Genomic DNA, 223,635 nt, shown 5'->3' with positions numbered 1-223,635 from the left:
CCGTCGGTGACCGCGCTGCCGCGCACGCGCCCCGGCGCACCCTCCCCGCTCTGCTCCGGCGCATCGCCGCCCTCCCGCCCCGGCGCACCACCGGCGCCCCGGCCCGGCGCACCCCCGTCCTCCCGCCCCGCCTCGTCCCCGCTCCACGGCCCCGGCACCACCGGCGCGTCCTTGTACTGCGCGTACGTACGCCAGTTCCGGGAGCCGCCCGCCCGGTCGAGCTGGACGACGAGGTTCTGCAGGTCCTCGCGCCGGGGCGGAAAGGGCAGGTCGGGGCCGAGCGACCCCATCTGGGCGCGCAGGTCGTGCACCGCCGTGTTCTGCGTGCGGGCCAGTATCGCCGTACGGGCCTGCCGGAACGTGAGCGCCGCGGTGATCAGCGCGCTGAGCGCGGAGACGACGAGGAAGCCGACGACGAGACGGGTACGCAGTCCGCGCAGCCGGGTGTAGGCGGCGGTCAGCCGCTCCCGGCCCCGCGTCGGCGCGGTCCCTCCCGGGGACGGCCGGGTGCTCACAGGGGGCCGAACCGGTAGCCGAACCCCCGTACCGTCTGTACGTACGTGGGCGCGCGCGAATCGTCCTCGATCTTGGCACGCAGCCGCATCACGCACGCGTCCACCAGCCGTACGTCCCCGTAGAAGCTGTGCTCCCAGACCTGTTCGAGGAGTTGCTGGCGGCTGAAGACCTGGCCGGGCGAATCGGACAGGAAGAGCAGCAGCTTCAGTTCGGAGGGGGCCAGTACGACGTCCCGGCCGTTCTTGGAGACCAGCAGCGCCGAGCGGTCGATGGTCAGTGCCCCGTACGTCTGCATGGCGGAAGCGGCGGCGGACGGGCCGGGCGGGCCGGTCTCCCGGGCACCGGCCCCGGCGCCGTCCCCCTCCCCCGGCCCCGCCACGCGCCGCAGCACCGCCCGCATCCGCGCCTGGAGCACTTCGCCGCTGGCGGGCTTGACCACGTAGTCGTCCGCGCCGGCCTCCAGCCCCACGACCATGTCGATGTCGTCGCCGCGCGCGGACAGGATGATGATCGGGATCTGCTGCGTCTCGCGGATGCGGCGGCACACCTCCAGGCCGCTCATGCCGGGCAGCATCAGGTCGAGCAGCACCAGCTCCGGCCGGAAGCGTTCCAGTGCGAGGAGCCCGGTCTCGCCGCTGGCGGCCGCCTCGACCTCGTGCCCGCGGCGGCGCAGCGCGAGGTCGACGCCTTTGCGTACGGCGGGGTCGTCCTCGATCAGCAGCACACGGGTCATGGGGCGGTGTTCTCCGAAGCGTATGGCCGGGCGGACGCTCGTCGAAAGCGTACGGCGGGGGCGGGAGCTGACCATGGTGCGCGCCGTTCGTGACGCCGTGTCGCGCATTGTGTGAGGAATCGATGACGGCTCCGGTCACCCGCCCGGCCGCCGCCCCGGCCCGTACGCGGCTACGCCCCACCTGCCCTCGCCCCGTATTCGCCGAGGCCCCGCCCGCCCCCGGCCCTCCGCTCCTACCCCCGCCCCAGCACCTCCGCCCTGAGCCGCTTCTTGTCCGGCTTGCCGACCGGGGTGAGCGGGATGGTGTCCACCTGGTGCACGACCCGCGGCGCGTACATCGCGCCCTTGTGCTCCACGACGAAATCGCTGATCCGCCCGGGATCGACCGTGCGCCCCGGTGCCGGAACGATCGCGCAGTGCACCTCCTCGACCTGGTCCGCGGAGCGCACGCCGAAGACCGCGCACCGCGCGATGTCCGGGTGGGAGTGCAGCAGATCCTCCAGCTCGCCCGGGTAGACGTGTCCGCCCACCACGATGATCATGTCCTTGACCCGGTCCACCAGATAGAGGTAGCCGTCCTCGTCCAGGTAGCCGACGTCCCCCGTGCGCACCCACCCGTCGCGCAGCACCTGCGCGGTCAGCTCGGGCTGTTTCCAGTAGCCGGTCATCATGCCCTCGGAGCGGACGTACACCTCGCCGCTGGTGTCCGGCGGAAGGCGATGGCCGTGCTCGTCCCGGATCTCGATGCTCACGCCGGGTACGGGGCGGCCGGCGGTGATCTGCCCGCCCCGCCCGGTGATGCGGTGTTCCGCCGGCGCCACCTCGGTGAGCAGCATGGCCTCGGACTGGCCGTACCAGCCGTAGAGCACCGGTCCGAGGAGGTCCAGGGCCTGCCGCAGCCGCGAGGGGGACGCCGGAGAACCGCCGTAGGTGATGCGGGTGAGGCTGCTGAGGTCGGTGGTGGCGAGGGCGGGGTGGTCGAGCAGTTCGTAGAGGAGGGGCGGCAGCAGCCACATGTGGGTGATGCGCTCGCGTTCGACGGCGGCGAGGACCGCGCCGGGCTCGAACCCGTCCTGGAGGACGACGCTGCCGCCCGCGGCCAGCGTCATGTCGGCCATCGTCCCGGCGAGGTGGACGAGCGAGGTGCAGGCGAGCAGGCGGGGCGGGTCGCCGGCCGCTTCGAAGGGGTGGGCGAATCCTGCCGCGTACGGGCCGTGTGCCATCCGGATGCCCTTGGGGACGCCGGTCGTGCCGCCCGTGTAGCGGATGCACCAGTCGTCGTCGGGGCGGGCCGCGCTCTCGACCGTACGGCCTGCCGGACGGGCGGCGGCCAGGGCGGTCAGGTCCTCGGCATCGAGGCCGGTGGCACCGGGCCCGCCCGCGCCGCCGGACCCACCGGGCCCCAGCAACAGCACGTCCGGTGCGGTGCCGTCCAGGTGGGAGAGCAGTTCCGCGGCGGTCCCGGCCGATTCCGGGCCGACGAGGAGCAGGACGGTCTCCGCGCTCTCCACGACGCGCGCCTGGGTTTCCGGGGCCTGCCCCTCGTACAGCAGGACGATCCGGGCGCCCAGCAGGTTGACCGCGTACCGGGCGGACAGTGCTTCCGGCCGGTTCCCGGCCAGCATCGCGACCGTGCGATCGCGCCCGATGCCGCGGCCGGCCAGCTCCGCCGCCATCCGGTGCACGCTGTCGTGGAACTCGGCGGCGGTGATGTCCCGCCCGTCGGCCGTGGTGAGCACCGGACGGCCGGGGCGGTCCGTCAGGTTCTGGAGGATGCTTTCGACGTAACTCGTGAACGCTGTCATGAGCTGCGCCTCCTTGTCGTACAGCGCACCGGCGCGCGGCACGGGGTACGTGCGGCGCGGAGTGCGTGCGGATGGGGAGCGCGAAGGGCGCGATCACGACGTTAGGCGGGATTCGTGATGCCTTCCAAGACCAATTTCGGCATGTGGCCATAGCAGTTGAGGTATGAGGCGGGGCGGAGAGCGGGAAGGAACCGCGGCCGACGCGGCCAGGGTCCCCTGCCGCGGGTTCAGAGATTTTTTATGCCTTCGATCAGGCGGGGGAAACTCTCCGGCCCGTGGCCCGCGCCGATCTGTCGGCGTATCAGCTCCCGAAGCGGAAGCAGGACGTCTGCGCCGATGCCCGCTTTCCGGCCAGTGTGTACAAGGTGTTCGACGGCCGCCGCGTTGAATTCCAGATTACCCACTGGAGTGCGGTACTTACCCGGATGTCAGTGAGCGCCGGGCCGGAGGCCGCCGGTGGGCACCGGCATTCCCGGCCGAAGGCCGTCGGTGAGGACCGGCATTCCCGCCCCGAGGGCCTAAGAAATTCCGCCGTCGCCACGCGTTGTCATACCTTCGGCCATTTCTTTCTCCCCCATTACGGTGACGCCGGGGGCGGCCCCGCCGATTAGCGTGGACGGCTCATTTCGCAGATGCGGCACGGCCGTATCACCGGGGAACGGAGCTTTCCGTGGGTTCCAACGTGCTGTTCGGAGGCGTGTACGGAACGGTGCTCGCCAGCGCGCTGCTGGCCGCTCTGCAGAGCGAGGGGACGCCGTTCACGCCCGTCTACGACGCTTTGTGGGTGCTGGTGACGGCCGTGACGGCCGCGCTCGCGCACGGCTACGCGCACCACATGTCCACCCACCGCGGGCACACCGCCGGCCACCGCTGGTACGCACTCGGGCACCGGCTGATCGACGAGTGGCCGCTCGTCGTCGCCTCGCTGCCCACGGTCGCGCTGCTGCTGGCCGCCGGGGGCTGGAACTGGCCCGAGGGTCCCACCACGGCGGCCGGGCTGACGCTCAACGCCACGCTGCTGTTCTGCTGGGGCATGGCCGCCGCGCTGCGGATGGGTTACCGCAGGCGCGGGGCCGTGCTCATCGGCGTGGCCGACGCCGCGCTCGGCCTGCTGATCGCGGTGGCGAACGCCCTGATCAAGTGAGAGCCCGGCCCGCTTGCCCGACTCCTCGGGAACCTCCGCCTGCTCCGCCTCCCGGACTCACCCGACTCCCCCGCCCCCGCCGTCCCCCATGAACGAGGCCTCCGCCGCCGCCAGCACCTCCGTGACCCGCAGTCCGAACCGCGCGTCGCACGCGTGCCCGTTCCCGCTGCGTACGGAGGCGAGCAGCGCGTCCACGGCGCGTTCGTAGGCGACTTCCGGACCGTCCTGGCGGCGCGGCAGCGAGGTGGCGCCCGAAGTGCCGTACAGCGTGACGGACACGCCGGACGCCGCCCGCGGCGCGGTCAGGCTGACCGTCGCGGAACTCGCCGCGCCGCCCATGTGCCGCAGTGTGAGCAGCACGGTGTCGCCGGGGCCGCGGGCGGCCGTGACGTGCTCGGCGTCGCCGAGGACGGGCAGCAGCAGGGACAGTGCGTGCGGGCCGACGTCCCACAGGGCGCCCTTCTCGCGGCGCCAGGGCGAGGCCGAATACGGGCTGTCGCTGTCCGCCGCGAAGACCGAGCCGAGCCAGTCGGCGTGCGCGGTGAACCAGCCGCCGGCCGCGGCGGCCCGGTCGATCCACTCGCCCTCGGCGATGCCGAAGCGCGCGGTGAAGAACACGATCGAGGCGACGCCCGCGCGCTCCGCCGCGTCGGCCACCGCCCGCGCCTCCGCGACCGTGGTGGCGACCGGCTTGTCCAGCAGCAGGTGCCGGCCGGCCTCGGCGGCCCGTACGGCGAGGTCTGCCTGGACGGACGGCGGGAGCGCGATGGCGAGGGCGTCGGTGTCGGTGAAGAGGTCCTCCGGGGTGGCGTACGGGCGGGTGCCGTGGCTCGCGGCCAGCGCGGCGGCCGCCTCCGGGCGACGCCCCCACACACCGGTGAAGGTGACGCCTGGGTGAGCGGCGAGGGCGGGGGCGTGGACGCGCTGCGCCCAAGGGCCGGTGCCGAGGAGTCCGATGCGCAAGGTCGTCGTCATGACCGCCAGTGTGCCCACGCGCCCACCCGCGCGCACCGTGGCGACCGACCGTCACCGCTGGCCAAGGCCCACCTCGCGCCCGCCCGCGCGCGCATCTGCCGCGCGCCGAACCGGTGCGCAAGGTCCGGTGGTGCCCGTTCTCGGTGCGGAAGTTCCGCGCGGCGCGGGTGCCCTGCTTTCGCGGGCGGTCTCGTGCTGTTGCCGGGGCACTTCGGGACAGATGACGTAGAGGAGGGCCATCCACAAGAATTCGCCGCATCTTTCGTTGTCCACTCCCGGGGCCCGCAGTACAAGGAGAGGACTCCTTTCAGGAGGAACCCCACCGTGCACCGCGAGAACCGAGAGGCCCGGTGACCAGCAATGCCGATCGAGTTCCACACCGCTGTCTCGAACGAGCCCGAGGAACAGCAGGTCATCTTCACCGCCGAGGAGCTGGCCGTCCAACCGCCGTCCGAGGGGCCGCAGGGCGACGCGGCCAGGGCGACCGCGGACGGCCTGGAGAACGTCCGTGGTTACAGCCGCCCCGAGGGCACGCCGGAGCAGCTCTGGCAGCCGCCGACCGCCGCGCTGCCGGACATCGGCGAGGCGTCCTTCGGCCCGCCCCCGGTCGCCGCCGAGACCGTGCACGGCCCGGACGACCGCGTACAGATCACCGACACGTCCGTCTACCCGTGGCGGGTGCACTGCTCGCTGCTGATCACCGCGGCGGACAACTCCCGCTGGATCGGCACCGGCTGGTTCATCGGCCCGCACACCCTGGCCACCGCGGGGCACGTCGTCTACATCAAGAACAGCGGCGTCGCCGGGCGCGACGGCTGGGTCAAGAGCATCAACGTGATGCCGGGCCGCAACGGCAACACCCTCCCGTACGGCGTCGTCACCAGCACCAGCTTCCGTACGGTCAACGGCTGGGCCAACAACGGCGACGAGAACTACGACTACGGCGCGATCATCCTGCCCACCAACCTGGGCAACACCACCGGCTGGTTCGGCTTCGGCGTGTGGTCCGACGCCGACCTGCTCAAGACCGTCGGCAACATCTCCGGCTACCCGGGCGACAAGCCGGCCGGCACCCAGTGGTACGACGCGCGCGGCGTCGCCTCCGTCGGGCCGCGCAAGGTGTACTACGACATCGACACGGCGGGCGGCCAGAGCGGCAGCTCCGTCTACCACTTCTACAACGGCGGCCGGTACGGCATCGCGATCCACGCGTACGGCGGCGCGGTCACCAACTCCGGCACCCGGATCACCACGCCGGTGTACAACAACTACGTGGCGTGGAAGGCGTGACCGGGTGGTTCCACGCCGGGCGCGGGACGCCATGACCCGCGCCCGGTCCCGTACGGCACGAGGAAACGAAAGGTCCCGGTATGGCGGTGATCTCCGGAGTCGTGGTGGACGCTGACGGCCGGGCCGTCCCGGACGCCCGGGTGTACCTCACCGCGGGTCCCGGGTCCTTCCCGGACGTGGCCGCGCTCACGGACGCCGACGGGCGCTTCGCCCTCTCCGCCGGCGCCGACGGCCGTTACACCGTCGAGTGCCGGTCGGAGTGGGGCGGCGGTGTGGCGCAGGCCGCCGGGGCCTCGGTCACGGTGCGCGGCGGCTCGGCGGAGCCGGTGGAGATCCGGCTCGGCTGACCGGGCGCCGGGCCCGGCGCCGGCCATGGGCACCGGCGTCGGCACCGGTCCCGTGGACACGGGGGACGGCCGGGGATGATGGAGGGCATGAAAGCGCCCTCCGCCTGTGCCCCCTGGCTCACCCCGCTGTACGTCGGCGCCGTCCAGCTCGGCGCGTACGCCACCGCGCGGATGCCCGCGCACCGGCGCGCCGAGTTGCTGCGCGCGCACTCCACCAACGTCGACAACCTGCGTGCCGGCCGCTGGCGGACGCTGGCGACCAGCGCCGTTTTCGTCGAGAGCCCGCTGCCCGTCCCGTACGGGCTGGCGCTGCTCGCGGCGCTCGGCACGGCCGAGGCGGCGTGGGGCACCCGGCGGGCGGCGGGCATGTTCGCGGCCGGGCACATCGGCGCGAGCCTGCTCGTGTACGGCGGGCTGCGGGCGGCCCGCGCACTCTCCCACGAGTACGTCACGCCCGACACCGAGCGCGCCGTGGACGTCGGCGCGAGCTACGGCTTCTACGCCACGGTGGGCGCGCTCGCCGTCTCCGTACCGCACCGCGGGGTGCGGGCCGCGGCCACGGCGGGGCTGCTGGCACTGGGCGCGCGCCCGGTGCTGCGCCGGGAGCGGGACTTCACGGACGTGGGGCATCTGACGGCGCTGCTGCTGGGCATGGGCGCGGGCGCCGCGTTCCGGAGGCGTCACCGGGCGGGCCGTCGTATTCGCGTCGGTCCGCAGGCCGCGTGAGGGACAGATCAACGCCCGTCTGGTTGAATGGGGGCATGGCCAGCCTCACCGAAACCGCGACGGGTCGCAGCGACCTCGAGCCTTTCTGGCCCTCCCGGCAGGCGCACCACTTCGACCGTCTGTGTTGCCGCGCGCACTGAGCGCGGGCCCGCACACGCCTCTTCGACGCCTTCCGCGTCCCCAGCCCTGCCCGCGCGCACGACGTCCGCCGACGCCCCTCTGCGCGAAAGAGCTGCCCCATCATGACGAACCTCCGTACCCTTCCCGCCGCTTCCGCTTCCGCTTCCGCGACCGCCGCCTCTCCCGTCTCCCCCGCCCGTCCCGCTCCGGGGCGCCAGCGCCTGCGCGCCGTGGCGCCCGACGAGCTGCCACCCGTCGCCGACCTGCTCGACGCGGGCGCGACCTGGCTCCCGGCGCCGCAGCACAGCCTGCCCGCGCTCCCGGGACAGCCGGCCATGGTCGGCTACCTGGTGCTCGTCCCGGCGGAGCAGGTACCGGCCGCCGCGGCCCGCACGACCGCCACGGCGCCGCCCGGGGAACCGGACGCCGCCGTGGCAGGGACCGGCGGCCTCGGTGACGCGACCGTACGGATCGACCCCGAGCAGCGGACCGTGCACGTCCGCGGCCGGGCGCTGGACCTGACGTACCTCGAATTCGAGCTGCTCGCCCACCTCGTGGCCCACCCGCACCGGGTGCACACCCGCGACCAGCTGGTGACCACGGTGTGGGGCTACGGGCACGTCGGCGACGGCCGGACGGTCGACGTCCATGTCGCCCGGCTGCGCCGCAAGTTGGGCGCGGACCTGCGGTCGTCGATCGTCACCGTGCGGCGCGTCGGCTACAAGTACGTGCCGAGCGCCTGACCCGGTACGGACGCGGGCGTCACCCGACCCGCACCCCGGCACGCACCCGGCGCGTACCGGTCCGGCTTCCGGCCGGTGCCGGTGACGGCGGTACGGGCGAGGTCCGCCAGCGCCCGCCGGTCGTGCGTGCCGGGCCGCGGGAGCAGCGGCGGATGCACGGTGACCCGGACCGCCAGGCCGTGCGCGCCGACCACCCGCCGTACGGAGGACAGGAAGGGCTCGTCGCCGAGGAAACCCGCGACCGTGCTGGGCAGCCCCAGTTGCTCGTAGGTGATGGTCACCGGCCGTACCGGGGCGCCCGCGTCCAGCGCCGCCTGGAAGGTGGCGCGGCGGAACGCGCCGTACGCCGCCGAGCACCAGGTGGTGGCCTGCGGGAACGCGGCCACGGACCGGCCCGAGCGCAGCAGGTCCGCCAAGGCGGTGACGGTGGCGGGCAGTTGCCGGGGGCTGGCGCGGTCGATGAAGCGGGTGCCGGCGCGGCGGGCCAGGCCGCCGACCAGCGGCCAGTCGCCGACCTCGCGCTTGGCGAGCAGCGTCACCGGCTCAACGGCGAGGAGGGCGGGGATGTCCAGCCAGGAGATGTGGTTGGCGACGACGAGGGTGCCGGGGCGGCGGGCGGACGGGATGGACGGGGCGGGCGACCGGACGTCCCCGTCGTACGGGGCGACCGGCGGCACCTCCCCGCCGTACGGGGCGACCGGCGGCACCTCCGCGCCCCACGCGACCGACAGCCCCGCCGTGTCGGCCGTCGCCTCGATGGCGAGCCGTACGCCGATCGAGGCGAGCACCGCCCGCGCGTGCGCCCGCAGGCGTGCCGGTTCGGCCATCCGCTCGCCGTCCCGCAGCGCCCGTCCCGCGGCGTGCGCGAAGGCGGCGAGGCGGCGGGCGGTCTCCCCGAACGGGACCCGTGGCGCGGCGTGGACGGCACAGCGCGGGGTGCACTCGGACCGCACCTCCCAGGTACTCACGACGGGCTCCCGGCCACCGGGCCGCACGGGCCCGCCGCGCCCTGTCCAACCACCGTGCCCCGGCCGTCCGCCGCGCCCCGCCCCGCCGGCCGCTCCCCCAGAAAGAACCGGCGGTACCGGTCATCGAGGCGTTCCATGTCGAGCAGCACGAAGAAGTCGGCCACGTCGAACTCCGGGTCGTGCGCGGGCGGACCGCACACCCACGCGCCGATCCGCAGGTAGCCGCGCAGCAGTGGCGGCAGCAGCGACGGGTTCGGGCGGGCGTCCGGCCCCGGGCCCGCGGGCCGCCACGGGCGGTGCGGGGCGACGCGCAGGGCGGGCGGTGCGGCGTGCCGGGTGCGGCCCAGCTGCCACGCGGCGGCTGCGGCCACGCCGCCGTCCCCCAGCGGTACGGAGGCGCAGCCCGCCAGGTAGCGGTGCCCGGAGAGCAGGGTGTAGCGGGCCAGCGCGGCCCACATCAGGTTGATGACGGCTCCGCTGCGGTGCTCGGCATGCACGCAGGACCGCCCCGCCTCGATGAGCGAGGGCCGCAGCGCGGCCAGTGCCGACAGGTCGAATTCGCCGTCGGAGTAGAGGCGCTCGCCGCGGCCGGGCGGCAGCAGCCGGTAGGTGCCGACCACGTCGCCGGTCGCGGTCTCGGTGACGATCAGGTGGTCCGCGAGATCGTCGACGGGGTCGATGTCGTGGCCCGCCAGGGGCGAGTGCAGGGTGGCGCCCAGCTCCGCGCCGAAGACCTGGTGACGCAGGCGCTGCGCGGCACGTATCCGGTCCGGCGCGTCGGCGATCGAGGTCTCGTACGCGGCGGCGGTGGCGGGCGGGTGGGCGGCGGGCACGGTCGCGGGAACGCTCATGGGGCTCTCCGTCCGGAGGTCGAGACGTGGTGAGGCCGGCAGGAAACGCGTACGGAAAGAACGGCGGCCACCGGGCGCCCTCGCCCCGGGGGTGGTGCCGGATACACCCCCGTTCCGGGGGCGCAACCCAGTGACCTGGTCTTCTCCGCCAGGCAGACTGTTCCCGCGCCCGACGTCCGGGCGCGTGAAGCACAGGGAGCGTACGGATGAGGGTCCGCCGAACACTGGTCGCCGGGGCACGTGGGCTCGGGCTCGCCGCCCTGTCCCTCGCGGGCTCGGTGGCGCTCTTCTCGCTCACGCTCGTCTCGCTGGCCCTGCTGCCGATCGGCGTGGGCTGGCTGACCACCCCGCTCGTCGTGACCCTGACCCGCCGCTACGCGGACCTGCGGCGGGTGTGGGCGCTCGACTGGGCAGGTATCCGCGTACCGGCCGGCTACCGCCCGCCGCCCGCCCGCCGGTCCGATCCCGGCCTGCCCGGTCTCGTACAGCACTGCCAGCACCTGCTGCGCGATCCGGCCACCTGGCGGGAACTGCTGTGGCTCTTCGTCGACATGACTGCGGGGTTCTTCGCGGCGCTGCTGCCCGCCGTGCTGATCGCGTTCGGCGTCGAGGGGTTCGTCATCCCGCTGCTGGTCTGGAACGGCGTGCAGCTCGACGGCCAGATGTACGGCTTCCTGTTCGCCTCGGACCCGGTACAGGTGGCCTTCATGCCGGTGCTGGGCGCGGCGGTGCTCGCCGCGTCCGTCTTCGGACCGAAGCTGCTGGCGCTGCACTTCCGGCTCGCCGCGGTGTTCCTCACCCCGCCCAAGGCCGAGCTGGCTGCCCGGGTGGCGCGGCTGACCGAGACCCGGCACGACGCGGTGGACGCCTCGGCCGCCGAGCTGCGCCGTATCGAACGCGACCTGCACGACGGCGCCCAGGCCCGGCTGGTCGCGATGGGCATGGACCTGGGCACGATAGAGGCGCTGATCGAACGTGACCCGGCGAAGGCCAAGGAGCTGGTCGCCCGCGCCCGTACGTCCTCGGCGCAGGCCCTGACCGAACTGCGCGACCTGGTGCGCGGCATCCATCCCCCGGTGCTCGCCGAACGCGGGCTGGACGACGCCGTACGGGCGCTGGCCCTGCGGATGCCGCTGCCGGTGGAGGTGACCGGACGGCTGCCGGGCCGGCTGGAGGCGCCGGTGGAGTCGGCCGCGTACTTCTCCGTGAGCGAGCTGCTCACCAACACCGCGAAGCACGCGGGTGCGGCGCGGGCCTGGGTGGACCTGGAGTACACCGACGGGCGGCTGCGGATCAGCGTGGGCGACGACGGCCGCGGCGGGGTGGTCCTGCCGCCCGCGGGCGGCGCGGAGGTGCCCGGCCAGGGCGGTACGCACTCCGGTCTGCGCGGCCTCGAACGCCGGCTCGGTACATTCGACGGCATCGTGGCCGTCAGCAGCCCCGCGGGCGGCCCCACCCTGGTCACGCTGGAGATCCCGTGCGCGTTGTGCTCGCCGAAGACCTCTTCCTCCTGAGGGACGGGCTGATACGGATGCTGGAGGCGTTCGACTTCGAGATCGCCGCCGCCGTCGACAACGGGCCCGATCTGGCACGGGCGCTGGCGGACGAGCAGCCGGACGTCGCGGTCGTCGACGTCCGGCTGCCGCCCTCCCTCACGGACGAGGGCCTGCAGTGCGCGCTGGCCGCCCGCCGCGCGCGGCCCGGCCTGCCGGTCCTGGTCCTCTCCCAGCACGTGGAGCAGCTGTACGCGCGCGAACTGCTCGCCGACGGCACCGGCGGCGTCGGCTACCTGCTCAAGGACCGGGTCTTCGACGCCGAGCAGTTCATCGACGCGGTCCGGCGGGTGGCGGCCGGCGGTACGGCCATGGACCCGCAGGTGATCGCCCAACTGCTGTCCCGGCGGGCGCGGGACCGGCCGCTGGCCCGGCTGACGCCGCGCGAGACCGAGGTGCTGGAGCTGATGGCCGAGGGCCGGTCGAACACCGCCATCGCGGGCAAGCTGGTCATCACCGAGCGGGCCGTCGCCAAGCACACCTCCAACATCTTCGGGAAGCTCGAACTGCCGCCGTCCGACGACGACAACCGCCGGGTGCTGGCGGTGCTGGCGTACCTGGACCGCGGCTGACGCCACCGTCCCGTCCGGCCCGCCCGCCGGCCTCCCGGCACCGCTGGAAGCTCGTCCGGCCACCGCGTACGCTGACGATCCGTACGCAGACCCGTACGGACCGCGAGCGAGGAGTTCACCGTATGAGTGCCGCAGCTGAGAAGGAGTGGCTCTACGCCCTCGACATCTCCGACGCCACCTGGCAGCGCGCCCCGGGCGAGTCCGAGGAGGCGGTGGAGATCGCCTTCCTGGAGAAGGGCGCGGTGGCCATGCGGAATTCGAAGGAGCCGGACGTGGTGCTGCGGTACACCGAAGCGGAGTGGCGGGCGTTCGTGCTGGGCGCGCGGGACGGCGAGTTCGACCTCGACCGCCACCAGCGCCCGGAGTAACCGCGCACCCGGGTACGGCGGCACCCGCCGCCGTACCCCTGAGGCGGGCCCTCCCGCTCCGGGGCGGGGGACGAGGTGACCATCCCAGGATTCACTCGTTTCACCGAACGTGGAGCAGCAGCAGGCAACAGCCCCCCGTCCGGAAAGCCCCGGCACCGGTGCCGGCACGGCCGTCTTCGTCGGTGTCGGCCAGGCCGAGGCCGCCCTCGTCGAGCACTATCCGCGGTTGACGCGCCTCGCCTACCTGGTGCTGCCGCCGTCCCTGGGGCGCAACCGGCGCGTGCTGACGGCGCATTCGATCGTCCAGCGCGCGCTGCCGCGCCAGGGCGCCCGCGCACAGCTCCCCGTCCTGCCGTCCCAGCGCCGCTCCGGCCGCCCGGCCGCCGATCCCGGTTACGCGTTCGTCCGGCAGCGGGTGCTGCGCGCCGCCCTGGCCGCCGAACGGCCCCGGCTGCGCCTGCCGTTGGTGCGCCGGGAAGTGCCCGTACCGCCGCTGCCCCCGCTGCTGCCGCAGGTCTGGGGGCTGCGGCTGTTCCCGCGGGCCGGCGGCGCGGACGAACTCGCCCTCGACCAGGCGCTGTCGGCCCTGTCCGGTCCGGCCCGCGCGGCGTACGTGCTGCGCTCTCTGGAGGGGCTGGGTGACGTGGACGTGCGGGCGGTCCTGGAGGCGGCCGGGGCCGAGGACGCGCCGGGCGCGCTCGCCGCGGCGGCCGGCACGCCGCAGCCCGTCGGCAACCGGGGCCGCCCGCTGCTGGAATCCGCCGAATTCGACCCCTGCTCGCTCCAGGCCCGGCCCACCGACCTCATGCGGCGCCGCCAGCACACCCGCGCGGTGCTGGCGGCCGGGGCGGCGGCGCTGGTCTGCGGCGCGCTGCTGGGTCTGCCGGGCGACGACTGGGGCCCCGATGGCGCCGCGGCTCCCCCGTACGCCCAGAACGGGGCGGCGCAGGCCGCCCTCGACCCCGCCAAGGTGACGCGGGCCGCCGCCGGGACCTGGCGGAACGCGACACGGCGGGGTTTCGCGGCATGGCCCGCCCGCGGCGACCGCACGCACGACAGGGCGCTGCTGCGGCGCGCCCTGGCCGTGTGGGCCAGGCCCGGCCCGGACGTGCAGGTCTCCGCCACCCCGGGCACTGCCAAGGGCCCCGCGGCCGGTCCGCCACAGCTGTTGTACGCGGGTGTGGTGGACCGGTCCGCGGTGGTGCTGCTGTACGACGGGCTGCGCGTGGCGCGCTATGCGGAACCGGCGGACGGCGCGGGCGAGCAGGGCAGCGGCTCCGGCGCGGCACTGGACTTCGCCCGTACGGACGGCGCGGACGACACCTCCGCCCCGGCGCTCGTGCTCAGCCGCTCGGACAGCAACGTCCGCTACCTGACCGCTCCATGGGTCGAGCGCGCGGACCTCACGGACCTCCTGGAGCCCACCGCCGCCGCCCGGCCGCTGCGTCTCGACGAGGACGGCACGACCGGCCCCGTACCGTCCCCCGCGCAGGCCACCACCTGCACGGCCTGGCAGGCCCTGCGCATGGACGGCCGCCTGTTCACCGACCTCGGCGAACTGCTCCCGGCCCGCCTGACGTACGGCGCGCCGGACCGGCCCGGCGACCCGTCCGGGCCGCAGGCACGCACGGCCTGGGCCCGTACGGCATGCCATCTGGGCGGGCTGCGCGGCCAGGGCGTACAGACGGTCAACTCCTGGGAGTTCGCGCGCCAGCAGCTGCCCGCGGGCGGCGGCACCGCCGCCTGGGTGTGCACGCGCGCCGAGACCTGGCGTGGCGCCGGCAGCCGCGCCTTCGCCCAGGTCCAGACCCCGCCCAGGAGCGGACCGCGCTACGCCCCGGGCGCCGTCGTGGCCCGCTCCGAAGGCGGCCCGGGCTGCGGCCCCCGCGAGCCGTGGGCCCTGGCCGGCGTCCTGTGGAAGGCACCGGGCGGGCAGTGGTGGCTGGTGGCGGCAGGCAGCGACCAGCTCACGAAGATCACCGCGAGCGGCGGGGTGACGGGCCGGGCGGCCGGTGCGCAGCTGGCCGTACCGGCCGCGGCGGGCGGCCGGGCCGAGTTGTCGGCCCGGCTCCCGAGCGGGGTGCAGGTGTCGGCGCTGCGCTAGCGCGCTCCGGACGGAGCTCCGCGGCATCGCGACGTCCTGGTGCCGAAATCCGTGCCGCGGGGCTGTTGCCCGTCCCGTACCCGCCAGTACATTGACGCCATGTCTAATACGGCCTCGTTGCGGCCCCGGCCGGTCGCGTCCGAGCACACCCCGCTGAAGGCCCGCGACGTCGCCTTCGACTGGGCGGACACCCCGTTGCACTGGATTCCCGGCGATCCGGACAGCACCCACACGATCAATGTGCTGCACCTGCTGCTGCCCGCCGGTGAGCGGTGGTTCGTGCACGTCTACAAGCAGGTCCTGCCGCAGATCCGCGATCCGCGGCTGCGGGAGGACGTCCTCGGGTTCATCGGGCAGGAGGCGATGCACTCGCAGGCGCACGACGACGTGCTGCCGCACCTCAAGCGGCTCGGGCTGGACCCGACGCCGTACACCGCGCAGGTCGACTGGCTCTTCGAGAAGCTGCTCGGGGACCGTCCCCCGGTGGTGCCACCACTGCCGCCGGGGCGGGCGCGCCAGTGGTGGCTGATGGAGCGGGTCGCGATCATCGCCGCGATCGAGCACTACACGGCCTTCCTCGGGGACTGGGTGCTCAACGCGCGGGCGCTGGACGCCCGGGGCGCCGATCCGACGATGCTGGACCTGCTGCGCTGGCACGGTGCCGAGGAGGTCGAGCACCGCTCGGTGGCCTTCGATCTGTTCCTGCACGTGGACGGCGGATACCGGCGGCGGGTACGGACCTGGGCCACCGCGTTCAGCGCGCTCGTCTTCCTCTGGCAGCGCGGCGTCCGCTTCTTCATGGCGAACGACCCGACGCTCCCGGACGGCCGGGCCAGCTTCCGGGAGTTCGCGCGGGCCGGCCGCCAGGGCGTGCTGCCCACCGCGGGCGCGATGGCCCGTTCCGTCCCGCAGTACCTGAGCCGCGCCTACCACCCCTCGCGGTACGGCAGCACCGCGCAGGCCGCCGCCTACCTCGCGGAATCCCCCGCCGCGACCGCCGCCGAGGCCCGTACGGAAGCCGCCGCGAGCCCCCGCACCGCGACGCCCGGCACCCCCGCGACCCGCCCGACAGGAGCCGCCTGACATGCCGCCCCTCCCCCGGATACGTACGGTCCTGATCGCCGCCGGTGCCGCGCTGGCCGTCCAGCGGGCGCTGCGGCGGCGCATCGACCGGTCGCCGCTGTGGCCGATGCCCGCCCTGGAGACACCCGTCTCCGGCCGGGGCCGGGACCGTTCCGGCCCGCGGCGGCTCCTGGTCGCGGAGCGCGCCGAGGAGGCCGAAGGCGTCGTACGGCTGCGCCTGGAGGGCGACGGCCTGCCGGCCTGGGAACCGGGCGCACACATCGACCTGGTGCTGCCGTCGGGCGCCGTACGCCCGTACTCGCTCTGCGGCGATCCCGCCGACACCGGCTCGTACACGATCGCGACCCGCCTGATCGAGGACGGCCGGGGCGGCTCGCGGGAGGTGCACGAGCAGCTGCACGAGGGCACCACCGTCGAGGTACGCGGCCCGCGCAACCGCTTCCGGCTGGAGGAGTGCCACGCCTGCCTGTTCATCGCGGGCGGCATCGGCATCACGCCGATCCTGCCGATGCTGCGGCAGGCCGAATCCGAGGGCGTGCCGTGGCGGCTGGTGTACGGCGGGCGGTCGCGTGCGTCGATGCCGTTCCTGGAGGAGATCGAGAAGCTGGCGGGCGCCGCGTCGGACCGGGTGACGGTGGTCCCCGAGGACGAGGCCGGCCTGCCCGACCTGGCCACCGCACTCACCGACGCCCCGCCACACGCCGCGGTGTACTGCTGCGGCCCCGACCCCCTGATGGACGCCGTCGCCACGCTGCTGCCGCACGGGGCGCCCGGCCTCACCCTGCACACCGAACGGTTCACACCCGCGACGGCAGAACCGACCGGGGAGAACACGGAGTTCGAGGTGGAGCTACGGCGCACCGGCCGTACGATCACCGTCCCCGCCGACCGCAGCGTCCTGCGCGCCCTCCGCGACCAGGCACTGCCCGACCTGCCGTACTCCTGCGAACAGGGCTTCTGCGGCACCTGCCAACAGCGCGTCCTCGCAGGCGAAGTGGACCACCGCGACACCCTCCTCACCGACACCGAACGCGCCGACTCCCTGCTGATCTGCGTGTCGCGGGGGCGTGGCGGGCGGTTGGTGCTGGATCTCTGACGGCCACCCCGGCCGGCCGGGCGAGCGGTGACCGGAGACCGCTGTCCGCACTCCGGTCGCTCGATTCCGCGGCGCCACCCCGCTCGTTAGGGTGTTCGTATGACCAACGGGGTGCGGCGCAGGATGGGTGTCGAGGAACGGCGTGAGCAGCTGATCGCGGTGGCGCTCGGGCTGTTCAGTCACCGGGCTCCGGAAGAGGTCTCGATCGATGAGATCGCGGAGGCCGCCGGCATCTCCCGGCCGCTGGTCTATCACTACTTTCCGGGCAAGCAGAGTCTGTACGAGGCGGCGCTGCGCCGGGCGGCCGACGAGCTGGCCGCCCGGTTCGTCGAGCCGCACGAGGGGCCGCTCGGCGCCCGCCTGCTGCGGGTCATGGAGCGCTTCTTCGACTTCGTCGAGGAGCACGGCCCCGGTTTCTCCGCGCTGATGCGCGGCGGGCCGTCGATCGGGGCCATGGACGCGGTGGGCTCGGGGCGGGCACGCGCGATGATCGACGGGGTGCGCCAGGCCGCGTACGAGCAGATCCTCGCCCACCTCGGGGTGACGGGCCCGGCGCCGCGCATGGAGCTGGTGGTCCGCTCCTGGATTTCGCTCGCCGAGACCACCGCGCTGATCTGGCTCGACAGCCGTGCCATCCCGCGCGGCGAGCTGGAACGGCAGCTGGTGCACGACTTCGCGGCGCTGGCGGCGGTGAGTGCCGCGTACGACGCGGAGATGGCGGACATGCTGGGCCGCGTCCTCGCCGGCGAACCGTCCGACGGCCCGTTCGGCGACCTGCTGACGCGGCTGGTGGCACTGGCGCCGCAGTCGGCGTAGGGCGGGGGCCGCGGGGCCGGGAAGTCCGTGCGGGGGCGTTGAGTCCGCGAGGCCCCGCCCCCTGCGGGTGCGGGGAGTTCGCAAGGGGCCGGGACATTCGCAAGGGGGCGGGCGCGCCAGGTTTCGCCGGGCCGGGTGGTGGCCGATGGCCGGTGACCGGCTGTGCGGTGCGCCCTGTGAGTCCGTTCGCGCCCCGGCACGGCCCCGGTTCCGCGGGTCGCCACGGCTCTCCGGCGCCACACTCGGAACAGTGCCCCCTCCCGTGCGAGGAGCCCCCGGCGGCACGTCCCGGACGGCCTGGGAGGCCCGGGGCGGCCGCATCGCATCAGAGCGAATCAGTCGGCGGCATTGCCCCTGCGGTTCCCACGGTCCGCAGGACTACCTTGACTGGCGCCCCGGGGACCGCCCCCGGGGCCGAAGCGAGGGGGCAGACATGGCGAATGCGGACTTCCGTCCCAGGACGATGCTCCGCCGCAACCAGGCGTGGACCTCCGGCAACGGCGAAACGCTGCTGCGCCTCCAGGAGGACGGCAACTTCGTCGTCTACCGCCACGGCAAGGCGGCCTGGCAGGCGGACAACGTCTACCCGAACGGTGAGACGGCCGCCTTCGAGATGGACGGCGACCTCGTCGTCTACGACTCCTCCGGCCGGCAGATCTGGCACTCCGACACCGGCGGGAACCACGGCGCCAAGCTCTCCGTGCAGGACGACGGCAATGTCGTCGTCTACAACGCCAGCGACAAGCCGATCTGGGCGACCAACACGGCGGGCTGAGCCACGGGGCGGGGCCGGTCTGCGCCGGAAGCGCTTTCCGGCCCTGCCCCATCGGTCGCTCGCCGATCTGTCGGACGCCGGTTGCCCCACCGGTCGTTCGCCGGCCCCTCGGGTGCCCGCCGCCCCACCGGGCGCTCCCCGCTTCACCGCATCACTGCCTCCCTCCGCCCCCGTGGGCCATCGAGCCACCCATCGCGGCCCGGACGGCAGCCCTCGCCCCGGCTGCGGCAGAATCCGCGCATGGACATGATCAGCTTCCGGATCGCCGAGGACACCGGCGACGACGTGGCCGCTCTCGTCGCCCTCTATGACGGCGCCGCCCGCTGGATGCGGGACCGCGGCATCGACCAGTGGCAGCCGGGGGAACGGGACGCGGACCACTTCCGGCTGCGTATCAAGCAGGACGAGGTGTGGTTCGCCGAGGTGCGCGGGGAGATCGTCGGCGCCTGGGAGCTGTGGTGGGAGGATCTGCCCGCCTGGGGGCCGCAGCCGCCCGTGGCGGGCTATCTGCACCGTCTGATGGTCGACCGCGACCGGGCCCCGGCGGGCACCGGCCGCGCGATGCTGGCCCGCGCGGAGCGGCGGATCGCCGCGGCGGGCCGTCCGCTGAGCCGTTTGGACTGCAAGTCGGGCAACCCGCGCCTGCGCCCGTACTACGAGAGCGCGGGCTACCGGGTCGTCGGCGAACAGCGGGCCAAAGAGGGCTCGGACGGCAGCAGGTACACCGTCACACTGCTGGAGAAGCGGCTGCTCGGGCCGGGTGCGCAGAGCCCGGCGCAAGGAGCGGAGTAGGGGCGCACACCCGGCGCTGAGCACCGGCGCGCGCCGGGCCGCCGCACCACCACGATGGGTTGTACGGCCCTTTGTCCGGCACCTTCAGGGCTTTCGGACAATTCATCGAGGCGACAGAGTGGATGTCACCGGGGCCTGCGGGTCAAGGGGATCACGGGGGCCCATGGAGTCCGCCCCGGCGGACATATGGGGGAACCATGGGAAAGATCCACGGGGGAAACCAGGCCCCGGAACCGCCTACGGCGGATGGGCCGTTCATGGGCAGGGCGGCCCATGAACGGCCCCCTAAGACGGCACCGTACGGAGACGACGATCAGGCGGGCGTACCCGCATCCACGGCGCAGCGGCGCGACCGGAGCCCGGTGGGAAAGACGCTGGCCGCATCCGGAAAGGCGCGGGCCGCGTCCGGAAGGCCCCACGAAGCGCCGAGCCCGATCCAGTGTCTGTGGCGTTCCTACGAACTGCCGTTCCGGGACGCCCTCCACGTCGCCGACGGCTGGTCCTACGACGCGGTGATCGACCCCGCCGCGCCGAGCGGGTGGCGGGTACGCGATCCCTTCGACCTCGCGAGCGTCCTGGCGGCCGAGCCGGACCGGACGTCCGAGGTGGACGGGCTGCGCGCGCTGCCCCTGGCGGACGGCGGGGTCCTCTGGGGCGGTGAGGGGTCGCACGGGTCGGAGGGGTTCTGCGCCCGGCTGACCGGCGAACTGTCCCTGGCCTGGGCGCTCTGCTTCCGCGATTCGAATCCGTTCACCGAGATCCACCTCGAACACGGCACGGGCGATCAGGCAACCGGCCGCGCAGCCGGTCGTACCGTCGGTCGCACCGCCGGCCGCGCCGTCTTCCGTTCCACGTCCGGCGTGTCGATCAGCGTGGACATCGCCGACCCCACGTGCGGCGCCGCGTGACCGCAGCGACCCGACGACCGGTCCCGAGCACCCGGCGCCACTCGGCACCACCCGGCTGCCGTGCCCCGGGCCCCGCCTACCGACCCACGAACACCCCCACCGTCCGCCCCGGCACCGCGAACGTTCCCGTCCGCTTCTCGTACGACGCCGTCCGCACCACCGGGTCCGCGCCCCGCGCCTGGACGCGGTGCAGGTCGTACCGGTGGCCCGCCAGCGACGGGACGCGCTGGAGCTGCCGTTGCGCGGTCGCGTTGAAGACCACGACCAGCTTGCCGAGCCGCATCGTCACGACACCCGGCGTCTCGGCCGTCCCCGGCAGGGGGAAGGAGAGCGCGGCTTGTACGGCCTCGGTGCTGTTCAGGCCGAATTCCGGTTCGGTGGCATGGATGCGGAGCAGGTCGCGGTAGGCGGCGGAGGCGGCGGTGATCTGCGCGCAGCCGGGGCGCAGGGCCGGGTCGGCCAGCAGCGGCCGGGCGTACGGCCATTTGTCCTTGTTGTCGGCGGCGGGCGGCAGGCCGCGCCCGAAGCCGTTGCCGTCCCGGCAGTCCCAGTGCAGCGCGTTGAACCAGTCGCCGCTCTCGAAGGAGTTGCGGTCCAGGGACTTCGAGCGGAGGAGGTCGCTGCCCGCCTGGGAGAGGGCCGGCCCCTGTGAGAGCGCCGGGATCGCCATCGCCACGACCTGCATACGGGCCCGGTCGGCGGCGGACGTGTCCTGCGGGAGCTTGTAGGCGAGGGCGTCGTACAGCGTCTCGTTGTCGTGCGCGTCGGCGTACGCGAGGGCGTCGCCCGGCGCCGCGGCGTATCCGGCGGGCGCGCCGTTGTAGTCGACCTCCGAGCCCTTGACCGTACGGCCGGAGGTGTCGGTGAACGTGAAGCCGGCGAGGTTGCCGGTCAGCCCGACCTTGATGAGGTCCTGGTAGTGCAGCAGGCGGGCGCGCTGTTCGGCCGGGGTGCCGTTGGCGGGCGAGGGGTTGGGGGCCGTGTAGAGGCCGGAGGCGAAGCCCTGGACGCGCGGGTCCGGGTCGAAGGGCCCGCCGCCGCGTACCGCGTCGCGCGAGCGGTCGTTGAAGGTGGCGATGCCGGTGCCCGCCATGTTCCGCTGGGTGGCCTGGACGAAGCGCGCGTCGTCCGCGGCCTCGCCGAAGTTCCAGCCTTCCCCGTACAGCACGATCGCTTTGCCGTCCACGCCGTCCTCGGCGACGGTCAGCGCGTCCAGGGCCTTGCGTACGGCCAGGATGTTGGCCTTCGGGTGGTGTCCCATCAGGTCGAACCGGAACCCGTCGATCTTGTACTGCCGGGCCCAGGTGACGACCGAGTCGACGACGAGCCGGCCCATCATCAGGTGCTCGGGCGCGGTGTTCGCGCAGCACGTGGAGGTGGCCACGGTCCCGTCGTCCAGCAGCCGGTGGTAGTACCCGGGCACGATCCGGTCCAGGACGGACAGCCGGTCCTGGCCGCTCGCGGCGGTGTGGTTGTAGACGACGTCCATGACGGTGCGCAGCCCGGCCCCGTTCAGCCCCTGCACCATGCGGCGGAATTCCGTCGTCCGCGCCCGCGGCGCATCCGGGTCGGAGGCGTACGAGCCTTCCGGCACCGTGTAGTGGAACGGGTCGTATCCCCAGTTGTACGCGTCGCGTGCGGCGCTGGCGCCCACGCACTCCTGCTGCCGCTCGGAGTCGGCAGGCAGTGCCGCCAGGTCGCAGTCGGGGCGGGCCTGGTCGGAGCGCCGTTCCGGGATGGTGGCGATGTCGAAGGCGGGCAGCAGGTGGACGTACGAGGTCCCCGCGTCCGCGAGCGCCTTCAGGTGCCGCATCCCGGCCGAGCGGCGGTCGGTGAAGGCCAGGTACTGCCCGGGATGGCGCGACGTGGGGTCGGCCACCGAGAAGTCCCGGATGTGCAGCTCCTGGATACGGGCCCGGTTCAGCGGAACGGCGGCAGGCTTCTTGAGCTTGCCCCAGCCCTTCGGCGCGAGCCGCGGGTCGGCGAGGTCGAGGACGACGCTGCGCTCGGAGTCGGCGGTCAGGGCGGTCGCGTACGGGTCGGTGACCTTGTTCGTGACGAAGCGGCCGACGCTCGGCGCCCAGACGGTCACGACGTACCGGTACGGCTTCCCCGCCCAGCCGCGCGCGCCGCGCACCTGCCATACGCCGCTCGCGTCGTCCCGGCGCATCGGCACGGTCCGTCCGTCCAGTTCCAGCGCGACGGTCCGGGCCGTCGGTGCCCAGACGGCGAGCGTCGGGCGGCCGTGCCGGAAGACCGGCCCGAGCGGTGCCTTGGCCGCCGCCGGGCCGTACAGGTCGTCCAGCACGCCGGGGATCTGCACGCCGGTGCTGACCCGCTGCCCGTCCGCGTCCCGCTGCACGGCGACCAGCCGCTCCCGCAGTGCGGCGGGGGCGAGCTTCTGGTCGCGCGGGTCGACGGCGAACGCCGGGAAGTCCTTCAGGTGCGGGTACGCGGCACGCTCGGCGGGGGTGAGGGTGCCGGGCGTGAGCCGTATCCGCCCCTGCGCGTGGCCGTGCCCGCGCTCCTGGCCCTGTCCCTGCCCCTCCGCCCCGAACTCCAGCTGGGCGGCCGCGTGCCGGGCGCCCTTCCACACCACCGTGTCGCGGTCGATCCACTGCGCCGCCGCCCGGCCGGGAGCCGGTGGCGGTGCGGCGTTCGCGGAGGGCGGGGCGGGCAGGACCGCCGCGCACAGGGCCATGGCCACGGCTGCGACGGTACGGCGGAGGGTGCGCCTCACGTAAGGACTCCTTCAGGACGTTCGGAGGTGAGCGGGGCCGGGCCGGCGGTCCGGACCGCGGTGACGGCGATGGCCGCGGACCGCGGCCCCTCCCGGCTGCGGTCCCGACGGTCCGGGCGGTCCGGGCGGACCGGGCGGACCGGGCGGACCCGCCGGTCCGGACCGGTGGCCCGGGATCAGCCGCAGCTGCGCGCGCCGACGTGCAGGGCCAGTGCCGTGTTCGGGGCGAGCGTGGCGGTGAAGCGGCCGTCACCGTCCACGGTCACCGGCTTCCGGCTCTGTACGTCGCAGTACGTGCCGACGGGCAGCGAGGTCTGGAACGTACGGGTGAGCGCGCTGCCCTGGTGGTTGATCACGGCGTACCCCTTGTCACCGCGCCCGAAGGCGATGGCGTCGTCGCCGTTGTCCCACCAGTGGGTGACGGCCGTGCCGCGGGTCGCGTTGCGGAAGCCGACCATGGCGCGGATCTCGGGCCAGTTGTGCTGGCACTTCCAGCCGTCCTGCCAGCACGCGCGCACCTGGCCGCCGTTGGGCGGCCCCGCGTCGTGGTCGGCGAACTCGTAACCGGAATGCACGTCCGGGGCGCCGTACGGCCAGGCCAGCATGAAGACGTTGGCCAGCGTGTAGTCCGCGCCGTCCTTGTAGCTGAGCGTCGTGCCGTTGCGCTCGGTGTCCCAGTTGTCGACGAAGACACCTGCCGCGCCCGACGGCAGATAGGCCCAGCCCTCGCCGAAGTTCTTCAGGTAGGCCAGCTTCTCGTTCTGGAACACCCGCTTCAGGTCCCGCCCGTACCGGAATTCCTGTACGTCCCCGTTGCCCAGGTACTCCGTCGGCGAGACGGCCTCGCCCTCCCCGTAGATCGCCTCCTGCTTCCAGTAGACCGACGGGTTCTTCAACTGCCGCTTGATCGCGGCCAGGTCCTCGGCGGGCATGTGCTTGGCCGCGTCGATCCGGAAGCCGTCCACGCCGAGCGACAGCAGGTCGTTGAGGTACGCGGCGATCCGCGACCGGACGTGGGGCTCGCCGGTGTCCAGGTCGGCCAGCCCGACCAGTTCGCAGTGCTGGACGTTCCACCGGTCGCGGTAGTCCGTTATCCGCCCGGTGCAGTCGTCCATGTCCTGGCGCTGGTAGAGCTTCGGGTAGTCGTACTTCGTATACGGGGACCCGCCCGTCCCCGTACCCGAACCGGCCGACATGTGGTTGATCACCGCGTCCGCGACGACCTTCACACCGGCCGCGTGACAGGTGTCCACCATGCGCTTGAAGGCCGCCCGGTCGCCGAGCCGCCCGGCGATCTTGTAGCTGACCGGCTGGTACGAGGTCCACCACTGGCCGCCCTGGATGTGCTCGGTGGCCGGTGACACCTCCACGTAGCCGTAACCGGTGGGGCCGAGGGTGTCCTTGCACTCCCTGGCCACCGACTCGTAGCGCCACTCGAAGAGTTCGGCGGTCACGTCCTTCGCGCCGGGCGGCTCCGCGTTCGCCGGCTGCGGCGGCGGGGCGAGGACGGCCGCCGCCGTGCCGGAGAGGAGGGCGAGGGCGGCGGCCACGGGTCTGCGGGCGCGCCGCCGGGGACGGATCGGATGGGTCACGGCTCCTCCTGAGGGGGTGGGAGGTGTTCGGCCGCTGTTCTATCCGCCGTGGTTGATTGTTGCAAGAGATTACGCAAAAGATTGCAACGGCGTTGCGGCGTCCTCCGGGCCGGGCACGTGTCCGCCGGGCACGAGGTCCAGCTCGGCGCGCACGGTCTTGCCGACCGGTACGCGGTCGAGGACCGCCCACCGGGTGGCGAGCGCGGCCACGACGAGCAGGCCGCGCCCGGCCTCCGCGTCGGGCGGCGCGGACACGAGGCCGTCGGGGGACGGCGGGCGCCGCTCGGTCCGCGTGTCGGTCACGTCGATCCGCAGCGTCCCCGTACGCGCGAGGCCGCCGACGACCGCGAGCCGCAACTCGAAGTCCCGGCCGGGGACGCGGCCGTGGGTCACGGCGTTGGCCGCCAGCTCCCCCACGACGGCACCCACATCGTCGGAGAACGCGGTCCCGTACGGAAACCCCCACGCGTCGAGCCGATGCACGGCAAGATGCCGCGCAAGCCGCGCCCCGAGCCGCGTACTACTGAAGCACTGGGTGAACACACGTACGGTGACGGGTGGGTGGGGTGGGCGGGTGATGAGTTGGGGTGTCATGGGCCTACGGTCCCGGGCGCGCCACCGGGCTGACCAGGCTTTCCGTCCGTACGGAAAGTCAGCGTACGGGTACGCGGAGTGGACAGTACGAGTAACGGCCCGTAACCATGGCCTGGTCGTGCGCGAGATCACCCCGGAGGTGCCGATCCATGGCAGGTGGCAGGGGCAGCAACGAGCCGGAATACATGGACAGCCTCAAGAGCTTCGGGGCCGTCCTCAAAGTGTTCCGAGAACGGGCCGGGCTGACGCAGGAAGAGCTGTCCCCACTGGTGCGGTTCTCCGCGCAGACCATCGCCTCGATCGAACAGGGGCGCAGGCTCGCACCACCGGAACTCATCGACCGAGCAGAGGTGGTGCTGGACGCGTTCGGTGTATTGCGGGCCGCGGCGGGGCCCTTGACGCGTCGGCGTGGGCTGGCGACGTGGTTCCGGCAGTGGGCAGCTTTGGAGCGGCAGGCGCTGCACCTCTGTACGTACGAGTGCCGACTGATCCCCGGGCTGCTGCAAACCGAGGCATACGCGCGGGCCGTCTTCAGGAACAGGGTGCCGCCCCTGGCTGACGACCAAATCGAAACCAGGCTCGCCGCCCGGATGGAGAGGCAACGCCTGCTCCAGGAGAGGCCGAACACCGCGTTCAGCTTCATCGTCGAGGAAGCTCTCTTCCGGCGCCCTGTGGGAGGGATCGACGTCATCCGGGATCTGATCGACCACATCCTCGAAGTCGCCAAGCTGCGGAACGTCGAGTTGCAGGTGATGCCGTTGGGGCAGGAGGAGCACGCGGGCCTGGACGGGCCCATTCGGCTGCTGGAGACTCCTGACAACACGTGGTACGGCTACTCCGAAGGCCAACGAAGCGGCCAGTTGTTCGCTGGTCGGCACGACATCAGCGTGCTCCAGATGCGGTATGCGAAACTGCGTTCGCAGGCCCCCAGCCCCCAAGACTCCGTGAGCCTGCTGAAGCGGATCCGAGGAGCACTGTGAAGACCACTGAGGTGTCCTGGTTCAAGAGCAGCTACAGCGGCGGCGACGGCGACGATTGCGTCGAAGCCGCCTTCTCCTGGCACAAGTCCAGCTACAGCAGCAGCTCAGGTGACAACTGCGTCGAAGTCTCTGCCGCCCGCGTCACCGTCCGCATACGAGACTCGAAGAACGCACAAGGCCCCCACCTCACCGTCCCGGCCGACTCCTGGGCCGCGTTCCTCCCGTACGCAACCGGCCTCGTAGCCTGACGCTAGGTCACTCGTGGGCGGCCTTGGCCATGGACCGCGTCCAGGACGCGTACTCCGGCTCCGGGCCGTCGAGCAGTTCGGCCGCTCGACGGTCCACGTGCCGCACGATCGCGGACTGCGCCATCGCCTGGTCGGGGTCCGTGAGGACTTCGGCCACCCGGGCGGGTTCATCGCCGTCGGCGCCGTCCGCGGCCTGTTCCAGCGCCCGCAGGTGCAGGGCGAAACGGGCGTGTTCCGGTGGTTCCGGTGGTTCCGGCGGCTCGGCCCCGGTCCGTCTCAGGACGGTCGGTCCTGTTCGTGCGCCGTCGCGAAGACGCCCCGTACCCTCTGCCCCGTCGGGACCGTCCATGTCGCGCTGACGTGGCCCAGGGGCGCCCCGGTGGGCTCGTCGCCCGCCGTCAGCACGCGGTGTATGCGCAGGAGCAGCGGGCGGGACGAGTGGATGTGGATGTCGGTCGCGTCGGGGCCGTCTGTCACCGACTGGGGGCCCGTTGCCGCTTCGTGGCCCGTTTCGGTGAAGTGCGGGTGGACCGTGGGGTCGAGGGTGTCGGTCTCGCTCTGGGCCTGCGGGGTGGCCTTGCCGATGAGGAGGGCGAAGAGCTGGGCGGCCAGGACCGGGTCGTGGGTGCCGTCGTAGACCCAGCGCTTGCCCAGGACGCCGTGTTCCAGCGTGCCGACCAGCGCGTGGTCGGCGCCTTCCAGAGGCGCGCCCCGATACGTGAACGGGGCGTGGTACGCGACGGGTTCGGCGCCGGCGGTGTCGGTGGCCACCATGAACTCCATGCCGACGTCGCCCGCCGGGTCGTCGAGCCGGAAGCCGCCCGCCCTGGTCAGCTCGGGGGCCCGGCCGTCGCCCGCGTACCAGGGGCGGCCGGGGAGCCACGTGGCGAGGAGTTCCAGCTTCGTGGGGCTCAGCGTGGTGTGGTGGATGATGGCCATGGTCGTCCGGCACCTTTCCCGTGGGTGGCTGCGGTGGCTGCGGTGGTTGCGGCCACCGCGGTGGTCATCCTGCCATCTGCCTTGGTCGGCACGGCAGTCCGTCACCCGGCTCCCGGGAGGACCGGCCCCGCCGGGACGCGCGCACAAGGTCTCCACGCGCACACCTCCGTACGCGCGCACGCGGCCCGTGCGCGCTCACTCGGCCGGTGAGTCCTCGACCGGTCACCCCTCGGCCGGCCGTCGGCCCGCGGCCGGTGACCGGGGCAGGTCTCCGGTGGCGACGACGTGCTGGGCGACGTCGTGCAGCAGAAAGTGGTGGCTGCGGGCGTGGTGGCGCATGGTGCCGAACGCGTCGCCGAGCGAGATGTTGTGGTGGGCGGCGAGGAATCCTTTGGCCTGCTCGATGAGGATGCGGCTGTGCAGGGCGGTGTGCAGCTGCTCGTTGACGGTGTCGGTGTGCTTCAGGGTGCGGGCGTGCAGCAGCCCGATGGTGGCCGCGTCGGCGAACGCCTGGGCCGTGATCAGGTCGTCGGCGGGCAGGGGGCTGTCCGCGGTGCGCAGGAGCAACAGGGCGCCGAGGGTCTGCCGGCGCAATCGCAGGGGTACGGCACAGGCGTAGGAGTAACCGGCCCGGCGAGCCTGCGCGGTGAAACCGTGCCAGGCCGCGGGCGCACGGGCGAGTTCGCCGGGGGTGACCGCGGCGGCGGTGCGGTAGGCGTCCAGGGCGGGCCCTTCGCGCAGGGCCAGTTCCAGCAGCTTGGTCAGGGCGGGGCTGGGGTCGCAAGGGGCGGGGCTGTGCAAGTGCGGCCCCGGATAGGCCAGCAGGACCGCGGCGTCGTCGACGGCGAAGATGTCACGGCAGCGGCAGGTCAGCTGCTCCAGGAAGTCGATGACGTCGAAGTCCGCGACAAAGGTGTCGGCGAGTTCCACGAAAGTCCGGGCGATCTTCTCTTCCCTGCTCATGTCCATACTCCTCGGTGCACGGGCGCGGCACGTGGGCCCGTGGGCGGCGCGGCCGCTGGGGGACGGTCGGTCACGGTGGCAGCTCCCGCAGAATGTCGCGGGCCGCCTCGGAGATGGGCCGGCCGGACGCGAACGCCCGGGCGCGCAGCCGGACCAGCGCCTCCTCCAGCGGGACGCCGAGCCGGCAGCTCAGCACACCGGTGGCCTGGTGCACCTCGGCCCAGTGCAGGTCGATGGCGCCCGCGGTGCCCGGCCCGTTGGTGGAGTTCTGGGCCTCCGGCTGCCAGGCCAGCAGTCGGTCGGCCAGTGCGTCGGCCACCCGGAGCCCGTCCGCCACCTGCCGCCCGGTCAGCGGTCCGGGCGTCGTGCGGTATCCGCTCAGCGCCCCGAACCGGACCGCTCCGGCCCGGACCGGCCACACGAATACCGCCCGCACACCCAGGGAGCGGACTTCGGCGGCGAACTGCGGCCACCGGTTGTCCGCGGACGCGTCCAGGTCCGCCACCTCGATGGCCCCGTGACTCAGGTCTGCCGTCAGTCCGGGTCCCTCCCCCAGGGTGAACTGGGCGTCTTCCAGGCGCGCGCTGATGTCGTCGCTGAACCAGACCAGCTCCGTGCCCCACCGCAAGGAGACCGCTATCCCCTCCAGTCCCAGCGCGTGGGCGCAGCGCACCGCCCACACGCGGTGTTCGCCCGCGTCGACGGCACGATCCAGGCCGACGAGCAACTCCTGTACGGACACCCGCTGCTCCATGGGATGAGCCTTCCGCCGTACGGAGCGGGCCGGCCCTTCGAGACCGTCACGTTCCGCATCTGGAGATTACTCCCCGCCGTGCCCCCGGGACCCGTCTTCGCCGAAACCGGAACGCCCCGGACCGGCCGGACCGGCCGGGGCCGTCGATCCCCGTACCACCAGCTCCGGCTGGAAGACGAACTCCGTGTGGCGGTCCGGCGGCCGGTCACCGTCCGCGCGGGCGCGGATCTCCTCGATGAGCGCGTCCACGGCGGCCGTGGCCATCGCCCGCACCGGCTGGCGCACGGTCGTCAGCGGCGGGTCGGTGAAGGCGATCAGCTGGGAGTCGTCGAAGCCGACGACCGACACCTGTGCCGGTACCTCCAGGCCGCGCTGGCGCGCCGCCCGTACGACGCCGAGCGCCATCAGGTCGCTGCCGCAGACGACTGCCGTACAGCCCGCGTCCAGCAGGGAAGCGGCTGCCGCGTGTCCCCCTTCGACGCCGAACAGGGTGTGGCGTACGAGGCGTTCGGCCTGCCCCCTCCGCAGGCCGAACGCCTCGGTGAGCGCCGCGGCGAAGCCTTCGGCCTTGCGGCGCGACGGGACGTAGCGGACCGGGCCGACGGCCAGGCCGATGTGCCGGTGGCCGAGTTCGGCGAGGTGGCGTACGGCCATGCGGGCCGCCGCCCGGTCGTCCGGGGAGACGAAGGGGGCGGCGATGTCCTCGTGGTAGCCGTTGATCAGGACGTACGGGACGCCGCGGTCGGTGAGGCGGGTGTAGCGGGCGGGGTCGGTGGTGCTGTCGGAGTGCAGGCCGGAGAGGAAGATGATGCCGGTGACGCCGCGTGCCTCCAGCTGTTCGACCAGTTCGTCCTCCGTGGCGCCGCCGGGGAGCTGGGTGCACAGGACCGGCGTGTAGCCGTGCCCGGCGAGGGCCTGCTCGATGAGCTGGGCGAAGGCCGGGAAGATCGGGTTGGTCAGTTCGGGGACGATCAGCCCGACCAGTCCGGCGCTGGTGCGGCGCAGCCGTACCGGGCGCTCGCCGCCGAGCAGGTCGAGGGCCGCCAGGACCCGCTGCCGGGTGCCCCGGGCCACGCCCGCCTTCCCGTTGAGCACCCGGCTGACCGTCGCCTCGCTGACCTGGGCCTGCGCGGCGATGTGCGCCAGCCGGGGACCGTCGGCCCCGGCCGGCGGCACGTCGGGGCGGTCGGTCACGCCTGCCACCACACGGCGGTGTCCGCCGGGATGGTCAGCTCGTCGTCGATGGTACGCAGTTCGGCCGAGGACAGCAGGACGCGCCAGCCGGGCCGGGCGGGCGCGCGGACCGGCTCCGGTGTCGTGTTGACGACGCAGACGAAGCCGCCGGGGCGGCGGAAGGCCAGCACGCCGTCGGGTGCGCCCAGCCAGGTGACGGCGTCGCCCGCACCAAGCCCGGGGTGGGCGCGGCGCAGCTTGAGGGCCGTACGGTACAGCTCCAGCATGGAGGCCGGGTCGCCGGTTTGGGCGGCAACACTGAGCCGGGCCCACTCCGCGGGCTGCGGCAGCCAGCTGCCGCCCGTGCCGAAGCCGTACGGGGCGGTGTCGCCGGACCAAGGGATCGGCACCCGGCAGCCGTCGCGCAGGCCGTCCTGGCCGTCGCCGCGGAAGAACGCCGGGTCCTGGCGCACCTCGTCGGGCAGGTCGGTGACCTCCGGCAGGCCCAGTTCCTCGCCCTGGTAGACGTAGGCCGAGCCGGGGAGGGCGAGCATGAGCAGGGCCGCGGCGCGGGCCCGGCGCTCGCCGCCGCCGAGCCGGGTGCGGTGCCGTACGACGTCGTGGTTGGACAGGACCCAGGTGGTGGGGGCGCCGACCGGTCGCATCGCCGCCAGGGAGGCGTCGATGACGGCGCGCAGTTCGGCGGCGTCCCAGCCGGTGTCGAGGTAGTGGAAGTTGAACGCCTGGTGCAGCTCGTCGGGGCGCAGGTAGAGGGCGGTGCGGTCGGCGCTGGGCGTCCAGGCTTCGGCGACGCCGATGCGCTCGCCCGCGTACTCGTCGAGGACGCGGCGCCAGGAGCGGTAGATCTCGTGGACGCCGTCCTGGTCGAAGAACGGCAGCACCTGGTTGCCGAGCAGTTTGAGCTGGTCGGTACGGCCCATGTCGGGCAGGCCGGGGGCCTTGACCAGGCCGTGGGCGACGTCGATGCGGAAGCCGTCCACGCCCAGGTCGAGCCAGAAGCGCAGGATGGAGCGGAACTCGTCCTGGACGGCGGGGCTGTCCCAGTTGAAGTCGGGCTGTTCGGGGGCGAACAGGTGCAGGTACCACTCGCCGTCCGGGACGCGGGTCCAGGCGGGGCCGCCGAAGACGGACTCCCAGTCGTTCGGCGGGAGTTCGCCGTTCTCGCCGCGGCCCTTGCGGAAGTGGAAGCGCTCGCGGAGCGTCGAGCCGGGGCCCTCCTCCAGCGCCTGCCGGAACCAGGCGTGCTGGTCGGAGCAGTGGTTGGGGACGATGTCCACGATGACGCGCAGGCCCAGGCCGTGCGCGTCGCGGATGACGGCCTCGGCGTCGGCGAGGGTGCCGAAGGCCGGGTCGATGACGCGGTAGTCGGCCACGTCGTAGCCGGCGTCGGCCTGCGGGGAGGCGTAGAAGGGGCTGAGCCAGACGGCGTCGACGCCCAGGTCCCTCAGGTACGGCAGACGGGCGCGGATGCCGGGCAGGTCGCCCATCCCGTCGCCGTTGCCGTCGGCGAAGCTGCGCGGGTAGACCTGGTAGATCACCGCGTCGCGCCACCACTGGGTGGCGGCGAACGCGGCCGGGTCCGCGGCGTCGGCGGTCGCTCCGGTGGCGTGGTGCTCGGTCATGTCATCCCTTGGTGGTGCCGGAGGTCAGCCCGGCGACGAGGTGGCGTTGGGCGAAGGCGAAGACCAGGGCCGCGGGCACCGCGATGATCACGGCGGCGGCGGTCATCGAGCCCCAGTCGTTCAGGTACTGGTTGACGAAGGTCTGGAGGCCGCCGGCGAGGGTCAGGTTCTCCTCGCCGGTCATGAAGGCGGAGGCGTACGCGACCTCGGCCCAGGCCGTGACGAAGGTGTAGAAGCCGGTGACGGCCAGGCCGGGGCGGGCCAGCGGCAGGACCAGGCGCCAGAAGGTGCCGAACGGGTTGAGGCCGTCCACCCGCCCGGCTTCGTCGATCTCCACCGGGATGGTGTCGAAGAAGCCCTTCATCATCCAGGCGCAGAACGGGACGGCGATGGTCAGGTAGGTGATGACCAGGCCGGCCGGCTGGTTGAGCAGGCCCAGGCCCGCCAGCAGGTTGTACAGCGGCACGATCAGTACGGCGACCGGGAACATCTGCGTGACCAGCAGCAGCCACATCAGCGGGCGCATGCCGGGGAACCGGAAGCGGCTGACGGCGTAGCCGGTGGTGGCGGCGATGAAGACGCCGAGGACGGTGGTGACGCCGACGACGAGCACCGAGTTGCCGAACCAGGTCAGGAACTCGGTGTCGGCGACCACGTGCCGGTAGTTGGCGAAGGTGAAGTTGCTGACCAGCTCGGTGGTGAAGGCGTCGTTCTTCGGCTTGAAGGAGGTGATCAGCAGCCACAGCGGCGGGAAGACCGCGATGACGGCGGCGGCCAGGAGGGCCAGGTGCAGGCCCACGGAGGCCAGCGGGCTTCGCTTGGAGCGCATGGTCACCACACCTCTCCCTGCTTGCGCAGCGAGCGGCGGTAGACCACCGCGATCAGGGACAGCAGGAGCAGGATCAGCACGCCCCAGGCGGCCGAGCCGGAGAAGTCGCGCGGACTGTCGACGAAGGAGAGCCGGTAGGCGTAGGTCACCAGGATCTCCGTGGCGTCGCCGGGGCCGCCCCGGGTGAGCAGGTAGATCACCGGGAACATGTTGAACGTCCAGATGGTGGAGAGCAGGATCACGGTGCTGCTGACCCCGCGCAGGCCGGGCACGGTGATGTTGCGGAACCGCTGCCAGGCGCCCGCGCCGTCCATCTCGGCGGCCTCGTACAGCTCGCCGGGGATGGACTGGAGGCCGCCGAGCAGGGCGACGAGCATGAAGGGCACGCCGAGCCAGACGTTGACGGCGATGACCGACAGCTTGGCCCAGGTGGGGTCGTTCAGCCACGGCACGGCGTCGATGCCGCCGCCCGCCAGCAGTTTGTTCAGCAGGCCGTTCTTCTCGTTGTAGAGGAGCCGCCAGGTGAAGACGGAGACGAAGGCGGGGATGGCCCAGGGCAGGATCAGCGCCAGCCGGTAGAAGGTGCGGCCGCGCAGCTTCCGGTTGAGCAGGTTGGCCAGGGTCAGGCCGATGGCGAAGGTGAGGCCGACGCAGGCCACCGTCCACAGCACGGTCCAGCCGAGCCGGCTCCAGAAGACGCCGTCGCCGAGGATCTCGGTGTAGTTCTCCAGGCCGGTGAACTTGTAGGTGGCCGGGATGTGGTTCATGCCGATGTGGCGCTCGACATTGGCCTCGTTGGCGTCGGTCAGCGACAGGTACAGGCCGCGGACCAGCGGGTAGCCGATGATGACGCCGATGACGAGCACCACCGGGGCGACCATGGTCCAGGCGTACCAGTGGGTGGCCAGGGCTCTGCGTACCCGGCCCGGCGGCGCGGGAGCGGCAGCCCCCTTCCGCCGGCCCCGGGACATCCGTACCGCGTCCGTCACTTGTAGTCCTTGAGGATCTTGCGATAGCTGTCACCGACGGCCTTGGCGGCCTGCTCGGGGGTGCTCGCGCCGGTGAGGACCTTGTTCATCTGCACCTTGATGGGCTCGAAGAGGGCGTTGCCCTCGGCGATCCAGGGGCGCTGGACGGCCTTGTCGACGGCGGGCTTGAAGAAGCCGACCATCTCGTTGTGCGCCACGGACGGCACCGCGTACACCGACTTGCGGGTGGGCAGCAGGCTCAGCTTCTCGGTGGTCTGCTGCTGGACCTTGGCCGAGCTCATGTACTTCACGAAGGCGTAGGACGCCTGGAGGTTCTTCGAACCGGCGTAGACGGAGAGGTTCCAGCCGCCCTGCGGGGAGCCCTGGGAGGCGCTGCCGCCGGGCACCGGCGCGACGCCGAGGTTCTTCCCGTCCTTGAACTCCTTGCCCGCGCGGACGCCTTCGATGTCCCAGGGGCCGCTGACCGCCATCGCGACGGTGCCGTCCTTGAGGGCCTTGAGCTGGTTCTCCTGGCCGTCGGTGGCATCGGTGACGGCGGCCTTGGAGTCGACCAGGTCCTTGATGGTCTTGAACGCCCTGACGCCGGCGTCGTCGTCGATCGTGACGATCTTGTCGCGGGCGTCGACCATGTCGCCGCCCTCGCCGTACAGATACGGCAGGAACCAGTACGGGTCGTCGCCGCGCAGGTAGAGCGCGGTGGCGCCGGTCTTGTCCTTGATCGTCTTGGCGGCGGCGGACAGCTCGGCGAAGGTCTTGGGGACCTCGACACCGGCCTCCTTCAGGAGCCGCTTGTTGTAGAAGAGGCCGAGGGTGTCGGTGACCTGCGGCACGGCGTAGGTCTTGTCCTTGAACTTCGTGCTTCCCAGGGCCTGCGGGAGGTAGTCGCCGGGGTCGTCCAGGGCCGGGGTGTCGTCCAGCGGCGCCAGGTAGCCGAGGTTGGCGAAGTCGGCGACCCAGGCGACCTCGGTCCGCATCACGTCGGGGGCGCCGGCCCCGCCGCCCGCGGCGTTCTTGAACTTGGCGTTGGCGTCGCCGAACGGGACGCTGACGTACTTGACGTCGACCTTGGGGTGTTCCTTCTCGAAGTCCTCGGCCAGCTTCTTGTACGTCGCCTTCTCGGCGTCGTTGGAGGTGTCCCAGAAGGTCACGGTGCCCGACAGCTCGCCTCCGCTCCGATCGCCTCCGCCGCCGTCACCACCGCACGCTGTCGCCGCCAGTGCCAGTCCCGCGACCAACGCGGTGGCCGCCATGCCACGCCGCATGTGAACTCCTTAGGGAAACGCCCGAAATGGCGCCGGAACGCCTCGTTCGGCCGTTCGGAACGCCTGTGATGGCGGACAGGAACGTAACAGCGCGGAAATGAATTCGAAAGACCTTGCGGCAAATTTCTGCAAGGCTGCTGACAGGGGTTGCCGGGGGCGGCGCCCGCGCACAGCGCGCCCCGCGCACCCCCGCAGGCCCCCCACCAGGGGATTGAGCCGCCCGTCGGCCCGTCACCCCGCCGTGCCCCGCGCGTTGAGCCCATAGACGACCGTCCGCCGATCGAGGCCAGGACCCTGCAAGACGATGCATGGCCGCCCCGCCCCGAAACGCCCCACTCTCGACAGGGAAGCCGGATGACCCAGGAGCTGACTTCGACCGACCCCGCCCGCGCGGCCCACGCCACCGGCAGCCGTACGGGCTGGTGGCGCGACGCCGTCATCTACCAGGTGTACGTACGCTCCTTCGCCGACTGCGACGGGGACGGGATCGGCGACCTGCGCGGCGCCCGGGAACGCCTGCCCTACCTCCGGGACCTGGGCGTGGACGCCGTCTGGCTCACCCCGTTCTACGCCTCGCCGCAGGCCGACGGCGGGTACGACGTCGCCGACCACCGCTCCGTGGACCCGCTGTTCGGCAGCCTCGCGGACGCCGACGACCTGGTACGGGCCGCGCACACGCTGGGCCTGCGGGTGATCGTCGACATCGTGCCCAACCACACCTCCGACCAGCACCCCTGGTTCCAGGACCCGGAGCTGGCCCGGGAGCGCTACATCTTCCGGCCCGGCAAGGGCGCGTCCGGCGAGCTGCCGCCCAACGACTGGGAGTCGGTCTTCGGCGGGCCCGCCTGGACCCGTACCGAACGCGGCGACTGGTACCTGCACCTGTTCGCCCCGGAGCAGCCCGACCTGAACTGGGAGAACCCGGAGGTGCACGCCGAGTTCGAGGCCATCCTGCGGTTCTGGCTCGACCTCGGGGTGGACGGCTTCCGCATCGACGTGGCACACGGCATGATCAAGGCGCCCGGGCTGCCGGACATCGGGCACAAGGAGCAGGCGAAGCTCATCGGCAGCCAGGTGCTGCCCTTCTTCGACCAGGACGGCGTCCACGAGATCCACCGCTCCTGGCGCCGCCTGCTGGACTCCTACCCCGGCGAGCGGATCGGCGTCGCCGAGGCGTGGGCCCCCTCCCCCGAGCGCCTGGCGATGTACGTACGCCCCGACGAGCTGCACCAGGCGTTCAACTTCCAGTTCCTGACCGCCGACTGGTCCGCCGACGCGCTGCGCGCGATCATCGACGCCTCGCTCGCCGCGACCGCCTCGGTCGGCGCCACCACCTCCTGGGTACTGTCCAACCACGACGTGGTGCGGCACACCACCCGGCTCGGCGGCCTGCGGCGCGCCCGCGCCGCCACCCTCATGATGCTCGCGCTGCCCGGCTCGGCCTACCTCTACCAGGGCGAGGAGCTGGGCCTGCCGGAGGTCACCGACCTGCCCGACGAGGTGCGCCAGGACCCGGCGTTCTTCCGCGGCGACGGCCAGGACGGGCACCGCGACGGCTGCCGGGTGCCGCTGCCCTGGTGCGGCGAGACGGCCGCGTACGGCTTCGGGCCCGGCGGCAGCTGGCTGCCGCAGCCGCGCGCCTGGAAGGAGCTGTCCGTCCGTGCCCAGACCGGCGACCCCGCCTCCACCCTGGAGCTGTACCGCGCGGCGCTGGCCCTGCGCCGGGCCCACACCAGCCTCGGCGACGGCAGTCTGACCTGGGCCGACGCCCCCGACGGGCTGCTGGCCTTCACCCGTACCGGCCGCTCCGGCCACACCGACCTGCTGTGCACCCTCAACACCCTGGACCGCGCGGTGGAACTCCCGCGCCCCGGCCGGGTGCTGCTGTCCTCCACGACGGTCGCGGCCGAAGGGGACACCGCGCTGCTGCCGGGCGACTCCTGCACCTGGTGGGGGCTCTGACGGGCGGTCGGGGCGGGCGGGCCGGGGCGCTGCCCGCCCGCGGTCGGTGCGGGCAGCGTGGGCAATCCGACAGGCGACCGGTACAGTCCCCTCCATGACCGCCCGGCTGGCCGACATCGCAGCGCAGGCGGGTGTCAGCGAGGCCACCGTCAGCCGGGTGCTCAACGGGAAACCCGGCGTCTCCGCGACCACCCGCCAGTCCGTGCTGGCCGCGCTCGACGTGCTCGGGTACGAGCGTCCGGTACGGCTGCGGCAGCGCAGCGCCGGCCTGGTCGGCCTGATAACGCCGGAGCTGGAGAACCCGATCTTTCCGGCGTTCGCGCAGGTCATCGGCCAGGCGCTGACCCGCCAGGGCTACACCCCGGTGCTGGCCACCCAGACGCCGGGCGGCTCCACCGAGGACGAACTGACCGAGATGCTGGTGGACCGGGGCGTCGCCGGGATCATCTTCGTCTCCGGGCTGCACGCGGACACCTCCGCCGACATGCAGCGCTACGCGCGGCTGCGCGGCCAGGGCGTGCCCTTCGTCCTGATCAACGGCTTCTCCGACAAGGTGCAGGCGCCGTTCGTCTCACCGGACGACCGGGCCGCGATCCGCCTCGCCGTCACCCATCTGGCGGCACTGGGCCACGAACGGATCGGGCTGGCCCTCGGGCCGAAGCGCTTCGTGCCCGTCCAGCGCAAGATCGAGGGCTTCCTGCACAGCATGCGCGAGCAGCTCGGCCTGGGCCGGGAAGCGGCCCAGGAGCTGGTCCAGCACTCCCTGTACACGCTGGAGGGCGGGCAGGCCGCGGCCGGCGCGCTGCTCGCCCGCGGCTGTACGGCGGTGGTGTGCGCCAGCGACATGATGGCGCTGGGCGCGATCCGGGCCGCCCGGCAGCGGGGCCTGGACGTGCCCCGCGAGGTCTCCGTCGTCGGCTACGACGACTCCCCGCTGATCGCCTTCACGGACCCGCCGCTGACCACGATCCGGCAGCCGGTCACGGCGATGGGGCAGGCCGCGGTGCGCGCCCTGCTGGAGGAGGTCGGCGGCACCCCGGCGCCGCACAGCGAATTCGTCTTCCACCCCGAGCTGGTCGTTCGCGGTTCAACCGCTTCGGTGCCCAGGGCCGCCCGGATTCCCGGTCCGGCCGTCCCGTCTGATACGAATGGAAGCCGGGCGTAAGGGTTCCCCCTCCCCCTGAGGTGCTACGCGGGGCCCTCCGGGACCCGACCAGAGGGTGATCGGCCCCGGACCCCTTTCTGGCAGACTGTCTGCCTATGGGTGAAGCGCATGTGAAGACTCTTGACGGCCGTACGGCCGTGCCGCCACCCACCGAGGAGCGCGCGCCGAGCGCCTCCGCCGGTGGCCGGCTGGCCCGACTGCGCTCCCCCCGTACCCCGCGGCTCTGGTTCGAGATCCTGCTGATCGCGGTCAGCTACTGGGTGTACTCCCTCATCCGCAACGCCGTGCCCGAGCAGAAGGCGCAGGCACTGAAGAACGCGGACTGGATCTGGCGGGCCGAGCACACCCTCGGCATAGCGGTGGAGAAAACCGTCAACCACGCCGTCGACTCGGTGACCTGGCTCATCGTGTCGATGAACTACTACTACGCCACGCTGCACTTCATACTGACCATCGGCGTGCTGGTCTGGCTCTACCGCTGGCACCCCGGCCGGTACGCGGCCGCCCGCCTCGCGCTCTTCGCGACCACGGGCGTGGCCCTGCTCGGCTACTACCTCTACCCGCTGGCCCCGCCCCGCCTGATGAACGGCGGCGGCTTCATCGACACCGTCATCGTCCACCACACCTGGGGCTCGATGGCCTCCGGCAACCTGGCCTCGATGTCCAACCAGTACGCGGCGATGCCGTCGATGCACATCGGCTGGTCGCTGTGGTGCGGCGTGATGATCGCGCTGATCGCCCGGCCGGTGTGGGCCAAGGTGCTGGGCCTGCTCTACCCGGCCACCACCCTCGTGGTGATCGTCTCCACCGCCAACCACTTCTGGCTGGACGCGGTGGGCGGCATCCTGTGCCTGGCCTTCGGGATCGGCCTGGCCTTCGCCTGGTACGCGGCGCTGCCGCACCGGCTGCCGCGCCGGGTCGCCGCGGTCTGAGGCGGCGGGCCCCCGGCGGCCCGGACCGTCCCGCGGCAGGGCTCAGGAGGCCCCGTAGAAGATCGTCTCCACCACCGCCCGGGCCCGGCGCGTCGTCCGCCGGTAGTCGTCCAGCATCTCCCCGACGTGCCCCTCCTCGTAGCCGAGGTAGCGGCCGACCGCCGCCAGCTCGCGCGCGTCGGACGGGAAGGTGTCGCCGGGACGGCCCCGGACCAGCATCACCGCGTTGCGCACCCGGGACGCCAGCACCCACGCCTCGTCGAGGATCTGCGCGTCCTCCGTGGCGAGCAGCCCGGCGTCGCGGGCCGCGGCCAGCGCCGCACGCGTACGGGTCGTGCGCAGGCCCGGCTCGGCCCAGGCGTGCTGCATCTGGAGCAGCTGCACGGTCCACTCCACGTCGCTCAGGCCGCCGCGGCCGAGCTTGGTGTGGGTGGTGGGGTCGGCGCCGCGCGGCAGCCGTTCGGTCTCCATACGGGCCTTGAGCCGGCGGATCTCCCGTACGGCGTCCTCGCCCAGGCCCTCCACCGGATAGCGCAGCGGGTCGATCAGCTCGGTGAACCGCTCCCCCAGCCCGGCGTCGCCCGCGACCGGCTCGGCGCGCAGCAGGGCCTGGGACTCCCATACGAGCGACCAGCGGCGGTAGTACGAGGCGTACGAGGCCAGGGTGCGCACCAGCGGGCCGGTGCGGCCCTCCGGGCGCAGATCGGCGTCGATCGGCAGCGGCGGGTCGGCGGACGGCAGCTGGAGGAGGCGGCGCAGCTCGTCGGCGACGGCGTGCGCGGCCTTGGCGGCCTCCTGCTCGTCGACGCCCTCGCGCGGCTCGTGCACGAACAGCACGTCGGCGTCGGAGCCGTAGCCCAGCTCGTGGCCGCCGAAGCGGCCCATGCCGATCACGGTGAAGCGGGTGGGCAGGGTGTCGCCCCACCGCTCGCGCACGGCGGCGCGCAGGGCGCCCGCGATGGTGGCGGCGGTCAGGTCGGAGACGGCGCCGCCGATCACGTCGGCGGCGTGCCCGCGGTCCTGCTCGGCGGGGTGGCCGTCGGTGCCGTACGCGCCGATCAGGTCCGCCGCGGCGGTGCGGAACAGCTCGCGGCGCCGTACCCCGCGGGCCGCGGCGGCGGCCTGCTCGGCGCCCTCCGCGCGGCCGACCGCGGCCAGCACCTCCTGCTCCAGCGCGGCCCGGCCGCGCGGCTGCAGGCCGTCCTTCGCGCCGAGCAGCGCGACCGCCTCGGGCGCGCGCAGCAGCAGGTCGGGGGCGAACCGGCCGGCCGACAGGACACGGGCCAGGTTCTCGGCCGCGGCGCCCTCATCGCGCAGCAGCCGCAGGTACCAGGGGGTCTTGCCGAGCGCGTCGGAGACCTTGCGGAAGTTCAGCAGCCCGGCGTCCGGGTCGGCGGAGTCGGCGAACCAGGCCAGCAGGACGGGCAGCAGGGTGCGCTGGATGGCGGCCTTGCGGGTGACGCCGGAGGCCAGCGCTTCGAGGTGGCGCAGCGCGGCGACCGGGTCGGCGTAGCCGAGCGCTTCGAGGCGCTGCCCGGCGGCCTTGGCGGAGAGCCGGGTGCCGCCGGCCTCCAGGTGCGCCACGGCGTCCAGCAGCGGCCGGTAGAACAGCTTCTCGTGGAGCCGCCGCACCTCACGGGCGTGCCATTTCCACTCCTTGCGCAGCGTCTCCACCGGCTCGGTGCGCAGGCCCATCGAGCGGGCCAGGCGCCGCAGGTCGCGCTCGTCCTCGGGCATCAGGTGCGTACGGCGCAGCTTGTAGAGCTGGATGCGGTGTTCCAGGGTGCGCAGGAAGCAGTACGCGGCGTCCAGCGCCTTGGCGTCCTCGCGGCCCACGTAGCCGCCGGAGGCCAGCGCCGAGAGGGCGTCGAGGGTGGTCGGGCTGTGCAGTGTGGCGTCGGTGCGGCCGTGCACCAACTGGAGGAGCTGGACGGCGAATTCGACGTCGCGCAGCCCGCCGGGGCCGAGCTTCAGTTCGCGGTCGACCTGGGCGGCGGGGATGTTCTCCACGACGCGGCGGCGCATCTGCCGTACATCGGTCACGAAGTTCTCGCGCTCGGAGACCTGCCAGACCAGCGGGGTGACCGCGGCCACGTACTCCTTGCCCAGCTCCTCGTCGCCGGCCATCGGCCGGGCCTTCAGCAGGGCCTGGAACTCCCAGGTCTTGGCCCAGCGTTCGTAGTAGGCGAGGTGGCTGTTGAGGGTGCGCACGAGCGGCCCGTTGCGGCCCTCGGGGCGCAGGTTGGCGTCCACCGGCCAGATCGTGCCCTCGGCGGTGACGTCCGAGCAGACCCGCATCAGCCGGCCCGCCAGCCGGGTCGCGGCCTGGAGTGCCTTGGGCTCCGCTACGCCGTCCCGCGCCTCCGCGACGAAGATGACGTCCACGTCCGAGACGTAGTTCAGCTCCCGGCCGCCGCACTTGCCCATGGCGATCACGGCGAGGCGGCAGGCGGCGGCGTCGGTGGGCTGCTCCTCGGTGGCGATCTCCAGCGCGGCACGGACCGTCGCGGTCGCCAGGTCGGCCAGTTCGGCGGCGGTCTCGGCCAGGTCGGTGGTCCCGCACACGTCCCGGGCCGCGATGCCCAGCAGGCACCGGCGGTAGGCGGCGCGCAGCGCGTCCGGGCGCGGCCGGTCCCGGCCCGGCTCGCCCCAGACGCCCTCGGCGAGCGCCGCCTCGAACTCGGGCGTCGCCGGATGCAGGTCGGCCGCCTCGTAGGTGACCAGCGAATGCCAGTCGTGCGGATGCCGTACGAGGTGGTCGCCGAGCGCCTCGGACGCGCCGAGCACGCCCAGCAGCCGGTCGCGCAGCGGCTTGGCGGTGATCAGGGTGCTCAGCAGCTTGTGCCGCTCGTCCTCGCCCTGTGCCTCGGCCAGCCGGACCAGCGCGGTCAGCGCGAGGTCGGGGTCGGCGGTGGCGCCCAGCGCCTCCAGGAGCACCGAGTCGTCCCGTACGGCGGCCAGTTCGGGCGCCTGGAGCAGCCGTCCGGCCGCCGACGGGTCGCTGAAACCGTGCCGCAGCAGCCGGGTGAAGGCGCTGCTGCGCCGCCCCTGGTGCTGCGGAGCGGGGTGCGCGGTCACAGGACCGGCAGCATCTTGCGCAGCTCGAACGCGGTCACCTCGGAGCGGTATTCCTCCCACTCCTGCTTCTTGTTGCGCAGAAAGAAGTCGAAGACGTGCTCGCCGAGGGTCTCCGCGACCAGTTCGCTGCGCTCCATCAGGTCGATGGCCTCGCCGAGGTTCTGCGGCAGCGGCTCGATGCCCAGGGCGCGGCGCTCGGAATCGGACAGCGCCCACACGTCGTCGTCGGCGCCGGCCGGGAGTTCGTAGCCCTCCTCGATGCCCTTGAGGCCGGCGGCGAGCAGCACCGCGTACGTCAGGTACGGGTTGGCGCCGGAGTCGATGGAGCGGACCTCGACCCGGGTGGAGCCCATCTTGCCCGGCTTGTACATGGGCACGCGGATGAGCGCGGAGCGGTTGTTGTGGCCCCAGCAGATGTACGAGGGGGCCTCGCCGCCGGCGCCCGCGGTGCGGTTGGCGCCGCCCCAGATGCGCTTGTAGGAGTTGACCCACTGGTTGGTGACGGCGGAGATCTCGCCCGCGTGCCGCAGCAGGCCGGCGATGAAGGAGCGGCCCACCTTGGAGAGCTGGTACTCGGCGCCCGACTCGTGGAAGGCGTTGCGGTCGCCCTCGAACAGCGAGAGGTGGGTGTGCATGCCGGAACCCGGGTATTCGGAGAACGGCTTGGGCATGAACGTGGCCTGCACGCCCTGTTCCAGCGCGACCTGCTTCATGACGAGCCGGAACGTCATGATGTTGTCGGCCGTGGAGAGCGCGTCCGCGTAGCGCAGGTCGATCTCCTGCTGGCCCGGGGCGCCTTCGTGGTGGCTGAACTCCACCGAGATGCCCATCGATTCGAGCATGGTGATCGCCTGGCGGCGGAAGTCCATGCCGACGTTCTGCGGGGTGTGGTCGAAGTACCCGGAGGAGTCCGCGGGGCTGGGCCGGGTGCCGTCCACCGGCTTGTCCCTGAGCAGGAAGAACTCGATCTCGGGGTGGGTGTAGAAGGTGAAGCCGAGGTCGGAGGTCTTGGCCAGGATGCGCTTGAGGACGTACCGCGGGTCGGCGTAGGACGGGGAGCCGTCCGGCATGAGGATGTCGCAGAACATCCGGGCGGTGCCGGGGGCCTCGGCGCGCCACGGCAGGATCTGGAAGGTGCCCGGGTCCGGCTTGGCGATCATGTCGGACTCGTAGACCCGCGCGAAGCCCTCGATGGCGGAGCCGTCGAAGCCGATGCCCTCGTCGAACGCCTGCTCAAGCTCGGCGGGCGCCACCGCCACGGACTTCAGGAACCCCAGTACGTCGGTGAACCACAGTCGTACGAAGCGGATGTCGCGCTCCTCCAGCGTGCGGAGCACAAACTCCTGCTGCTTGTCCATGGCTCACCAATCCTCGCAGGTCAATCGGCCTGTCCACCCCAGTCGGTCAACGAGGTGTGGCACACCAGTATCACGTGAGGGGGTTACCGTCACATTACGCACCCTCGGCCGAGATCAGAACTGCCGGGCCGCGCGGCGGCACCGGCACGTTTGCCCGGGAGCGGCGGGCGGTACCCCGGGAAGGGGCGGCCCGGATCGTCCCGCTTTGTTCCGCGGGTTCCGGGGCCGCACCGCCCCGCCGCACCCGCGCCCCGCCCCGAGTGCCCGCCGACGGCCGAGGAGAACCCGTGAGCACACACTTCGACGTCACGGCCGTGACGTTCTACTTCGACCCCGCCTGCCCCTGGACCTGGCGTACCGCGCAGTGGCTGGCGGACGCCACCGGGCGCCGGGGCGTCCCGCTGTCCTACCGCGCCTTCGACCTGACCGACGGCGCCCCGCCGGACGAGCTGCCCGCCGAGCGCCGCCCGGCCGCCGCCGGGAGCCGCTGCCTGCTGCGGCTGGCCGAGGCCGCGCACGCCGACGGCCGGGACACGCTGACCGGCAGGGTCTACGCCGCGTACGGCGCCGCGGTGCACGACGACGGCGCGGACCCGTCGCCGGAGCTGGCCGAGCGGTGCCTGGCGGAGGCGGGCGCCGCGGCGTACGCCTATGTGCTGCACGACGCGGCGCTGGACCGGCCGGTGGCCCGGGCCCGCGCCCAGGCCCAGGAGTACTCCGGCGAGGACGCGGGCTCGCCCGTCACGGTCCTCACCACGCCCGGCGGCGAGCGCGGCTTCTTCGGGCCCGTGGTGGCGCCCGCGCCCACCGGCCCGGGCGCCGACCGCCTGTGGGACGCGCTCGCCGGAGCCGCGTCCGTACCGCAGTTCTTCGAGCTGCGGGCACGGCGCACCGCGAAGCCGTGAGCGGCCCGGCTCAGCGCCCGCGCGGCGGCCCTTCGAGGTCCGGGTCGGCGGTGAGCGTCAGGACGGCGGTGGCCACCGCGTCCGGCGCGTCGGCCATGACCAGGTGCCCGGCCGGGGCGGCGACGGCGAAGGTGCCGCCCAGCTCGGCGGCGAGCGCCCGCTGCCGCTCCAGCCAGCGCAGCTCGCGCGGCGTCTCGCTGCCGTCGTACGCCGCCAGGACCGTCACCGGCAGGCCCCGCAGCGGGTGGCCGGGGCGCAGCGCGGCGACCTCGGCGGCCTGGTAGGCGTAGGTCGCGTTCTCCAGGGCGCAGGCGCGCAGCACCCGGCTGGTGCGGTAGGCACCGGCCTCGTGCGGGCCGCGCGGGTGGGTGCGCACCGTCGAGGCACGGACGGTCAGGCGGCGCGCGGCGGGACCGAAAGCGCGCGGCAGCCCGGCGGCCGACAGGACGGACGCGAGGCCGCCGGCCCAGGCCGTACGGACCGTACGCGGCAGCCGCGGGCGGGCGTCCTCCTCCACGCTGCCGTCCACGAGGACGAGACCGGCCGCCCGGTCCGGGTGGAGCCGGGCGAACGCCTCGGCGTGGAAGGCGGCCAGGCTGTGTCCGACGACGGTGCACGGCCCGGGCAGCCCGAGCGCGTCCAGGACGTGCGCGATCCGGCCGGCCTCGCCCGCCGCGGTGGGCGGGCCGGGGGCGGGCGCGCTCAGCCCCAGGCCGGGCCGGTCGAAGCGGACGACCGTACGGTGCGGGGCCAGCCGGGCCACGACCGGGTCCCAGTCGAACCAGCCCAGCCCCAGCCCGCCGCTGAGCACGCACACCGGGCCGCTGCCCTCGCGCAGGACGTGCAGCACCGTGCCGTCCACCCGCAGCATGCGGCCGGGGGCGGTGCCCCTCCGCTTGCCGTCCCCGCTCATGGCGTTCCCCCTTCCCTCCCCGTAGTGGTGCCCGCTCGCCCGACGCACCACGCGAGCAGACCGACGTACAGGGCGACCAGCAGGACCTGGAGGCGCTGGCCGACGCCGAGCGCCCAGGTGCCGTGGCCCTCGGTGAAGGCGGCGATGGAGGTGAGCGTCCAGGCGGTGGCGGCCAGTTCGGCGGCGGCCAGCCACGGCGCGATCCGGCCGAGCGGCGGCCACCAGCCGTAGCGGCGGGCGGCGACGGTCAGCAGCACCAGGGCGGCCAGCGCGCCCACCATGGCCAGCGAGCTGCTGATCGCGTGGGCGGTGTGGGTGGCGGGCACCAAACCCGCGGTCTCCCGGGCCGCGCACTCCGGGTCGCTGGTCGGCGCGCAGCTCAGCGGCAGCCGGGAGTCGACGGCGGTGGCCGCGCCGAAGAGGGCGAGCGCCGCCCAGCCGGCCGTCGCCCAGGGCCGCCGCTCCCGTGTGAGCAGCGCGGCCACCGCGCCGGCCAGCACCAGCACGCCGGCGGTCAGGTCCGTGGCGCGGAACAGGCCGCCGAGCGGCTGGTCGGCGGCGGCCAGTTCGCTGACGTACGTCCGTACCGGATCGAGGCCGGTGGACAGCACCACCTCCAGCACCCAGGCGGTGTACGCCACCGCGCCGAGCAGGAGGAGGGCGGGGGCGGCGCGGCGGCTCTTGCTCGTCTGCACGGACATCAAGGTCAAGGATAAGCAAAGTCGAGGGCCCGGGCGGCGCGGGGGCGGATACCCCGCGGGGGTAGGGTGCTGGGCAGTGGTTCCGGGAGGCCGTGCAGAGATGCCGTACGAGACGTGTGGACGTGGACAGGGGAAGGCCGCCGCGTGGTGCGGCCGTCTGCTGCTGTTCGCCGCGCTCATCGTCGGCATCGTCGGGATGCACACGCTGGGGCATCCGGTGGGCGGGCACGGGTCGGGGCCGATGGCCGCGGCGCACCAAGGGCAAGCCGTCCACGAGGCGCAGCGGGCCCCTCAAGACCACACCCATCAGGCCCAGCACACCCATCAGGCCCAGCACACCCATCAGGCGCCGCACACCCATCAGGCGCCGCACACCCATCAGGCGCCGCAGCAGGCCCGGCTCTCCTCCTCCACCGCCGACGACCACCACGCCATGGACCCCGGCGCGGTCTGTCTGGCCGTGCTCTCCCTGTGGGTGCTCGTCCTGGTCCGTACGGGGCGGCTGCTGGGGCGGCGCGCCGCCGACCTGCTCGCCGCCGTACGGGCCCGGCTGCTGCGCGGCCTGCGGCCCCTGCCGCCGCCCGTCCCCCGGCACAAACACCTCGCCCGGCTCTCGGTCCTGCGCGTGTAGGAGCGCGGCCGGCCGCCGACGCCTGCGCGCGTCCGGCCCGGTCACCGCGCGCTCACCGCAAACCGACTCCACCACGAGGTGTTTCTCCAGCATGCGTACCCACACCCGCCGCGCCGTGCTCGGCGCGGGCATCGCGGCCGCCGGCGGCGGCCTGCTCGCCGCCTGTGCGTCCGGCTCCGGCGCCAAGGACGGCGCGGGCCACTCCGGCCACGGCGCCGCTGACGACCCGGCTCAGGCGCCGGGCGATTACGTCTCCCCCGACGGCCCGGAGGTGGCGGCCGCCGAGGCCGAGCGCGGCTCCGGCCCCGTACGGAAGGTCGCGCTGACGGCCACCGCCGCCCAGCTCGACCTGGGCGGCCGTACGGTCTCCACCTGGGCCTACGGGGACGACCTGCCCGGCAAGGAGGTACGGGTCACCGCGGGCGACACCCTGGAACTGACGCTCGCCAACCACCTGCCCGCGGCCACGTCCCTGCACTGGCACGGCCTGGCCCTGCGCAACGACATGGACGGCGTACCGGACCTGACCCAGCGCCCGGTCAGGCCGGGCGGCTCGTTCACGTACCGCTTCGCCGTCGGTCATCCCGGCACATACTGGTTCCACCCGCACTCCGGCGTGCAGCAGGACCGCGGCCTGTACGCGCCCCTGATCGTCGAGGACCCGAAGGAGCCGCTGGCGTACGACGGGGAGTGGGTCGTCGTCCTGGACGACTGGGTCGACGGGGTGGACGGCAGCACACCGGACGCGGTGCTGGCCGAACTGTCCAAGGGCATGGGCGGAATGGACCACGGCTCCGGCTCCGGCGGCATGGACCACGGCGGGATGAATCACGGAGCGCACTCCATGGGCGGCGAGCAGCCGTCCCCCGGCGGCCCCTCCCGCATGCTGATGGGCGCCACCAGCAAGCTGCTCGGCGGCGACGCGGGCGACGTGGACTACCCGTACCACCTCGTCAACGGCCGCACCCCGCAGGACCCGCAGACCTTCCGCGCGCGGCCCGGCGACCGGGTCCGCATCCGCTTCGTCAACGCGGGCGGCGACACCGCCTACCGCGTCGCGCTCGGCGGCCACACCATGACGGTGACGCACACCGACGGCTACCCCGTCGCGCACGCCACGACGGACGCCCTGCTGCTGGGCATGGGCGAACGCTACGACGTGGTGGTCACGGTCAAGGACGGCGTCTTCCCGCTGACCGCGCTCGCCGAGGGCAAGAAGCGCACCGGGCTGGCGCTGCTGCGCACCGGCGGCGGCGCCGCGCCCGACGCGTCCGTACGGCCGGAGGAGCTGGACGGGCGGCTGCTGACGGCCGACCGGCTCAAGGCCGACGGGTCCGTCCGGCTGGCGTCGCGCGCGCCGGACCGCACCCTCCGGTTCGACCTCACCGGCTCCATGGCGAAGTACGACTGGGCCGTCAACGGCAAGAAGTACGCGCCGTCGCAGCGCTATCCGGTGCGGGCCGGGGAACGCGTACGGCTGTCGTTCCGCAACAACACCGAGATGTGGCACCCGATGCACCTGCACGGGCACACCTTCGCGCTGCCGGACGGCGGCCCGCGCAAGGACACCGCGATCGTGCTGCCGGGCCGCCGCCTGGACGTCGATCTCGACGCCGACAACCCCGGCCTGTGGATGCTGCACTGCCACAACGTGTACCACGCGGAGTCCGGGATGATGACGGTCCTCGGCTACCAGAAGTAGGCGGACCGGGCCGGACGCCCGACCGGCGTCCGGCCCCGGGAGCCGCTCCCGCCGCCGGGAGGGCGCCGTGCGCGCCGTACACCGCGCCCTCCCGGCTCCGGAGCGGCCCGGCGCCTAAGCTCGGCCGCGTGCCTCGACTCCGTCTCGCCCTGAACCAGATCGACTCCTGTGTCGGGAACCTCGCCGGCAACACCGAGGCGGTCGTGCGCTGGACCCGGCACGCCGCCGGGCGCGGCGCCCACCTGATCGCCTTCCCCGAGATGGTGCTGACCGGCTATCCCGTCGAGGACCTGGCGCTGCGGTCGTCGTTCGTGGAGGCGAGCCGCGCCGCGCTGCGCGCGCTCGCGGTCCGGCTCGCCGACGAGGGTTTCGGCGACCTCCCGGTCGTCGTCGGCTACCTGGACCGCTGCGAGCAGGCCCAGCCGCGCTACGGGCAGCCCGCGGGCGCCCCGCAGAACGCCGCCGCCGTGCTGTACCGCGGCGCGGTCGCGCTCTCCTTCGCCAAGCACCACCTGCCCAACTACGGCGTCTTCGACGAGTTCCGGTACTTCGTGCCGGGCGGGACGCTGCCCGTCGTGCGCGTGCGCGGCGTGGACGTGGCGCTGGCGATCTGCGAGGACCTGTGGCAGGACGGCGGCCGGGTGCCGGCCGCCCGGTCGGCCGGGGCGGGGCTGCTGCTCTCCGTCAACGCCTCGCCGTACGAGCGGGACAAGGACGACACCCGGCTGGAGCTGGTCCGCCGGCGCGCCCGGGAGGCCGGCTGCACGACGGCGTACCTGGCGATGTCCGGCGCCCAGGACGACCTGGTCTTCGACGGCGACTCGATCGTGGTGGACCGGGACGGCGGGGTGCTCGCGCGGGCGCCGCAGTTCGAGGAGTGCTGTGTGGTGCTGGACCTGGACCTGCCGGCCGCCGCGCCCCGGCCGCCGTCCGGCGTGGTGGACGACGGGCTGCGCGTCGAGCACGTCGTCCTGACGCCGGATCCGCTGCCCGACGAGGGGCCGTGGGAGACCGGCGGGCAGGCCGCGCGCCTGGCGGACACCGAGGAGGTCTACGGCGCGCTGGTCGCCGGGCTGCGCGGGTACGTCGCCAAGAACGGGTTCCGCAGCGTGCTGCTCGGGCTGTCCGGCGGGATCGATTCCGCGCTGGTGGCGGCCATCGCGTGCGACGCGCTGGGCGCCGGGAACGTGTTCGGCGTCTCGATGCCGTCCCGCTACTCCTCCGAGCACTCCAAGGAGGACGCGGCCGAACTGGCCCGCCGTACCGGGCTGCGGCTGCGCACGGTGCCGATCGCGCCGATGTTCGACGCGTACATGGCGTCGCTGGAGCTGGCCGGGGTCGCCGAGGAGAACCTCCAGGCCCGGCTGCGCGGTACGACGCTGATGGCGATCTCCAACCAGGAGGGCCACCTGGTGCTCGCGCCGGGCAACAAGTCCGAGCTGGCGTGCGGCTACTCGACGCTGTACGGCGACGCGGTGGGCGGCTTCGGCCCGATCAAGGACGTGTACAAGAGCGATGTCTTCCGGCTCGCCCGCTGGCGCAACCGGTCGGCGGCCGAACACCGGCGGACACCGCCGATCCCGGAGCGCTCGATCACCAAGCCGCCCAGCGCCGAGCTGCGCCCGGGCCAGGTGGACACCGACTCGCTGCCCGACTACCCGACCCTGGACGCGATCCTGGAGCTGTACGTCGACCGCGACCAGGGGCGCGAGCAGATCGCCGGGCGCGGGTACGACGACGAGCTGGTGGTGCGGGTGCTGCGGATGGTGGACGCGGCCGAGTACAAGCGGCGGCAGTACCCGCCGGGCACGAAGATCTCCGCCAAGGGCTTCGGCAAGGACCGGCGGCTGCCGGTCACGAACCAGTGGCGGGAGTCGGTCTGACCGCGCGACCGGCCGGGGTCCGGGGACCGGGTACGCGTAGCGCGGGGTCGCATACGGCGGAGGGGCCGCGCGGTACGGCGGAGGGGCCGCGCGGTACGACGCGGCCCCTTCGCGCGGTGCGGGTTCAGCCCACCCGGTCCGGCAGTTCCGCCGGCACCTCGTCCTCGCTGCTCGCGACGATGCGCGAGGAGTCGCGGGCGCCGCGGTCCAGCAGCCCCGCGGCGGCCGCGATGCCCAGGCCGACGACGGCCAGGACCGCGCCGACCAGCGCCGGGGAGGTCCAGCCCCAGCCCGCAGCGATGGCCACGCCGCCGATCCAGGCGCCGCCCGCATTGGCCAGGTTGAACGCCGAGTGGTTGGAGGCGGAGGCCAGGGTGGGCGCGTGCCGCGCCTTCTGCATGACCAGCATCTGCAGCGGTGTGGTGGTCATGAAGCCGACCGCGCCCAGGATGACGACGCAGACCAGGGCCGCCCACTGCACGTGCACCGCGAAATTGAAGACGACGAGGGTCACGGCGAGGGCCGCGAGCGCCCCGTACAGCGTGGGCCGCAGCGCGCGGTCGGTCAGCGGACCGGCGGCCAGCGCGCCCAGCGTCATCCCGGCGCCGAACAGCGCCAGCACCAGCGGGACCGTGCCCTCGGCGAAACCGGAGACCTCGGTCATCATCGAGGCCAGGTAGCTGTAGACGGCGAACACACCGGCGAACCCGAAGACCGCGGTGACCAGACCGAGCACGACCTGCCGGTTGCCCATGGCACGCAGCTCGTGGGCCACGCCGCCGTGCTCCTCGCGCGGCATGTGCGGGACGAGCCGGGCCAGCGAGGCCATCGCGACCAGCCCGATGGCGGCCACGACCAGGAAGGTCGCGCGCCAGCCGAGGTGCTGGCCGAGCAACGTCGCGGCGGGCACGCCGACGATGTTGGCGACGGTCAGCCCGAGGAACATGGTGGCCACCGCCCGGGCCTGCCGGCCTTCCTTGACCAGCCGGGCGGCGACCACCGCGCCGACGCCGAAGAACGCGCCGTGCGGCAGTCCGGCGAGCAGCCGGCCCGCGATCAGCAGGCCGAAGTTGGGCGCCAGCGCCGAGGCCAGGTTGCCGACCGTGAAGACGGCCATCAGCAGCAGGAGCATCCGCTTGCGCGGGATGCGCGCGCCGAGCGCGGTCAGCAGCGGGGCGCCGATGACGACACCCAGCGCGTAGGCGGAGACGAGATAGCCGGCCGTGGGCACGGACGTACCCAGATCGCCCGCGACATTGGGCAGCAGGCCCATCATCACGAACTCGGTGGTGCCGATGCCGAAGGCGGAGACGGCCAGCGCGAGCAGCGCCAGGGGCATGAGAGACCTTTCGAAAACGGTGCGTACGGACCCCCTGGGCGTGGTGATGCGCGAGGCAGGTGCAGGGGATCCGTACGACGGTGCAAGGCAGGATGTCCGTAAGTTCTTCTACGGAACAAAGTCTCTCAGGCCATTCATTCCGGCGGAAGAACGGAATGTTGCGCCCAGGCGGCGAGCACGCCGGAACGGCCCCGCACAGCGGGGTGGAAGCGCTCTCACCCCGGCCGCGGGGGCCGTTCCGGCTTTGTCAGATCTTGACCGAGGCGGCCAGCGGAAGGTGATCGCTGCCGGTCCGGGGCAGCGACCAGGAGGACACCGGGTCGATCCCCTTCATCATGATCTGGTCGATCCGCGCCATCGGGAAGCCGGCCGGCCAGCTGAACCCGAAGCCGTCGCCCGCCGCGCCCTGGGCCGAGCGCATCTGCGAGGTGACCGGGGCGAGTGAACGGTCGTTCATCGTGCCGTTGAGATCACCCAGCAGGATGACCTGCTTGACGGTCTCCCGGGAGATCGCCTCACCGAGCGCGGCCGCGCTGTCGTCGCGCTGGTTGGCGGTGAAGCCCGCGTTCAGCTTGACCCGTACCGAGGGCAGGTGCGCGACGTAGAAGGCGACCTGCCGGCCGTCCGGCACCCGGACGGTGGCGCGCAGTGCGCGGGTCCAGCCCATCTTGATGTTCACCGGCGCCGCGTCGGAGAGCGGGTACTTGCTCCACAGCCCGACCGTGCCCTGCACCGTGCGGTACGGGTACGCCTTGGCCAGCCCTTCCTTGTACGTGGGCAGCGCGTCGCCGGTCAGCTCCTCCAGGGCCACCACGTCCGCGCCGGCCTTGACGATGTCCCTGGCCGTGCCCGCCGGGTCGGGGTTGTCGGCGTCGACGTTGTGGGTGGCGACGGTCAGGTTGCCGCCGGTGCCCTTCTTGTCCGTGACCTGCCCGCCGAAGAGGCTCACCCAGACCACGGCGGGCAGCACCAGCGCGACGATCGCGGTCGTGGAGCGGCGCAGCACGGCGGCGACCAGCAGCACCGGGACGCCGATCATGCCGAGCCACGGCAGGAACGTCTCCAGCAGGCTGCCCAGGTTGCCCACGGTGTTGGGAACGTGCGCGTGCAGGATCATCAGCAGCCCGAGCAGGACCGCCAGCACCGCGAGCACGATGCCCCGCCGCCACATGCCTTCCGGGCGCCACCAGTCGCGCAGGCGCCGTGCTCGGGAGGCGGCCCGCTCAGGGCCGTGACCCTGCCCCGACTCCGTCATGTATGCCTGCGCCATGCCGCTGTCCTCACTGCCTTGCCTCGTGCGCCCCGCCTGTGATCCCCGACCCTAGGCGATGGCCCGTAATGCGCTTTCTTAGAAGTGAGGACGGCGCGCTGACGGGCCTGGGTTCCTGGACCCGGGGCCGTGGCGGCGGCTGTGACAGAACGGGCATAGTCCCGTCATGGTGCGGTCAGGTGATGTCGGCTTTTGCGGTTTCTTGTCTTGGTTTTGCGGTTTGCTCGCCTCCGGCCGGGTGAGTGGCCCCGCGTACCGTCAGCGGGCCGGCCGTACGCCGTCCAGCACCGTGTCCACGATCTCCTCGGCCAGCCCCTCCGGCAGCTCCGTCCACTCGTGCAGCAGGGCCCGGGACAGCATCGGGCTGACGAACAGTTCGGCGAGCAGATCGACGTCGCGGTCCGTACGGATCTCCCCCTGCGCCATGCCCCGGCGCAGCACCGACAGCAGCACCTCGCGGCGGGCCCGGACGACCGTCTCGTGGTACTCCCGCCAGAGCTCCGGCTGCGCCTTGACGTGCGCGACGACGGTGCGCAGCAGCGCGGAATTGCGCTTGGCCAGGCCGCGGATGCGCAGGAACTCGATGATCCCCACGAGATCGTCGCGGACGGACTCGCCGGCCGGCGGCGGGATGTCGGTGTCCAGGGAGCGCATCACGTCGAGCATCAGCTCGCTCTTGCCCGGCCACCGCCGGTAGACGGTGGCCTTGCCGACGCCCGCCTCGCGGGCGATGCGCTCCATCGACAGCTCGCCGATGGGGACGCCGTCCTCGATCATGCGCAGGACGGCCTCGATGATCGCGGTGTCGGCGGCGGCGTTGCGGGGGCGGCCACGGCGGGGGTCGGGCGCGTGGGTGTCCGGGCCGGGGGCCGGACCGGGGGCGTGGCCCGCGGCCGCCCCCGCGTCCGGGCCCGCGCCCGCGTCTTCCCGGTGTTCCCGATGGTGCCGGTGTTCCCGGGCAGCCGCCGCGCCCGTGCCCGCCGTCCGGTTCATGACCGTGCTCCCGCCTTTTCCTGTTCCGCCCGGTCCGTACCGCGCGTACCGGCCCCCATCCTGCCCGGCAGGAAGGCCGCGACCACCACCGCGCCGACCACCGCCACGCCGGCCGAGGCGACCGCGGTGACGTGCATGGCGTGCAGGAACGCGTCGTTCGCGGCGTCGGCGAGCCGCTGTCCGGCCGCTCCCAGGTGCCGGGCGACACCGAGCGTCGCCTCGATGGACTCGCCCGCCGCGTGCCGCGCGGCGGCCGGCAGGCCCGGTACGGAGTTCAGCGTGCCGTCGATGCCGTCGCGGTAGACGGTGGACAGCAGCGAGCCCAGTACGGCGACCCCGAGCGTGCCGCCGACCTGCCGGAACGTGTTGTTGAGGGCCGATCCGGAGCCGGCCTTCTCGCGCGGCAGCGCCTGCATGATCGAGACGGTGACCGGCGGCATGATGTGCGCCGTACCGGTGCCCTGGACGAAGAAGAGCACCTCCATCACCCAGATGGGGGTGTCGGCGTCCAGCAGCAGGAAGCCGGCCATGCTGGCGGCGACCAGCAGCATCCCGACCGCGCAGACGGCGCGCGCGCCGAAGCGGTCGACGGCGTGCCGGGCCCTCGGCGAGAAGATCATCTGGGAGACGGCCAGCGGCAGGATCAGCAGGCCCGCCTGGAGCGGGGTGAAGCCGCGCACGCTCTGGATGTAGAAGACGATGAAGAACGTGACGCCCATCAGCGCGAAGAAGACCAGCGCGATGGCGCCCACGGCGGCGGAGAAGGCGGGCCTGCGGAAGAGGTTGACGTCGATCGACGGGTGATCGACCCGCTTCTCGTAGAGCACGAAGCCGACCAGGACGGCCAGTCCGCCCAGGACCGTGCCGAGCACCTGCGGATCGGTGAAGTCGGCGAGCTGGCCGCCCTTGATGATCCCGTAGACCAGCAGCACCAGGCCGACGACGGAGAGCAGCACACCGACCGGATCCAGCTTCCCGGGCCGCGGGTCCCTGGAGTCGGGCACCAGGAGGGCCATCGCGATCAGTGCGAAGAGCACGATCGGAACGTTCACGAGGAAGACCGAACCCCACCAGAAGTGGTCCAGCAGCAGACCGCCCGCGATCGGGCCGATCGCGATGGCCAGGCCGACGCCGCCCGCCCAGATGCCGATCGCCTTGGGCTGCTCGTCCCGCTCGAAGACGTTCATCAGGACGGCGAGGGTGGCGGGCATCACGAAGGCGCCGCCCAGGCCCATCACCGCCCGGAAGGCGATCAGCTGCCCCGGCGACCCGGAGACGGCCGCCAGCACCGAACCGGCGCCGAACACCAGCAGGCCGAAGATCAGCACCTTCTTGCGGCCCAGGCGGTCGCCGAGCAGCCCGGAGGTGAACAGCAGGCCCGCGAAGACCAGTGTGTAGGAGTTGATCGCCCACTCCAGCTGGCTCTGGGTGGCGCCGAGGCCGACGGGGGCCGGGGTGGCGATCGTCTTCATCGCCACGTTGAGGATCGAGTTGTCCAGCACCACGATCAGCAGGCTGAGCATCAGGACGGACAGGATCGCCCAGCGGCGGCGGTGGATGTGCTCGGGAACGTGCCGGGACGCGGCGGATATACCGGAAGGTTCGGAGCTGGTCATGACAGCAGCGTACGCCATTTCCGATACGGCTCCGTTCCGTATCGTTCCGCATCGGAAGGCGCCCGGGCCCCGGCCGCCTCACTGGGGGCCCCTCCCCTCCTCCCGGCGCCCCTTCCACTCCCCGGGGTGGGCGTGCCAGCATGGAAGGGAGTCCGGAGACGCCGTCAGGGCGCTTCGAGATGATGAACAGGAGCCGTCACCATGACGCAGCTTTCGCCTGCCCGGAAACCGGCCGCGGAGGGGACCACCGCGCCCGGCGGGTCCGCCGCCAAGCCCGCATCCGACAGCAGCAAGGCGCTGTACGGAGGAAAGAGTTCGCGGCGCGTGACCGTACGCGACATCGCCGCCGCCAAGGAGCGCGGCGAGAAGTGGCCGATGCTCACCGCCTACGACGCGATGACCGCCTCCGTCTTCGACGAGGCCGGCATCCCGGTGCTGCTGGTCGGCGATTCGATGGGCAACTGCCACCTCGGCTACGAGTCCACCGTGCCGGTCACGATGGACGAGATCACGATCCTGTCCGCGGCGGTCGTCCGCGGCACCAAACGCGCCCTGATCGTCGCCGACCTGCCCTTCGGCGCCTTCCAGGAGAGCCCCGTGCAGGCGCTGCGCAACGCCACCCGCCTGGTCAAGGAGGCCGGGGTCGGCGCGGTCAAGCTGGAGGGCGGGGAGCGTTCCGCCCACCAGATCGAGCTGCTGGTCTCCGCCGGCATCCCGGTCATGGCCCACGTCGGCCTGACGCCGCAGTCCGTCAACGCGTACGGGGGCTACCCGGTGCAGGGCCGCGGCGAGGAAGCGGCGCAGCAGCTGCTGCGCGACGCGAAGGCCGTGCAGGACGCGGGCGCCTTCTCCGTCGTCCTGGAGGCCGTACCGGCCGAACTGGCCGCCGAGGTCACGCGCTCGCTGCACATCCCCACGGTCGGCATCGGCGCGGGCGCCGGCTGTGACGCGCAGGTCCTGGTCTGGACCGACATGGCGGGGCTGACCAGCGGCCACGTCCCCCGCTTCGTGAAGAAGTACGCCGACCTGCGCAACGTCCTGGGCTCCGCGGCCAGGGACTTCGCCGAGGAGGTCGTCGGCGGCGCGTTCCCGGCCCGGGAGCACAGCTTCCGCTGAGCCGGACAACGGCCCCACCGCCGCGGCCACCGTGTCGCGGCGGCGGGGCCCCGCCACGTCTCCCGGGCCCGCCGCCCACGGGCCGACCTCGGCTGTCGGCCGGCTGTCGGTCGTTTGTCAGTGGGGGCTGCCATCGTGGGGGCATGACGCGAAAGACGACATCCAACGGCGCGGGGAACGCCGTCGAAGTGCGGGGGCTGGTCAAGCACTTCGGCGAGGTGAAGGCCGTGGACGGGGTGGATCTCGATGTGAAGGAAGGCACCGTCCTCGGCGTGCTGGGGCCGAACGGTGCCGGCAAGACGACGCTGGTGCGCTGCCTGTCCACGCTGCTGGTGCCGGACGCCGGCACGGCGACCGTGGCCGGTTTCGACGTGGTGCGCCAGCCGCGCGCGCTGCGCCGCACGATCGGGCTCACCGGACAGTACGCCTCGGTCGACGAGAAGCTCTCCGGCCGGGAGAACCTGTACATGATCGGCCGGCTGCTGGACCTCTCCCGCAAGGACGCCCGTGCGCGTGCGGACGAGCTCCTGGAGCGGTTCTCGCTCACCGAGGCCGCCGGCCGGGCCGCCGCCAAGTACTCCGGCGGTATGCGCCGCCGCCTGGACCTGGCCGCCTCCATGATCGGCAGGCCCGCGGTGCTGTATCTGGACGAGCCGACCACCGGCCTCGACCCCCGCACCCGCAACGAGGTGTGGGACGAGGTCCGCAGCATGGTGCGGGAGGGCGCGACGGTCCTGCTCACCACCCAGTACATGGAAGAGGCCGAGCAGCTGGCCCACGGGCTGACGGTCATCGACCGCGGCCGGGTCATCGCCGAGGGCAAGGTGGACGAGCTGAAGACCAAGGTCGGCGGCCGTACGCTCCAGATCCGCCCGGCGCACGCCGCCGAGCTGGACCGGATGGCCGGCGCCATCGCGCAGGCCGGCCTGGACGGCATCGCGGGGGCCACCGCCGACCCCGAGGACGGCGTGGTCAACGTGCCGATCGTCAGCGACGAGCAGCTGTCCGCCGTGGTCGGCATGCTCGGCGAGCGGGGCTTCGTGATCTCCGGCATCAACACCCATCTGCCCAGCCTGGACGAGGTGTTCCTGGCCATCACCGGCCAGAAGACCTCGGAGGCCGGCGGTGACGGCCCGGCGGACGGACCGCAGGGCCCCCAGGACGCGCAGGGTGCGCGCGACAAGCAGTACGAGGAGGTTCCGGCATGAGTGCCGCGACGGTGGCGGCGCCGGGCAGGCCGCAGCGGCCGGGTGCCGACGAGGGCCGCATCGGCCTGCGGGCCCATCTGCGCCACACGAGCGCCCTGGTGCGCCGCAACGCGATGCAGATCAAGAACGACCCGGAGTCGATGTTCGACGCCCTGTTGATGCCGATCGTCTTCACGCTGCTGTTCGTGTACGTCTTCGGCGGCGCGATGGGCGGCAGCCTCGGCGGCGACCGCTCCGCGTACGTGAACTACATCATCCCCGGCCTGCTGGCCATGGGCGGTCTGAACATCGCCATGTCGGTCGGCTCCGGCGTCAACGACGACTTCAACAAGGGGGTGATGGACCGCTTCCGCACGATGCCGATCGCCCGCTCCTCGGTGCTGACGGCGAAGATGCTCGTGGAGTCCGGGCGGATGCTGGTCTCCACCGTCATCCTGCTGGCGCTGGCGTTCCTGATCGGCTTCGACCTGCGGACCGGTCCGCTGGAGCTGCTGGCGGCCGTCGCCCTGGCGCTGCTCTTCGGTTCCTCGCTGACCTGGATATTCATGCTGCTGGGCCTGACCATGAAGACCCCGCAGGCGGTGCAGGGCGTCGGCTTCATGGTGCTGATGCCGCTGCAGTTCGGCTCCTCGATATTCGCGCCGCCCACCACGATGCCGGGCTGGATGGAGGCGTTCACCAAGATCAACCCGCTGTCGAACCTCGCGGACGCGGCACGCGCCCTGATGAACGGCCAGGGTGCGGTCGCCCAGCCCACGCTGATCACGCTGGCCTGGACCGCCGGTATCACCCTGGTGTTCGCACCGCTGGCGGTGTCCAAGTTCCGCCGGAAGACCTGACGCGTCACCTTCGCCCGGCTCGCGTCAGATGAGGGCGGCGGCCTCTTCGAGAGAGAGGCCGCCGCCTTCGGCGTAGGCCCGTGTGTAGGCGGTGTCGCCGAGCACCGCGCGGGCCTCGGACTCGGCGGTCGCCCGGTTCTGCCGGATGATCCGCGGCGGCCGTTGGGAGCTGCCGCGCAGCGCGTCGTACGCGCCGACCAGCCGCGCCGCGTCCGGCCCGCCCGCCGCGCCCCGTACGCCCAGCAACGCCCGTGCCCCGGTGAGGAGCTGGGTGACCGGCAGGTCCGGCGCCACCATCTGCGCGACCCGGTCCCGCAGCATCGGCATCGCCGCCCGCAGCCGGGGCAGCACGTCGTCGAAGTGCCCCTCCTCGATGTCCAGGGCCGCCAGTGCCGCCAGCACGACGCCCTGGAACATCGCCGGGCCGCGCGACCCGAACAGCTCCCGCACCTCCTCCAGATGGGTACGCGCTTCGCGCAGCCGCCCGACGTACGTGAGGTGCATGGCGAGCGTGAGGCGGGCGAACGGCACCGCGTCACGGCCGCTGCTGCCCTGCTTCGCCAGCCGCAGCACCTCGCGCAGCAGGTGCTCGCCGTCCTCGTCCGCACCGTCCTCGATCAGTACGTTGCCGAGCCGGGTCTGCAGCAGCAGGATCTGGCCGGCCGCCCCGAGGTCCTCCGCGTACCGCATGGCCGCCCGGTAGTCCTCGGCTGCGAGGGCGTACTCGCCCCGCCCCTCGCGGGACTCGCCGCGCCCCGACAGGGCTTCCGCGGCACCCCACGCGTCCCCGATCCGGACGAAGATCTCCAAGGACTCGTCGGCGTCCCGGCTGGCCTGGGCCAGGCCGCCCGGCCGGTCGTTGAAGATCTTGGCGCGCAGCTGGAGGACGAACGCCAGCTCCCAGTCGTAGCCGTACTCCCGGCAGGCGCGTACCGCCTCCTCGGCGAAGTGCGTCAGATCGTCGAACCGCCCCGCCAGCAGCACCGCGTAGTACCACAGCACGCCCGGCACCTTGCAGGTCTGCGGCAGGCCGGCGCGGTAGGCGGCGAGGATGCCCATCAGTTCGTCCCGCCGCTCCGGCGTGCGCAGCACGTCGATGTCGCTGTCCACACTGGCCAGCGACACCAGCCGGACCTCGCGGCGCGCCTCCTGCAACTGCTCCGGGTCCATCGGCGGCGGCGCGTCGATGGGCCGCGCGTGCAGGACGGGCGCGGGCTCGACGGGCGCCGCGAAGGGGTCGGGGCCGAGGGCCGCCACCGCGGCCGACCAGGCCCGGGCGTCGGCGCGGTGGTCGCGCAGCGACCAGAACCACTGGAGCGACAGCACCAGGCACAGCGCCTCGTGCTCGTCGCGGACGGCGACGGCCCGGCGCAGCGCGGTGCGCAGGTTGTCGTGCTCCAGCTCCAGCCGGTCCAGCCAGGCGCACTGGGCCGGGCCGCGCAGCAACGGGTCGGCGGTACGGGCGAGTTCGCGGTACGCGACCAGGTGCCGCCGCTCGGCCGCGGCCCGCTCCCCCGCCTCGTCCAGCCGCTCACCGGCGTACTCCGAGACGGTCTCCAGCAGCCGGTAGCGCATCCGCCCGTCCCCGCCCGGCGCGGCGACGACCAGCGACTTGTCGATCAGCGAGCCGAGCAGGGCGGCCACGTCGCGCGGGGCGACGTACGGGCTCGCGCCATCGACCCCCGGCGCACACGCCGCCTCCGGCGCGTGCGCCTTCGCCGTCCCGTCCGCCGTCCCCGGCGCGTGCGCCTTCACGGCCCCGTCCGCCACCCCCGGCGCGTCCCCGCAGACCTCCTCCGCGAGGGGCAGGTCGCAGCCGCCGGCGAAGACGGACAGGCGGCGCAGTACGGCGCGTTCGGCGTCGTCGAGCAGGTCCCAGGACCAGTCCACCACCGCGCGCAGCGTCTGCTGCCGGGGCAGTACGGTGCGGCTTCCGCTGGTCAGCAGCCGGAACCGGTCGTCCAGCCGGTCGGCGATCTGCCGCGGGCTGAGCAGCCGCAGCCGGGCCGCGGCCAGTTCGATGGCGAGCGGCAGCCCGTCGAGCCGCCGGCAGATCTCCGCGCACGCGACCGGGTCGTCCTCGACGCGGAACCCGGGCCGGGCGGCGGCACCGCGGTCGGCCAGCAGCCGCAGCGCGACCGGGTCGGGCAGCGGCTCCACCGGCCGCAGCGCCTCCCCCGGCACGGCCAGCGGCTCCCGGCTGGTGGCCAGCACGGTCACGCCGGGACACTCGGCCAGCAGCCGGTCCGCCAGGTCGGCGGCGGCACCGATCACATGCTCGCAGTTGTCGAGGACGAGCAGCATCCGGCGGCTCGCGCAGTGCTCGGCGAGGCGTGCCATCGGGTCGTACGTGGTCGGGTCGGCGGCGGCGCGAAGCTCCTCGGCGGTGGTGCGGACGACCGTCTCGCGCGCCCCGAGGGCCGTGAGCACCGCCTCCGGCACGGTCTGCGGATCGTCCACCGGCGCCAGCTCCGCGAACCACACACCGTCCGCCCACAGCTCCGGCGCCGAGGCGGCCGCCGCCTCGGCGCTCTCCTGCGAGAGCCGTGTCTTGCCCGCGCCGCCCGGCCCGAGCAGCGTCACCAGGCGGTGGGCGGCCAGGTCGGCACGGATCACCGCCAGGTCGTCCTCCCGTCCGACGAAGGAGGTGGGCCGGGACCGCAGGTTGCCCGGCCGGACGACGGGCCGGGCACTGCGAGCGCCGTCGGCGGCGTACGGGGCGGGGGCCGTACCGGAGCCGCGGTCTCCACCCGAGCCCCGGCTCCCGCCCAAGCCGCGGTCCCCGTCCGAGCCCCGGTCCCCGTCCGAGCCCCGGCCCTCGTCCGAGCCGCGGCTTCCATTCGAGCCGCGGCCTCCGCCCCAGCCGCGCCCTGCATCCGACCCATAGCTCTCACCCGCCCCCGGGCCCTCATCCGCCGCCTCCGGCCACGTCACCGCCTCCAGCGGCGTCGGCCCCGGCGCCGTCACCTCCGGACCCGCCACGTCCTCCTCCCGCAGCAACTCCGCGTGCAGACCGCGCAGTTCGGGCCCGGGTGCCGCCCCGAGGCGGTCGGCGATCAGGGCCCGTACCGAGGCGTACGCGTCGAGGGCCTCGGCCGTACGCCCCGCCGCCCGCAGCGCGCGCAGACGCAGCGCCTGGAGCGGCTCGTCGAGGGGGTGGTCCGCGCACAGGGCCGCGAGGGCGGGCAGGGCCTGGCCGGGCCGCCCGAGGGCGACCTCGGCGGCGAGCCGCGCACGCCGGGCGTCCAGATGACCGCGTTCGGCGCGGGCGGCCTCGCCCGTCGCCTCCGGGAGGTCGGCCAGCGCCGGACCGCGCCAGAGCGCCAGGGCGTCGTCGAGCAGCGCGGCGGCCTTGACCGGGTCGCCGTCGGCCAGCGTCTGCGCCCCCTCGTCGGCCAGCTGCTCGAAGCGGTGCAGATCCACGTCGGCGGGGTCGGCGCAGAGCCGGTACCCGCCGGGCACGGAGGCGATGGCGTCCCGGCCGACGGAGCGGCGCAGCCGCGCGATCAGCGCCTGCAACGCGCCGGTCGCGTCGGCGGGCGGCTCCGGGCCCCAGATGTCGGCGATCAGCAGCTCCGCGGTGAGCGCCCGGCCGGGGCGCAGCGCGAGCGCCGTGAGCAGTGCGCGCAGGCGCGGCCCGCCGAGGGCGACGGGCGTCCCGTCGCTCCGGTGGGCCTGGGCCGTACCGAGGATTCCGTAGCGCACCGCACCATTGTCCTGCACGGGTGACCGGTTCACGGCTCGCACCTCCCGCGTGCCACGGCCACCTCGACGATGACGCCGCACTCGTCCCGGTGGTACGAGCGGTCCCCCGGGCCCGCCCCTGGGGCCGCCTCCGGCTCCGCCGTGACCCGCCGCGCGAACCACTTCGGGCAGCGCTCCACCGGACGCAGCCACCGCTCACCGGGCACCCGTTCCCCCGCGCGGTACCCGGCCATCACCACCTGGATGGACCGGACGCGCCCCGCGACCACCGGTGCCCCGGACCCCTTCTCCGGCGCCGGACCGTGCCGGGTGGCCACCCGCAGCCGGCCGCGTTCGTCCAGGCAGTCGGCCCACACGGCCGCGTCCCCCGGTGCGACGTCCTCGTGGACCAGCGTCCACGCGATCTCGTCCCCCACCGAGAACGGCGTGCCGCAGCACTCCATCTCCCAATCCGGGTAGAACACCCGCACCGACCGCCCGGACCCTCCCGCCTGCTCCGTCTTCCGTCCCGCCCGCCCCGGCCCCGCATCCGTCATGGGGCCAGCCTGCCCGGAACTCCCCGCCCGCCGCCTATCGTTTTCCGTGCACGGTCGGCCCGTCCTTTGGATTACGGTCGTGACCGCCTGCCACCGCGACACCAGGAGCACCACGCGATGACCACAGCAGCACAGCGCGCCGACCGCCGCATCAGCCCGGTCTTCCTCGCGCTCGTCGCCGTCATGGCGGTGTCGGGGTGGGCCGTGTGGACGGGGCGGCTCGCGGCGAGCCCCGGCTTCGCCGTGTTCCTGTTCGTGGTCTCCGGGTGGATCGTCTCGCTGTGCCTGCACGAGTACGCGCACGCCCGTACGGCCCTGCACAGCGGCGACATCTCCATCGGCGCCAAGGGCTACCTCACGCTGAACCCCCTGAAGTACACCCACGCGTTGCTCAGCATCGTGCTGCCGGTGGTCTTCGTGATCCTGGGCGGGATCGGCCTGCCGGGCGGCGCGGTGTTCATCGAGCGCGGCCGTATCCGAGGCCGCTGGCGGCACAGCCTGATCTCGGCCGCCGGGCCGCTGACGAACATCCTCTTCGCGGCCGCCGTCTCGGCCCCCTTCTGGCTCGGCGCCATGGACGGCGTCCCCCAGCACTTCCGCTACGCCCTCGCCTTCCTGGCCCTCCTCCAGGTCACGGCCGCCATCTTGAACTTCGTCCCGGTCCCCGGCCTGGACGGCTACGGCGTCATCGAACCCTGGCTGTCCTACAAGATCCGCCGCCAGGTCGAGCCCTTCGCCCCGTTCGGCCTGATCGCCGTCTTCGGCCTGCTGTGGGTCCCGGAGATCAACCACGTCTTCTTCGACGCGGTGGACGCGATCCTCCGCGGCCTGGGCATCACGAACTGGGACACCTACTGGGGCCAGGAGCTGTTCCGCTTCTGGCAGGGCGAGCCGGCACTCCGCTGAGCCGGCCCGCTACTGCCCGCGCCCTACGTCACGACGCCCACGACGTCACGCGGATCATCCAGCCACACACGCTCCTCTCCCCCGTCCACGGTCAGCCCGAAGCGGTCGAAGCCCGGCCTTCCCCGCCCCTCCCACCAGCGGTGCGCGGCGACCACCTCGTCCCACAGGCGCCGAGGGCCGCTCTGCCGGACCTCGAACTCCGCACGTCCCGGTACGTAATCGACCGTCGCCCATGAGGTGACCGCCATGTCCCGGAGCCACAGCGTGTAGGAACCGTCGCCGTACGATTCCGCCCACGGAAACGCGTTCGGCATCTGCACTCCGATGGCGAACATGACGTGCCAGTCCCCGACGGCCTCGGGGGAAAGAAAGGTGGTACTGCGCATTCCGTCCGCCGGCCAATCACGTCCCCCGAGATATTCGCGTACGTGCCGACGCTCGGTACGCTGTCCCCGGAGCCGCATGAAAGCCGAGGAACCCATGAACCGGCCGGTCGCCGTACCGTCCCCGGACACCTCCAGGCGGACCACCGCTTCGCCGCCGTAAACCGGTCCCCATGGGGCGACGATGATCCCGCCCGGTCTTGTCTGTTTCACCCATGGGCGGGGCACGCTCCCGATGGAACATGTGGCGATCACGCGGTCGTACGGCGCGCTCTCGGCATAGCCTTCGGCTCCGTCGCCGACGACGACGAACGGCTCGAACCCGGCCGCCCTCAGGCGTTGCCGCGCGTCCCGGGCGCTGGCCGCGTCCACCTCCACGCTGATGACGTTCCCTGCCCCGAGCCGGTGCGACAGCAGCGCCGCGTTCCATCCCGTCCCGGTACCGATTTCCAGCACCCGGTGGCCCTTTTCGACGCTCAGCGCGTCCAGCATCGAGAAAACCATCGTCGGCATCGAATTTGAGCTGGACGGAATCCTGCCCTTTCCGGGGCCGGTGTATTTCCCGTCGTCCCACTGCGTCGTGATCGGCGCGTCCCGGTGAACAGCCGCCCACCACGTTGCGGGGTCCTCGGCACGGACCACCCGCTCGTCCTGCCGGTTCCTTCCGGCCCGGCCGGGCCAGATCACCTCGGGCACGAAAAGATGACGCGGCACCGCCTTATAGGCCGGCAGCCAGTCACTCGTGAGCGAGCCCTTTCCCATGAGCACGGCGGCAAGCCCTTCCGGTCCCGCCGCCGTTTCGCCGTGCGCGGTCACCGGCCCTCCGCCGGGCCCTGGCCGTCATTCGTGTTGCCGCCCTCGTCCGACCCGCCACCACCGTGCTTGTTGCCGCCGTCGCTGTCATCCTGCGGGTTGCCGTTCCTCATCAACCACCAAGCCATGACGCTCACTCCTCGCCTGTGCCGTGTACCGGACCGGGACCCACCACCGCCGTACCGCTGCCGCCCGCCCGCCCGGGCCGGTGCCGCGGATGCCGGCGGATCTCGTTGCTCGCGTCCACCGCCTCGAAGACGAACCCCGCATCACGCGCCGCCTCCCGACGCGAGGCTTCCGCCAGGCAACGATCGCAACCGCCCACGGGTACGGGGTTGATGTCCCCGGCGAAGGGGTCCATCAGGTGGACGGGCGGATCGAGGGTTCCTCGGTGTTCGTTCATGACGCCACGATGGCGTCCCCGCGCCACGCGACCCAGAGCTGCCACGTAGCAGTTCGGCGCGGAGATCCGCGCAACCACCACGTCGCGTGGTGGTCAGCCGTTGATCTCCAGGTGGGAGGCCAGCGTGCGCATGTCATCGGTGAGCGTGCGCGTCCGGGTCGCCAGCACCTTTCCCAGGACGCGGCGTGCCATCGGCTGGTGCCGCATCCACTCCGGCTGTGACCGGTACAGACCCATGAGTTCGCCCGTGGCCTCGTGGTGCGCGCCGGTCAGGCTGTGCGCACGTGCGACGTCGAGCCGGTACCGGCCCCAGACGTTGCTGCTGGGAGTGCCGTACGTTCCCAGGCTGTCCTTGTGGAGCGGGCCGGTGTCCGCCCGCCTCAGCACTCCCTTGACGTCGCCCTTCAGCGACAGGTCCTCGATGACCTTGATCTCCGCGGTGGCCGGGCCGAACGCTCCCCAGTGGGTCCGGAAGTCGATGTGCTCGCGGCCGATCGCGTGTGCCGCGGTGGCGGCCATGCGACGGGCGTCCTTCGCCTCTGCCTTCCGGTTGTTGCGGACAGCGGCAGCGGCGACGCGGAGCAGCAGTTCTCCCCAGACGGCGAGAGCCTCCGGCGTCGCCTTCGAGATCCGGGGCTCCATCGCGTCGGCGGTGTCCGACGCCAGGTCCGCGCATTCGGCGAAGCGGTCCTGCCGCAGCAGGAGCCAGCACATCCCGATGACGCCGACGGAGGCGGTCGGCATCGCTCCGATCTCACGGGCGTCCCGGATACCTGAAGCCAGAGCTTGGTACGCCAAGTCGTACTGCCGGACCTGCGTCAGATACTTGCCCGTCAGGAACAGGGAACGCGCCCTGGCCGACAGCGCCTGATACCGCTGATCGTCTCCGTCGGCCACCCGCACGCCGCCCTCGGCGGCCGACAGGATGCCGGGCAGCCGCCGCGCGACCGAGTCGTAGCGGTCGGCCTGGTAGAGCGCATGCGCTTCATCGATGGCGTGCAGCAGCCCACTTCGGAGGTCGCCCTCCGCAGGCGGCCCGGCCTCATCGGCGAGCCCGACGGGCGGCATCAGATGGCGGCGGAGATCCAGCAGCTGCTGGCGGCTGGGGCCGTCGCCCCGGATCGGTTCGGGGCTGGCGGCCGGCGCGAACAGTGCCGCCGTGTCGACGTCGAGGGCCTCCGCGAGCCGCACCAGCGTCTCGACGCGCGCCACGCCGCCCTGTTCCAGCTTGCGTACGGTGCCGAGGGACACTCCGGCCGCCTCGGCCAGTCGTTCCTGGCTCCACCCCCGGCAACGGCGGTGGTTGCGGATGTTGGTCGAGATTTCCGGAGACATGGCAATCACCTACCTCTGGCACCCAGAGTAGGGGTCGCCGCCGCGGCTCCGTGGCGCAGAAGCCGGGATCAGCCGGCCACCGCCCCCTCCCGCCGGGCGCGGTCCAGCTTGGCCTTGCGGAGGTAGAACCATGCCATGTTGCTGGAGATGCCCGCCATCAGGATCCACACGATGCCGAGCCAGCTCCCCTCGATGAACGAGACAACGGCCGCGGCGACGGCGAGGGCGCAGACGACGAGGGCGAAGACGGCGAGGCGGGGCATGGGGTCGGCTCCTGTGCGAGGGGGTACGGCTTCTCCTCCAGTGTCCCCTATGCCCTCGCGCCGGGGGCCGAGGCCCCGGGCGGCCGGGTCGGACGGCCGGGTCCCGGGGCCGGGCGGCCCGGCGGCGGAGGGCCGGTGGGGGCGGCGGGGCCGCCCCCCGAGGCGGTGATCAGTCGGTCCGCTCGCCGGTGACGTAGCCGCGGGCCGCGCGCCGGGCCGAGTGGCGCGCCTTGCGGTTGCCGGTCCGGACGAACCCCTGCCACTCCTTGACGCAGCCCCGTTTGTGGCAGCCCGCGCAGCAGGTGTGGCCGAACAGGATCATGCCCGGGTCCTCCCACCGGCAGCGGGTGGCGGCGGGCTGCCGCGCCGGGTGCGGCGGCAGGTCGCACGGGCCGTAGCGGTGATCATGGACGGACCGGGGGCCGTGTTCCGCGTGGCGTACCCACAGTGGTTTCGTCTTGTCCGTACGGGACATCGCGTTCCTTCCGGAACCCGCCGCCCGGGCTCCCGGACCTTCCGGGCGGACGGCCAGGGCAACCACTGCATGGCGTCACGTTCCTTCCGGGGTGGCACCGGACCGGCCGGGCTTCGGGCTACCCGGGCTACCCGGGCTACCCGGGCTACCCGGGCTACCCGGGCTACCGGGACTGTACGTCCGTGACCCGCAGCCCCGCATGCGCCTTGTAGCGCCGGTTGGTGGAGATCAGGTTGGCGACCAGCGACTCCACCTGGTGGGCGTTGCGCAGGCGGCCGGCGTAGATGCCGCGCATGCCGGGGATGCGGGCGGCCAGGGCCTGGACCCGGTCCGTGTCGGCGCGGGACTCGCCCAGCACCATCACGTCGGTGTCGATCTCCTCGACCTCCGGGTCCTGGAGGAGGACGGCGGAGAGGTGGTGGAAGGCGGCGGTGACGCGGGAGCCGGGCAGCAGGGCAGCGGCCTGTTCGGCGGCGCTGCCCTCCTCCGGCTTGAGCGCGTAGGCGCCCTTCTTGTCGAAGCCGAGCGGGTTGACGCAGTCGATGACCAGCTTGTCCGCCAGCTCGTCGCGCAGCGACCGGAGGGTCTTGGCGTGGCCGTCCCACGGGACCGCGACGATCACCACGTCGCTGCGCCGCGCGCACTCCGCGTTGTCCGCGCCCTCGACACCGTGGCCCAGTTCGTCGGCGGCGGCCTGCGCCCGTTCCGCCGCCCGGGAGCCGATGATCACCTTCTGGCCGGCCCGGGCGAGCCGGTAGGCCAGGCCGCGCCCCTGGTCGCCGGTGCCGCCGAGGACGCCGACGACGAGGCCGGAGACGTCGGGGAGGTCCCAGGGGTCCCGCTTCAGGGCCTTCTTGGCCTCGGTCGCGACATTCACGGGCTGCGTACCGCCGTTCGCGGTCGGCGCATCGTCAGGAGTAGTCATGACAGCGATACTGTCACGCCTTCACGCTGCCCTCGGTGAGCCCCGTACGCCAGTACCGCTGGAGGACCGTCATCAGCACCGTCAGCGGCAGTACGGACAGGAACGCGCCGCCCACCGTGTACTGGTACAGCTCCGGCTGCCGGTCCGCGTACCCGGTCCAGGAGGTCAGGCCGAGCTGGATCGGATACAGGTCGGAGTCGGCGAGCATGACCAGCGGCAGGAAGTAGTTGTTCCAGATGTGGACGAACTGGAAGAGGAAGACGGTGACCAGGGCGGGGGTCATCAGCCGCAGCCCCAGCCCGGCGAAGATGCGGGCCTCGCCCGCGCCGTCGATACGGGCCGCCTCCAGCAGCGAGTCGGGTACGGCGGCCGCCGCGTAGATCCGGCAGAGGTAGACCCCGAAGGGGCTGACCACGCTGGGGACGAGGACCGCCCAGTAGGTGTTGGCCAGGCCCATCGAGCTGAAGAGGAAGTAGAGCGGGAGGGCGAGGGCGGTGCCGGGGATCAGCACGCCTGCCAGCACGAGGTTGAAGACGGCTTCCCGGCCCGGGAACGGGAACTTGGCGAGCGCGTAGCCGGCCGCGGCGGACAGCAGGGTGGCGGCGAGTGCGCCGGCGCCCGCGTAGAGCAGGGAGTTGGCGAACCAGCGGACGTAGACGCCGTGGTCGTAGGTGAGCACGGCGCCCAGGTGGTCGAAGGGGCGCGGGTGCGCGAACCAGAAGCCGAAGGTGCCGAAGAGGTCGGCGCTGTTCTTCGTGGCGGAGACGATGAGCCAGTAGACGGGGGTGAGGAAGTAGACCGCGGCGAGGGTGAGGAGCGAGGCGGTGATGATGCGGTAGCGGAGGGGGACTTGCGTGGCGGCCCCGCGCGGGCGTCCGGCGGCGTTGGCCGCCCGTACGGGGACCTCACGGACGGCGGTACGGATGCTGCGAGTGGTACGGGTGCCACGGCTCACCGGTCGCTCCCCTCGCCCCGCTGCCCCATCAGCCGCAGGAAGCCGAACGACAGCACGCAGGCGACCAGCGCCAGCAGCACCGCCTCGGCCGCCGCCCCATGCTGGTTGTTGCTCACGAACGCCTCGCTGTAGGCGTGCAGGTTGGGCGTGAAGCCGGAGTCGATCGTGGCGGCGAGCGGGCGCAGCACCATCGGCTCGGCGAACAGCTGGAGCGTCCCGATGATGCTGAAGACGGTGGTCAGCACGAGTGCGGGCCGGATCAGCGGGATCTTGATGTGCCGGGCGAGGTGCCAGGCGTTCGCGCCGTCGATCCGCGCCGCCTCGTACAGCTCGTCCGGGACGGCCTTGAGCTGGGAGATCAGTACGAGCATGTTGTAGCCGGTGAACTGCCAGGTGACGATGTTGGCGATGGACCACAGGACGGTGTCGCGGGCGAGGAAGTCCACGTGGCCGCCGAGCGATCCGGCGATCTCCACGAGCGGGCTGATGCCCGGGACGTACAGGAAGCCCCACAGGATCGAGGCGATGACGCCGGGGACGCCGTACGGCAGGAAGTACGCGCTGCGGAAGAACGTGACGCCGCGCGCGCTCGCGCTCTCCAGGAGGAGGGCGAGAACGGTCGCCAGGGCGATCATCAGCGGTATCTGAACGGCACCGAAGAGCAGCACCCGTCCGAAACCGGTCAGGAAACGGTCGTCGGCGAGCGCGTGCGCATAGTTCGCGAAACCGGCGAAGACCTCGCGCTCCTGGCCGCCGAGGCCGAGCGGGCCGGTGCGCTCGGTGCGGTGCAGGCTCTGGTGGACGGCGTAGCCGATCGGGGCGACGAAGCAGAGGAGGAAGAGGGCGAGGAACGGCAGCACGAAACCGGCCGCGGCGCGGGCGTTGCGGGCCTCGGTGCGGGTGAGGCGGCGGGTGCGCGGCGCGCGCCCGGCGGCGGCCCGCGCCCGGTTCGCCCCGCTCACCCCCCGCTCTCCACCTTCAGGCCCTTGCCCCGCAGGTCCGCGACAGTCTGCCCCTGGACGGTCCTGAGCACCGACCGGAACGAGCTGCCGTCGTCGAGCGCTTCGGTGAAGGCGTCGCCGAGCCGCTGGTAGAGGGTGTCCACGCCCGGTCCCCACTGCCAGCTCGTGTCGACGTGCGCGCCCGCGTCCGCGAAGACCTTGCTGTACGCCTGGCCGCCGAAGAAGTCCTTGGCGACGTCGAGGTCGGCGGTGGCGTAGCCCTTCTTCACACTCGGGAAGCCGTACCCGCCCTTGATCAGCAGGGCGACGGACCGCGGGTCGGAGTTGAGCCACAGCGCGAAGTCCAGCGCGTCCCTGGGGTAGGCGGCCTTCGCGAAGACGGCCGTGGTGGAACCGCCCCAGTTCGCGTGCGCGTCGGCGCCCTTCCGCCACTGGGGCAGCGGTACGACGCGCCACTTCCCCCGCGTGCCGGGCGCGTTGCCCGCCAGCAGCGCGTCCCCCCAGCTGGCGCCGATCCAGGCGGGTACGGCGCCGGTCTGGATGTCCTTGTACCAGGCGTTCTGCCGGTCCGGGACGGTCTTGACGAGCTTGCGCCGGACCAGCGACTCCCAGTAGTCGGCGACCTTGCGGGTGGGCTCGTCGTCGATGTGCACGGTCCAGGTGTCGCCCCGGGCGGCGTACCACCTGGCGCCCGCCTGCCAGGCCAGTCCGGCGAAGCGGTTGCCGTTCGTGGGGGCGAACGTCTCGATCCAGGCGCCCTGCCGGCGGACGGCCTCGGCGGCCTCCGCGTACTCGTCCCAGGTCCGCGGGAGCTGGATGCTCCACCGGTCGAAGAGGTCCTGGCGCACGAACAGGCCCATCGGGCCGGACGCCTGGGGGACGGCGTAGACGCCCCGGCCGAACACCGACTGCTGCCACTGCCAGCCCACGAACCGGTCCTTGTAGCGGGCGGCGCCGAGTGCCGAGAGGTCGAGGAGGGCGTTGTCGAGCAGAAAGCCCGGGATCACGGGGAACTCGATCTGGGCGAGGTCCGGCGGGTTCCCGGCTTTCACGGCGGCGTGCATCTTGGCGTACTGGCGGCCGTCCACGGCGGACACCTTCTCCACCTCGACCCGTACCTCCGGGTGCTCGCGGTTCCACAGGTCCACCGGCTTGTCGATGCCCGGCACCCACGACCAGAAGGACAGCCGGATCCGCTGGCCCTTCTTGCGCTCCTTCGGCGCCGCGCCGCCGTCCGTGTCACCGCCGTCGCCGCAGCCGGCCAGCGTGAATCCGGCGGCAGCCGCGGCGGCACCGCCGAGCAGGGCCCGGCGGCGGACCCGGCTCCGGCCGTCGTCGTACGTACCGCTACCGGTGCTCATACCAGTTCCTCCACGGGGATGCGGCGGAAGGTGATCGTCGAATAGGCGCTGTAGTCGCCGGTCTCGTAGAGCAGCCCGACGGTCGCGGCGTCGATGCGTACGAGGTCGGAGTAGGCGGCCGGGAGCCCGTCGACGGTGTGCGCCGGGTACCACGTCAGGCCGCGGTCCCGGCTGGCCCGTACGGTCATCAGCGCGCGGTCGGCGGGGTCGGCGGGGCCGGAGAAGAGCAGCACGTCGGGCTCGCCCAGGTGCAGCACGCTGCCCTCGACGACGGGCCCGGTCAGCCCCGCCTGCGGGCGGAAGGGCTTGATCAGGTGCTCGCCGCCGTGCTGCGGCGCCGAGTACGCGTCGGCCCGGTTGCCGGGCGCCGGTGAATCGTTGCGGGTGTTGAAGTAGAGCGTGCCGTCCGGAAGTTCGGCCGCGGTCGTCTCGTTGGCGTTGATGTAGCCGTTGGGTTTGCTGTCCGTGTAGCCGATGCGCCAGTTCACGCCGTCGTCGTCGCTGAGCAGGACGTGGCCGCCGTTGTAGCGGCCCTCGGTGCCGTTGTCGCCGGAGTGGGTGGGGGCGATGGAGTGGTTGGCGGGGACGACCAGCCGGCCGGCGTGCGGGCCGTGCCGGAGTTGCAGGGCGTGGCCCGGGGTGGTGGCGTACCAGCGCCAGTTGGGGCGCTTGGTCTGCGCCGTGATCTCGCGCGGCGCGCTCCACGTGGTGCCGTCGTCGTCGCTGTGCTGCACCCATACGCGCCGCCCGTCGGCGGCGGTGACCAGGCCGCGGCGGATGCGGTCCTCGGTGGCGGTGGCGGCGTTGCGTACGTGGACGAGGACGGTCCGGCCGCCGTCCAGCACGACCGGGGCGGGGTTGCCCGCCGTACCGGTGCCGTTGCGGGCGACGGCCTGGAGCGGTCCCCAGGTGCGGCCGCCGTCGGCGGAGCGCTTCAGCACGATGTCGATGTCGCCGTGGTCGGCGGCGCCGTGCACCCGGCCCTCGGCGAAGGCGAGCAGGGTGCCGGGGGCGGTGCCGTCCGGCGGGCGGGTGACGGCCACGGCCGGGATGCGGAAGCTCGCGTAGCCCTCGGAGCCGGCACGGAACGGAAGGGAAGTCTCGTGCGCCATGGGTCCTCCCCGGCGGCCGGACGTAGAACGTCCTCTGTCTGCGGCGACCATAGGGAGCCCCCAACTGGCCGTCAAGGCACGGCACATCACGGCACGCGCCGCCACGCTCCAAGGGCGCGGGAGGGGCCCCGCGCCCGCCCGGCCCGCGCTCACCCGCCGAAATTCCGTTGCCCGTCCCCCGCCCCCGCCGCACGATGGTGCGTCGTGACCGGAAGAGACCGCCCCCCACGACGCCGCCGCGCCGCCGCCCTGCTCCCCGACCTGGCGCCGTGGCGCTCCTCCGCCGACTTCCGCCGGATGTGGTGCGCGGGCGCGGTGACCGTGTTCGGGTCGTTCCTGACGCTCGTCGCCGTTCCGTTCCAGCTCAAGGAGCTGACCGGTTCGGCGCTCGCGGTGGGCGCGGTGGGCGCGGTGGAACTCGTGCCGCTGATCGTCTTCGGCCTGTACGGCGGCGCGCTCGCGGACGCCATGGACCGCCGCAAGCTCATCCTGTGGACCGAGGTGGCGCTCGGCCTGCTGTCGGTGCTCCTGCTGCTCAACAGCCTGCTGCCGGACCCGCTGATCTGGCCGCTGTACGTGATCGTGGCGGCGACCAGTGCCCTGACCGGGCTCCAGCGCCCGGCCGTCGACTCGATCGTGCCGCGCATCGTCCCGCACGACCTGCTGCCCGCGGCGTCCGCGCTGAACGCCCTGCGCTGGCAGATCGGCGCCATCGCCGGGCCCGCGCTGGCCGGTGTGCTGCTCGCGTACGCGGGGCTGCGGTGGGCGTATGCGATCGACGCCGTCACGTACGCGATATCCGTCGCCCTCGCGGTCGGCCTGGCCCCCTCGCCCGCCTCGCACGACGCCGAGAAGCCGTCGCTGCGCGGCATCTGGGAGGGCGCGCGCTACGCCTGGAATCGCAAGGAACTGCTCGGTACGTACGCCGTCGACCTGACCGCCATGCTCTTCGCCTTCCCGATGGCGATCTTCCCGTTCCTGGCGGACGACCTGGGCGCGCCATGGGCCCTCGGCCTGATGTATGCGGCGCTGCCCGCCGGGTCCTGTGTGGTCAGCCTGACCAGCGGCTGGACGTCACGGGTGCACCGGCACGGGCGGGCGGTGCTGTACGCGGCGGCGGCCTGGGGCCTGGCGATGACCGCCGCGGGCCGGGCGTCCAACGTGTGGCTGGTGCTGCTGAGCCTGGCCGCGGCGGGGGCGTGCGACATGATCAGCGGCATCTTCCGGTCGGCCATGTGGAACCAGACCATCCCCGACGAGCTGCGGGGCCGGCTGGCGGGCATCGAGCTGCTGTCGTACTCGGCCGGGCCGCAGCTGGGCCAGGTCCGCTCGGGCGGCATGGCGGCCGTCACGTCCGTACGGACCTCGGTGTGGGCGGGCGGCGTGCTGTGCGTGGCCGGGGTGGCCGCGCTGGCCACGGCGCTGCCGAAGCTGCTGGCGTACGACGCGCGGACCAACGAGCACGCCGTGCGGATGCGCGAGGTCCGTGCCGCGGGGGCGGAGCCGACCCCGGCGGCGTAGCCCCGGCCCGCCCCCTCGCTCAGCCCTGCGCGGGCCCCTCCGGCCCCTTCTCGTGCCAGCGTGGGTCGGTCTCCCACTCCAGATTGCGCTCGCGGGCGGTCTCCATCGCGTGGGCCGCCTCCTCACGCGTCGCGTACGGACCGAAGCGGTCGGCGGCGCGGCACTCGGGGCCCTCTTCGACCGTTCCGTGCTTGAGGCAGTAGTACCACTCGCCGGGCTTGCCGGCCGTCCGCCTCTTGAACAGCGCCATCGCGGCCTCCTGTATGCGACTCCTGTGCCGCCATCCTGCCCGATGGGCCGCGGATACACTCGCTGGCATGTCTGGCCAGTCGCTTCTTGTCCCGGGGAAGATCTCCCCCACCCGCCCCGTCCCCGCCGCCATCCCGCGCCCCGAGTACGTGGGCAAGCCCGCCCCCACCCCGTACACGGGCCCGGAGGTGCAGGACGCGGAAACGATCGAGCGGATGCGCGTCGCGGGGCGGATCGCCGCCCAGGCGATGGCGGAGGCCGCCAAGCTGATCGCGCCGGGCGTGACCACCGACGAGCTGGACCGGGTCGCCCACGAGTTCATGTGCGACCACGGCGCCTACCCGTCCACCCTCGGCTACCGCGGCTTCCCGAAGTCCCTGTGCTCCTCGGTCAACGAGGTCATCTGCCACGGCATCCCGGACTCGACCGTCCTGCGGGACGGCGACATCGTGAACCTGGACGTGACCGCCTACATCAACGGCGTACACGGCGACAACAACGCCACGTACCTGTGCGGCGACGTGGACGAGGAGTCCAAGCTCCTGGTGGACCGGACCCGCGAGGCCCTCAACCGGGCGATCAAGGCGGTCAAGCCGGGCCGCCAGATCAACATCATCGGCCGGGTCATCGAGTCGTACGCCAAGCGCTTCGGCTACGGGGTCGTGCGCGACTTCACCGGCCACGGCATCAACACGTCCTTCCACTCCGGGCTGATCGTCCCGCACTACGACAGCCCGCACCACACCACCGACATCAAGCCCGGCATGACCTTCACCATCGAGCCGATGCTGACGCTGGGCACCCACGAGTACGACATGTGGGAGGACGGCTGGACGGTGGTGACGAAGGACCGCAAGCGGACCGCGCAGTTCGAGCACACGCTCGTCGTCACGGACACCGGCGCGGAGATCCTGACGCTGCCGTAGTCCGCGCCTTCCCGCACCGTCCCCGCAGGCCGGGGCCCGCACGTCGCCGGGCCCCGGCCTGCGGGCTCTCCCGGCGGTCCCTGCTTTCCCCGCGGTCGCCGCCTTCCTCCGCGGCCCTCGACTTCCTCCACTCCCCCCCGCTTTCCCCGCTTCCGCTGCGCCGGGAGGATCATCGGCAGTAGGGTTTTACCGACAGAGTGTCGGGAACAGGTTGACTTAGGTAAGCCTAACCAACCACAATCTGATCCCGTCCGCACCCCATCGGTCCCCGGAGGTCCGTCTTGGCCGCGCCCAGTTCGACCCCGTCCGCGCAGTCCGCCGCACCGGTGCCGTTCTCCACGCTGATCCGCACCGCGTCGCACGAGCAGCACACGGAGGCCGAGAACTCCTCCTTCATGGGCGACCTCCTCGGCGGCAAACTCGGCGTCACGGCCTACCGGCGCTACACCGAGCAGCTGTGGTTCGTCTACCGCGCGCTGGAGGACGCCTCCGAGGCGCTCGCCGGCGACCCGGTCGCCGGGCCGTTCATCCGGCCCGAGCTGGCCCGTACGGCCGAACTGGAGCGCGACCTGGCCCACCTCGGCGGCCCTTCCTGGCGTACGGGGCTGACGCCCCTGCCGGCCACCGCCGCGTACGCCGACCGCGTCACCGAGTGCGCCCGCCGCTGGCCCGCCGGGTACGTCGCGCACCACTACACCCGCTACCTCGGCGACCTCTCCGGCGGCCAGATCATCCGCGGCACGGCCGAGAAGACCTGGGGCTTCGCACGCAAGGGCGACGGCGTACGGTTCTACGTCTTCGAGGGCATAGGCAACCCCGCCGCCTTCAAGCGCGAGTACCGGCAGCTGCTGGACGCGCTGCCGGTGGACGACCTGGAGAAGCAGCGGGTGGTCGACGAGTGCAAGCGGGCCTTCGCGCTCAACACGGCGGTGTTCCGGGAGCTGGCGGACGAGTTCCCGCTCAGCGCGTGAGCAGTGAGCACGTGAGCGCCTGAGCCGTTTCCGCCGTCAGGGGCGCGGCGGCACGGGCCGCACACTGCCGCCCAGGGCGATCGTCCCGTCCGGATACGGGCGGGTGCGGATGCGGGAGCCGGTGCCCTGGCGGATGTCCAGGGCCCGGCCCAGTTCATGGGTGAGGGTGAGCGCCGCGGCGCCGGTGGCCTCGTCCTCCACGATGCCGTCGCCGCGGCGCGGGAAGTAGCGGGCGCGCACCGTGCCCGCGTCCCGGTCCTGCCACGCCCACACGTAGAGCGGGCCTTCGCCGGGCGGCGGCCCGTCCAGCGCGTCCACGTCCGCGGGCGTGGGGTACTCCTCCGTACGGCGCCCCGCCGACCACTCCGGCCGCCCGCGTACCCACACCACGTCCGCCCCGTCGTACGTGACCGGCACCGCACCGGCCGACGGGCGCAGCACGTCCACCGGCCGGCCCAGGTGCCGCAGCAGCCACGCGGTGCCGACCAGGGGGTGCCCGGCGAAGGGCAGGCGGACGCTGGGCGTGTGGATGTCGAGCCGCCCGCTGTCCGCATCGTCGACGAACACCGTCTCGCTGAAGCCGAGTTCGGCGGCGAGCGCGCGGCGCGCGGCGTGGTCCGGCACGGCGGCTCCGTCACGTATGACGCCCAGCGGGTTGCCGCCCTGACCGTCCGGGCCGCAGAAGACGCGTACGACGTGCAGTTCGTGGCGTTGCGGCGCGTGCGGTGCATGGGGTGCGGTCATGCGGACATTCTCCCTCTGCCGCACGACCGGGAACGCCGGAGTACCCGCCGCGCGGAGGCATGGCGCGGCGGGTACGGCCGGTCCCAGGGCCCGGGGCGCGCCGGTGGGGTGTGGGGGGCGCGCCCCAGGGGGAAGCGGGGCCCGGGGAAGGTGGGGGGTGGCGTACGGAGGGGTGCTCCCGCTGGTTTACCGGGTGGCGCGGCGGCGTACGGCGTAGGTGGCCGCGCCGCCCGCGACGATCAGCCCGGCGGCCACGCCCGTCAGCGTGCCGACCGGTGCCGAGCTGCCGGTGGCCGCGAGCGATCCGGTGCCGCCGACGGTGCTCGCGCTGCCGCTGCTGAACGAGGCCGTACCGCTGCCGGACGACGTGCTCGCACCCGATCCGGCGGCGGCCGGGAGCTGGGCCTTCGGGTCGACGGAGACGGTGGCGGTCACCGGGTCGAGGGCCTGGCCCGGCTGGTACATGCTCTCGAACGCCCGGGAACCGGCGGCGGTCAGCGTCGCGGGGACGTTCTTGAGGGTGACGACGCCGTTCTTGGCCACGAGGGCACCGGCCGGGACCTTGAGGTCGGCGAGGGCCATGCCGGGGGTGTTGGTGACCTTGCCGGTGGCGCGGGACTTCGCGGAGACGTCCGCGACCAGCGTGCCCTTGGTGCCGGCGGCCTTGACCTTGAGGTTGCTGAACTTGAGGTCGAGCGCGCCCCCGTGGCCCGTGAAGCGCACCGAGCCGTTGAACCCGGCGGTGAGGGCGGACGTGGCGCCGTCGAACGTGCCGTGCCCCTTGGGGAAGCGGTAACCGGCGGCGGAGGTGGCGGCGCCGCCCGCGAGTTCGGCCTTGCCGTGCGCGATGGGACCGGTCACGTAGTCGCGGAAGGACTTCTTCACACCCCAGTCGAGGGTGCCGTCGACGATCTTGCCGGAGGCGGCGGCCGGGGCCTGGGCAGCGGATTCGGCGGACTCGGCGGAGGAACCGGCGGTCCGCTTCTTGCCGGTGGTGCCGGAGCCGGTCCCGGCCGCCGAACCGGCACCCGGGCCCGGGTGCGCACCGGACTCGCCGGCCCCGCCCGCCTTGCCGCCCTGCTCGCCCTTGCCGCCCTGCTCGCCCTTGCCGGGCGCGGGCGTGCCGGGCACGGGCTTCCCGGGCTTCGGTTCCCCGGGTGTGCTCGCCGGTGTCACCGACAGCGTGGCCGGGTCGAGTTCCTGGCCCTCCTTGTACATGCCGTTGAACGCTTCGGCGCCCTTGGCGGTCAGTTTGACCGGGATCTTCGCGAACGTCATCGCGCCGCCCGCGCCGCCGCCCGGGCGCACTCCCGACAGGTCGAGCGAGGCCAGCGCCACGTCGTCCTGGGTCCTGCCCGCCGCCGTGACGTCCGCGGTGATGGTCCCCGCCTTGCCCTGGGTGGCCACCTTGAGGTCCGCCAGCTTGATGTCGAAGCCGTGTGCCTTCGAGGTGAAGCGGACGCTGCCCTTGAAGGTGGTGGCGACGGCGTGGGTGCTCATGTCGTACGTGCCGGTGCCGTCCGTGAAGGTGAACGGACCGTTGCCCGGGGCCTGCCGGGCGCCGTCGGCGGTGGTGATGTCGCCGAGCGCCATGCCCGTGACGTACTTGCGGAAGGATTCCTTGACACCCCAGTCGAGGGTGCCGTTCTTCAGCTCCGGCTTCGGCGCCGGGCCTGCGGGGGCGGCCGTGGCGGTGGCGGGCAGGCACAGGGCCGCGGTGGCGGCGGCGGTGGCGACGGCTGCCGCGAGGGCGAGCGGGCGGCGTAGGACGGCCATGGTCGGTGACTCTCCTTGGGTGGGGGCGGGGTGGGGACGGTGGTGCGGTGGGGTCGGGTGGGTCAGTCCTGCGGGGGCGCCGTGGGTGCCGTACGACGGCGGGCGCGCAGGACGAGGAACGCGGCGACGGCGACGAGCAGTACGCCGGCCACGACGAGGAGGGTGACGGTGCGGGCGGAGACGGCGGAGGAGTCGGCGGCCGGTGCGGCGGCCGGGGCCTGGTGCGCCCGCTTCCCGTCCCCGGCGGCGGCCTTCGGGTCGGTGCCGAGGTCGGGGAGGGCGGGGAGCGTGGCCTTGTCGTCCACGGCCACGGCGAGCGAGACGGGGTCCATGCCGGTGCCCGCCCGGTACAGGCCGCCGAACGCCTTCGCGCCGTCGGCCGTCAGCTTCGCCGGTGCCTCGGTGAGGGTGATCAGGCCCTTCTCCGGGGTGAGCCGCCCGGCCTCGAAGGTGGCCAGCGGGGTGTGCTCCGTACGCGTACCGCCGGTGGTGACATCGGCGGCCAGGGTGCCCCGGCCGTCCTTCACCTCGACCGAGACGGCGGTGAGGGTCAGGTCCAGGTTCTCGCCGGTGAAGCGGAGGGTGCCGGCGAAGACCGCTTCCAGGGTGCCCTTTTCGGCGTCGTAGGTGCCCTTGCCGCGCGGGAAGCGGAACAGCGCGCCGCCGTCCTGGGCACCGTCGCTCAGCGTCCACGAGCCCTTGGCGATGCCGCCGGTGACGTACTCGCGGAAGGTGCGGCGCACGCCCCAGTCGACGGCGGCGTCGGTGAAGGTGCCGCGCTCCGCGTCCTTGGCGCCGGGGACGCCGGAGGGGGTGGCCTCCGGGGAAGGCGCCGGGCTCTCGGCACCGGCCCGTACATCCGCCGACAGGCTCACCGGATCGAGCTGCGTGCCCTCCGTGTAGTACCCGGCGAAGGCCCGCGCACCCTGTGCGGTCAGCTTCGCGGGCACGTTGGTGAGCGCGATCGGCGAGCCGCCGCCGCGGGTGTCCAGGCCCCCGAGGTCGAGCGTGGCCAGCGGCACCCGGGCGGCCGTGGTGACGCGGCCGGTGCCCTTCTCCTTGCTGGTCATGTCGGCGAAGAGGGTGCCGCGTCCGTCGGCGACGGCGACCCGGGGGCGGCTGATGGTCAGGTCCAGTTCGTACGAGCCGTCCGGCTTGCGGTGGCCGGTGAAGTGGACGCCGCCGGAGAAGCCCGCCGTCAGGGCGCCGCTGTCCGGGTCGTAGCCGCCGGTGGCGGAGTGGAAGCGGAACCGGCTGTCGCCGACCGTGGCGGCGCCGCCGGTCAGGCTCCAACTGCCGTGCGCGATGGGCCCGGTGACATAGGACTGGAAGGAGGACTTGATACCCCAGTCCAGCCGCCCGCCCGCCACCGTCCGGGCCGCCGCCTGCGCGGTGTCCGCGGGCAGCGCGGGGAGCAGCGTGCCCAGCAGCGCCACCAGGAAGGCGGCGGCGAGCACGCGGGCACGGCCGCGTCCGCGGCCGCGGGCCGGTCTGAACGGCAGCATCGGGGACCCCTCCAGGGCTAGCGATTAAGGTAAGGCTAACCTAAGCTAAACGCGGCTGCCTACGGAACCCCGGGAGCAGCCCGGAGCCTCCCCGGCACCACCGGACACCGGCCAACCGGCGTACACAGAAAGGCGGGACAGTGACAGCAACCTTCCGGGAGCCGGTCCGCCGACGCCTGTTCCGGGGGCCGGGCCGCCGGCTTCTGTCCCGGGAGCCGGACCGTCGGCGCCCGTCCCCGGAGCCCGTCCGCCGACGTCTGTCCCGCCCCGCCGGCGCGCTGGCCGCCACCCTCGTCCTGGCCCTCGCGGTCACCGGCTGCGGCGGCGGTACGGACACCGCCGCTCCCACCGACCGGCCCGCCGCCAAGCCCGCCGCCGACCGCGTCGAGCCGCTGGCCGGCCCCGCGCCCCGGCCCGGACTGCCCGCGACCGTGCCGTCCGCCGACGGCCACGACGTGACGGTCCGCAAGGCCGACCGGATCGTGCCGCTCACCGGCTCCCTCTCGGAGATCGTCTTCTCCCTCGGACTCGGCGACCGGGTCGTCGCACGCGACATCACCGCCACCTTCGAACAGGCCGCCAAGCTGCCCGTGGTGACCCGCGCGCACGACGTGTCGGCGGAGAACGTGCTGTCGCTCAAGCCCGACGTGGTGCTGGCGGACACCTCCACCGGACCGGCCGAGGCCATCGGCCAGATACGGGCGGCCGGCATCCCGGTCGTCACGTACAAGCCGGCGACCCGGATGGCCGACGTCGGCACCCGTATCGACGCGGTGGCGGCGGCTCTCGGCGTACGGAAGGCGGGCGACGCGCTCAAGTCGCGCACCGCTCAGCGGATCAAGGCCGTCGAGAAGGACATCCCGCACACGGGCGACCGCCCCCGGGTGGCCTTCCTCTACCTGCGCGGCTCGGCCTCCGTCTACCTCATCGGCGGCGCCGGGTCCGGCGCGGACTCGCTGATCGAGGCGGCCGGCGGCATCGACGCGGGCAAGGAGTCCGGTCTGACGAAGGACTTCACGCCGATCACGAGCGAGGCACTGGCGAAGGCCGCGCCGGACGTGATCCTGGTGATGCGCAAGGGGCTGGAGTCCGTCGGCGGGATCGACGGCCTGGTGAAGATCCCCGGCGTGGCGCAGACACCGGCCGGGATGGACCGGCGGGTGGCCGCCGTCGACGACGGGGTGCTGCTCAACTTCGGGCCGCGGACGGACGCGGTGCTGCGCTCCCTGGTCCGGCAGATCCACGCCGAGGGGAAGTGAGATGACGGCACTTCCGCACACCGACGCGGATACGGGCTCGCACACGGGCCCGGGCGCGGGCACCAGCCCGGGCACGGACACGGGCCCGGGCGCGGACACCCGCCCCCGCCCGGGCGCGCGCCCGGACGCACCTGCCGGTACGGATGCGGGCGCCCCCGACGCCCCGGCCACCGCCCCGCCGGCCCACCGCTTCCCCCGCACCGCCCTCCTGACCGCCGGCCTCGCCCTCGCCCTGCTCGCGGGCTGTCTGCTCTCCGCCGGGCTCGGCGCCTACCGCATCCCGCTCGGCGACGTCCTCGGCTCGCTCCTGCACCATCTGCACCTCGGCGGCACCGAGTTGGACCGGGTGGGCGAGAGCGTGCTGTGGAACGTGCGGCTGCCGCGGGTCGTCCTGGCGCTGCTGGTCGGCTCCTCGCTCGGCTGCGCGGGCGCCCTCATGCAGGGCGTGTTCGGCAATCCGCTGGCCGAGCCGGGCGTCATCGGCATCTCGTCGGGCGCGGCGGTCGGTGCCGTCGGCGCCATCGCGCTCGGCCTCGGCTTCCTCGGTACGTGGACGGTGCCGGCCTGCGCGTTCGCCACCGGCCTGCTGACCGTCCTGATCGTCTACGCGCTCTCCCGCTCCGGCGGCCGGACCGAGGTCGTCACCCTGATCCTCACCGGCATCGCGGTGAACGCCTTCGCGGGCGCGCTGATCGGCCTGTTCCTCTTCTTCGCCGACAACGCGCAGGTCTCGCAGATCACCTTCTGGCAGCTCGGTTCGCTGTCCCAGGCCGTCTGGCCCAAGGTGCTGGCGGTCCTGCCCTGCGCCGTCGCCGGGCTGGCCGTCGCGCCCTGCTATGCCCGCAGACTCGACCTCCTGGCGCTCGGCGAACGCCCCGCCCGGCACCTCGGCGTGGACGTGGAACGGCTGCGCGTCGTCCTCATCCTGGTCGTCGCCCTGCTCACCGCCGCCGCCGTGGCGGTGGCCGGTGTCATCACCTTCGTCGGCCTGCTCGTCCCGCACCTGCTGCGGATGGCCGCCGGGCCCGGGCACCGCTTCCTGATCCCGGGCAGCGCCCTGGGTGGGGCCCTGGTCCTCGTCCTCGCCGACCTCGCCGCCCGCACGGCCGCCCAGCCCGCGGAGCTGCCGCTGGGTGTCCTGACCGCTCTGTTCGGCAGCCCGTTCTTCTTCTGGCTGCTGCGCAGGACCCGCCGCAAGCAAGGGGGCTGGGCATGAGCCGCGGCCGGATTCCGGTGCTCGGCAGGTGGTCCGCGGGACGCTCGCGCACCCTGCCCGGTCCCGTTCCCGACGGCACGGCGTACGCACGGGCCCGCGGCCTCGGCGTACGGATGGGCGGCCGGACGGTCCTGGACGGGGTGGACCTGGAGGTGACCGCGGGCCGGGTGCTGGCGCTCGTCGGGCCGAACGGCGCGGGCAAGTCCACGCTGCTCGCCGCGCTCGCCGCCGACCTGCCCGCCGCCACCGGGGAGGTGTGTGTCGACGGCCGCCCGGTCACCGACTGGACCGCGCCCGACCTCGCGCTGCGCCGGTCGGTCCTGCCGCAGTCCGCCGCGCTGTCCTTCCCCTTCACGGTGGCGGAGGTCGTACGGATGGGCCGGGCGCCCTGGTCGGGCACGCCGCGCGAGGACGAGGACGAGGCCGCCGTCGCGGAGGCGATGGCGGCGACCGAGGTGACCGGCTTCGCGGGACGGCCGTTCTCCGCGCTGTCCGGCGGCGAGCGGGCCCGGGTCGCGCTGGCGCGCGTCCTGGCGCAGCGCGCCCCGCTGCTGCTGCTCGACGAGCCGACCGCCGCACTGGACCTGCGCCACCAGGAGCTGGTGCTGCGGCTGTGCCGGGAGCGGGCGGCGGCGGGTGCCGCGGTCGCGGTGGTCCTGCACGACCTGGGCCTGGCGGCGGCGTACGCGGACCGGGCGGCCCTGCTGCACGACGGGCGGATCGCCGCGCAGGGCCCGCCCGCCGAGGTGTTCGGCGCCGGGCTGCTGAGCCGGGTCTACCGGCAGCCGGTCGAGGTGATCGGACACCCGCGCACCGGCGTTCCCCTGGTCATGCCGGTGCGTGCCCCCTGACCCGCGCCGGGTCCGGGCCCGGCCGCCGCGTCCCGGTATGACCGGCGGGGCGGGCAGCGCGCCAGGTCACGGTGCGGTCGCTGTTCCCGGTCCCCGCGCCCGCCCGGCTCCCCGCCCCCGGTAGGGTTGCGCCGAATCGTGCCACCCCGGCGGCCGTCCAGGCCGCCCCGGCCCCCGGTCGCCCCGAAGGAGCCCGAGCCCCATGACACGCAGGTCGCCGTTCCGGGTGCCCGTAGCGCTGACCGCCGCGAGCGCGGCGCTGCTGACGCTGAGCGGGTGCATGACCGTGCACGGCGAGCGGGAGATGCTGCCGGCGGTGTCGAAGGCGGAGGCCGCCAAGGCCGTCCAGCAGTTCGTCGACGGTTTCAACGCGTCCAACCGCAAGCTGGACCCGAAGCTGAACCCGGGCTACGAGACCGACACGCTGCTCGCCGTCGACCAGGCGCTCACCAAGGCCGGGCACGCGGTCAGCCCGCAGGGCAATCCCAAGTTCCCGCCGCTGACGCTGACCAGCCCGCACTTCACCGTGCCCCGGCAGGCGGGCTGGCCGAAGGTGTTCCTCGCGGACGCGGTCAGCAACCGCAACAACGCGCGGTGGTTCCTGGTGTTCACCCGGGACGCCGTGGGCGCCAAGTGGAAGGCGAGCTACCTCTCCACGCTGAGCGACCAGCAGGTGCCGCAGTTCAAGACGGACCGGGACGGCTACGCCGAGGTGGTGCCGGCCGACGCCAAGGACTCCGGACTGAAGATCGCCCCGGGCGGGCTGGGCAAGGCGTACGCGACGTACCTGAACACCGGCAAGGGCGGGCTCTTCGCCCCGGGGCCGCACACCGACCGGTGGCGGACGCTGCGCGAGCAGCAGGGCCGGCAGCCGGGCGCCCGCATCCAGTACGAGGACCAGCCGTCCGGTTTCGCGCCGGTCGCGCTGCGCACCAAGGACGGCGGGGCGCTGGTCTTCTTCTCGACCTACTACCACCAGCAGAAGACCGTCGCCGAGGGCTCGCGGATCAACATTCCCCCGGAGATAAAGGGGATCATGGACGGTCCGGCGAAGTCGTCCGACCGGATGACCTTCACGACCCTGTCGGAACAGGTGGTGAAGGTCCCGGCCGCGGGCGCCCCGGAGAAGGTGGCCTTCCTGCACCGGCTGGAGGCGAAGACGTCCGCCAAGTCGCTGTAGGCGGCGGGCGGCGGGGCGCGGTGCCGCGCACCGGCGTCAGCGGCCGATCGGCCAGGCCTCCGCCTCGTGGTCGTGGTCGTGCTGGTCCGCGTACTCCGCACAGGCGTCGGTGAGCGTCTCCAGGAGGGTCAGCGGGTCGGGCACCGGCCGCTCGGGGCCGCGCAGCCAGGACACCGCGGGCTGGTCACCGGGCAGCCGGGAGGGCGGCAGGAGCACGTAGCTGCCGCGGCAGTGCCAGCGCAGGCCCGGATGCTCGTCCATCGTCTCCGGATGGCAGTCCAGTTCGCAGGGCCACCACTCGTCCTCGTCGTCCGGGGTGCCGCGGGTGGCGGTGAAGAACAGCATCCGGCCCTCGCCGAACGCCGCGCCGCTCAGCGCGACCGGCCCGACCTCGATGCCGGCCGCCTCCAGCCGCTCCAGCGCGCTGCGGCCCGCCTCGGCGGGGACGTCCAGTACGTCGTGGGCGATGCCGGTGGCGGTGATGAAATTGGCCTGCGGATAGGCGCGCGCCCAGGCGGCGACCTTCTCCCGGTCGGTGCTGGCGACGGTCTGCCAGCCGAAGGAGACGGGGTGCCGGCCGGGCGTGGGACAGCCGATGCGCTCACAGGAACAGCCGTAGCCGGAGGGGTGGGCCGCCGGGGCGAGCGGGAAACCCGCGTCGGCGACCGCCAGCAGCAGGTCCTCGCGGCCTTGCGCCGCTGATCCCGTGTCCGTATCGCCGCCGTCCGAACCGCTCCTCGGCCGGCGAAGCCACTGGGAGAACCTGCTCTTGCGTTCCATCTATCCCCTCACTTCGAGCGGTGGTCTGGGATCAATGCTGCCACCATCCTCCTCCTCGGGTGACCGGAGTACGGATCCGGGGTGACCGATGAACGGGCGAATACCACCAATCCGGTCGGTATCCACCCTGATTCGTTCATCTTCCTTTACCTTCCGCGCCCCCGGTGGTATTCCCGCGCCTCACCCGGACGTGCCGCTCCGGGGCGCCCGGGGCCGCAGACCGGCGAGGACCAGGTCGACCAGCGTGTCCACGAACTCGTACGTCAGCTCCCCGGTCCGCATCAGCCAGCGCTGCGAGAACGGGCTCAGCACCAGTTCCGCCGCCACCCGCACGTCCACGTCCGGACCGATCTCCCCCCGCTCCCGGGCGGCCCGCATCCGGTCGACGTAGACCCTGATGCCGGGCTCCAGCAGCCGCTCGACGAACCGGGCCGACAGCTCCGCGTCGTTCGCCCCGGCCGCCGCGAGCGCACGGTAGGGGGCCTGCCACTTCTCGTCGTTGAACTCGTCGGCGGTGGCCCGCAGCACGAACTTGAGGTCGGCGGCGAGGTCGCCGGTGTCCGGCAGTCCGGCCTCGTAGCCCTCGACGTCCTGGGTGAAGGCGTCCAGCAGGACGGCGGCCTTCGAGGGCCACCAGCGGTAGATCGTCTGCTTGCCGACGCCGGCGCGGGCCGCGATGCCCTCGATCGTGAGCTTGTCGTAGCCGACCTCGCCGACGAGGGCGAGGGCCGCTTCGTAGATGGCGCGGCGCGAGCGTTCGCTGCGGCGGGTGGAGTCGGGCGCTGTCTTGTTGGCCATGGGCGGAGTCTAGCCAGCCATGAGCCGAGACGTATCGTCTTGACAAGACGATACGTCTCGTCGCAGACTCGACAGCGAGCGAGACGCAACGTCTCGCCAGTCGGCGGACGAAGGAGACGACCCCATGAGCAAGGGAAACGCGGGCGGCATGCTCGGCGTCGGCGGCACCCGCAGCAAGCTCTCCCGCGGCGCGCTGCGCGGCGGCCGGGGCGGCGGCGGTGTGGGCGGCGGCACGGACCCGATGGCGCAGCGGCGGGCCCTGCTGCGCAAACTCCAGGAACAACGCGGCGGACAAACCCGTCAGAAGTGAAAATCACCCGATCGGATCACTGCGCAACCGGCTCCTCCCGGTGGACGATTTGAGCGCGTACGTGCCTCGTGCGCATCCCGCGTCCCGTCCACCGTGAGGAGCCGTCCTTGCGTACACCCCGGCGCAGCGCCCGACCCCGGCGCTACTTGATGTGCCCGCCGGCCCACTTCCGGGTCAGCTACTCCATCAACCCCTGGATGGACCCGGACAAACCCGTCGATCTGCCGCTGGCCCTCGCCCAGTGGGAGGTGCTGCGCGACCGCTACCGCGCGCTCGGACACACCGTCGAGGAGCTGCGCCCCCGCCCGGACCTGCCGGACATGGTCTTCGCCGCCAACGGCGCCACCGTCGTGGACGGCCGGGTGCTGGGCGCGCGGTTCGCCTTCGAGGAGCGGCGCGGCGAGGCCGCCGTGCACGCCGCATGGTTCCGCGAGCACGGCTTCACCGAGGTCCGGGAGCCGGAGAACGTCAACGAGGCGGAGGGCGACTTCGCGGTCACCGCCTCCTGGCTGCTGGCCGGGCGCGGCTTCCGCAGCAGCCCGCTCTCGCACGCCGAGGCGCAGGAGTACTTCGGCCGCCCGGTGATCGGCCTCGACCTGGTCGACCCGCGCTACTACCACCTCGACACGGCGCTGTGCGTCCTGGACGACGCGACGGACTCGGAGGTCATGTACTACCCGGGCGCCTTCTCGGCGGGCAGCCGGGCCGTGCTGGCCCGGCTCTTCCCCGACGCCCTGATCGCCTCGCGGGCGGACGCGGAGGCGTTCGGGCTGAACGCGGTCAGCGACGGCCGGCACGTACTGCTGCCGCAGGCCGCGGTGGGGCTGTTCGAGCCGCTGCGGGAGCGCGGGTACGAGCCGGTCGGCATGGACCTGACCGAGCTGCTCAAGGGCGGCGGCAGCGTCAAGTGCTGCACACAGGAGCTGCGCCCGGCCCCCGCGTAGGAGGAGCGGCCGGCCCGCGGCGCGGCCCCGGAGCGGCGGTCAGCCGGCCGGCCGCTCCCAGGCGTCGCCCCACTCGGCGTCGCGGGCGGCCTTGTAGCGGTCGCCGTGCCGCTTGGTGACCGTGTCGCGCCGCAGCCCCTGCTCCGTACAGAGGTCCAGCAGGACCTGTCCCTTGCGGAGCTGGGGCTTGCGGACGATCCGGGACGGGGCAGAACCAGCCGCCGTACCACCCGCGGCCCCCGCGGCCTCGTCGGCCACCTCAGGCCGCACCGCCGCCACGTAGCTGAACTTCTCGTCCTCGTACGGCAGCGATCCCCCCTTGACCTGCCGGTGCAGCGAGGAGCGGGCCACCCGGGCGGACATGTGGCACCAGTCCTCGCCCGGCACGATCGGGCACGCGCCGCTGTGCGGGCACGGGGCGACGATCCGCAGCCCGGCGTCCGTCAGCTGCTCGCGGGCCTCGCGGATGCGCAGGTAGCCGTCCGGGGTGCCGGGCTCGATCAGCACAGCGGCCCGCGCGCCGGCCGCCGCCTCGACGACCGCCCGGCGGTCCTGCGGGCGCAGCTCCCCCAGCACGTACGAGACGGTGACCAGGTCCGTGTCCTCGGGCACGGCCATGCCCGCGCCGATGACCCGGCGCTGCCAGTCGGTCTCCGGCAGCACCCCGGCCGCCAGCTCGCGGCCCAGCTCCAGCGCCGGCTCGGCCCAGTCGTAGACGGTGGTGCGGTGGCCGGTCCAGGTGGCCGCCACCGCCCAGCTCGCGGCGCCGGTGCCGCCGCCGATGTCCACGTGGGTGGCGGGCGACCAGCGCGGCAGCCGCGCCGCGAAGGCGTCCAGGGCGTGCCGAACGGCCTCGAAGGTGGCGGGCATCCGGTAGGCGGCGTACGCGGCGACGTCCGCGCGGTCGCGGAGCACCGGGCTGTCGGTCGGGGTCCGGCCGCGGTAGTTGGCGATCAGCCGGTCGACGGCCCGCGCGGCCTGCGTGGGCGGCAGGCCGTCGAGCAGGCCGGCCAGTGCGGCGCGCAGTTCGTCGTGCATTCCGGCAATTTTACGGGGCGGGGGCGGCGGTTCTGCCGTGCCGTCCGGCCGGCCCCGCCCGTACCGCCCGTGCCAGCCGGGTCGCGGCCGCCGCCCGCGGCGCGCTGTCCGCCGGGCGCCGCCGCGGATGGACCGTGTTGGCCAGCAGCACCAGGAACGTGTCGGTCGCCCGGTCCAGCACCAGGCTCGTGCCGGTGAACCCGGTGTGCCCGGCCGCGCCGCGCCCCGCCAGTTCGCCCATGAAATACGGCTGGTCCACGCCGAAGCCGAGCCCCGGCGGGTCCAGCAGCAGCGCCACCGACTCCGCGCCCAGGATGCGGGCCTTCCCGTACGCGCCCCCGCTCAGCAGCGTCCGGCACAGCACCGCCAGGTCCTGCGCCGTGGAGAACAGGCCCGCGTGCCCGGCGACGCCGCCCAGCGCCCACGCGTTCTCGTCGTGCACCGCGCCGCGCACCAGGCCGCGGTCCGCCTTGGCCCACGGCCGCCGCTGGTCCTCGGTCGCGGCCACACCCGCCGGGGCCAGCGGCCCGTACGCCGTACTGGTCATCCCGAGCGGGCCGGTGATCCCCTCCGCCACGAGGGCGTCCAGCCGCTGCCCGGTGAGCCGCTCCAGGATCAGCTGGAGGGCGATGAGGTTGAGGTCGGAGTAGCGGTACGCGCCGCCGGGCGGCCCGGCGGGCGCCGCGGCCTCCTCCCACAGCAGCGCCAGCTGGGCCGCGCGTCCCCGCCGCTCGTAGAACGGCAGTTCCGGGCGCAGGCCCGAGGTGTGGGTGAGCAGGCTGCGGACGGTGATCCCGGCGGCGAAGCCCGGCAGCCACCGGTCCGCCCCGGCGTCCAGGTCCAGTCGGCCCCGCTCGGCCTGCTGCACCGCCACGATGGCGGTGTACAGCTTGGTCAGCGAGGCCAGGTCGAAGACCGTGCCGACACGCGCCGGCTCCCAGCGGTCCCGGGGCAGTTCCACGCCGCGGTCGCGCTCCGGGTCGTAGCCCGCGTAGCGCAGCGCCCAGCCCGCCGCCTCCTCCGCGGCGACCACCGGGCCGCGCCCGGCCAGCACCACGGCGCCCGCGCACCAGGGCGCGGGGCCCTCGGTCGCCTCCCGCACCCCGCGGACCAGGCGCCCCATCAAGGCGGGGTCCAGCCCCGCCGCGGCGGGGCTGCCGTATCGCAGTCTGGGTGCGTTCAGAGCCTGGTCCTCTCACCGGTCCCGGTGGCGGTCTCCTCCCTACGCTGCCACGGGCGGCACAGTCCCAGGAAGCTCAGCAGCGCCAGAACGCCACAGGAGAGCTGGACCACCGCCATCGGTACGGCGGTGTGCTCGCCCGCGATGCCGACCAGCGGCGAGGCGACGGAGCCCAGGAGGAAGGTGGAGGTGCCCAGCAGGGCCGAGGCGGAGCCCGCGGCGTGCCCGGAGCGCAGCAGCGCCTTGGTGTTCGCCGACGGCATGACCAGGCCCATCGCGGACATCAGGACGAACAGTCCGGCGGCCATCGGCCACAGCCCGACCTCGCCGAAGACGCCGCCCGCCATCAGCAGCAGAGCCGTCGCGGCGCCCGTGATCAGGGCCAGCCCGATGCCCAGCACCACGTCCAGGCTGACCCGGCCGACCAGCACCTTGCCGTTGATCTGGCCGACCAGGACCAGACCCACGGAGTTGACGCCGAACAGCAGGCTGAAGGTCTGCGGGGAGGCGCCGTAGATCTCCTGGATCACGAACGGGGAGGCGGAGATGTACGCGAACAGCGCGGCGAAGGCGAACGCGCCGACGACCAGGTAGCCGGAGAAGGCGCGGTCGGCGAGCAGGGAGCGCATGGTGCGCAGCGCCTCGCCCAGACCGCCGGAGTGCCGCTTCGCGGGCGGCAGCGTCTCGTGCAGCCGGCGCCAGACCAGCAGGGTGAGCAGCACACCGACCACGGTGAGCACGGCGAAGACGCCGCGCCAGTCGGTGATCCGCAGGATCTGTCCGCCGATCAGCGGCGCCACGACGGGCGCGACGCCGGAGATCAGCATCAGGGTGGAGAAGAAGCGGGCCATCGCCACGCCGTCGTACAGGTCGCGCACCACGGCCCGCGCGATGACGATGCCGGCCGCGCCCGCCAGGCCCTGGAGCAGGCGGAAGGCGATGAGCAGTTCGGCGTTGGTGGCCAGGGCGCACAGCGCGGTGGCGATGATGTAGACGACCATGCCCGCAAGCAGCGGCCGGCGGCGCCCCCACTTGTCGCTCATCGGCCCGACCACCATCTGGCCCAGGGCCATGCCCGCGAGGCAGGTGGTCAGGGTGAGCTGGACGGTGGCGGCCGGGCTGCGCAGCGCCTCGGTGACCTCCGGCAGGGCCGGGAGGTACATGTCCATGGAGAGCGGCGGCACCGCGGTCAGGCCGCCGAGGATCAGGGTGACGAGCAGGCTGGTACGGCGGGACGCGGCGGGCGGCGCCGCCACGTCCCGCTCGGCTATCGGAACGCTGTCCTGGGGCTCCGTCGTTCCGGTGCCGGGGTCCGTCATGAGTCTCTCCATGGATGATTGATGTCTTGACCATGGTGTCATGCACGGAACGGACTCCGGCGCGCTTTCGGCCAGGACCTTGGAAGGGGGACCACGGACCTAGGACGCGCATCGAAAGTGTCTGGTGGGGAAACCGGGGCCCGTGTTTCCATTCCGCAGTGAACACCGAGAGCTCCGGAACGCCTGCCGAGAGGCCGGGCCCCCGCGTCCGGCGGAGGACCGATGCCGACGTCGAGGAGTGCGTGCGGGTCCTCGCGGAAGTCCACCGGCGTGATGGCTATCCGGTGAACTGGCCTGCTCGGCCCGGCGCGTGGCTGTCCTGTGGCCCCCTGCTGGGCTCCTGGGTCGCCGAGCTCGAAGGACGCCCCGTCGGACATGTCGGTCTGTCGCGAAGCGGCGAGGGAGACCTGGCCCCGACGCTGTGGAGCGAGCGGAACGGGACGACGCGGGAGGCCACCGCCGTGGTCGGCAGGCTGTTCGTCGCCCCGTGGGCGCGGGGCCGCCGGATCGGCGCACTGCTGATCGGCCGGGCGGTGCGGGAAGCGCGGCACCACGGCCTGCATCCGGTACTCGACGTCGTCGCGTCCGACATCGCCGCGGCGGCCCTGTACGAGCGGCTGGGCTGGGAGCTGATGGCCACGGTCGAGCAGGCGTGGAGCCCGCGCCAGACCGTGGCCGTCCGCTGTTACGCGGCGCCCCGTACGGGCCTCAGGCCGGCTTGAGCCCCGGGCTGCCCGCCTCGGACACGAACGATCCCGCCGTGACCACCGGCGCCCCCGGCCGGGTGACCGCCGACACCGTGCGGAAGTCGGCGCGGGCCTTCTCCCGGTCCAGCGTGACGGTCACGTAGCCACGGCGGCCGTTGTAGAACTTCAGGTGCGGATTGGCCGCCATGTACGTGCCCCAGTTGGCCGGCTTGTCCGCGCCGTCCTCGCCGCTGGCGATCGAGGTGGTCACGAACTCCACGCCCACGGTGCGCGACTTCTCATCCCGGAAGTCCCGCTTGATGTCGAAAGCGTAGTGGACGTGCACATCGCCGGTCAGGACGACGAGGTTGTCCGCACCGGCCGCCTCCGCCCCCTTCAGCACCCGCTCGCGGGAGGCCGGGTAGCCGTCCCAGGAGTCCATGCTGAGCTTGTAGCCGGGGCCGGTGGCGTTGCGGCGCTCGGCGAAGGTGACCTGCTGCGGCAGCACGTTCCACAGCGCGGACGAGGACCGCCAGCCGTCGATCAGCCAGCGCTCCTGCTTCGCGCCGGTCAGGGTGCGCCTCGGGTCGGTGGACTCGGGGCCCGGGGTGCGCCAGCCGTCGCCGTACGCCTGGTCGGAGCGGTACTGGCGGGTGTCGAGGATGTCGAACTGGGCCAGCTGCCCGAAGTGCATACGCCGGTAGAGCTGGGCGTCCGGGCCGTGTGGCTGCTGCGGGCGGCGCAGCGGCTGGTTCTCCCAGTACGCGCGGTAGGCGGCGGCCCGGCGCAGCAGGAACTCGCCCTTGGGGGCGTTGTTCTCGCTCACGTCGTCGGCGTAATTGTTCTCCACCTCGTGGTCGTCCCAGGTGACGATGAACGGGTGCGCGGCGTGCGCGGCCTGGAGGTCGGGGTCGGACTTGTAGAGCGCGTACCGCAGCCGGTAGTCCTCCAGCGTCACCGTCTCGCGGTTGAAGCGCGCGGGCAGCTTGCGGTCGGTGTATTTGCGCGCGCCGCCGACGGCGTCCACCGGGTACTCGTACAGGTAGTCGCCGAGGTGGAAGACGACGTCGAGGTCTTCGGCGGCCAGGTGCCGGTGAGCGGTGTAGTAGCCGTCGTGGTACGCCTGGCAGGAGACGACGCCCAGCCGCAGTTCGGAGTTCTTCGCGCCGCGCGCGGGCGCGGTGCGGGTGCGGCCCACCGGGCTGATCCAGTTGCCCGCCCGGAAGCGGTAGTAGTAGACGCGGTCCGGCGCGAGGCCGGTGGCCTCGATGTGCACCGCGTGGTTGAACTCCGGATGCGCCTCGGCCCGTCCGCGCCCCGCCAGCCGCCGGAACCGCTCGTCGTACGCGACCTCCCAGCGCACCGTGACGCGCGCCTTGGGCATGCCGCTGCCCGGCTCGTACGGCTTGGGGGCGAGCCGGGTCCACAGCACGACGGAACCGGGCAACGGGTCGCCGGAGGCCACCCCGAGCGTGAAGGGGTTCTCGGTGATCTTGCGGGCGTCGGCCTCGGCGGCGGCGTACGCGACGCCGGTGCCCGGCAGGTTGACCGCGAAGGCGAGCGCCGCGGCGGCCCCGGTGCCGGTGAGGAAGCGGCGCCGGGCGAGCTGTGCGGCGGCGGCCCGCAGCTCCGGGCCGTGCGGCACCTCGTGGGGCCCCTGTGCGGGCCGCGCGTCCTGCTCGTAGTGACCTTGACGGGCCATCTGCCCCTCCCTGGGCCGGTGTTGTCACCAGCGATTGGAGGGGCGGAGGACGGCGTACCGCTGTCCCGCGTTCGACGCACACATGACAAGCCGGTGATCTCTGCGCCCGGTTCGGACGGCGCCGGACATTCCCCACGGAACCGCATGAGCCCTACCGTCCCCCGCCCGGCCGGCCGCTCCGTAGGATTCGGGGCATGGCTGAGCTGATGGGGCGGGACGGCACGTGGTCCTTCGACGGCGAGCAGGTGCGGATCGTGCCGGGGCGGGACCGCGGCGTGCACCGGCTGCGGCAGGACCTCGGCGAGATCTCCGTACCGCTCACGGCGCTGGCCGGCATCGCGTACGAACCGGCGCGCAAGGGCGGCCGGTTGCGCCTGCGGCTGCGGGACGGCGCCGATCCGCTGCTGTACGTCACCGGCGGCGGCCTGCCGGACGACGCGAACCCCTACCAGGTGGCCGTGGACCCGGACCGCACCGGCGTCGCCGAGTACTTCGCCGACGAGGTGCGCCGGTCCCTGCTGCTCGACCAGGTGGACACCGGGCCCGCCGACCGCTACCTGCTGCCGGGGCCCGCCGTGCCGCTGTCCGCCGCGGGGGTGGACGGGACGGCGACCTTCGACGGGCAGGTGGTGCACCTCGAATGGCGCTGGAACACCACCGAGAGCAAGAAGCAGGCGGGCACCCGCAGCTTCGCCCTCACCGAACTGGAGGCGGTCGAGTGGCGCCCCGCCGTCGGCCTGGAATCCGGCTATCTGCGCTTCCGGCCGAAGGGCCACACGCCGACGCTGAAGCCGGAGTACGACCCGAACGCCATCGAACTGTGGGGCTTCAAGAAGGAGAGCGGCCAGACGGCGCTGCTCGCGGCGGCGGTCGCGGCACGGCTGCCGCATCCGTCGGGCGGGGGCAGGGCGGGTGTGGGGACGGGCAGGGGCCCTGGCGTGGGCTCGGACGCGGCTCCGGCTGCGGCTGCGGCTCTGGAGAAGGGGGCCGGCGGTACGGGCGGCGGGGAGGACGCCGACGTCCTCCTGCGCCGGCTGCGGGAGCTGGGCGAACTCCACCAGAGCGGCATCCTGACCGCCGAGGAGTTCGCCGCGGCCAAGGCCGCGGTGCTCAAGAGCTTCCACGGGGCGGGGTGAGCGAGGCGTCAACGGCTCGCTCGGGGGCGGGGTGAGCGAGCGTCCGCCGCCCGGCCGGGGCGGAGGGAGCCGAGGCGTCCGCCGCCCGGCCTGGGCAAGGTGAACGCGGTCTCCGCTACCCGGCCGAGGCGAGGGGAACGCGGCCTCCGCTGCCCGGCCGGGCGCCGGCCGCCCTACCCTGCCGCCATGACGACACCCGACACCCGCGCCTCCTCCGGCACCACCCCCACCCCGATCGCCCTGGTCACCGGCGCCGGTTCCGGCATCGGCCGCGCCGTAGCCCTGGCCCTGGCCGGGGCCGGCTGGTCGGTGGTGCTCGCCGGGCGGCGCGCCGACGCCCTCCAGGAGACCGCCCGCCTGGCGGCACCCGCCGCGGACACCGCCGGGCCCGCCGGCACCGGCACGCCCGCCACCCTGTGCGTACCGGCCGACGTGACCCGTCCCGACCAGGTGGACGCCCTGTTCGCCGCCGTACGCGAGCGCTTCGGCCGGCTGGACCTGCTGTTCAACAACGCCGGTACGTTCGGCCCGCCGGTACCGCTCGACGAGCTGTCGTACGCCGACTGGTCCAAGGTCGTCGACGTCAACCTCACCGGCGCCTTCCTGTGCGCCCAGGCGGCTTTCCGCATGATGAAGGAACAGCACCCGCGCGGCGGCCGCATCATCAACAACGGCTCGGTCTCCGCGCACGTGCCGCGCCCGCACTCGATCGCCTACACCGCCACCAAGCACGCGATGACCGGCCTGACCAAGTCGCTGTCCCTGGACGGGCGCCCGTACGACATCGCCTGCGGACAGCTCGACATCGGCAACGCGGCGACCGAGATGACCGGCCGGATGCAGACCGGAATCCTCCAGGCCAACGGCACCACCGCGGTCGAGCCGGTGATGGACGCGGCGGACGTGGCCCGCACGGTCCTGCACATGGCGCAGCTGCCCCTGGGGGCGAACGTGCAGTTCGCGACGGTGATGGCGACGGCCATGCCGTACATCGGCCGCGGCTGACACCGGTCGGCCGCCCGCCGGCCCACCGCGCCGGACCGCCTCGCCGGCCACCGGCCGCCTTCCGGACTTCCCCGCGCCGTGCTCCTGACAGACGGCGCGTCCGGTGGGACTCTTCCTGACGCACGTCCATCCGCACCGCTCATCTGCCGGGCCGCGGAATCCGCGGCCACGTAGTCGACGGCCGCGCGGTTCGCCACGCGGCCCCGCAGAAGGAGTCACGCGTGAGACGAATCGTCAGCACCTCCCACGGCGCCCGCCGGCGCGGCGCGTCCCGTGTCGTCGCCGGTGCCCTGACCGCCGCCGGCGCCCTGCTCGTCTCGGCCCTCCAGACCGGCCCGGCCGGCGCGGCCGGTACGTCCGGCACGGGTACGGCGCCCGAGCGGACCGGAACCACCGCGTCAGCGCCCGCCGCCTCGGGGTCCTCGGCGTCCTCCGTGGCCGGCTTCTGGACGGCCGAGCGGATGCGCGAAGCCACCCCGCTCGACCTGCTGACCACCGGGGCCGAGGCGGCGCCGGGCTCCGGCACGGCGGCGGACACCGCCGCCCCGTCCGTACGGCGCGGCCCGGAGCGCACCGTACGTCCCACCCTCCCCACCACCACCGCGGCCGCCCCCGTCCCCAAGTCCTTCCCGCAGGCGGGCGCCCCGTGGACCGGTGGCGGCGCCGTCACGAACACCGCGGGCCGGGTGTTCTTCACCTACCAGGGCCGGACCGCCTCCTGCTCGGGCAACGCCGTCACCAGCGCGAACAAGAGCACGGTGATCACCGCCGGGCACTGTGTGAAGCTCAACGGCGCCTGGCACAGCGACTGGATCTTCGTGCCGGGCTACCACGACGGCCAGGCCCCGTACGGCAAGTGGGCCGCGTCCAAGACGCTCGCCACACCGCAGTGGACGGCGAGCGAGGACATCAACTACGACGTGGGCGCCGCGGTCGTCGCCCCGCTGAACGGGCAGCGGCTGACCGACGTCGTCGGCGGACAGGGCCTGGCCTTCAACACCGGCTACAACAAGCCGATGTACGCCTTCGGCTATCCGGCCGCCGCGCCGTACGACGGCAGCAAGCTCATCTACTGCAGCGGCAACACCATCAAGGACCCGCTGTTCTCCACGGACCACGGCATGTCCTGCAACATGACCGGCGGCTCCAGCGGCGGCCCGTGGTTCACCCGCTTCGACGAGGCCACGGGCACCGGCCTCCAGTCCTCCGTGAACAGCTTCGGCTACACCTTCCTGCCCAACAGGATGTTCGGGCCGTACTTCGGCGCCGACGCCGAGAACCTCTACAACCAGGCGCAGTCCAGCTGATCCGCCCGCATCCGGGCCGGAGCCGGGCCCGGCGGCACGCGTCGTCCGGAGGTGGGGCCGTCGCCCGCCCCTCCGGACGGCGGCTACCGCACGGGGGTTGATCCCCGGAGCTCTCGTTCCCGGGGACGGCCCCACCATTGACGCACGGATTATGCGGCGCACGATATACGCGGAGCATTGTTCTCACGCTTTTTCATGCGCTTCTCATGGAAAACTCATCGACGCCGCACGGGCGACCGCAATTACCCGAACACCGCCCGCCCGCAGGGATCTTGAATTTCCTGTCCGATTCCTTTCCTTGCGGAATGGAAGACACCCGTTCCGTGCTTTGTGGTGCTAGCGTCCAAGGAGCAGAAGTGCACTCCGTGCTCACTGATTCCCGGTCCGACCACCCGTCGCCGAGGGGACTTCCATGACAGTGGCTGACAACGGCACGAGCAGCGGCCCGGCACCGGCTCCCGAAGAAGTCGGCGCCATGTACGACCGGTTCGGCGACCTGCTCGCCATGCTGCTCGGCAGCAGCGCCCTGCACGTCGGCATGTTCGTACCGCACGGTGAACGGACCTCGGTCGGCTCCCTGCTCGACCTGTCCGACCTCGCCCAGGACCGGCAGACCGAGTACCTCGCCGACGTGCTGACCGGCTGCGGGCTCCCGCCGGACGCCCGCCTGCTCGACATCGGCTGCGGCACCGGCGGCCCGGCGATCCGGCTGGCGCAGCGCTCCGGCGGCCGGGTCACCGGCATCACCGTCAGCCGGGCACAGCTCGCCCGCTGCGCGGAACGGCTGCGCACCGCCGGCCTGGCCGGGCGGGTGGACTTCGCCTACGGCGACGTGATGCGGCTCGGCTTCCCGGACGACTCGTTCGACGCGGCCTGGTCGATCGACTGCTTCCCGCACCTGTCGGACCGGCCCGCCGGGCTGCGCCAGGTGCGGCGCGTCCTGCGCCCCGGCGGCCATCTGCTGCTGACCGAGTTCGCCCGGCGCGGCACGCCCGACGAGGCGGAGGTGGACGCGTTCACCCGGATGTGGGCCTCCCCGGCGCCCACCGCCTTCACGACGCTGCTCGGCGAGATCGAGGAATCCGGTTTCCGCGTCGAGCGGATACAGAACATGACGTCGAACATCGCGCTGTGCGGCGAGCTGATGTCCGTCCTCTACAAGGAGCAGCGGGATGCCATCGAGCAGCGTTTCGGAAAGGAGGCGACCGCCCATATCGATCCGCTGATGGAGCCGTTCCGTACGTTCTGCCAGAAGCACCTGGACTATTACCTGCTGCTGCTCGGCAATCCGGAGGACTGACCCGGTCCCGGCGCCGGTCCCCGCCTTTCGCCCGGCCCGGGCCCGCACCACGCCGTTCGCCTGCACCCCGCGAACCGGCCCGGGCCCGGCCGCCTCTTCCTCTCCCCTTCTCCCCTCCGCTGACTCTCCCCGCACCGATCCGAGAGCTGACTTCCCCCTATGTTCGCCAAACCGGCCTTCGGCCTGCCCCTTTTCTCGGCCTCCCCCGCCTCCGCCTCCCCGTCCGACGCCACACCGCTCCCGCTCCCCGCCCGGCACACTCCCTTACCCGCCGCCCCGGACCAACGGCCGCACCACCGCCGGGAGTTCTGGCGCTCACCCGAGGACCAGCCCCGCTGGGCACGGCCCGCGCTGCTCGGCATCGCCGCGCTGGCGGGGCTGCTGTACGCGTGGAACATCACGAGCAGCGGCCTGGCCCCCTACTACTCGGTCGCCGCCCGCAGCATGACCGAGAGCTGGAAAGCCTTCCTGTTCACGGCCTACGACCCCGCCGCCACCACCACCCTCGACAAGATCGGCGGCTTCCTCTGGCCCCAGGCCCTCTCCGCCCGCCTCTTCGGCTTCCACCCCTGGGCACTGACCCTCCCCCAATGCATCGAAGGCGTCATCTCCGTCCTCGTCATGTACCGCGTCGTACGACGCTGGCAGGGCGCGGCGGCCGGGCTGCTCGCGGCCGGGCTGCTCACGCTCACGCCCGTGACCGCCTCCATGTTCGGTCACGCGATCCCGGACGCCGCCCTGTTCATGTGCCTGCTGCTGGCCGTCGACCGCTACCAGAAGGCAGTCGGCGGCGCCCGGCTGCGCTCCCTGGTATGGGCCGGCGTCTGGGTCGGGCTGGCCTTCCAAGCCAAGATGATGCAGGCCTGGCTCGTCGTGCCCGCACTGGCCGTCGGCTACTTCGTCACCGCACCCGTCACACTGCGCACCCGGCTCGGCCATCTGCTGACCGCGGGGGCGGTGCTGTTCGCGGTGTCCTTCTCGTGGGTGCTGATGATGACGTTCACACCGAAGGACGTCCGCCCGTACGCGGACGGCTCGACGAACAACAGCGCGCTGTCGATGGTCTTCGAGTACAACGGCTTCAGCAGGCCCGCCGACCCCACCGCCCCTGCGGCCCCCGGCAGCAAAGCCGCCCCGCCCCACGGCCACCCCGCCGACCGCACGCACCCGGCCGCCGGGGGTACCGCGCCCTCCACCAAGGGCTCCGCCCCGCCCACCAAGAAGCAGCACCCCGGCGCCCGCAAAATGGTCAGCCTCGGCAGCGAGCCGAACACCTGGTACAAGCTGTTCACCTCCCGCTTCACCCCGCAGATCGGCTGGCTCTACCCACTCGCCCTGATCGGCCTCGTCCACGGCCTGGCGCAGCGCGGCCGGCGCCCCCGTACGGACCGGCTGCGCGGCGGCTGGCTGATGTGGGGCACCTGGCTGCTGACCACGGCCGTCGTACTGAGCGTGGTGGACATCCCGCACACGGCGTACGTGGCCGGGCTGGCCCCCGCGCTGGCCGCCCTGTCCGCCGCCGGAGCCATCACCCTGTGGCGGACGCACCGCGCCGCCGGCCGCCGCCCGGCACGTCTCCTGCTCCCGCTCACCCTCGTCGTGGAGGCGGCCTGGGCCTCCACCATCGCCGCCGGGCACACGGACTTCGCCCCCTGGCTCGTCCCGCTGATCGCCGTGGCGGCCGTCATCGGCGGCCTGGGCCTCCTGTCGTACGGCCGCGCCACCGGCCCCCGCCTGCGGCCCCTCGCCGTGACCTCACTGGCCGCAGCCTGCCTCGCCATGTTCGCCGCGCCGGCCGCCTGGTCGCTGTCCGTCCTGGACACGCGGTACGCGGGCTCGTCGTTCGAGGCACACGCGGGACCGGGAGGCCAGAGCGCCGGCGGGGGCGCGCCGGGCAGCGCGGTGTACGGCGGCGCGGGCGGCGCGTCGTACGACATGTCGCAGGCGCCGCTCACCGCCGCCCAGAAACGCCTGCTCGACTACGTCCGGCGGCACAACGGCAACGCCACGTACACGCTCTCCGCCGACGGCGGCTGGGCGCGTTCCCGGGCGATCACCCACACCGGCCTGCCGATCCTGCCGCTCGGCGGCTTCGCCGGGATGGCCACCTCGGTCACGCTCGCCGAATACCGGCACCTGGTCGCGTCGGGGCAGCTGCGCTTCGCGCTGCTCAACCCCACCGGGGCGGACGGCGGCACGGGCCGCCCCGCCTCCGAGACCGCGAAGATCAACGCCTGGGTCCGCTCGGCCTGCGCCAAGGTCGATCCGAAGGCGTACGCCGCCTCCGCCGCCCCCTCGCTCCCCGAACCCCTCTACGACTGCTCCCCCGCCCGACGCCCCACGCCCTGAACCCGCCCGACCTCCCCGTCTCCCCTCCCCGTCTCCCCTCCTCCCACTCCCTCCCGCCGTGCCCTCCCCACCCCCCACTCGTTCACCGTGATGTGTCTCACGAGACGTGTGGCTATCCGTGAGGCGGGTATCCGGCCCCGGGACCAGGGGGCAGGACACCGGTATGAAATGGTAGAAATGCGGAGGAAAAGCCCCCTGCGGAGAGGAGACGCCATGTCGTCGAAGCGACGCCGTAAGAAGAAGGCCCGCCGTAAGAACGGTGCCAACCACGGCAGCCGTCCCCAGTCCTGAGCGGCACCGCCCGCCGGGCGGCAGGGACGCGCGAACGCATAGGGAAGACCCCCGGGACGGACACCGCCCCGGGGGTCTTCACTCATATGACGCGGCGGACCCGTTACGCGGCCTCCACCACGCCCGAGGACGCCACCTCGATCTTCGCGGAGGTGGCGCCGGAGCGGGAGCCCAGCCCCTCGATCCGCTTCACCAGCTCGGTGCCCTCGACGACCTCGCCGAACACCACGTGCGCGCCGTCCAGCCACGGGGTGGCCACCGTCGTGATGAAGAACTGCGAGCCGTTGGTGTTGCGGCCGGCGTTCGCCATGGACAGCAGGAACGGGCGGTCGTGCTTCAGCTCGAAGTTCTCGTCCGGGAAGCGGTCGCCGTAGATGCTCTTGCCGCCGGTGCCGTTGCGGCGGGTGAAGTCGCCGCCCTGGAGCATGAACTCCGGGATGACCCGGTGGAACGGCGACCCGGCGTAACCGAAGCCGTGCTCGCCGGTGGCCAGCTCACGGAAGTTGCGGGCGGTCTTGGGCACGACGTCGTCGTACAGCTTGAAGACGATGCGGCCCGCGGCCTCGTCGTCGATGGTGATATCGAAAAATACGTTGGAACTCATGGAAGACATCCTTCCATTTCCCCGGCACCCACCTGGCCGCAGGTCGGCGGCACCGCGATCACCCCTCTGAACCGGGCGAAGAACCGCGCCGGCTCCGTCGCTCCGGAGCCGAGGCGGTTCTGAGGCGGTTTCCAGTGATCAGCGTCGGCGTCGGCGTGAACTTCAGCAGGCCGGGTCAGGGCGGGGTCACCGCGATGGCGCGCTGCGGCATCCCCACCCGGCCCACCGCCGGCCGGCGCGGAGCCGCCCGCAGTGAGCCGAGCACGGTGGTGCGCGAGGTGGCCCGGCACGCCACGGCCAACCTCAACGGCGCCAAGCAGAGCACGGCCGCGCAGGCCGCCGACACCGCGAGGCATCTCGCCTTCGTTGGTTGACCCGTGCGGCTCGGACGGCCGTCGGCACCCTTCCACGGGGAAGGGCGCCGACGGGTCCGCGGCCCGACGGTGTCAGTTGGCCGGGGTGGCCTTGAAGTAGCCGAACTCCCGGAAGTTGGGCAGGACGGTGTTGAACATCTGGAGCCATCCCTTGCCGCCGACCGAGTAGGTGGCGTAGTTCTCAGTGCCGTGCCCGCGGAGCGTATAGCTGCCGCCGCCCTGCGAGGAGCGCACGAAGTCGAAGCTGTCGATGCCGCTGGAGCACTCGCCGGGCTTGGAGAGGTAGACCCCGTCGCCGGAGACGCACCAGGTGTTGTAGCCGCCCCAGTTGGAACTGGTCGACTTGATGGTGTAGCTGCCATCATCCTTCTTGTTGAACACCACAGGCGTGCCCTTGCCGGGGCTGTTGGTCAGCAGGACGTAGTCCCAGTTCGCGTACGCCTCGAAGGTGACGCCCCGGTTCACCTTGGTGTCGACGAGGTAGTACGGCTTGCCGGACACGACGGGGTCGGCTGCCGGCGCCGCGGCGCTCGCGGCTGGGGCGGCGAGGGTCATCATCAGGGCGAGACAGCCGGCCCCTGCAACGGCCACGGTACGGGTGGGGCGGCTGAGCAACGCGCGCTTCACGATCTTCCTCCCATAGAGACGGGGTACGCCGATCTTCGGCGCGAAGATCAGGCTGCCGTCGTCACAGGGGCTCTGAACAGGGGGTTTTCAGCCCCGGTAATGCTTCGGACACGAAGAGTGCCGATCGAACGGGCGCCCGGATGGCCGGCCCGGGCAGCCCCGGCCCAGCAGGCAGCGATCTGATCTCGGACGCCGGAGCCTCACAGCGGGCCCCGATGACCGACAGTCCTGGAGCTGGAAAGCCTCAGCGGACTCGCCGCTTGGCTGCATGGGCGAGAGGCGAGGACTCCGACGACGCAGATCATTGAAAAACCGCCTCAGAACCGCCTCAGCTCCGTGTTGGAGGAGCTGTAGCGGTTCTTTGTGCAGCTCAAGGGGAAGTGGGGCGGACGAGTCGGCCTGTACGCCGGGTTCTGTCGCCGAAGGGCCTTGCGGCCCGTCGGGAGACGGCCATCCATCTAGGGCTGCCGTTGCCGGCAGCCTCGTGCGGTCTACCCGCGGACTCGGGCGGGCAGCCCTCGAACGTCCGCGCAGGGCCGTCAGCCGACGGCCCCTCTTGACCTTGCTCCGGGTGGGGTTTACCTAGCCCTCCGAGTCACCTCGGAGGCTGGTGGTCTCTTACACCACCGTTTCACCCTTACCGAGGACCGAGGTCCCCGGCGGTCTGCTTTCTGTGGCACTGTCCCGCGGGTCACCCCGGGTGGGCGTTACCCACCACCCTGCCCTGTGGAGCCCGGACGTTCCTCGGGGGGATGCGGTGCACCCCCACGCGGCCGTCCGGCCGGCTCGTCCGCCGTGCCGACCATGCTACCCGCCGCCCGGCCGAGGCTTGACCTTGCCGTAGCGGCGACGTGTCTACTGGGGGCGGCGAGGGAGAGGGGGCGTTACGTGGGGGACGGGCTTGGCATGGGCAGGGGGCGGCGGCTGCTGGCGTACGAGAGGCGGTGGGTGGCCAGTCTGGGGCTGTGGGTGACGCGGCGGCGGCACGGTGTCGGGCCCGGCCTGCGGCCTCTGGGGTACGCGCGGGCGCAGGCGCCGATGACGTACGGCATCGCGTTCGTGTTCGCGGTGGAGACGGTCGTTGTCGGGTTCCTGCTCGCGCGGTATCCGGTCGTGCACTGGATCATGCTGGTGCTCGACGTCTACATGGTGCTGATGGTGCTGGGCTTCCAGGCCGCCGCCGTCACCCGGCCGCACGTCCTCGGGCCCGACGGGCTGCGGGTGCGTGGCGGTGCCGCGCTGGACGTGTGGATACCGCTGGAGCGGATCGCGTCGGTCCGCTACGACCTGCGCTTCCCGAAGACGGAGGAGGCCGGACGGCGGTCCGCGGAACGGGACGGCGTGCTGGAGCTGGCGGTGGCGGCGCAGACCTGCGTCACCGTGGAACTGACCGAGCCGGTCACCGCCGTGAAGCTGCTGGGGCAACGGGTGGCGGTCCGTACGGTTCGGTTTCATGCGGATGACGGCCGGGGCGCGGTCGTCGCTGTCAGGGGCGCTGTCGAGGAAGCGTGCGTCCGCCGGGGCGGGGAGCAGGGGGAAGGGAGCGGGCGGGGTGTGGTCACGCCGGGGTGAAGCGGACGGGGGCGTGGCCGGGGTCGGCTTCGGTGAGGCGGACGCGTAGCCGGTGGCCCAGTGGCAGGGCCGGCAGCTGATCGCCGCCGTCGACCCGGCCGATCACCGCCGGGTCGTACAGGTGCACCGTGCCCCGGTCCGGCCGCTCCTCCTGGACGTCGACCACGTACCCGTCGAAGACCTCGCCGAGCCGGTCCTGCAACAGGGCCGCCTCGACGAGGTCGACGCACTCCCGCTCGACGCGGTGGGCCCGGCTGCTGCCCTCCGCCATCTCCCCGGGCAGCTCGGGCAGCGCCGCACGGACCCAGTCCGGCGGTTCCTCGCCGGCTGCCGCGGCCAGGCACAGTTCGGCGCCGTAGCGGTCGGCGAGCCGTCGCAGCGGGGCGGTGACGTGGGCGTACGGGGCGGCGACGGCGGCGTGCCGGGCGTGTTCCGGGGCGGGCGGGTCGCCGTCGAAGACGGTGTAGCCCGCGCCGCGCAGCAGGGACGTGCAGTCCTGGAGGAAGGCGGCGTGTGCGGTGCGGGTGGGGTCGAGGGTGCGGACGAGGGCGGCGTACGAGGTGTGCGCGGGCCAGTCGATGCCGAGGGCGCGGGAGGTGCGGCGCAGGCGGGCGACCGCGCCGTCCGGGGCGGTGGGCAGCGTACGGAGCACGCCGGTGCCGGAGGCGAGCATCAGGCCGGCCGCGGCCATGCCGGTGAGCAGGGAGAGCTGGGCGTTCCAGCCGTCGGCGGGGCGGGGCGCGCGGTAGGCGAGGGTGTATCCGTCCGGGCGCTCGATGATCTCCTGCTCGGGGACGTTGAGGGAGATGCCGCCGCGGGCGGCCTCCTGTTCCTCGCGGAGCCGGCCGATCTCGCGCAGGAGGCACAGCGGCTCCTCGGCGGTGCCGGTGTCGAGCGCGCGCTGTACGCCCTCGTAGTCCATTCTTGCGCGCGAGCGGACGAGGGCGCGGCGTACGTCCGTCGAGACCAGCGCGCCGTCCGCGTCGAGGTCGAGCCGCCACAGGACGGCGGGGCGGTCCTCGTCGGGCAGCAGGCTGGCGGCGTCCTCGCCGAGCACGGGCGGGTGCAGGGGGACCCGCCCGTCGGGGAAGTAGAGGGTCAGCACGCGGCGGTGCGCCTCGGCGTCCAGGGCGCCGCCCGGGGTGACGAAGGACGCCACGTCGGCGATGGCGTAGTGGACGCGGTACCCGCCGTTGGGGCGGCGGGAGAGGTACATGGCCTGGTCGAGGTCCATCGAGCCGGGCGGGTCGATGGTGAACAGGGGGATGCCGGTCGCGTCGGTGGCGGCCGTGTCGGCGGGCGGGTGGGGTGCGTGCCCGGCGCTGTCCGCCTCCGCCTGCGCCGAGAGCGGAAAGGTCTGCGGGATGTCCAGCCGTGTCCGCAGCTCACGCAGCGCCGTCCGCAGCGGGGCCTCTGCTGCTGCGGTCACGCGGAGGTGGCGGCGGGGCATGTTTTCGAGCGTAGGGCGGTCGGCGGGCGCCCGCCCCTCGGTGGGCGGATCACCCCTTCCGCGAGCCGTAAAGTGGCGGGGCCAGTGCACCGGAGGTTTAGGAGAAGCGCGTGCTCGTGTTGTTGCCGCCGTCCGAAGGGAAGGCCGCGTCCGGGGGCGGGGAACCGCTGGACGTGGGGGCGCTGTCACTGGCCGGGCTGGGGCCGGCGCGGGAGACGGTGCTCGACGAGCTGGTCGGGCTGTGCGCTGCGGACGAGACGAAGGCGCAGGAGGTCCTGGGGCTGAGCGACGGGCTCCGGGGCGAGATCGCGAAGAACGCCGGGCTGCGCGAGGCGGGGACCCGCCCGGCCGGGGAGATCTACACGGGTGTGCTGTACGACGCGCTGGGGCTCGGCACGCTGTCCCCGGAGGCGCGCCGGCTGGCCGAGTCGTCGCTGCTGGTGTTCTCGGGGCTGTGGGGCGCGGTGCGGATCGGTGACCGGATTCCGTCGTACCGCTGCTCGATGGGGGTGAAGCTGCCGGGGCTGGGCGCCCTGGGCGCGTTCTGGCGCGCGCCGATGGCCGAGGTGCTGCCGCAGGCCGCCGGGGACGGGCTGGTGCTGGACCTGCGGTCGGCGGCGTACGCGACGGCCTGGAAGCCCAAGGGGGAGATCGCGGAGCGTACGGCGACGGTGCGGGTGCTCCAGTCGAAGATCGTCGACGGGGTGGAGAAGCGGTCAGTGGTCAGCCACTTCAACAAGGCGACGAAGGGGCGGCTGGTGCGGGACCTGCTGACGGCGGGGCGCACGCCGGAGGGACCCGCGGAGCTGGTCGAGGCGCTGGGCGATCTCGGGTACGCGGTGGAGGCCGAGGCGCCCGCCAAGGCGGGCAGGGCGTGGGCGATCGACGTGGTGGTCACGGAGCTGTAGAACCCGGACCGCGTTGCATCGTCCGCAACGACCGTTGCGGACGATGGCGCCCCGGCGCACTATGGGCAGCGTGACTACCGCTGCCTCCTCCCCCGCCGCCCCGCCGTCCGTCCTGGGGCTCGCCCCCGTGATCCCGGTCGTGGTCCTCGACGACGCGGCCGACGCCGTGCCGCTCGCCCGCGCGCTCGTGGCGGGCGGACTCCCGGCCATCGAGGTGACGCTGCGTACGGCCGCCGCGCCCGAGGCGATCCGGGCCATCGCCGACGCGGTCCCGGAGGCGGTGGTCGGCGCGGGCACGGTGCTGACCCCCGAACACGTGGACACGGCGGTCGCGGCGGGCTCCCGCTTCCTGGTCAGCCCGGGGTGGTCGCCGCGGCTGCTCGCCGCGATGCGCCGCTCCGGCCTGCCGTTCCTGCCCGGCGTCTCGACGGCGTCGGAGGTGGTGACGCTGCTGGACGAGGGCGTGACCGAGATGAAGTTCTTTCCCGCGGAGGCCGCGGGCGGCACGGCGTATCTGAAGTCGCTGGCCGCGCCGCTCCCCCGCGCCCGGTTCTGCCCGACCGGCGGCATCGGCCTGGCCTCGGCGCCCGCCTACCTGGCGCTGCCGAACGTGGGCTGCGTGGGCGGTACGTGGATGCTCCCGGCGGACGCGCTCCGCGCGAAGGACTGGGCCCGGGTGGAGCAACTGGCACGCGAGGCCGCGTCGTTGCGCTGAGAGCCGGTGGCGACGACGCGGCCGGACGGGTGCTGCGTGCGGGCGCTGCGAACGGGTGCTACGGCGTGACGATCGGGAACACCGGGTCCGGCACCGTCAGGTAGCCGAAGACGGTGTCCGCGGCCGGCTGGTCGTCGACGCGGATGGCGCCCGCCTTGACCGCCGCGTCGAAGTTCCGCTGGAACAGCGGCCCTTCGAGGATGAGCGAGTCGAACGCCGGCCTGGTGAGGGTGATGGTGGCCTGCGGCTTGCCCGCGTACAGGTCCTTGCCCTCGACGTACACCAGGACACCGTTGCGCAGGGTGGTGGTGCACTCCTGCCGGGTGTCCGTGAACTGCCACTGGAGCACGATCGCGGCGCGCTGTTCCCGCGCCGCCGCCGGCCCGTCCACGCTGCGCGCCATGGCCGCGAAGACCTGCTCCAGGCTCATGCTGCGGACCAGGTCCGGCGCTCCCTTGCCGGCGGGCCGCTCCGGGCGGCCGGACCGCAGTTCCTCCGCGCCCGTCAGGAAGAAGTTGCGCCACGGCCCGTTCTCCGCGCCGTAGCCGAGCTGGGCGAAGGTCTTGATCTGGAGGGCCTTGGCGTCCTGGACCGCCTTCTCCGAGACGGTCGCGGGGTCGGCGAAGATGACGTGGTTGAGCAGTTCCACGACCCAGCGGTACGCGTCCGGGTCGGCGTCCCGGCGGTCGTACGCCTCCTGCGCCTGCCGTACGACGGCCTCGGCGCCGCCCATCGCCCCCACGTAGCGGGTGCCGGCCGCGGTCGGGGGCAGGTTCCACAGGTGGGCCGGATTTCCGTCGAACCAGCCCATGTACCGCTGGTAGACGGCCTTGAAGTTGTGGCTGAGCGAGCCGTAGTAGCCCTGGTTGTACCAGTGTTCGGCCAGACCGGCCGGCAGCTGCCGCAGTTCCTCGGCGATCTCGGTTCCGGTGTGGCCCCGGTTGATGAGCCGCAGCGTCTGGTCGTTGAGGTAGGCGTACATGTCCCGCTGATTGCTCAGGAATTCGAGGATGCTCTCCTTGCCCCAGCGCGGCCAGTGGTGCGAGGCGAATTCCACTTCGGTGTGCTCGCCGAAGGTCTGGATCGCGTCGGTGAGGTATTTCGCCCAGGCGTGTGCGTCGCGCACCTGGGCGCCGCGCAGGCTGAGGATGTTGTGCAGGTTGTGGGTGGCGTTCTCCGCCATGCACAGGGCCTGGAGTTCGGGGAGGTAGATGTTCATCTCCGCGGGCGCCTCGGTGCCGGGCGTCAGCTGGAAGAGCAGCCGTACGCCGTCGAGGACGCGGCGGTGCAGCCCCGCCCGCCACGGGATGACGTCGGCGGGCGACCAGTCGTCGCTGGTGACGGCCCGGGTGCCGCCGATGGAGTCGGTCGGCGGCAGCAGGGTGACCTCGCCGGTGGAGACGGTCAGCCCCAGCCCGCACCCGACCTGCGCGTACGGGCTCTTGTCCAGCTTCGCGGCGTACATGTACTCGGCGCGGCGCGCCATTGCCGGGCCCGCGTAGACGTTCTCGCTGACCGCGTGCTCCAGGAACCCCTCGGGTGCGATGACCGGCAGGTCCGCGGGCACCTCGTCGTTCCGTTCCGCGAACAGGCCGCGGGCGCCGCCGAAGTGGTCGACGTGGCTGTGGGTGTAGATCAGCGCACGGACCGGGCCGCTGTTGCCGGTGGTGTCGCGGTACAGCCTGAGCGCGGCCTGCGCGGTCTCGTAGCAGGCCAGCGGGTCGATGACGATGATCCCGCTGTCCCCCTCGATGATCGTCATGTTGGACAGGTCGTAGCCGCGCACCTGGTAGACGGCCCGGCCCGGGCCGGAAGCGACCAGGAAGAGCCCGGCCGTCGCGGTGAGCATCCCCTGGCGCCACAGGCTCGGGTCGACCGTGGGGGGCGCCTGCTCGCCGCCGTCGGTGAGGAAGTCGTACGCGGTGAAGCTCCACACCACCTCATCGCTGTCCGACCGGGAGTGGATCACCGGGACGTCCGGCCGCGCCAGCAGTTGCCGGTTCGCGTCCTCGAAGTCCCGCGAATCGCGCTCCGCGAGGCGCTCCGCGGCCTTCCGGTTGGCTTCCGCGACGGACGGGGAAATCTCGACGGGTTCGGTGTACTCGCTGGCCATACCAACCTCCGTACAGGCATGCGGAATGCACGCATGCGGCGGGAAAAGGACGCCGGCCGCGTCCCGGTCTGCCGGCGACGCTATGAAGACGGTGGGCTCGGATCAAGGAACCGATCAAGCCAGGCGCGGGATCCGGCCCTGAATCAGGGAAAAGCGCGGTATTCACGCCACGTGAAGTGGGCCGGGGAGGGCCGGAGGTTGAGGGGGAAGGGTCCGGAGGGGCAGGAAAATCCGGGTCGGCGGGGGCTGCTGCCGTACGGTGAGGGAAATCCCGGACGGTGACGGAAAACCAGGCCGATGACGGAAACCCACGGCCGGTGGCGAAAAGCACGGAACAGCCCGCCCGCGGCCCGCCGGGGCGTACGGGCGGGCAGTCCGGATTCGGCGCCGGACACGGCACCCGGGTGCAGTGGGCTCACACGGATACGGCGCCGCCCCGGCACCCCGCCTGTGGCGGGCCCGTCCGCCGCGCCCACCCCGTCCTCAGCGCAGGTGCGCCGTCTCGTTCAGCAGCCGTACCGACGCGTTCCCGTCGGCGTAGTACGCGACCGCGGACAGCGACGCCGCGGACAGCTCCATCCGGAACAGCGACTCCGGCGGGGCACCGAGGGCGAGCCGTACCAGGGTCTTGACCGGGGTGACGTGGGTGACCAGCAGCACCGTCCGGCCCGCGTACCGGGCCAGCAGCTTGTCGCGGGAGACCGCGACGCGGCGGGCGACCGCGGCGAAGGACTCGCCGCCGGTGGGGGCCGCCTTGGCGGAGCCGAGCCAGGCGGCCAGGTCCTCGGGGTGGCGCTCCTGCACCTCGGCGAAGGTCAGGCCCTCCCAGGCGCCGAAGTCGGTCTCGCGCAGGCCCTCGTCGACGCGGACGTCCAGGCCGAGGCGGGCCGCGACGGTCTCGGCGGTCTGCCGGCAGCGCTTGAGGGGCGAGCTGACGACGGCCTGGACCGTGCCGCGCGCGGCGAGCGCGGCGGCGACGGCTTCGGCCTGCCGGTGCCCGGCCTCGGACAGTTCGGGGTCGGAGCCGCCGCTGCCGGAGAACCGCTTCTGCGGGGTGAGTGCCGTCTCGCCGTGCCGCAGCAGGACGAGGGTGGTGGGTACGCCGAGGTCGGCGGGCGCCCAGCCGGCCGACGGCGTCTGCGCCCCGGTCACCGGGGCGGCCTCCGCCGCCTCCGCCGCCGCGTCGGCCGCCCGCGCCGCCGCGCTGCGCGCCGGGCCGCCCGCGTCGAGTTCGGTCCGCGAGTCCCGCGGCTCCCACTGCCGCCCCGCCTTGCCCGCGTCCATCGCCTCGTTGGCGAGCCGGTCGGCGTGCTTGTTCCGCTCGCGCGGGATCCACTCGTACGTCACCCGGCCGGGTGGGAAGACGGTCCGCGCCTCGGAGGCCAGCGGCCGCATGTCCGGGTGCTTGATCTTCCAGCGGCCGGACATCTGCTCGACGACGAGCTTGGAGTCCATCCGGACCCGGATCTCCGCCTCCGGGTCCAGCGCGTGCGCGGCACGCAGCCCGGCCAGCAGGCCCCGGTACTCGGCGACGTTGTTGGTGGCCGTGCCGATGTACTCGGCGGCCTCGGCGAGCGGCTGCCCGGACTCCGGGTCGATGACGACGGCGCCGTAGCCCGCGGGCCCCGGGTTGCCCCGGGACCCGCCGTCGGCCTCGACGATGAGCGTACGGGCCACGGCCTACAGGCCCGAGTCGGGCGTGCGCACCAGGATGCGGCTGCAGTTCTCGCAGCGCACGACCTTGTCCGCGGGCGCGCTGCGCACGTCGTTCAGCTCGGTGATGTCCAGCTCCAGGCGGCAGCCCTCGCAGCGGCGCTGGTAGAGGCGGGCGGCGCCGAGGCCGCCGTGCTTCTCGCGCAGCTTGTCGTAGAGCGCCAGCAGGTCGGCCGGGATGTCGGCGACGGTCAGCTCGCGCTCCTTGCGGACCGTGTCGGCCTCGGCGTCGATCTCGGCGTACCGGGCGTCCCGGCGGCCGACCGCGTCGTTGACCTTGGCCTGGACGGACTCCACGCGCCCGGTCAGCTCGGCGACCCGCTCCTGGGCGGACTCGCGGCGCTCCATGACCTCCAGGACGACGTCCTCCAGGTCGCCCTGGCGCTTGGCGAGGGAGGCGATCTCCTTCTGGAGGTTCTCCAGGTCCTTGGGCGAGTTGATGGCACCGGAGTCCAGGCGCTGCTGGTCGCGGGCGGCGCGCTGGCGCACCTGTTCCACGTCCTGCTCCGCCTTGGTCTGCTCGCGGGTGGTGTCGCTCTCCTCGGTCTGCGCGGCGACGAGCAGGTCGCGCTGCTGGGTGAGGTCGCCCTCCAGGGTCTGGATCTCGGCCAGCTCGGGCAGGTTGGCGCGCTTGTGCGCGAGCTGGCTGAGCCTCACGTCCAGGGCCTGGACTTCGAGGAGGCGGATCTGGTCGGCGGGCGCGGCGTTCAGCGGGGGGCTCCTGTGGTAGTGGTCGGGGTCGTGCGGGCGTCGGACGCCGCGTGGGCGGTCCAGGGGTCGGTGACCGTGCGCGAGACGTGGGTGCGCAGGTTCCAGCCGTGCCGGTCGGAAATCTCGTCGAGCTGGGCCGCGGCCTGCTCGCACCAGGGCCACTCGGTGGCCCAGTGGGCGGCGTCGAGCAGCGCCAGCGGGCTCTTCTGGGTCGCCTCGGAGGCGGGGTGGTGACGCAGGTCGGCGGTGAGGAACGCGTCCACGCCCGCCGCCCGTGCGTCGTCGAAGAGGCTGTCGCCGGAGCCGCCGGAGACGGCGACCGTGCGGATCGTGCAGTCCGGGTCGCCGGCGATCCGGACGCCCTGCGCGGTCGCGGGGAGCCGGGCGGCGGCGTACGGGCCGAACTCGGCCAGCGTCATCGGGTGCGGCAGCTCGCAGATCCGGCCCAGGCCGCGGCGGCCGTGGGCGTCGGTGTCGTCCGGCACCAGCGGGCGGAGGACGCGCAGGTCCAGCGCGCCCGCCAGGGCGTCGGAGACACCGGGGTCGGCGGTGTCGGCGTTGGTGTGCGCCACGTGCAGCGCGATGTCGTTCTTGATCAGCGTGTGCACCACGCGGCCCTTGAAGGTGCCGGCCGCGACCGTGGTCGTACCGCGCAGGTAGAGCGGGTGGTGCGTGACGAGCAGGTCGGCGCCGAGCCGGACCGCCTCGTCGGCGATCTCCTGCACGGGGTCGACGGCGAACAGGACCCGGCGCACCTCGGCGTCCGGGTCACCGCAGACCGTGCCGACGGCGTCCCACGATGCGGCCCGCTCGGGGGGCCAGAGGGCGTCGAGCGCGGCGAGGACTTCAGACAGTACGGGCACGGGGGAAGGTTACCTCCCGGCCGGGTCCCCGTGCCGGGCCGCTCGGACGGCCCGGCCCGTGCCGCCCGGCCGGGCGCTCACCGGACCGGCGGCCGGGTCACTTGACCAGGTAGCCGCGCAGGTCGTCCAGGACGCTGTCGGCCGCGGTGACGCCGAGCCCCAGGTACCAGGTCTCGTCCTTGACGTCCTTGGCGTGCCCGGCCTTGACCGCCTTGAGGTTCTTCCACAGCGGGTTGCCCTCGGCGGTGTCGCGTTTGGTGGACTTCGGGTCGCCGTAGACGCCGGTGAAGATCCAGTCGGCGTCGGCCTGGTTGATGTTCTCCGGGCTGACCTCGGTCGCGAGGTCGTTCACCTGCTGGTTCTTCGGCCGCGGCAGGCCGGCGTCCTGGAGGATGGTGCCGATGAACGACTGCTTGGCGTACAGCCGCGTGAACTGCGGCATGTAGCGCAGCATCGTGATCGTCGGCTTGTCCGGGCCGATGTCCGCGCCCAGCTTGCGGGCCTTCTCCTGGTACGCGGCCAGCTTGGCCTTCGCCTCGCCGGTCTTGTCCAGCGCGGCGGCGTTCAGCAGGAAGTTCTGCTTCCAGGTGAATCCGGGCCGGATCGAGAAGACGGTCGGCGCGATCTTCGCGAGGTTCTGGTACTGCTTCTCGGCGCGCAGCTTGCTGCCCAGGATGAGGTCCGGCTTGAGCTGGTTGATCGCCTCCAGGTTGAGGCTGTTGACGGTGCCGACGCTCTTGGGGTCGCCGGCCGCCTTCCTGAGGTAGTCGGGGATGCCGCCGTCGCCCTCGGCGGGCGCGTAGCCGACCGGCTTGACGCCGAGCGAGACGACGTTGTCCAGCTCGCCGACGTCGAGGACGACGACCCGCTTCGGCGCCGCCTTCAGCGTGGTGCGGCCCATGGCGTGCCGGACGGTGCGGGGGAACTGGCCGGGCGCCGCGTCCGTGCCCATCTTCGACGTCTCCTCGGCGGCTTTGCCGAAGTCCTTGCCGCCCTGCGCCACGGCCTTGGAGCCGGCGCCGTGATCGCTGCCGCCGCCGTCCTGCCCGGCGGACCCGCAGGCCGCGAGGGACAGGGCGCCGGTGACGGTGAGGGCCAGTGCGGTGACACCGCGGCGGCGAAGGGACATCACGCGCTCCAGGGCTCGGTTGATGAAGTTAGGTCCGCCTTACTTTAAGCAGTCCCGCTTCATGGAGCACAACCACCTCCCCCGTTTCAGGCGAACCGGACATCGGCCACACTTTTGCGTGAAGTGCCGCAACCTTCACCGATCGTCGAGAGCGCGAAAACTAGCTTCGAGCACATTGACTGGAGGTGAGCACTCGATGACGGCCTGTGTCACCGAGGACGCCGCGCAGCCGGACACCCGGCCGCACCCCGCGGCGCTGACGATCGCCGCCGACGGCTCGTACGCCGCCCGGCTGGCCCGGCACGAGAGCACCGGGGGCTGGTTCCCCGAGCGCTGGACGCTGGCGGGGCCCGAGCCGTACGCGGTCCCGCTGCCCGGCCGCCGGCCCGAGGAGGCCGGCGCCCGGCTGCTGCCGCTGACGGACGGCCGGGTACTGATCCGGCGCCGGGTCGCCGACCGCTTCACGCTCGGCCTGCTGTACCCGACCGGCCCCGGCACCGGCGAACTCCCGCTCGGCTCCGTCGAGGCGGCGGAGCTGCCCCTGCTGCCGGCCTCGCCCTGCGGCGCCCGCGCGTACGCGCTCGCGCCCGGCGCGGGCTCCACCGTGCTGTGGCTGGTGCACGACGGCCGGCAGTCTTCCGTCCCCGGTCAGGCGCGCACGGTCCCCACGTGCGTCGCCGAGATCGAGGGCCGCTGTACGGGCGGCGTCTGGCTGGACCGTACGGGACGGCTGCTGGCCCTGGACCAGGAGCTGGACGGCCGCACCAAGACGGTGGCGGTCGACCTGGAGCGCGGCGGCGAGGTGAGCCCGCTGCTCCAGATCACCGAGGAGAGCAATGACCGGCTGCTGCTGGCCGATCCGGACAGCGGCCTGCTGGTGCTGCGGTCGGACGCGGCGGGGCACGACCGGCTGGGATGGGGCGTGCTGAACAGCGCGCTGCCGGTGCGCTTCCCGGAGTGCCTGCGGCTGGCGGACGCGGCGCTCCAGCCGTTCGCCGTGCAGCCGGGCCAGGCGCTCGCACCGGAGAGCAGCGCGGTGGCGTTCCGCATCGACGCCGCCGGCGGCACGTGGCTGGGCGTCTGGCGGCCCGTGGAACGCAGGCTGCGGCAGCTGCCGCCTCCGCGCGGCTGGCTGGCGGGCACGGGGTTGTGGACGCCGGACGGTGAACTGCGGCTGCCGTTCGTGACGCCGGCGGTGCCGTGCGGGCTGGCCCGGCTGCCGGCCCCGGCCACCGGAGCGCAGTCCGGGGACGAGGCGCCCGGCGGGCCGCCGCCCGCCGACGCCGGGCGGCGCGGGGACACGGCCGAAGACGCCGCCGATCCCGGCCTTCCCTCCGGGGACCTGGTGCCGGCCGGCTTCCCGGTCAGACCAGGACGATGGGTGCGGGTCCCCGCGACTCCCCCGGCCTCGGCGGCGTCCCCGCATCTGCCGCCGCCCCTCGCCTCCACACGATTCACACAAGCGGAGTCCGTGACCCAGGAACCGTACGGCGCGTCCGCGCATCCCTCTCCGTGCAGGCCGGTGCCGTTGCAACAGGCGCCGCTGGCGGCCCGGGAGGCCCGGTAGAGCAAGATCCTTTGCTTCGTTAGGATCGCGGTCGGCCGGCCACCGGCGGCATGGCCGCGGCGCATTCCCGCTGACGCCGGGAGCGCCCGACGCGTACAGCCGTAAGCGATCTGACGGAGTGACTCCTCGCATGTCCGAAGCCCGAACCGACCCGACCCAGGCGCGCCCGCAGGACGCCGCCCAGGCCGCCGCGGCGGCAGGCTCCGGCAAACACCGTGGCCCGGCCGCCTCGGAGGACACCGGCGCGTCCCCGAACGGCCGGCACCGCCGGACCGGGCAGCCGCGGGACATGGATACCGCCAACGCCGCTTGAGCGCCAGCGCCACGTGGGCTCCCGCGGCGCGTGGGCTTCAGCGCCGCTCCGGCTTCGACGCCGCGTGCTCCTCAGCCCCGTGTGAGCGTCAGCGCCGTTTGAGGCCGAGCACCTCCGCCGCCGCGAACGTCTCGTCCGGCGGGCGTTCCGCGTAGTACGGCGTCAGCAGGCCGTCCAGCTCCGCGTACGTGAAGGCGTCCTCGGACGTGTCGAACTGCGCGGCCACCCTGGGCCGTTCGACCACCGCGACCATGCCGCCGTGCACGACGAGCAGCTGCCCGTTGATCCGTGCGGCGGCGGGCGAGGCCAGGTAGCCGACCAGCGGCGCGACGTGCTCGGGGGCCAGCGGGTCCGGCGCCCCGTCCGCCGGCACCGCGAACCCGGCGAACACGTCCTCGGTCATCCGGGTGCGGGCGCGTGGGCAGATGGCGTTGACGGTGACGCCGTACTTGGCCAGCGCGAGCGCCGACGAGGTGGTGAGGCCGACGATGCCGCCCTTGGCCGCCGCGTAGTTGGGCTGGCCCGCGGAGCCCGCGAGGAACGCCTCGGAGGAGGTGTTGACGATCCGCCCGTACACGGCGGAACCAGCGGATTTCGACCGCTCGCGCCAGTGGGCGGCGGCGAACCGGATGGTGTTGAAGTGCCCCTTCAGATGCACCCGGAGCACCGAGTCCCATTCGTCCTCGGACATGGAGAAGACCATCCGGTCGCGCAGGATGCCCGCGTTGTTGACCAGGATGTCCAGCTTCCCCCAGCGTTCGACGGCCTGCTGGACCAGGTCGCGGGCCGTCTCGTGGTCGGCGACGTCGCCGACGTGCGCGACGGCCTCGCCGCCCGCGGCGCGGATCTCGGCGGCGGCCTCCTCGGCCGGGGCCGCCGAGGCCGCGCCGGAACCGTCCCGGCCGGGCTGTCCGTAGTCGTTGACGACGACGGCCGCGCCGAGCCGGGCGAGTTCCCGCGCCTCCGCCCGGCCCAGGCCGCGGCCCGCCCCGGTGACGATCGCGGTCAGTCCGTCGAGCGGCCGTGCGGGCCGTTCCGTGGGAGCGCTCACGTTCTCGGCTTCCTCTCGTGGGTCGGGGCGTCCGTCGGGGCCGGGCCGTTGTGCACCGACGGCCGTCTCAGATCTCGATGCAGGTACGGAGCGCGGTGCCGGTCCGCATCTGCTCCAGCGCCTCGTTGATCTCGGAGAGCCGGACCCGGTGGGTGATCAGCCCGGCCAGGTCGATACGGCCCGCCCGCCACAGGGCGATGGTCTGCTCGTAGGAGCGCAGCACGTCCCCGCCCCCGTACAGCGACGGCAGAATGCGCTTCTCGTCGAAGAACAGCTCGAACATGTTGACCTGGAAGTGGTCGTCCATCGCCCCCGCGCCGACCACGCAGAGCGTGCCGCCGCGCCGCGTCGACTCGTAGGCGGTCCGTGCGGTGGCGGACTTGCCGACGACCTCGAAGACGTAGTCGAAGCCCTCACCGGCGGTGACCCGCTGTTTCGCGTCGGCCAGCTCCTCCGGGGCGACGGCTTCGGTGGCGCCGAAGCGCAGGGCCGCCTCGCGGCGCGCGGCCACCGGGTCCACCGCGACGATCTGCGCGGCGCCGCAGACCCGCGCGCCCTGGACCGCCGAGATGCCGACACCGCCGCAGCCGAGCACCGCGACCGACGCGCCCGGCTCCACCCGCGCGGTGTTGACCGCGGCCCCCAGCCCCGTCGTCACCCCGCAGCCGATCAGCGCCGCGATCTCGTACGGCACGTCGTCCGGGATCGGTACGGCGCAGTTCGCCGCGACCACCACCTCTTCGGCGAAGGTGCCGGTGCCGGCGAAGCCGAAGACGTCGGACGGGTCGGCGCCGGGGCGGCGGAAGTTGGGGGTGCCGGCGTTCATGAACCCGGCCAGGCACAGCCGGGTCTGCCCGCGTTTGCAGGCCGGACACGTGCCGCAGGCGGGCAGCCAGCACATCAGCACCCGGTCGCCCACCGCGAGCCCCTGGACGCCGTCGCCCACCTCCGTGATCTCGCCCGCGCCCTCGTGCCCGGGGACGAACGGCGCGGGCTGCGGCAGCACCCCGCTCATCGCGGAGAGGTCCGAGTGGCACAGCCCGGTCGCCCGGACGCGGATGCGCACCTTCCCCGGCCCGAACCCCACCGCCTCGATGCCGTCGAGGACTTCCAGCTTCTCCTGCCCTGTCTGGTGCTGAATCGCTGCGCGCATGGTGCGCTCCCTTCGCGGGGCGGCGGGGTCGGGTGGTCGTGCGGTCGGGTGGTTCCGTACGCCAGGGCCTTTTCACACGCCGGACGAACCGAGGCCGACGGCGGTGTCCGCCAGGACCGGCGCATCGTCGCGGTCGGCCGCCGTGACCGACACCAGGACCCGCTCGGGCTCCTGCCACATGCGGATACGCAGCGTCTCGCCGGGGAAGACCACCCCCGCGAACCGGGTCGTGTACGCCGCGACGCGCGCCACGTCACCGCCCAGCGCCTCGTCCACCACCGCCTTCAGCGTGATGCCATAGGTGCACAGCCCGTGCAGGATCGGCCGGTCGAAGCCGGCCAGCTTGGCGAACTCGGGGTCGGCGTGCAGCGGGTTCCAGTCGCCGGACAGGCGGTAGAGCAGCGCCTGGTCCTCCCGTACGGGCCGCTCGACGGTACGGTCCGGCGCGCGCTCGGGCAGCGTGAGGCGGCTGGACGGGCCGCGCTCCCCGCCGAACCCGCCCTCCCCCCGGACGAAGATCTGCGTGTCGCACGTCCACAGCGGCCCCTCGTCGTCGGCCGTCTCGGAGCGCAGCACGATGACCGCGGCCTTCCCCTTGTCGTACACGGCGGGCACGGTGGACGTCTGGACGGCCCGTCCCCGTACGGGAAGAGGCCGGTGCACCGTCACGGTCTGCCCGCCGTGCAGCACGGCGGCGAGGTCCACGTCGATGCCGGGCGCGGACAGGCCGCCGGCCAGCGCCATCCCGCCGCCCGCCACGGTCGCGAAGCTGGGCAGCACGTGCAGCTTGCTCTCCAGGGTGTAGCGCAGTTCGCCGGGGTCGGTGGCGGGCACGCCGGCGCCGATGCCGAGGTGGTAGAGCAGGACGTCCTTGGGCTCCCAGACGAGTTCGGTGGTCCGCGGCTCGGCGGCGATGGCCTGGGCGGCGTCGATGGGCATGGGGCTGCTGCTCCTTCACCACGGTGTGAAGACCCCGGCCCGGCCGTCCGCACCGTCGGCCGTGCCGGGGTCGCCTGCGGTCGGCGGTCCGGGCCCGTCATGGCTCGCGGCCGCGCCCGGGCGTCCCGTTCTAGAACGCGTTCTATCCGACGGCTTCCATGTATAGCCGATCCGGCGGGAGCCGGGAACCCCTGACGGGCCGTCAGGTCGGGGCGGCGCTCCGGCCCGCCCGCCTCCGTGACATTTGTCCCCGCCGGCCGCGTACATTCACCACTGCCGGGGCCGGCGGCGGTGCCGGTAGCGTCGTGAGCAGAGCGCGGACACGGCGCGGAACAGGGAAGAGAGCAGTACGGAACGTGCGCGGGAACCGGCAGGCCGAAGAGAACGACCACGACGGGCGGGACGGCGGGCGAGGCGGGCGCGGGCGCCCCGGCCGGCGCCGTACCCGCGAACCGGCCGCGCCGGGCTGGTCCGGCCTGCTCGGCCTGAAGGGCGGACCGCGCGACGACGACGCGGCCGCGGACGGCGGACAGGGGTCCGTCATCCCCGCCAAGGGCGGGGGCCCGCGCGCCGTCAGCTTCCTGCCGTGGCTGCTGATGGGCATGGGCGCCCTGTCCAACATCATCAGCGGCAAGTCCCAGAACACCTGGCTGGCCGGTCTCGGCCTGCTGGCGTTCAACTCCCTCTACATCTCCGTCGTCTTCTCGGCCTTCAACCCGCGCTACCGCGACTCACGGATCCCCGTGTACGGGTTCGCCGCCCTGGCCGCGGTCACCTACACCATCGCGATCTCCTTCGGCCACGCCTGGCTGCTGTTCTTCCCGCTCCTCTCGCTGGCCTCCGGCACGGTCCGCAAGCTCCGCGGAAAACCGCACTTCGTCGTCCTGCTCATCATCAGCGGCTCGGCCGGCGCCATCGCGGGCCACCGCTTCGCCGACCACTGGACGTCCGCCGCCCTCGGCTACGGCACCTTCATCTCCGGCATGGTCGCCGCCACCGTCCTGAGCCTCTTCGAGACCATCAAGCAGCTCGACGCGACCCGGCAGGAACTGGCCCGTACAGCAGTGGAGAAGGAACGCCTGCGCTTCTCCCGCGACCTGCACGACCTGCTCGGCCACACCCTCTCGGTGATCGTCGTCAAGGCCGAGGCGGTACGGCGGCTGGCGCCGCGCAACGTGGACGCGGCGCTCGGCCAGGCCGCCGACATCGAGGCGGTGGGCCGCCAGGCGCTGACCGAGATCCGCGAAGCGGTCACCGGCTACCGCGAGGGCAGCCTGAGCACCGAACTGGACCGCGCCCGCTCCGCCCTCCAGGCCGCCGGCATCGAGCCCGTCGTCCGCCACTCCGGCCCGCCGCTGCCCCCGCAGGCGAGCGCGCTGCTCGGCTGGGTGGTCCGCGAGGGCGTCACCAACACCGTCCGCCACAGCGGCGCCACCCGGTGCGAGATCGAGGTCCGCACCGACACCGCCGCCGACCGCACCCGCCTCACCATCACCGACGACGGCCGCGGTCCCGCCGCGCCGTCCGGGGGGCCCGCCACCTCCGGCGGCACCGGCCTCAAGGGCCTCACGGAGCGCCTGGCCACGGCCGGGGGCACGCTGGACTGGGGGGCGGACGGGCGGCGCGGATTCCGGCTGGTGGTGGAGCTGCCGGTGGGCGGGGAGGAGGCGGAGGCGCGTTAGGACTCGGGGAGCGGCCGGTTTTCCTGTGCCGCTCTGTCCCCGCCCGCGGAACACAACCCTCTGTGCGGCTCAGGGGTCCCTCCATGATGATCAGTGTTTTGTCCTGTGTCCCGACCGGAAGAGAACCCGATGAAGCTTCGCCGCACCCTGGCCATGGCCCTCGCCGCGACCGCCCTGCCGTCGGCCGCCCTGCTGGCCGCCCCCACCGCGCACGCGGCCGGGGCGACCGGAGAGCAGCTGCCCAGCTGCTACGACGTCTCCACCGCGTACGGCGACTACGAGCAGAAGACCCTCAGGCTCGACCAGACCGACGCCGACGGACCGGTCGTCCGGGGCGGCGGCTGGCGGTCGTTCCGGGCGACGGTCACCAACATCGGCACGGTGGACGTGAAGACGCTCGGCATGTCCGTCTACGCCTGGCGGCAGGTGGAGGACGAGGACCCGGTGATCGGCCGGTTCATCGCGTTCGAGTACAAGAACAAGAAGACCGGCGCATGGACCCCGGTGGACGGCAACGCGTCCGGCCGCTTCGTGACCGACGGTGTGCTGAAGGCCGGGAAGTCGGTGACCTACGACCTCCGGCTCCGCGCCACGGCGGACCTGCCGGCGCACATGACCTGGGGGGACGTCAGCGTGAACGCCTCCTTCGTGGACCACTACCGCTTCCCCACCGGCTCCGTGGTCCCCTGCTCGGCCGGCGAAACGGGCCAGAACCTCGTCCACATCGCGGACGCGACCGCCGCCCCTGCCGCGGCGGCACGCGCATAGGGCGAAGCCCGTCCGCCCCGCACCGCCGAGTCGCCCACCAGACCGTCCCGGCACCGCCGGCCGTGGCGATCCTGCGCACCCGGGGCGGCGCCGTGCTTCCGGCCGGTCCCGTCCGTGGGCTCGACGGCCACCGAGGTCGGCCGGGGGCCGGCACGCGCTCTACGCTGGTGCCATGAGCCAAGACGCAGCGTCCAGCCCCGCGGAACAGGACTCCTCGGTACCGTGTGTACGTGTTCTCCTCGCCGAGGACCAGGGGATGATGCGGGGCGCGCTGGCGCTGCTGCTCAACCTGGAGGACGACATGGAGGTCGTCGCCCAGGTGTCGGCGGGGGACGCGATCGTGCCGACGGCGCTGGAGGCGCGGCCGGACATCGCACTGCTGGACATCGAACTGCCGGGGCGCAGCGGGCTGGACGCCGCGGCGGAGCTGCGGGCGGCGCTGCCGTCCTGCAAGGTGCTGATCGTGACGACGTTCGGGCGGCCCGGGTATCTGCGGCGGGCGATGGAGGCGGGGGCGTCCGGGTTCCTCGTCAAGGACGGTCCCGTGGAGGACCTGGCGGCGGCCATCCGGCGGGTGCTGGCCGGGGAGCAGGTGATCGATCCGGGGCTGGCCGCGGCGGCGCTCAGCGCGGGGCCGAATCCGCTGACCCAGCGGGAACGCGATGTGCTGACCGCCGCCGTGGACGGGGCGACCGTCGCCGACATCGCCGGGAAGCTGCACCTGTCCCAGGCGACCGTGCGCAACTACCTGTCGGCGGCCATCGGCAAGACGGGGACGCGCAACCGCATGGAGGCGGTGCGGACGGCCCGGCAGAACGGGTGGCTGTAGGCAGGCGGACGGCGGCGCTCACCCCGCCTCTTCCCGGAGGTAGCTTTCGTAGGCCTTCGCGTCCAGCAGGCCGTCGAGTTCGGCGGGCCGGGTGAGGCGGAGCACGACCAGCCAGCCCCCGTCGTACGGCTCGTCGTTGATCTGTTCCGGCTCGTCGTTGACGGTGTCGTTGACCGCGAGGACCGTACCGGTCAGCGGTACGTAGACCTCGGTGACGGCCTTGACCGACTCCAGCGAGCCGAACGCGTCACCGGCGTCGAACCGCTCGCCCTGTTTGGGCAGTTCGGCGTAGACGATGTCACCGAGCCGGCGCTGCGCGTGGTCGGTGATGCCGACGGTGGCCTGATCGCCTCTGACCCGGACCCACTCGTGGTCCTTGGTGTACGAAAGCTCCGCGGGGATGTTCGCCATGCCGCGGACGCTGCCACCGCGCCCCGGCGGAGGGAAGGCTTCCGGCGGCGGGAAGCCCCCCGGCGGACGGGGCGCGGGGCACGGGGCGCGAGGGCGTGCACGGCGGCCCCGTCACATCCGCCAGTGCACGCCCCCGTCACGTCCGCAGGTACGACGCCCCGTTGAGGTCCAGCACCGCGCCCGAGCTCCACTGCGCCTCGGGGGAGGCCAGCCACCGTACGGCCGCCGCGACCTCCTCCGGCGCCGCCACCCGTCCGAACGGGCTCTGGGCGCGGATCGCCGCCCCCTCGGTGCCGGTCAGGCGGTGGGCCACCCGGTCGGTGTCGATGAAGCCGGGGGCGACGGAGGCCACCGCGATGCCGTGCGGGGCGAGGGCGACGGCGAGCGACTGGCCGAGGGCGTGCACGGCGGCCTTGGTGGCGCCGTAGGCTGGGTGGTCGGGTTCGCCGCGGAAGGCGCCGCGGGAGCCGATGTTGACGATCCGGCCGCCGGTCCCCTGCCCGATCATCGCCTGGGCCGCGCCGTGGCTGAGATGGGCCGTACCGAGCAGGTTGACCGCGACGTGCTGCTGCCAGGCGGCGGTCCACTCCTCGTAGGGGGTGGTCGCGGGCGGGTGCGGGGTGTTGACGGCGGCGTTGTTCACCAGGACGTCGATGCCGCCGAGCGCCGCGACGGCCGCGCCGGTCAGGGCGGCGGCACCGGCCGGGTCGGCCAGGTCCGCGCCGAGCAGCACATGGCCGCTGCCGGGCAGCGCCGCGAGGGTCTCCTCGGCGTCCGCGCGCCGGGAACCGTAGTGCACCGCGACCCGGTCGCCGTTCTCGGCGAAGGCGTGCGCCACGGCCCGGCCGAGGCCGCGCGAGGCGCCGCTGACCAGGACCCGCCGGCCGGTGGCGGGGAACTCCGGGAAGACCGCGGCGCCGGGCGTGGTGGGTGCGGGGTCAGTCATGGTGGGCGTCCTCGGGCCGGCGCGGCAGGGCGAGGACCATCAGCAGCACGCTCGCCAGCAGGATGACCGTACCGACCTGGAAGGCGAGGCCGTAGCCGTCGGCCATCGCGGACGGGCCGCCGTGGCCCGCCGCGATCCGGGTGGCCGCGACCGTGGACAGGACCGACAGGCCGAGCGCACCGCCCATCTGCCGCGAGGTGTTGATCAGTCCGGAGACCAGGCCCTGGTCGGAGGGGGCGGCGCCGGAGGTGGCGATCGAGGCGATCGGGGTGGCGGTCAGGCCCGCGCCGAAGGCCATCAGGATGCCGGGGCCGAGCAGCGTGCCGAGATACGTGCCGTCGGCGCCCATCTGCCCCTGCCAGCACATCCCCGCCGCGGAGACCAGCGAACCGGCGACGGCCAGGCTCTTGGCGCCCACCCGGTTCATCAGGCGCGGCGCGATCTTCGAGCCGAGCACGATGCTCAGCGAGTGCGGGATGAAGGAGAGCCCGGCTTCCAGGGGCGTGTAGCCGAGGACGTTCTGCACGTACAGGGAGAGGAAGTACCACATGGAGAACATCGCGGCGCCGGCCAGCACCATCGCGCTGTTCGCCGCGTACACCGAGCGCAGCCGGAAGAGCGTGAGCGGCATCAGCGGCGCCTTCGTGCGGGCCTCGACGGCCACGAAGGCGAGGAGGGCGAGCAGGCCCGCGGCCAGCGGCAGCAGCGCGCTCGCCGAGGTCCAGCCGTCCGACTCGGTCTGCACGATGCCGTACGCGACCAGTGCGAGGCCGACCGTCACCAGGAGCGCGCCGGGGACGTCCAGGCGCCGTCCCTCCCCGCGCCGGCTCTCGGTGAGCCAGAGCACCGCGCCGGCCAGCACCAGCGCACCGATCGGCACGTTGATCAGCAGCACCCAGCGCCAGGACAGGTACTCGGTGAGCACGCCGCCGACCAGGCCGCCGACGGCGCCGCCGCCCGCGCCGACCGCGGTCCAGGTGGCGATGGCGCGGGTGCGCGCCGGGCCCGCCGGGAACGCGGTGGTCAGGATGGTGAGGGTGGCCGGGGACAGGATGGCCGCGCCGACGCCCTGCACCGTACGGGCCGCGATCAGCTGCCAGGACTCCTGCGCCAGGCCGCCCGCCAGGCTGGCGACGGTGAAGAGGGCGAGCCCCACGACGAATATCCGCTTACGCCCGAATATGTCGGCCACCCGGCCGCCGAGCAGCATGAATCCGGCGAAGGTGATCACATAGGCGTTGACCACCCATTGCAGTCCCAGCTCGCTGAGCCCGAGGCCGGTGCGCATGCTCGGCAGCGCGACGTTGACGACCGAGACGTCGAGGACGACGAGGAACTGTCCGGCGCAGACCAGCAGGGTCACCAGCCAGACGGGCGGCGGTGTGCGGCGGGCGTTTTCGGGCAGCGTGGCGGGGGTGGCTGTCGGGGGCATGGTCTCCATAGTTGCACCTGCCACGCGCCGGCGGCATCGGATTATCGGCCCGGAAGGCGCCCGTCGCAGGTCCTGGGCCGAAGGTCCCACGACGGCGGGCTTCCGGCCCCGGGGGCCGGAAGCCCGGACGCCGGGCCCGCTCACCCCTTCCGCAGCAGCGTCACCACCGCCGCCCCGCCCAGCCCGATGTTGTGCGCCAGCCCGACCCGCGCGCCCGGGACCTGGCGTGCGCCCGCCGTGCCGCGCAGGTGCCACACCAGCTCGGCGGCCTGGGCCAGGCCGGTGGCGCCGAGCGGGTGCCCCTTGGAGATCAGCCCGCCGGAGGGGTTGACCACCCACCGGCCGCCGTGGGTCGTGGCCCCGTCCTCGGCCAGCTTGCCCGACTCCCCCTCCGCGCACATGCCCAGCGCCTCGTATGTCAGCAGTTCGTTGACCGAGAAGCAGTCGTGCAGCTCGATCACGTCCACGTCCTCGATGCCGAGGCCGCTCGCCTCGTACGCCTGCCGGGCCGCCGCCCGGGACATCGGCCGGCCGACGACGTCGATGCAGGACCCGGAGGCGAAGCTGGCCGCGGTGTCCGTCGTCATGGCCTGTGCGGCGATCTCCACCGCCCGGTCCTGGAGCCCGTGTTCACGGACGAAGCGCGCGGAGGCGACGACGGCGGCGGCAGCGCCGTCGGAGGTCGGTGAGCACTGGAGCTTGGTCAGCGGCCGGTGGACGGTCCTGGCGGCGAGGATCTCCTCGACCGTGTAGACGTCCTGGAACTGGGCGTTCGGGTTGTCCGCCGAGTGCCGGTGGTTCTTCGCGCCGACCGCGGCGAGCTGCCGTTCCGTGGTGCCGTACCGGTCCATGTGCTCGCGCGCGGCGTTGCCGAAGATCTGCGCGGTGGGCGGCGTCATCTCGAAGCCGTGCGCGGCGGCCATCACGCCGTAGTGGCGGGCCACGGGCGAGGCCGCGAAGTCACCGCCGTCCGCGCCGCTGCCCAGTGCGCCGCGTTTCATCTTCTCGAAGCCGAGGGCCAGTACGCAGTCGTTGATGCCGGAGGCGACGAACTGCCGGGCCATCATCAGGGCGGTGGCGCCGGTCGCGCAGTTGTTGTTGACGTTGTAGACGGGGATGCCGGTCAGGCCCAGCTCGTAGACGGCGCGCTGTCCGGCCGTGGAAGCCTGGTGGCAGTAGCCGACCGGCACCTGCTCCACCGCGCTGTACGGGACCCCGGCGTCGGCGAGCGCCTTGCCGCCCGCCTCCCCCGCCATGTCCCAGTACTGCCAGTCCCGCGTCTCCGGCTTCTCGAACTTCGTCATGCCGACGCCGATGATGTACGCCTTGCCGACCATGTCCGTCCTCCTCGTTCCGGGCGGTGCCCGGGATCAGATGAGCGGGATCAGACGCCCGGGACCAGGCGCCGGGATCAGATGAGCGGGCGCGGCTCCGGGTCCCTGGGCAGACCGAGCAGCCGTTCCGCGACGACGTTGAGCCGTACCTGCGTCGTACCGCCCGCGATCGTCAGGCAGCGCGACTCCAGGAAGCCGTGCAGGGCGCGTTCCGCGTCCCCCTCCCCCGTCGCGCCCTGCGGCCCGAGGAGTTCGAGCGTCAGCTCGGCCACCTTCTGCTGGTGCGCGGTCTGCACCAGCTTGCGGAGGTCCGCCCCGGCGCCGGGCTCCCGCCCCGACACCTGCTGGAGGGTGGTGCGCAGCCGGATGCACGCCAGCGCGTGCGCCTCGGCGGCCAGCGCGCCCACCCGCTCGCGCACCGCGCCGTCCAGCCCGGCCGACCGCTCGATCAGCGCTTCCAGCTCCGGGTCGAAGGCGGTCTGGTCGACCAGGTGCACCCGCGCGTTGCGGAGCGTGTGCCGGGCCACCCGCCAGCCGTCGCCCACCTCGCCCACCACCGCGTCCTCCGGCAGCAGTACGTCGTCGAAGTACACCTCACCGAAGAGCGAGTCGCCGGTGATGTCCCGCAGCGCCCGCACCTCGACGCCGGGTGCCGACATGTCGACAAGGAAGAAGGTCAGGCCCCGGTGTCCGGGCGCGTCCGGGTCCGTACGGGCGAGCAGGACGCCGTGGTCCGCCGACCGGGCCGCCGAGATCCACACCTTCTGGCCGTTGACGCGCCAGCCATCGGCCACCCGCTCGGCCCGGGTGCGCAGCGCGGCCAGGTCGGACCCGGCCTCCGGCTCGGAGAACAGCTGGCACCACAGCCGTTCGCCGCGGAGCGCCGGCGGCAGGTGACGTTCCTTCTGTTCCGGCGTTCCGTAGGCGATCAGGGGCGGCACCGCACAGGCGGCGATCCCCAGGTCGCCGATCCGGACGCCCGCGTCGCGCAGCTCCTGCTGGACGGCCAGCTGCTGTACGGGACCGGCATCCAGGCCGTACGGGGCGGGCAGGTGCGGTGCCGCGTACCCGGTGGGCGCCAGCTCGCGCCGGACGGCCGCGGGGCCCAGGCCGCGCACCTTCGCGATCACCTCGCGGGCCTGTTCCCGGTACCGGGACGCCTCCCGCGACCGCTCCGCGGGCAGGTCCGTGCGCAGCTCGCGCCGGGCCCCCTCGGCGAGGTGACGGGCCGCCCGCAGCCGGTGTTCGCCGCCGCTGCCCAGCAGCTGGCGGGCCACGGTCGCCCGCCGCAGGTACAGGTGCGCGTCGTGCTCCCAGGTGAAGCCGGTGCCGCCGAGGACCTGGATGCAGTCCTTGGCGCAGCTGTGGGCGGCATCCAGGGCGGTGGCGGCGGCCAGCGCGGCGACCAGGCCGCGGGTCGCCGGGGCCTCGTCCATCGCCCGCGTCGCGTCCCAGGCCAGGGCGCGGGCCTGCTCGACCCGTACGAACATGTCCGCACAGAGGTGCTTGACGGCCTGGAACCGGCCCACCGGCTGTCCGAACTGCTCCCGCACGCCGGCGTGTCCGGCCGCGGTGTGCAGCGCCCACGCCGCGGTGCCGCACGCCTCCGCGGCGAACAGCGTCGCGGCCAGGTCCCGTACGAGGGCGGTGTCGATCTCCAGCACCCGGCCGGCCGGGACCGGCACGCCCTCGGCCGTCACCCGCGCGACCGGCCGCGTCGGGTCGGCACCGGCCTGCACCTGTACGGACAGCGCCTCGGCGTCCACCGCGAGCCAGACGGTCCCGGCCGCGTCCTCGGCCGGCTGCGCGGCCAGGACGACCAGGTCGGCTTCGCCGCCGCCGAGGACGGGCGGCGCCGTTCCGTCCAGTACGTGACCGCCGTCCGTCCGGACCGCGCGGAGGGAGCCTGCATCCAAGGCGACAGCTCCGATGCGGTGCCCCGCGGCCAGGGCGCGCGCCAGGTCCGGGGCGCCGCCGCGCCGCAGCAGTTCGGACGCGAGCACGCTGGGCAGGTACGGGCCGGGCAGCGCGGCGCGGCCGGTCTCCTCCAACACGACGGCGAGGTCCGTGAGTTCGCCGCCCCCACCGCCGCACTGCGCCGGCAGGTGCGGTCCGAGCAGCCCCATGGCGGCGAGCCCGTCCCAGTACGCGGGACGGCCGCGGTGGCCGGGCCCGGCGTCGAGCAGCTTGCGCACCTCCTCCGGCGGTACGGCCCGGGCCACCCAGCCCCGTACCGCTCCGGCCAGCTCGCTCTGCTCCGGCGTGCTGCCGATGCCCGTGCCTGCTCCCGTACCCGTATGCGTGCCCTTGCCCATGGCGGGCAGACTAGAACACGTTCCAAACTGACGGTAGGTCAGGTGGGGCCGTCCTCCGGGCCGGACGGGGCAGGGCGGGCCGGAGACCGGCCCGGCGGAATGCGTACAGGCCGGGCGGAATGCCTACAGCCCGGCCGGAATCCGCACGAGCAAGCCGGAATCCGTACCGGCCGGAAGGAACCCGCACGGGGCGGAAAGCATCCGTACGCGCCGGACGGAACCGTAAACCGCCCCCGCCCGAATCCGTAAGCCGCCCCCGCCCCGGGCCGTAATCCGCCCTCGCCCCCGGCTCTAATCCGGCCTCGCCCCGGACCGTAAACCGCCTCCGCCCCGGAACCGGAATTGACGGCGCATTCCCCGCCGCTCATCACCGTACGGCGCCACCCGCCGTCCCCCGCAATACCGGCACGTACGATCCGTCGTTATGAGTCGCCGCCGCACCGCCCGGCGACCGTACGACTAGGAGGAATCCCCATGGCCGCCGCGAACGCCCCCAAGCCGGAGATACTCGCCGCATTCGAGGCGGCAAAGGGCTTCATGCCCCTCGACGAGGGACTGGCCCTTTACGAGGCCGCCGGAGAAGCGGCGGCGCTGGGGCTGCCGCTCCTGGAGGTCGGCACGTACTGCGGCCGTTCCACGATCCTGCTCGCCGACGCCGCGCGGGCCGCGGGCGTGCCGGCCGTCACCGTCGACCACCACCGCGGCAGCGAGGAACAGCAGCCCGGCTGGGAGTACCACGACCCGGCCGTGGTCGACCCGGCGGTCGGTCTGATGGACACCCTGCCCACCTTCCGCCGCACCCTGCACGCGGCGGGCCTGGAGGACCACGTCATCGCGCTGGTGGGCCGCTCACCGCAGGTCGCCGCGCTCTGGAACACGCCCGTCGGGCTGGTCTTCATCGACGGCGGGCACACCGACGAGCACGCCACCGCCGACTACGAGGGCTGGGCGCCGCACGTCGCGCCCGGCGGACTGCTCGTCATCCACGACGTCTTCGCCGACCCGGCGGACGGCGGACAGGCCCCGTACCGCGTCTACCGCCGCGCCCTGGATTCCGGTGCCTTCACCGAAATGTCGGCACACGGATCCCTGCACGTGCTGCGTCGCACCGGGGAAGGGCACTGATCGCACCACTACGATCGCGATGTGTCGAACGGCAGTACATTCCCCCCGCGCCGCCGCTTCGGCGGCGCCCTCGTCGTCCTGGCCGCGCTGCTGGCCGCCTGCGCGGCGGGCTGGCTGATCTGGCGGTCCACGAGCGGCCACGGCGGCGACAGACCGCCGAAGGCCCTGCCCGCGTCGAGCCCGGCGTCCCCCGGCGGCGCGCCCGGCCAGGACGGCGCGGGCGGCGGCAAGGGCGGCGGCGACCGGGGCGGCAAGGACGGCAAGGGAGACCAGGCCGGGGCGGGCGACCGGGCCGGGAGCCGCCTCAAGGGCAAGGTCGTCCTCCTCGACCCCGGACACAACCCCCGCAACCGCGACCACACCCGCGAGATCGCGCGCCAGGTGGACGTCGGCAACGCGCGCAAGGAGTGCGACACCACCGGCACCTCCACCAACGACGGATACGCCGAGGCGTCCTTCACCCTCGACGTGGCGCGGCGCGCCCGTACGCTCCTCCGGGCCGAGGGCGCGAAGGTGGTCTTCACCCAGGACGACGACCGTCCGTACGGCCCGTGCGTGGACGAGCGCGCCCGCGCCGGCAACGCGGCGAAGGCCGACGCGGCCGTGTCCGTGCACGCCGACGGCGCGGGCGCCGGCAACCGGGGCTTCCACGTGATCCTGCCCGCGCGCGTCACCGCGGGCGCGGCGGACACCACCGCCATCGTCGGCCCCTCGCGGCGGCTCGGCGAGCACCTGGCGGGCCGGTTCGTGGCGGTGACCGGGAGCGCCCCGGCCAATTACCTGGGCGACGGGACCGGGCTGGTCGTCCGGTCCGACCTGGGCGGCCTCAACCTCTCCGCCATTCCCAAGGTGTTCCTGGAGTGCGGCAATATGCGGGACGCGCAGGACGCCGCGCAATTGACCGATCCGCAATGGCGGGAAAAGGCCGCCCGCGGGATCGCCGAGGGCATTGCGGACTTCCTGACCGAGTAGCGGACGGCGTCGATACCGACTCGATACCTGACCGATACCGACAAGACGGCCCACAGGATCCGGCGGTAGGTTCCCCCTTACGATGGGGGGCCACCCCGTGCCTCGCCACGCGCCCACCAGCGCATACGGCCGCGACAGCGAAGACCAGACACCGGAACCGACAAAGGACCCTTACGTGAACATCCGCTCCCTCACTAGAGGCGACGGCGTGGTGATCGGAGCAGCGGTGTTGCTGTTCATCGCCTCGTTTCTCGACATCAGCTCGTACGACGGCTCCGACTGCACCGGCAGCTTCTGCCCGCCGGTCACCTCCACGAACGCCTGGGACGCGCTGCCCCTGCTGATGGGCCTGTACCTGGCCGGCGTCATCGCGGCCGCCCTGATCGTCGTGGCGCGGGCCCTGCCGCGGCCGCTGAAGGTCGCCGGTCTCGACCTCGGCCAGGCCGGCGTCGCGTGGACCGTGTTCGTCGCGTGGTTCGCCTTCTGGACGATCGTCAACAGCGGCAGCGCGGGCGCCGGTCTGATCCTCGGCCTGATCGCCGCGCTGGTGCTGGCCGCCGCGGCCGTGGCCACGCCGCTGGTCCCGGCCCTGAAGGCCGGACTGATCCCGGCCCCGAGCCCGCAGACGCCGTCCCCGTACGGCGCGGCACCGGGCCAGGGTTACGGCTACCCGGGCGCCCACCAGCAGCAGCCCGGCCACGGCGGGTACGGCTACCCGGGCGCCCCGCAGCCCGGCCAGGGCCAGCCGGGGCCGGGCCAGCCCGGTCCGCAGTCGTACGGCGGCCAGCAGCCCTCGCCGGCCGCCGCGCAGCAGCCGGCGCCCGCGGCGGACTTCGCGCCGTTCTGGTTCGCGGTGCCGGTCGCGCGCCCGCTGTACGGCGAGGACGGCGCGCCGACGCCGATCGCCGAGCTGGCGCCCGGCACGTGGTACCTGGCGGTGGACCAGCGCGGCCAGGCGCTGGTCGCGCAGACGCAGGACGGGCGCCGCGGCGTCCTCCAGGACACCACCGGCATCCAGCGCGGCTGACACCCGGCCGCCCCCGCGCGCACGGCCCCTCGTCCACCCGGGCGAGGGGCCGTCGCCGTACCCGGCCTTCCCCCGCCCGCCGCCGGCTCGTACCCTGCGCACCTGACGCCACGTCAGCACGCGCTGCGTGCGCCGCCGGACACGGACCGGAACGGAGGGCCTTCCCCATGCGACTCGGCCTGGCACTCGGCTACTGGGGGCGCGGCCCCGACCCCCGGCACCTCGAACTCGCCCAGGAGGCCGAGCGGCTGGGCTACGCCTCCGTGTGGACCGCGGAGGCATGGGGGTCGGACGCCTTCACCACGCTCACCTGGATCGCCGCCCACACCACCCGCATCCGGCTGGGCACCGCCGTCGCCCAGATGGCGGCCCGTACGCCCACCGCCACCGCGATGCAGGCCCTCACCCTCGACCACCTCTCCGGCGGCCGGATGCTGCTCGGGCTCGGCCTGTCCGGGCCGCAGGTCGTCGAGGGCTGGTACGGCCGCCCGTTCCCGGCGAGCCCGCTCACCGCCACCCGCGAGTACGTGGACATCGTCCGCCAGGTGCTGCGCCGCGAAGCCCCGGTGACGCTGGACGGCCGCTTCCACCCGCTCCCCTACCGCGGCCCCGACGGCACCGGCCTCGGCAAACCCCTCAAGCCCATCGCCCACCCCCTGCGCTCCAACCTCCCCGTCCTCCTCGGCGCCGAGGGCCCCAAGAACATCGCCCAGACCACCCGCATCGCCGACGGCTGGCTCCCGCTCTACTGGTCCCCGTACCGCACCGACGTCTACGAGGCGTCCCTCGCCGCCGCCCCCGAAGGCTTCCTGATCGCCCCGATGGCCCGCGCCCAGGTCTGCGACGACGTGGCCGAGGGCCTGCTCCCGGTTAAGGCCATGCTCGCCTTCTACATCGGCGGCATGGGCCACGCCACCCGCAACTTCCACGCCGGCCTGATGTCCCGCATGGGTCACGCCGACGCGGCCCAGCGCGTCCAGGACCTCTTCCTCCAGGGCCGCCGCGACGAGGCCGTACACGCCGTCCCCGACACCTTCGCCGACGACATCTCCCTCATCGGCCCCCGCCCCCGCCTCGCCGACCGCCTGAAAGCCTGGCGCCAGGGCCCGGTGACCGACCTCCTCGTCACCGCCCCGGACCCGCGAACCCTCCGGGTACTGGCGGAGCTGAACACCTGAGGCCCGCGCGGGCCCCAGGTGCCGCACCGGACGGCGGCAGGTCCGCTCAGAACTTCGCCGCCTCCAGCCACTCGTCCAGGAACGCCCGGTCGCCGGTGATCTCCACGTTCGGGGTGTCGGCCGGGAGGCGGCGGTAGTAGACGCGGAGGAGGTCGGTGGCGGGGCCCTGGAGGGTGACGGTGGCCTCTCGGCGGGTGTGGTGGTAGGCGGGGGCGGGGGCGGTGAGGTCGAGGAACCAGTCGGCGGGGGCGCCCGGTGGGGTGTCGGTGGCGTGCAGGCGGAGGGAGCGGCCGGCGCCGAGGAGGCGGACGGCCGGGTGGTCGGGGCGGAGGGTGGGGACCAGGCAGATCACCTGGGTCCACTCCTCGATGGCGTCGGCGGCCACCTCGGGGGCCACCTCGTAGGCGGCGCCCGTCGCGGACGCCGCGTCCGCCCGGTGGACCAGCGTCTCGTGGGTCATCCGCCGGGCCCAGAAGCCGGACGGCTGTCCCGGCGCCCAGGCCCAGACCGGGGTGTCGGGGCCCGCCTCGCGCAGCGCCCCGGCGACCAGCCGCGCGCCTTCGGCCAGCCAGGCGTCGAGGGCGGCCGGGTCGCCGTCCGCGGGCCCCTGGTGCTCCGGAACCGCGTCGAACGGCACCATCTCGGTGGCCCGGGTCCGTACCGTCTCGTGCACCCAGCGGTGCGCGCCGCCGACGTGGCGCAGGAGGGCTTCGAGTGTCCACTCCGGACAGGTCGGCACCGTCGTCTTCAGGTCGGCGCCGCGTACGGTCTGCCGCAACCGGTCGCTCTCGGCGAGGACTTCGGCGCAGTAGCGTTCGTGGTCGAGGGTGCCGCTCATGATCGTGGTCATGGGGGCACAGTAATGGGTGGGGCGGCCGGCCGGCGGCCGGGTGCGCGCGGTGAACGGGCCGCCGCGGACCGGGAGTTGTTTATGCCGGGCTTATGCGGCAACCCGCCCGTCATGCCCAGGAGACACCGCTACGGAAGCAGCCACGCGGCCACGGCCGTCGCCGTCATCGCCGACCTCACGGCCCTGATCCTCGGCCTGTGGATCGTGATGTACCTGCTCGACGCCAACCGCGCCAACGACCTGGTGCACTTCGTCCAGGGCGCGGCGCGGTGGCTGGCGGGCTGGTCCCACGACCTGTTCACCTTCGACACGGACTGGCTGCGGACGCTGCTGAACTACGGGCTGCCCGCGCTCGTGTACCTGGTGGTGGGGCACGCCCTGGCGGCCCGTATCCGGCGGATCGAGCGCTGAGCGGGGGCGGCTCCCGGGCGCCGCCCCCGCGTGTCCGTCAGCGGCAGCAGTCCGGGTCCAGCCCCGTCGGCAGGCGCTCGCCCCCGAAGACGGCCGTGGTCGCCTCGTCCCCGCCCAGCGCGGCCACCGCGAGCAGCATCGAGCCGGCCGTCCAGGACGTCTGCTCCTCGGGCCAGACCGCATCGTCGTCGAAGACGTAGCCGGTCCAGTACATGCCGTTCTCGGCGCGCAGGTGCTGGACCCACTTGAGGATCTGCACGGCGTGGTCCGACTCGCCCATCGCCCAGAGCGCCAGGGCCAGTTCGGCGCTCTCGCCGCCGGTCACCCACGGGTTGGGCAGGACGCAGCGCACGCCGAGGCCGGGCACCACGAAGTCCTCCCAGGCGGACTCGATGCGCTCCTTGGCGGCGGCGTCGCGCAGGGCACCACCCAGGACCGGGTAGTACCAGTCCATCGAGTAGCGGGACTTGTCGAGGAAGCGCTCGGGGTGGTGCCGGATGGCGTGGCCGAGCCGTCCGAGGGCCAGTTCCCAGTCGGGCTGCGGCTCCTCGCGCTGCTCGGCCAGCGCGAGGGCGCAGCGCAGCGCCTGGTAGATGGAGGAGGAGCCGGTCAGCAGCGCCTCGGTGACGGGGGTGCCGTCGTCCTCGCGCTTCCAGCCGATCTCGCCACCGGGCTGCTGGAGTTCCAGGACGAATTCCATGGCCGCGTAGACGGCGGGCCACATGCGGTCCACGAAGGTGTCGTCGCCGGTGGACAGGTAGTGGTGCCAGACGCCGACGGCGATGTACGCGCAGAAGTTGGTCTCCCGGCCCCGGTCGGTGGGAGCCGCGGCGTCCCCGTCGGCGTAGGCCGCGTACCAGGAGCCGTCCGGGTTCTGGTGCCGCGCGAGCCAGTCGTACGCGGCCTCGGCGCGCTCGTGCTCGCCGGCCGCGTCCAGGGCCATGGCGGCCTCGGTGTGGTCCCACGGGTCGAGGTGGTGGCCGCGGAACCAGGGGATCGCGCCGTCCGCGCGCTGCGTCGCCAGGATGCCGGAGACGGTGCGGGCCGCCTGTTCGGCCGTCAGGACTCCGGGCAGGACCAGGCGTTCCGTACGCCCCGGCGTCGTCACTTGGCGGCCCCGGCGGTGGCCGCGGAGTCGGCGGTGGCGTCGGCGGTCGCGGCGGCGTCCGCCGGCAGGTGCGGCTTGGTGGCGTACGCGACGAAGCTCTTGCCGATCACCGGGTTGAGCACCTGCTCGGCCAGCCGCGTGGCCAGCGGCTTCTTCATGATGTCCCAGACCAGCAGCTTGTGGTACGCCTTGACCGGCAGCGCCTGGTCGTTGTCGACGCCGAAGGCGCACTTGAGCCACCAGTACGGGCTGTGCAGCCCGTGCGCGTGGTGGGTGCCGTACGGCTTCAGGCCCGCCTCGCGCATCCTGCCGAGCAGTTCGTCGGCCTTGTAGATGCGGATGTGCCCGCCCTCGACCTCGTGGTACTCGTCGCTGAGCGCCCAGCAGAGCTTCTCCGGCCCGTAGCGCGGCACGGTCACCGCGATCCGCCCGCCGGGCCGCAGCACCCGCACCATCTCGGCGAGCACGCCCTTGTCGTCCGGGATGTGCTCCATGACCTCGGAGATGATGACGACGTCGAAGCTGGCGTCCGGGAAGGGCAGGGCCAGCGCGTCGCCCTCCATGGCGGTGGCGGTGGCGCCCGCGGGCGCCTCCCCGGCCTCCTTCATGGCGGCGAACCACTTGGCGACCTCGCGGATCTCCTCGGCGTTCCGGTCGAGCGCCACGACCTGCGCGCCGCGCCGGTAGCACTCGAAGGCGTGCCGGCCCGCGCCGCAGCCCAGGTCGAGGACGCGGTCGCCCGGGGCCAGCGGGAATCGGGAAAAGTCGACGGTCAGCAAGGGCTCTCTGCTTTCGTCCTGGGGGTCCGCGGGCAGCTAGGGCCGACGGCGGCGGGTCATGGCGGTGGTGGTCGGTGCCCGGCCGGGCCGCATCAGGCGCGGCCGGCGGGGGTCTGGGCGGTCGCGGTGCCGCGGCGGGCGCGTCCGGCGCGCCCGCGCGGGGTCTGCAGGGCGATGGCCTCCCGGTAGCGTTCGGCGGTGCCGATGGCGGCCTGGCGCCAGGTGAAGCGGGCCAGGACGCGTTCCCGTCCGGCGGCGCCGAGGCGGCGGCGCAGCGCGTCGTCGCCCAGCAGCCGGAGCAGCCCGGCGGCCAGCGCGCCCGCGTCGCCGGGCGGTACGGACAGGCAGGTCTCGCCGTCCGGCCCGGAGACCTCGGGGATGGCGCCGCCGGTGGTGGCCAGCAGCGGTGTACCGGTGGCCATGGCTTCGGCGGCGGGCAGCGAGAAGCCCTCGTAGAGGGAGGGCACACAGGCGACCTGGGCGCCGCGGACCAGATCGACGAGTTCGGCGTCGCTGATGCCCTTGACGAACTCCACCGCCGTACCGAGTCCGTGCCGCTCGATGGCGGCGGCCACCGGGCCGTCGTCGGCCCGCTTGCCGACGACCACCAGATGGGCCCGCGGGTTCTCGGTACGCACCTTGGCCAGCGCCTCGACCAGGTGGATCAGGCCCTTGAGGGGCACGTCCGCGCTGGAGGTGGTGACGATGCGGCCGGGGATCTCGGGGACCGACGGGTCGGGCGAGAAGAGGTCGGTGTCGGCGCCGATGTGCACGACGTGGATCCGGCCGTCCCGTACGCCGAGGTGGTCCACGATCTCCTGGCGGGAGGAGCCGGAGACGGTCAGCACCGACGGCAGGCGGCGGGCGACCCGCTTCTGCATCCGGGTGAAGCCGTACCAGCGGCGCACCGAGGCGCGGCGCTGCCAGCCGGTGGCAGCGTCGAGGTCGAGTTGCCGGTCGACGGTGATGGGGTGGTGGATGGTGGTGACCAGCGGCGCGCCGAGGTCGCCCAGCAGGCCGTAGCCGAGGGTCTGGTTGTCGTGCACCACGTCGAAGTCGCCGCGCCGGGCGGCGAGGTGGCGGCGGGCGCGCAGCGAGAAGGTGAGCGGCTCGGGGAAGCCGCCGGTCCACATCGTGCCGACCTCCAGGGCGTCGATCCAGTCCCGGTACTCGCCGCGCTTCGGCGTGCGGAACGGGTCGGGCTGCCGGTAGAGGTCGAGGCTGGGCAGCTCGGTGAGGGTGACTCCCTCGTCGAGGACCGGGTAGGGCTGGGCGCCGATCACCTCGACGGTGTGGCCGAGGCGGGCCAGTTCGCGCGAGAGGTGGCGGACGTAGACGCCCTGGCCGCCGCAGAACGGGTTGCCCTTGTACGTCAGCAGGGCGATGCGCAGGGGGCGGTCGCCGCCCGGGCCCGTGGAGGCGGCGGGGGCCTCGGCGGGGTGCGGCGCGGCTGCCTGGACGGCCTCGGCGGACACTCTCGGCCCCCTTCTCGCTGGACTTTCGCCGGAGCGTAACCGCTGGCGCTAATCTAGAACAAGTTTCAGTACGGTTCGGCCGTGGCCGGCCCGCGACGGGCCGGCGGCACCCGCGGGCCACGGCGGCCGACGGGCTACTGATCAGTTCAAGGAGCTTCGAATCTACCGGCCGGGAACCGGTCGAAAAGAGCCGCACCAGGTGATTCGCGCCACCACCCGCGCCCCTGCCATGCTGTGCCGATCGCAGGACCGGTACGCGCCGCACCGCGGACGGACCGTCACGGAATGGGACATATGACTACGGACTCCACAGCGGCCGGAGCGGCGCTTCCCGCCGGTCCGCCCCTGACCGCGCGTCAGGAGGCCCGTCGCCGCCGCATCCTGCACGCCAGCGCGCAGCTGGCCGGCCGCGGCGGGTTCGACGCCGTACAGATGCGCGAGGTCGCCGAGGCGTCCGATGTCGCGCTCGGCACCCTCTACCGGTACTTCCCGTCCAAGGTGCACCTGCTCGTGGCGACCATGCAGGACCAGTTGCAGCACCTGCACGAGACCCTGCGCAAGCGCCCGCCGACGGAGCGGGAGCCGGGCGCGCGGGTGGCGCAGACGCTGATGCGGGCCTTCCGGGCGCTCCAGCGCGAACCGCACCTGGCGGACGCGATGGTGCGCGCACTGACGTTCGCCGACCGGTCGGTGAGCCCGGAGGTGGACACCGTCTCCCGGCTGACCACGGCGATCATCCTGGACGCGATGGGACTGGACGGCGCGCCGACGCCCGAGCAGCTCTCCGCCGTCCGGGTCATCGAGCACACCTGGCACTCGGCGCTGATCACCTGGCTGTCCGGACGCGCCTCGATCGCCCAGGTGAAGATCGACATCGAGACGGTGTGCCGGCTCATCGATCTCACCACCCCGCGCGGCGCGACGGCTACGAACGGGTAACCCCTAAGGCGGCGCATTCGGGGCGCGCACAACCCCAATGCGCGCCCCCTCGCATCCGCTTGGCCAGTTCTCCGGGTCCATGACAGGGGCATTGCCGGTATGAATTCCGGGTACTCGCAACGGTGCCGGTACACGGGGGTCTGGAGGGGGACTGCAGTGATCCGGGTGCTACTCGTCCATGACATATGTCTGTTCCGATGGGCGTTGACGGAAGTGCTCGACCGGGAGAACGACATCGAGGTCGCCGCCGCCACCACCAAGGACGCGGTGGAACGCATGCGGGCCCTGCGGCCCGACGTCTGCGTCGTGGACGCGGAGAGCCCCGAGCCGAGCGGGCCGGGCATCTTACGCAGAATGTCGAGGCTCGCGAAGGCGAAAGGCCCGGGGAAATCCCCGGCCCTTCTGGTCCTGGGGACGGCGCGCCGGCCCGGACCGCTGCGCCGGGCCTTCGAGGCGGACGCCTTGGGCTATGTCGACAAGGAGGCCTCGCCGGTGCAGCTGACCACCGGCATACGGCAGGTCGCGGCGGGAAAACGATTCGTCGACGGATCGCTGGGGTTCGGCTTCCTCCAGGCCGCGGACATTCCGCTCACCCGCCGGGAACTGAGCGTACTGTCACTGGCCGCCGAGGGCTCCTCGGTCTCCGAGATCGCCGGTGTCCTGCATCTGTCGACCGGGACCGTACGCAACTACATGTCCGCCATCACCCGCAAGACGGGGGCCCGCAACCGCGTCGACGCCATCCGCATCTCGCGCGGGGAGGGCTGGCTGTAGCGGCGGGGCGGTCCGGGGCGCGGCGCCATCCGGCTCCTCGTGCGCCCAGCCCCCGGTGAGTTCGCGGTACAGCGCCGACCGCCGCAGCAGTTCGCCGTGCCGGCCCGTCCGGGCGTGCGTGCCGTCCATCACCAGCACCCGGTCCGCCCGCAGCGCGGAGCTGATGCGGTGCGCGACGACGATCAGCGTGCCGCCGGGCCGGGCCGCGAAGGCACGTTCGGCACGGGCCTCGGCCGCCGGGTCGAGGTGGCAGGTCGCCTCGTCCAGGACGATCAGCGGCGCGGGCGCGAGGTAGGCGCGGACCAGGGCGATCAGCTGGCGCTCGCCCGCGGACAGCTCCGCGGGGGCGAGCGTGCCGTCCGGGCCGCCCAGCCGGGCCAGCAGCGCGCCCGCGCCGACCGCCTCCGCGGCGGCCAGCAGGTCCGCGTCCCCGTCGGCGCGCGGGTCGCCGGGACACAGGTAGCGCACGTTGTCCCGTACGGTGCCGGAGAAGACGTACGCCTCCTGCGGCACCAGTACCCGGTCCGCGGCGGCGGGCCGGCGGATCTCGCCGCCGCCGGGCTCCAGCAGGCCCGCGATCAGCCCGGCCAGGGTGGACTTGCCGATGCCGCTCGGGCCGACGACGGCCAGGTGCCCGCCGGCCGGCACGGTCAGGTCGAGGCCGCGCACGACCGGGTCGGCGTGCGGGCCGTACGCGAAGGTCACGCCGCTGAGTTCGACGGCGGTCCCCTTGCGGGGCGGACGGTGCGGCCCGGCGCCGTCCGGTCCGGTCACCGGCTCGGCGGTGAGGCGGCGCAGCACCACACCGAGCCGGGTGCCGGCCGTGCCCAGTCCGTGCATCAGGTTCTGAAGCGCGGGCAGCAGCGACTGTGTGAGGTACGCGAGGGCGCCCACCAGCGCGCCGGGTGTCACGCCCCGGCCGAGCAGCCAGGGCGCGCCGAGCAGCAGCAGGACGATCGGCAGCCGGCCGCTGATGCCGAGGGCGAGCACCCGGCACACGCTCCACCGGGCCAGGGCGCACGACGCCCGCAACTCGGCATCGAACCGCTCGTCCGCCGTCTGTGCCACGGTCCGCTCCGCACCGGCCGCGGTGATGTCGCGCAGCCCGCCGACCGCCGCGGCCGTCTCCTCGGCGATGGCCTCGTCCGCCACCAGGAACGTCTCCTGACGGCGGGCCATCGGCCGCAGCGCCCAGCCGAACAGCGCCAGCCCGAGCAGCAGCGGCGGCAGCACCAGCAGCAGGAGCACGGGCGCGAGCGAGCAGAGGCCGGCCAGCGCCCCGGCGGTCACGAAGACGAACGAGCGGGAGACCAGCACCAGTCCGGCGAAGGTGTCGCGGGCGATCTCCACCTGGTGGGTGAGCCGGGAGACCGCGGCGCCGTCGGGGGCGTACAGGGCGCGCCGGACGACCTTGCGCACCAGGGTGTCGCGCAGCGGTTCCACCAGGTCGGCCACGGCCCGGTAGACCCGCGCGGTCCCGTACGCGCCGGCGCCGACGCACACCGCGGCGGCGGCCAGCCAGGCGACGCCGACCGCCGGGGCGCCGTCCAGGAACCCGTCGTCGAGGGCGCGGGCGAGCGCGAACCCGAACAGGAAGGTCTGCGCGGACTCGACCAGGGACCAGCCCGCGAGCCGGCCCAGGACCCGGCGCCGCCGCTTGAGGAAGCGCGGCCCGGACCGCCGCAGCGGTTCGCCGGGAACGGTCCCGCGCCGCTCGGCCGGAACGGCTTCAGGCATGCGCGGCCTCCTTCGGGGCCGTGGCGAACAGGGCCCGGTACTCGGGCAGCTGCCACAGCTCGGCGTGCGGCGCAAGGGCGCGAATGCGCCCGTCGTCGAGCCAGGCCACCAGGTCGGCGCGGGCGGCGGTGGCGGCGCGGTGCGCGACGACGATGCGGGTGGCGGCCCGCACGTCGCGCAGCAGGGCGCGGGTGACGTGCAGTTCGGTGACGGTGTCCAGGCTGGACGTGGCGTCGTCCAGGATGAGCAGCCGCTCGGCGTGCGCGAAGGCCCGGGCCAGGCCCAGGCGCTGGGCCTCGCCACCGGACAGCGGCGCGTCCGCGCACCGGGTCGCGTAGCCGTCGGGCAGGCGGTGGATGAAGGGGGCGGCGCAGGCGGCCCGGGCGGCGGACTCCAGCTCCGGCTGCCCGGGCTCGTACGAGCCCAGCGCGAGCGTGTCGCGGAGCGTCGCGCCGAGGACCGCGGGGCGCTCGAAGGCGTAGCCGACCGCGCGGCGCAGCGCGTCGTGCGACAGGTCGGGCAGCGGTACGTCGTCCAGGACGACGCTGCCGGAGTCCGGGTCGGCCAGCCGGCCGGCGACCGCGGCCAGGACGGACTTGCCGGTGCCGGAGCGGCCGACGACGGCGACCGAGGTGCCGCCGGGCACGGTCAGGTCCAGGCCGCGCAGCACGGTGCGGTCGCCGCGCCGCACGGTGACGCCGTGCAGCTTCAGCGTGCCGTTCCCCGCCCCCGGCCGGCGCCTCCCGTAGGGCATCGCCGGGACCTCCAGGGCCTCCGTGACCCGCCGGGCGGCGGCGCGGGCGTGCACGAGGGTGTTCAGCTGTCCGACGATCTGGCCGATCCCGGTGGCCAGCGCCGCGTACCGGGACGCGGCGAGCAGCCCGCCGACGCTCACCTCGCCCTGCGCCAGCCGGACGCCGGCCACGCACAGCACGGCGATCTGGAGCAGCGGTACGAGCATGGCGGCCTGGGCCGTGGACCGCCCCAGGACGTGCCACATGCGGTGGCCGTGGCGGCCGAGCCCGGGCAGCGGGGCGAGGATGCGCGCGGCCTCCCGGCGCCGGGTGCCGGCGGCGGCGATGGTACGGGCGCCGCCGACCGCTTCGACCAGCCGCTTCGCCAGTTCGCCCTGGTGTTCCTGGTAGCGCACGACGCAGTCGCCGGTGGCCCGCGCGAAGGTCCGCAGCAGCAGGGCCAGCAAGGGCATGCCCAGGACGAAGACGGCGGCGGTCCACAGGTCCACGTACGCGAGGGCGACCAGCGCGCCGACCGGGGTGACGACGGCGGCGAGCGAGGCCGCCAGGGCGGTGGGCGCGGTACCGGCGTGGGCGGCGTTGCCGACGACTCGGGTGACCAGGTCGCCGGTGCCGTACCGCTCGGTGGCGCGCGGCCCGGCGGCGAGCAGATGGCGGGTCAGGCGCCGCCGTACCCACGCGGTGCCGCGGGCGTCGGTGGTGCCGGTGAGCAACCCGTCGAGGGCGTCCAGCAGGACGATCAGGCAGGTCAGGACCGCGCACAGCAGCAGCCACCGGCCGGCCGGGCGGTGTTCGAGCAGCAGGTCGAGGGTGTGGCCGAGGGCGCCGGGAAGGGCCAGGCCGAGGCCGGCCGAGGCGACGGTGAGCAGCAGGAGCGTGGTGGCGCGCAGGGCGCTGTGGCGCAGGGCGCCGGCCAGCAGCCGGTCGGCGGGGGTGACGGTCACAGGCTCTCCCACGGGGTGTGCGTGCGGCCCACGCACGGGCCGCACGCACTCCGGATCACAACTCCCGGACCGGACCTACCGGTTCAGGCGTTCCGGTACGGTGCGCGGTCCTGTCAGAGACACAGCAGGACGCTGGCCTGGCTCGCGCAGAGCGTCAGGCTGATGGTGCTGCCGCCACCACCGCCGTGCTCGGGAGCGTCCATCGCCTGAAGGTCGAGAAGCGCCATGACACTTTCCTTTCACTATGGGGACGATTTGTGCTGGTGGTACCGATGGTGCTGGTGGTACCGGTCTTGCTGGTTGTGCTGGTGTTGCTGCGGTTCCGGGTGGGCGGGTCGCCCCGCGTCACCCGGCGGTACGACTCCGGCACGGCGGCCGGAGCCGGCTTCAGGGCCGCCGTCGCTCCGAGGAGGGCGGCGGCGGGAGGAAGGGCAGCTGGACGGGCCGGTCGTGCAGGGCCGCGCCCAGGCCCAGGAGGCAGCCCGCCGAACCGGTGGCCAGGTCCATCGACAGGCGCATCATCTGATCGCCGGGGAAGGCCAGGTGTGTCCGGTAGGGCAGGGCGTACCAGCTCAGGCAGGAGATCTGTGCGGCCAGCGCCCCGTCGAGGTCGGGGGCCGGCGTGGTCGTCCGCGCGAGGTGCAGGATGCATCCGGCACGGCCGCGGAAGAGGCCGGGCTGCACGTAGAAGCGGGCCGTCGCGGCGGGGAGGACGGCGGCGCGCGCCTCCTCGAACTCCTCGTCCGCGCGGTGCGCCAGGTACGCGTCGAGGACCATGGCGATGCCGACGCTGCCGCCGCCGAGGTACGGCATGGTCCGCCAGCCCTCGTCCACCACCAGGGCGCCGTCCTTGTCCCGTACGCAGCGCGCCAGGTCGCGGCGGAGCGCCTCGGCCGCGAGGTCGAGGAGCCCCGCATCGCCGGTGCTCTCGTACAGCCGCAGGAACAGCAGCGCGGGTCCGGTGGCGCCGCGCATCAGGCCGGCCCGCTTGCCGCAGGCGTCGAGCCGGTCGGCGGCGTGCCCGGCGGCCTCCAGGGCCCGTTCGCGCAGCTCCCGTTCGCCGTGGGTGCGGGCCAGGTCGTCGAGCGCCAGCCCGAGACCGGCCAGGCCGCCGTGCAGGTCGGGGGCGAGGCGGTGCCACTTCTCGGCGAGGACCTGCTCCACCAGGTCCGTGGCGCGGCCGCGGTGGCCGAGCCGGTCCAGCACCCAGGCGACCCCGGACAGCCCGTCGTAGAAGCCCAGCGGGGTGCCAGGAGGAGGCGGAGCGGTCTGCCGCAACAACCACTCCTCGCCTTCCCCGTACCTCCCGGCACCGGTCTCGGCGAGGGCGTGCAGCACGCCCGCGGCGCCGTGCGCGATCCCCAGGCCGCCGCCGTCCGAGAACTGGGCGATGTCGCCGGGGAAGAGCCGGTCGGTGCGCTCGGGCGTGGCCGAGGCGAGGATGCCGCGGACGATCGAGTCGCGGCTGTGCGGCCAGTCGGCGGGTTCGGCGGGGAGGTAGGGCGCGGCTCCGGTTCGGCGCTGCGCGGGCGCGGCCTTCCGGCCGGCGTCCGCCGCCGGGCCGGGTGCGTCCGGCGCGCCCTGGATCACCTCCACCGCCCCGGCCAGGAAATCCGCCGGTACGTCGGGGAACTCGTGCGCCACGACCTCGGCGAGGTGGGCGGCCTTGTCCCGGTCGAGCACCAGCAGCGAGGTCATCGGCAGGAACAGGGCGAGCCGCAGACAGGCCAGCGCGTAGCGGTCCACCTCGGTGCCGGCGCGGTCGCCCGGCGCCATGAAGCCCGGGTGGGCCAGCGTCTGCCGCAGCTTCTCGCCGTCCACCGCCGCCGCCTCGAAGTCCAGCAGCCGTACGCTGCGTTCGTCGGGCGCGACCATGATGTTGAACAGGTGCAGGTCGTTGAAGACGACGCCGTGGCGGTGCAGCACGGCCACCGTCTCCTCGACCGCGGCGTGGATGTCCAGCGCCCACCGGGTGTAGTCGGCGAGGGCGGCCGGGCTCGGGGCGGCCGTCGTCAGCGGGTGCCGCTCGGCGAAGAAGGCGTTGAGGGTGCGCCCCTCCAGGAAGTCCATGACCAGGAAGCGGTGGTCGTCCAGCGTGAACCAGTCGCGGACCTCCGGCGCGACGCCGAGCCCGGACAGCTTCTCCAGGGCCTTGCGTTCACGCTCCAGGCGGGTGACGGCGTCGGCGCCGTCGGCGGCCAGGCCGGCGTGCGGACGCGCCTCCTTGAGCACCACCTTGTCGCCGGTGCGCCGGTCGCGGCCCAGGTAGACGCCGCCGCCGTTGGAGAAGTGCAGCGCCGATTCGATCTGGTACGGCAGGTCGGTGACGGTGGTGGAGTTGCGGGCGGCGAGCTGCGGGGCGAGGAAGCCCGGCAGCGTCACCCACTCCGGCGGCTTGAACGCGGGCCCGCGGCGGTCGGGGACCAGCTTGCCCTCGGGGTTCTCGATGGCGCCGACGAGGTTGCCGTGCTCGTCGACGCAGAAGCGCCGGGCGAAGCCGCCGTACCGGACGTACAGCGGCCCGTCGTGCCACCGCAGGTCGCTGAGGATGTACGGGCCCGGCTCGCCGTCCAGCAGCGCGCCCAGCTCCCGCAGGACGGTGTGCAGCTGCTGCTCGTCCGCCGGGTAGATGGTGGCGAACTTGCCGCTCGAACCGCGTTCGGCGTACTTGGAGTTGCGCATGTGCATCGGGCGCGGCCCGGGGACGAACTTGAACGGGATCAGCCGGGCGACGCAGTAGTCCCACACCTGGGCGGCCGTCTTCTCGGCGTTGTCCGTACAGGCCGAGACGTGGATCTTCCAGCCCTGCGCGGGCAGTCCGGGACGCGGCTGCCCGTCGGCGTCGACGGGGGTCACGTGGAGCCAGTCCCCGGAGAGGAAACACCGCCACCCTTCGGGGACTGCGCGCTGGGCCGCTTCGTAACGGGGGCCCGTGCCCGATGCGGCTCCGTTCCCGACGGACAGCCGGTCCGGGGTCTCGTAGAACGTTCTGTCGGCGAGACAGTAAACCTCGTACCGCTTGTCCATCGTCTCCCCCCTCGGCGGCGTGGCACTGAGATTTCCACGCCGCCGGGGAGCGTTAACAGTCACAGATGTCACGAGGTAACCGTGAGAAGTTCACGGGTTACTGACGGTACGCACCGGTCGGCGCGGGCCGTACGCCCGCGCCGCCCAGTGGGAACGCCCATGGGCCGAAGGCTCACTCCTCCGGCGGGAAGACGGCCTCCCCCGTACCGGCGTCGGTCACGGTGATCGCTTCGACGGGGCAGCCCTCGGCCGCCGCCAGCACCTCGTCGGACGCGGCGCACTCGGGCCGTACGGGGTGCGACTGGCGGGCCGCGTCCAGGACGAAGCCGCCGGGCGCGGTGGCCGCGCACAGGCCGGAGCCGATGCACACCCCCCGGTCCACCTCCACGTGCCAGCGGGGTCCGGACTCCTGCCCCCGCCCGTCCTCGCCGCCCCCGGTCACGTCGTCCGTGCCGCTCATGCCTCGCGTCACCCTTCCGCCGGCAGGTGGATCGTCTTGTGCTCCAGGTACGCGCCGAAGCCCTCGGGCCCGAACTCCCGGCCGATGCCGGAGTTCTTGTAACCGCCGAAGGGGCCGAGCATGTCGATGCTGAAGGTGTTCACGGAGTAGGTGCCGGTGCGCACCCGGCGCGCGATGTCGATGCCGTGTTCGGTGTCCGCGGTCCACACCGAGCCGGACAGCCCGTACTCGGAGTCGTTGGCGATGCGCACCGCCTCCGCCTCGTCCTCGTACGGCAGCAAACACAGCACCGGGCCGAAGATCTCCTCGCGGGCGATCCGCATCGCGTTGGACACCTCGCCGAACACCGTCGGCTCCACGTACCAGCCGGTCTCCAGACCCTTCGGCCGTCCGCCGCCGGCGAGGACCTTGGCGCCCTCCCGCTGCCCGACGGCGATGTAGTCCAGCGAGCGCTGCTGCTGGCGCCGGGCGACCAGCGGGCCGATCTCGGTCGCCGGGTCCAGCGGGTCGCCGATGCGCAGGGCGGACGCGGCGGCGGCGAACCGCTCGGCGGTCTCGGCGTAGCGCTCGCGGGGCACCAGGACGCGCGACTGCGCCACGCACGCCTGCCCGTTGACCAGCCACGCGAAGGGCGCGATGCCCGCCACCGCGGCGTCCAGGTCGGCGTCCGGCAGGATGACGGCGGCCGACTTGCCGCCCAGCTCCAGCGTCACCCGGGTCAGGTGGCGCGCCGCGACCTCCATGACCCGCCTGCCCGCGGCGACCGAGCCGGTGAAGGCCACCTTGTCCACGTCCGGGTGCCCGACCAGGTACTCGCTCACCTCCCGGTCCGCCGGGAGGATGGACAGCACCCCGGGGGGCAGCCCGGCCTCGCTCGCGATCTCCGCCAGGAGGTAGGCGTCCAGCGGTGTTTCGGGCGACACCTTCAGGACCACCGAGCAGCCGGCCAGCAGCGCCGGGGCCAGCTTGGCCGCCGCGGTGAACTGCGGCACGTTCCACGGCACCACGGCCGCCACCACGCCGACCGGCTCCCGCCGCACCAGCAGCGGCCCGAGCGCCCCGGCCCGGCGCTCCTCGTACGGGAAGTCGCGGGCGACGGTGATCGCCGCGTCCCAGACCAGCATCGCGGCCAGCGCCTGCACCATGACGGCGGAGGTGTACGGGGTGCCGTTCTCGGCGCTGATGACCTTGGCGATCTCCTCGCTGCGCGCCGCGAAGGCGTCCTTGATCCGGGTGACCACCGCGATCCGCTCGTCGAGCGGCGTGTCCGCCCACACCCCGGAGTCGAAGGAGGCGCGGGCCGCGGAGACGGCGCGGTCCACGTCGGTGCGCGAGGCGTGCGGCACCCGGCCGATGACCTGCTCGGTGTGCGGCGAGACCACCTCGATGGTCCCGCCGCCGGCCGGGTCGGCGAACTCGCCGCCTATGTAGAGCCGTTGGTGCTCGACGAGTGCGCTCATGACTGCCGCCTCCTGCGGGTCGACCGACCGGTGGGCACGTGCGCTGCCGTTCCTGATGCGGGTTCCTGACACGGATTCCTGGCACAGGCCCCTGAGGCGGGTTCCTGCCGCCAGTTTCTGACACTGCATCAGGACTGATACCAGTTCTAGTTATGCTGGGCAATGCTCGGCACGGGGTGCGGCCCGGCCGCGCGGGAGCGGAGGGGCGGCGGATGACACCAGCGGCGGAGGGCGACGGGACGGCGGGGGCCCGGACGACACGAGCACCGGCGGCGGGCGCGGCGCGGCCCCGGGTGACCGACCACCGGGGCGGCGTATGGTCGATCGCCGTCCCCATTCCGGACAATCCGCTCGGCCACACCCTCGTCCACCTCCTGGAGACCGACCGTGGCCCGGTCCTCGTCGACACCGGATGGGACGACCCGGCCGCCTGGAACACCCTGACCGCCGGCATCGCCGCCTGCGGCTTCCGGGTCGCCGATCTGCACGGCGTGCTGATCACCCACCACCACCCGGACCACCACGGTCTGTCCGCGCGCGTCCGGGAGGCGTCCGGCGCGTGGATCGCGATGCACGCCGCGGACGCCGACGTCGTCCGCCGTACCCGCGAGGCCGAACCGGGCCGGTGGCTGGACTACCTGATCGCCAAGCTGGCCGCGGCGGGCGCGCCCGACAGCCACCTCGCGCCCCTGCGGGCGGCCCGCGCCGACGGCCGGGTACGCGGCCTGCCCGGCCGGCGGGCCGCGCTGCCGGACCGCGAGATCGCTCCCGGCGCCCTCCTCGACCTGCCCGGCCGCCGGCTGCGGGCCGTCTGGACCCCCGGCCACACGCCGGGCCATGTGTGCCTGCACCTGGAGGAGGACCACCCGGCGCAGCGGCCGGGCCACGGCCGGCTCTTCTCCGGCGACCACCTGCTGCCCGGCATCAGCCCGCACATCGGGCTGTACGAGGACCCGGACGACGCCACGGTCACCGACCCCCTCGGCGACTACCTGGCCTCCCTGGAAAGCGTCGCCCGGCTCGCCCCCGCCGAGGTGCTGCCCGCGCACCAGCACGCCTTCACGGACGCGGCCGGCCGGGTGCGCGAGCTGCTCGCCCACCACGAGGAGCGGCTCGCCGGCCTGCGCGCGCTGCTCGCCGCGCCGCGCACGCCCTGGCAGCTCGCCGAGGCCATGGAGTGGAACCGGCCGTGGGCCGAGATCCCGTCCGGCTCGCGGAACATCGCGGTCTCGGAGGCCGAGGCGCATCTGCGCCGTCTGGTCCGGCTGGGGCTGGCCGAGCCGGTGCCGGGCACGGAGCCGGTGGCGTACCGGGCGGTGTGAGGGCTGCCGGCGGTGTGCGGGCCCCGCCCCCGCGGCGGCCCCGCCCCCGCCCCGCCCCCCGCCGCGGCCCGCCGGGCCGTCCCCGGGGCCCCGCGCCCCGCCGGTTAAGGTGTGCGGGACAATTTCATCCCGTGCCCGATCGGGGGAAGCCGGTGGAAATCCGGCGCTGACCCGCAACCGTGATCCGGGACGTACGGCACCGGCACCGGCCGGCCGCCGGGACCGCGCACCGGCCCCGCGCCGCCCGGCCGTCCGCGGGCCACCCGTACGCCCGGCGAGCCGGAGCACCCGCTGGGGCACGACCAAGGCTCCCGCCACCGCAAGGCCGCGCCTCCTCGCGCGACCGCCCGGTGCGCGGCACCGTCGAGGTATGCGGAGCTGAGCCCGGTGCCACCGCGGCCGATCGCCGATCGGCGGGCGGCTGGGCGTCCGAGTGCGGCTGCGCACCCCACGCAGCACCCACCGCGGCCCCCACCGCGCCGAACCGACCCGAGAGGCACCGACCCGATGGCCACCACGGCTTCCCCGGCCCCCCTGGCTCCCAGGGCTTCCACGGCCCCCACCCGCGCCGCCCTGGCGCGCCGCGCCGCCGCGGTACTGGCCACCGCCGCCGTGCTGTGCGCGGCCGGTGCCCCGGTGGCGGCCGCCGACTCCGCCGCTCCGGCCGCCCGGGCGTCGAAGCTCCCGGACGGGCTGTACGGCACCAAGGACCCGCAGTACGACGGCGTCTGGCGGCAGTCGCTCGCCCTCCTCGCCCAGCGCACCGTCGGGGTGCGCCCGTCGGTGACGGGCGTCGACTGGCTCGCCGGGCAGCAGTGCGCCGACGGCGCCTTCACCGCCTTCCGCGCCGACCCGGCCAAGGCGTGCGACGACAAGACGATGCGGGACACCAACCAGACGGGCGCGGCGGTGCAGGCGCTGGCCGCGCTCGGCGGGCACGACGACGCCGTACAGAAGGCCGTGAAGTGGCTGAAGTCGGTGCAGAACGACGACGGCGGCTGGCCCTCGATGAGCGGCTCGCCCAGCGACGCCAACTCCACCTCGGTGGTGATCGGCGCGCTGAAGGCGGCGGGCGAGAAGCCGGAGTCGGTGCGCAAGGGCGGCAAGTCCCCGTACGACGCGCTGGTCTCCTTCCAGCTGGGCTGTGACGCGAAGCAGGGCGAGCGCGGCGCGTTCGCCTTCCAGCCCAAGGACGGCAAGCTGGCCCCGAACGCGGACGCCACGGCCGCGGCCGTGCTCGGCGGGCTGGGCGAGGGCTTCGCCGTCACCCCGGCCGGCAAGGACGTCGACGAGCCGGTCGAGCCCTTGAAGTGCGGCGGAGGCGCGGACCAGAAGCGGGACGCGAGGCAGGCCGCCGAGGGCGGCGCCGCGTACCTGGTCTCGACGCTGGGGGCCAACGGGCAGCACCTGAAGTCCGCGATGCCCGGCGCCGGGGACCAGCCCGACGTCGGCAACACCGCGGACGCCGTCGTGGCACTCGCCGCGGGCGGCCACGGTGCCGCCGCGCAGAAGCCGTTGCAGTGGCTGGAGAAGAACTCCGCGAACTGGGCCAAGGAGGCCGGTCCGGCCGCGTACGCGCAGCTGGTGCTGGCCGCGCACGCCGCGGGCGCCGACCCGCGCGCCTTCGGCGGCGCCGACCTGGTCGCGCAGCTGAACGCCACCGGCCCCAAGCCGGCCGGCAGCGCCAAGCCGTCCGCCGCCCCCGAGAAGGACGCCCAGGACCAGGACGAGCAGGGCTCCGGTGTGTGGTGGATCTTCGGCATCGTGTTCGTGGCGAGCGTCGGCGCCGGGTTCCTGATCAGCGGCCGCCGGAAGAAGAGCGGCGTCTGATGCGCCTGCCGCGGCCCCGCTCCGCCCGTCTCCTCGGCACCCTGGTCCTGGCCGGTACGGTCACGGGCCTGGGCGCCGCTCCCGCCCAGGCGCAGGAGTACCGCTACTGGTCCTTCTGGAACGGGCCGGCGGCGGGTGCTCCGGCGCCCTCCGGCGACGGCGGCTGGTCGTACGCGACCGAGGGACCGGCCACCACCCGGCCCCAGGACGGTGCCGTGGCGGGCTTCCGCTTCACCGTCAGCGCCGGCTCGGCAGCGGCGGGCAGGCCGCGCCGGGCGGCGGACTTCGCCGCGATCTGCGCGCGGACGCCCGCCCAGGACGGCCGCAAGCGGGTCGGCCTGGTACTCGACTTCGGTACGAAGGCGGACGCGCCGCGGGGCGAGACGCCGCCGGCGGTCCGTACGGAGTGCGCGCGACTGCCGGAGGACGGCACGGTCGGTGACGCGCTGGCCGCGGTCGCCGGGCCGCTGCGGTACGACGCGAACGCGCTGCTGTGTGCGATCGCGGGGTATCCGGAGGCGGGGTGCGCGGAGAAGGCGGGCCCGGGGTCCGGGGCAGGGACCGATCCGGGTTCCGGTTCGGGTTCGGGTTCTCAGGAGCCCGGCGCCTCCGGCAGCGCGTCCGCCGCCGGGAAGCAGAGGGACGGTGACGACTCGGGCGGCCCCTCCGCCGGACTGATCGGCGGCATCGCGGCCGTGGTCGTCCTGGGCGCGGCGGCCGGGTGGCAGGCGCGCCGCCGCCGCGGATGAGCGCCCGCGCTCCCCGGGCCACCCGCTCCACCGCGCTGCACGCCGGCGCCTGGTGGCTGTGGGCGCTGGGCCTGGCCGCCGCCGCGTCCCGGACCACCAACCCGCTGCTGCTCGGCCTGCTGATCGGGGTCGCGGGGTACGTCGTCGCGGCGCGCCGCACCGACGCGCCGTGGGCCCGCTCGTACGGCGCCTTCCTCAAGCTGGGCCTGCTGGTGATCGGCATCCGCCTGGTCTTCGCGTTCTTCCTCGGCTCCCCCATCCCCGGCACGCACGTCCTGGTCACGCTTCCGGAGGTGCCGCTGCCCGAGTGGGCGCGCGGGGTGCGCATCGGCGGCCGGGTCACCGCCGAGGGCATGCTGTTCGCCTTCTACGACGGGCTGAAGCTGGGCGCCCTGCTCATCTGCGTCGGCGCCGCGAACGCGCTCGCCAGTCCGGCGCGCCTGCTGAAGTCGCTGCCGGGCGCGCTGTACGAGGCGGGGGTGGCGGTCGTCGTCGCGATGACGTTCGCGCCCAACCTCGTCGCCGACGTCCAGCGGCTGCGGGCCGCGCGCCGGCTGCGCGGGCGCCCCGACCGGGGCGTCAAGGCGCTCCTCCAGGTCGGGCTGCCGGTCCTGGAGGGCGCGCTGGAACGTTCGGTGTCGCTGGCGGCGGCGATGGACGCGCGCGGCTACGGCCGTACCGCCCAGGTCCCGCCCGCCGTACGGCACACCACCACCGCGCTCACCCTCGGCGGCCTGCTCGGGGTCTGCGCCGGTACGTACGGGCTGCTGGCCGACACGGGAACGGCGTACGGCCTGCCGGTGCTGCTCGCCGGGCTCGTCGCGGCCCTCGGCGGGCTGTGGCTGGGCGGGCGCCGGTCCGTGCGCAGCCGCTACCGCCCCGACCGGTGGGGCGTGCGCGCCTGGCTGGTGGCGGGCTCCGGCGTCGCGGTGGCCGCCCTGATGATCTGGGCGAACTCCGCCGACCCGGCCGCCCTGCACCCGCCCGCCGTCCCGCTCACCGCGCCCGTACTCCCCCTGTGGCCCGCGGCCGGTGTCCTGGTGGGGCTGCTGCCGGCCTTCGTGGCACCACTGCCGCCGCGGGCGGCGGGAGCCGAACCGGGGCAGGAGGCAGGTGAACGGGCACGGGCAAGGAAGACACCGGCGCCGGGCGCGCCGCACACGGAGCCGTACACGAAGGAGTCCCCGCAGTGATCCGCTTCGACCAGGTGTCGGTCACCTACGGGGACGCGGCGGAACCCGCCGTCCAGGGCATCGACCTGACCGTGCCGGAAGGCGAACTGTGCCTGCTCGTCGGCCCGTCCGGCGTCGGCAAGTCCACCGTCCTGAACGCCGTCTGCGGCCTCGTCCCGCACTTCACCGGCGGCACCCTGCACGGCCGCGTCACCGTGGCCGGGCGGGACACCCGTACCCACCGGCCGCGCGAACTCGCCGACGTCGTCGGCACCGTGGGCCAGGACCCGCTGGCGCACTTCGTCACCGACACCGTCGAGGACGAACTCGCCTACGGCATGGAGTCGCTGGGCCTGGCCCCGGACGTGATGCGGCGCCGCGTCGAGGAGACCCTGGACCTCCTCGGCCTCGCCGACCTGCGCGACCGCGCCATCACCACCCTCTCCGGCGGCCAGCAGCAGCGCGTCGCCATCGGCTCGGTGCTGACCACCCACCCCAAGGTGCTGGTCCTGGACGAGCCGACGTCCGCCCTCGACCCGGCCGCCGCCGAGGAGGTGCTCGCCGTGCTGCAACGCCTGGTGCACGACCTCGGTACGACGGTCCTCCTGGCGGAACACCGGCTGGAGCGCGTCGTGCAGTACGCGGACCAGGTCATTCTGCTGCCCGCCCCCGGCGCGCCGCCGATCGTCGGCGCACCCGCCGACATCATGGCCGTCTCCCCCGTCCACCCGCCCGTGGTGGCCCTGGGCCGGCTCGCCCACTGGTCCCCGCTCCCGCTGTCCGTACGCGACGCCCGCCGCAAGGCGACGCCGCTGCGCGAACGGCTCAGGGGGGTGGAGCCTGGGGGGACGGGTGGGGTGGCCGGCGTGGCCGACGTGAATGGCGCGGGCGTTGCGGGTGGCGTGGGTGTTGATGCTGGGGGAGCTGGTGCCGGGGTGGGTTCCGGGCCGGGCGGGGCGGATTCCGGGACCGGTTCCGCTGCGGATACCGGGACCGGTTCCGGTGACGGTTCCGGAACCGGCGGGCGCAAGCGTCCGGGCTGGTGGCGCCGCCGTGCCGGCCGTACCGGTGCCGACGCCGGTCCTTCCGGCGGGCGGTCCGCGCCGGAACCAACGCCGCTGCCGGGTGCCGCCGGTGCCCCGCCCGCCGCCGAGGCCGTCGGCCTCTCCGTACGGCGCGGCCGGACCGATGCCCTGCACCGCGTCGGCCTGGCCGTACGCGCCGGCGAGACGATCGCCCTCATGGGCCGCAACGGCGCCGGGAAGTCCACCCTGCTCGGCACCCTCGTCGGCCTGCACGAGCCCGCCGCCGGAACGGTGCGCGTCGGGGGCGCGGCGCCGCACCGCACCGGCCCGCGCACGCTGCTGCGGCACGTCGGCCTCGTACCGCAGGAGCCCCGCGACCTCCTGTACGCGGACACCGTCGCCGCCGAGTGCGCCGCCGCCGACGAGGACGCGGCCGCCGCCCCCGGCACCTGCCGTGACCTGGTCACCAGGCTGCTGCCGGACGTGGCGGACGGCACCCACCCGCGCGACCTCTCCGAGGGCCAGCGGCTCGCGCTGGCGCTGGCCGTGGTGCTCACCGCCCGCCCGCCGCTGCTCCTGCTCGACGAGCCGACCCGTGGCCTGGACTACGCGGCCAAGAGCCGCCTCGTGGCCCTGCTGCGCGCGCTGGCCGCCGAGGGGCACGCGATCGTGCTGGCCACCCACGATGTCGAGCTGGCCGCCGAACTCGCCCACCGCGTCGTCATCCTCGCGGACGGCGAGATCGTCGCGGACGGGCCGACCGCCGAGGTCGTCGTCTCCTCGCCCGCCTTCGCACCGCAGGTCGCCAAGGTGCTCGCCCCGCTGCCGTGGCTCACCGTGCCCCAGGTCGCGCACGCGCTGGAGGCCACGGCATGATCCATCGCGACGGAACCGGGGACCGGGACCAAGATCGGGGCCGGGACCACGCAACGCCGCCCGCTGCCCGCACGGCACCGGCGGACCGGCAGGACCGGCAGGACCGGCAGGTGCGGGCGGACCGGCAGGTGCGGGCCGTGCGGCTGGGGCCGCGGGCCGTCGCCGCGCTGGCCCTCATCTCCGTCATCGGCGTGATGGCCTTCGGATGGCCGCTGCTGGCCGACTCCGCCTCCGGCCTCGCGCACTCCAAGGACGCGCCGTGGCTGTTCGCGGCGCTGCTGCCGCTGCTGCTCGCCGTGGTCGTGGCCACGATCGCCGACAGCTCGACGGCCGCCGCCGCGCGCGGTGCGCCCGGCCTGGACGCGAAGGCCATCGCCATGCTCGGCGTCCTGGCGGCGACGGGCGCGGCGATGCGTCCGCTGGGCGCGGGCACCGCCGGCATCGAGCCGATGTTCTTCCTGATGGTGCTGGCCGGGCGGGTGCTGGGGCCGGGCTTCGGCTTCGTGCTCGGCTCGGTGTCGATGTTCGCCTCCGCGCTGCTGACCGGCGGCGTGGGGCCGTGGCTGCCGTTCCAGATGCTGTCCATGGGCTGGGTGGCGATGGGCGCGGGGCTGCTGCCGGGCCCGGACCGGCTGCGCGGGCGCCGCGAACTGGTCATGATCGCGGCGTACGGCGCGGTCTCCGCGGTCCTGTACGGCCTGGTCATGAACCTCCAGGGCTGGCCCTACATCGGCGGCATGACCTCCGGCGTCTCGTTCGTGCCGGGCGATCCGCTGCCCGACAACCTGGCCCGCTTCGTGGCCTACTGCCTGGCCACCTCACTGGGCTGGGATCTGCCCCGGGCCCTGGTCACGGTCGTCCTCACCCTCACCCTCGGCGGCACCCTCCTCAAGGCCCTGCGCCGCGCCACCCGCCGCGCCGCCTTCGACGCACCGGCAACGTTCGGCCCGGGAACGGGGCCGGGGGCGGGAGTGGAGACGGGCGCGGGGCCTGGCGCGGGGCCGGGACCGGGACCGGGACCGGGATCGGAAACACCAGCTCCGCCCCCTCCCAACTGATCTCCAGCAATCACGTAACACCCGCTCGCCAGTCGCGTAACACCCGCTCGCCCAACAAGGCCATTACCCTCTCCCCTCCCAACCCCCGTTTTCCTGTGACCCCACACACAGGACCTCCGTCACATACGACGGCGCTTCGTAGCCCCCGGAACTCCCGCGGCCCGCTCCCCCTCGGGCCGTGACGGACGGGACTTTCCACCCGGCATGCGAGATCCACTAGTACGAGGGGGGATTGCCATGCCTCCCGACCACTTCCCAGGGTGGATGTGTCGCCGAGAGCAGCGCGCCTCTCCTCCCCCCGGGCGCGGCCTCGGCGGCGTTCCCTGCACCCCGACGGAAGGCTTCTCCTCCCGTGAGCGTCACCTCGTCCACGATCACCAGCCGTCTCGCCGCCCACAAGAAGGCCGTCGTCGCAGCCGGTGTCGTCGCCCTGGGTGCTTCGGCAGCCGCCTTCGCCGCCACACCGGCCCAGGCCGCCGCCCCCGCGCAGGCGCCGTCCGCCGCGAGCGCGAGCGACGCCCGGGCCGCAGCGCACAAGCTGATCCCGGACCAGGCGCAGTACCAGTGCTTCAGCAACATCGTCGAGCGGGAGAGCGGCTGGGACCCGACCGCGACCAACCCGTCCAGCGGCGCCTACGGCCTCGTCCAGGCGCAGCCGGGCTCGAAGATGGCCTCGGCCGGGCCGGACTGGAAGACCAACCCGGAGACCCAGATCAAGTGGGGGCTGGACTACATGAACTCCACCTACGGCAGCCCCTGCGCCGCCTGGGACTTCTGGCAGTCCCACAACTGGTACTGAGCCGGCCCGGACCAGCACCGCTTGCACACCGAAGTGGCCGTCGCCCCCGGCGTCGGCCGCTTCGGCGTACCGGGACGAGCCTCAGCCCGCCTCCGCCCGGCGGACACGGAACCACGCCACCCCGAGACCTGGGCCGCGGCGACGCAGCGCCCCGTACGCCTCCTACGTCGGCGGCTGAGACCGCTCCACGGCCATTCCCGTCAGTGCCCGGTGGCCCCGTCCATCCGCTCCCGCAGCAGGTCGGCGTGGCCGTTGTGCTGGGCGTACTCGGCTATCAGGTGGACCAGGACGCGCCGCAGGGAGACCGGTTCCCCCGAGGCCGCGTGGGTGCCCGTCGTGTCCAGGGACGGGGCGGCGGCCACGATGCGGCGGGAGTGCTCGCACTGCTCGCGCCAGACCGCCAGGGCTTCGGCCGGGTCACCCGACAGGTCGTCGAAATCCTGGCCGGGGTCGTCGTCGGAGTAGTGGAGCAGCGGCTTGCGTTCACCCGCGAACTGGATGTGGAGCCACCACCGTTCCACCCCGGCGAGGTGCCGTATGAGCCCGTGCAGACTCATCCCGGACGGTGGCACCGACCGCTCCGAGAGCCGCTCGGCGGGCACTCCCGAGCACTTCAGCCCGAAGGTGGCACGGTGCCATTCCAGATAGCCGGTGAGGATCTCCCGCTCGTCCCCCACCAGCGGCGGACGCTGCCGCGTGTCACCGCCGCCCGCCCACGCCGGCGCGTAGTGCGCGGGCGGTGTCACGGCCGACGCACCCCCTGCCTGAACCCCTGATTCGGTCATGAAGCGAGTGTGACAGGGACCACTGACAACGCCCCGGAACCGGCGGGCCAAGGGCCGCCCGCCCAGCCGCACTTGTGATCGAATTGCGGGATGGGGGACACGAGCCGCAGGGCGTATGAAGCGAGCGCGTCGCTGGGGCCGCTGGAGCGGATCGACGGTCACTGGGTGGTGGGCGACTGCTTCAGACCGGGCGGCCTCTGGCTGGAATTCCGGGCCGACGGGATGTACCAGCACGCCCGGACACCCGCCGACGAGCTGCTGATCCCCTGAGCCAGGATCATGCTGGGCCTCGGCTTCACGCTGGGCGGCAAGTATCCGCACAGGTCGAACGTGAGCATCCTGGGGATGCTCGGAGGGCTGCCGGGCCCCTGGAAGGGGATCGGCCGCGGGTATCTGCACATGACGCTGCGCCATCCGTACGAGGACTGGCAGGCCGTCTTCGACCGCCACCCCCGCCGGTACACCCTGACCGAACTGACGCTGTTCCAGGCACTGCTCGGACATGTCGGCGCCGCCAAGGAGTTCCACCGGTTCGGCGACGCGGAGTGGCTGGGCCGCGCGGTCGACCGGCTGACGCGGCAGCGGCCCCGGACGACGCGCGCCCTGCGCCAGGTGATGACCGAGCTCCTTGAGGCAGCGGACGGTCGAGCCTCTGGAGCGACCATGGGGCCGCGGGCCGCCGCCCTCACAACCGCTGAATGATCGTCCCCGTCGCCAGCCCCCCGCCCGCGCACATCGTGATCAGCGCGAACTCCTTGTCCGTCCGCTCCAGCTCGTGCAGGGCCGTCGTGATCAGCCGGGCGCCCGTGGCGCCGACCGGGTGGCCCAGGGCGATGGCGCCGCCGTTGACGTTGACCTTCTCCAGGTCCTGTTCGAAGACCTGGGCCCAGGACAGGACGACCGACGCGAACGCCTCGTTGATCTCGACCAGGTCGATGTCCCTGAGCGACATCCCCGCCTTGCCCAGGACGGCCCGTGTCGCGTCGATCGGCCCGTCCAGGTGGTAGTGGGGGTCGGCGCCGACCAGGGCCTGGGCGACGATCCGGGCCCGCGGCCTGAGTTTGAGGGCGCGGGCCATCCGCTTGGAGGCCCACATGATCGCGCTCGCGCCGTCCGAGATCTGCGAGCAGTTGCCCGCCGTGTGCACGGCGGACGGCATGACCGGCTTGAGGCCGCCGAGCGCCGCCATGCTCGTGTCCCGTAACCCCTCGTCGCGGTCGACCAGCCGCCACATGCCCTGCCCGGCGGCCTGCTCCTCCTCCGTCGTGGGCACCTGCACCGCGAACGTCTCCCGCTTGAAACGTTCCTCCGCCCAGGCCGCCGCGGCCCGCTCCTGCGAGCGCAGCCCCAGCGCGTCCACGTCCTGCCGGGTCAGCCCCCGGTTGCGGGCGATCCGTTCGGCGGCCTCGAACTGGTTGGGCAGGTCCACGTTCCACTCGTCCGGCCAGGGCTTGCCGGGGCCGTGCTTGGAGCCGCTGCCCAGCGGCACCCGGGACATCGCCTCCACCCCGCACCCGATGCCGATGTCGATGACGCCGCCCGCGACCATGTTGGCGACCATGTGGTTGGCCTGCTGGGAGGAGCCGCACTGGCAGTCCACGGTGGTCGCGGCGGTCTCGTACGGCAGACCCATGGCCAGCCAGGCGGTGCGCGCCGGGTTCATGGACTGTTCGCCGGCGTGGGTGACCGTGCCGCCGACGATCTGTTCCACGCAGTCCGGCTGGATGCCGGTACGGGCGAGCAGTTCGCGGTAGGTCTCGCCGAGGAGGTAGGCGGGGTGGAGATTGGCGAGCGCGCCGCCGCGCTTGCCGATGGGGGTGCGTACGGCTTCGACGATGACGGGTTCCGCGGCCATGACTGACTCGTCCTCTCCTCACGTCCTGCTGGACGTCCCGGCACCCCCGACGACGGAACTGGTACGCGTTCTAGTTCCACGGACAGTCTCTTTGAGCCGCGTCCGGGGGCGCAAGGGTCATGCACGGCCCTTCCGCGCCCAACGGGCGCCGCCGCGCGGGAGTTCGCGGCCCGCACCCCCTTGCCACGTATAGAACTCGTTACTACCTTCACCGCAGTGAGCTGACGGCCCGTCAGGACCGTTCGGACGGAGCGGCGGAGGGCCGGACCAGAGCTGGAGGCGCCGAGATGCCATGCCCCGCGCTGCCCGACGGGTTCGACTTCACCGACCCCGACGTCTACCAGGACCGGGTGCCGCTGCCCGAGTTCGCCCGGCTGCGGCGTACCGCGCCCGTCTGGTGGAACGCGCAGCCGCACGGCATCGCCGGCTTCGAAGACGACGGCTACTGGGTGGTGACCCGCCACGAGGACGTCAAGGAGGTCTCCACCCGGCCGGAGGTCTTCTCGACGAACCTCAACACCGCGATCATCCGCTTCAGGGAGGGGATGACCCGCGACCAGATCGACGTCCAGAAGCTGATCATGATCAACATGGACCCGCCGGAGCACACCCGGGTCCGCCAGATCGTCCAGCGCGGCTTCACGCCCCGCGCCATCAGGGCGCTCGAAGACGCGCTGCGCACCCGGGCGCGGACCATCGTCGCCGAGGCGCGGCGCAGGGAATCCGGCGACTTCGTCACCGACATCGCCTGCGAGCTCCCCCTCCAGGCCATCGCCGAGCTGATCGGCGTACCCCAGGACGACCGGGCCCGCATCTTCGACTGGTCGAACAAGATGATCGCCTACGACGACCCGGAGCTGGCCATCACCGAGGAGGTCGGCAGCACCGCGGCGATGGAGCTGATCTCGTACGCGATGAACCTGGCGGGGGAGCGCAAGCAGTGCCCGGCGCGGGACATCGTCAGCCGGCTCGTCGCGGCGGAGGACGAGGGGAACCTCGCCTCCGACGAGTTCGGGTTCTTCGTCCTGCTGCTGGCCGTCGCGGGCAACGAGACCACCCGCAACGCGATCACGCACGGCATGCACGCGTTCCTGACCCACCCCGACCAGTGGGACCTGTACAAACGGGAGCGGCCCGGCACCGCGGCCGAGGAGATCGTGCGCTGGGCGACGCCCGTCGTCTCGTTCCAGCGGACCGCCACCCAGGACACCACCCTGGGCGGCGCACGGATCGCGAAGGGCCAGCGCGTCGGCCTCTTCTACGCCTCCGCCAACCACGACCCGGAGGTCTTCGAGCACCCCGAGGCGTTCGACATCACCCGCGACCCCAACCCGCACCTGGGCTTCGGCGGCGGGGGCCCGCACTTCTGCCTCGGCAAGTCGCTCGCCGTCCTGGAGATCGACCTGATCTTCAACGCCATCGCCGACGCCATCCCGGACATCGCCCTCGCGGGCACCCCGCGCCGCCTGCGATCGGCGTGGATCAACGGGGTGAAAGAGCTCCGGGTCCGGTACGTGTAGGGCGGGCCCCCTCTCCCCGGCGTCCGGCCAGGCCGGACGTCTCTGTGGGCCGTACCGGAACGTTCCCCGCGGCCCGGCCGGGTCCCGCGTCGCTTTTGCGCCTCCTGCGGTTCCTTCGGTCCTCAACCTTGCCAACGGCTACTGGCAGACTTACATTCAACTCGCCAGTAACACCGGCCAGTTCTCCACACCCTTCACGTGATCACCACGTGCTCCCCACATCCTGGCCCGGTGCCTGAACGTTCCCCCACATCTCTCGGCAGCGCGATCCACCGCACTTCGAAGGGGACCACTCTCATGAAGGACGCACACGGCAGACACGTCACGGGGCGGGTGAGCTGGCGCAAGTTCGCCGTCCTGTCCGTCCCGGCCTTCGCCGGGACCGCCGCGCTGGCCATCGCCCTGGCCAACGGCGCGCTGGCGGCTTCGTTCGCCGTCTCGGGCCAGCAGTTCAAGGTGTCCGCCGCCTCCCTCAAGGGCGAGGGGTTCGCCCAGTACGGCGGCGTCGACCAGAACGCCCGGGGCGACCTGCTGCCGGTGGCCGTGACCGCCATCAAGAAGGCCGACCTGCACAAACTGTGCCAGTCGGTGGTCACCTCGCTGCCGGTCATCGGTGACATCTCGCTCAACCTCACCGCGGGCGGCGGCAGTACGCCGGTCAAGGCGACCGACCTCTTCGTGGACGCCACCCAGCTCTCCGGCAACGCCGCCTTCAACAACATCGAGATCGGCCGGGACGCCTCCACCCTCGACAAGGGTCCGGCGACCGCCCAGGGCATGCAGGACCTGTTCGCCCAGCAGGCCGACGACGTGAACATCACCAACCTCAAGCAGACGGCCTGGGCGACCAACGCCGGGACCTTCCGGCTGTCCGGCCTGAGCATGAAGATCTCCAAGGGCAAGAAGGAATGCTTCTGACCGGGAAGGCCGGGCAAGCCGGGCGGACCGGGCCGGGCGGGCCGGGCACCTGGCGGCGCGGGCGCGCGGCCTGGCGCCGCTGGCGCAAAGGCCGTCCCTTCTGGGGCGGGCTGGCGGCCGTCGTCGCCGGTGCGGAGATCTGCGCCATCCCGCTGGCACCGCTCAAGGTCATGCTCCAGCAGGGCATCGCCGGAATCCCGTCCGTCCTGATGGGGCTGGTGATGATCCTGATGGGCCTGTCCGCGTGGTTCGCGCCGCACTACCGGGGACTGGCCGGCGTCCTCACCGTCCTGGTCGCCACCGCCGCGCTGGTGATGTCCAACCTCGGCGGGTTCCTGTTCGGCACGATCGTCGGCATCCTCGGCGGCGGCCTGATCTTCGCCTGGCAGCCGCGCCCGCTGCCGGAGCCGGCGACGGCATCGGCATCCGACGCGGAGCCGTCCGACAGCGGGCCTCCGCCGTCCCGCCCACAGGCGCAGGGCTGACCGGACCGGCGGGGCGGGCCGGCTGACCGGGCCGGTGGTCCGGGCCGCTACGGAGAGGGCCGCGCCAGGCCGCCCCACGGCCGCGCCCCGGCCGTACGCGTACGTCAGGCGCCGTCGTACGCGTACGGCCGGACCGCGACACCCCTGTACGTGCCGTACCCCGCTATGTGCCGTCCCCAGTACATGCCGCCCCGGTACGCGCCATACCGGTACCTGCCGCACCCGATACGTGCTGTACCCCGCTGCCTCTCACCGCTCCCCCCTCGACCCGCAGCTGCCTTCGCGAAGGCGCCGGCAGCTGCGCAGCCCCATCCCACCGCTCGCAGAAGGAGATTCGCGATGACGCACAGACCCGCACGCTCTCGCGCAGATCGCTCCCGCGCACGGCGGCCGCGTGCCCTGCTCGCCGCCGGTACGGGAATCCTCGCGACCACGTCCCTCACCCTGGCGCTCACCGGCCCGGCCAACGCCCAGCCCGCCGGGGCCCGGTCCGCCGCCGGTTCCACCACCGTCACGCCGGCCGGGCACGCGTACGCCGCCGACCTCAGCGGCAAGGCCACCTTCAAGGCCGGTTCGGTGACGGTGACCTGCACCGTCTCGCACGCCGCCGGCAAGGTCCCGGACGCCCCGGGCAACACCAACGCCTCGGGCCCGGTCAGCAGCACCCTCTCGGCGCCCACCTACAGCTCGTGCACCACCAGCATGCCGGGTGTCAGCGCCACCATCGAGACCTCCGGCGACTGGGGCGTGTCCATGCAGCACGGCGCGCCGATCGCCGCCGGGCTGACCATCCCGACCGGCGGTTTCGTCCTGAGGACCAGCGGTCTGGCCAGCTGTACGGTGACGGCGGCGCCCACCGCCGCGGCGACGGTGACCGGCGCCTGGACCAACGGCGCGCCATCCAGCCTGGTCTTCACCAACGCCTCGGTCCCGGTCAAGGTCGTCGGCGGCTTCGGCTGCCCGACCAGCGCGACGACGTCGCTCTTCAACGCCACCTACCGGGTCTCCGACAGCACGGACCCGGCGTCACAGATCACCGTCACCGGCTGACGGGCAGGCACACCGGCTGACGGCCGGGAGGCGCCCGCCGGCCGCCCCCTCAGCCGCGGACGTCCCCGGCCGTCGTCAGCCCGTTGCCCTCACCCGCCGGTGAGGGCAACGGCGACCGTAACCGCGCCGCCCACCAGCACCACCGCCGCGGCCAGGAAGCCGGTGATCAGCCGGCGCCGCAGTTCCCGGTACACGCCCTCGTACTCCGCGCGCAGTTCTCCGCTGCGGGCCGCGATCCGCCGGAGATACGCACGGGAGAATTCCAGCTGGTCGGCCTGGTACTGCCGCTCGACCTCCGCGCGTTGCGCCCGCGTCAGCCACGGCAGCCGGTCACCGAATTCCCGGGCCCGGGTCCGCGCCCGGTCCTTCTCGGCCTCCCAGAGCAGAAATCCCTCGATCTCGTTGATCGCCTCGGCCGTGCTCACCGGCGTACCTCCGCTCATACCAGGGCACCCCGTTCCTTCTCCCGGTCCAGTTCCGGTGTGCCGACCTCGGGGTGATGCAGGTCGAAGGCCGGGGATTCGGAGCGGATACGGGGCAGGGAGATGAAGTTGTGGCGGGGCGGCGGGCAGGACGTGGCCCATTCCAGCGAGCGTCCCCAGCCCCACGGGTCGTCGGCCGTCACCTTTTCCCCGTACTTCGCGGTCTTCCAGACGTTGTAGAGGAACGGCAGGATCGACAGGCCCAGCAGGAACGAGAAGATGGACGAGACGGTGTTGAGGGTGGTGAACCCGTCGGCGGCCAGATAGTCGGGAATACGGCGCAGCATGCCTTCGGCGCCCAGCCAGTGCTGGACGAGGAAGGTGCCGTGGAAGCCGACGAACAGGGTCCAGAAGGTTATCTTGCCGAGCCGTTCGTCCAGCATCTTGCCGGTGAACTTGGGCCACCAGAAGTGGAAGCCGGCGAACATCGCGAAGACGACGGTGCCGAAGATGACGTAGTGGAAGTGGGCCACGACGAAGTAGGAGTCGGTGACGTGGAAGTCCATCGGCGGAGAGGCGAGGATGACGCCGGTCAGGCCGCCGAAGGTGAAGGTGATCAGGAAGCCGACGGCCCACAGCATCGGGGTCTCGAAGGAGAGGCTGCCCTGCCACATCGTGCCGATCCAGTTGAAGAACTTCACGCCGGTCGGTACGGCGATCAGGAACGTCATGAACGAGAAGAACGGCAGCAGCACCCCGCCCGTCGCGTACATGTGGTGCGCCCAGACCGTCACGGACAGACCGGCGATGGAGATGGTCGCGGCGATGAGGCCGATGTAGCCGAACATCGGCTTCCGGGAGAAGACCGGGATGACCTCGGAAATGATGCCGAAGAACGGCAGCGCGATGATGTAGACCTCGGGGTGGCCGAAGAACCAGAAAAGGTGCTGCCACAGCAGTGCGCCGCCATTGGCCGCGTCGAATATGTGCGCCCCGAATTTACGGTCCGCCTCCAACGCGAAGAGGGCCGCCGCCAGGACCGGGAAGGCCAGCAGGACCAGCACACCGGTCAGCAGCACGTTCCAGGTGAAGATCGGCATACGGAACATCGTCATGCCGGGGGCGCGCATGCAGATGATGGTGGTGATGAAATTGACCGCACCGAGGATCGTGCCGAATCCGGACAGCGCCAGCCCCATGATCCACATGTCACCGCCGATCGCCGGTGAATGCACGGAATCGGTGAGCGGCGTGTAGGCGAACCAGCCGAAATCCGCCGCGCCCTGCGGCGTGAGGAAACCGCCGACCGCGATCAGCGAACCGAAGAGGTAAAGCCAGTACGCGAACATGTTCAGCCGGGGGAAGGCGACATCGGGCGCGCCGATCTGCAACGGCATGATCCAGTTGGCGAAACCGGAGAACAGCGGCGTCGCGAACATCAGCAGCATGATCGTGCCGTGCATCGTGAACGCCTGGTTGAACTGCTCGTTCGACAGGATCTGGTGGCCGGGCCGGGCCAGCTCGGCGCGCATCACCAGCGCCAGCAGCCCGCCGATGCAGAAGAACGCGAACGAGGTGATCAGGTACAGCGTGCCGATGGTCTTGTGGTCGGTGGTCGTCAGCCACTTCACGGGGGACTTGGACTTCATGCCCCGTAGGTGTCCGGGGCCCGCGCAAACTTCACCGCGAGAGGGTGTGAAGATCTCAGGCGTGCCGGACACCAACAGATCATGAGCAAGGACGCAGCCGCCGACGACGCCTCCGGCGGGGACACCGACCAGGGCGTCGGCAAGGGCCTCGACGAAGCCTTCGCCGACGCCTACCGCGCGCACTACTGGGCGGTCAGCCGGTTCGTCGCCCGCCGGCTGGACGACGGCCGGGCGGACGACGTCGAGGAGGTGGTGGCGGAGGTCTTCTCCATAGCCTGGCGGCGCCGCGCCGAACTGCCGGAGTCCCCGCTGCCCTGGCTGTACGGAGTGGCCCGCAACTGCCTGTCCAACACGGTGCGCGGCTTCGGCCGCTACCGGCGCCTGCTGCACCGCCTCGGCAACCACGAGGCCGCGCACCGCCGCCAGACCGTGGACAGCCCCGACGCGGAGCGGCCGGGCTCCTGGGTGCACGAGGCCCTGGACCGCCTCTCCCCCGCCGACCAGGAGGTGCTCCGCCTGACCGCCTGGGAGGAACTGACCCTCCAGGAGCTGGCCGTCACCCTGGACTGCAGCCAGAGCGCCGCGGCGATGCGGCTGCACCGGGCCCGCAACCGGCTCCGTACGCAGATCGAGCGCCTCCGCCGGAAGGAGAAGGCGGCGCCGGAGCCGGGACCGGCCTCGAAGCCGGAACGGCCGGCCGCGGACCCGAAGCCGGTGCCCCCTCCACGCCCGCGCCGTACGACCGCACGACGACCAGCCCTGCCCGCACCCGCGGTGCCGACCCGAACCGGAGGCCGCAGCCTTGACTGACGAACTGGAGCTGCTGCGGCAGGCCGACCCCGCACGGTCCGACGCGGGACCCTGGCGCGACCGCCCGCTGCCGGCGCGCGCCGAACAGCGGCTGGCGGCGCTGATGAGCGGCGACGCGCCGGGTTCCGCGCCGGAGTCCACGCCCGTGCTCAAGCCTGCGCGTGAGCCCGCCCCCACGCCGGTGCTCGCGCGCCCCGCCCGCGCCCCCCGCCCCCGCCGTACCCGCCGTCTCCTCATCGGCGCCACCGCCGCCTCGGCCGCCGTGCTCGCCGTCCTCACCCTCACCTTCTCCGGCGCCGGTACGACACCGGCGGCGGCCTCCCCCACCGCGCTCGTCGTGCAGCGCGACGCGCCCGCCCTCCCGCTGGACGAGGTCGCGCGCAACGCCGAGGCATACGCCCGTGCCCGGCACGACGCACCCAAGCCGCACCGCGGCAGCCACCTCCAAAGCTGGTACCTGAGCATGCAGGCGGGCCCGGACGCCGCGCCGCCGGTCACCGTCCCCGAGGAGCGCATCACCCGCTGGAACCCGGACGGCAGCGGCTCCGAACTCGTCGTCGCCACCGATCCGCAGCGCCCCGGCCGCCCGGTGATCAACGACGCGGACGGCGAGTGGCGCACCGTCAACGACGGCAAGGTGCTGCACCGCAAGACGTACCCGGCGGGCACGCGGCTGGACGACCCGGCCACCGGTGCGGGCACGCTGCCCGCGCGCCCGCCCGCCGACCCCGACGAACTCCGCGCCTACCTGGCCACGTTCTACAGCGGTGCCGGCACCAAGACGCAGCCCCTCCTGATGGCCCTCTCCTCGTTCCTCCAGGAGTGGACCCCGGGCCCGCGCGAGTCGGCGGCCCTGGCCCGGATGCTGTCCCGGGTGGGCGACCTGCGCCCGGCCGGGCAGGTCATCGACCGGCTCGGCCGGCGCGGCCAGGCGTACGCGTACCACGGCGAGGACACGTCGGACGGGTCCATGGACGGCACGCTCCAACTGGTCATCCTCGACCCGGAGACCGGCCAGGTCCTCGGCATGGAGACGACGTTCACGAAGGACCTCCCCGACTTCAAGATCAAGTCGGGCGACGTGCTGTCGTACGAGGCGTGGCTGCCGTGAGACGGCCGCGGAGTCCCGGGCGCCCGGGACTCCGCCGGGGTCCAGTCCTCAGTGGCCGGACCGGTGCTCAGTGGCCGGACCGGTGCTCAGTGGCCGAGCCGGTCGAGCGCCTGCTGCGGGTAGCGGGCGCCCGCCACGGCCTCGGCGGGCACCGCCGCACGCAGCCGGGCCGCCTGCTCGGCGGTGAGCGTCAGGTCGGCCGCGGCGGCGTTCTCCGCCACGTAGCGCGCCCGTTTGGTGCCCGGGATCGGCACGATGTCCTCGCCCTGCGCCAGCAGCCAGGCGAGCGCCGCGCGCGCCGGAGGTACGCCGATCTCGTCGGCGACGCGGCGCACCGCGCGGACGAGCGCGAGGTTGCGCTCGATGTTCTCGTCCGAGAAGCGCGGCCAGCGGCGCCGGTTGTCCGCCTCGCCCAACTCCTCCCGCGAGGCGAGCGCGCCCGCGAGCATGCCGCGCCCGAGCGGCGAGTACGCGACGACGGCGATGCCCAGTTCGCGACAGGTCGCGAGCATTCCACCCTCCACGACGTCCCGCGTGAACAGCGAATACTCCAGCTGCACGGCGCTGATGGGGTGCACGGCGTGGGCCTTGCGCAGCGTCTCGGGGCTGACCTCCGAAAGCCCCAGATGCCGCACCTTCCCCGCCGCCACCAGCTCCGCCATCGCACCGACGGTCTCCTCGACCGGTACGGCCGGGTCGCGGCGGTGGGCGTAATAGAGGTCGACGTACTCGACGCCGAGCCTGCGCAGCGAGGCGTCGCAGGCGACCGGTACGTACGCGGGTGAGGTGTCGACGGCGTCGACCCGCCCGGTCACGGGGTCGTGCCGCAGCCCGAACTTGGTCGCGAGCACGGCATCGCCGCGCGCGCCCCGCCGCCGTAGCCAGTCCCCGACGAACTCCTCGTTCGCCCCACGCCCGTACGCGTCGGCGGTGTCGAGAAACGTCACGCCCAGCGCGGCGGCCTCATCCAGCGCCCGCCGCGCCTCCGCCGGATCGGCGGGACCGTACGCGACGGACATCCCCATGCACCCGAGCCCGACCGCCGAGACGGTGGGCCCTCCGGCCCCGAGCCGCCGGTACCTCACAGCCGCCCGTCCGCAACGGCGCTCACGAAGGCCGCGAACGCGGCCGGGGGCAGCGTGAGCGCCGGCCCGGCGGGGTTCTTGGAGTCGCGGATGGCGATGAGGGTGGGGGTGGAGGCTATCTCGACGCAGGAGCCGCCGGTATCTGCACTGTGGGTGGACTTGCGCCAGCGGGCGGCACCGAGAGGAGCGCACTCGACGCAATCACCACCTGTGTCACTGCTGAAGCTGGACTTGCGCCAACGGATACCCGTCAGCTCAGGGGAGATCTCCATAGCGTTCCTCCAACATGCGCTGGATCAACTCAGCCGAGTCGCGCAAAGACAAGGACGCGGCCTGAAGATGATCGTATCGAAGCGAACGCGCCGCGACCTCGGCCGGGTTGGCGGTCGGATGAGCGATTTCGTAGTCCTCGCTGTAGAGGATGGTCGGGTCATCCAAGAAGCGATACAGGTTGAACGGGCCAGGGAGCCCTGCGTGTGCCCCCGCGGTGAAAGGCAGCACTTGGACGTTGACCCGGGGGTCGTCCAGAAAACTCAACAAGTGGGCCAGTTGGCCGCGCATCACTTCGGCTCCGCCGATGCCACGGTGCAGAACCGCTTCGTCCAAGATCATCCACAGCACCGGCGGGTACTCCTTCTCCAGAATGCGCTGCCGGGCCAGCCGGGCCGCCACCCGGCGGTCCAGGTCCGTCCGGTCCATCACGCCGAGCACGGCGCGCGCGTACCCCTCCGTCTGGAGCAGGCCGTGCACCAGCTGCGCCTGGAACACATAGATCTCCGTCGCCCGCGCCTCCAGCTCCGCGATCTGCCGGAACCAGGCGGGAAGTTCGCTGCGCAGCACCAGCTCGGTCAGCCGGGTCAGGGCTCCGCCCGTGCCCAGCGCGGCGTCCATGATCTCGCTGAAACGGAAGGTCGGCACCTTCCGCGCCGTCTCGATCTGGCCGATGAGCGAACCGGTGTAGCTGGTGATCGCGCCGAGTTGTTTCTGCGTCAGTCCGGCCGCTTCACGAAAGCGTCGCAGCTCGCCACCGTAGTAGTCGAGCGGCGATGCGGCAGGGTCAAGGGTGTTCACCACGGGCCACGCCCCCTTGATCAACTCCGCCAACGGCATGGCGGGTTGCTTTCCGTACGTAGCTCAGCGTAGCCACTCCATCGCACTGTGGACGCATGAAGTGGATGACTTTCACCATCGGTGAGCACTCGGCCCGGCACGTACGACGGATCGTCCGGACGTACCTCACCGACTGGGGCATGGCGGAGCTGACGGACGCGGCCGAGCTGGCCGTCACCGAGTTGCTGTCCAACGTCGTACGGCTGTGCCCGATCGCCGCTGCACGATCCTCATCCTGCGGCGGCCGGGCGGCATGCGCGTCGAGATCAGCGACGGCGCGCCCGGCCTTCCCGTACGGAGCCCGTCGCCCGACGGTCTCGGCGAGCGTGGCCGCGGCCTCGTCCTCCTCGACGCCGTCGTGGACCGCTGGGGCGTCACCCCCGCCCCCGGCCGCGTCGGCAAGACCGTGTGGTTCGAGTGCGAGGACAAAGAGATCCCGAGCACGTCGATCGCGCCGGCGTAGCCGGCCGAGTGGCGGGGTGTGCCCGGATGGCCGATGCTTGATGGGCGCGACGATCCCGCGGCGCGGCAGTGCCATACTGCCGCGCCGCCCGCTTACCGGCGCAGACTCAGGCCAGCGGTACGTTCACGCAGCCCAGCCGCGCACCCGCCGTCCCCGCGTGGCCCGGTTCCGTGTGGGTCTTGTGTTCGTGGACGACGACGGAACGCGCCTCTCCGTAGCGGAAGTGCCAGTCGACCTTGGCGACCGACGCGCCGCGCCCGTCCTCGTCCGTCGTCATGTCGAGCCATACCTCGTTGCGCGGGTTCGCGTAGGCGGGGTCGGTCGACGGCTGCACCGGGTCGGGCACGTTCTGATAGTGCGGGCCGGAGTCGTTCGGCTTCGGGCCGCACGGCTTGGTGTGGACGTGGGCGCCGTACGTACGGTCCGGGACCAGCCCGTACAGGCGCAGGGAGACGACCGTGCGGGCGTCCTTGCCGGATCCATACCGCTTCTCCACGACCGTGACCCGGCTGCCCTCGGGTACCAGCGCCTGGTCGTACGTGACGGCCTCGCCTGTCGGGGACGCCCCGAAGTGGGCGCGGACGGTCACGCCGGTGCACTGCACTCCCATGGCCGGCGCGGCGGCCGGCGCCATTGCCAGTGATGCGGTCAGCACTGCCGTAGCGATAGACATGCGACGCACCCTGGCGTCCCGGTCCGGCGACCGGAACCGGGTATCCGGTCAAGCGGGGTGCACGGGGGAGTTATGAAGGGCGGGTTTGGGGGGCGGCCGGCGGGACACACGGGGAGTCGGACCGGCGGTGGCCCGAAGTGGCCCGGGAGTCGTCCGGGGGTGTCCGGCGACCCCGTGAAAAAACTTTTCGCCTGGGTGGCATACATCCGTGAGGACTGGGCAGGGTCAGGTCCGTGCGCTGCATATGTGGTGCAACACAGGGCAATTCGGTTGCGGTGATCGCCGCGAGATGGATCACATCCATAAAGGCCGGATAAAGACCCTCGGGACGCCGTTTCCCCTGCAAGCAGCAGGGTTGACCACGCTTACGCGATCAACTGTGCACTGTCCGTGATGACCCGCTCTGCACCTATGGTCGAGCTTTGCCCGTCACGCCATGGCGGGCGGGACCCGCCGCGGCGGGTGTTCCATGCAGTCGTCCCAGAGAGCGCAGGCGAGCGAGCACGTGCCGACGCAGTCACCCGTCGCACCGCGGACCCGAAGCGGTGGTCCCCAGCCCGATCCGACCGGCCCGGCCGCCGCGGCCGCGCCGGAGACATTGGAGAAGCGGAGGCGGGGCGGCAACGACGTCACGGTCGTCGACCCGTCCATGGTCAAGCGAGCCGTCTCGGCGGCCGCGGTCGGCAACGCCATGGAGTGGTTCGACTTCGGCGTCTACAGCTACATCGCGGTAACGCTGGGACAGGTCTTCTTCCCGTCCGGCAACCCGACCGCGCAGTTGCTGTCGACGTTCGGCACCTTCGCCGCGGCCTTCCTGGTCCGCCCCATCGGCGGCATGGTCTTCGGACCGCTCGGCGACCGTATCGGCCGGCAGAAGATCCTCGCCATCACCATGATCATGATGGCCGCCGGCACCTTCGCGATCGGCCTGATCCCCTCGTACGCCTCCATCGGCGTCTGGGCGCCGATCCTGCTGCTGGTCGCCCGGCTGGTGCAGGGCTTCTCCACCGGCGGCGAGTACGGCGGCGCCTCGACCTTCATCGCCGAGTACGCGCCCGACAAGAAGCGCGGCTTCATGGGCAGCTGGCTGGAGTTCGGCACCCTGGCCGGTTACGTGGGCGGCGCCGGCCTGGTCACGCTGCTGACCTACTTCTTCCGCCACGACCACGACGCCCTGCTCTCCTGGGGCTGGCGCATCCCGTTCCTGGTCGCCGGCCCGATGGGCATCATCGGCCTCTACCTGCGGATGCGGCTGGAGGAGACCCCGGCGTTCGCGCAGCTGGAGCAGGAGGCGCGGACCAAGGAGAAGGAGCGCCGGGAGGCCGAGAAGAGGATCGGCCTGCGCGAGATGGTCTTCGGCCAGTGGCGCACGATGCTGCTCTGCGTCGGCCTGGTGCTGGTCTTCAACGTCACCGACTACATGCTGCTGTCGTACATGCCGAGCTACCTGACCTCGGAGCTGAAGTACGACGAGACGCACGGACTGCTGGTCGTGCTGGCCGTCATGGTCGTGATGATGTGCGTGCAGCCCTTCGCGGGCCGGCTCACCGACCGCTTCGGGCGCCGCCCGGTCATCGCGACCGGCTGCGTCGGCTTCCTGGTGCTGTCCGTACCGTCGCTGCTGCTGATCCGGCAGGGCTCGCTGGCCGGCATCGCGCTGGGCATGGCCGTACTCGGCCTGCTGCTGGTGTGCTTCACGTCCACCATGCCGTCCACGCTGCCCGCGCTGTTCCCGACGAAGGTGCGCTACGGCTCGCTGTCCATCGGCTTCAACGTCTCGGTGTCGGTCTTCGGCGGTACGACTCCGCTGGTGGTGACCGCGCTGATCGGCGCCACGGGCAACAACATGATGCCGGCGTTCTACATGATGGCCGCCGCCGTGGTCGGCGGGATCGCGGTCCTGATGATGACGGAGAGCGCGCGCAAGCCGCTGCCGGGGTCGCCGCCGGCGGTCGAGACGGAGTCCGAGGCGCGCGCGCTGCGCAAGGCCGCGGCGTCGAAGCCGGCTGCGGGCAAGAAGCGGCGGGTGGCCGCGGAGTCGCCTGCCTGACCCGCCCGGCGGCAGTCGCCTTGAGCAACCCGACGGCACCAGCCTTGAACAACACCTGAACACAACGCCTGTGCGCGGGGACACCATCGTCCCCGCGCACAGGCGTTGTGGTGTCTCCGCCGCGAGTCGCTCCGGTGGGCGGCCAGGCACCGCCCGATGTCTTCGTTACGTGTCGCTCGGGCGGTACGGGCGCTCCCACTCGCCGTTGTCACACGTACGCCCCGACGGGTCCTTCTGGCCGTGCGCGTAGACCCCCTCCCCCGAGGTCGCGCCGGACGGCGAGGGGAAGAAGCTGGTGAACGCAACACGGCAGCTCTCGCCGCGCGCCGCGTGGTCGTGCCCGGGGCAGGCCGACGCGGCGGGGACGGCGGCCAGCACGGTGCCGACGGCGGAGAACGCCACCACCGCGGCGCGGGTCAACTTCCGCATGGGGTACAAGGGCTTCCCTTTCCTTCACCGGCCGCGCCCTCACGCGCCCTGATGAAGGCCATGCTGGCGCGAACCGGGCGCCCCGCCCCGGCCACACTCCGGCGCCCCGGCGGCTGCGACCCCAACAGCGGACACAGCCGTTACCGCAGCGCCGCCACCCCGTTGAGCCTCTTCAGCTCACTGCTCCACGAGCCGTACGAACGGGATGTGCTCCCCCGCCTGCCGGTAGCCCTCCAGCGTGCCGTCGACCTCGAAGCCCATGTACGCCGTCAACGACCTGGCCGCCTTGGGGTGCTTCGGCGCGTATCGCGCCATGATCCGGCCGCCCTCCTCGGCGGAGAGGAAATGCGCGATGACGGCACACCGGCGGCGGCCGACCTGGATGGTGGCCCGGGGCTGCGCTTGGAGATTGCGGTACCACTGCGCGCGCGGACCGAAGCCGGAGGCCAGCGTCCAGGTGCGGGCCTGCTGGTCGTACGACACCACTTCCAGGACGACCCGGCGGGTCTTGCCCGACGTTCGGCCAAGGTGCTCCAGAAGCAGCAGCCGCTTGCCGAAGACGCCGCCGAGACCGAGCCGGTAGAGGTGGATGGGGGCCCGGAAGGCGAACCGTTTCCAGCCGGTCGGCCGCGCCGGACGTCTCACCGGCCGCGCCGCCCGCGGCGTCTCCGACGGCCCCTGTCCCGCTTCTGAGTTCGACATACCCCGACGCTAACCCCGCCCACCGACAACCGGAGTGCACGCAACCGGCCGAGCTGAGACGCTCCGGGCGGACCGCTCCGTCCCGGCGCACCAGCGTTCAAGACGTCCGGCCATGCCCCTCCGACACTGGTCGCATGACTACGGAGACGACCACGACCACGGAGCCGTCCGCAACGACGCCTGCCGGAACGGCCACCGACGCAGCTGCCGAGACCGCCGCACGCTTCCCCACCAAGATCGCCATCGTGGTCCGCGAAGACCTCGCCACCTGGCAGAAACTGAACGTCACGGCCTTCCTGGCGAGCGGCATCGCCCACGCCGCCGACGACATCATGGGCAAGCGTTACGAGGACGCTTCGGGCAACGACTACCTCGCGCTGCTGCGGGAGCCGGTCCTGTGCTTCACCGCCGACCCCGCCGGCCTGTCCCGTACCCGCGCCCGCGCCCTCTCCCGGGAACTGCCCACCGCCGTGTACACGACGGACATGTTCACCACCGGCAACGACGACGACAACCGCGCGACGGTACGCGCCGTCGCCGCCGACGACCTCGACCTGGCCGGCCTGGCGGTCCACGGCCCCCGCAAGCAGGTCGACAAGGTCATCAAGGGCCTGAAACTGCACGCCTGACCCGGACCGCGACGGCGGTCGGCGGCCCGGCCGACACCTGCGGCACGGCATGGGGCACGATGTCCGGTATGAGCATCGTGAAGATCAATGTGCTGACCGTGCCCGCCGAGCAGCGGGAGGTCCTGGAGAAGCGCTTCGGCGCGCGTGCCGGTTCCGTGGAGTCGTCGGACGGGTTCGAGTGGTTCGAGCTGCTGCGCCCGCTGGAGGGCACCGACCAGTACCTCGTCTACACCCGCTGGCGCGACGAGGAGTCCTTCCAGGCGTGGATGGAGGGGCCGATGAAGGCCGCGCACCAGGCTGGTGGCGCGGAGGGCGGCGAGCGGCCCAAGCCCGCTGCTTCCGGGTCCACGCTCTGGTCGTTCGAGGTGGTGCAGCAGGCCGGGCCGAAGGGTCAGGGCTGAGCGGCCGGGTGGCCGGGGCTGCTCAGAAGTCGAGCAGGCGCTGGGCGGTCTCCCGGTAGTGGCGCAGGGCGACGCGGAGCTGTTCGGTGTCGGCGTCGCCCTGCTCCCAGGTCGTGCGCAGGGCACGGCGGCGGGCGGCCAGGGCCTCCGGGAGGAGGGCGGCCAGTTCCTCGTAGAGGCCGTCGACTTCCTGTACGGCCTCGCGGGGGCGGTCGACGAAGCCGTTGACGGCGTGGTCGAGCCGGTGCCGCAGCTTGTCCCGGGCGTCGCCGGGGAGGAGGGGCTCGGTGGGGCCGGTCGCGCCAGGCGTACGGGACGGTTCCGCCGTACCGGACGGGCCGGGCGAAGTGGCCGGGTCGTGGGTGCCGGACCGGCCGGGTGTGCCCGCGGGGTAGTCGGTTTCGGTGCCGGGGAGGCCCGCGTACACACCGGGGGTGCCCTCGGCGGCGCCGGACGTGGTGGTGGGCGGCGGGGCGGTCGGCTGCTGCGCGCTACGGGCGCCCTCGTACGCCGCGGCTCCGCGCTCCGGAGGCGGCATGCCCTCGTTCGCCGCGCGCTCTTCGGGGGTCTCGGCGGGACCGGTCCCGCGTTCCTCGTAGGTACTCATCGCGCACCGCCTTCCGCAGTGTCGTGCCCGTGGCCGCGGCCGTGCGTCCAGGGGGGACGCATCCGGTCGCCGAGCCGTCGGGCGGTGGGCTTGTGGTGCCGGCGGGCCTGGTGGCCGGACGCCGGGTCGTGGCCGTCGTGGGCCGGGTCCGAGTGGCCGTGTCCCGTGGTGCCGCGGCCGTGGTCGCGGGAGCCGTGGTCGCGGGAGCCGTGGTCGCGGGAGCCGTGCGCGCTGGTGGAACGGCCCGTTCCGGCCTTGAGCAGTTCGTCGAACAGCGCCCGCGCGCGCACCACGGCCTCACGCAGTTCCTCGGTCCCGGCGGCGTCCTCCGGGCGGTTGGCCCGGGCGCGTACGGCCGTCTCGTGGGCCTTGCGGTAGCCGTGGACGCCGTGCGCGTGGTGGACGGAGAGGGCGTCGGTCTGCTCGTCGTAGGTGTCGGCCGGGTAGCCGCGCTCGCGGGCGAGCTGGCCGATCAGCAGGTCGGCCTCGACGACGGCCTGTTCGGGCTCGTCGACGAACTGCCGCTGTACGGCCTCCCAGCGCTCCTCGTACTGGAGCCGCAGTTCGGCGGTGAGGGGCCGCGGGCGGAACGCGCCGTGCCGGTCCAGCCGCTGGTTCAGCTCGCGTTCGGCGGCCGCGGTGTCGCCGTCGTGCACGGCTACGGCCCGTTCGTACTCCGGGCCGAAACGCCGCCGCAGCCCTCTGCTGCCGCTGCGGGCGACCTTGGCGCGGGCCATGAGGACCAGAGCGGCGATCACGAGCAGGGCCACGATGGGGACGATGATCAGGGTGATGGACATATGGGCCGGGTAGCCCCGGCCCCGGGCGCCAAACACCGCCTGGTTGCCGGGTGTTCGGGCGCGGCGGTGAGCACCGGGGAATATCCGGGGGCACGGTCCGGCCCGCACCGGCACAATGCCAGCATGACCGACACCGCAATCAGGCGCCTGCCCGGGACCTGGCACCTCTCGGCCGAGCCCGACGACTCCCCCGTCGCCACGGCCCTGTTCCGCGAGTACTACACCGAGGTCGCGGCGCGCTATCACGTGGTGCACGGGTGGCCGCCGATCACGCCCGAGGAGATCGACGAGGGGGTGGCGGAGTACCCGGTGGGCCAACTGGTGAAGCCCGGCGGCGAGTTGCTGATCGTCCGCAGGGGCGGGGAGCCCGCCGGGTGCGGCGGGCTGCTGCTCCTCGACGGCGGGCGTACGGCGGAGCTGAAGCGGGTGTTCATCCGCGCGCCGTGGCGCGGGAAGGGGGCGGCGGGCGTCCTGCTGCGCGCCCTCGAACAGCGCGCGGCGGACCTGGGCGCCGGACGCATCCTGCTGGACACCCGGAGCGACCTGGTGGAGGCCGTCGCGATGTACCGGGCGTACGGGTACGTGGAGGTGCCCGCGTACAAGGAGGATCCGTACTCGGATCTGTTCTTCGAGAAGAGGGTGGCGGAGACGGGGGCGGAGAGCTGAGGCCGGAGGGCCTTCTGGGGCGCCGCCGGGCGGAGGCCCCGGCGCGTCACCGGGCGGATGCCGACTTGGCGCGCCGCCACGCGGAGGCTCCGTTCAGCGCGCCGCCGGTGGGTGCCGGCGCCGGGTTTCGCCGCCTTGCGGGCTCTCCGCGTCCGAGCCGCACAGTTCCGCCGTCAGCTCGTCGACCAGTTCCGTCAGGTCGGTGGGCCGGTCGTCGGTCCACCAGTCCCCGAGCAGTTCGGCCAGCGACGCGTGGCGGGCGGCGGCCAGCCGTTCGGCCACCGCACGGCCCTGGTCGGTGAGGATCAGCGGCAGCCCTTCCCGTACGGCCAGGCCGCGTTCCTCGATCTGCACGGTCGCCTCGGCGATCACGCGGAACGGCACGATGCTGCGCTCGGCGAGCAGGGCGGGCTCCACCGAGCCGTACCGGTTGATGCGCAGCAGCATCCAGCTCGCCGCCGGTTTCAGGTCCAGCCCGGCCTTCTCCGTGATCCGCTCGTACACCGCCTTGCGGCCCTCCAGGCTGCCCAGCTTCGACAGCGCGCGGCAGACCTCCTCGTACGAGGAACGGTGTACGGGGTTCGAGGAGAGCACCTCGGAGGTGTCGGGCGCGGTGACACCGCGGCGCAGTGGTTCCTCGCGCAGGAACCAGGCCAGGACGAAGGCGATCAGCACGACCGGGACCGCGTACAGGAAGACGTCGGTGATGGAGGTCGAGTAGGCGTCGAGCACGCCGGACGCGGCGTCGGGGGGCAGCTGCCGGACCGTGCGCGGATCTTCCGCGATCTTCGACGGGTCGGTGCCGGGCGGCAGCTCCCGGCCGGCCAGGGCGTCGGCGATCCGCGGCCCCAGCTTGTTGGCGAAGACCGTGCCGAAGATCGAGACGCCGAAGGAGGAGCCGATCGAGCGGAAGAAGGTGGCGCCGGAGGTGGCGACGCCGAGGTCCTCGTAGTCGACGGCGTTCTGCACGATGAGGACCAGGACCTGCATGACCAGGCCGAGCCCGAAGCCGAAGACGAAGAAGAACAGGCTCATCACGGCGGTGCCGCTCGCCGGGCCGAGCTGGTGCAGGAGCAGCAGCCCGACGGCCGTGACGGCGGTGCCGGCGATCGGGAAGACCTTGTAGTGCCCGGTACGGCTGACCAGCTGCCCGGAACCGGTCGAGGACAGCAGCATGCCGATGACCATCGGCAGCATGTGCACCCCGGACATGGTCGGCGAGACGCCCTTGACGACCTGGAGGAAGGTCGGCAGATAGGTCATCGAGCCGAACATGGCGAAGCCGATGACGAAGCCGATCACCGCGGTGAGGGTGAAGGAGCGCAGCCGGAACAGGCGCAGCGGGAGGACCGGTTCGGCGGCCCGGCGCTCGACGGCGACGAACACCGCCAGCAGGACCAGACCGAGCACCCCGAGGCCGATGATCTGCCAGGAGCCCCAGCCGAAGCTGACGCCGCCGAGCGAGGTCATCAGGACGAAGCACGCGGCGACCGCGGCGATGAGGAAGGTGCCCGGGTAGTCGATGCGGTGCGGGGTGCGGCGGACCGGGATGTGCAGCACCGCGGCGATGACGGCGAGCGCGACGATCCCGATGGGCAGGTTGATGTAGAAGACCCAGCGCCAGCTGAGGTGGTCCACGAACAGGCCGCCGAGCAGCGGGCCGAGGACGCTGGTCGCGCCGAAGACCGCGCCGAACAGGCCCTGGTACCGGCCGCGGTCGCGGGGCGGCACGATGTCGCCGACGATCGCCATCGACAGCACGATCAGGCCGCCGCCGCCCAGGCCCTGGACCGCGCGGAAGGCGATCAGCTGCGGCATGTCCTGCGCCACGCCGCACAGCGCGGAGCCGATCAGGAAGATCACGATGGCGGTCTGGAACAGCCGCTTGCGCCCGTACTGGTCGCCGAGCTTGCCCCACAGCGGGGTCGCGGCGGTCGAGGCCAGCAGGTACGCGGTGACCACCCAGGACAGGTGGTCCAGGCCGCCGAGGTCGCTGACGATGGTGGGCAGCGCGGTGGCCACGATGGTCTGGTCGAGTGCCGCGATCAGCAGGCCGAGCAGCAGCGCGCCGATCGCGACGAGGACCGTCCGCCGGGACCGGCCCGCACCGGGGACGGCCGGAGCACCGGTGTCCTGCGCCATGAGCGTCTCTCTTCGTCCAAGCGGGGTCGGGCTCCCGCGCGTCGGGCTGCGCGGGGCCGGGCTTGCGCGGGGCCGGGTTCCCGCGCGGGCTTCCTTCCATCCTGATCGTTTTGGTCGGATACGGCCTGCTGAGCGGCGTGTGGCCCGATGGCTCCCGGCTGCTCCCTGTGCAGGGAGGGGCCGGACCCGGATAATCACTGACCGATCGAGGGCTTCAGGAGGGGGAATCGCTCGTGACGGCTGAGACCTGCCCGCACTGCTCGGCACCCGCGCGCGCCGACGGCCGGACGAGGTGCCTGTGCGAGGCGGCCGGTGCCGAGGACTTCGATCCGCTGCGGGTGCGTCCGTACGTGCGACTGCCGGACGGGGCGGACGGCGCGGACGCGGCGCCGGAGGACGCGGCGGAGGCGATGCGGCCCGATCCGCGCCCCGCGCCGCGGTTCGGCTCCCGTACGGTGCCGCCGGCCGGGACCCGGGCGGGGGCGCGTGCCGGGTCCCGCGCGGGGCCGGGCTCCGGGGTGCGGACGGACGCGTACGCCGGGTCGCGTGCCGGAGTGCACGGTGGCCTGCGAGCCGGATCGGGCAGCGGTCCGCACGCCGGTGCCTCCGCCGGTTCCGGGGCGGAGGACGGAACCGAGGAGCGCGGAACCGCGGCGTATGGCGCCGCCCGCCGCCGCAGGAGGCAGGCGGGCCTGGCCGCCATGGCGGTCTCCGCGGCGGCCCTGGCGGCGGGCGCGGTGATGCTCAGCGGCACGCTGCTGTCCGACACGGACCAGGACCGCTCGCTGCCGGACGGCCACCGGAGCATGCCCACCGTCGCACGGACGCCGGGCGGCAGCGCTGGCGCCCCCGGAGGAGGCGGTGCACCGGGGCACCGCGCCGCTCCGCCCTCCGCCACCGCCACACACACGCCGCATCGGGCGACCCCGGCGCAGCCGCCTCCCGGCCCGTCCGGCGCGCCGTCCCCGTCGCGCACCCCGTCGTCGGCCCCGCAGACGCCGGGGACCGCCAAGGCGTCCGGCAGCATCACCAGCGCGCCGGACAGCCGTACGCCGAGCAGCCCGCCCGACGAGCCGATCGTGCTGCGGGAGGGGGCCAGCGGGCCGGAGGTGCTGGAGTTGCAGCGACGGCTGGAGCAGATGGCCATGTACCCGGGGCCGGAGGATGGCCGTTACGGCCGTGCCGTACGCGAATCGGTCGCCGTATTCCAGCGCACTTACGGACTGTGGGAGGACCCGGCAGGCGTCTACGGGGTGCAGACCCGCAGATCGCTGGAGGCCCGGACGGTCGAGCCGTGAGGCGGGCCGGAGGCGGGGCGGGAAGGCGGGTACGAGGGCGGCGCGGGCGGTACGGACCGGGGGGCGGTTGGCCTCGCGCGGAGGCTCTTTGTATCGTGTAGGAACAAAGTGGTTCCGCCCGCACTCCCTGACCGGCGGGCGGAGCCGCTTGTCTCTTTCCTCAGCGCCCAGGAGCCCGCCGATGCCGGCCACCACCACGCTCATAGCCCGCGCCCTGTTGCTGGACATGGACAGCACGATCGTGAACTCCGAGGCCGTCGTCGAGCGCTGCTGGCGCCGCTGGGCCGCCGAGCAGGGGCTCGACGCGGCCGAGGTCCTCAAGGTGGTGCACGGGCGGCAGGGCTGGGCCACGATGGCCGCGCTGCTCCCCGACCGCCCGATGGAGCGCAACCACGAGGACAACCGCCGGATGCTGGAGCAGGAGACCGCCGACGTGGACGGCGTCGTGCCGGTCCCCGGCGCGCCCGCCTTCATGGCGGCCCTCGCCCGGCTCCCGCACGCCCTGGTGACCTCCGCCGACCGCGCCCTGTCCGACGCCCGGATGGGCGCGGCCGGGCTGCCGATGCCGGACGTCCGGATCACCGCGGAATCCGTGAGCGCCAGCAAGCCGGACCCCGAGGGCTTCCTCAAGGGCGCGGCCGAGCTGGGGTACGCGCCCGAGGACTGCGTGGTCTTCGAGGACTCCGAGGCGGGCATCCTGGCGGGGCGCGCCGCGGGCATGCGCGTGGTCGGCGTCGGCGAGCGGGCCGCGGCCTTCGGCCCCGACGCCCACGTACGCGACCTGCGCCAGGTCCGGGTCGAGGCGCTCGCGGACGGGTCGGTCGCGCTGCACATCGACGGCTGACCCGGCAGGACGGGCGGCCACCGGCCGGTGGCCCCGCCCCCGCCCCGGGTCCGCGTTCAGCCCGTGACCGCCTCGTACAGGCTGAACCCCGCCATCAGCAGCATCACGGCCGCCGCGACCTTCGTGATCAGCGCGAGCGGCACGTACTTCATGAGGGTGCGCCCGCCGAGGATGCCCAGGCCCGCCACCGCCCACAGGGCCAGCACCGCGCCGGCGCCCACCGAGACCGGGTCGTCGTAGCGGGCGGCGAGGTTCGCCGTCATGATCTGGGTCAGATCGCCGAACTCGGCGACCAGGATCATCATGAAGCCCGCCCCGGAGACCTTCCAGAAGCTCTGGTCGGCGGGCTTCCTGACCTCCTCCTCGTCCTCGTCCTTCTTGAAGAGCAGGATCGCCGCGCCCGCGAGGAAGAGCACGCCGACGACCGCCTGGACGAGGCGGTGCGGGAGCAGGGACAGCACGCTGCCCGCGGCGATGGCGAGCGCGACGTGCACGGCGAAGGCCGCGGCGACACCGGCGAACACGTACGAAGCGCGGTAGCGGGTGCCGAGCACCAGACCGGCCAGTGCGGTCTTGTCCGGCAGCTCGGCCAGGAAAACGACGCCGAAGACGACGGCGGCGACGGTGAAACTGAACACGGGGTGTCTTACCTCGTTCGGTCGGGCCGCGCCGAGGGGCCCGGAAAAGGGGTCGCTTCGGCACGGCAGCGTCCCTTGCGCGGACGTGTGTCCACGCAAACACTGCGGCCGAAGGTCTCGCTGGCGTGGCAGGGACACCGGTCACCTGCCGCGCTCCGGGCGCCGGCCCACCGCGGGCGGCCTGTCACCTGGGCGGTGGCGGCCGACGGGCGGGCAGTATGTCGACGGTCCGGCGAAGAGCTACTCCCCTTCTGCTGTGGCCAAGGGTACGCGGTGCAGCCGCCCGCGGGCCACCAGCTCCAGCACCACCGCCACGGCCGCCACCTGTACGGCCAGCAGCGCCACCAGGACGAACAACTGCACCGCGCCCGCCTGAACGGGTGAGGCGCCGCCCAGCAGCATGCCCACGAAGGCCCCGGGGAGGGTGACGAGCCCCACGGTGCGGGTCTGGTCCAGGCCCGGCAGCAGCGCGTCGGACGCGGCCGGACGGGCGACCTCCATCCGGGCCTCCCGGTCCAGCAGGCCCAGCGCCAGCCCCGCCTCCACCTCCCCGTGCCGCGTCTCCAGCTCGTCCAGCGCGCGCCGCCCGCCGAGGACGGTGGCGGTCAGGGCACCGCCGATGAGGATGCCGGCGACGGGGATGAGGGTGATGCCGCGCGGCGGGACCAGGCCGGTCAGCAGCAGGGCGCCGACGACCGGCACGACACCGGCGGCGAGCGGGGCCGCCGCCCACCACCAGCTGCGGTTCGGGGTCAGCCGGCGGCCGGCGGTCCGTACGGCGACCGCGAACATCAGTACGAGGAAACAGAGCAGCCAGGGCACGGACCGTACGACCCAGCCGATGAGGTAGGAGACGGCGGCGAGCTGGAGGGCGGCACGCAGCCCGGCGAGGGCGATGGCCCGCGCGTGGTCGAGGCGCGCGAGCGCGGCGACGGCCACGGTGGCGGCCAGCAGGACGGCGAGAACGGCCCCGAGGGTGACGTTGACCGGCAGCAGCACGCGATCACTGTAGGGCCCCGCCGGGGGGCGTATGCGCCCGCGCGGGCCACATCCCGGCCCGCCGGGGGCGGATGACGGCATGTCAACCCCTTGAAGTGACGTGAGCATGTCGCCACTCTGTTACCTGAGGACTGCCCCGCGGTAACCCCACGGCAGCACCATGGGGCGCGTCCCGCACCCGACTTCCCCCCACAGCAAGGGAGTTCCGATGCCCAAGGTCTACGCGCGTCGTGTCTCGGTAGCCGCCGGATCCGCCGCCGCCCTCGTCTGCACGCTGGTCCTCGGCACCCAGCCCGCCCAGGCGGCACCGCCCACCCCGCCGGACGCCGCCACGGCGCGCGCGTACCTCGCGCAGCTCAAGGAACAGGCCGAGGGGCCGCAGGACGGCTACAGCCGCGACAAGTTCCCGCACTGGTCCGACCAGGGCAAGAACTGCAACACACGCGAGGTCGTGCTCAAGCGGGACGGCGAGAACGTGCAGACCGACGGCAAGTGCGCCTCGGTCAGCGGCACCTGGAAGTCGGCCTACGACGACGGCGTGTGGACCAAGGCGTCGGACGTGGACATCGACCACGTCGTACCGCTGTCGGAGGCGTGGAAGTCCGGGGCGCGGCAGTGGACCACCGAGCGCCGCCGGCAGCTGGCCAACGACCTCACCCACGCGCAGCTGATCGCCGTCACCGACAACGTGAACCAGGAGAAGGGCGACAAGGACCCGGCCGAGTGGCTGCCGCCGAAGACGTCGTACCACTGCACCTACGCGCGGATGTGGGTGTCGGTGAAGCACGTGTACGGACTGACCGCCGACCGGGCCGAGAAGGCGGCGCTGAAGAAGATCCTGGACCGCTGCTGAGCCACCCCCGGGGCCGGTTCTGATCACCTGTTGACCGGCATCCGACCGAGTGGCGCAACCGTACGACCGGATGGCTCCGTCTTTCTCCGGTGAGGAGGCCGGAGCCGCCCCGTCGCCCTGCGGCCGGCTCCTATCCTCTGAGCACACACGTACGGGCACCGGCCCCGTACGGGGGAGGATCGCCGATGGCCGTGCTGCGCCTGGGGCCGCTGCTGCGGTACGTGGACGAGATCAGCGCGACGGTGTGGGTGGAGACCGACCGGCCCTGCGAGGTGCACGTGCGGTGCGAGAGCGGCGCCGGCGGCGCCGAGCGCACGTGGCAGGTGGCCGGGCACCACTACGCGCTGGTACCCGTCTCCGGGCTGACGCCGGACAGCGAGACCCCGTACCGGGTCCTGCTGGACGGCGAACAGGTCTGGCCGCCGCCCGGCAGCCGCTTCCCGGAGAGCACGATCCGCACGCCCGCGGCGCCGGGCGGCGACCCGGAAGACCAGCGCCTGCGGGTGGCGTTCGGCTCCTGCCGCTGGGCGGCGCCGCCCACCGACGCGCACGACCCGGTCGGCCCGGACGCCCTGGACACCCTCGCCGCGGCGCTCGCCGCCGACCCGGAGCGCGAACGCCCGGACGTGCTCCTCCTGTTGGGCGACCAGGTGTACGCCGACCAGACCTCGGACGCGACCGCCCGGCTGCTCGCCGCCCGCCGCGACACCTCCGAGCCGCCCTGGCGGCAGGTGGCGGACTACGAGGAGTACACCCACCTGTATGCCGAGTCGTGGCTCGACCCCGAGGTGCGCTGGCTGCTCTCCACCGTCCCCAGCTGCATGATCTTCGACGACCACGACGTCATAGACGACTGGAACACCTCCGCCGCCTGGCTGGCCCGGATGCGCGCCACCTCCTGGTGGCGGGAGCGGGTGCTGGGCGGCCTGATGTCCTACTGGGTGTACCAGCACCTGGGCAACCTCTCCCCCGCGGAGCTGGAGAAGGACGAGCTGTACGGCCGGGTCCGTACGCTGCCGGACGGCACGGACCTGGTGCGCGAGTTCGCCGCCGCGGCCGACGCCGACCCGGCCTGCGCGCGCTGGAGCTACCGCCGCGACTTCGGCCGCGTGCGCCTGGTCATGGTCGACACCCGTGCCAACCGCGTCCTGGCGGAGGGGCACCGGGCGATGCTCGACCCGGCCGAGGCCGACTGGCTGCGCGAGGCGGTGCTGGCCGACCACGGCGCCTACGACCATCTGCTGATCGGCAGTTCGCTGCCGTGGCTGCTGCCGAACCTGATCCACGACGCGGAGGGGTGGAACGCCGCGCTGTGCGCCGGGGCGCGCGGCGCCCGCTGGGCGCGCTGGAGCGAGTCGCTGCGGCAGCGCGCCGATCTGGAGCACTGGGCGGCGTTCCCGGAGTCCTTCACGGCGCTCACCGATCTGCTCGCGGAGGCCGGTTCGGGGGACGCGGCACCGGCGACGGTGTGCGTGCTGTCCGGCGACGTGCACCACGCGTACGTGGCCGAACCGCACTGGTACGACGGCACCCGGCCCGCCGGCCGGGTGCTCCAGCTGACCTGTTCGCCCGTGCACAACAGCATCCCCGCCTCCATGCGGGCGGGCTTCCGCTTCGGGTGGAGCCGGCTCGGCCGCCGGCTGGGGCACGCACTGGCCCGGCACGGCGGGCTGCCCCGGCCCCCGATCGGCTGGCGCCGCACGGGCGGCCCGTGGTTCGGCAACCAGCTGATGACCCTGGCGCTGCACGGGCGCACGGCGCGGCTGCGGCTGGAGCAGGCGGTGCGCGACGAGGCCGGCACCCGGCCGGCCTGTGTGTGGGACGAGCCGCTGACGGGCGGCCAGGACGCCTGAGCCGCCCGGCGGAGGCCGGGACTCCGGCGTCCTCGCGGCCGGGCGGGCGCACTTCGGGCCATGACCACTTTCGGCCAACGGCCGGATATGGCCAAATGTTGAACTTGCAAGTACCGATTAGGTCTCCCTAACCTGTCCCCTTGTCGGTTCCCGTCCCCGAAACCGCAGGAGTCCCGCCATGTCCGCCCAGTCTCCGGTGACCGAGTTCACCGAACGATTCAAGCCGCACGCCCTCTCCTTGTTCCGCGTCGTCGTGGGTCTGCTCTTCGCCTGCCATGGCGCGTCCTCACTGTTCGGCATCCTCGGCGGTGCGATGGGCAAGGGGCTGACCGTGCCCGCGGGCAGCTGGCCCGGCTGGTACGCGGCCGTCATCCAGCTCGTCGGCGGCGTCCTGGTGATGGTCGGCCTCGGCACCCGCAGCGCCGCCTTCATCAGCTCCGGCTCGATGGCGTACGCGTACTTCTCCGCGCACGCCGGCGCGGCCCTGTGGCCGCTCCAGAACGGCGGGGAGCTGTCCGCGCTGTTCTGCTGGGCGTTCCTGCTGCTCGTCTTCACCGGTCCGGGCGTCTGGTCGCTGGACCGCCTGTTCTTCGGCGCCCGGCGCCCGGCGGAGGCCCCGGCCGGCACCCCGCGCGAGCCGAGCGCGGTCTGACGGTCCGGTCCCGGGCCGTGCCACGGCACGGAGCGGCGGCCTCCGGATTCCTTCCGGGGGCCGCCGCTCCTTCGGACGGGCGGTACGTGTCACCGGGTGACACCGGGCCCGCCGTGCCGGCCGTCCGGCCGGGCCGGCACCGGGTCCATCCTGGGGCCGTGCGGCCGGGACGCGGTCAGAAGATCTTCGACAGGGCGCCCGCGACCGCCTTCCCGGCCTCCTTCGAGTTGTTGAACGGCACGGTGTAGCACGCCACCACCCGGCCGGCGGTCCCCGCCACCCCGGGCCCGGTCGCGGTCCGCCGCTCGTGGATCACCACGGACCGCGCCTCGCCGGACCGGAAGTGCCAGGCGTGCCGGGACGAGGCGGAGCCCTCGCCGCGCGCGTCGGTCGTGAAGTCCAGCCACACCTCGTTCTTCGGGTTGGCGTAGGCCGGGTCGACGGACGGCGTGCGCGGGTCCTTGCGGTGCTGGTAGTGCGGGCCCGAGTCCTCCGGCCGGACGCCGCACTTACCGGTGTGCACGTGCGCCCCGTAGGTGCGCTTCGCCCGCAGGTCGGACACCCGCAGACCGACCCGGGTCTGCCGGCTGTCGGAGCGCTCGCTGACCGTCACGCGGGAGCCCACCGGCACCAGCTTGGGGTCGTAGGTGAGCGCGTGGCTCAGCATCGCGCCGTTCGGCCGCGTGAACTGCGCGGCGATCGTCACCGAGTACTCCGGCTCGACGGTGGTCTTCTGGATCTTGTCGCCGTCCGCCGCCACGGCCGCCGGCGCGAGCAGCAGCCCGCCCGCCGTGGCGAGGACCGCCGCACAGGCGCCCGCCGCCTTGGCCGCCGTCCTCGCCCGCACCGTGCCGCCGCCGGCCCGTACGCCCGCCGCGGCCGGTTGCGCCGCACCGCCCGACGCCGTCGATGACTCCCTCAACGTCTGCATCCAAGTCTCCATTCGTGTGCCGTTCCGCTCCGGAGCACCCTGTTTCCGCAATCACAAGGCGCGCGTTTCGGCATATAACATCCCCAATGCCGCGCTCTTTTGCGCCACGGCAGCAGCAGACGGGTGACAGTGGCGTCCGCGCCGGATTCGGGACGGTGTGAACCCAACAACACCGTGCGCCCCGGAACGTCACCGTGGGCACGTCAGGCGTACGCTGTATGGCGGTACAGCCGCCCCAGCCGCCCATGCGACGTCGCGGCAGGGGTTCGGACCGGGAGAAGGACGTTGTTGGAAAGCCTGGGGCCGCTGAGCGGCACCCCTTGGGTCTACGCGATCGTCGGGCTCTCCGTACTCCTCGATGTCTTCGTGCCGATCCTGCCCAGCGGCGTCCTGGTGATCACCGCGGCCACCACGGCGGCGGGCACCGGGACCGCGGCCGGCGCGGTGGGCGTCTCCGGCGCCGTACGCGGGGACGTGCACATCGCCGAGATGCTGGCCCTGGTGCTGTGCGCCGCGACCGCCTCGGTCCTCGGCGACCTGGTCGCCTACCGGCTCGCCTGGCGCGGCGGCGACCGCTTCGACCGCGCCATCGCCCGCTCCCGCCGGCTGACCGCGGCGCAGGAGCGCCTCGGCGCGGCGCTGACCCGGGGTGGCGGCGGCATCGTCGTCCTGGCCCGCTTCGCACCCGCCGGACGCTCGGTGGTCAGCCTGGGCGCCGGGGTCGCGCACCGTACGGTCCGGGAGTTCCTGCCGTGGTCCGCGCTGGCCGGGCTGGCCTGGGCCGCGTACGGGGTGATCCTCGGTTATGTGGGCGGCCAGTGGCTGGGCGCGTCGTGGATCAGCGCCGCCGTCTCGGTGTTCGCACTGTTCGCGGCGGGGTCGGCGGCGGTCTTCCTGATGCGGCGGCCGGAGCGCCGGGCGGCGGCCTTCCCGGCGCCGGGCGCGATGCCGGGCACCGACTGAGCACCGCCGCGGCGGGCGGGTCGCGGCACCGCCGCGGGCGCCGGGCACCGGCCACTTACCGGCCGACCGGATTCCGCCCAGAGCGCGGCGGGGCGGGGTGGAGTGGACTGGTAGGGGTGGGCGCGGGCCCGGCGGGGAAAATCCGGGGCGGATTGTCAGACCCCGGTGCGACCATGGCGGCATGAACATCTGGCAGTGCCGCCCCGAGACCCCCGAGGACGTTCCGGCCGTCCGCCGGGTCAACCTGGCCGCCTTCGAGACCACCGGCGAGGCCGACCTCGTCGACGCGCTGCGGCGTGACCCGGCGGCCTGGCTGCCGGGCCTCTCGTTCGTGGCCGAGCCCGCCGCCGGGGCCACGGCGTCCGGCGCGGCGCCCGCGCCCGTCGCCGCGCACGCACTGCTCACCCGCTGTCACATAGCCACCGAACCGGCCGTCGCGCTGGCGCCCTGCGCCGTACTGCCCGCGTACCAGAAGCAGGGCGCGGGCAGCGCCGTCATCCGGGCGCTGCTGGACGCGGCCCGGGCCGCCGGCGAGCGGACGGCCGTCGTGCTGGGGCACCCGCCCTACTACCCCAGGTTCGGCTTCGAGCCTGCCTCCCGCTTCGGCATCCTGCCGCCCCAGGAGTGGCCGGACGAGGCGTTCCTGGCGCTCTCCCTGGACGGCGGCACGCCCCCGCGCGGCACGGTGCGCTACGCGGAGGCGTTCGGCATCGCCTGAGGCGCCTGTCCGGGCTGCTTCCCGGGCGGGCCTTCGGCCCCGGGGCGCTTCCCTGGGCGCTTCCCGGGTCGGCTCCGGTGCGCGGCCTGCTCGCAGTGCGCCGCCGGCTCAGCCTCGCCGGGGTGCTGCCTGAGACGGCTCTCGTCCTCGGTCGGCTCGCCGTCCGCCGCCTGCCCCGCCTCGCCGGGGCGCTCCCCGGGACGGCTCTCGTCCTCGGTCTACTCGCCGTCCGCCGCCTGCTCCGCTTCCCCGGTCCGCTCCGGCTGGCCGGACCGTGCCGTGTCCTCCGGTACGACCGCGATCGGGCAGACCGCGTGCAGCAGGACGGCGTGGGCGACCGAGCCGAGCCGGCGGCCGACCGGCAGGCGCCTGCGGTGCCGGGCGACCACCACCAGATCGCTGTCCCGGGACGCCTCGACGAGCTGCCCGGCCGCGTCCGCGTTCCGCAGCTCCACCGTCACCGGCACCCCGGGGTGCCGCTCGCGGTACGGCGCGAGCGTCCGCGTCAGCTGCTCGGCCAGCGCGTTCTCGTACTCCCGCTGGGTGCCGTCATAGGCCGCCAGGTATTCGAACGAGGGCGGTGTCAGCATCGGCCAGGCGTAACCGGAGACCACCTTCAGGCGCGCGTCGCGGCGGCTCGCCTCCGCGAAGGCGAAGCCGATCGCGCCGGGTTCGTCGGACGAGGCGTCGACGCCCAGCGTGACCTGCGACGGGGTCGGGCGGACCCGCTCACCGTCCGGGCCGGGCCCGGAGTCGCCGCGGTCCGGGCGCGGTACGACCACGACGGGCCCCTCCGAATGCGCAGCGCAGGCCATGCCGTTGGAGCCGAGCAGCAGGCTGGCGAAGCCGCCGCGCCCGCGCGAGCCGAGCACGAGCAGCTGCGCCTCGGCGCCGAGGGCCGGCAGCAGCGTGTCGGTGAGTCCGCTGAGGCTGCGGAATTCGACGCCCGGCAGACCGGCCGTGTCGGCCCGCCCGTCCAGCGTCTTGCGCAGTTCGTCCAGGACCGGGTCGCCGATACCGGATTCGGCCGCCGCGCGGCCCTCCGTGGTGACATACGGCCAGACGTGCACGACCTGGAGCGGCGCGGAGCGCAGCCGGGCCGCCTCGATCGCCCAGCGGAGCGCCCGTTCGCTGTCGGGGGATCCGTCCACCGCGACGATGACCGGCAGGGTGTCCATGTACGCCTCCATACGACCACCAGCGTGTGCTATGCCCAACTATTTCCATCCTCCTACTCCGCGCGGCCCCGGCGACAGGGGACGAAGGTCCCCGCCGGGCACGGAGTAGAGTCGAACGTCACTTCTCAGCCCCTTACCTGGGACGCAATGAACACACTTCAGGCCCCGCAGGCCGTCACGTGGACCGAGGCCGGCGCGGCCCGCTCCGCCCACTGGCGTTCCGAGAGCGGCACGCCGGCGCCCCGCCGGGTGGCCGTCGCGGACGACCGCACGAAGGCCGACGAGGCCTACAGACTCGCCTGCGAGGGCACCGCCCTGCTGTGGCGCGGCGACTTCCACAACGCCCGCCAGCTGCTGACGGCGCTGGCCCGCCGGATCGACCGCCGGCCGCGCAAACGGCCGCCGGCCGACCCCGCCCAGGCCTTCCACCAGCACCGGGCCGCGCAGAACCACCGCGCCCGCATCCTGGGCATGCTGCTGGTGGCCCTGGAGCCCGGGTACGAACTCGCCCTGCGCCGCGCACCCGACGTACGGGAAGCCTGCCTCCAGGCGTACGGCCCGGAGGAGCACGAGGGCCACACCGGAGCCGCGGAACGCAGCGGGGACGAGGAGCACACCGGGCGGCCCGCCGAGGCGCCCCGGCCCCTTCCCCTGCTCGTCTCGCTGCGCGAACTGCTCGGTGTGATCGGCGCGTACGAATGGCGCAGAAACGGCGTCGGCATACCGGCGCTCGGCGGCGACCGCATCCACCCGTACTACGGCGTCTTCTCGCCGGTGCGCGGCGAGTACGTGGACCTGGTGGCCGAGGCCCCGCTGCCGTCCGTCCCGGGCCCCGCGTTCGACATCGGCACCGGCACCGGTGTCCTGGCCTCGGTGCTGGCCCGCCGCGGCGTGTCCCGGATCGTGGCCACCGACCAGGACCCGCGGGCGCTGGCCTGCGCGCGGGAGAACGTGACCCGGCTGGGCGTGGCGGACCGGGTGAAGGTGGTGGCGGCCGACCTGTTCCCGCCCGGCCGCGCGTCGCTGATCGTCTGCAACCCGCCGTGGGTCCCCGCCAAGCCCACCTCCCCCGTCGAGTACGCGGTCTACGACCCGGGCAGCCGGATGCTCCGCGGCTTCCTGGACGGCCTGGCCGCGCATCTCGTCCCGGGCGGCGAGGGCTGGCTGATCCTCTCCGACCTCGCGGAGCACCTCGGACTGCGCCCCCGCGCCGAGCTGACCGCCGCCTTCGACGCGGCGGGTCTGACGGTGCTGGACCGGCTGGACATCCGGCCGCGCCACGGCCGCTCCCGCGCCACCGACGACCCGCTGCACGCGGCCCGCGCGGCCGAGGTCACCTCGCTGTGGCGGCTGGGCGCGGCGCGCCCCGGCGGCGCCACCCGGCAGGAGCCGTAGGAGGCCGGAGACCGCGCCCGCACCGCCTCCGCGACCGCCCCGCACCCGAAGAAACCAGGAGCCGCGCACCCGCACCCGTGCGCACGGAAACCAGGAACCGCCCCGCCCCCGAGGAGACCAGGAACCGCGATCATGGAACCGCAGCACCTCACCGCACGTGCCCGGCGCCTGGCCGCCACCGCCGGTCCGGCCCGCCGCCGGCTGCTCGGCATCACCGGGCCGCCCGGCGCGGGCAAGTCCACCCTGGCCGCCCATCTGGTGTCCGAACTGGCCGGGGCGGCGGCGCTCGTCCCCATGGACGGCTTCCACCTCGCCGAGGCGGAGCTGCGCCGCCTCGGCCGTGCGGACCGCAAGGGCGCCCCGGACACCTTCGACGCGGCCGGTTACGCGGCCCTGCTCACCCGCCTGCGCTCCCCCGCGCCGGACACCGTCGTCTACGCCCCGGCCTTCGACCGCCGCATCGAGGAGCCGGTGGCCGGCAGCATCCCCGTCCCGCCCGAGGTGCCGCTCGTCGTGACCGAGGGCAACTACCTGCTGCTCGACGACCCCGCGTGGGCGCGGGCCAGGAAGTGCCTCGACGAGGTCTGGTACGTGGACCTGGACGACACGGATCGGGTCCGCCGCCTGATCGACCGGCACGAGCGCTTCGGCAAGCCGCGCGCCCACGCCGAACGGTTCGTGCACGCCTCGGACGAGGCCAACGCCCGTCTGGTGGCAGCGGCGCGGGAGCGCGCCGACCTGATCGTCACGTTCCCTCCGGACGCCGCACCGGTGCCGTACGACGTGGGGTGAGCCCTGGTACCGGGGCCGACCGTCCGGACCCTGGTGCGCGGCGAAGTCCGTCCGCGGACCGCTGTGCAGCCGGCGCCGTCCGCCCTTCGGCAGAGCCGGTCACCGCACCTTCTCGTACACCTCCACCCGGCGGCCGACGCTGTCCGTCCGGCCGGTGAGCTTGAAGTGCCGGGCGAGGACACGGAGTTTCTCGGTCTCGCGTGCGGGGGCGGGCGGTGCGGCGCGGCGCGTGTCGGTGACGACCACGATGCGGTGTTCGGCCAGCATGGCCGTGCGTATGTGCTCGGGGCTGCCCTCGACGCCCTTGATGGTGCCGGAGGACACCGGGTCCTCGGTCAGCGCGAGATCATGCAGGCCGGTGAAGGCCGACGGCGTCACCAGCGCCGTGTCCCGCCGCGCCGCCGGTATGAACAGCACGCCGTCGCCGCCGCGCGCGCTCGCCGCCACCCGGTCCGCCGCCCGCAACACGTCGTCCGCCCGGCTCGTCGGCTCGCGCAGACCGGTCTCCACCGGCAGCAGCGCCACGAATCCCATGGCCGTGACGCCCGTAAGCAGTGCCCAGGTGCGGCCCGGGAGTGCCTGCACGACAGCCGCGGCGCCGACGCCGAGGAGCAGGGCGAAGCCGATGTTCGTGTAGAGGACGTAGCGGTCGAGGTAGAGCGGCTCCACGAGGACCGAGGCCAGCAGCAGACAGCACTGCGGCACGGCGAGCAGCGGCAGCCCGACGGAGGCCGGTGACATGGCCGCGCGCCCGCGGCCCGGGTACGGAACCCGGGCGCACACCAGCGCCACGAGCAGCAGCACGCCGATGCCCAGCAGCGTGGAAACAGCGACCGGTTTGATCCACGACACCTGCCCCGACTGGGCCCGGCTGGCCAGGATCAGCGGCAGCGCGCCCGCCACCACCACAGCGGCGGACACCGACCACGGCAACAACAACCGGCGTGCGCCGCGGCGGCGGGCGACGAGGACCGTGACGGCGTGCGCGGGCAGGACGAACAGCGAGAACCAGTTGAGCAGGGCCGTGAACAGCATGACGGCGGCGTAGCCCGCCCATCGCGGCCAGCCGCGCCGCGCGGTGGACGGCGTACCGCCCGGCGCGCCGAGCAGGAGCCGGGTGGCCACCGCCGTACCGGCCGTGACCAGCGCGTACGCCCGTCCCTCCTGGGCGTAGTGCTGGATGTTGGGGATCAGCGCGAGCACCAGCCCGGCGGCGAGTCCGGCCCATGGACCGGCGAGGCGGCGCCCGGCCGCGGCGGTCGCGGCGGCGGCCACGGCGATGGCCAGTACGGACGGCATGCGCAGTACGGCCGGGCCGGTGCCGAAGACCTCGAACACGCCGTGCATGAGCACGTAGTAGAGGCCGTGCACGACGTCCACCTGGCCGAGCATGTCCCAGATCTCCGCCACCGAACGCCGCCCGACCTGCCAGGTCACCGCCTCGTCCCGCCACAGGCTGTCGCCCCGCCGGATGCCCCACAGGCCGAGCGCCAGCGCCAGCAGCGCGGGGAGGACCGGGACGGCGAGCCGCGCGAGCGCGGGTGCGGTTCCGGAACCGGCGGGCCGGGTGCTGGAAGTGCCGGCGCCACGCTGCGCCGGGAGGACGGCGAGCGGCAGACGGGGGGCGGCTTCGACGGGCATGCCACGGACTCTACACTGCACGTATACATGCCATGTATACACCTGGTGAGCACTTGCCTGTTCGGCTCGATTTCGCAGGTCAGCAGGGTGCTACCGCTACCTCGTACGAACGGAGCCTCCGGAGCCGTGCTCGACCAAGCCAGCACATCGGCCAAGGCGACAGCGGGTGCGCCACCCGGCGCGTCCACCGGCGCCCCGGCCCTCGAACGCGCCCCCGCCCGGGTCCGTGCGGCGGCTCGCGCCCGCGGGATGGCGCCCCTGCTCGCCGTCTGGCTGCTGACCCGGCTCTGGCTGGTGCCGGCCGCACTGAAGATCAGCCCGTTCGTGGGCGGCGGCGGCCTCGACCCGTCCGTGAGCAAGGTCTACACCGGCTGGCATTCGGTCCTGAGCAGCGGCAGCTTCCCGCTGCACGACGTGAGCTGGCAGTACCCGCCCGGTGCGGCGCTGCCGATCCTGGCGCCCGGCCTCGTGCCCGGCCTCGGTTACGGCCACGCGTTCATCGTGCTGGCCGCCCTGTGTGACGCCGCGGTCTTCGCGCTGCTGCTGTGGGCGGCGCGGCGGCGCGGCCGTTCCCTCGCCGCGCCCTGGCTGTGGACCGCGGGCCTGGCCGTGCTCAGCACCATGCCGTGGAACCGGTTCGACCTGCACGTGACCGCCCTCGCGATGCTCGCCCTGGTGGCCGCCTCCGCGCGGCGCGCCTGGGCCGACCGGGCCTTCGGGGCGGTGACGGCGGTCGCCGCGGTGGTCAAGGTCTGGCCCGTACTGCTGCTCGCCGGTACGTCGCGGGGCCGCCGTACCCGTACGGCCTGGACGGCCGCCGCCGTCACCGGTGCGGCGGTGACGGCCGGGTTCGCCCTCGCCATGCCGAACGCGTTCTCCTTCCTCGCCGCGCAGGAGTCCCGCGGCATCCAGATCGAGTCGGTCGGCTCCCTGCCGTTCCACCTGGCGCGGCACCTCGGCTGGAGCGGTACGTGGGCGGCGAAGGACGGTTCGCACGAGTTCGTGGGCCCGTGGGTGCCCACGGTCAGCATCGCCATGCAGGTGTCGACCGTACTGGCCTTCGGCTGGCTGCTGTGGTGGCGGCGCCGTTCGGAGCGCACCGGCGCCCGCGTGCTGCCGGACGCCGCACTGACCGCCACGCTGCTGTTCGTGGTCACCAGCCGCGTCATCAGCCCGCAGTACCTGGTCTGGCTGCTCGGGCTGGCCGCGGTCTGCCTGCTGCGCGGCGACACCACCCAGCGCCCGGTGGCCCTGCTGGTCCTCGCGGTCTGCCTCTTCACCACACTGGACTTCCCGCTGCTGTACCGCGGGCTGCGCGACGACGCGGCCTGGCTGTCCATAGCCAACCTGTACGTACGCAACCTGCTGCTGCTCGCCGCCGCCTGGCTGTCCGCCCGCCGCCTGTGGCGCGGCACGGTACCCGCGCGCCGGGCCACCTGAGACATTCCGCGCGGGACGGGAACTTCGGCACGTCCTCATCCGTACATTTCACGGATTCCGTGCCTGACGGCCGGCGGAAGGGGCGCCCGGGGACCGGACGGCGGGGGCCTTCGGAACGACGCGGCCGCCCCGCCGCGGCAGCGCGACCGGACTGGGCGTGGCGCTCCTTCCGTACCGACACCGTCGATGTCATCATGACACCATGAGTGTCACCGAAGGCGGCGCGGACCCGGTCGAGCACCTCGCGTACGAAGTGATCCGCCGTCTGTGGCCCCTGCACCGGACGGTCGTACGGGCCGTGGAACGCGAGCTGGCCGGTACGGGCCTGACGGCCGGTCAGCACGCGCTGCTCGACGCCCTCCGTATCCAGGGCCCGCGCACCGTACCGGAGCTGGCCCGCGCGCTGGAACTGGACCGGCAGCCGGTGCAGCGCTGGGTGAACCACGCGGCGGAACTGGGCCTGGTCCGGACCGCCCCCAACCCCGCGCACCGGCGCTCCCCCCTGATCCGGCTCACCGCCGAGGGCCTGGACGTCCTCCGCTCCGTCCAGCGGTTCGAGGAGGCCGGGCTGCGCCGCGGGCTGGCCGGACTGCCGGCCGCCGACGTGGCCACCGCCCTGCGCGTACTCGACCGGCTCGGCGCGGAGTTCCGGTCGCTCGCCCGCGACGACCCGCCGGCCCCCGGCCCCTCCCGGACCACCCCAGCCCCCCTTCCGGCACCAGCACCCCACACAGGACGGCACGGAGCATGACGACCCAAGGAATCCAAGGAACCCAGGAACTCGGTGCCTGGCCCGAGACGGAGGTCGAGAACGACACGGTCCCGGTCGAGAACGGCGAGCTGTTCTACGAGGCGGCCGGCGCCGGTACGGAGGGCGACCCCTCGGTGGTGCTGCTGCACGGCGGGATGCTCGACCAGCGCATGTGGGACGAGCAGTTCGCCTGGCTCGCGCGCTCCGGCCTGCGCACCATCCGCTACGACGCGCGCGGCCACGGCCTGTCCTCCACCGTGGACGGCGACTACGCCAACCACGAGGACCTGCGCACCCTCCTGGACCACCTCGGGGTGGCCAAGGCCATCCTCGTCGGCCTCTCGCACGGCGCCCGGATCGCCCTGGACACGGCCCTCGCGCACCCGGACCGCGTCTTCGCGCTGGCCCTGGCCTCCCCCGGGATCAGCGGCCGGGCCTTCACCGACCCGTTCATCCTGGAGCACATCAAGGAGCAGGTGGCCGCCGTCGGCGACGAGGAGGAGGACGGCGCGGAGCGCTATATCGAGCATTTCCTCCGCATGTGGGTGGACGGCCCGCACCGCGACCCGTCCGCCGTGGACCCCGCCCTCCGCGAACGGATGCGGGCCTCGGCGGACGCCAACGTGGTCGTGCACGCGGGCGGCATGGGCGCCGGCATGCCGGTCGAGGTCGGCGCGTACGGGCGGCTGGCGGAGATCCGCGTACCGACCCTGGTCATGGACGGCGACCTCGACTGCTCCGACATCGCCGCCAACGCGCACGCCATCGCCCTCGCCGTCCCCGGCGCCCAGCGGGTACGGATCCCGGGCGCGGGCCACATGGTCAACCTGGAGAACACACCACACTTCGACCACGCCCTGCACGCGTTCCTCTCCGGCCTGCCGTACTGAGCCCTGCCCGCCCGGCGCGCGGGGCGGGGTGCAACGATGAGCGGGTCATGATTGCGGGGCGTGTTCTCAGGGGCTTGCGGGCCGGGGTGTTCGCGGCGGTGTGTGTGCCGCTCGCCGCCCTCGGCCACGCCCTGATGTCCGACACGCCGGTGCCCTGGTGGGTGGTTCTGGCCGCGGTGACGGCGACGGCCTGCGGAGCGTGGTGCCTTGCCGCGCGCGAGCGCGGGCCGCTGTTCGTGACCGCGCTGACGCTGGCGGCACAGGCCGCCCTGCACACCGCGTTCTCCTTCGGGCAGTCGGTGGCGGCCGGGGCGGCCGCCACCGGAACGGGCGGGGCGCAGGCGTCCCTGGCCCAGCGGTGGGCCGCCTCACTGGTGTGTGGCATGGCCGGACGCCCGATCCCGCAGCGGGACGCCGAACGGATGCTGCACGACGCGGGACTCGGGCGGCGGTACGGCGAGGCGATGGGCGGGATGTCCGGGGGCCCCGGGGCGTCCGGAGCACACGCGGCACACGGTGCGCATGGCGCGAGCGGGCCGCACGATGCGTACGGGCTGCACAGTGCTCATGGTTTGCACGGTGCGCACGACATGGCCGCCGCGTCCCACCAGATGCACGACATGGCCGGCATGGGCGGCAGCATGACCGGCATGGTCGCGGCGCACGTACTCGTCGCACTGCTGAGCGCGTGGTGGCTGTGCGGCGGCGAGCGGGCTGCGTTCCGCGTCGTACGGACCGTCTCCGTACGGCTCTTCGTACCGCTGGTGCTCGTCCTGCGCGCGGTGCTGCCCGAACCGCCCCGCCCGGCCCGCCCGGTGCGCCGCGAGCCCCGCCGGCCGCTGCGGCGGCTGCTCCTCGTCCACGTCATCTGGCTCCGCGGCCCGCCCCGGGAGACGGCTGTCTGCTGACAGCACGGTCACACCCAGGACTCCACCCACCGGGCTTCCCGGCCCGGGTTCCCGATCCCGAAGGGTCCTGGTCCCTGTAATCGTCACCGGCCCCGGCCGCCGTTCATGCGGTGCGCGGCGGGGCCGGTTCTCCCGAAGGACCTCTGATGACGACTCCTGTCCGGACGATGACTCCTGTCCGGAAGACGGCGGCGCCGAAGGCGGCATGCCCCGTCCTCACTCCCGCGAGCGGCGGCTTCCGCTCAGGAACGCTCGCCGTCGCCGCGTACGGCAGAGCCGCGCAGCCGGCCGAGCAGCCCGTCCAGCCCCGGCGCGTCACCGCCGTCGCCGGCCGCGTCCCGTGCCGCCCTGGTGAGGCGCTGCAACCGGGCGGCCCCCGCCGACCAGCCACGGCAGTCCGCGCAGCCCGCCAGATGGGCGTCGAGCCGCCCGCCCGTGACGCCCGGCGGCAGCGGTTCGCCGTCCAGGCGGGCGGAGAGGGCGGTTCGTACGCGCGAGCACTGCATGGCCCCATCCTCCCCGAAGTCCGCGGTGCCGGTGCCGGTGCCGCGGCCGGTGACCGGGAGGTGCGGGATGCGCGATGACGGCGCGGTGACGGCCTGGGCCCTCGCGGCCCGGCACGGGGACGAGGCCGCCGTGGAGCGGTTCGTCCGCGCAACGCAGTTGGACGTACGGCGCTACGTCACGCACCTCAGTGGTGACGCCCAGGCGGCGGACGACCTCGTGCAGGACACGTATCTGCGGGCCCTGCGCAGCCTGCCGCGGTTCGAAGGGCGGTCGTCGGCGCGCACCTGGCTGCTGACCATCGCCCGCCGGACGGTCGCCGACCGGCTGCGGTCACTGGCCAGCAGGCCCCGGCTGGCCGGGACCGACGACTGGCAGAGCGCCGCGGAGAAGGCGCAGCCACGCGGCGTGCCCGGTTTCGACGAGGGCATCGTCCTCGCAGAACTGCTGTCGGCACTGCCCGCGCCCCGCCGGGAGGCGTTCGTGCTGACCCAACTGCTGGGCCTGCCGTACGCGGAGGCGGCGGCAATCGCCGACTGCCCGGTGGGGACGGTGCGTTCCCGGGTGGCGCGGGCCCGGGAGACGCTGGTGGCATTGCTGGCGGAGGAGGGTCCGGCCGGTGCGGCCGGGCCGCTCACCCCACCGTCCGCCCGCGCGCTGGCGGGCACCGCCGCCTGAGACGGCCAGGTGCCCCGGGGCTCCCGGGGCACCGGACCATCCGGGGCCCCAGGGCCCGTCCGGGCCGTGCCGTCCGGCCGTGTTACGGCGTGAGCCGTCCCGGCCGGACGGCCACGGCCTCCGCCGTGACGGGCCCGCTGTCGCGGAAGTGCAGTGTGAAGGTGACCCGGTCGCCCGGCGTGAGCCGCGGCGGCGGGCTCACCATGATGTCCAGGTCCGTGGGCGCCATCCGTACTTCCCCGCGCGCCGGTACGGTGACCGCGCCGGCCATCTCCATACGGTGCGCCCCTTCGGCGACCTCCACGTCGCGGCCGACCATGGCCCGGTGCCCGGCCGGGCCGGTGACGCCGGTCAACTCGTCGGCGGTGGTGCCCGTGTTGCCGATGGTGAAGAAAGCAGCGGTGGCTTCCGTGTTGGAGGGGACGAGGATGCGGCCCTCGGTCACCCGCAGCCGCGCCGGAGTGCCTGCGTTCCCGGAGACGGTCCAGACGGTGAGGCAGCCGATCGTGAGCGCGCCCGCGAGGACGGGAGGGACGGCGGACAGCAGGGCGGCACGTACGGCGGCGGGCTTCCTACGCGTTATGCGCGTCAGGTAGGTCATGCGGGTTGTGGGAGCTGTGCGAGTCATGCGAGGTCCCCGGAGGTGGTGAAGGAGGAGGTGCGGGGCCCGGCCTTGCGTCCGCCCGGCCGCCAGGCCCGCAGCCGCAGGCTGTTGCCCACCACCAGCAGCGAACTCACGGACATCGCCGCGGCGGCGATCATCGGGTCCAGCCGGCCGACGGCGGCGAGCGGCACGGTCACCAGGTTGTAGCCGAAGGCCCACACGAGATTGGCGCGGATGGTGCCCAGCGTGCGCCGGGCCAGCCGGACGGCGTCCGGTACGGCCTGGAGATCGGCGCGCAGCACGGTCACGTCGGCGGCGCCGATCGCGGCGTCCGTACCGCTGCCCATGGCGATGCCGAGGTCGGCGCGGGCCAGCGCGGCCGCGTCGTTGATCCCGTCACCGACCACGGCGACCCGGCCGCCGTGCTCCTTCAACGTGGTGACCAGCGCGGCCTTCTCCTCGGGCAGCGCCTCGGCGTGGACCTCCGTGATGCCGAGGTGTCCGGCGACGGCGCGGGCCGTGGCCGCCCGGTCCCCGGTGGCCAGCACCGGCCGCAGGCCCAGACGGCGCAGGTGGTCGACGGCCCGGTAGCAGTCGGGCCGCAGCGTGTCGCCGACGGCGATGACGGCCTGCGGGGTGCGGTCGACCGACACCAGTACGGCGGTGTGCCCGTCGGACTCGGCCGTACGGACCGCGTCCGCGAGCCCGGCAGGCAGTTCCGTCAGGTCGCCGGGCCGCCCCACGGTCACCGTCCGCCCGTCCACCTCGCCGGTCACGCCGTACCCGGCGGTCGCGGCGAAGTGGCGGGCCACGGGCGGCGGCCGGCGGTCGCCGAGGGCCGCGCGGCGCGTGTCGCCGTACGCGGTGATGGCGCGCGCCAGCGGATGCTCGGAGCCGTGCTCGACGGCGGCGGCCAGGAGTACGGCCTCGTCGGCGGTGGTGGGGCCGGGGGCGGGGAGGTGGGCGGTGCCGGCTTCGGCGGAACCGGAGTCCGTACGCCCCGTGACGGCAACCACGCTCATCCGCCCGGTGGTCAGCGTCCCCGTCTTGTCCAGTACGAGGGTGTCGATGCGCCGCAGCCGCTCCAGGGCCCGCGGCCCGCTGACGAGGACGCCCAGCTGCGCGCCCCGGCCGGTCGCGGCCAGCAGGGCCGTGGGCGTGGCCAGCCCGAGCGCGCAGGGGCAGGCGACGACCAGGACGGCCACCGCCGCGGTCACCGCGGCCTGCGGGTCGGCGCCTGCGCCCAGCCAGAAGCCGAGCACGGCCACGGACACCGCCAGCACGGCCGGCACGAAGACCGCGGCCACCGCGTCGGCCAGACGCTGCACCTGGGTCTTGCCGGTCTGCGCCTCCTCCACGAGGCGGGTGATCCGGGCCAGCCGGGTGTCCGCGCCGACCGCGGCGGCGCGTACTTCCAGGAGCCCGCCCGCGTTCACCGCACCACCGACGACCACCGCGCCCGGCCCCACCTCCACCGGGCGGCTCTCCCCGGTGACCAGGGACAGGTCGAGGGCGGAACTGCCCTCCACCACCGTGCCGTCGGTGGCCACCCGCTCCCCGGGACGGACCAGGAACCGGTCGCCGACCTGGAGCCGGGCCACCGGGATACGGCGTTCCACGGTGGCGCGTTCTGCGATGGCGTGTGCCCCGGTGGGGGACGCGCCGTCGGGGCCGCTGCCGGAACCGCCGTCCGGGCCGTTGCGGGCGTTGCCGGCGCCATCCGCACCGTCCGCACCGTCGTCGGCCGGTACGCGTACGGACACGTCCTTGCCGACCAGTTCGGCCAGCGCCCGCAGGGCCGACCCCGTACCGCGGCGCGCCCCGGCCTCCAGCCGCCGCCCCGCCAGGACGAACAGCGGTACGCCGACGGCCGCCTCCAGATAGCTGTGCGCGGTGCCGCCACTGAGGAAGAGCGCGTACGTGGACCAGGCGAACGAGGCGGCCACGCCGAGGGATACCAGCGTGTCCATGGTCGCGGCGCCGTGCCGCAGACCGCGCAGCGCGCGGCGGTGGAAGGGCAGCGCGCCCCACACCGCGACCGGCGCGGTCAGCGCGAAGCAGAGCCACTGCCAGTTGCGGAACTGCCAGGCGGGGACCATGGACAGGACGAGTACGGGGACGGACAGCAGCGCGGTGACCAGGAGGCGGTCGCGGTCGGCACGGGACGGCTCCCCTTCTTCGGGCGCCGCGGGCCCCTGCGCCGACGTCTCCGCCGATGCCGGAGCCGTCGGTTCCGAAGCCGTCGGTCCCGGAGCCGTCGGTTCCGAAGCCGTCGGTCCCGGAGCCGTCGGCTCCGGTGGCCGGGCCGTGAATCCCGCCGCTTCCACCGTCGCCACCAGTTCTGTCACGGGCAGCGTGGCCGGGTGCCGGACGCGGGCCTTGCCGGTGGCGAGGTTCACCGTGGCGGTCACCCCGTCCAGCCTGCCGAGCTTCTTCTCCACCCGGCCCACGCACGCGGCGCAGGTCATGCCGCCCACCGTCAGCACGGTGACGCGCTCGCTCATCCCATCCCGCCCATGCCGCTCATACCGCCCATCCCGCCGTCCTCCGCGGGCTGTTGCGGAGCCCCGGGGGCCTGACCGCCCGGCCGGATACCCGGCGCCACCGGCCCGGCGGCCGACCCGGCCGCGTACGCGCACACGAACAGGACGACGAGCAGCACCGCAAAACCGATCACCGGTTTCGCGGGCAGCACGGATGACAGACGCCGGACGAAAGGCATGGCCGCTCCGATACACAGACGGAAAGAAGGGAGGGAGAAAGGGAGGGGAGGCGGGGAGAGAACGGGGATACGGCGGGCGGCGCGCGCAGCGCGGACCGGCAGCGGCGCCCACGCGCTGCCCGGCGCAGCCATCGTGGCACGGCGAACGGCCCCGGCCCCCTCCTGAACCGCCTCCCGTCGCACGTGAGGTTTGTCCTCCCCGCGCGCCGGAACCAGCCCGCTCGCGGCTCCGACTACCTGGTGATCCACCGCCGTTCCGTAGACCGCCGCACCGCACGTCCCGCCGCCCGCACCGCACGTCCCGCCCGCGATTCCCGTACCGCCGCGGGAACTCGGCGCCCGCTCCGCCCGACCACTGAGTGAAGCGTGCGCACGACCGGCACCGGGCGTGTACGCGGACACCTACCGACCGCCAAGGAGCACGGTCCATGTGTGGCATCACCGGCTGGATCTCGTACCGCGAGGACCCCCGCGCCCGGACATCCGTCATCGAGCGGATGACCGCCGCGCTCGCCCGCCGCGGCCCCGACGCCGCGGGCACCTGGTGCGGCCCGCACGCCGCGCTCGGCCATCGGCGCCTGGCCGTTCTGGACTTGGAGGGCGGTGCGCAGCCCATGGCCGTGCCCGCCGTCCCCGCGCCGCCCCTCCACAGAGGACCGGCGCCCGCGGCCCCCTCATCCGATGTCGTCCTCACCTACAGCGGCGAGGTCTACAACCACCACACGCTGCGCGCCGAACTCCGTTCCCGGGGACACCACTTCGCCACCCGCAGCGACACCGAAGTCGTGCTGCGCGCCTACCTGGAGTGGGGTGACGACCTCACCGCACACCTGGAAGGCATGTACGCCTTCGCCGTCTGGGACGCCCGCGCGGAGCGGCTGCTGCTCGTCCGCGACCGGCTGGGCGTCAAGCCGTTGTACTACGCCGAGGTGCCCGGCGGCCTGGTCTTCGGCTCCGAACCCAAGGCCCTGTTCGCGCACCCCGCCTGCCGCCCGCGCGTCGACGCGCAGGGCATGCGGGAGGCGTACGGGCTGGTCTTCGGCACCGGGGAGACGCTGTGGTCGGGGGTGCGGGAGGTGCCGCCGGGCGGCACGGCCGTCCTCGACCGGAGCGGACTCGCCGAGCACGTCTACTGGCGCCTGGAGGCCCGGCCGCACCCGGACGACGGTGTGGCCGCGACGGTCGGCACCGTCCGCGCCCATCTGGACCGGGCCGCCCGCTCCCAGCTGGAGGCGGACGTGCCGGTGTGCACGCTGCTCTCCGGGGGCCTCGATTCCACCGTCCTGACCGCCCTGCTGGCGGACGAACTCCGGGTACGGGAAGGGCCCGCGGCCCGCCTCCGTTCGTACGCCGTGGACTACAGCGACCAGGTGGAACGCTTCACCGGCGATGTCCTGCGCACCGGCCACGACACCCCCTACGCGGCCGAGGCCGGCGCCTTCATCGGCACCGACCACCACCTCGTCGTCCTCGATCCGCGGGCCCTGCTGGACCCGGCGCACCGGGCGGCCGTGGTGGCGGCCCGCGACTCGCCCATCGGTGTGGGCGACATGGACACCTCCCTGTACCTCCTCTTCGGCGAGATGGCCCGGCACGCGACGGTCGCGCTGTCCGGCGAGGCGGCCGACGAGGTCTTCGGCGGCTACCCCTGGTTCCGCAGCCCGGCCGCGCCGGCCGCGCAGACCTTTCCGTGGCTGCTGGTGACCGGTGACGAGGCCGCCGTGCCGCTGCACCCCGCGCTCGCGGCCACGCTGCGGGTGGGCGAGTTCCGGGCCGACACGTACCGTGCGGCGCTGGCCGCCGTCCCGCACCTGGACGGCGAGACGCCCGCCCAGCACCGCCGGCGCGAGGTGCAGCACCTGTCGCTGACCCGCTGGCTGCGCCAGCTGCTGCACCGCAAGGACCGGCTCAGCATGGCGCAGGGGCTGGAGGTACGGGTGCCGTACTGCGATCACCGGCTCGTCGAGTACGCCTTCAACGCCCCGGCCGACCTCCAGGACTTCGACGGGCGGGAGAAGAGCCTGCTGCGCGCCGCGGGCGCCCGCCTCGCCCCGCACTCCGTGCTCCACCGCCCCAAGAACCACTACCCGGCCACCCACCACCCGGCCTACAACCGCGGCCTCCAGGACATGGCGCGCGACGCGCTCGCGGCCGGCCAGGGCCGCGTCCGCGACCTGGTCGACGAGAGCGTCGTCAAGGCCGTCCTCGACACCCCGCCCGAGCACCTCCGGTGGCACCACCGCCTGCGCCTGGAACGCGTCGTCGACCTGGCGCTGTGGCTGGACCACCACCGTCCCGAGCTCGCCTTCTGCCCCACACCGTGCAACGTCCCGCCTACCGCCGCAGTTCCGCACGCGCTCGACCGCCGTCGTTCCGTACGCGCCCGACGGGCCCTGCGTGTCCGACCGGCCCTGTGTGTCCGACCGGCCCTGTATCCGCTGGACCTCGCGTATCCGACGGATTCTCCGTATCCACCCTCCGAGGAGCCCCGCCCCATGCGTCTGCCCGAACCACTCCCCCTCTTTGGAGAGGACTACAAGCGTGACCCGTACCCCCTCTACGCCGAGCTGCGCGAGCGCGGCCCCGTCCACCGGGTCCGGTTCCCCAGCGGCGTCGCCGCCTGGCTCGTCACCGGGTACGAGGCCGCCCACCGGGCGCTGAACGACCCCCGGCTCGGCAAGCACCACTCCCGTGGCAACGCCGCCTGGCGGGCCCGCGCCTCGATCATGCCCGAGCCCCAGCACTCGCAGCTCCAGGTGCACCTGCTGCACCAGGACCCGCCCCGGCACACCGCCATGCGCCGCCTGATCACCGATGCCTTCGCGCCCAAGCGGATCGCCCGCCTCCGGCCGCGCTTCGAGCGCCTCGCGGACGCCCTGCTGGACGAGCTGCCGCCCGCGCGCCCGGGGCACGGCGGCAGCACCGACCTGGTCGCCACGTTCGCCACGCGCTTCCCCTTCCTCGTACTCGCCGAGGTCATCGGCCTGCCGGCGGAGTTCACCGAACGCTTCGACCGCGACTGGGGCAAGGTCGTCCAGCCCGTCGGCCCGGACGACCCCGGCCGCCCGGCGTACGAGGCGCGGCTGCGCGGCCTCCAGGGGTACATCGCCGAACTGGTACGTCACAAGCGGGAGGAAAGGGGTAGAGACAGCGGCACCGAAAGCAGCGCAGACAGCGGCACCGGAAGCGGCACCGACCTGCTCTCCCGCCTCGTCGCCGCCCGAGACGCAGGGGCGCTGGACGGCGCCGAGCTGGACTCCATGATCTTCCAACTCCTCGTCGCCGGACAGGAACCCGTCACCAACCAGATCACCACGGCGCTGACCGCCCTGTTCCGGCACCCCGCCCACCTCGCGGCACTCCGCGACGACCCCGCGCTCCTGCCGCGCGCGGTCGAGGAACTGCTCCGTTACGACAGCGCCTTCGAGCTGACGACCTGGCGGTTCCTCGCGGCGGACGCGGAGGTGTCGGGGACACGCGTCCCGGCCGGCGACTCCGTGATCGTCTCGCTGTGCGCGGCCAACCGCGACCCGGACCGCTTCCCGGACCCCGACACACTCGACTTCGGCCGCTCCCCCAACCCCCACCTCGCCTTCGGCCACGGCATCCACTTCTGCCCCGGTGCCACGCTGGCCCGCACCGAACTGCACATCGCCCTGGAAACGCTGCTCCGCCGCCTGCCGGGCCTGCGCCTGGCCGTGCCGGACGAGGAGTTGACCTGGATACCGGCGGTGCTCGCGCGGGGCGTCGGCGCACTTCCGGTGACGTACGGCTGCCCCTTCGGCGGCACCGGAGCGGCCGGATGAACAGCACGGCGTCCGACATCCTCGCCACCCTCCTCCCGCACCGCCGCACCCTGGAGACGGCGGCGGATACGGCCACTCCCGAACATTTCCCGCACCAACTGCGCCAGTTGGAGCGCCTGGTGGCCGCGCGCCGACCGGTTCTCCTCACCCTCCCGGGCTTCCCCTGCAAGTCCCCCAACCCGGCCAAGGTCATCAGCCGCCTCCCCGACGAAGGCGAACGCCTCGCCCTGCGCTTCCTCGACGGGCTCTGCGCCCGGATAGGCGAGCGGTACGCGCCGGGCGCGCGGCTCGTCATCTGCTCCGACGGACACATCTTCAGCGATCTGATCGGCGTCCCGGACCCGCACGTCGACGCCTACAACGACGCGCTGCGCACCATGATCCGTACGGCCGGGCTGTCCCATCTGAGCACCTTCGACCTCCGCGACGTCTACGGGGACCTGCCCTGCGAGACCAAACGCGAGCGGGTGCTCCACCGGTACGCCCCGTCCCTGGACGCCCTGCGCGCGGAGACGCGGGGCGCGGTGGACGGGAGCGGGAGCGGCAGCGGGGACGGTGAGACGCTGCGCCTCTACCGGGGCATCACCCGGTTCCTGTTCGAAGACACCACCGGCTTCGAAGGCACCCGCTCCGCCCTGCAACGCGCCTGCCGCGCCCGCGCCTACGGCGTCATCCGGCGCAGCCGTGCCTGGGGCGCGCTGATCGCCGAGCAGCACCCCGACGCGGTACGGCTGTCCATCCACCCGCAGCCGCGCGGCGCGGCCAAGTTCGGCATCCGGCTGCTCGACGCGCCCGACGCCTGGACGACGCCGTGGCACGCGTGCGTACTGCGGCAGGCGGACGGCGGCGTACGGCTGCTGCGCGCGGCGGACGCGGCGCGGCGCGGGCGCCTCGTCCTCCGGGACGGCCGCCCGAGCCATTACGTGGAGGGGGCCGGGCGGGCGGTGTCGGTTCGGGGGTGAGGGGGCGGGGCGGGTCCGACCCGGGGACGAGAGCGGGGTAGGGCCGACTCTCAGTGGGGGGCCGGGGGTAAGGACCGGCTCAGGTGATGGGCCCGGCAGTCCGCCGCTGGTCCATGGCGATCAGCGGGTCCCCCGTCAGCGGGTGCTCGACCACCACCGCCCGCACCCCGAACACCTCGGCCAGCAGACCCGGCGTCAGTACATCGCGCGGCGCGCCGGACGCCACCACCGCCCCCTCGGACAGCACGTGCAGCCGGTCGCAGACCGCGGCCGCCGCGTTCAGGTCGTGCAGCGAGACGAGCGTCGTACAGGCCCGGCCGCGCAACAAGGACAGCAGCTCGACCTGGTGGCGTACGTCGAGGTGGTTCGTCGGCTCGTCCAGTACGAGGACGTCCGGGTCCTGCGCGAAGGCGCGGGCCAGCAGCGCGCGCTGGCGTTCCCCGCCGGACAGTGCCGAGAACCGCCGCCCGCCGTGCCCCGCCAGCCCCACCTCGGCCAAGGCACGGGCCACCGCCTCGTGATCGTCGGGGCCGTCGCCCGCGAACGCCCGCTTGTACGGGGTGCGGCCCATCGCCACCACCTCGCGGACGGTGAGTTCGAAGTCGCCGCCGCGTTCCTGGGGCAGGGCGGCGACGTGCCGGGCGGCGCGCGCCGGCGGCATGGCCCGGATGTCCTCCCCGGCCAGCAGCACCCGGCCCGCCTCCGGCCGCAGGAGCCGGTAGACCGTGCGCAGCACCGTGGACTTGCCGCTGCCGTTCGGGCCGACCACGCCCGCGATCTCGCCCGGCGCGGCCATCAGACGCACACCGGCCACCACGCACCGGCCGGCGTAAGACACCCGCAGGTCCTCGATGTCGATACGGAGACCGGGGCCAGGAGGGACGTCGCAGCGCATTTCCATGGCCGCTCCCGGGAGCCCCGACATGACCTTCCGCCTCATGATCCCGCTCCCAACCGCCGGTCGAGCACGTAGAGCAGCACCGGCGCACCGATCAACGCCGTCACCACACCCACCGGCAGCTCCTGGCCGTCCATGGCGGTACGGCACACGATGTCCACCACGACCAGCAGGAGCGCCCCGGTCAGCGCGGCCACCGGCAGCAGCCGGCGGTGGTCGCCCCCGACGATCAGCCGGCACAGGTGCGGCACCATCAGCCCCACGAACGCGACGGCCCCGGACACCGCGACCAGGACGCCGGTCAGCAGGCTGGTCACCACGAACAGCAGCCGGCGCAGCCGGACGACGTCCACGCCCACACCGGCCGCCGTCTCGTCCCCCATGGTCAGCGCGTTGAGCGCGCGGGCCCGCGCCTGGAGGGCCAGCAGCCCGGCCGGTACGGCGAGGGCCGGCAGCGCGAGCGTGCCCCACGTGGCGCCGCCGAGGCTGCCCATCAGCCAGAACAGCACGCCGCGGGTCTGCTGTTCGTCCCCGGCCTGGAGGACCAGATAGCTGGTGAACCCGGCCAGGAACTGTCCGATACCGACACCCGCGAGCACCAGCCTCAGTGGCGCGAAGCCGCCGCCCCGCCGGGCCAGCGTCCACACCAGCGCGAACGCGGCGAGCGCCCCGGCGAAGGCGGCCAGCGACAGGCCCACGCCCCCGCCCAGGCCGAACACACCGCCCGTCCCGGCCACGGCGCCCGCGCCCAGCACGATCGCGGCCACCGCCCCGAGCGACGCGCCGTTGGAGATGCCCAGCAGGTACGGGTCGGCGAGCGGGTTGCGGACCAGCGCCTGGGTGGCCGTACCGACGAGCCCCAGCCCCGCGCCGACCAGCGCGGCGAGCAGCGCCCTGGGAACCCGCAGCTGCCAGACGATCAGGTCGTCCGTACCGGGCCGGGGCGGCTGCCCGCCCAGCCGCCGCAGCACCACCGACCACACCTCTCCTGGGGCGATGTCGGTGGCGCCGAGCGAGACGGCGGCGGTCAGTGCCACGAGGAGGGCGAGGAGCAGCCCGACGGCGAGCGTGGCCGTACGGGCGGGGCCGGGAGGCGTACGGAACGCAGCCGGGCCCGGGTCCGTTCGAGCTGCGCCGCGCCCTCGCTCAGCCGAAACCGGGGGCGCCATCAGTTGCCCGCCCCGGCGGCCTCGCCCAGGCGGTCCGGATACAGCGTCGCGGCGATCCGCCGTACCGTATCGGCGTTGCCGACCCCGGCGATGGTCGTCTGCTCGGAGCCGATGCGCAGGAATTTCCCTTCCTTGACCGCGCGCAGCCCGGCCGTGGCCGGGAACGTCCGGAGGAAATGTTCGGCGTCGTCGAATGCCTTCTCGTTGGCCGCGGCACTCCCCCGGTTCCGTACGCCGAGCTGAATCCAGTCCGGATTCCTGCCGACCACGTCCTCCCACGACACCGGCCGGAAATCCCCCGCACAGTCCGCGAAGACGTTCCGCGCCCCGGCCTCGGTCAGCACCGCGTTCGCGACCTGCCGGTTGCAGACGGCGACGGGCTGTTTCGTCCCCGCGTCGAAATCGAAGAAGAAATACGACGGCCGCTTCTCCGTAGGCACGTCCGCAACGGCCTTGCGCACCACGGAGACCTTCTTCTCCATCTCCGCGACCAGTTGCACCGCACGCGGCGTCGTGCCCGTGACCTGCCCGAGGCGCCGGATGTCACCCTCCACCGCGGACAGGTCCCGCTGCGGCACCTTCTTGCGCGGCGCGCACGCCGTCGAAGCCAGATAGACGTGCTCGATGCCCGCCGCGGCGAATTCCGCATCGGTCGGCCCGGTCGCCGCCCCGCCCATGTTGCCCATGGACGCGAAGGTGTCGATGTAGAGATCGGCCCCGGAACCGAGCAGTTTCTCCTTCGGGATCACCGTTTTGCCGAGGACCGGCACCCGCTGCGCCTGCGCGTCGAGCCCGGGCGGCAACGTCCCTTTACCGGGCGGGAAGCCGGTACCGACGACCCGGTCGCCGACGCCCAGCCGGAGCAGCATTTCCAGGCTCGACGCATTGCTCGTGACGATTTTCCGCGGCGCCGCGGAGAACGTCGTCCGCCGCCCGTCGCAATCGGTGACGGTGACCGGGAATCCGCCCGCCGCACCGTCCCGGTCGCCCGCTTTCCCGGCCGCCCCTCCGTCGGCACCGCCGCACCCGGTGGCCAGCGCGGCCACCGCCAGCACCGTCACCGCCGAAGTCACCCCCACCGACCGGCCCCTCGGCACCCGTTCCACCCGCTCGACCCGCTTCGCCCGTTCCAGCCGCTTCACGCGAGGACGCATACGTCCGCTCTCCCTGCCTCTCGAACTGCCCGGCGGCCCGCTCGTGCGGCCCCCGGACCAGGTAGTCGAGCGGCCGGCGCCCTGGGTTCCCGCCGTATCGGCATACGGTGCGGCGGCGCATCGGGCCGGTGGCCGGTTCGCCGGCGGGGGTTAGAGTGTCCGGGCCGTGGTGTTCGGGAAGACCGGTGACGACCTTCGGGTCCAGGCCGGAGCGGCCCTCGCCACTGTGATCGGGAAGTTCCCGCCCCTTTCCGTACGCGCCGTCCGCCCGTACGGAGCCACTGGCCGCAGCCCGCGGCCGGGAAGGCCGGGGCGGGCGCGCACACCCGTCAGCCAGGAGACCGGCCACGGCATCTCACGAACTGATCCACGAGGTGCTGGAGCGTGACCACCGGATGCCCCTGTCCGCCGATCCCCCGTCTTCCCCTGCCCCCACCCCTACTACGCCCGTTTCCACCCCGCCCGTCCCATCCACCCCATCCGTCACCGCCGCACCGCTGCCTTCGTTCCACTGGCGGCGGCAGGACACGGTGCGGACCGCGGGACTGATGGCGGTCATCGCCGGGCTGCACGTCGTCGCCTTCGGCGTGCTCTTCCTCCTGGTCGTACCGCACCACTACGCGGTGGGCTCGCAGGTCTTCGGTGTCGGCCTCGGCCTCACCGCCTACACCCTCGGCATGCGGCACGCCTTCGACGCCGACCACATCGCCGCGATCGACAACACCACCCGCAAACTGATGGCCGACGGCAAGCGGCCGGTCTCCGTCGGCTTCTGGTTCGCGCTCGGGCACTCCAGCGTGGTCGTCGCCATGGCCGCCCTGGTCGCCGGCGGCGCGCAGCTCGCGGGCACCCTGCTGGACGACGGTTCGCGCACCCACCAGGTGCTCGGCACCGTCGGCACCACGGTCTCCGGCGGCTTCCTGTACCTGATCGCCGCGCTCAACCTCGTCGCGCTGGCCGGTATCTGGCGGGTGTTCCGCGCGATGCGGCAGGGACGGTACGACGAGACGGAGCTGGAACGGCAGCTCGACTCGCGCGGCTTCATGAACCGTGTACTGGGCCGCTTCACCCGCTCCATCACCCGGCCCGGCCAGATGTATCCGCTCGGCCTGCTCTTCGGCCTCGGCTTCGACACCGCGACCGAGGTGACGCTGATGGTGATGGCGGGCAGCGGCGCGGCGGCCGGTCTGCCCTGGTACGCGATCCTGGTGCTGCCGCTGCTGTTCGCGGCGGGCATGAGCCTGTTCGACACGCTGGACGGTACGTTCATGAACTTCGCGTACCAGTGGGCCTTCTCCAACCCGGTGCGCAAGGTCTACTACAACCTCACGATCACCGGCCTGTCGATCGCCGTGGCGTTCTTCATCGGGACCATCGAACTGGTCACCGTCCTCCACGACAAACTGGACCTGAAGGACGGCGTCACCGACTGGATCTCGTCCATCGACCTGGACAACGTCGGCTTCATCATCGTCGGCCTGTTCGTGGTCGTCTGGGCGGCGGCCCTGGCGTACTGGCGACTGGCCGGCGTGGAGAAACGCTGGTCGGCACGGACGACGGGGGCGGAGGCCGGGGAGACGGGCTGACGGAAGCGGGGGCCGGGGAACGGCCTGACAGGGGCTGGAGGCCGGGAAACGGCATGACGGGGGGAGGCCGGACAGTCGGCGCCTGACCGGGAGGCCGACCACCGACCTCCCGAGCCCCTGCCCTCACGAGCCCCGGGCCCTCAGACTCCCGGCCTCCTGGACCGCCGGGCACCCGGGCTGTCGACCACCCGGCCACCCAGCCCCTACCTCCCCCCTCCCCCCGAACTCCCCTCAATCAGGTCGCCGATCCGGCCGCCGCGCCCGTCTTCAAATCCCGGCCCCAACGGGCCAACTCCGCTTCGAGGTCGAGCGGACGCAGCCGGTCCGGTTCGTCCGGCCCCGGCCAGTTCTCGCGCGGCACACGCCACATGACCTCGAACTCGTTGCCGTCCGGATCCTTGGCGTACACCGACTTGGACACCAGGTGGTCGGTGGCGCCGACCAGCGCGCCCCGCTCCGCCAGCCCCGCCGCCACGTCCGCCAGCTCCCCGAGCGTGCCGACCTCCCAGGCCAGGTGGTAGAGACCCACCCGGCCGTGCTCGGGGCCGGGCGCCTCGGCGCCGACCGCGAACAGCCCGAGGTCGTGGTCGTTGGCCGTCCCCTCGGCCCTGAGGAACGCGGCCCGTCCCGGAATCCCGGTGTCCACCCGGAACCCGAGCGCCCCGGTATAGAAGGCCACCGCGCGCTCCACGTCCCGTACATAGAGCACCGCGTGATTCAGCCGCCGCACCGCCACGTCAACCCCTCGCCTTCCCACTTCTCCACATCATCGCTTCCCGGCATATCCGGCCCCGCTCCACTCCGCTCAGTTACGCAGCAGCAGGAACACGACCGCCACGACCACGGCAAGCACCAAGGCGGCCACGCCGTACACCAGCCGGTGCGCGCGCAGAACCGGGAGCAGCCGGTCGACCGCGTACCGGCCGGGACCGGTCAGCGCGAGAGCCGCGGCGCCCGCCGTGAGCAGCAGCTCGTACTCGACACCGTCGGGTGCGAAGAACCCGCCGCCCCACTTGACCGCCAGCGCGTTCACCATCGTCCCGACGACCGCCGCGCCCGCCAGCGGCGTCAGCAGACCGAGCACCAGCCCGAGACCGCCCAGCGTCTCGCTGAGGCCGGCGACCACGGCCATCGCCTTGCCGGACGGGTAACCGCTGGCCGCGAAGAACTGCCCGGTCGCATCCAGTCCGCCCCCGCCGAACCAGCCGAACAGCTTCTGCGCACCGTGCGCGGCCATGATCAGACCGACCGCGATCCGCAACAGCAGCAGACCGACGTCGTACGCGTGCGGAGTCGCGGCGTGACGGTCACCGGCGCCGCTGCCGTAGTCACGGAGAGGGCTGAGAGGGGAGGACATGTGAACGCTCTTTTCTGTCTGGGCCGGCGGGGCCCCTACGGAGTCCGGGCCGCGACCATCGAAAGTACTTGAAACTTCAAGTCACACTTCGACGATACACATCACTTGAAACCTGAACAACCGCGCCGCACCCCCACCCGTCACTCTTCGGCCACCCCCACGCACACCCGGTAGCGCCTGCCCCGTAGCACCCCGCCCCACGCCTCACTCAGTCCGGCGCCACCCAGCTGTCCTTGTCCCCGCCACGCCACTCGATGAGCCCGGGCGCATCCAGATCGATGTCATCGGCATCCGGCGCCAGACCGGCATGCCGCAGAAACTCGGCCACATCACCCCGCCCATGCGCCAGCCCGACGATCTGCCCATGAACGGTGACCCGACGCCCACCGGACGGCGAGGGCGGGTGAACGATCACCGGCGGATGCACAACCATGTTTTCAGCGTGCACCGTGACCAACCACCCCGCACGTCGACCACCCCAAGCCCCACAACAGCCGGCCAACCCGGCATGGCGCCGACCGCCCGCGGAGTGAGCGGCACTGGCCTCGCCGCGGTCCAGGCCCTGCTCACCGCGATAGCGAGCAGCGGCGGCAGCACGGTCGGGCCCGGCGTAACGGAGACCGCAGTCGACCGCACGCCGAGACTCATACCGTAGGAGGTGCTGATGACGACGCATCCGTCGCCGTCCGACCCGGCCTCCGTGGCGGCGGAATTGGAACGGTTGAGGTCGATCATTGACGTGGGGTTCGCCCGCGTCGACGGCAGCCTCGCCCTACTGGAGAAGCGCTCCGACCAGACCGACCGGCAGCTCGCCGACCACGAAATCCGGGTCGACTCCCTGGAACGCTCCCGCCGGCCCCTGCCCAGCATCGCCCTCCTGGTCGCCATCGTCAGCGTACTGGTCACCCTGTGACAGGCCACCACAGCCCACTGACCTGCACGCGCCGGAGGCGACAGGCGCAGGCGCCGCCCCGCGCCTCGGCCGTGCCTACGCCTGCGCACCACCTGATCACTCCGAAGAGGTAGCGACATCATCCACGCTGACGGTCACGCTGGTATCGACGCACAACCGTGCTGGTACGCCACAGGGGAAGGGAAACACCCATGCAGGAGAACCAGGAAGAGATCGAGTACGAGGCCCCCGAACTGGCCGAGGCCGGCGACTTCGCCGAACTCACGCTCGGCTTCCGCGGCCACAACTGGGACGGCTGGGCGGGGTTCCACCGCTGGTGGTAATGCCCGTTCGCCTGTGGAGCGGCCGCCCCGATCGCCACACCAGCGCCCCCGCTTCGGCCACGCGCCGGGGCGGGGCCTTTTGCTGCGACGTCCGGCGGCCCATCGGTGGTCGGGGCGGCCGTGACGATCTGGACCGCGACCGGCCGCTGACGATGCCCCGCTCGCGCGGGGACCACACCACGCGGCTCAACAGCGGGCGGGCGACGCTGGGGCCATCCCCGCTGCGCGGGGGCCACAGGCAACGAGCTGCGCTAGACGGTACCGAAGAAGACAAGCCACGCCCACATGCGCGCAATCCAGATGCTCGTCATGGGATCGCGCAATCTCCCGCCATCGCCAAGCAGGTCGGCGGCATTCCGCGCATCCTGAAGGGCGCGCCCAACCGCGGGAGGACACATGACGCTCCGCTTCATCGGCACCACCAGCGACAACGGCGACTGCCCCACCCTGTACGAAGTCGAGGGCACGGACGAGATCCTTGTCCAAGGCGACCGCGTCACCGACCCCGCCCATCTCGCCGAACTGCGGGATGTGAAGGAGTCGGAGACCTTCGTGACCGTCCCCCGCGACCTCCTCATCCGTTTCTCCCCACGGACCGCTCCGCGCGACATGGCCCCCTTCGCCGACGTGGCACCCCTCTTCCACGCCTTCAAGCACACGGCATGGCGGCTGGAGACCCGGCACGGCTACGCATCGGACCGCGGCACCCCGAAGTGGGAGCGCTGGCAGCGCGGCGAGGACATCAGCGTGGAGGAGAACGAGTGGCGTGCGAACGTACGCGAGCAGACGAAGCGCGGGAAGCGCTTCGAGCGCGTGCGGTTGGTCGACACCCCGCCCACCGAGGGGCAGCGGTTCCTGCTGGACAGTGGACTCGGGAACGTCGCGGCTGGCGAGGACATTCGCAACCTGCCCCGGGGCGAGGCCGAACAGCTCGGCCTGCCCGACTGGGACTTCTGGCTCTTCGACTCCCGCACCCTCGTCCGGTTCGTCTTCGACGAGCAGGACACCACCCTCGGCGTCATCGTGTCCGAGGACCCGGCCGAAGTGCTGGCCGCCTGCCAGACACGTGACGCGGCATGGCACCACGCCGTCCCTACGGCTGAGTTCCAGAAGCGGGTACGTTCCACCATGTGAGCACCGACTACCTGACTGCCCGTGCCACCCTCGGCGCCCGGCTCCGCGAGCTGCGCAACGAGGGTGGCATGGACGGTAAGGACTTCGCTGCCCGGCTCGGCTGGCAGGCGTCGAAGATCTCGCGCCTGGAACTCGGGAAGCAAATGCCTCCACCCGCTGATCTCCGTGCACGGGCGAAAGCCGCGGGACGCCCCGATCTGGTGGCGGAGCTGATCGGCCGCCTGAACGGCGTGGAGGCGCACTACCGCACGTGGCGCCGGGAACTCGCCGGTGGCCATCGGCCGCGGCAGGAACTCGCCATCGCCGAGACGGCCCGCACACGCACCATCCGGGGCTTCGAAGTGTCCCGAATTCCCGGGCTCTTTCAGACCGCCGAGTACGCGCGGCACGTGTTCACCGCGAACGCAGAGTTCCGGCAGTCCCTGCGGGACACGGAGGACGCAGTCCGCAAACGCATGCAGCGACAGGACGCTCTCTACGAGCCCGGCCGGCGGTTTCGATTCCTGGTCTGGGAGGGCGCCCTCCATGTCCTGGTGTGCCCGCGGGTGGTCATGGCCGCTCAGCTCGACCGACTCATTTCTCTCATCGGCCTCGACACGGTCGAGCTGGGAATCATCCCCTTCTCCGCACAGCTACGACGAACGCCCGCTCACGGCTTCCGGATCTACGACACCCGGCTGGTGATCGTCGAAACGATCAACGCTGAGATGTGGCTCGACGACGCGGACAGCCTCGCTCTGTACGAGCGGGCGTGGGACTGGCTCGACGAGGCGGCGGTATACGACCACCAGGCGCACCGCCTCATCGCCCGTGCGCGGGCATCACTCGACCTGTCCTGAGCAGCAATTCCAGCAATCGCCCAAGAGAATTCGCAATAGCGCGCAATCGCCAAGCAGACGCGCAAACGGCCGTTCTACGGTCAGCTCATTCCGACGAAGCCGACCACGGCCGAGGCCGGAACGGCCTGGCTTGTGCAGTGCAGCACCCAACCTGCGACCGTGCGCGCCCAATGGGCGACCACTACGTTGGCTCCGGTGCGGTCGGCTGCATGGCGCGTCGTCGAAGCTGACTTGATGCGGTCCATCGACGCCATGCGCCCGCTCGGCCGCGCCGGGGCACTGGGCCCTGTCCTTGTCTGTACCGAGACCCGGCGGGCGTGGTGGCTCACTGCCCTTGGTGCCGAGGGCCACCTCGACGATCTACCCGCGCTCACCGTCCGGCCGGCTCAAATGGCCTCTGCTCTGCCCTCAGGTGGGGCGCAGCGCGTACGGCCGCGGCTGGCTGGAGCTACCAGACAGTACCGGGAAACTCACCGACCCTGTCGCGCTCGGCGCCGCGTTCGGCCCCACCAGCGCTCTCTCCGCGGAGGCATTCCGATAACCAACCCGCCGCCCCTCGCGTTCATCTACGACCGCAACGCCACGCGGTCCAGCGCCTACCTCGACATGCGCCTCGACGGCTGCCGCAACTACGCCACGGTGAAGGGCTGGACGATCGCCGACCACTGGGTCGACCGCGGAGACGACGCGCTCACCGACACCCGCCCGCAGCTCTCGGCTCTCCTTCAGATCATGAGCCGGGAGGCTCGCATCCGGCCGGTCTGGGGACTGTCGGCCCGCGGCGGCTGCCCGGCGCCGTCTCGCCGGGCAGCCGTCCCCCTGCTCCCACGCCGAAGCGTTCACCCATGGCGGCGTGGGAAGGCGGGCCGGTCGTGAGTACGCGCGGGCGGCCCGCCCCCCGGAAAAGACCGTTGTACCTCGGCACTTTCCCGGTACGCATAAGGCGACCGCAGCCGCTCGCGCTGCGGTTCACGAAGCGGCGCGGCCGGCGTATGCGTGTCCGCTGGATCGCGCCGCTAGACGCACCGATGCAGTCGAGTGCGTCCCGTCCCGTACCTCTGAGGTGCGGGGCGATCTACGTTTACGTCGAAGGCCCCGCCGATTTCTCCGGCGGGGCCTCGCCTGTGGGTCCGGCCTCCCCGCCAGAGCACCACAGGAGGTGGGAGGTGCGGGTCAGGCGCGGTGGGGGGGGGGAGGCACGCCCGCCCCTCTCTTACATCGCCCTGTACGCGGCTCTCCTGCTCGGCCCACCCCTTATCGAGGGATGATGCTCTTGGGGTTGTGGACTCTTTGCGGACTTTCAAGATCGAAAAGGCCCCCGATCGATCACGATTGGGGGCCTTGACCTAGCCGCTCACCTGCGACTTTTCACTCTGTGGGCACAACAGGATTTGAACCTGTGACATCTGCTTTGTAAGAGCAGCGCTCTACCGCTGAGCTATGCGCCCTGGCTGAGCGGACAGACTACCTTGCTTTGGGCCCTGCACCGCAAACCCGGGTCTCGGGCGACTCTGGACGGAGCTCGCGCTGTCCTGGACGCGGACTGCGGACGGTCCAGACATGGGCTGCACATGGTTCTGGGCGGGGGCTGCGGACGGTGCCGGACGTGGACTGCGTGCGGGCCCGCCCCGGACCGCGCGCGTTCCTCGTCCCGGACTGCACAATGCCCCAGACCCGGACTGCGCGCCGTTCGGTTCCGCTGCCGAATCACGGCCCCGATCGCGAACCAACCGGCCGCTGTGTTCGTTCCCACTGGGTGGGAGAATGGCAGCCGGGCCTGGGGCGATGCGATCGGGAGAGGGATGTGACGGCGACACACACGCAGCCGTACGAGCAGCGAGAACGCCGTGCAGTACGCCGCCGCTCCCGAGGTGGCCCGCTCCGGGACACCGTAGCTCTGCTCCTGCTGCCGCTGCCGTTGCTGGTCGCCGCGGCCCCGGCCGCCTTCGCGGGCGGTGGTACGCGGCGCTGGTTCGGGCGTGGGGAAAGCCAGCGTGCGGATGCCCAGGCCGCGAAGGATGCCGCGGCGGCGGCGTTCTACGAACTGGACACGGCCCAGCGTGACCTGCGGATCTCCATAGAGACGATCACCGCGGTCGACCGTTCCCCGGCGGCCGTGCGGGCCGCGGAGGAGTACGAGCGCTTCGGGCAGCGGATCGACGAGGTCAGCCAGGGCTATATCAGCGCCGTCGACGCCCATGACCTCGACCGTGACGATCTCGACGCCGGCGCCGCATCGCGGGCGCGCACCGACCTGACCCGGGCGAAGGACGAGCTGGAGCGGGTCAAGGCGGACCTCGACCGCTTCGCGCAGGGCCTCGGCCCGCTGTTGCAGACCGCGGAAACGCAGCTCGCGCGGCTCGCACCGGCGGTCGAGCGGGCCCGGCAGGCCCTGCTGGCCGCGAGCAACGCGCTGGACGCCATCCGCGCGCAGGGCTACAAGGCGGACGATCTGGCGGCCCGGCTGGCCGCCCTGTCGCCCGAGCTGACCAAGCTGAACCAGGGCGCCGGGCAGCACGGCGTGCAGGAAACCATCCGGCGCGCCGACGACGTACTGCGCCAGGCCGAGGCCGTGCGGACCGAAGCGGAGCGGCTTCCGGAGAAGGCCGCGGAGCTCGACAAGCGCCTGGTGTCGCTGCGGACCCGCGCGCAGGCCATCACGACGCGGGCGGCCAAGGTCGATCCCGTACTGAGCGAACTGCGACGGCGCTACAGCGCGGCCTGCTGGCAGGACCTCCAGCAGGTGCCGGACCAGGCCGCGGACGCCGTCGCGCAGGCGGAGATCAAGGTGCGCGAGGCCCAGCGGGCGCGGGACGAGCAGCGGTGGGCCGACGCGACGAGCCTGCTGGCGACCGCGCGGGCCCTGCTGAACACGACCGACGAGGCGGTTTCGGCTGCCGGTGACCGGCTGCGGCGGCTGGACGAGGTGTCCTTCGACCACGAGAAGGAGGTCGAGCGTACGCGCTTCGCGGTACGGGACGCGCAGCGGCTGGCGATGGCCGGCCGCAGTACGCCCGACCCGCGGCACGCCCGGCCACTGGACGACGCGGTCGCGCGCTTGGAACGCGCGATCGCCGGCCTGGAGGGCCGTCACCCGGACTGGTGGCACTTTCTGACCGAAACGGAAGCGGTACGACAGACCGCGGCCCGAGTCGTACAGGAAATCCGCGACGAACGGGGTGGCGGTACGTCCGGCTGACCGGACCCCGACCGCTACGCGCAGCATTCGGTAGGGCGGGACCAGCCGTCAGGGGACCGGGGGAGCGCGCGGGACGGCGGAGCAATTGGCCAACGGTCGTGCTGGCCGGAGCGGCCATGTGTTGTCCGGGGTGGCGGGGCGATCAGGGCCGCAGTCCGGCCGCCCCGCCACAACCGGAGGGGCGTCCCAGCGACGAGCCGCCACGAGCGGAGCGCCGAGGCCAGGACAGCGGCACGACAGGCACCGAGCCCCGGACCCCGCTGACCCGGCACGTTGGCATGACACCGCGGACAGGCGGATGCTGGAGTCAGGCACGGTCCAGGCGGCTCATCTGCGTGAAGGAGGCCGGACATGGACGCTGGCCAGGCTCTGCACGGGCCTTCCCGGACGCTGCGCGGCAAAGTGCGGCACACGCGACTCGACGAACACCTGCCCGTCGATCACCGGCTCAGCACGGTTTATCGTTTCGGCGCCGGTCTGATGGGACTGGTACTCGTCGCTTTCGGCATTCTCGGCCTGATCGACAAGATCGGGTTCTTCGACACGGGCGGTGACACCGTCGCCGGCCTGAACACCAACGGCGCCCTGAGCGTGCTGTCGATCATCGTGGGTCTGGTGCTCTTCGGCGGCATGGTGATCGGCGGGAACTTCGCCTCGACGCTCAACATCGTGCTCGGCATCGCCTTCCTGCTCAGCGGCTTCGTCAATCTCGCCATCCTGGAGACCGGCTTCAACTACCTGGCCTTCCGTCTCCAGAACGTCCTGTTCAGCTTCGTCGTCGGCCTGATGCTCCTGGTCTTCGGCATGTACGGACGCGTCTCCGGCGGCCTGGCACATGACAACCCGTACTGGCGCGCCCGGCACCCGGAAGCCGCACAGCGAGCGGCACGTCCCCTGCCGCCTCGGACGGGCGCGCACGCAGCACCTCGCCACGAGGTCCCCGAAAGCAACCGACCCCGCCACCGCGCCCCGAAACACCGCCGCCGGCACGCCATGTAGCCGGCCAACCACCCGTCACGACGCCCCTAACCGCCCCCGCCCGGCCGATTGCTAACCCCCGCCTCCCCATGCCAGCCTCTGCCCAGCGGCAGCCCTCACCAGCAGGCAGCCGCCAGGCATCAGCCAACAACCGATGACCGATCACTGATCACTGATCACTGATCACCGATGACCGGCGTTCCACACCCGACAACCGGCAACGCATCTGGCAACCGATTCCCCTCCCCGGCACCACAGGTTCGACACACGTTCGGCACTCGGCACCCGGCGAAAGGGCAGCGACCAGTGAAGATCAGCCGAGTCGAAACGTTCCTGGCCCCGCCCCGCTGGATGTTCGTCCGCGTGGAAACCGACGCCGGCCTCGTCGGCTGGGGCGAGCCGGTGGTCGAGGGCCGGGCCGAGCCGGTACGTGCCGCCGTCCAGGTCCTGTCCGAATACCTCCTCGGCCAGGACCCGTCCCGTATCGAGGACCACTGGCAGGTGATGACCAAAGGCGGCTTCTACCGCGGCGGACCGGTACTCTCCTCCGCCGTCGCCGGGCTGGACCAGGCCCTGTGGGACATCAAGGGCAAGCAGTACGGCGTACCCGTCCACCAACTCCTCGGCGGCCCCGTACGGGATCGCGTCCGCGCGTACTCCTGGATCGGCGGTGACGAACCGGGCGAGATACGGGACGCGCTGACCGCCCAGATCGAGGCGGGCTTCACCGCCGTCAAGATGAACGGCTGCGGGCCGATGCCCCCGGTCGCCACCCGCGCCGAAGTACGCGACTGCCTGCGCCGCGCCGAGACCGCCCGCGACGTCCTGGGCGACGAGCGGGACTTCGGTCTCGACTTCCACGGCCGCGTCTCCCCCGCCAACGCCCGGCGCCTGCTGCCCCTGCTCGCCGAGTACGCCCCGATGTTCGTCGAGGAACCGGTCCTCGGCGAATACCCGCACACCCTTCCCGACCTGGTCAACGCCTCCAACATCCCCCTTGCCCTCGGCGAACGGCTCTTCACCCGCCAGGAGTTCCTGGCCCCTCTCCAGGCCGGCGTCGCCATCCTCCAGCCGGACATCTCCCACGCGGGCGGCATCTCCGAACTACGCCGGATCGCCTCACTCGCGGAGACCTACGGAGCCCAGCTCGCCCCGCACTGCCCCCTCGGCCCGATCGCGCTCGCCGCCAGTCTCCAAATCGCTTTCACCACCCCCAATTTCCTCATCCAGGAACAGTCCATCGGCATCCACTACAACCAGGACGCCGAAGTGCTCGACTACGTCGCCGACCGCGAACCCTTCCGCTTCCAGGGCGGCTCCCTCACGCGCACCGACCGCCCGGGGCTGGGCGTCACGATCGACGAGCCGGCCGTACGCGCCGCCGACAAGAAGGGCCACACCTGGCGCAACCCCGTCTGGCGCCACGCGGACGGCTCGTTCGCCGAATGGTGAGCCCCACCGCAGGGCCGGGCACCGTCGCGGGTGGCAGCGTGCTCACCTTCGGCGAGACCATGATCGCGCTGCGCGGCAGCGGCCCGCTCAAACTGGGCGGCACGATGAACGTCTCCATCGCGGGCGCCGAGAGCAACGTCGCGATCGGCCTGGCCCGGCTCGGCCACGCCGTCCGCTGGGCGGGCGCGGTCGGTGACGACGAGGCCGGTCGGCTCGTGCTGCGTACCCTGCGAGCCGAAGGCGTGGACGTCTCCGCGGCTTCGGTCGATCCGGACGCCCCGACCGGTCTGATCCTCTTCGAGCCGCGACTGCCGGACGTGACACGCGTGCACTACTACCGCACGGACTCGGCAGGCTCGCGACTGACGCCGGACATACTCGACCGGGCCTTCGCCACCGTCGCACCCCAGGTGCTGCACCTGACCGGCATCACGCCGGCGCTGAGCCCCACGGCCCGCGCCGCATCTGCGCACGCCCTGCGCCTGGCCCGGGACCACGGAACGCTGGTGTGCCTCGATGTGAACCACCGCTCCCGGCTGTGGACGGCCGGCCAGGCATCGGCGGTCCTGCGGGACTGGATCCCGTACGTTGACGTCCTGATCGCCTCGGCCGACGAACTCCTCCTGTGTCTCCCACCGGGTTCCCCGTCTGACATCGCCGCCCAGGCCCGACAGCTGCTGGCCGCCGGGGTCGACGAGGTCGTCGTCAAACTCGGCCCGGACGGCGCCACCTCCTACACGCACCCGAAGCCCCTCTTCGGTGACGGCTCGCTGCACCAGCCCGCCGTACCCGTACGGGCCGTGGACGCGGTGGGCGCCGGTGACGCTTTCGTGGCGGGCTACCTCTCCGCGCTGCTGGACGACGAAGGCGTCGCCGGGCGCCTCGAACGGGCCGTGATCACCGGCTCTTTCGCGGTCGCCTCCTCCGGCGACTGGGAAGGCGCCCCCACCCGGGCCGAACTGCATCTGCTCGGCGCACCTCCCGGCACGGTCGTACGCTGACCCGCACCGTCCGCCCACCATGTGCCACCCCCTTTCTCCCGTTCGCGGGCTAATCTGTGGCCATGCCTCGTTACGAATACCGCTGCCGTTCCTGTGGCTCCACCTTCGAGCTGAACCGTCCGATGGCCGAGTCCTCCGCCCCGGCCACCTGCCCGGACGGGCACGAGGACACGGTCAAGCTGCTGTCCACGGTCGCCGTCGGCGGCACCGCAGCAGCCCCGGCCCCCAGCGGCGGCGGGGGCGGCTGCTGCGGAGGCGGCTGCTGCGGCTAGGTCGTGTCTTTCGGATCAGCCTGGAGCAGCCCGCGGCGTCTGGTGCGGTGCATCGCAAGGCGGAGCATGGCCCTCGGACCGGGTGTCCGTGGGTGATGCGACAACGCCGCGAGGTGCCGTGCCAGGCGCCGCGGGCCCAGGATGATCCGAAAGACACGGCCTAGTAGTGCTTCGTTAGCTCTGCCGATCGTGGCTGACCAGGAGCATGCTGGCAGGTATGAGGCTCGGGGAGGTGGAACGGCTCCGGGGCGAGTTGGCGGAGTTCGTTGCCGAGGTGTTCGGTTCGCTGCCGCGGCGGGATCAGCGGCGGTGGGGTGAGTGTTATCTGCGGGGGCTGATGCTGGACGGGCGGCGCAAGTCGATCCAGCCGATGGCCGCGCGGCTGCCGGACGGGAACATGCAGGCCCTGCAGCAGTTCGTGAACCAGTCGCCGTGGGAGTGGGAGCCGGTGCGGCGGCGGATCGCCCGGCGGTTGTGCGAGGTGGTCCGGCCGGAGGTGTGGGTGGTCGACGATGTCTCCTTTCCCAA

Annotated in this window: 211 protein-coding genes, 1 tRNA gene, 1 other RNA gene, 2 pseudogenes and 2 riboswitches (1 of these 217 only partly in view); of the genes and pseudogenes, 108 read left to right on the top strand and 107 right to left on the bottom strand. The window is 73.3% G+C overall.

Translation table 11 applies throughout. The features are described from left to right. From ACH4FX_RS14875 to ACH4FX_RS14860, 4 genes are all read right to left on the bottom strand, one after another. A protein-coding gene (locus ACH4FX_RS14875) for a sensor histidine kinase (RefSeq protein WP_398479007.1) crosses the window boundary here: on the bottom strand, positions 1-290 show its 5' end (the start). Its footprint begins 1,336 nt before the window's first position; the window shows 290 of its 1,626 coding nt (coding positions 1-290); the start codon lies at positions 288-290; its stop codon lies off the left edge, out of view. 221 nt (positions 291-511) lie between these two features. Beyond that, positions 512-1,249, bottom strand: a complete 738-nt coding sequence (locus tag ACH4FX_RS14870; protein WP_398478801.1) for a response regulator — start codon at positions 1,247-1,249, stop codon at positions 512-514. A 233-nt stretch (positions 1,250-1,482) separates the two neighbouring features. Further along, a complete protein-coding gene (locus ACH4FX_RS14865) occupies positions 1,483-3,054 on the bottom strand; it encodes an AMP-binding protein (RefSeq protein WP_398478799.1) in 1,572 nt (523 codons plus the stop codon). A 227-nt stretch (positions 3,055-3,281) separates the two neighbouring features. After that, a complete protein-coding gene (locus tag ACH4FX_RS14860; protein ID WP_398478797.1) occupies positions 3,282-3,458 on the bottom strand; it encodes a hypothetical protein in 177 nt (58 codons plus the stop codon). Between the two features lie 266 nt (positions 3,459-3,724). Here ACH4FX_RS14860 and ACH4FX_RS14855 point away from each other — a divergent pair, with 266 nt between their 5' ends. Further along, positions 3,725-4,198, top strand: a complete 474-nt coding sequence (locus tag ACH4FX_RS14855) for a hypothetical protein (protein ID WP_398478795.1) — start codon at positions 3,725-3,727, stop codon at positions 4,196-4,198. A gap of 57 nt (positions 4,199-4,255) precedes the next feature. Here the strand turns inward: ACH4FX_RS14855 and ACH4FX_RS14850 are convergent, their stop codons facing one another. Then, the gene (locus ACH4FX_RS14850; protein ID WP_398478794.1) at positions 4,256-5,173 is read right to left on the bottom strand and encodes a Gfo/Idh/MocA family protein; all 918 of its coding nucleotides are present in this window, start codon (positions 5,171-5,173) and stop codon (positions 4,256-4,258) included. A 360-nt stretch (positions 5,174-5,533) separates the two neighbouring features. On the opposite strand from ACH4FX_RS14850, the gene ACH4FX_RS14845 reads away from it, so the two are divergent. The 4 genes from ACH4FX_RS14845 (at position 5,534) to ACH4FX_RS14830 (ending at position 8,399) form a co-directional block, all read left to right on the top strand. Continuing rightward, the gene (locus ACH4FX_RS14845; RefSeq protein WP_398478792.1) at positions 5,534-6,463 is read left to right on the top strand and encodes a trypsin-like serine peptidase; all 930 of its coding nucleotides are present in this window, start codon (positions 5,534-5,536) and stop codon (positions 6,461-6,463) included. An 80-nt stretch (positions 6,464-6,543) separates the two neighbouring features. Continuing rightward, positions 6,544-6,810 (top strand): carboxypeptidase-like regulatory domain-containing protein, encoded by a 267-nt coding sequence (locus ACH4FX_RS14840; RefSeq protein WP_398478790.1) that lies wholly within the window; start codon positions 6,544-6,546, stop codon positions 6,808-6,810. An 87-nt stretch (positions 6,811-6,897) separates the two neighbouring features. Next, positions 6,898-7,536, top strand: coding sequence for a rhomboid-like protein (locus tag ACH4FX_RS14835; protein WP_398478788.1), 639 nt, complete (start codon positions 6,898-6,900; stop codon positions 7,534-7,536). Between the two features lie 242 nt (positions 7,537-7,778). Next, on the top strand, positions 7,779-8,399 hold the full coding sequence (locus tag ACH4FX_RS14830; protein ID WP_398478786.1) for a winged helix-turn-helix domain-containing protein: 621 nt from the start codon (positions 7,779-7,781) through the stop codon (positions 8,397-8,399). On the opposite strand, the gene ACH4FX_RS14825 is transcribed toward ACH4FX_RS14830, so the two are convergent. Next, positions 8,375-9,367 carry a lysophospholipid acyltransferase family protein gene (locus tag ACH4FX_RS14825; RefSeq protein WP_398478784.1) on the bottom strand — a complete coding sequence of 331 codons (993 nt, stop codon included), beginning with the start codon at positions 9,365-9,367 and terminating at the stop codon, positions 8,375-8,377. The genes ACH4FX_RS14830 and ACH4FX_RS14825 overlap by 25 nt on opposite strands. After that, positions 9,364-10,218 carry a GNAT family N-acetyltransferase gene (locus ACH4FX_RS14820; protein WP_398478783.1) on the bottom strand — a complete coding sequence of 285 codons (855 nt, stop codon included), beginning with the start codon at positions 10,216-10,218 and terminating at the stop codon, positions 9,364-9,366. Before ACH4FX_RS14820 ends, ACH4FX_RS14825 begins: the two co-directional genes overlap by 4 nt. A 206-nt stretch (positions 10,219-10,424) precedes the next feature. On the opposite strand from ACH4FX_RS14820, the gene ACH4FX_RS14815 reads away from it, so the two are divergent. The 10 genes from ACH4FX_RS14815 to ACH4FX_RS14770 all read left to right on the top strand — a co-directional run bounded on the left by ACH4FX_RS14815 (position 10,425) and on the right by ACH4FX_RS14770 (position 20,285). After that, the gene (locus ACH4FX_RS14815; protein ID WP_398478782.1) at positions 10,425-11,732 is read left to right on the top strand and encodes a sensor histidine kinase; all 1,308 of its coding nucleotides are present in this window, start codon (positions 10,425-10,427) and stop codon (positions 11,730-11,732) included. Beyond that, positions 11,696-12,343 carry a LuxR C-terminal-related transcriptional regulator gene (locus ACH4FX_RS14810; protein WP_398478780.1) on the top strand — a complete coding sequence of 216 codons (648 nt, stop codon included), beginning with the start codon at positions 11,696-11,698 and terminating at the stop codon, positions 12,341-12,343. Before ACH4FX_RS14815 ends, ACH4FX_RS14810 begins: the two co-directional genes overlap by 37 nt. A gap of 122 nt (positions 12,344-12,465) precedes the next feature. After that, positions 12,466-12,711 (top strand): DUF397 domain-containing protein, encoded by a 246-nt coding sequence (locus ACH4FX_RS14805; RefSeq protein WP_398478778.1) that lies wholly within the window; start codon positions 12,466-12,468, stop codon positions 12,709-12,711. 109 nt (positions 12,712-12,820) lie between these two features. Further along, positions 12,821-14,815, top strand: coding sequence for a hypothetical protein (locus tag ACH4FX_RS14800; protein WP_398478776.1), 1,995 nt, complete (start codon positions 12,821-12,823; stop codon positions 14,813-14,815). Positions 14,816-14,914: 99 nt separating this feature from the next. After that, on the top strand, positions 14,915-15,898 hold the full coding sequence (locus tag ACH4FX_RS14795; protein WP_398478774.1) for a metal-dependent hydrolase: 984 nt from the start codon (positions 14,915-14,917) through the stop codon (positions 15,896-15,898). Between the two features lies 1 nt (position 15,899). Continuing rightward, positions 15,900-16,994, top strand: coding sequence for a PDR/VanB family oxidoreductase (locus ACH4FX_RS14790; RefSeq protein ID WP_398478772.1), 1,095 nt, complete (start codon positions 15,900-15,902; stop codon positions 16,992-16,994). Between the two features lie 99 nt (positions 16,995-17,093). Next, a complete protein-coding gene (locus tag ACH4FX_RS14785) occupies positions 17,094-17,810 on the top strand; it encodes a TetR/AcrR family transcriptional regulator (RefSeq protein WP_398478770.1) in 717 nt (238 codons plus the stop codon). A 433-nt stretch (positions 17,811-18,243) separates the two neighbouring features. Next, positions 18,244-18,585 carry a hypothetical protein gene (locus ACH4FX_RS14780; RefSeq protein WP_398478768.1) on the top strand — a complete coding sequence of 114 codons (342 nt, stop codon included), beginning with the start codon at positions 18,244-18,246 and terminating at the stop codon, positions 18,583-18,585. A gap of 240 nt (positions 18,586-18,825) precedes the next feature. Next, positions 18,826-19,377 carry a GNAT family N-acetyltransferase gene (locus ACH4FX_RS14775; protein WP_398478766.1) on the top strand — a complete coding sequence of 184 codons (552 nt, stop codon included), beginning with the start codon at positions 18,826-18,828 and terminating at the stop codon, positions 19,375-19,377. 362 nt (positions 19,378-19,739) lie between these two features. Continuing rightward, positions 19,740-20,285 carry a hypothetical protein gene (locus tag ACH4FX_RS14770; protein WP_398478764.1) on the top strand — a complete coding sequence of 182 codons (546 nt, stop codon included), beginning with the start codon at positions 19,740-19,742 and terminating at the stop codon, positions 20,283-20,285. A 76-nt stretch (positions 20,286-20,361) separates the two neighbouring features. On the opposite strand, the gene pulA is transcribed toward ACH4FX_RS14770, so the two are convergent. The 3 genes from pulA to ACH4FX_RS14755 all read right to left on the bottom strand — a co-directional run bounded on the left by pulA (position 20,362) and on the right by ACH4FX_RS14755 (position 25,211). After that, positions 20,362-22,986, bottom strand: coding sequence for a pullulanase-type alpha-1,6-glucosidase (pulA, locus tag ACH4FX_RS14765; RefSeq protein ID WP_398479005.1), 2,625 nt, complete (start codon positions 22,984-22,986; stop codon positions 20,362-20,364). Positions 22,987-23,201: 215 nt separating this feature from the next. After that, positions 23,202-24,617, bottom strand: a complete 1,416-nt coding sequence (locus tag ACH4FX_RS14760) for an alpha-amylase family protein (RefSeq protein WP_398478762.1) — start codon at positions 24,615-24,617, stop codon at positions 23,202-23,204. A 69-nt stretch (positions 24,618-24,686) separates the two neighbouring features. Beyond that, positions 24,687-25,211 carry an ATP-binding protein gene (locus tag ACH4FX_RS14755; protein ID WP_398478760.1) on the bottom strand — a complete coding sequence of 175 codons (525 nt, stop codon included), beginning with the start codon at positions 25,209-25,211 and terminating at the stop codon, positions 24,687-24,689. 149 nt (positions 25,212-25,360) lie between these two features. Between ACH4FX_RS14755 and ACH4FX_RS14750 the strand changes: the two genes are divergently transcribed. Continuing rightward, positions 25,361-26,191: a Scr1 family TA system antitoxin-like transcriptional regulator gene (locus tag ACH4FX_RS14750; RefSeq protein WP_398478758.1), complete on the top strand. Its 831-nt coding sequence runs from the start codon at positions 25,361-25,363 to the stop codon at positions 26,189-26,191. After that, positions 26,188-26,439: a DUF397 domain-containing protein gene (locus ACH4FX_RS14745; RefSeq protein ID WP_398478756.1), complete on the top strand. Its 252-nt coding sequence runs from the start codon at positions 26,188-26,190 to the stop codon at positions 26,437-26,439. Before ACH4FX_RS14750 ends, ACH4FX_RS14745 begins: the two co-directional genes overlap by 4 nt. A gap of 7 nt (positions 26,440-26,446) precedes the next feature. Here the strand turns inward: ACH4FX_RS14745 and ACH4FX_RS14740 are convergent, their stop codons facing one another. The 9 genes from ACH4FX_RS14740 to ACH4FX_RS14700 all read right to left on the bottom strand — a co-directional run bounded on the left by ACH4FX_RS14740 (position 26,447) and on the right by ACH4FX_RS14700 (position 34,991). Then, positions 26,447-26,596 carry a hypothetical protein gene (locus tag ACH4FX_RS14740; protein ID WP_398478754.1) on the bottom strand — a complete coding sequence of 50 codons (150 nt, stop codon included), beginning with the start codon at positions 26,594-26,596 and terminating at the stop codon, positions 26,447-26,449. A 119-nt stretch (positions 26,597-26,715) separates the two neighbouring features. Next, positions 26,716-27,378: a 1,4-alpha-glucan branching protein gene (locus ACH4FX_RS14735; protein WP_398478752.1), complete on the bottom strand. Its 663-nt coding sequence runs from the start codon at positions 27,376-27,378 to the stop codon at positions 26,716-26,718. A gap of 222 nt (positions 27,379-27,600) precedes the next feature. Next, positions 27,601-28,341 (bottom strand): ANTAR domain-containing protein, encoded by a 741-nt coding sequence (locus ACH4FX_RS14730; RefSeq protein ID WP_398478750.1) that lies wholly within the window; start codon positions 28,339-28,341, stop codon positions 27,601-27,603. A 70-nt stretch (positions 28,342-28,411) separates the two neighbouring features. Beyond that, positions 28,412-29,095: an ANTAR domain-containing protein gene (locus ACH4FX_RS14725; protein ID WP_398478748.1), complete on the bottom strand. Its 684-nt coding sequence runs from the start codon at positions 29,093-29,095 to the stop codon at positions 28,412-28,414. Positions 29,096-29,161: 66 nt separating this feature from the next. After that, entirely contained in the window at positions 29,162-30,289 is a 1,128-nt protein-coding gene (locus tag ACH4FX_RS14720) for a LacI family DNA-binding transcriptional regulator (protein ID WP_398478747.1), read from the bottom strand. After that, on the bottom strand, positions 30,286-31,911 hold the full coding sequence (locus tag ACH4FX_RS14715; RefSeq protein ID WP_398478745.1) for a glycoside hydrolase family 13 protein: 1,626 nt from the start codon (positions 31,909-31,911) through the stop codon (positions 30,286-30,288). The genes ACH4FX_RS14720 and ACH4FX_RS14715 overlap by 4 nt, the downstream gene beginning before the upstream one ends. 1 nt (position 31,912) lies before the next feature. Then, entirely contained in the window at positions 31,913-32,740 is an 828-nt protein-coding gene (locus ACH4FX_RS14710; RefSeq protein ID WP_398478743.1) for a sugar ABC transporter permease, read from the bottom strand. A gap of 2 nt (positions 32,741-32,742) precedes the next feature. Beyond that, a complete protein-coding gene (locus tag ACH4FX_RS14705) occupies positions 32,743-33,711 on the bottom strand; it encodes a carbohydrate ABC transporter permease (protein ID WP_398479003.1) in 969 nt (322 codons plus the stop codon). A 14-nt stretch (positions 33,712-33,725) separates the two neighbouring features. After that, positions 33,726-34,991 (bottom strand): extracellular solute-binding protein, encoded by a 1,266-nt coding sequence (locus ACH4FX_RS14700; RefSeq protein ID WP_398478741.1) that lies wholly within the window; start codon positions 34,989-34,991, stop codon positions 33,726-33,728. Between the two features lie 354 nt (positions 34,992-35,345). Here ACH4FX_RS14700 and ACH4FX_RS14695 point away from each other — a divergent pair, with 354 nt between their 5' ends. From ACH4FX_RS14695 to ACH4FX_RS14685, 3 genes are all read left to right on the top strand, one after another. Then, on the top strand, positions 35,346-36,953 hold the full coding sequence (locus ACH4FX_RS14695; RefSeq protein WP_398478739.1) for a glycoside hydrolase family 13 protein: 1,608 nt from the start codon (positions 35,346-35,348) through the stop codon (positions 36,951-36,953). A 94-nt stretch (positions 36,954-37,047) separates the two neighbouring features. Continuing rightward, positions 37,048-38,118 (top strand): LacI family DNA-binding transcriptional regulator, encoded by a 1,071-nt coding sequence (locus tag ACH4FX_RS14690; RefSeq protein ID WP_398478737.1) that lies wholly within the window; start codon positions 37,048-37,050, stop codon positions 38,116-38,118. 95 nt (positions 38,119-38,213) lie between these two features. Continuing rightward, complete coding sequence (locus ACH4FX_RS14685; RefSeq protein ID WP_398478735.1) at positions 38,214-39,050, top strand: phosphatase PAP2 family protein; 837 nt, start codon at positions 38,214-38,216, stop codon at positions 39,048-39,050. 42 nt (positions 39,051-39,092) lie between these two features. Here ACH4FX_RS14685 and ACH4FX_RS14680 read toward each other — a convergent pair whose 3' ends face one another. Both ACH4FX_RS14680 and ACH4FX_RS14675 read right to left on the bottom strand, forming a co-directional pair. Continuing rightward, positions 39,093-42,128 carry a bifunctional [glutamine synthetase] adenylyltransferase/[glutamine synthetase]-adenylyl-L-tyrosine phosphorylase gene (locus tag ACH4FX_RS14680; protein ID WP_398478734.1) on the bottom strand — a complete coding sequence of 1,012 codons (3,036 nt, stop codon included), beginning with the start codon at positions 42,126-42,128 and terminating at the stop codon, positions 39,093-39,095. Next, positions 42,125-43,486, bottom strand: coding sequence for a glutamine synthetase family protein (locus tag ACH4FX_RS14675; protein ID WP_398478732.1), 1,362 nt, complete (start codon positions 43,484-43,486; stop codon positions 42,125-42,127). The genes ACH4FX_RS14680 and ACH4FX_RS14675 overlap by 4 nt, the downstream gene beginning before the upstream one ends. Before the next feature lie 287 nt (positions 43,487-43,773). Here ACH4FX_RS14675 and ACH4FX_RS14670 point away from each other — a divergent pair, with 287 nt between their 5' ends. After that, the gene (locus ACH4FX_RS14670; RefSeq protein WP_398478730.1) at positions 43,774-44,391 is read left to right on the top strand and encodes a DsbA family protein; all 618 of its coding nucleotides are present in this window, start codon (positions 43,774-43,776) and stop codon (positions 44,389-44,391) included. Between the two features lie 10 nt (positions 44,392-44,401). Here ACH4FX_RS14670 and ACH4FX_RS14665 read toward each other — a convergent pair whose 3' ends face one another. Further along, positions 44,402-45,304 carry an alpha/beta fold hydrolase gene (locus tag ACH4FX_RS14665; RefSeq protein WP_398478728.1) on the bottom strand — a complete coding sequence of 301 codons (903 nt, stop codon included), beginning with the start codon at positions 45,302-45,304 and terminating at the stop codon, positions 44,402-44,404. Next, on the bottom strand, positions 45,301-46,005 hold the full coding sequence (locus ACH4FX_RS14660; protein WP_398478726.1) for a DUF998 domain-containing protein: 705 nt from the start codon (positions 46,003-46,005) through the stop codon (positions 45,301-45,303). Before ACH4FX_RS14660 ends, ACH4FX_RS14665 begins: the two co-directional genes overlap by 4 nt. Before the next feature lie 100 nt (positions 46,006-46,105). On the opposite strand from ACH4FX_RS14660, the gene ACH4FX_RS14655 reads away from it, so the two are divergent. The 3 genes from ACH4FX_RS14655 to ACH4FX_RS14645 all read left to right on the top strand — a co-directional run bounded on the left by ACH4FX_RS14655 (position 46,106) and on the right by ACH4FX_RS14645 (position 50,221). Continuing rightward, positions 46,106-46,636, top strand: a complete 531-nt coding sequence (locus ACH4FX_RS14655) for a hypothetical protein (RefSeq protein WP_398478724.1) — start codon at positions 46,106-46,108, stop codon at positions 46,634-46,636. Positions 46,637-46,727: 91 nt separating this feature from the next. Then, complete coding sequence (locus ACH4FX_RS14650; protein WP_398478722.1) at positions 46,728-48,338, top strand: multicopper oxidase family protein; 1,611 nt, start codon at positions 46,728-46,730, stop codon at positions 48,336-48,338. Positions 48,339-48,466: 128 nt separating this feature from the next. Further along, on the top strand, positions 48,467-50,221 hold the full coding sequence (locus ACH4FX_RS14645; RefSeq protein ID WP_398478720.1) for an NAD+ synthase: 1,755 nt from the start codon (positions 48,467-48,469) through the stop codon (positions 50,219-50,221). A gap of 124 nt (positions 50,222-50,345) precedes the next feature. On the opposite strand, the gene ACH4FX_RS14640 is transcribed toward ACH4FX_RS14645, so the two are convergent. The 4 genes from ACH4FX_RS14640 to ACH4FX_RS14625 form a co-directional block, all read right to left on the bottom strand. Further along, complete coding sequence (locus ACH4FX_RS14640) at positions 50,346-51,560, bottom strand: MFS transporter (RefSeq protein ID WP_398478718.1); 1,215 nt, start codon at positions 51,558-51,560, stop codon at positions 50,346-50,348. Between the two features lie 247 nt (positions 51,561-51,807). Further along, the gene (locus ACH4FX_RS14635; protein ID WP_398479001.1) at positions 51,808-52,815 is read right to left on the bottom strand and encodes an endonuclease/exonuclease/phosphatase family protein; all 1,008 of its coding nucleotides are present in this window, start codon (positions 52,813-52,815) and stop codon (positions 51,808-51,810) included. A 273-nt stretch (positions 52,816-53,088) separates the two neighbouring features. Next, positions 53,089-53,823, bottom strand: a complete 735-nt coding sequence (locus ACH4FX_RS14630) for a TetR/AcrR family transcriptional regulator (protein ID WP_398478716.1) — start codon at positions 53,821-53,823, stop codon at positions 53,089-53,091. Next, positions 53,820-55,439 carry an MFS transporter gene (locus tag ACH4FX_RS14625; protein ID WP_398478714.1) on the bottom strand — a complete coding sequence of 540 codons (1,620 nt, stop codon included), beginning with the start codon at positions 55,437-55,439 and terminating at the stop codon, positions 53,820-53,822. The genes ACH4FX_RS14630 and ACH4FX_RS14625 overlap by 4 nt, the downstream gene beginning before the upstream one ends. 201 nt (positions 55,440-55,640) lie before the next feature. Here ACH4FX_RS14625 and panB point away from each other — a divergent pair, with 201 nt between their 5' ends. The 3 genes from panB (at position 55,641) to ACH4FX_RS14610 (ending at position 58,602) form a co-directional block, all read left to right on the top strand. After that, positions 55,641-56,555 carry a 3-methyl-2-oxobutanoate hydroxymethyltransferase gene (gene panB, locus ACH4FX_RS14620; RefSeq protein ID WP_398478712.1) on the top strand — a complete coding sequence of 305 codons (915 nt, stop codon included), beginning with the start codon at positions 55,641-55,643 and terminating at the stop codon, positions 56,553-56,555. A 143-nt stretch (positions 56,556-56,698) separates the two neighbouring features. Further along, complete coding sequence (locus ACH4FX_RS14615; protein WP_398478710.1) at positions 56,699-57,763, top strand: ATP-binding cassette domain-containing protein; 1,065 nt, start codon at positions 56,699-56,701, stop codon at positions 57,761-57,763. Beyond that, the gene (locus ACH4FX_RS14610) at positions 57,760-58,602 is read left to right on the top strand and encodes an ABC transporter permease (RefSeq protein WP_398478708.1); all 843 of its coding nucleotides are present in this window, start codon (positions 57,760-57,762) and stop codon (positions 58,600-58,602) included. Before ACH4FX_RS14615 ends, ACH4FX_RS14610 begins: the two co-directional genes overlap by 4 nt. Before the next feature lie 24 nt (positions 58,603-58,626). Here ACH4FX_RS14610 and ACH4FX_RS14605 read toward each other — a convergent pair whose 3' ends face one another. Together ACH4FX_RS14605 and ACH4FX_RS14600 are read right to left on the bottom strand one after the other, a co-directional pair. Continuing rightward, the gene (locus tag ACH4FX_RS14605) at positions 58,627-62,340 is read right to left on the bottom strand and encodes an AfsR/SARP family transcriptional regulator (protein ID WP_398478706.1); all 3,714 of its coding nucleotides are present in this window, start codon (positions 62,338-62,340) and stop codon (positions 58,627-58,629) included. After that, positions 62,337-62,843, bottom strand: coding sequence for a DUF6578 domain-containing protein (locus ACH4FX_RS14600; protein WP_398478704.1), 507 nt, complete (start codon positions 62,841-62,843; stop codon positions 62,337-62,339). Before ACH4FX_RS14600 ends, ACH4FX_RS14605 begins: the two co-directional genes overlap by 4 nt. Positions 62,844-62,960: 117 nt before the next feature. On the opposite strand from ACH4FX_RS14600, the gene ACH4FX_RS14595 reads away from it, so the two are divergent. Next, entirely contained in the window at positions 62,961-63,749 is a 789-nt protein-coding gene (locus tag ACH4FX_RS14595) for a site-2 protease family protein (RefSeq protein WP_398478702.1), read from the top strand. A 23-nt stretch (positions 63,750-63,772) separates the two neighbouring features. Here ACH4FX_RS14595 and ACH4FX_RS14590 read toward each other — a convergent pair whose 3' ends face one another. The 11 genes from ACH4FX_RS14590 to ACH4FX_RS14540 all read right to left on the bottom strand — a co-directional run bounded on the left by ACH4FX_RS14590 (position 63,773) and on the right by ACH4FX_RS14540 (position 72,736). After that, positions 63,773-64,894 (bottom strand): methyltransferase domain-containing protein, encoded by a 1,122-nt coding sequence (locus tag ACH4FX_RS14590; protein WP_398478999.1) that lies wholly within the window; start codon positions 64,892-64,894, stop codon positions 63,773-63,775. Between the two features lie 50 nt (positions 64,895-64,944). Next, positions 64,945-65,073 carry a hypothetical protein gene (locus ACH4FX_RS14585; RefSeq protein ID WP_398478700.1) on the bottom strand — a complete coding sequence of 43 codons (129 nt, stop codon included), beginning with the start codon at positions 65,071-65,073 and terminating at the stop codon, positions 64,945-64,947. A gap of 5 nt (positions 65,074-65,078) precedes the next feature. Then, entirely contained in the window at positions 65,079-65,348 is a 270-nt protein-coding gene (locus ACH4FX_RS14580; protein ID WP_398478698.1) for a hypothetical protein, read from the bottom strand. A 93-nt stretch (positions 65,349-65,441) separates the two neighbouring features. Then, on the bottom strand, positions 65,442-66,683 hold the full coding sequence (locus ACH4FX_RS14575) for a helix-turn-helix domain-containing protein (RefSeq protein WP_398478696.1): 1,242 nt from the start codon (positions 66,681-66,683) through the stop codon (positions 65,442-65,444). Between the two features lie 68 nt (positions 66,684-66,751). Beyond that, positions 66,752-66,946, bottom strand: coding sequence for a hypothetical protein (locus tag ACH4FX_RS14570; RefSeq protein WP_398478695.1), 195 nt, complete (start codon positions 66,944-66,946; stop codon positions 66,752-66,754). Positions 66,947-67,115: 169 nt separating this feature from the next. Further along, positions 67,116-67,421 (bottom strand): hypothetical protein, encoded by a 306-nt coding sequence (locus ACH4FX_RS14565; protein ID WP_398478693.1) that lies wholly within the window; start codon positions 67,419-67,421, stop codon positions 67,116-67,118. A gap of 163 nt (positions 67,422-67,584) precedes the next feature. After that, positions 67,585-68,346, bottom strand: a complete 762-nt coding sequence (npdG, locus tag ACH4FX_RS14560; protein ID WP_398478691.1) for an NADPH-dependent F420 reductase — start codon at positions 68,344-68,346, stop codon at positions 67,585-67,587. Positions 68,347-68,359: 13 nt separating this feature from the next. After that, positions 68,360-69,301: a carbohydrate ABC transporter permease gene (locus ACH4FX_RS14555; RefSeq protein WP_398478689.1), complete on the bottom strand. Its 942-nt coding sequence runs from the start codon at positions 69,299-69,301 to the stop codon at positions 68,360-68,362. Continuing rightward, positions 69,298-70,263, bottom strand: coding sequence for a carbohydrate ABC transporter permease (locus ACH4FX_RS14550; RefSeq protein WP_398478687.1), 966 nt, complete (start codon positions 70,261-70,263; stop codon positions 69,298-69,300). Before ACH4FX_RS14550 ends, ACH4FX_RS14555 begins: the two co-directional genes overlap by 4 nt. Next, positions 70,260-71,624 (bottom strand): ABC transporter substrate-binding protein, encoded by a 1,365-nt coding sequence (locus ACH4FX_RS14545; RefSeq protein WP_398478685.1) that lies wholly within the window; start codon positions 71,622-71,624, stop codon positions 70,260-70,262. The genes ACH4FX_RS14550 and ACH4FX_RS14545 overlap by 4 nt, the downstream gene beginning before the upstream one ends. After that, entirely contained in the window at positions 71,621-72,736 is a 1,116-nt protein-coding gene (locus ACH4FX_RS14540; RefSeq protein WP_398478684.1) for an exo-alpha-sialidase, read from the bottom strand. The genes ACH4FX_RS14545 and ACH4FX_RS14540 overlap by 4 nt, the downstream gene beginning before the upstream one ends. Positions 72,737-72,940: 204 nt before the next feature. Between ACH4FX_RS14540 and ACH4FX_RS14535 the strand changes: the two genes are divergently transcribed. Beyond that, the gene (locus ACH4FX_RS14535) at positions 72,941-74,257 is read left to right on the top strand and encodes an MFS transporter (RefSeq protein ID WP_398478682.1); all 1,317 of its coding nucleotides are present in this window, start codon (positions 72,941-72,943) and stop codon (positions 74,255-74,257) included. Between the two features lie 19 nt (positions 74,258-74,276). Here the strand turns inward: ACH4FX_RS14535 and ACH4FX_RS14530 are convergent, their stop codons facing one another. Further along, positions 74,277-74,507 carry a hypothetical protein gene (locus ACH4FX_RS14530; protein ID WP_398478681.1) on the bottom strand — a complete coding sequence of 77 codons (231 nt, stop codon included), beginning with the start codon at positions 74,505-74,507 and terminating at the stop codon, positions 74,277-74,279. Positions 74,508-74,574: 67 nt separating this feature from the next. Between ACH4FX_RS14530 and map the strand changes: the two genes are divergently transcribed. Together map and ACH4FX_RS14520 are read left to right on the top strand one after the other, a co-directional pair. Then, positions 74,575-75,432 (top strand): type I methionyl aminopeptidase, encoded by an 858-nt coding sequence (map, locus tag ACH4FX_RS14525; protein WP_398478679.1) that lies wholly within the window; start codon positions 74,575-74,577, stop codon positions 75,430-75,432. 281 nt (positions 75,433-75,713) lie between these two features. Beyond that, the gene (locus tag ACH4FX_RS14520; RefSeq protein WP_398478677.1) at positions 75,714-76,403 is read left to right on the top strand and encodes a heme oxygenase (biliverdin-producing); all 690 of its coding nucleotides are present in this window, start codon (positions 75,714-75,716) and stop codon (positions 76,401-76,403) included. A 36-nt stretch (positions 76,404-76,439) separates the two neighbouring features. Here ACH4FX_RS14520 and ACH4FX_RS14515 read toward each other — a convergent pair whose 3' ends face one another. The 3 genes from ACH4FX_RS14515 to ACH4FX_RS14505 all read right to left on the bottom strand — a co-directional run bounded on the left by ACH4FX_RS14515 (position 76,440) and on the right by ACH4FX_RS14505 (position 80,428). After that, a complete protein-coding gene (locus tag ACH4FX_RS14515; protein ID WP_398478675.1) occupies positions 76,440-77,147 on the bottom strand; it encodes a PhzF family phenazine biosynthesis protein in 708 nt (235 codons plus the stop codon). Positions 77,148-77,333: 186 nt separating this feature from the next. Next, positions 77,334-78,923 (bottom strand): HtaA domain-containing protein, encoded by a 1,590-nt coding sequence (locus ACH4FX_RS14510; RefSeq protein ID WP_398478673.1) that lies wholly within the window; start codon positions 78,921-78,923, stop codon positions 77,334-77,336. Positions 78,924-78,985: 62 nt separating this feature from the next. Continuing rightward, on the bottom strand, positions 78,986-80,428 hold the full coding sequence (locus ACH4FX_RS14505; protein ID WP_398478671.1) for an HtaA domain-containing protein: 1,443 nt from the start codon (positions 80,426-80,428) through the stop codon (positions 78,986-78,988). A 203-nt stretch (positions 80,429-80,631) separates the two neighbouring features. On the opposite strand from ACH4FX_RS14505, the gene ACH4FX_RS14500 reads away from it, so the two are divergent. From ACH4FX_RS14500 to ACH4FX_RS14485, 4 genes are all read left to right on the top strand, one after another. Then, a complete protein-coding gene (locus ACH4FX_RS14500) occupies positions 80,632-81,687 on the top strand; it encodes a hemin ABC transporter substrate-binding protein (protein WP_398478997.1) in 1,056 nt (351 codons plus the stop codon). A gap of 1 nt (position 81,688) precedes the next feature. Further along, positions 81,689-82,903, top strand: coding sequence for a FecCD family ABC transporter permease (locus ACH4FX_RS14495; protein WP_398478669.1), 1,215 nt, complete (start codon positions 81,689-81,691; stop codon positions 82,901-82,903). Next, positions 82,900-83,754 carry a heme ABC transporter ATP-binding protein gene (locus ACH4FX_RS14490; protein WP_398478667.1) on the top strand — a complete coding sequence of 285 codons (855 nt, stop codon included), beginning with the start codon at positions 82,900-82,902 and terminating at the stop codon, positions 83,752-83,754. Before ACH4FX_RS14495 ends, ACH4FX_RS14490 begins: the two co-directional genes overlap by 4 nt. Positions 83,755-83,956: 202 nt before the next feature. Next, positions 83,957-84,934 (top strand): hypothetical protein, encoded by a 978-nt coding sequence (locus ACH4FX_RS14485; protein WP_398478666.1) that lies wholly within the window; start codon positions 83,957-83,959, stop codon positions 84,932-84,934. Positions 84,935-84,970: 36 nt separating this feature from the next. Here ACH4FX_RS14485 and ACH4FX_RS14480 read toward each other — a convergent pair whose 3' ends face one another. Then, on the bottom strand, positions 84,971-85,714 hold the full coding sequence (locus tag ACH4FX_RS14480; protein WP_398478664.1) for a bifunctional DNA primase/polymerase: 744 nt from the start codon (positions 85,712-85,714) through the stop codon (positions 84,971-84,973). A 180-nt stretch (positions 85,715-85,894) separates the two neighbouring features. Further along, on the bottom strand, positions 85,895-86,512 hold the full coding sequence (locus tag ACH4FX_RS14475; RefSeq protein ID WP_398478662.1) for a TetR/AcrR family transcriptional regulator: 618 nt from the start codon (positions 86,510-86,512) through the stop codon (positions 85,895-85,897). A gap of 124 nt (positions 86,513-86,636) precedes the next feature. On the opposite strand from ACH4FX_RS14475, the gene ACH4FX_RS14470 reads away from it, so the two are divergent. Together ACH4FX_RS14470 and ddaH are read left to right on the top strand one after the other, a co-directional pair. After that, entirely contained in the window at positions 86,637-86,822 is a 186-nt protein-coding gene (locus tag ACH4FX_RS14470) for a DUF6243 family protein (protein WP_398478660.1), read from the top strand. Between the two features lie 107 nt (positions 86,823-86,929). Beyond that, positions 86,930-87,766: a dimethylargininase gene (gene ddaH, locus ACH4FX_RS14465; protein WP_398478658.1), complete on the top strand. Its 837-nt coding sequence runs from the start codon at positions 86,930-86,932 to the stop codon at positions 87,764-87,766. Positions 87,767-87,805: 39 nt separating this feature from the next. Here ddaH and ACH4FX_RS14460 read toward each other — a convergent pair whose 3' ends face one another. The 3 genes from ACH4FX_RS14460 to ACH4FX_RS14450 are packed head-to-tail and all read right to left on the bottom strand — an operon-like array spanning position 87,806 to position 91,303. Then, positions 87,806-88,804: a small ribosomal subunit Rsm22 family protein gene (locus ACH4FX_RS14460; protein WP_398478656.1), complete on the bottom strand. Its 999-nt coding sequence runs from the start codon at positions 88,802-88,804 to the stop codon at positions 87,806-87,808. A 10-nt stretch (positions 88,805-88,814) separates the two neighbouring features. Continuing rightward, positions 88,815-89,927: a serine hydrolase domain-containing protein gene (locus tag ACH4FX_RS14455; RefSeq protein WP_398478654.1), complete on the bottom strand. Its 1,113-nt coding sequence runs from the start codon at positions 89,925-89,927 to the stop codon at positions 88,815-88,817. Between the two features lie 56 nt (positions 89,928-89,983). Next, complete coding sequence (locus ACH4FX_RS14450) at positions 89,984-91,303, bottom strand: multidrug effflux MFS transporter (protein WP_398478652.1); 1,320 nt, start codon at positions 91,301-91,303, stop codon at positions 89,984-89,986. 242 nt (positions 91,304-91,545) lie between these two features. Here ACH4FX_RS14450 and ACH4FX_RS14445 point away from each other — a divergent pair, with 242 nt between their 5' ends. After that, positions 91,546-92,025: a GNAT family N-acetyltransferase gene (locus tag ACH4FX_RS14445; protein ID WP_398478995.1), complete on the top strand. Its 480-nt coding sequence runs from the start codon at positions 91,546-91,548 to the stop codon at positions 92,023-92,025. Here the strand turns inward: ACH4FX_RS14445 and ACH4FX_RS14440 are convergent. Continuing rightward, positions 92,012-93,691, bottom strand: a complete 1,680-nt coding sequence (locus tag ACH4FX_RS14440; RefSeq protein WP_398478650.1) for an alkaline phosphatase D family protein — start codon at positions 93,689-93,691, stop codon at positions 92,012-92,014. The genes ACH4FX_RS14445 and ACH4FX_RS14440 overlap by 14 nt on opposite strands. Positions 93,692-93,885: 194 nt before the next feature. On the opposite strand from ACH4FX_RS14440, the gene ACH4FX_RS14435 reads away from it, so the two are divergent. From ACH4FX_RS14435 to ACH4FX_RS14410, 6 genes are all read left to right on the top strand, one after another. Continuing rightward, the gene (locus ACH4FX_RS14435) at positions 93,886-94,827 is read left to right on the top strand and encodes a DUF4429 domain-containing protein (protein ID WP_398478648.1); all 942 of its coding nucleotides are present in this window, start codon (positions 93,886-93,888) and stop codon (positions 94,825-94,827) included. 186 nt (positions 94,828-95,013) lie between these two features. Next, a complete protein-coding gene (locus tag ACH4FX_RS14430; protein ID WP_398478646.1) occupies positions 95,014-95,832 on the top strand; it encodes an SDR family oxidoreductase in 819 nt (272 codons plus the stop codon). A gap of 221 nt (positions 95,833-96,053) precedes the next feature. Then, positions 96,054-97,139 carry a trypsin-like serine peptidase gene (locus tag ACH4FX_RS14425; RefSeq protein WP_398478644.1) on the top strand — a complete coding sequence of 362 codons (1,086 nt, stop codon included), beginning with the start codon at positions 96,054-96,056 and terminating at the stop codon, positions 97,137-97,139. A gap of 412 nt (positions 97,140-97,551) precedes the next feature. Beyond that, a complete protein-coding gene (locus tag ACH4FX_RS14420) occupies positions 97,552-98,439 on the top strand; it encodes a methyltransferase domain-containing protein (protein ID WP_398478642.1) in 888 nt (295 codons plus the stop codon). A gap of 159 nt (positions 98,440-98,598) precedes the next feature. Further along, complete coding sequence (locus ACH4FX_RS14415; protein WP_398478640.1) at positions 98,599-100,788, top strand: ArnT family glycosyltransferase; 2,190 nt, start codon at positions 98,599-98,601, stop codon at positions 100,786-100,788. A gap of 213 nt (positions 100,789-101,001) precedes the next feature. Next, complete coding sequence (locus ACH4FX_RS14410) at positions 101,002-101,079, top strand: 50S ribosomal protein bL37 (protein WP_370443954.1); 78 nt, start codon at positions 101,002-101,004, stop codon at positions 101,077-101,079. A gap of 103 nt (positions 101,080-101,182) precedes the next feature. Here ACH4FX_RS14410 and ACH4FX_RS14405 read toward each other — a convergent pair whose 3' ends face one another. Next, entirely contained in the window at positions 101,183-101,683 is a 501-nt protein-coding gene (locus tag ACH4FX_RS14405; RefSeq protein ID WP_398478639.1) for a peptidylprolyl isomerase, read from the bottom strand. A 134-nt stretch (positions 101,684-101,817) separates the two neighbouring features. Between ACH4FX_RS14405 and ACH4FX_RS14400 the strand changes: the two genes are divergently transcribed. Beyond that, positions 101,818-102,057: a hypothetical protein gene (locus ACH4FX_RS14400; RefSeq protein ID WP_398478637.1), complete on the top strand. Its 240-nt coding sequence runs from the start codon at positions 101,818-101,820 to the stop codon at positions 102,055-102,057. A 72-nt stretch (positions 102,058-102,129) separates the two neighbouring features. On the opposite strand, the gene ACH4FX_RS14395 is transcribed toward ACH4FX_RS14400, so the two are convergent. Both ACH4FX_RS14395 and rnpB read right to left on the bottom strand, forming a co-directional pair. Continuing rightward, the gene (locus ACH4FX_RS14395) at positions 102,130-102,684 is read right to left on the bottom strand and encodes a hypothetical protein (RefSeq protein WP_398478635.1); all 555 of its coding nucleotides are present in this window, start codon (positions 102,682-102,684) and stop codon (positions 102,130-102,132) included. A 386-nt stretch (positions 102,685-103,070) separates the two neighbouring features. After that, an RNA gene (gene rnpB / locus ACH4FX_RS14390) (RNase P RNA component class A) lies at positions 103,071-103,473 on the bottom strand. Positions 103,474-103,572: 99 nt separating this feature from the next. On the opposite strand from rnpB, the gene ACH4FX_RS14385 reads away from it, so the two are divergent. Then, positions 103,573-104,256: a hypothetical protein gene (locus tag ACH4FX_RS14385; protein ID WP_398478633.1), complete on the top strand. Its 684-nt coding sequence runs from the start codon at positions 103,573-103,575 to the stop codon at positions 104,254-104,256. Here ACH4FX_RS14385 and ACH4FX_RS14380 read toward each other — a convergent pair. Then, positions 104,243-105,706 carry an RNB domain-containing ribonuclease gene (locus ACH4FX_RS14380; RefSeq protein ID WP_398478631.1) on the bottom strand — a complete coding sequence of 488 codons (1,464 nt, stop codon included), beginning with the start codon at positions 105,704-105,706 and terminating at the stop codon, positions 104,243-104,245. The genes ACH4FX_RS14385 and ACH4FX_RS14380 overlap by 14 nt on opposite strands. A gap of 110 nt (positions 105,707-105,816) precedes the next feature. Between ACH4FX_RS14380 and yaaA the strand changes: the two genes are divergently transcribed. Both yaaA and eda read left to right on the top strand, forming a co-directional pair. Beyond that, entirely contained in the window at positions 105,817-106,614 is a 798-nt protein-coding gene (gene yaaA / locus ACH4FX_RS14375) for a peroxide stress protein YaaA (RefSeq protein WP_398478629.1), read from the top strand. 61 nt (positions 106,615-106,675) lie between these two features. Continuing rightward, the gene (gene eda / locus ACH4FX_RS14370) at positions 106,676-107,329 is read left to right on the top strand and encodes a bifunctional 4-hydroxy-2-oxoglutarate aldolase/2-dehydro-3-deoxy-phosphogluconate aldolase (protein WP_398478627.1); all 654 of its coding nucleotides are present in this window, start codon (positions 106,676-106,678) and stop codon (positions 107,327-107,329) included. A 58-nt stretch (positions 107,330-107,387) separates the two neighbouring features. Here the strand turns inward: eda and ACH4FX_RS14365 are convergent, their stop codons facing one another. From ACH4FX_RS14365 to ACH4FX_RS14345, 5 genes are all read right to left on the bottom strand, one after another. Further along, complete coding sequence (locus tag ACH4FX_RS14365) at positions 107,388-109,442, bottom strand: alkyl/aryl-sulfatase (RefSeq protein WP_398478625.1); 2,055 nt, start codon at positions 109,440-109,442, stop codon at positions 107,388-107,390. Positions 109,443-109,925: 483 nt separating this feature from the next. After that, entirely contained in the window at positions 109,926-111,119 is a 1,194-nt protein-coding gene (locus tag ACH4FX_RS14360; protein ID WP_398478623.1) for a bifunctional RNase H/acid phosphatase, read from the bottom strand. A gap of 3 nt (positions 111,120-111,122) precedes the next feature. Beyond that, complete coding sequence (locus ACH4FX_RS14355; protein WP_398478993.1) at positions 111,123-111,866, bottom strand: zinc ribbon domain-containing protein; 744 nt, start codon at positions 111,864-111,866, stop codon at positions 111,123-111,125. Further along, on the bottom strand, positions 111,863-112,729 hold the full coding sequence (locus ACH4FX_RS14350) for a Nif3-like dinuclear metal center hexameric protein (protein WP_398478622.1): 867 nt from the start codon (positions 112,727-112,729) through the stop codon (positions 111,863-111,865). Before ACH4FX_RS14350 ends, ACH4FX_RS14355 begins: the two co-directional genes overlap by 4 nt. Positions 112,730-112,826: 97 nt before the next feature. Next, positions 112,827-113,858 carry an ABC transporter substrate-binding protein gene (locus ACH4FX_RS14345; protein WP_398478620.1) on the bottom strand — a complete coding sequence of 344 codons (1,032 nt, stop codon included), beginning with the start codon at positions 113,856-113,858 and terminating at the stop codon, positions 112,827-112,829. Between the two features lie 196 nt (positions 113,859-114,054). On the opposite strand from ACH4FX_RS14345, the gene ACH4FX_RS14340 reads away from it, so the two are divergent. Both ACH4FX_RS14340 and ACH4FX_RS14335 read left to right on the top strand, forming a co-directional pair. Next, positions 114,055-115,425, top strand: a complete 1,371-nt coding sequence (locus ACH4FX_RS14340) for a hypothetical protein (RefSeq protein ID WP_398478618.1) — start codon at positions 114,055-114,057, stop codon at positions 115,423-115,425. Between the two features lie 130 nt (positions 115,426-115,555). Further along, the gene (locus ACH4FX_RS14335) at positions 115,556-115,738 is read left to right on the top strand and encodes a hypothetical protein (protein WP_398478616.1); all 183 of its coding nucleotides are present in this window, start codon (positions 115,556-115,558) and stop codon (positions 115,736-115,738) included. A gap of 88 nt (positions 115,739-115,826) precedes the next feature. On the opposite strand, the gene ACH4FX_RS14330 is transcribed toward ACH4FX_RS14335, so the two are convergent. From ACH4FX_RS14330 to ACH4FX_RS14320, 3 genes are all read right to left on the bottom strand, one after another. Further along, on the bottom strand, positions 115,827-116,789 hold the full coding sequence (locus ACH4FX_RS14330) for a 3-oxoacyl-ACP reductase (protein WP_398478614.1): 963 nt from the start codon (positions 116,787-116,789) through the stop codon (positions 115,827-115,829). A 67-nt stretch (positions 116,790-116,856) separates the two neighbouring features. Continuing rightward, positions 116,857-117,942, bottom strand: a complete 1,086-nt coding sequence (locus tag ACH4FX_RS14325) for a Zn-dependent alcohol dehydrogenase (protein ID WP_398478612.1) — start codon at positions 117,940-117,942, stop codon at positions 116,857-116,859. Positions 117,943-118,014: 72 nt separating this feature from the next. Continuing rightward, positions 118,015-118,881, bottom strand: a complete 867-nt coding sequence (locus ACH4FX_RS14320; protein ID WP_398478610.1) for a MaoC/PaaZ C-terminal domain-containing protein — start codon at positions 118,879-118,881, stop codon at positions 118,015-118,017. Between the two features lie 356 nt (positions 118,882-119,237). Here ACH4FX_RS14320 and ACH4FX_RS14315 point away from each other — a divergent pair, with 356 nt between their 5' ends. The 3 genes from ACH4FX_RS14315 to ACH4FX_RS14305 all read left to right on the top strand — a co-directional run bounded on the left by ACH4FX_RS14315 (position 119,238) and on the right by ACH4FX_RS14305 (position 122,160). After that, positions 119,238-120,563, top strand: coding sequence for a sensor histidine kinase (locus tag ACH4FX_RS14315; protein ID WP_398478608.1), 1,326 nt, complete (start codon positions 119,238-119,240; stop codon positions 120,561-120,563). A 129-nt stretch (positions 120,564-120,692) separates the two neighbouring features. Continuing rightward, positions 120,693-121,331, top strand: coding sequence for a hypothetical protein (locus ACH4FX_RS14310; protein ID WP_398478606.1), 639 nt, complete (start codon positions 120,693-120,695; stop codon positions 121,329-121,331). A 172-nt stretch (positions 121,332-121,503) separates the two neighbouring features. Further along, a complete protein-coding gene (locus tag ACH4FX_RS14305; RefSeq protein ID WP_398478605.1) occupies positions 121,504-122,160 on the top strand; it encodes a response regulator in 657 nt (218 codons plus the stop codon). 18 nt (positions 122,161-122,178) lie between these two features. Here ACH4FX_RS14305 and gcvH read toward each other — a convergent pair whose 3' ends face one another. The 5 genes from gcvH to ACH4FX_RS14280 all read right to left on the bottom strand — a co-directional run bounded on the left by gcvH (position 122,179) and on the right by ACH4FX_RS14280 (position 128,598). After that, positions 122,179-122,571: a glycine cleavage system protein GcvH gene (gcvH, locus tag ACH4FX_RS14300; RefSeq protein ID WP_398478603.1), complete on the bottom strand. Its 393-nt coding sequence runs from the start codon at positions 122,569-122,571 to the stop codon at positions 122,179-122,181. A gap of 136 nt (positions 122,572-122,707) precedes the next feature. Beyond that, a complete protein-coding gene (locus tag ACH4FX_RS14295) occupies positions 122,708-123,517 on the bottom strand; it encodes an SDR family NAD(P)-dependent oxidoreductase (protein ID WP_398478601.1) in 810 nt (269 codons plus the stop codon). Next, positions 123,510-124,958 carry an MFS transporter gene (locus ACH4FX_RS14290; RefSeq protein ID WP_398478599.1) on the bottom strand — a complete coding sequence of 483 codons (1,449 nt, stop codon included), beginning with the start codon at positions 124,956-124,958 and terminating at the stop codon, positions 123,510-123,512. Before ACH4FX_RS14290 ends, ACH4FX_RS14295 begins: the two co-directional genes overlap by 8 nt. A gap of 131 nt (positions 124,959-125,089) precedes the next feature. Then, on the bottom strand, positions 125,090-126,286 hold the full coding sequence (locus ACH4FX_RS14285; protein WP_398478597.1) for a lipid-transfer protein: 1,197 nt from the start codon (positions 126,284-126,286) through the stop codon (positions 125,090-125,092). A 74-nt stretch (positions 126,287-126,360) separates the two neighbouring features. Continuing rightward, positions 126,361-128,598 (bottom strand): acyl-CoA dehydrogenase, encoded by a 2,238-nt coding sequence (locus ACH4FX_RS14280; RefSeq protein ID WP_398478595.1) that lies wholly within the window; start codon positions 128,596-128,598, stop codon positions 126,361-126,363. 474 nt (positions 128,599-129,072) lie between these two features. On the opposite strand from ACH4FX_RS14280, the gene ACH4FX_RS14275 reads away from it, so the two are divergent. The 4 genes from ACH4FX_RS14275 (at position 129,073) to ACH4FX_RS14260 (ending at position 132,900) form a co-directional block, all read left to right on the top strand. Beyond that, positions 129,073-129,723: a class I SAM-dependent methyltransferase gene (locus tag ACH4FX_RS14275; RefSeq protein ID WP_398478593.1), complete on the top strand. Its 651-nt coding sequence runs from the start codon at positions 129,073-129,075 to the stop codon at positions 129,721-129,723. 21 nt (positions 129,724-129,744) lie between these two features. Continuing rightward, positions 129,745-130,695 carry an N-acetylmuramoyl-L-alanine amidase gene (locus tag ACH4FX_RS14270; RefSeq protein WP_398478591.1) on the top strand — a complete coding sequence of 317 codons (951 nt, stop codon included), beginning with the start codon at positions 129,745-129,747 and terminating at the stop codon, positions 130,693-130,695. Between the two features lie 175 nt (positions 130,696-130,870). Beyond that, positions 130,871-131,722: a DUF5336 domain-containing protein gene (locus ACH4FX_RS14265; protein ID WP_398478589.1), complete on the top strand. Its 852-nt coding sequence runs from the start codon at positions 130,871-130,873 to the stop codon at positions 131,720-131,722. Positions 131,723-131,889: 167 nt separating this feature from the next. After that, the gene (locus ACH4FX_RS14260) at positions 131,890-132,900 is read left to right on the top strand and encodes an LLM class F420-dependent oxidoreductase (RefSeq protein ID WP_398478587.1); all 1,011 of its coding nucleotides are present in this window, start codon (positions 131,890-131,892) and stop codon (positions 132,898-132,900) included. 46 nt (positions 132,901-132,946) lie between these two features. Here ACH4FX_RS14260 and ACH4FX_RS14255 read toward each other — a convergent pair whose 3' ends face one another. Then, positions 132,947-133,750: a maleylpyruvate isomerase family mycothiol-dependent enzyme gene (locus ACH4FX_RS14255; protein ID WP_398478585.1), complete on the bottom strand. Its 804-nt coding sequence runs from the start codon at positions 133,748-133,750 to the stop codon at positions 132,947-132,949. 111 nt (positions 133,751-133,861) lie between these two features. Here ACH4FX_RS14255 and ACH4FX_RS14250 point away from each other — a divergent pair, with 111 nt between their 5' ends. Then, a complete protein-coding gene (locus tag ACH4FX_RS14250) occupies positions 133,862-134,161 on the top strand; it encodes a hypothetical protein (protein WP_398478583.1) in 300 nt (99 codons plus the stop codon). Between the two features lie 37 nt (positions 134,162-134,198). Here ACH4FX_RS14250 and ACH4FX_RS14245 read toward each other — a convergent pair whose 3' ends face one another. From ACH4FX_RS14245 to ACH4FX_RS14235, 3 genes are all read right to left on the bottom strand, one after another. Further along, positions 134,199-135,269 (bottom strand): prenyltransferase/squalene oxidase repeat-containing protein, encoded by a 1,071-nt coding sequence (locus ACH4FX_RS14245; protein ID WP_398478581.1) that lies wholly within the window; start codon positions 135,267-135,269, stop codon positions 134,199-134,201. Beyond that, positions 135,266-136,048, bottom strand: coding sequence for a methyltransferase domain-containing protein (locus ACH4FX_RS14240; protein ID WP_398478579.1), 783 nt, complete (start codon positions 136,046-136,048; stop codon positions 135,266-135,268). Before ACH4FX_RS14240 ends, ACH4FX_RS14245 begins: the two co-directional genes overlap by 4 nt. A 92-nt stretch (positions 136,049-136,140) precedes the next feature. After that, positions 136,141-137,523: a glycosyltransferase family 4 protein gene (locus ACH4FX_RS14235; RefSeq protein ID WP_398478577.1), complete on the bottom strand. Its 1,383-nt coding sequence runs from the start codon at positions 137,521-137,523 to the stop codon at positions 136,141-136,143. A gap of 294 nt (positions 137,524-137,817) precedes the next feature. Here ACH4FX_RS14235 and ACH4FX_RS14230 point away from each other — a divergent pair, with 294 nt between their 5' ends. After that, the gene (locus tag ACH4FX_RS14230) at positions 137,818-138,462 is read left to right on the top strand and encodes a TetR family transcriptional regulator (protein ID WP_398478575.1); all 645 of its coding nucleotides are present in this window, start codon (positions 137,818-137,820) and stop codon (positions 138,460-138,462) included. Between the two features lie 99 nt (positions 138,463-138,561). Beyond that, positions 138,562-139,152: pseudogene (locus tag ACH4FX_RS14225) on the top strand (response regulator); the annotation flags it as partial. Here ACH4FX_RS14225 and ACH4FX_RS14220 read toward each other — a convergent pair. The 6 genes from ACH4FX_RS14220 to ACH4FX_RS14195 form a co-directional block, all read right to left on the bottom strand. After that, a complete protein-coding gene (locus ACH4FX_RS14220; protein WP_398478573.1) occupies positions 139,078-140,973 on the bottom strand; it encodes an ATP-binding cassette domain-containing protein in 1,896 nt (631 codons plus the stop codon). The pseudogene ACH4FX_RS14225 and the gene ACH4FX_RS14220 overlap by 75 nt on opposite strands. Continuing rightward, positions 140,966-142,684 (bottom strand): ABC transporter ATP-binding protein, encoded by a 1,719-nt coding sequence (locus ACH4FX_RS14215; protein WP_398478571.1) that lies wholly within the window; start codon positions 142,682-142,684, stop codon positions 140,966-140,968. The genes ACH4FX_RS14220 and ACH4FX_RS14215 overlap by 8 nt, the downstream gene beginning before the upstream one ends. Before the next feature lie 101 nt (positions 142,685-142,785). After that, positions 142,786-142,899, bottom strand: a complete 114-nt coding sequence (locus ACH4FX_RS14210) for a SapB/AmfS family lanthipeptide (RefSeq protein WP_003982959.1) — start codon at positions 142,897-142,899, stop codon at positions 142,786-142,788. A gap of 160 nt (positions 142,900-143,059) precedes the next feature. Further along, entirely contained in the window at positions 143,060-145,699 is a 2,640-nt protein-coding gene (lanKC, locus tag ACH4FX_RS14205; protein WP_398478570.1) for a class III lanthionine synthetase LanKC, read from the bottom strand. A gap of 172 nt (positions 145,700-145,871) precedes the next feature. Continuing rightward, positions 145,872-146,159: a ferredoxin gene (locus tag ACH4FX_RS14200; protein ID WP_398478568.1), complete on the bottom strand. Its 288-nt coding sequence runs from the start codon at positions 146,157-146,159 to the stop codon at positions 145,872-145,874. A gap of 8 nt (positions 146,160-146,167) precedes the next feature. Further along, entirely contained in the window at positions 146,168-147,619 is a 1,452-nt protein-coding gene (locus ACH4FX_RS14195) for an aldehyde dehydrogenase (RefSeq protein WP_398478566.1), read from the bottom strand. 212 nt (positions 147,620-147,831) lie between these two features. On the opposite strand from ACH4FX_RS14195, the gene ACH4FX_RS14190 reads away from it, so the two are divergent. From ACH4FX_RS14190 to ACH4FX_RS14160, 7 genes are all read left to right on the top strand, one after another. Continuing rightward, complete coding sequence (locus ACH4FX_RS14190) at positions 147,832-148,941, top strand: MBL fold metallo-hydrolase (RefSeq protein ID WP_398478565.1); 1,110 nt, start codon at positions 147,832-147,834, stop codon at positions 148,939-148,941. Between the two features lie 143 nt (positions 148,942-149,084). Further along, a riboswitch (cobalamin riboswitch) is annotated at positions 149,085-149,165 on the top strand. Between the two features lie 283 nt (positions 149,166-149,448). Then, positions 149,449-150,771, top strand: coding sequence for a prenyltransferase/squalene oxidase repeat-containing protein (locus ACH4FX_RS14185; RefSeq protein ID WP_398478563.1), 1,323 nt, complete (start codon positions 149,449-149,451; stop codon positions 150,769-150,771). Beyond that, positions 150,771-151,520, top strand: a complete 750-nt coding sequence (locus ACH4FX_RS14180; protein WP_398478561.1) for an SCO2322 family protein — start codon at positions 150,771-150,773, stop codon at positions 151,518-151,520. The genes ACH4FX_RS14185 and ACH4FX_RS14180 overlap by 1 nt, the downstream gene beginning before the upstream one ends. After that, positions 151,517-152,713, top strand: coding sequence for a CbiQ family ECF transporter T component (locus ACH4FX_RS14175; RefSeq protein WP_398478559.1), 1,197 nt, complete (start codon positions 151,517-151,519; stop codon positions 152,711-152,713). The genes ACH4FX_RS14180 and ACH4FX_RS14175 overlap by 4 nt, the downstream gene beginning before the upstream one ends. Next, positions 152,710-154,593, top strand: a complete 1,884-nt coding sequence (locus tag ACH4FX_RS14170; protein WP_398478557.1) for an ABC transporter ATP-binding protein — start codon at positions 152,710-152,712, stop codon at positions 154,591-154,593. Before ACH4FX_RS14175 ends, ACH4FX_RS14170 begins: the two co-directional genes overlap by 4 nt. Further along, positions 154,590-155,651 (top strand): ECF transporter S component, encoded by a 1,062-nt coding sequence (locus tag ACH4FX_RS14165; protein WP_398478555.1) that lies wholly within the window; start codon positions 154,590-154,592, stop codon positions 155,649-155,651. The genes ACH4FX_RS14170 and ACH4FX_RS14165 overlap by 4 nt, the downstream gene beginning before the upstream one ends. Positions 155,652-156,003: 352 nt before the next feature. Continuing rightward, on the top strand, positions 156,004-156,450 hold the full coding sequence (locus ACH4FX_RS14160; RefSeq protein WP_398478553.1) for a transglycosylase SLT domain-containing protein: 447 nt from the start codon (positions 156,004-156,006) through the stop codon (positions 156,448-156,450). Positions 156,451-156,650: 200 nt separating this feature from the next. Here ACH4FX_RS14160 and ACH4FX_RS14155 read toward each other — a convergent pair whose 3' ends face one another. Further along, entirely contained in the window at positions 156,651-157,235 is a 585-nt protein-coding gene (locus ACH4FX_RS14155) for a DinB family protein (protein ID WP_398478552.1), read from the bottom strand. Positions 157,236-157,325: 90 nt separating this feature from the next. Between ACH4FX_RS14155 and ACH4FX_RS14150 the strand changes: the two genes are divergently transcribed. Both ACH4FX_RS14150 and ACH4FX_RS14145 read left to right on the top strand, forming a co-directional pair. Next, positions 157,326-157,505, top strand: a complete 180-nt coding sequence (locus tag ACH4FX_RS14150; RefSeq protein ID WP_398478550.1) for a hypothetical protein — start codon at positions 157,326-157,328, stop codon at positions 157,503-157,505. Positions 157,506-157,514: 9 nt separating this feature from the next. Further along, the gene (locus tag ACH4FX_RS14145; protein WP_398478548.1) at positions 157,515-157,937 is read left to right on the top strand and encodes a hypothetical protein; all 423 of its coding nucleotides are present in this window, start codon (positions 157,515-157,517) and stop codon (positions 157,935-157,937) included. Here ACH4FX_RS14145 and ACH4FX_RS14140 read toward each other — a convergent pair. After that, positions 157,921-159,090 carry a steroid 3-ketoacyl-CoA thiolase gene (locus tag ACH4FX_RS14140; RefSeq protein ID WP_398478546.1) on the bottom strand — a complete coding sequence of 390 codons (1,170 nt, stop codon included), beginning with the start codon at positions 159,088-159,090 and terminating at the stop codon, positions 157,921-157,923. The genes ACH4FX_RS14145 and ACH4FX_RS14140 overlap by 17 nt on opposite strands. A gap of 287 nt (positions 159,091-159,377) precedes the next feature. On the opposite strand from ACH4FX_RS14140, the gene ACH4FX_RS14135 reads away from it, so the two are divergent. From ACH4FX_RS14135 to ACH4FX_RS14120, 4 genes are all read left to right on the top strand, one after another. Further along, positions 159,378-160,610, top strand: a complete 1,233-nt coding sequence (locus ACH4FX_RS14135; RefSeq protein WP_398478544.1) for a cytochrome P450 — start codon at positions 159,378-159,380, stop codon at positions 160,608-160,610. Between the two features lie 297 nt (positions 160,611-160,907). Beyond that, complete coding sequence (locus tag ACH4FX_RS14130; protein ID WP_398478542.1) at positions 160,908-161,528, top strand: DUF6230 family protein; 621 nt, start codon at positions 160,908-160,910, stop codon at positions 161,526-161,528. Further along, positions 161,519-162,013 carry a DUF6114 domain-containing protein gene (locus ACH4FX_RS14125; protein WP_398478540.1) on the top strand — a complete coding sequence of 165 codons (495 nt, stop codon included), beginning with the start codon at positions 161,519-161,521 and terminating at the stop codon, positions 162,011-162,013. Before ACH4FX_RS14130 ends, ACH4FX_RS14125 begins: the two co-directional genes overlap by 10 nt. Before the next feature lie 339 nt (positions 162,014-162,352). After that, a complete protein-coding gene (locus ACH4FX_RS14120; protein WP_398478538.1) occupies positions 162,353-163,063 on the top strand; it encodes a hypothetical protein in 711 nt (236 codons plus the stop codon). 89 nt (positions 163,064-163,152) lie between these two features. Here ACH4FX_RS14120 and ACH4FX_RS14115 read toward each other — a convergent pair whose 3' ends face one another. Beyond that, entirely contained in the window at positions 163,153-163,506 is a 354-nt protein-coding gene (locus ACH4FX_RS14115; protein ID WP_398478537.1) for a hypothetical protein, read from the bottom strand. Then, on the bottom strand, positions 163,503-165,134 hold the full coding sequence (ctaD, locus tag ACH4FX_RS14110; protein ID WP_398478535.1) for a cytochrome c oxidase subunit I: 1,632 nt from the start codon (positions 165,132-165,134) through the stop codon (positions 163,503-163,505). Before ctaD ends, ACH4FX_RS14115 begins: the two co-directional genes overlap by 4 nt. 81 nt (positions 165,135-165,215) lie before the next feature. Between ctaD and ACH4FX_RS14105 the strand changes: the two genes are divergently transcribed. After that, positions 165,216-165,944 (top strand): RNA polymerase sigma factor, encoded by a 729-nt coding sequence (locus tag ACH4FX_RS14105; RefSeq protein WP_398478533.1) that lies wholly within the window; start codon positions 165,216-165,218, stop codon positions 165,942-165,944. Further along, a complete protein-coding gene (locus tag ACH4FX_RS14100) occupies positions 165,937-167,055 on the top strand; it encodes a CU044_5270 family protein (RefSeq protein ID WP_398478531.1) in 1,119 nt (372 codons plus the stop codon). The genes ACH4FX_RS14105 and ACH4FX_RS14100 overlap by 8 nt, the downstream gene beginning before the upstream one ends. Before the next feature lie 86 nt (positions 167,056-167,141). Here the strand turns inward: ACH4FX_RS14100 and ACH4FX_RS14095 are convergent, their stop codons facing one another. Genes ACH4FX_RS14095 through ACH4FX_RS14085 form a run of 3 tightly spaced genes read right to left on the bottom strand, consistent with a single transcriptional unit; the run spans position 167,142 to position 169,214 of the window. Then, entirely contained in the window at positions 167,142-168,140 is a 999-nt protein-coding gene (locus tag ACH4FX_RS14095; RefSeq protein ID WP_398478529.1) for an aldo/keto reductase, read from the bottom strand. Continuing rightward, the gene (locus ACH4FX_RS14090; RefSeq protein WP_398478527.1) at positions 168,137-168,412 is read right to left on the bottom strand and encodes a DUF397 domain-containing protein; all 276 of its coding nucleotides are present in this window, start codon (positions 168,410-168,412) and stop codon (positions 168,137-168,139) included. Before ACH4FX_RS14090 ends, ACH4FX_RS14095 begins: the two co-directional genes overlap by 4 nt. Next, positions 168,396-169,214: a helix-turn-helix domain-containing protein gene (locus ACH4FX_RS14085; protein WP_398478525.1), complete on the bottom strand. Its 819-nt coding sequence runs from the start codon at positions 169,212-169,214 to the stop codon at positions 168,396-168,398. Before ACH4FX_RS14085 ends, ACH4FX_RS14090 begins: the two co-directional genes overlap by 17 nt. A gap of 241 nt (positions 169,215-169,455) precedes the next feature. On the opposite strand from ACH4FX_RS14085, the gene ACH4FX_RS14080 reads away from it, so the two are divergent. Next, entirely contained in the window at positions 169,456-169,713 is a 258-nt protein-coding gene (locus ACH4FX_RS14080) for an ATP-binding protein (RefSeq protein ID WP_398478523.1), read from the top strand. Positions 169,714-169,819: 106 nt separating this feature from the next. Here the strand turns inward: ACH4FX_RS14080 and ACH4FX_RS14075 are convergent, their stop codons facing one another. Beyond that, on the bottom strand, positions 169,820-170,386 hold the full coding sequence (locus ACH4FX_RS14075; RefSeq protein WP_398478521.1) for a superoxide dismutase family protein: 567 nt from the start codon (positions 170,384-170,386) through the stop codon (positions 169,820-169,822). A 505-nt stretch (positions 170,387-170,891) separates the two neighbouring features. Between ACH4FX_RS14075 and proP the strand changes: the two genes are divergently transcribed. After that, positions 170,892-172,436 carry a glycine betaine/L-proline transporter ProP gene (proP, locus tag ACH4FX_RS14070; protein WP_398478519.1) on the top strand — a complete coding sequence of 515 codons (1,545 nt, stop codon included), beginning with the start codon at positions 170,892-170,894 and terminating at the stop codon, positions 172,434-172,436. 165 nt (positions 172,437-172,601) lie between these two features. Here the strand turns inward: proP and ACH4FX_RS14065 are convergent, their stop codons facing one another. Both ACH4FX_RS14065 and ACH4FX_RS14060 read right to left on the bottom strand, forming a co-directional pair. Next, the gene (locus ACH4FX_RS14065; protein ID WP_398478517.1) at positions 172,602-172,865 is read right to left on the bottom strand and encodes a hypothetical protein; all 264 of its coding nucleotides are present in this window, start codon (positions 172,863-172,865) and stop codon (positions 172,602-172,604) included. A 177-nt stretch (positions 172,866-173,042) separates the two neighbouring features. After that, entirely contained in the window at positions 173,043-173,567 is a 525-nt protein-coding gene (locus tag ACH4FX_RS14060; RefSeq protein ID WP_398478515.1) for a nitroreductase family deazaflavin-dependent oxidoreductase, read from the bottom strand. Positions 173,568-173,701: 134 nt separating this feature from the next. On the opposite strand from ACH4FX_RS14060, the gene ACH4FX_RS14055 reads away from it, so the two are divergent. After that, on the top strand, positions 173,702-174,196 hold the full coding sequence (locus ACH4FX_RS14055) for a DUF2000 family protein (RefSeq protein ID WP_398478513.1): 495 nt from the start codon (positions 173,702-173,704) through the stop codon (positions 174,194-174,196). A 68-nt stretch (positions 174,197-174,264) separates the two neighbouring features. Then, entirely contained in the window at positions 174,265-174,597 is a 333-nt protein-coding gene (locus ACH4FX_RS14050; RefSeq protein ID WP_398478511.1) for an antibiotic biosynthesis monooxygenase family protein, read from the top strand. A 22-nt stretch (positions 174,598-174,619) separates the two neighbouring features. On the opposite strand, the gene ACH4FX_RS14045 is transcribed toward ACH4FX_RS14050, so the two are convergent. Then, on the bottom strand, positions 174,620-175,204 hold the full coding sequence (locus ACH4FX_RS14045) for a hypothetical protein (RefSeq protein ID WP_398478509.1): 585 nt from the start codon (positions 175,202-175,204) through the stop codon (positions 174,620-174,622). Next, complete coding sequence (locus ACH4FX_RS14040) at positions 175,201-176,004, bottom strand: hypothetical protein (protein WP_398478507.1); 804 nt, start codon at positions 176,002-176,004, stop codon at positions 175,201-175,203. The genes ACH4FX_RS14045 and ACH4FX_RS14040 overlap by 4 nt, the downstream gene beginning before the upstream one ends. A 123-nt stretch (positions 176,005-176,127) precedes the next feature. Here ACH4FX_RS14040 and ACH4FX_RS14035 point away from each other — a divergent pair, with 123 nt between their 5' ends. Further along, on the top strand, positions 176,128-176,670 hold the full coding sequence (locus tag ACH4FX_RS14035; protein WP_398478505.1) for a GNAT family N-acetyltransferase: 543 nt from the start codon (positions 176,128-176,130) through the stop codon (positions 176,668-176,670). A 93-nt stretch (positions 176,671-176,763) separates the two neighbouring features. Here ACH4FX_RS14035 and ACH4FX_RS14030 read toward each other — a convergent pair whose 3' ends face one another. After that, positions 176,764-178,812, bottom strand: coding sequence for a DHA2 family efflux MFS transporter permease subunit (locus ACH4FX_RS14030; protein WP_398478503.1), 2,049 nt, complete (start codon positions 178,810-178,812; stop codon positions 176,764-176,766). Between the two features lie 233 nt (positions 178,813-179,045). Between ACH4FX_RS14030 and ACH4FX_RS14025 the strand changes: the two genes are divergently transcribed. Both ACH4FX_RS14025 and ACH4FX_RS14020 read left to right on the top strand, forming a co-directional pair. Further along, on the top strand, positions 179,046-180,110 hold the full coding sequence (locus ACH4FX_RS14025; RefSeq protein WP_398478501.1) for a peptidoglycan-binding protein: 1,065 nt from the start codon (positions 179,046-179,048) through the stop codon (positions 180,108-180,110). Positions 180,111-180,291: 181 nt separating this feature from the next. Further along, complete coding sequence (locus ACH4FX_RS14020; protein WP_398478499.1) at positions 180,292-180,954, top strand: HAD-IA family hydrolase; 663 nt, start codon at positions 180,292-180,294, stop codon at positions 180,952-180,954. Between the two features lie 56 nt (positions 180,955-181,010). Here the strand turns inward: ACH4FX_RS14020 and ACH4FX_RS14015 are convergent, their stop codons facing one another. Together ACH4FX_RS14015 and ACH4FX_RS14010 are read right to left on the bottom strand one after the other, a co-directional pair. Beyond that, on the bottom strand, positions 181,011-181,592 hold the full coding sequence (locus ACH4FX_RS14015; RefSeq protein WP_398478497.1) for a TMEM165/GDT1 family protein: 582 nt from the start codon (positions 181,590-181,592) through the stop codon (positions 181,011-181,013). Positions 181,593-181,832: 240 nt separating this feature from the next. After that, positions 181,833-182,591, bottom strand: a complete 759-nt coding sequence (locus tag ACH4FX_RS14010; protein WP_398478495.1) for an ABC transporter permease — start codon at positions 182,589-182,591, stop codon at positions 181,833-181,835. A 208-nt stretch (positions 182,592-182,799) separates the two neighbouring features. Between ACH4FX_RS14010 and ACH4FX_RS14005 the strand changes: the two genes are divergently transcribed. The 3 genes from ACH4FX_RS14005 to ACH4FX_RS13995 all read left to right on the top strand — a co-directional run bounded on the left by ACH4FX_RS14005 (position 182,800) and on the right by ACH4FX_RS13995 (position 185,949). Then, the gene (locus ACH4FX_RS14005; protein WP_398478493.1) at positions 182,800-183,444 is read left to right on the top strand and encodes an HNH endonuclease family protein; all 645 of its coding nucleotides are present in this window, start codon (positions 182,800-182,802) and stop codon (positions 183,442-183,444) included. 185 nt (positions 183,445-183,629) lie between these two features. After that, the gene (locus tag ACH4FX_RS14000) at positions 183,630-185,297 is read left to right on the top strand and encodes an alkaline phosphatase D family protein (RefSeq protein WP_398478491.1); all 1,668 of its coding nucleotides are present in this window, start codon (positions 183,630-183,632) and stop codon (positions 185,295-185,297) included. A gap of 178 nt (positions 185,298-185,475) precedes the next feature. Beyond that, positions 185,476-185,949 (top strand): DoxX family protein, encoded by a 474-nt coding sequence (locus ACH4FX_RS13995; protein ID WP_398478489.1) that lies wholly within the window; start codon positions 185,476-185,478, stop codon positions 185,947-185,949. A gap of 175 nt (positions 185,950-186,124) precedes the next feature. Here the strand turns inward: ACH4FX_RS13995 and ACH4FX_RS13990 are convergent, their stop codons facing one another. Beyond that, positions 186,125-186,880: a superoxide dismutase family protein gene (locus tag ACH4FX_RS13990; protein WP_398478487.1), complete on the bottom strand. Its 756-nt coding sequence runs from the start codon at positions 186,878-186,880 to the stop codon at positions 186,125-186,127. A 285-nt stretch (positions 186,881-187,165) separates the two neighbouring features. On the opposite strand from ACH4FX_RS13990, the gene ACH4FX_RS13985 reads away from it, so the two are divergent. Next, on the top strand, positions 187,166-187,843 hold the full coding sequence (locus ACH4FX_RS13985) for a DedA family protein (RefSeq protein ID WP_398478485.1): 678 nt from the start codon (positions 187,166-187,168) through the stop codon (positions 187,841-187,843). A gap of 181 nt (positions 187,844-188,024) precedes the next feature. After that, on the top strand, positions 188,025-188,561 hold the full coding sequence (locus tag ACH4FX_RS13980) for a GNAT family N-acetyltransferase (RefSeq protein WP_398478483.1): 537 nt from the start codon (positions 188,025-188,027) through the stop codon (positions 188,559-188,561). 218 nt (positions 188,562-188,779) lie between these two features. Here ACH4FX_RS13980 and ACH4FX_RS13975 read toward each other — a convergent pair whose 3' ends face one another. Then, positions 188,780-189,739, bottom strand: a complete 960-nt coding sequence (locus ACH4FX_RS13975) for a universal stress protein (RefSeq protein ID WP_398478481.1) — start codon at positions 189,737-189,739, stop codon at positions 188,780-188,782. A gap of 147 nt (positions 189,740-189,886) precedes the next feature. Here ACH4FX_RS13975 and ACH4FX_RS13970 point away from each other — a divergent pair, with 147 nt between their 5' ends. Then, positions 189,887-191,134, top strand: a complete 1,248-nt coding sequence (locus ACH4FX_RS13970) for a methyltransferase (RefSeq protein WP_398478479.1) — start codon at positions 189,887-189,889, stop codon at positions 191,132-191,134. 132 nt (positions 191,135-191,266) lie between these two features. Next, entirely contained in the window at positions 191,267-191,926 is a 660-nt protein-coding gene (locus ACH4FX_RS13965; RefSeq protein WP_398478477.1) for a nucleoside/nucleotide kinase family protein, read from the top strand. A 99-nt stretch (positions 191,927-192,025) separates the two neighbouring features. Here the strand turns inward: ACH4FX_RS13965 and ACH4FX_RS13960 are convergent, their stop codons facing one another. Then, positions 192,026-193,567 carry a hypothetical protein gene (locus tag ACH4FX_RS13960; protein ID WP_398478475.1) on the bottom strand — a complete coding sequence of 514 codons (1,542 nt, stop codon included), beginning with the start codon at positions 193,565-193,567 and terminating at the stop codon, positions 192,026-192,028. 126 nt (positions 193,568-193,693) lie between these two features. On the opposite strand from ACH4FX_RS13960, the gene ACH4FX_RS13955 reads away from it, so the two are divergent. The 4 genes from ACH4FX_RS13955 (at position 193,694) to ACH4FX_RS13940 (ending at position 197,556) form a co-directional block, all read left to right on the top strand. After that, entirely contained in the window at positions 193,694-195,007 is a 1,314-nt protein-coding gene (locus ACH4FX_RS13955) for a glycosyltransferase 87 family protein (protein WP_398478474.1), read from the top strand. Between the two features lie 202 nt (positions 195,008-195,209). Next, positions 195,210-195,758 carry a MarR family winged helix-turn-helix transcriptional regulator gene (locus ACH4FX_RS13950; protein WP_398478472.1) on the top strand — a complete coding sequence of 183 codons (549 nt, stop codon included), beginning with the start codon at positions 195,210-195,212 and terminating at the stop codon, positions 195,756-195,758. Next, positions 195,755-196,648, top strand: a complete 894-nt coding sequence (locus tag ACH4FX_RS13945; protein WP_398478470.1) for an alpha/beta fold hydrolase — start codon at positions 195,755-195,757, stop codon at positions 196,646-196,648. The genes ACH4FX_RS13950 and ACH4FX_RS13945 overlap by 4 nt, the downstream gene beginning before the upstream one ends. A 47-nt stretch (positions 196,649-196,695) precedes the next feature. After that, positions 196,696-197,556, top strand: coding sequence for a PE-PGRS family protein (locus ACH4FX_RS13940; RefSeq protein ID WP_398478468.1), 861 nt, complete (start codon positions 196,696-196,698; stop codon positions 197,554-197,556). A gap of 242 nt (positions 197,557-197,798) precedes the next feature. Here the strand turns inward: ACH4FX_RS13940 and ACH4FX_RS13935 are convergent, their stop codons facing one another. Continuing rightward, complete coding sequence (locus ACH4FX_RS13935; RefSeq protein WP_398478466.1) at positions 197,799-198,062, bottom strand: zf-HC2 domain-containing protein; 264 nt, start codon at positions 198,060-198,062, stop codon at positions 197,799-197,801. A gap of 67 nt (positions 198,063-198,129) precedes the next feature. Between ACH4FX_RS13935 and ACH4FX_RS13930 the strand changes: the two genes are divergently transcribed. Continuing rightward, on the top strand, positions 198,130-198,738 hold the full coding sequence (locus tag ACH4FX_RS13930; RefSeq protein ID WP_398478464.1) for a sigma-70 family RNA polymerase sigma factor: 609 nt from the start codon (positions 198,130-198,132) through the stop codon (positions 198,736-198,738). A gap of 82 nt (positions 198,739-198,820) precedes the next feature. Here the strand turns inward: ACH4FX_RS13930 and ACH4FX_RS13925 are convergent, their stop codons facing one another. Genes ACH4FX_RS13925 through ACH4FX_RS13915 form a run of 3 tightly spaced genes read right to left on the bottom strand, consistent with a single transcriptional unit; the run spans position 198,821 to position 202,064 of the window. Then, entirely contained in the window at positions 198,821-199,339 is a 519-nt protein-coding gene (locus ACH4FX_RS13925) for a copper chaperone PCu(A)C (RefSeq protein WP_398478462.1), read from the bottom strand. Between the two features lie 23 nt (positions 199,340-199,362). Beyond that, entirely contained in the window at positions 199,363-201,846 is a 2,484-nt protein-coding gene (locus ACH4FX_RS13920; RefSeq protein ID WP_398478460.1) for a heavy metal translocating P-type ATPase, read from the bottom strand. After that, on the bottom strand, positions 201,843-202,064 hold the full coding sequence (locus ACH4FX_RS13915) for a hypothetical protein (protein WP_398478459.1): 222 nt from the start codon (positions 202,062-202,064) through the stop codon (positions 201,843-201,845). Before ACH4FX_RS13915 ends, ACH4FX_RS13920 begins: the two co-directional genes overlap by 4 nt. Positions 202,065-202,492: 428 nt before the next feature. On the opposite strand from ACH4FX_RS13915, the pseudogene asnB reads away from it, so the two are divergent. The 3 genes and pseudogenes from asnB to ACH4FX_RS13900 form a co-directional block, all read left to right on the top strand. Further along, positions 202,493-204,370: pseudogene (gene asnB, locus ACH4FX_RS13910) on the top strand (asparagine synthase (glutamine-hydrolyzing)); the annotation flags it as partial. A 189-nt stretch (positions 204,371-204,559) separates the two neighbouring features. After that, positions 204,560-205,870 (top strand): cytochrome P450, encoded by a 1,311-nt coding sequence (locus ACH4FX_RS13905; protein ID WP_398478991.1) that lies wholly within the window; start codon positions 204,560-204,562, stop codon positions 205,868-205,870. Next, entirely contained in the window at positions 205,867-206,832 is a 966-nt protein-coding gene (locus ACH4FX_RS13900) for an L-tyrosine/L-tryptophan isonitrile synthase family protein (protein ID WP_398478457.1), read from the top strand. The genes ACH4FX_RS13905 and ACH4FX_RS13900 overlap by 4 nt, the downstream gene beginning before the upstream one ends. Before the next feature lie 79 nt (positions 206,833-206,911). Here the strand turns inward: ACH4FX_RS13900 and ACH4FX_RS13895 are convergent, their stop codons facing one another. Genes ACH4FX_RS13895 through ACH4FX_RS13885 form a run of 3 tightly spaced genes read right to left on the bottom strand, consistent with a single transcriptional unit; the run spans position 206,912 to position 209,972 of the window. After that, positions 206,912-207,727, bottom strand: coding sequence for an ABC transporter ATP-binding protein (locus ACH4FX_RS13895; protein ID WP_398478989.1), 816 nt, complete (start codon positions 207,725-207,727; stop codon positions 206,912-206,914). Positions 207,728-207,768: 41 nt separating this feature from the next. Beyond that, a complete protein-coding gene (locus ACH4FX_RS13890; RefSeq protein ID WP_398478455.1) occupies positions 207,769-208,899 on the bottom strand; it encodes a FecCD family ABC transporter permease in 1,131 nt (376 codons plus the stop codon). Further along, positions 208,899-209,972, bottom strand: a complete 1,074-nt coding sequence (locus ACH4FX_RS13885; protein ID WP_398478987.1) for an ABC transporter substrate-binding protein — start codon at positions 209,970-209,972, stop codon at positions 208,899-208,901. The genes ACH4FX_RS13890 and ACH4FX_RS13885 overlap by 1 nt, the downstream gene beginning before the upstream one ends. Positions 209,973-210,203: 231 nt before the next feature. Further along, a riboswitch (cobalamin riboswitch) is annotated at positions 210,204-210,418 on the top strand. Between ACH4FX_RS13885 and ACH4FX_RS13880 the strand changes: the two genes are divergently transcribed. After that, positions 210,416-211,639, top strand: coding sequence for a HoxN/HupN/NixA family nickel/cobalt transporter (locus ACH4FX_RS13880; RefSeq protein ID WP_398478985.1), 1,224 nt, complete (start codon positions 210,416-210,418; stop codon positions 211,637-211,639). Its footprint overlaps the riboswitch before it by 3 nt. A gap of 235 nt (positions 211,640-211,874) precedes the next feature. Here ACH4FX_RS13880 and ACH4FX_RS13875 read toward each other — a convergent pair whose 3' ends face one another. The 3 genes from ACH4FX_RS13875 to ACH4FX_RS13865 all read right to left on the bottom strand — a co-directional run bounded on the left by ACH4FX_RS13875 (position 211,875) and on the right by ACH4FX_RS13865 (position 213,429). After that, positions 211,875-212,375: a VOC family protein gene (locus ACH4FX_RS13875; RefSeq protein WP_398478453.1), complete on the bottom strand. Its 501-nt coding sequence runs from the start codon at positions 212,373-212,375 to the stop codon at positions 211,875-211,877. A gap of 69 nt (positions 212,376-212,444) precedes the next feature. Then, positions 212,445-212,996 carry a DoxX family protein gene (locus tag ACH4FX_RS13870; protein ID WP_398478451.1) on the bottom strand — a complete coding sequence of 184 codons (552 nt, stop codon included), beginning with the start codon at positions 212,994-212,996 and terminating at the stop codon, positions 212,445-212,447. A 208-nt stretch (positions 212,997-213,204) separates the two neighbouring features. Further along, a complete protein-coding gene (locus tag ACH4FX_RS13865) occupies positions 213,205-213,429 on the bottom strand; it encodes a hypothetical protein (protein WP_398478450.1) in 225 nt (74 codons plus the stop codon). A gap of 231 nt (positions 213,430-213,660) precedes the next feature. Here ACH4FX_RS13865 and ACH4FX_RS13860 point away from each other — a divergent pair, with 231 nt between their 5' ends. From ACH4FX_RS13860 to ACH4FX_RS13845, 4 genes are all read left to right on the top strand, one after another. Further along, entirely contained in the window at positions 213,661-213,909 is a 249-nt protein-coding gene (locus tag ACH4FX_RS13860; protein ID WP_398478448.1) for a hypothetical protein, read from the top strand. A 191-nt stretch (positions 213,910-214,100) separates the two neighbouring features. Continuing rightward, a complete protein-coding gene (locus ACH4FX_RS13855) occupies positions 214,101-214,232 on the top strand; it encodes a lasso RiPP family leader peptide-containing protein (protein WP_398478446.1) in 132 nt (43 codons plus the stop codon). A 396-nt stretch (positions 214,233-214,628) separates the two neighbouring features. Then, complete coding sequence (locus ACH4FX_RS13850; RefSeq protein ID WP_398478444.1) at positions 214,629-215,366, top strand: DUF6879 family protein; 738 nt, start codon at positions 214,629-214,631, stop codon at positions 215,364-215,366. Beyond that, positions 215,363-216,205, top strand: coding sequence for a helix-turn-helix domain-containing protein (locus tag ACH4FX_RS13845; RefSeq protein ID WP_398478442.1), 843 nt, complete (start codon positions 215,363-215,365; stop codon positions 216,203-216,205). Before ACH4FX_RS13850 ends, ACH4FX_RS13845 begins: the two co-directional genes overlap by 4 nt. 80 nt (positions 216,206-216,285) lie before the next feature. Here the strand turns inward: ACH4FX_RS13845 and ACH4FX_RS13840 are convergent, their stop codons facing one another. Then, complete coding sequence (locus ACH4FX_RS13840) at positions 216,286-216,450, bottom strand: hypothetical protein (RefSeq protein WP_398478440.1); 165 nt, start codon at positions 216,448-216,450, stop codon at positions 216,286-216,288. 1,131 nt (positions 216,451-217,581) lie between these two features. Continuing rightward, a tRNA-Val gene (locus ACH4FX_RS13835) sits at positions 217,582-217,653 on the bottom strand. A 356-nt stretch (positions 217,654-218,009) separates the two neighbouring features. Here ACH4FX_RS13835 and ACH4FX_RS13830 point away from each other — a divergent pair. The 6 genes from ACH4FX_RS13830 to ACH4FX_RS13805 form a co-directional block, all read left to right on the top strand. After that, the gene (locus ACH4FX_RS13830; protein ID WP_398478438.1) at positions 218,010-219,404 is read left to right on the top strand and encodes a hypothetical protein; all 1,395 of its coding nucleotides are present in this window, start codon (positions 218,010-218,012) and stop codon (positions 219,402-219,404) included. 351 nt (positions 219,405-219,755) lie between these two features. Beyond that, on the top strand, positions 219,756-220,403 hold the full coding sequence (locus tag ACH4FX_RS13825) for a DUF4383 domain-containing protein (protein ID WP_398478437.1): 648 nt from the start codon (positions 219,756-219,758) through the stop codon (positions 220,401-220,403). Between the two features lie 168 nt (positions 220,404-220,571). Continuing rightward, positions 220,572-221,834 (top strand): galactonate dehydratase, encoded by a 1,263-nt coding sequence (gene dgoD, locus ACH4FX_RS13820; RefSeq protein WP_398478435.1) that lies wholly within the window; start codon positions 220,572-220,574, stop codon positions 221,832-221,834. Then, a complete protein-coding gene (locus ACH4FX_RS13815) occupies positions 221,828-222,835 on the top strand; it encodes a sugar kinase (protein ID WP_398478433.1) in 1,008 nt (335 codons plus the stop codon). Before dgoD ends, ACH4FX_RS13815 begins: the two co-directional genes overlap by 7 nt. 62 nt (positions 222,836-222,897) lie before the next feature. Next, positions 222,898-223,107, top strand: a complete 210-nt coding sequence (locus tag ACH4FX_RS13810; RefSeq protein WP_398478431.1) for a zinc ribbon domain-containing protein — start codon at positions 222,898-222,900, stop codon at positions 223,105-223,107. Positions 223,108-223,324: 217 nt separating this feature from the next. Continuing rightward, on the top strand, positions 223,325-223,635 hold a 311-nt coding region (locus tag ACH4FX_RS13805; protein ID WP_398478429.1), incomplete at its 3' end, for a transposase.

The organism is Streptomyces sp. NPDC018019 (assembly GCF_044327805.1).
GTDB lineage: Bacteria > Actinomycetota > Actinomycetes > Streptomycetales > Streptomycetaceae > Streptomyces.
The sequence above is the reverse complement of the archived record's forward strand: the minus strand, read 5'-3'. Positions and strand labels throughout refer to the sequence as shown.

Bases quoted from the DNA above. Each gene is read 5' to 3' on its own strand.
- ACH4FX_RS14870 (WP_398478801.1), bottom strand. From the start codon at position 1,249: ATGACCCGTGTGCTGCTGATCGAGGACGACCCCGCCGTACGCAAAGGC.
- ACH4FX_RS14865 (WP_398478799.1), bottom strand. From the start codon at position 3,054: ATGACAGCGTTCACGAGTTACGTCGAAAGCATCCTCCAGAACCTGACG.
- ACH4FX_RS14850 (WP_398478794.1), bottom strand. From the start codon at position 5,173: ATGACGACGACCTTGCGCATCGGACTCCTCGGCACCGGCCCTTGGGCG.
- ACH4FX_RS14845 (WP_398478792.1), top strand. From the start codon at position 5,534: ATGCCGATCGAGTTCCACACCGCTGTCTCGAACGAGCCCGAGGAACAG.
- ACH4FX_RS14840 (WP_398478790.1), top strand. From the start codon at position 6,544: ATGGCGGTGATCTCCGGAGTCGTGGTGGACGCTGACGGCCGGGCCGTC.
- ACH4FX_RS14835 (WP_398478788.1), top strand. From the start codon at position 6,898: ATGAAAGCGCCCTCCGCCTGTGCCCCCTGGCTCACCCCGCTGTACGTC.
- ACH4FX_RS14830 (WP_398478786.1), top strand. From the start codon at position 7,779: ATGACGAACCTCCGTACCCTTCCCGCCGCTTCCGCTTCCGCTTCCGCG.
- ACH4FX_RS14820 (WP_398478783.1), bottom strand. From the start codon at position 10,218: ATGAGCGTTCCCGCGACCGTGCCCGCCGCCCACCCGCCCGCCACCGCC.
- ACH4FX_RS14815 (WP_398478782.1), top strand. From the start codon at position 10,425: ATGAGGGTCCGCCGAACACTGGTCGCCGGGGCACGTGGGCTCGGGCTC.
- ACH4FX_RS14805 (WP_398478778.1), top strand. From the start codon at position 12,466: ATGAGTGCCGCAGCTGAGAAGGAGTGGCTCTACGCCCTCGACATCTCC.
- ACH4FX_RS14795 (WP_398478774.1), top strand. From the start codon at position 14,915: ATGTCTAATACGGCCTCGTTGCGGCCCCGGCCGGTCGCGTCCGAGCAC.
- ACH4FX_RS14790 (WP_398478772.1), top strand. From the start codon at position 15,900: ATGCCGCCCCTCCCCCGGATACGTACGGTCCTGATCGCCGCCGGTGCC.
- ACH4FX_RS14785 (WP_398478770.1), top strand. From the start codon at position 17,094: ATGACCAACGGGGTGCGGCGCAGGATGGGTGTCGAGGAACGGCGTGAG.
- ACH4FX_RS14780 (WP_398478768.1), top strand. From the start codon at position 18,244: ATGGCGAATGCGGACTTCCGTCCCAGGACGATGCTCCGCCGCAACCAG.
- ACH4FX_RS14775 (WP_398478766.1), top strand. From the start codon at position 18,826: ATGGACATGATCAGCTTCCGGATCGCCGAGGACACCGGCGACGACGTG.
- pulA (WP_398479005.1), bottom strand. From the start codon at position 22,986: ATGGCCCTGTGCGCGGCGGTCCTGCCCGCCCCGCCCTCCGCGAACGCC.
- ACH4FX_RS14755 (WP_398478760.1), bottom strand. From the start codon at position 25,211: ATGACACCCCAACTCATCACCCGCCCACCCCACCCACCCGTCACCGTA.
- ACH4FX_RS14750 (WP_398478758.1), top strand. From the start codon at position 25,361: ATGGCAGGTGGCAGGGGCAGCAACGAGCCGGAATACATGGACAGCCTC.
- ACH4FX_RS14735 (WP_398478752.1), bottom strand. From the start codon at position 27,378: ATGGCCATCATCCACCACACCACGCTGAGCCCCACGAAGCTGGAACTC.
- ACH4FX_RS14730 (WP_398478750.1), bottom strand. From the start codon at position 28,341: ATGAGCAGGGAAGAGAAGATCGCCCGGACTTTCGTGGAACTCGCCGAC.
- ACH4FX_RS14725 (WP_398478748.1), bottom strand. From the start codon at position 29,095: ATGGAGCAGCGGGTGTCCGTACAGGAGTTGCTCGTCGGCCTGGATCGT.
- ACH4FX_RS14715 (WP_398478745.1), bottom strand. From the start codon at position 31,911: ATGACCGAGCACCACGCCACCGGAGCGACCGCCGACGCCGCGGACCCG.
- ACH4FX_RS14710 (WP_398478743.1), bottom strand. From the start codon at position 32,740: ATGCGCTCCAAGCGAAGCCCGCTGGCCTCCGTGGGCCTGCACCTGGCC.
- ACH4FX_RS14705 (WP_398479003.1), bottom strand. From the start codon at position 33,711: ATGTCCCGGGGCCGGCGGAAGGGGGCTGCCGCTCCCGCGCCGCCGGGC.
- ACH4FX_RS14700 (WP_398478741.1), bottom strand. From the start codon at position 34,991: ATGCGGCGTGGCATGGCGGCCACCGCGTTGGTCGCGGGACTGGCACTG.
- ACH4FX_RS14695 (WP_398478739.1), top strand. From the start codon at position 35,346: ATGACCCAGGAGCTGACTTCGACCGACCCCGCCCGCGCGGCCCACGCC.
- ACH4FX_RS14690 (WP_398478737.1), top strand. From the start codon at position 37,048: ATGACCGCCCGGCTGGCCGACATCGCAGCGCAGGCGGGTGTCAGCGAG.
- ACH4FX_RS14685 (WP_398478735.1), top strand. From the start codon at position 38,214: ATGGGTGAAGCGCATGTGAAGACTCTTGACGGCCGTACGGCCGTGCCG.
- ACH4FX_RS14675 (WP_398478732.1), bottom strand. From the start codon at position 43,486: ATGGACAAGCAGCAGGAGTTTGTGCTCCGCACGCTGGAGGAGCGCGAC.
- ACH4FX_RS14665 (WP_398478728.1), bottom strand. From the start codon at position 45,304: ATGAGCGGGGACGGCAAGCGGAGGGGCACCGCCCCCGGCCGCATGCTG.
- ACH4FX_RS14660 (WP_398478726.1), bottom strand. From the start codon at position 46,005: ATGTCCGTGCAGACGAGCAAGAGCCGCCGCGCCGCCCCCGCCCTCCTC.
- ACH4FX_RS14655 (WP_398478724.1), top strand. From the start codon at position 46,106: ATGCCGTACGAGACGTGTGGACGTGGACAGGGGAAGGCCGCCGCGTGG.
- ACH4FX_RS14650 (WP_398478722.1), top strand. From the start codon at position 46,728: ATGCGTACCCACACCCGCCGCGCCGTGCTCGGCGCGGGCATCGCGGCC.
- ACH4FX_RS14640 (WP_398478718.1), bottom strand. From the start codon at position 51,560: ATGCCCCTGGCGCTGCTCGCGCTGGCCGTCTCCGCCTTCGGCATCGGC.
- ACH4FX_RS14635 (WP_398479001.1), bottom strand. From the start codon at position 52,815: ATGACGGAGTCGGGGCAGGGTCACGGCCCTGAGCGGGCCGCCTCCCGA.
- ACH4FX_RS14630 (WP_398478716.1), bottom strand. From the start codon at position 53,823: ATGAACCGGACGGCGGGCACGGGCGCGGCGGCTGCCCGGGAACACCGG.
- ACH4FX_RS14625 (WP_398478714.1), bottom strand. From the start codon at position 55,439: ATGACCAGCTCCGAACCTTCCGGTATATCCGCCGCGTCCCGGCACGTT.
- panB (WP_398478712.1), top strand. From the start codon at position 55,641: ATGACGCAGCTTTCGCCTGCCCGGAAACCGGCCGCGGAGGGGACCACC.
- ACH4FX_RS14615 (WP_398478710.1), top strand. From the start codon at position 56,699: ATGACGCGAAAGACGACATCCAACGGCGCGGGGAACGCCGTCGAAGTG.
- ACH4FX_RS14610 (WP_398478708.1), top strand. From the start codon at position 57,760: ATGAGTGCCGCGACGGTGGCGGCGCCGGGCAGGCCGCAGCGGCCGGGT.
- ACH4FX_RS14600 (WP_398478704.1), bottom strand. From the start codon at position 62,843: ATGACGGATGCGGGGCCGGGGCGGGCGGGACGGAAGACGGAGCAGGCG.
- ACH4FX_RS14595 (WP_398478702.1), top strand. From the start codon at position 62,961: ATGACCACAGCAGCACAGCGCGCCGACCGCCGCATCAGCCCGGTCTTC.
- ACH4FX_RS14590 (WP_398478999.1), bottom strand. From the start codon at position 64,894: ATGGGAAAGGGCTCGCTCACGAGTGACTGGCTGCCGGCCTATAAGGCG.
- ACH4FX_RS14585 (WP_398478700.1), bottom strand. From the start codon at position 65,073: ATGGCTTGGTGGTTGATGAGGAACGGCAACCCGCAGGATGACAGCGAC.
- ACH4FX_RS14580 (WP_398478698.1), bottom strand. From the start codon at position 65,348: ATGAACGAACACCGAGGAACCCTCGATCCGCCCGTCCACCTGATGGAC.
- ACH4FX_RS14575 (WP_398478696.1), bottom strand. From the start codon at position 66,683: ATGTCTCCGGAAATCTCGACCAACATCCGCAACCACCGCCGTTGCCGG.
- ACH4FX_RS14570 (WP_398478695.1), bottom strand. From the start codon at position 66,946: ATGCCCCGCCTCGCCGTCTTCGCCCTCGTCGTCTGCGCCCTCGCCGTC.
- ACH4FX_RS14565 (WP_398478693.1), bottom strand. From the start codon at position 67,421: ATGTCCCGTACGGACAAGACGAAACCACTGTGGGTACGCCACGCGGAA.
- npdG (WP_398478691.1), bottom strand. From the start codon at position 68,346: ATGACTACTCCTGACGATGCGCCGACCGCGAACGGCGGTACGCAGCCC.
- ACH4FX_RS14545 (WP_398478685.1), bottom strand. From the start codon at position 71,624: ATGAGCACCGGTAGCGGTACGTACGACGACGGCCGGAGCCGGGTCCGC.
- ACH4FX_RS14540 (WP_398478684.1), bottom strand. From the start codon at position 72,736: ATGGCGCACGAGACTTCCCTTCCGTTCCGTGCCGGCTCCGAGGGCTAC.
- ACH4FX_RS14530 (WP_398478681.1), bottom strand. From the start codon at position 74,507: ATGGCGCTGTTCAAGAGGCGGACGGCCGGCAAGCCCGGCGAGTGGTAC.
- map (WP_398478679.1), top strand. From the start codon at position 74,575: ATGTCTGGCCAGTCGCTTCTTGTCCCGGGGAAGATCTCCCCCACCCGC.
- ACH4FX_RS14515 (WP_398478675.1), bottom strand. From the start codon at position 77,147: ATGACCGCACCCCATGCACCGCACGCGCCGCAACGCCACGAACTGCAC.
- ACH4FX_RS14510 (WP_398478673.1), bottom strand. From the start codon at position 78,923: ATGGCCGTCCTACGCCGCCCGCTCGCCCTCGCGGCAGCCGTCGCCACC.
- ACH4FX_RS14505 (WP_398478671.1), bottom strand. From the start codon at position 80,428: ATGCTGCCGTTCAGACCGGCCCGCGGCCGCGGACGCGGCCGTGCCCGC.
- ACH4FX_RS14495 (WP_398478669.1), top strand. From the start codon at position 81,689: ATGACGGCACTTCCGCACACCGACGCGGATACGGGCTCGCACACGGGC.
- ACH4FX_RS14490 (WP_398478667.1), top strand. From the start codon at position 82,900: ATGAGCCGCGGCCGGATTCCGGTGCTCGGCAGGTGGTCCGCGGGACGC.
- ACH4FX_RS14485 (WP_398478666.1), top strand. From the start codon at position 83,957: ATGACACGCAGGTCGCCGTTCCGGGTGCCCGTAGCGCTGACCGCCGCG.
- ACH4FX_RS14480 (WP_398478664.1), bottom strand. From the start codon at position 85,714: ATGGAACGCAAGAGCAGGTTCTCCCAGTGGCTTCGCCGGCCGAGGAGC.
- ACH4FX_RS14475 (WP_398478662.1), bottom strand. From the start codon at position 86,512: ATGGCCAACAAGACAGCGCCCGACTCCACCCGCCGCAGCGAACGCTCG.
- ACH4FX_RS14470 (WP_398478660.1), top strand. From the start codon at position 86,637: ATGAGCAAGGGAAACGCGGGCGGCATGCTCGGCGTCGGCGGCACCCGC.
- ACH4FX_RS14460 (WP_398478656.1), bottom strand. From the start codon at position 88,804: ATGCACGACGAACTGCGCGCCGCACTGGCCGGCCTGCTCGACGGCCTG.
- ACH4FX_RS14455 (WP_398478654.1), bottom strand. From the start codon at position 89,927: ATGGGGCGCCTGGTCCGCGGGGTGCGGGAGGCGACCGAGGGCCCCGCG.
- ACH4FX_RS14450 (WP_398478652.1), bottom strand. From the start codon at position 91,303: ATGACGGACCCCGGCACCGGAACGACGGAGCCCCAGGACAGCGTTCCG.
- ACH4FX_RS14440 (WP_398478650.1), bottom strand. From the start codon at position 93,691: ATGGCCCGTCAAGGTCACTACGAGCAGGACGCGCGGCCCGCACAGGGG.
- ACH4FX_RS14435 (WP_398478648.1), top strand. From the start codon at position 93,886: ATGGCTGAGCTGATGGGGCGGGACGGCACGTGGTCCTTCGACGGCGAG.
- ACH4FX_RS14430 (WP_398478646.1), top strand. From the start codon at position 95,014: ATGACGACACCCGACACCCGCGCCTCCTCCGGCACCACCCCCACCCCG.
- ACH4FX_RS14420 (WP_398478642.1), top strand. From the start codon at position 97,552: ATGACAGTGGCTGACAACGGCACGAGCAGCGGCCCGGCACCGGCTCCC.
- ACH4FX_RS14415 (WP_398478640.1), top strand. From the start codon at position 98,599: ATGTTCGCCAAACCGGCCTTCGGCCTGCCCCTTTTCTCGGCCTCCCCC.
- ACH4FX_RS14410 (WP_370443954.1), top strand. From the start codon at position 101,002: ATGTCGTCGAAGCGACGCCGTAAGAAGAAGGCCCGCCGTAAGAACGGT.
- ACH4FX_RS14405 (WP_398478639.1), bottom strand. From the start codon at position 101,683: ATGAGTTCCAACGTATTTTTCGATATCACCATCGACGACGAGGCCGCG.
- ACH4FX_RS14380 (WP_398478631.1), bottom strand. From the start codon at position 105,706: ATGCCCCGCCGCCACCTCCGCGTGACCGCAGCAGCAGAGGCCCCGCTG.
- eda (WP_398478627.1), top strand. From the start codon at position 106,676: ATGGGCAGCGTGACTACCGCTGCCTCCTCCCCCGCCGCCCCGCCGTCC.
- ACH4FX_RS14365 (WP_398478625.1), bottom strand. From the start codon at position 109,442: ATGGCCAGCGAGTACACCGAACCCGTCGAGATTTCCCCGTCCGTCGCG.
- ACH4FX_RS14345 (WP_398478620.1), bottom strand. From the start codon at position 113,858: ATGTCCCTTCGCCGCCGCGGTGTCACCGCACTGGCCCTCACCGTCACC.
- ACH4FX_RS14340 (WP_398478618.1), top strand. From the start codon at position 114,055: ATGACGGCCTGTGTCACCGAGGACGCCGCGCAGCCGGACACCCGGCCG.
- ACH4FX_RS14335 (WP_398478616.1), top strand. From the start codon at position 115,556: ATGTCCGAAGCCCGAACCGACCCGACCCAGGCGCGCCCGCAGGACGCC.
- ACH4FX_RS14325 (WP_398478612.1), bottom strand. From the start codon at position 117,942: ATGCGCGCAGCGATTCAGCACCAGACAGGGCAGGAGAAGCTGGAAGTC.
- ACH4FX_RS14320 (WP_398478610.1), bottom strand. From the start codon at position 118,881: ATGCCCATCGACGCCGCCCAGGCCATCGCCGCCGAGCCGCGGACCACC.
- ACH4FX_RS14310 (WP_398478606.1), top strand. From the start codon at position 120,693: ATGAAGCTTCGCCGCACCCTGGCCATGGCCCTCGCCGCGACCGCCCTG.
- ACH4FX_RS14305 (WP_398478605.1), top strand. From the start codon at position 121,504: ATGAGCCAAGACGCAGCGTCCAGCCCCGCGGAACAGGACTCCTCGGTA.
- gcvH (WP_398478603.1), bottom strand. From the start codon at position 122,571: ATGGCGAACATCCCCGCGGAGCTTTCGTACACCAAGGACCACGAGTGG.
- ACH4FX_RS14295 (WP_398478601.1), bottom strand. From the start codon at position 123,517: ATGACTGACCCCGCACCCACCACGCCCGGCGCCGCGGTCTTCCCGGAG.
- ACH4FX_RS14290 (WP_398478599.1), bottom strand. From the start codon at position 124,958: ATGGAGACCATGCCCCCGACAGCCACCCCCGCCACGCTGCCCGAAAAC.
- ACH4FX_RS14285 (WP_398478597.1), bottom strand. From the start codon at position 126,286: ATGGTCGGCAAGGCGTACATCATCGGCGTCGGCATGACGAAGTTCGAG.
- ACH4FX_RS14280 (WP_398478595.1), bottom strand. From the start codon at position 128,598: ATGGGCAAGGGCACGCATACGGGTACGGGAGCAGGCACGGGCATCGGC.
- ACH4FX_RS14275 (WP_398478593.1), top strand. From the start codon at position 129,073: ATGGCCGCCGCGAACGCCCCCAAGCCGGAGATACTCGCCGCATTCGAG.
- ACH4FX_RS14260 (WP_398478587.1), top strand. From the start codon at position 131,890: ATGCGACTCGGCCTGGCACTCGGCTACTGGGGGCGCGGCCCCGACCCC.
- ACH4FX_RS14255 (WP_398478585.1), bottom strand. From the start codon at position 133,750: ATGACCACGATCATGAGCGGCACCCTCGACCACGAACGCTACTGCGCC.
- ACH4FX_RS14250 (WP_398478583.1), top strand. From the start codon at position 133,862: ATGCCCAGGAGACACCGCTACGGAAGCAGCCACGCGGCCACGGCCGTC.
- ACH4FX_RS14230 (WP_398478575.1), top strand. From the start codon at position 137,818: ATGACTACGGACTCCACAGCGGCCGGAGCGGCGCTTCCCGCCGGTCCG.
- ACH4FX_RS14220 (WP_398478573.1), bottom strand. From the start codon at position 140,973: ATGCCTGAAGCCGTTCCGGCCGAGCGGCGCGGGACCGTTCCCGGCGAA.
- ACH4FX_RS14210 (WP_003982959.1), bottom strand. From the start codon at position 142,899: ATGGCGCTTCTCGACCTTCAGGCGATGGACGCTCCCGAGCACGGCGGT.
- lanKC (WP_398478570.1), bottom strand. From the start codon at position 145,699: ATGGACAAGCGGTACGAGGTTTACTGTCTCGCCGACAGAACGTTCTAC.
- ACH4FX_RS14200 (WP_398478568.1), bottom strand. From the start codon at position 146,159: ATGAGCGGCACGGACGACGTGACCGGGGGCGGCGAGGACGGGCGGGGG.
- ACH4FX_RS14195 (WP_398478566.1), bottom strand. From the start codon at position 147,619: ATGAGCGCACTCGTCGAGCACCAACGGCTCTACATAGGCGGCGAGTTC.
- ACH4FX_RS14190 (WP_398478565.1), top strand. From the start codon at position 147,832: ATGACACCAGCGGCGGAGGGCGACGGGACGGCGGGGGCCCGGACGACA.
- ACH4FX_RS14185 (WP_398478563.1), top strand. From the start codon at position 149,449: ATGGCCACCACGGCTTCCCCGGCCCCCCTGGCTCCCAGGGCTTCCACG.
- ACH4FX_RS14180 (WP_398478561.1), top strand. From the start codon at position 150,771: ATGCGCCTGCCGCGGCCCCGCTCCGCCCGTCTCCTCGGCACCCTGGTC.
- ACH4FX_RS14175 (WP_398478559.1), top strand. From the start codon at position 151,517: ATGAGCGCCCGCGCTCCCCGGGCCACCCGCTCCACCGCGCTGCACGCC.
- ACH4FX_RS14165 (WP_398478555.1), top strand. From the start codon at position 154,590: ATGATCCATCGCGACGGAACCGGGGACCGGGACCAAGATCGGGGCCGG.
- ACH4FX_RS14155 (WP_398478552.1), bottom strand. From the start codon at position 157,235: ATGACCGAATCAGGGGTTCAGGCAGGGGGTGCGTCGGCCGTGACACCG.
- ACH4FX_RS14150 (WP_398478550.1), top strand. From the start codon at position 157,326: ATGGGGGACACGAGCCGCAGGGCGTATGAAGCGAGCGCGTCGCTGGGG.
- ACH4FX_RS14145 (WP_398478548.1), top strand. From the start codon at position 157,515: ATGCTGGGCCTCGGCTTCACGCTGGGCGGCAAGTATCCGCACAGGTCG.
- ACH4FX_RS14140 (WP_398478546.1), bottom strand. From the start codon at position 159,090: ATGGCCGCGGAACCCGTCATCGTCGAAGCCGTACGCACCCCCATCGGC.
- ACH4FX_RS14135 (WP_398478544.1), top strand. From the start codon at position 159,378: ATGCCATGCCCCGCGCTGCCCGACGGGTTCGACTTCACCGACCCCGAC.
- ACH4FX_RS14130 (WP_398478542.1), top strand. From the start codon at position 160,908: ATGAAGGACGCACACGGCAGACACGTCACGGGGCGGGTGAGCTGGCGC.
- ACH4FX_RS14125 (WP_398478540.1), top strand. From the start codon at position 161,519: ATGCTTCTGACCGGGAAGGCCGGGCAAGCCGGGCGGACCGGGCCGGGC.
- ACH4FX_RS14120 (WP_398478538.1), top strand. From the start codon at position 162,353: ATGACGCACAGACCCGCACGCTCTCGCGCAGATCGCTCCCGCGCACGG.
- ACH4FX_RS14115 (WP_398478537.1), bottom strand. From the start codon at position 163,506: ATGAGCGGAGGTACGCCGGTGAGCACGGCCGAGGCGATCAACGAGATC.
- ctaD (WP_398478535.1), bottom strand. From the start codon at position 165,134: ATGAAGTCCAAGTCCCCCGTGAAGTGGCTGACGACCACCGACCACAAG.
- ACH4FX_RS14105 (WP_398478533.1), top strand. From the start codon at position 165,216: ATGAGCAAGGACGCAGCCGCCGACGACGCCTCCGGCGGGGACACCGAC.
- ACH4FX_RS14090 (WP_398478527.1), bottom strand. From the start codon at position 168,412: ATGGAGATCTCCCCTGAGCTGACGGGTATCCGTTGGCGCAAGTCCAGC.
- ACH4FX_RS14075 (WP_398478521.1), bottom strand. From the start codon at position 170,386: ATGTCTATCGCTACGGCAGTGCTGACCGCATCACTGGCAATGGCGCCG.
- ACH4FX_RS14065 (WP_398478517.1), bottom strand. From the start codon at position 172,865: ATGCGGAAGTTGACCCGCGCCGCGGTGGTGGCGTTCTCCGCCGTCGGC.
- ACH4FX_RS14060 (WP_398478515.1), bottom strand. From the start codon at position 173,567: ATGTCGAACTCAGAAGCGGGACAGGGGCCGTCGGAGACGCCGCGGGCG.
- ACH4FX_RS14055 (WP_398478513.1), top strand. From the start codon at position 173,702: ATGACTACGGAGACGACCACGACCACGGAGCCGTCCGCAACGACGCCT.
- ACH4FX_RS14050 (WP_398478511.1), top strand. From the start codon at position 174,265: ATGAGCATCGTGAAGATCAATGTGCTGACCGTGCCCGCCGAGCAGCGG.
- ACH4FX_RS14045 (WP_398478509.1), bottom strand. From the start codon at position 175,204: ATGAGTACCTACGAGGAACGCGGGACCGGTCCCGCCGAGACCCCCGAA.
- ACH4FX_RS14040 (WP_398478507.1), bottom strand. From the start codon at position 176,004: ATGTCCATCACCCTGATCATCGTCCCCATCGTGGCCCTGCTCGTGATC.
- ACH4FX_RS14035 (WP_398478505.1), top strand. From the start codon at position 176,128: ATGACCGACACCGCAATCAGGCGCCTGCCCGGGACCTGGCACCTCTCG.
- ACH4FX_RS14030 (WP_398478503.1), bottom strand. From the start codon at position 178,812: ATGGCGCAGGACACCGGTGCTCCGGCCGTCCCCGGTGCGGGCCGGTCC.
- ACH4FX_RS14020 (WP_398478499.1), top strand. From the start codon at position 180,292: ATGCCGGCCACCACCACGCTCATAGCCCGCGCCCTGTTGCTGGACATG.
- ACH4FX_RS14005 (WP_398478493.1), top strand. From the start codon at position 182,800: ATGCCCAAGGTCTACGCGCGTCGTGTCTCGGTAGCCGCCGGATCCGCC.
- ACH4FX_RS14000 (WP_398478491.1), top strand. From the start codon at position 183,630: ATGGCCGTGCTGCGCCTGGGGCCGCTGCTGCGGTACGTGGACGAGATC.
- ACH4FX_RS13995 (WP_398478489.1), top strand. From the start codon at position 185,476: ATGTCCGCCCAGTCTCCGGTGACCGAGTTCACCGAACGATTCAAGCCG.
- ACH4FX_RS13990 (WP_398478487.1), bottom strand. From the start codon at position 186,880: ATGCAGACGTTGAGGGAGTCATCGACGGCGTCGGGCGGTGCGGCGCAA.
- ACH4FX_RS13980 (WP_398478483.1), top strand. From the start codon at position 188,025: ATGAACATCTGGCAGTGCCGCCCCGAGACCCCCGAGGACGTTCCGGCC.
- ACH4FX_RS13975 (WP_398478481.1), bottom strand. From the start codon at position 189,739: ATGGACACCCTGCCGGTCATCGTCGCGGTGGACGGATCCCCCGACAGC.
- ACH4FX_RS13970 (WP_398478479.1), top strand. From the start codon at position 189,887: ATGAACACACTTCAGGCCCCGCAGGCCGTCACGTGGACCGAGGCCGGC.
- ACH4FX_RS13965 (WP_398478477.1), top strand. From the start codon at position 191,267: ATGGAACCGCAGCACCTCACCGCACGTGCCCGGCGCCTGGCCGCCACC.
- ACH4FX_RS13960 (WP_398478475.1), bottom strand. From the start codon at position 193,567: ATGCCCGTCGAAGCCGCCCCCCGTCTGCCGCTCGCCGTCCTCCCGGCG.
- ACH4FX_RS13950 (WP_398478472.1), top strand. From the start codon at position 195,210: ATGAGTGTCACCGAAGGCGGCGCGGACCCGGTCGAGCACCTCGCGTAC.
- ACH4FX_RS13945 (WP_398478470.1), top strand. From the start codon at position 195,755: ATGACGACCCAAGGAATCCAAGGAACCCAGGAACTCGGTGCCTGGCCC.
- ACH4FX_RS13940 (WP_398478468.1), top strand. From the start codon at position 196,696: ATGATTGCGGGGCGTGTTCTCAGGGGCTTGCGGGCCGGGGTGTTCGCG.
- ACH4FX_RS13935 (WP_398478466.1), bottom strand. From the start codon at position 198,062: ATGCAGTGCTCGCGCGTACGAACCGCCCTCTCCGCCCGCCTGGACGGC.
- ACH4FX_RS13930 (WP_398478464.1), top strand. From the start codon at position 198,130: ATGCGCGATGACGGCGCGGTGACGGCCTGGGCCCTCGCGGCCCGGCAC.
- ACH4FX_RS13925 (WP_398478462.1), bottom strand. From the start codon at position 199,339: ATGACCTACCTGACGCGCATAACGCGTAGGAAGCCCGCCGCCGTACGT.
- ACH4FX_RS13920 (WP_398478460.1), bottom strand. From the start codon at position 201,846: ATGAGCGAGCGCGTCACCGTGCTGACGGTGGGCGGCATGACCTGCGCC.
- ACH4FX_RS13915 (WP_398478459.1), bottom strand. From the start codon at position 202,064: ATGCCTTTCGTCCGGCGTCTGTCATCCGTGCTGCCCGCGAAACCGGTG.
- ACH4FX_RS13905 (WP_398478991.1), top strand. From the start codon at position 204,560: ATGCGTCTGCCCGAACCACTCCCCCTCTTTGGAGAGGACTACAAGCGT.
- ACH4FX_RS13900 (WP_398478457.1), top strand. From the start codon at position 205,867: ATGAACAGCACGGCGTCCGACATCCTCGCCACCCTCCTCCCGCACCGC.
- ACH4FX_RS13895 (WP_398478989.1), bottom strand. From the start codon at position 207,727: ATGCGCTGCGACGTCCCTCCTGGCCCCGGTCTCCGTATCGACATCGAG.
- ACH4FX_RS13890 (WP_398478455.1), bottom strand. From the start codon at position 208,899: ATGGCGCCCCCGGTTTCGGCTGAGCGAGGGCGCGGCGCAGCTCGAACG.
- ACH4FX_RS13870 (WP_398478451.1), bottom strand. From the start codon at position 212,996: ATGTCCTCCCCTCTCAGCCCTCTCCGTGACTACGGCAGCGGCGCCGGT.
- ACH4FX_RS13865 (WP_398478450.1), bottom strand. From the start codon at position 213,429: ATGGTTGTGCATCCGCCGGTGATCGTTCACCCGCCCTCGCCGTCCGGT.
- ACH4FX_RS13860 (WP_398478448.1), top strand. From the start codon at position 213,661: ATGACGACGCATCCGTCGCCGTCCGACCCGGCCTCCGTGGCGGCGGAA.
- ACH4FX_RS13855 (WP_398478446.1), top strand. From the start codon at position 214,101: ATGCAGGAGAACCAGGAAGAGATCGAGTACGAGGCCCCCGAACTGGCC.
- ACH4FX_RS13850 (WP_398478444.1), top strand. From the start codon at position 214,629: ATGACGCTCCGCTTCATCGGCACCACCAGCGACAACGGCGACTGCCCC.
- ACH4FX_RS13840 (WP_398478440.1), bottom strand. From the start codon at position 216,450: ATGGACCGCATCAAGTCAGCTTCGACGACGCGCCATGCAGCCGACCGC.
- ACH4FX_RS13825 (WP_398478437.1), top strand. From the start codon at position 219,756: ATGGACGCTGGCCAGGCTCTGCACGGGCCTTCCCGGACGCTGCGCGGC.
- dgoD (WP_398478435.1), top strand. From the start codon at position 220,572: ATGACCGGCGTTCCACACCCGACAACCGGCAACGCATCTGGCAACCGA.
- ACH4FX_RS13815 (WP_398478433.1), top strand. From the start codon at position 221,828: ATGGTGAGCCCCACCGCAGGGCCGGGCACCGTCGCGGGTGGCAGCGTG.
- ACH4FX_RS13810 (WP_398478431.1), top strand. From the start codon at position 222,898: ATGCCTCGTTACGAATACCGCTGCCGTTCCTGTGGCTCCACCTTCGAG.